This window comes from Janthinobacterium sp. B9-8, assembly GCF_000969645.2.
Taxonomy (GTDB): Bacteria; Pseudomonadota; Gammaproteobacteria; order Burkholderiales; family Chitinibacteraceae; genus Iodobacter.
In genome coordinates, this window is sequence record NZ_CP014222.1 from 4,023,940 (window position 1) to 4,254,625 (window position 230,686).

Annotated in this window: 206 protein-coding genes and 3 pseudogenes (2 of these 209 running past the window's edge); 108 read left to right on the forward strand and 101 right to left on the reverse strand. The window is 48.9% G+C overall.

Annotated features, from left to right (window positions below; genetic code table 11):
• The 3 genes from VN23_RS18155 to VN23_RS18165 all read left to right on the forward strand — a co-directional run.
• Positions 1-163: the 3' portion of an HlyD family type I secretion periplasmic adaptor subunit gene (locus VN23_RS18155; RefSeq protein WP_442905461.1), read on the forward strand. 1,253 nt of this gene lie to the left of the window's left edge; 163 of the gene's 1,416 nt are visible here — the last part of the coding sequence; its start codon lies off the left edge, out of view; its stop codon occupies positions 161-163.
• The gene (locus VN23_RS18160) at positions 160-762 is read left to right on the forward strand and encodes a response regulator transcription factor (protein WP_046353828.1); all 603 of its coding nucleotides are present in this window, start codon (positions 160-162) and stop codon (positions 760-762) included. Before VN23_RS18155 ends, VN23_RS18160 begins: the two co-directional genes overlap by 4 nt.
• Positions 763-916: 154 nt before the next feature.
• Positions 917-12,961 carry a retention module-containing protein gene (locus VN23_RS18165; protein WP_062654934.1) on the forward strand — a complete coding sequence of 4,015 codons (12,045 nt, stop codon included), beginning with the start codon at positions 917-919 and terminating at the stop codon, positions 12,959-12,961.
• A 56-nt stretch (positions 12,962-13,017) separates the two neighbouring features.
• On the opposite strand, the gene VN23_RS18170 is transcribed toward VN23_RS18165, so the two are convergent.
• Both VN23_RS18170 and VN23_RS18175 read right to left on the reverse strand, forming a co-directional pair.
• A complete protein-coding gene (locus VN23_RS18170; protein ID WP_046351625.1) occupies positions 13,018-14,943 on the reverse strand; it encodes a bifunctional diguanylate cyclase/phosphodiesterase in 1,926 nt (641 codons plus the stop codon).
• Between the two features lie 98 nt (positions 14,944-15,041).
• The gene (locus VN23_RS18175) at positions 15,042-15,557 is read right to left on the reverse strand and encodes a transglutaminase-like cysteine peptidase (RefSeq protein WP_231743298.1); all 516 of its coding nucleotides are present in this window, start codon (positions 15,555-15,557) and stop codon (positions 15,042-15,044) included.
• A 365-nt stretch (positions 15,558-15,922) separates the two neighbouring features.
• Between VN23_RS18175 and VN23_RS18180 the strand changes: the two genes are divergently transcribed.
• The 12 genes and pseudogenes from VN23_RS18180 (at position 15,923) to moaC (ending at position 25,449) form a co-directional block, all read left to right on the forward strand.
• On the forward strand, positions 15,923-17,743 hold the full coding sequence (locus VN23_RS18180) for a TolC family outer membrane protein (protein ID WP_197432952.1): 1,821 nt from the start codon (positions 15,923-15,925) through the stop codon (positions 17,741-17,743).
• Positions 17,744-17,924: 181 nt separating this feature from the next.
• Positions 17,925-18,518, forward strand: a complete 594-nt coding sequence (locus VN23_RS18185; protein WP_046351627.1) for a hypothetical protein — start codon at positions 17,925-17,927, stop codon at positions 18,516-18,518.
• A complete protein-coding gene (locus tag VN23_RS18190; RefSeq protein ID WP_046351628.1) occupies positions 18,515-19,249 on the forward strand; it encodes an MBL fold metallo-hydrolase in 735 nt (244 codons plus the stop codon). The genes VN23_RS18185 and VN23_RS18190 overlap by 4 nt, the downstream gene beginning before the upstream one ends.
• 91 nt (positions 19,250-19,340) lie before the next feature.
• On the forward strand, positions 19,341-20,087 hold the full coding sequence (locus VN23_RS18195) for a peptidylprolyl isomerase (RefSeq protein ID WP_269465458.1): 747 nt from the start codon (positions 19,341-19,343) through the stop codon (positions 20,085-20,087).
• Between the two features lie 235 nt (positions 20,088-20,322).
• Positions 20,323-20,991 (forward strand): carbonic anhydrase, encoded by a 669-nt coding sequence (locus tag VN23_RS18200; RefSeq protein WP_046351630.1) that lies wholly within the window; start codon positions 20,323-20,325, stop codon positions 20,989-20,991.
• A gap of 93 nt (positions 20,992-21,084) precedes the next feature.
• Positions 21,085-21,639: a molybdopterin-guanine dinucleotide biosynthesis protein B gene (mobB, locus tag VN23_RS18205; RefSeq protein WP_082752841.1), complete on the forward strand. Its 555-nt coding sequence runs from the start codon at positions 21,085-21,087 to the stop codon at positions 21,637-21,639.
• A complete protein-coding gene (locus VN23_RS18210) occupies positions 21,626-22,804 on the forward strand; it encodes a molybdopterin molybdotransferase MoeA (protein WP_046351631.1) in 1,179 nt (392 codons plus the stop codon). The genes mobB and VN23_RS18210 overlap by 14 nt, the downstream gene beginning before the upstream one ends.
• Positions 22,805-22,875: 71 nt before the next feature.
• Positions 22,876-23,577, forward strand: a complete 702-nt coding sequence (locus tag VN23_RS18215) for a DUF4197 domain-containing protein (protein WP_046351632.1) — start codon at positions 22,876-22,878, stop codon at positions 23,575-23,577.
• A gap of 27 nt (positions 23,578-23,604) precedes the next feature.
• Complete coding sequence (locus VN23_RS18220; protein ID WP_046351633.1) at positions 23,605-23,856, forward strand: MoaD/ThiS family protein; 252 nt, start codon at positions 23,605-23,607, stop codon at positions 23,854-23,856.
• Positions 23,856-24,320, forward strand: a complete 465-nt coding sequence (gene moaE, locus VN23_RS18225) for a molybdopterin synthase catalytic subunit MoaE (protein WP_046351634.1) — start codon at positions 23,856-23,858, stop codon at positions 24,318-24,320. Before VN23_RS18220 ends, moaE begins: the two co-directional genes overlap by 1 nt.
• A gap of 1 nt (position 24,321) precedes the next feature.
• Positions 24,322-24,873, forward strand: a pseudogene (gene mobA, locus VN23_RS22220) (molybdenum cofactor guanylyltransferase MobA); the annotation flags it as partial.
• A gap of 51 nt (positions 24,874-24,924) precedes the next feature.
• On the forward strand, positions 24,925-25,449 hold the full coding sequence (gene moaC / locus VN23_RS22225; protein WP_046351725.1) for a cyclic pyranopterin monophosphate synthase MoaC: 525 nt from the start codon (positions 24,925-24,927) through the stop codon (positions 25,447-25,449).
• Positions 25,450-25,500: 51 nt separating this feature from the next.
• On the opposite strand, the gene VN23_RS18235 is transcribed toward moaC, so the two are convergent.
• Complete coding sequence (locus tag VN23_RS18235) at positions 25,501-25,875, reverse strand: SirB2 family protein (protein WP_046351635.1); 375 nt, start codon at positions 25,873-25,875, stop codon at positions 25,501-25,503.
• Between the two features lie 189 nt (positions 25,876-26,064).
• On the opposite strand from VN23_RS18235, the gene VN23_RS18240 reads away from it, so the two are divergent.
• The 3 genes from VN23_RS18240 to VN23_RS18250 are packed head-to-tail and all read left to right on the forward strand — an operon-like array spanning position 26,065 to position 27,838.
• On the forward strand, positions 26,065-26,796 hold the full coding sequence (locus tag VN23_RS18240) for a pseudouridine synthase (protein ID WP_046351636.1): 732 nt from the start codon (positions 26,065-26,067) through the stop codon (positions 26,794-26,796).
• Positions 26,796-27,095 carry an MliC family protein gene (locus tag VN23_RS18245; RefSeq protein ID WP_046351637.1) on the forward strand — a complete coding sequence of 100 codons (300 nt, stop codon included), beginning with the start codon at positions 26,796-26,798 and terminating at the stop codon, positions 27,093-27,095. The genes VN23_RS18240 and VN23_RS18245 overlap by 1 nt, the downstream gene beginning before the upstream one ends.
• Positions 27,095-27,838 (forward strand): TlyA family RNA methyltransferase, encoded by a 744-nt coding sequence (locus VN23_RS18250; RefSeq protein WP_046351638.1) that lies wholly within the window; start codon positions 27,095-27,097, stop codon positions 27,836-27,838. The genes VN23_RS18245 and VN23_RS18250 overlap by 1 nt, the downstream gene beginning before the upstream one ends.
• A gap of 173 nt (positions 27,839-28,011) precedes the next feature.
• Here VN23_RS18250 and VN23_RS18255 read toward each other — a convergent pair whose 3' ends face one another.
• The 15 genes from VN23_RS18255 to VN23_RS18320 all read right to left on the reverse strand — a co-directional run bounded on the left by VN23_RS18255 (position 28,012) and on the right by VN23_RS18320 (position 36,752).
• Positions 28,012-29,745, reverse strand: a complete 1,734-nt coding sequence (locus tag VN23_RS18255) for a Wzy polymerase domain-containing protein (RefSeq protein ID WP_046351639.1) — start codon at positions 29,743-29,745, stop codon at positions 28,012-28,014.
• Complete coding sequence (gene tatC / locus VN23_RS18260) at positions 29,742-30,482, reverse strand: twin-arginine translocase subunit TatC (protein ID WP_046351640.1); 741 nt, start codon at positions 30,480-30,482, stop codon at positions 29,742-29,744. Before tatC ends, VN23_RS18255 begins: the two co-directional genes overlap by 4 nt.
• A 3-nt stretch (positions 30,483-30,485) precedes the next feature.
• Positions 30,486-30,902, reverse strand: a complete 417-nt coding sequence (gene tatB, locus VN23_RS18265) for a Sec-independent protein translocase protein TatB (protein ID WP_052746552.1) — start codon at positions 30,900-30,902, stop codon at positions 30,486-30,488.
• A 9-nt stretch (positions 30,903-30,911) separates the two neighbouring features.
• Positions 30,912-31,103: a Sec-independent protein translocase subunit TatA gene (gene tatA, locus VN23_RS18270; RefSeq protein WP_046351641.1), complete on the reverse strand. Its 192-nt coding sequence runs from the start codon at positions 31,101-31,103 to the stop codon at positions 30,912-30,914.
• A 19-nt stretch (positions 31,104-31,122) separates the two neighbouring features.
• Entirely contained in the window at positions 31,123-31,479 is a 357-nt protein-coding gene (locus tag VN23_RS18275) for a histidine triad nucleotide-binding protein (RefSeq protein ID WP_046351642.1), read from the reverse strand.
• A gap of 3 nt (positions 31,480-31,482) precedes the next feature.
• Positions 31,483-31,809, reverse strand: a complete 327-nt coding sequence (locus VN23_RS18280; protein WP_046351643.1) for a phosphoribosyl-ATP diphosphatase — start codon at positions 31,807-31,809, stop codon at positions 31,483-31,485.
• Between the two features lie 156 nt (positions 31,810-31,965).
• Complete coding sequence (hisI, locus tag VN23_RS18285) at positions 31,966-32,361, reverse strand: phosphoribosyl-AMP cyclohydrolase (RefSeq protein ID WP_046351644.1); 396 nt, start codon at positions 32,359-32,361, stop codon at positions 31,966-31,968.
• Complete coding sequence (gene hisF / locus VN23_RS18290) at positions 32,358-33,131, reverse strand: imidazole glycerol phosphate synthase subunit HisF (protein WP_046351645.1); 774 nt, start codon at positions 33,129-33,131, stop codon at positions 32,358-32,360. The genes hisI and hisF overlap by 4 nt, the downstream gene beginning before the upstream one ends.
• Before the next feature lie 12 nt (positions 33,132-33,143).
• A complete protein-coding gene (locus VN23_RS18295) occupies positions 33,144-33,485 on the reverse strand; it encodes a hypothetical protein (protein ID WP_046351646.1) in 342 nt (113 codons plus the stop codon).
• 66 nt (positions 33,486-33,551) lie between these two features.
• The gene (gene hisA / locus VN23_RS18300) at positions 33,552-34,292 is read right to left on the reverse strand and encodes a 1-(5-phosphoribosyl)-5-[(5-phosphoribosylamino)methylideneamino]imidazole-4-carboxamide isomerase (RefSeq protein ID WP_046351647.1); all 741 of its coding nucleotides are present in this window, start codon (positions 34,290-34,292) and stop codon (positions 33,552-33,554) included.
• A gap of 207 nt (positions 34,293-34,499) precedes the next feature.
• Positions 34,500-35,141, reverse strand: coding sequence for an imidazole glycerol phosphate synthase subunit HisH (gene hisH, locus VN23_RS18305; protein WP_046351648.1), 642 nt, complete (start codon positions 35,139-35,141; stop codon positions 34,500-34,502).
• Between the two features lie 8 nt (positions 35,142-35,149).
• Entirely contained in the window at positions 35,150-35,608 is a 459-nt protein-coding gene (locus VN23_RS18310) for a hypothetical protein (protein WP_046351649.1), read from the reverse strand.
• A complete protein-coding gene (gene hisB, locus VN23_RS18315; RefSeq protein WP_197432953.1) occupies positions 35,608-36,201 on the reverse strand; it encodes an imidazoleglycerol-phosphate dehydratase HisB in 594 nt (197 codons plus the stop codon). The genes VN23_RS18310 and hisB overlap by 1 nt, the downstream gene beginning before the upstream one ends.
• Positions 36,202-36,391: 190 nt before the next feature.
• The gene (locus VN23_RS22230; RefSeq protein WP_231743301.1) at positions 36,392-36,517 is read right to left on the reverse strand and encodes a TfoX/Sxy family protein; all 126 of its coding nucleotides are present in this window, start codon (positions 36,515-36,517) and stop codon (positions 36,392-36,394) included.
• 31 nt (positions 36,518-36,548) lie between these two features.
• Positions 36,549-36,752 (reverse strand): TfoX/Sxy family protein, encoded by a 204-nt coding sequence (locus VN23_RS18320; protein ID WP_052746553.1) that lies wholly within the window; start codon positions 36,750-36,752, stop codon positions 36,549-36,551.
• Positions 36,753-37,116: 364 nt separating this feature from the next.
• Between VN23_RS18320 and VN23_RS18325 the strand changes: the two genes are divergently transcribed.
• The 6 genes from VN23_RS18325 to VN23_RS18350 all read left to right on the forward strand — a co-directional run bounded on the left by VN23_RS18325 (position 37,117) and on the right by VN23_RS18350 (position 46,918).
• Entirely contained in the window at positions 37,117-38,391 is a 1,275-nt protein-coding gene (locus VN23_RS18325; protein WP_046351650.1) for an ABC transporter substrate-binding protein, read from the forward strand.
• A 287-nt stretch (positions 38,392-38,678) separates the two neighbouring features.
• Positions 38,679-39,740 (forward strand): substrate-binding domain-containing protein, encoded by a 1,062-nt coding sequence (locus VN23_RS18330; RefSeq protein WP_046351651.1) that lies wholly within the window; start codon positions 38,679-38,681, stop codon positions 39,738-39,740.
• 282 nt (positions 39,741-40,022) lie between these two features.
• Positions 40,023-41,504 (forward strand): sugar ABC transporter ATP-binding protein, encoded by a 1,482-nt coding sequence (locus VN23_RS18335; protein WP_046351652.1) that lies wholly within the window; start codon positions 40,023-40,025, stop codon positions 41,502-41,504.
• A gap of 130 nt (positions 41,505-41,634) precedes the next feature.
• Positions 41,635-42,615: an ABC transporter permease gene (locus tag VN23_RS18340; protein WP_046351653.1), complete on the forward strand. Its 981-nt coding sequence runs from the start codon at positions 41,635-41,637 to the stop codon at positions 42,613-42,615.
• 224 nt (positions 42,616-42,839) lie between these two features.
• Positions 42,840-44,453, forward strand: coding sequence for a glycoside hydrolase family 3 protein (locus VN23_RS18345; protein WP_046351654.1), 1,614 nt, complete (start codon positions 42,840-42,842; stop codon positions 44,451-44,453).
• A gap of 254 nt (positions 44,454-44,707) precedes the next feature.
• On the forward strand, positions 44,708-46,918 hold the full coding sequence (locus VN23_RS18350; RefSeq protein WP_197432954.1) for a carbohydrate-binding protein: 2,211 nt from the start codon (positions 44,708-44,710) through the stop codon (positions 46,916-46,918).
• A gap of 169 nt (positions 46,919-47,087) precedes the next feature.
• Here the strand turns inward: VN23_RS18350 and VN23_RS18355 are convergent, their stop codons facing one another.
• Together VN23_RS18355 and hisD are read right to left on the reverse strand one after the other, a co-directional pair.
• On the reverse strand, positions 47,088-47,870 hold the full coding sequence (locus tag VN23_RS18355) for a helix-turn-helix transcriptional regulator (RefSeq protein WP_046351655.1): 783 nt from the start codon (positions 47,868-47,870) through the stop codon (positions 47,088-47,090).
• 558 nt (positions 47,871-48,428) lie between these two features.
• The gene (gene hisD, locus VN23_RS18365; RefSeq protein ID WP_197432955.1) at positions 48,429-49,724 is read right to left on the reverse strand and encodes a histidinol dehydrogenase; all 1,296 of its coding nucleotides are present in this window, start codon (positions 49,722-49,724) and stop codon (positions 48,429-48,431) included.
• A gap of 425 nt (positions 49,725-50,149) precedes the next feature.
• Between hisD and VN23_RS18370 the strand changes: the two genes are divergently transcribed.
• Complete coding sequence (locus VN23_RS18370; RefSeq protein ID WP_197432956.1) at positions 50,150-51,832, forward strand: ATP-dependent nuclease; 1,683 nt, start codon at positions 50,150-50,152, stop codon at positions 51,830-51,832.
• A 17-nt stretch (positions 51,833-51,849) separates the two neighbouring features.
• Here the strand turns inward: VN23_RS18370 and VN23_RS18375 are convergent, their stop codons facing one another.
• The 4 genes from VN23_RS18375 to VN23_RS18390 form a co-directional block, all read right to left on the reverse strand.
• A complete protein-coding gene (locus tag VN23_RS18375; RefSeq protein ID WP_046351730.1) occupies positions 51,850-52,467 on the reverse strand; it encodes a nucleoside/nucleotide kinase family protein in 618 nt (205 codons plus the stop codon).
• A 97-nt stretch (positions 52,468-52,564) separates the two neighbouring features.
• The gene (locus VN23_RS18380) at positions 52,565-53,938 is read right to left on the reverse strand and encodes a TRAP transporter large permease (protein WP_082752844.1); all 1,374 of its coding nucleotides are present in this window, start codon (positions 53,936-53,938) and stop codon (positions 52,565-52,567) included.
• Positions 53,935-54,537 carry a TRAP transporter small permease gene (locus tag VN23_RS18385; protein ID WP_046351658.1) on the reverse strand — a complete coding sequence of 201 codons (603 nt, stop codon included), beginning with the start codon at positions 54,535-54,537 and terminating at the stop codon, positions 53,935-53,937. Before VN23_RS18385 ends, VN23_RS18380 begins: the two co-directional genes overlap by 4 nt.
• Positions 54,538-54,957: 420 nt before the next feature.
• Complete coding sequence (locus VN23_RS18390; protein WP_046351659.1) at positions 54,958-55,953, reverse strand: TRAP transporter substrate-binding protein; 996 nt, start codon at positions 55,951-55,953, stop codon at positions 54,958-54,960.
• 126 nt (positions 55,954-56,079) lie between these two features.
• On the opposite strand from VN23_RS18390, the gene VN23_RS18395 reads away from it, so the two are divergent.
• Positions 56,080-57,978 carry a sensor histidine kinase gene (locus VN23_RS18395; RefSeq protein ID WP_046351660.1) on the forward strand — a complete coding sequence of 633 codons (1,899 nt, stop codon included), beginning with the start codon at positions 56,080-56,082 and terminating at the stop codon, positions 57,976-57,978.
• Between the two features lie 5 nt (positions 57,979-57,983).
• Positions 57,984-58,574 (forward strand): response regulator transcription factor, encoded by a 591-nt coding sequence (locus VN23_RS18400; RefSeq protein ID WP_046351661.1) that lies wholly within the window; start codon positions 57,984-57,986, stop codon positions 58,572-58,574.
• Between the two features lie 61 nt (positions 58,575-58,635).
• Here the strand turns inward: VN23_RS18400 and VN23_RS18405 are convergent, their stop codons facing one another.
• The 16 genes from VN23_RS18405 to VN23_RS18480 all read right to left on the reverse strand — a co-directional run bounded on the left by VN23_RS18405 (position 58,636) and on the right by VN23_RS18480 (position 72,636).
• On the reverse strand, positions 58,636-59,241 hold the full coding sequence (locus VN23_RS18405; RefSeq protein WP_046351662.1) for a PEP-CTERM sorting domain-containing protein: 606 nt from the start codon (positions 59,239-59,241) through the stop codon (positions 58,636-58,638).
• Between the two features lie 394 nt (positions 59,242-59,635).
• A complete protein-coding gene (gene mgtA / locus VN23_RS18410) occupies positions 59,636-62,263 on the reverse strand; it encodes a magnesium-translocating P-type ATPase (RefSeq protein WP_046351663.1) in 2,628 nt (875 codons plus the stop codon).
• 337 nt (positions 62,264-62,600) lie between these two features.
• Positions 62,601-62,936 carry a hypothetical protein gene (locus VN23_RS18415; protein WP_046351664.1) on the reverse strand — a complete coding sequence of 112 codons (336 nt, stop codon included), beginning with the start codon at positions 62,934-62,936 and terminating at the stop codon, positions 62,601-62,603.
• 885 nt (positions 62,937-63,821) lie between these two features.
• A complete protein-coding gene (hisG, locus tag VN23_RS18420; RefSeq protein WP_046351665.1) occupies positions 63,822-64,472 on the reverse strand; it encodes an ATP phosphoribosyltransferase in 651 nt (216 codons plus the stop codon).
• Between the two features lie 145 nt (positions 64,473-64,617).
• Complete coding sequence (locus tag VN23_RS18425; protein WP_046351666.1) at positions 64,618-65,022, reverse strand: DUF4870 domain-containing protein; 405 nt, start codon at positions 65,020-65,022, stop codon at positions 64,618-64,620.
• Positions 65,023-65,213: 191 nt separating this feature from the next.
• The gene (gene murA, locus VN23_RS18430; RefSeq protein WP_046351667.1) at positions 65,214-66,464 is read right to left on the reverse strand and encodes a UDP-N-acetylglucosamine 1-carboxyvinyltransferase; all 1,251 of its coding nucleotides are present in this window, start codon (positions 66,462-66,464) and stop codon (positions 65,214-65,216) included.
• Positions 66,465-66,482: 18 nt separating this feature from the next.
• Positions 66,483-66,662, reverse strand: coding sequence for a hypothetical protein (locus VN23_RS18435; protein WP_156455221.1), 180 nt, complete (start codon positions 66,660-66,662; stop codon positions 66,483-66,485).
• Positions 66,659-66,898: a BolA family protein gene (locus VN23_RS18440; protein WP_046351669.1), complete on the reverse strand. Its 240-nt coding sequence runs from the start codon at positions 66,896-66,898 to the stop codon at positions 66,659-66,661. Before VN23_RS18440 ends, VN23_RS18435 begins: the two co-directional genes overlap by 4 nt.
• Before the next feature lie 4 nt (positions 66,899-66,902).
• Entirely contained in the window at positions 66,903-67,658 is a 756-nt protein-coding gene (locus tag VN23_RS18445) for an ABC transporter permease (RefSeq protein ID WP_046351732.1), read from the reverse strand.
• A gap of 107 nt (positions 67,659-67,765) precedes the next feature.
• Positions 67,766-68,662, reverse strand: a complete 897-nt coding sequence (locus tag VN23_RS18450) for an ABC transporter ATP-binding protein (RefSeq protein ID WP_046351670.1) — start codon at positions 68,660-68,662, stop codon at positions 67,766-67,768.
• Complete coding sequence (locus VN23_RS18455) at positions 68,659-69,480, reverse strand: MlaA family lipoprotein (protein ID WP_052746554.1); 822 nt, start codon at positions 69,478-69,480, stop codon at positions 68,659-68,661. Before VN23_RS18455 ends, VN23_RS18450 begins: the two co-directional genes overlap by 4 nt.
• 106 nt (positions 69,481-69,586) lie before the next feature.
• Positions 69,587-69,853 carry an STAS domain-containing protein gene (locus VN23_RS18460; RefSeq protein ID WP_046351671.1) on the reverse strand — a complete coding sequence of 89 codons (267 nt, stop codon included), beginning with the start codon at positions 69,851-69,853 and terminating at the stop codon, positions 69,587-69,589.
• A complete protein-coding gene (locus tag VN23_RS18465; RefSeq protein ID WP_046351672.1) occupies positions 69,850-70,452 on the reverse strand; it encodes an MlaC/ttg2D family ABC transporter substrate-binding protein in 603 nt (200 codons plus the stop codon). The genes VN23_RS18460 and VN23_RS18465 overlap by 4 nt, the downstream gene beginning before the upstream one ends.
• A gap of 29 nt (positions 70,453-70,481) precedes the next feature.
• Complete coding sequence (gene mlaD / locus VN23_RS18470) at positions 70,482-70,949, reverse strand: outer membrane lipid asymmetry maintenance protein MlaD (RefSeq protein ID WP_046351673.1); 468 nt, start codon at positions 70,947-70,949, stop codon at positions 70,482-70,484.
• A 90-nt stretch (positions 70,950-71,039) separates the two neighbouring features.
• Positions 71,040-71,864: a lipid asymmetry maintenance ABC transporter permease subunit MlaE gene (mlaE, locus tag VN23_RS18475; protein ID WP_046351674.1), complete on the reverse strand. Its 825-nt coding sequence runs from the start codon at positions 71,862-71,864 to the stop codon at positions 71,040-71,042.
• A complete protein-coding gene (locus tag VN23_RS18480; RefSeq protein ID WP_197432957.1) occupies positions 71,827-72,636 on the reverse strand; it encodes an ABC transporter ATP-binding protein in 810 nt (269 codons plus the stop codon). The genes mlaE and VN23_RS18480 overlap by 38 nt, the downstream gene beginning before the upstream one ends.
• A gap of 456 nt (positions 72,637-73,092) precedes the next feature.
• Here VN23_RS18480 and VN23_RS18490 point away from each other — a divergent pair, with 456 nt between their 5' ends.
• The 11 genes from VN23_RS18490 (at position 73,093) to VN23_RS18540 (ending at position 86,198) form a co-directional block, all read left to right on the forward strand.
• Positions 73,093-74,409, forward strand: coding sequence for an ExeA family protein (locus VN23_RS18490; protein WP_046351677.1), 1,317 nt, complete (start codon positions 73,093-73,095; stop codon positions 74,407-74,409).
• 126 nt (positions 74,410-74,535) lie between these two features.
• Positions 74,536-76,374 carry a pilus (MSHA type) biogenesis protein MshL gene (mshL, locus tag VN23_RS18495; protein WP_052746555.1) on the forward strand — a complete coding sequence of 613 codons (1,839 nt, stop codon included), beginning with the start codon at positions 74,536-74,538 and terminating at the stop codon, positions 76,372-76,374.
• Entirely contained in the window at positions 76,371-77,756 is a 1,386-nt protein-coding gene (locus VN23_RS18500) for a tetratricopeptide repeat protein (RefSeq protein WP_052746556.1), read from the forward strand. Before mshL ends, VN23_RS18500 begins: the two co-directional genes overlap by 4 nt.
• A 97-nt stretch (positions 77,757-77,853) precedes the next feature.
• Positions 77,854-79,560, forward strand: a complete 1,707-nt coding sequence (locus tag VN23_RS18505; protein WP_046351678.1) for a GspE/PulE family protein — start codon at positions 77,854-77,856, stop codon at positions 79,558-79,560.
• 21 nt (positions 79,561-79,581) lie between these two features.
• Positions 79,582-80,076 carry a hypothetical protein gene (locus tag VN23_RS18510; RefSeq protein ID WP_046351679.1) on the forward strand — a complete coding sequence of 165 codons (495 nt, stop codon included), beginning with the start codon at positions 79,582-79,584 and terminating at the stop codon, positions 80,074-80,076.
• A gap of 302 nt (positions 80,077-80,378) precedes the next feature.
• On the forward strand, positions 80,379-81,575 hold the full coding sequence (locus VN23_RS18515) for a type II secretion system F family protein (protein ID WP_046351680.1): 1,197 nt from the start codon (positions 80,379-80,381) through the stop codon (positions 81,573-81,575).
• Positions 81,572-83,128, forward strand: a complete 1,557-nt coding sequence (locus tag VN23_RS18520) for a hypothetical protein (RefSeq protein WP_046351681.1) — start codon at positions 81,572-81,574, stop codon at positions 83,126-83,128. Before VN23_RS18515 ends, VN23_RS18520 begins: the two co-directional genes overlap by 4 nt.
• The gene (locus tag VN23_RS18525) at positions 83,125-83,712 is read left to right on the forward strand and encodes a hypothetical protein (RefSeq protein ID WP_046351682.1); all 588 of its coding nucleotides are present in this window, start codon (positions 83,125-83,127) and stop codon (positions 83,710-83,712) included. Before VN23_RS18520 ends, VN23_RS18525 begins: the two co-directional genes overlap by 4 nt.
• Complete coding sequence (locus tag VN23_RS18530) at positions 83,709-84,008, forward strand: hypothetical protein (protein WP_046351683.1); 300 nt, start codon at positions 83,709-83,711, stop codon at positions 84,006-84,008. Before VN23_RS18525 ends, VN23_RS18530 begins: the two co-directional genes overlap by 4 nt.
• Positions 83,986-85,455, forward strand: coding sequence for a hypothetical protein (locus VN23_RS18535; RefSeq protein ID WP_046351684.1), 1,470 nt, complete (start codon positions 83,986-83,988; stop codon positions 85,453-85,455). Before VN23_RS18530 ends, VN23_RS18535 begins: the two co-directional genes overlap by 23 nt.
• Positions 85,452-86,198, forward strand: coding sequence for a type II secretion system protein (locus VN23_RS18540; protein WP_046351685.1), 747 nt, complete (start codon positions 85,452-85,454; stop codon positions 86,196-86,198). Before VN23_RS18535 ends, VN23_RS18540 begins: the two co-directional genes overlap by 4 nt.
• 68 nt (positions 86,199-86,266) lie before the next feature.
• Here VN23_RS18540 and secA read toward each other — a convergent pair whose 3' ends face one another.
• Together secA and VN23_RS18550 are read right to left on the reverse strand one after the other, a co-directional pair.
• Entirely contained in the window at positions 86,267-89,005 is a 2,739-nt protein-coding gene (gene secA / locus VN23_RS18545) for a preprotein translocase subunit SecA (protein ID WP_046351686.1), read from the reverse strand.
• A gap of 99 nt (positions 89,006-89,104) precedes the next feature.
• A complete protein-coding gene (locus tag VN23_RS18550; protein WP_046351687.1) occupies positions 89,105-90,004 on the reverse strand; it encodes a M23 family metallopeptidase in 900 nt (299 codons plus the stop codon).
• Positions 90,005-90,033: 29 nt separating this feature from the next.
• On the opposite strand from VN23_RS18550, the gene VN23_RS18555 reads away from it, so the two are divergent.
• Positions 90,034-90,474, forward strand: a complete 441-nt coding sequence (locus tag VN23_RS18555; RefSeq protein WP_046351688.1) for a DciA family protein — start codon at positions 90,034-90,036, stop codon at positions 90,472-90,474.
• Between the two features lie 98 nt (positions 90,475-90,572).
• A complete protein-coding gene (locus VN23_RS18560) occupies positions 90,573-91,202 on the forward strand; it encodes a type II secretion system protein (RefSeq protein ID WP_197432958.1) in 630 nt (209 codons plus the stop codon).
• A gap of 39 nt (positions 91,203-91,241) precedes the next feature.
• Here VN23_RS18560 and hda read toward each other — a convergent pair whose 3' ends face one another.
• The gene (gene hda / locus VN23_RS18565; protein WP_046351689.1) at positions 91,242-91,919 is read right to left on the reverse strand and encodes a DnaA regulatory inactivator Hda; all 678 of its coding nucleotides are present in this window, start codon (positions 91,917-91,919) and stop codon (positions 91,242-91,244) included.
• A 183-nt stretch (positions 91,920-92,102) separates the two neighbouring features.
• Between hda and purM the strand changes: the two genes are divergently transcribed.
• From purM to VN23_RS18585, 4 genes are all read left to right on the forward strand, one after another.
• The gene (gene purM / locus VN23_RS18570) at positions 92,103-93,140 is read left to right on the forward strand and encodes a phosphoribosylformylglycinamidine cyclo-ligase (RefSeq protein WP_046351737.1); all 1,038 of its coding nucleotides are present in this window, start codon (positions 92,103-92,105) and stop codon (positions 93,138-93,140) included.
• A gap of 130 nt (positions 93,141-93,270) precedes the next feature.
• Positions 93,271-93,906: a phosphoribosylglycinamide formyltransferase gene (gene purN / locus VN23_RS18575; RefSeq protein ID WP_046351690.1), complete on the forward strand. Its 636-nt coding sequence runs from the start codon at positions 93,271-93,273 to the stop codon at positions 93,904-93,906.
• Positions 93,906-95,051, forward strand: a complete 1,146-nt coding sequence (locus VN23_RS18580) for a DUF3108 domain-containing protein (protein ID WP_046351691.1) — start codon at positions 93,906-93,908, stop codon at positions 95,049-95,051. The genes purN and VN23_RS18580 overlap by 1 nt, the downstream gene beginning before the upstream one ends.
• A 5-nt stretch (positions 95,052-95,056) precedes the next feature.
• Complete coding sequence (locus VN23_RS18585; RefSeq protein WP_046351692.1) at positions 95,057-96,325, forward strand: RsmB/NOP family class I SAM-dependent RNA methyltransferase; 1,269 nt, start codon at positions 95,057-95,059, stop codon at positions 96,323-96,325.
• A gap of 49 nt (positions 96,326-96,374) precedes the next feature.
• On the opposite strand, the gene VN23_RS18590 is transcribed toward VN23_RS18585, so the two are convergent.
• The 16 genes from VN23_RS18590 to VN23_RS18670 form a co-directional block, all read right to left on the reverse strand.
• A complete protein-coding gene (locus VN23_RS18590) occupies positions 96,375-98,756 on the reverse strand; it encodes an alpha/beta hydrolase family protein (RefSeq protein WP_046351693.1) in 2,382 nt (793 codons plus the stop codon).
• A gap of 153 nt (positions 98,757-98,909) precedes the next feature.
• Positions 98,910-100,190: an ATP-binding protein gene (locus tag VN23_RS18595; protein WP_156455222.1), complete on the reverse strand. Its 1,281-nt coding sequence runs from the start codon at positions 100,188-100,190 to the stop codon at positions 98,910-98,912.
• Positions 100,190-101,230 (reverse strand): cobalamin B12-binding domain-containing protein, encoded by a 1,041-nt coding sequence (locus tag VN23_RS18600; RefSeq protein ID WP_046351694.1) that lies wholly within the window; start codon positions 101,228-101,230, stop codon positions 100,190-100,192. Before VN23_RS18600 ends, VN23_RS18595 begins: the two co-directional genes overlap by 1 nt.
• Before the next feature lie 25 nt (positions 101,231-101,255).
• Positions 101,256-101,555, reverse strand: coding sequence for an antibiotic biosynthesis monooxygenase family protein (locus VN23_RS18605; protein WP_046351695.1), 300 nt, complete (start codon positions 101,553-101,555; stop codon positions 101,256-101,258).
• Between the two features lie 220 nt (positions 101,556-101,775).
• On the reverse strand, positions 101,776-102,177 hold the full coding sequence (locus VN23_RS18610) for a ClpXP protease specificity-enhancing factor (RefSeq protein WP_046351696.1): 402 nt from the start codon (positions 102,175-102,177) through the stop codon (positions 101,776-101,778).
• A gap of 56 nt (positions 102,178-102,233) precedes the next feature.
• Complete coding sequence (locus VN23_RS18615; protein WP_046351697.1) at positions 102,234-102,839, reverse strand: glutathione S-transferase N-terminal domain-containing protein; 606 nt, start codon at positions 102,837-102,839, stop codon at positions 102,234-102,236.
• A gap of 206 nt (positions 102,840-103,045) precedes the next feature.
• Entirely contained in the window at positions 103,046-103,594 is a 549-nt protein-coding gene (locus tag VN23_RS18625) for a response regulator (RefSeq protein WP_046351699.1), read from the reverse strand.
• Positions 103,594-104,922, reverse strand: a complete 1,329-nt coding sequence (locus VN23_RS18630; protein ID WP_046351700.1) for an HD domain-containing phosphohydrolase — start codon at positions 104,920-104,922, stop codon at positions 103,594-103,596. Before VN23_RS18630 ends, VN23_RS18625 begins: the two co-directional genes overlap by 1 nt.
• Positions 104,923-104,989: 67 nt before the next feature.
• Positions 104,990-106,639 (reverse strand): ATP-binding protein, encoded by a 1,650-nt coding sequence (locus VN23_RS18635; RefSeq protein WP_062654936.1) that lies wholly within the window; start codon positions 106,637-106,639, stop codon positions 104,990-104,992.
• A 43-nt stretch (positions 106,640-106,682) separates the two neighbouring features.
• A complete protein-coding gene (locus tag VN23_RS18640; protein ID WP_082752847.1) occupies positions 106,683-107,999 on the reverse strand; it encodes a sensor histidine kinase in 1,317 nt (438 codons plus the stop codon).
• 49 nt (positions 108,000-108,048) lie between these two features.
• The gene (locus tag VN23_RS18645; protein ID WP_052746559.1) at positions 108,049-110,613 is read right to left on the reverse strand and encodes an EAL domain-containing protein; all 2,565 of its coding nucleotides are present in this window, start codon (positions 110,611-110,613) and stop codon (positions 108,049-108,051) included.
• Positions 110,614-111,084: 471 nt separating this feature from the next.
• Positions 111,085-111,831: a cytochrome c1 gene (locus VN23_RS18650; protein ID WP_046351701.1), complete on the reverse strand. Its 747-nt coding sequence runs from the start codon at positions 111,829-111,831 to the stop codon at positions 111,085-111,087.
• A gap of 12 nt (positions 111,832-111,843) precedes the next feature.
• Entirely contained in the window at positions 111,844-113,118 is a 1,275-nt protein-coding gene (locus VN23_RS18655; RefSeq protein WP_046351702.1) for a cytochrome b, read from the reverse strand.
• Positions 113,119-113,128: 10 nt separating this feature from the next.
• A complete protein-coding gene (gene petA, locus VN23_RS18660) occupies positions 113,129-113,713 on the reverse strand; it encodes a ubiquinol-cytochrome c reductase iron-sulfur subunit (protein ID WP_046351703.1) in 585 nt (194 codons plus the stop codon).
• Between the two features lie 110 nt (positions 113,714-113,823).
• Complete coding sequence (locus tag VN23_RS18665) at positions 113,824-114,291, reverse strand: hypothetical protein (protein ID WP_046351704.1); 468 nt, start codon at positions 114,289-114,291, stop codon at positions 113,824-113,826.
• Entirely contained in the window at positions 114,291-115,037 is a 747-nt protein-coding gene (locus tag VN23_RS18670) for a Nif3-like dinuclear metal center hexameric protein (protein ID WP_046351742.1), read from the reverse strand. Before VN23_RS18670 ends, VN23_RS18665 begins: the two co-directional genes overlap by 1 nt.
• A 27-nt stretch (positions 115,038-115,064) precedes the next feature.
• Between VN23_RS18670 and VN23_RS18675 the strand changes: the two genes are divergently transcribed.
• The gene (locus VN23_RS18675; protein WP_046351705.1) at positions 115,065-116,216 is read left to right on the forward strand and encodes a Do family serine endopeptidase; all 1,152 of its coding nucleotides are present in this window, start codon (positions 115,065-115,067) and stop codon (positions 116,214-116,216) included.
• Positions 116,217-116,270: 54 nt separating this feature from the next.
• Here the strand turns inward: VN23_RS18675 and VN23_RS18680 are convergent, their stop codons facing one another.
• Complete coding sequence (locus tag VN23_RS18680; RefSeq protein ID WP_046351706.1) at positions 116,271-117,455, reverse strand: M23 family metallopeptidase; 1,185 nt, start codon at positions 117,453-117,455, stop codon at positions 116,271-116,273.
• Positions 117,456-117,623: 168 nt separating this feature from the next.
• Positions 117,624-119,594 carry a monovalent cation:proton antiporter family protein gene (locus VN23_RS18685; RefSeq protein WP_046351707.1) on the reverse strand — a complete coding sequence of 657 codons (1,971 nt, stop codon included), beginning with the start codon at positions 119,592-119,594 and terminating at the stop codon, positions 117,624-117,626.
• 230 nt (positions 119,595-119,824) lie between these two features.
• On the opposite strand from VN23_RS18685, the gene VN23_RS18690 reads away from it, so the two are divergent.
• The 35 genes and pseudogenes from VN23_RS18690 to VN23_RS18850 all read left to right on the forward strand — a co-directional run bounded on the left by VN23_RS18690 (position 119,825) and on the right by VN23_RS18850 (position 143,664).
• Positions 119,825-120,796, forward strand: coding sequence for a KpsF/GutQ family sugar-phosphate isomerase (locus tag VN23_RS18690; protein ID WP_046351708.1), 972 nt, complete (start codon positions 119,825-119,827; stop codon positions 120,794-120,796).
• Positions 120,797-120,902: 106 nt separating this feature from the next.
• On the forward strand, positions 120,903-121,418 hold the full coding sequence (locus VN23_RS18695; protein WP_046351709.1) for a KdsC family phosphatase: 516 nt from the start codon (positions 120,903-120,905) through the stop codon (positions 121,416-121,418).
• Positions 121,418-121,996 carry an LPS export ABC transporter periplasmic protein LptC gene (lptC, locus tag VN23_RS18700; RefSeq protein WP_046351710.1) on the forward strand — a complete coding sequence of 193 codons (579 nt, stop codon included), beginning with the start codon at positions 121,418-121,420 and terminating at the stop codon, positions 121,994-121,996. The genes VN23_RS18695 and lptC overlap by 1 nt, the downstream gene beginning before the upstream one ends.
• A complete protein-coding gene (lptA, locus tag VN23_RS18705; RefSeq protein WP_046351711.1) occupies positions 121,974-122,477 on the forward strand; it encodes a lipopolysaccharide transport periplasmic protein LptA in 504 nt (167 codons plus the stop codon). The genes lptC and lptA overlap by 23 nt, the downstream gene beginning before the upstream one ends.
• Positions 122,474-123,199 (forward strand): LPS export ABC transporter ATP-binding protein, encoded by a 726-nt coding sequence (gene lptB / locus VN23_RS18710; protein ID WP_046351712.1) that lies wholly within the window; start codon positions 122,474-122,476, stop codon positions 123,197-123,199. The genes lptA and lptB overlap by 4 nt, the downstream gene beginning before the upstream one ends.
• Positions 123,200-124,573 carry an RNA polymerase factor sigma-54 gene (locus tag VN23_RS18715; protein WP_046351713.1) on the forward strand — a complete coding sequence of 458 codons (1,374 nt, stop codon included), beginning with the start codon at positions 123,200-123,202 and terminating at the stop codon, positions 124,571-124,573.
• Between the two features lie 24 nt (positions 124,574-124,597).
• Complete coding sequence (gene hpf / locus VN23_RS18720) at positions 124,598-124,924, forward strand: ribosome hibernation-promoting factor, HPF/YfiA family (RefSeq protein WP_046351714.1); 327 nt, start codon at positions 124,598-124,600, stop codon at positions 124,922-124,924.
• 105 nt (positions 124,925-125,029) lie between these two features.
• Positions 125,030-125,503, forward strand: coding sequence for a PTS IIA-like nitrogen regulatory protein PtsN (gene ptsN, locus VN23_RS18725; RefSeq protein ID WP_046351715.1), 474 nt, complete (start codon positions 125,030-125,032; stop codon positions 125,501-125,503).
• The gene (hprK, locus tag VN23_RS18730) at positions 125,484-126,428 is read left to right on the forward strand and encodes an HPr(Ser) kinase/phosphatase (RefSeq protein WP_046351716.1); all 945 of its coding nucleotides are present in this window, start codon (positions 125,484-125,486) and stop codon (positions 126,426-126,428) included. Before ptsN ends, hprK begins: the two co-directional genes overlap by 20 nt.
• 83 nt (positions 126,429-126,511) lie before the next feature.
• On the forward strand, positions 126,512-127,360 hold the full coding sequence (gene rapZ / locus VN23_RS18735; protein WP_046351717.1) for an RNase adapter RapZ: 849 nt from the start codon (positions 126,512-126,514) through the stop codon (positions 127,358-127,360).
• A 37-nt stretch (positions 127,361-127,397) separates the two neighbouring features.
• Positions 127,398-127,757 carry a NusG domain II-containing protein gene (locus VN23_RS18740; protein ID WP_052746560.1) on the forward strand — a complete coding sequence of 120 codons (360 nt, stop codon included), beginning with the start codon at positions 127,398-127,400 and terminating at the stop codon, positions 127,755-127,757.
• The gene (locus VN23_RS18745; RefSeq protein ID WP_046351719.1) at positions 127,732-128,256 is read left to right on the forward strand and encodes a Gx transporter family protein; all 525 of its coding nucleotides are present in this window, start codon (positions 127,732-127,734) and stop codon (positions 128,254-128,256) included. The genes VN23_RS18740 and VN23_RS18745 overlap by 26 nt, the downstream gene beginning before the upstream one ends.
• A 249-nt stretch (positions 128,257-128,505) precedes the next feature.
• Complete coding sequence (locus VN23_RS18750) at positions 128,506-129,114, forward strand: flavin prenyltransferase UbiX (RefSeq protein ID WP_046351720.1); 609 nt, start codon at positions 128,506-128,508, stop codon at positions 129,112-129,114.
• A complete protein-coding gene (locus tag VN23_RS18755) occupies positions 129,111-130,730 on the forward strand; it encodes an ArnT family glycosyltransferase (RefSeq protein WP_046351721.1) in 1,620 nt (539 codons plus the stop codon). The genes VN23_RS18750 and VN23_RS18755 overlap by 4 nt, the downstream gene beginning before the upstream one ends.
• 257 nt (positions 130,731-130,987) lie before the next feature.
• Positions 130,988-131,488: a hypothetical protein gene (locus VN23_RS18760; protein WP_052746561.1), complete on the forward strand. Its 501-nt coding sequence runs from the start codon at positions 130,988-130,990 to the stop codon at positions 131,486-131,488.
• A gap of 216 nt (positions 131,489-131,704) precedes the next feature.
• Positions 131,705-132,073, forward strand: coding sequence for a hypothetical protein (locus tag VN23_RS18765; RefSeq protein ID WP_046351722.1), 369 nt, complete (start codon positions 131,705-131,707; stop codon positions 132,071-132,073).
• A gap of 174 nt (positions 132,074-132,247) precedes the next feature.
• Positions 132,248-132,568 (forward strand): IS3 family transposase, encoded by a 321-nt coding sequence (locus VN23_RS18770; RefSeq protein WP_046352203.1) that lies wholly within the window; start codon positions 132,248-132,250, stop codon positions 132,566-132,568.
• A pseudogene (locus VN23_RS18775) lies at positions 132,535-132,957 on the forward strand (IS3 family transposase); the annotation flags it as partial. The gene VN23_RS18770 and the pseudogene VN23_RS18775, both read left to right, overlap by 34 nt.
• 38 nt (positions 132,958-132,995) lie before the next feature.
• A complete protein-coding gene (locus VN23_RS22320; protein ID WP_257722034.1) occupies positions 132,996-133,124 on the forward strand; it encodes a hypothetical protein in 129 nt (42 codons plus the stop codon).
• 512 nt (positions 133,125-133,636) lie between these two features.
• Positions 133,637-135,154, forward strand: a complete 1,518-nt coding sequence (gene ltrA / locus VN23_RS18780; protein WP_062654939.1) for a group II intron reverse transcriptase/maturase — start codon at positions 133,637-133,639, stop codon at positions 135,152-135,154.
• Between the two features lie 80 nt (positions 135,155-135,234).
• Positions 135,235-135,711: pseudogene (locus VN23_RS18785) on the forward strand (IS3 family transposase); the annotation flags it as partial.
• 126 nt (positions 135,712-135,837) lie between these two features.
• Complete coding sequence (locus tag VN23_RS18790; protein ID WP_156455223.1) at positions 135,838-136,482, forward strand: hypothetical protein; 645 nt, start codon at positions 135,838-135,840, stop codon at positions 136,480-136,482.
• A 220-nt stretch (positions 136,483-136,702) separates the two neighbouring features.
• On the forward strand, positions 136,703-137,143 hold the full coding sequence (gene aac(6') / locus VN23_RS18795) for an aminoglycoside 6'-N-acetyltransferase (protein ID WP_046351843.1): 441 nt from the start codon (positions 136,703-136,705) through the stop codon (positions 137,141-137,143).
• A gap of 122 nt (positions 137,144-137,265) precedes the next feature.
• Entirely contained in the window at positions 137,266-137,571 is a 306-nt protein-coding gene (locus tag VN23_RS18800; RefSeq protein WP_156455224.1) for a luciferase domain-containing protein, read from the forward strand.
• Positions 137,572-137,690: 119 nt separating this feature from the next.
• Positions 137,691-138,209 carry a GNAT family N-acetyltransferase gene (locus VN23_RS18805; RefSeq protein ID WP_046351842.1) on the forward strand — a complete coding sequence of 173 codons (519 nt, stop codon included), beginning with the start codon at positions 137,691-137,693 and terminating at the stop codon, positions 138,207-138,209.
• Between the two features lie 44 nt (positions 138,210-138,253).
• Positions 138,254-138,751 (forward strand): hypothetical protein, encoded by a 498-nt coding sequence (locus VN23_RS18810; RefSeq protein ID WP_046351824.1) that lies wholly within the window; start codon positions 138,254-138,256, stop codon positions 138,749-138,751.
• Between the two features lie 192 nt (positions 138,752-138,943).
• A complete protein-coding gene (locus VN23_RS18815; protein WP_046351823.1) occupies positions 138,944-139,444 on the forward strand; it encodes a DUF2199 domain-containing protein in 501 nt (166 codons plus the stop codon).
• Positions 139,445-139,483: 39 nt separating this feature from the next.
• Entirely contained in the window at positions 139,484-139,963 is a 480-nt protein-coding gene (locus VN23_RS18820) for a hypothetical protein (protein WP_046351822.1), read from the forward strand.
• Between the two features lie 126 nt (positions 139,964-140,089).
• Complete coding sequence (locus tag VN23_RS18825) at positions 140,090-140,425, forward strand: DUF6678 family protein (RefSeq protein WP_231743306.1); 336 nt, start codon at positions 140,090-140,092, stop codon at positions 140,423-140,425.
• A 222-nt stretch (positions 140,426-140,647) separates the two neighbouring features.
• Entirely contained in the window at positions 140,648-141,250 is a 603-nt protein-coding gene (locus tag VN23_RS18830; protein WP_052746576.1) for a hypothetical protein, read from the forward strand.
• Positions 141,251-141,509: 259 nt separating this feature from the next.
• Positions 141,510-141,695, forward strand: coding sequence for a hypothetical protein (locus VN23_RS18835; protein ID WP_046351820.1), 186 nt, complete (start codon positions 141,510-141,512; stop codon positions 141,693-141,695).
• 3 nt (positions 141,696-141,698) lie between these two features.
• On the forward strand, positions 141,699-141,845 hold the full coding sequence (locus VN23_RS21895) for a hypothetical protein (RefSeq protein WP_156455225.1): 147 nt from the start codon (positions 141,699-141,701) through the stop codon (positions 141,843-141,845).
• Positions 141,846-142,001: 156 nt separating this feature from the next.
• Complete coding sequence (locus tag VN23_RS18840) at positions 142,002-142,478, forward strand: hypothetical protein (protein WP_046351819.1); 477 nt, start codon at positions 142,002-142,004, stop codon at positions 142,476-142,478.
• Positions 142,479-142,553: 75 nt separating this feature from the next.
• Positions 142,554-143,036, forward strand: a complete 483-nt coding sequence (locus VN23_RS18845; RefSeq protein ID WP_052746575.1) for an ASCH domain-containing protein — start codon at positions 142,554-142,556, stop codon at positions 143,034-143,036.
• Positions 143,037-143,070: 34 nt separating this feature from the next.
• Positions 143,071-143,664, forward strand: a complete 594-nt coding sequence (locus tag VN23_RS18850) for a DJ-1/PfpI family protein (RefSeq protein ID WP_046351818.1) — start codon at positions 143,071-143,073, stop codon at positions 143,662-143,664.
• Between the two features lie 136 nt (positions 143,665-143,800).
• Here VN23_RS18850 and VN23_RS18855 read toward each other — a convergent pair whose 3' ends face one another.
• The 3 genes from VN23_RS18855 to dtd all read right to left on the reverse strand — a co-directional run bounded on the left by VN23_RS18855 (position 143,801) and on the right by dtd (position 146,384).
• Positions 143,801-145,150 (reverse strand): MATE family efflux transporter, encoded by a 1,350-nt coding sequence (locus tag VN23_RS18855; RefSeq protein WP_046351817.1) that lies wholly within the window; start codon positions 145,148-145,150, stop codon positions 143,801-143,803.
• A 52-nt stretch (positions 145,151-145,202) separates the two neighbouring features.
• Positions 145,203-145,496, reverse strand: coding sequence for a hypothetical protein (locus tag VN23_RS18860; protein ID WP_046351816.1), 294 nt, complete (start codon positions 145,494-145,496; stop codon positions 145,203-145,205).
• 435 nt (positions 145,497-145,931) lie between these two features.
• The gene (gene dtd / locus VN23_RS18865) at positions 145,932-146,384 is read right to left on the reverse strand and encodes a D-aminoacyl-tRNA deacylase (protein ID WP_046351815.1); all 453 of its coding nucleotides are present in this window, start codon (positions 146,382-146,384) and stop codon (positions 145,932-145,934) included.
• Positions 146,385-146,582: 198 nt separating this feature from the next.
• On the opposite strand from dtd, the gene asd reads away from it, so the two are divergent.
• The 4 genes from asd (at position 146,583) to VN23_RS18885 (ending at position 150,535) form a co-directional block, all read left to right on the forward strand.
• Positions 146,583-147,686 carry an aspartate-semialdehyde dehydrogenase gene (asd, locus tag VN23_RS18870; RefSeq protein WP_046351814.1) on the forward strand — a complete coding sequence of 368 codons (1,104 nt, stop codon included), beginning with the start codon at positions 146,583-146,585 and terminating at the stop codon, positions 147,684-147,686.
• A gap of 568 nt (positions 147,687-148,254) precedes the next feature.
• Positions 148,255-149,016, forward strand: coding sequence for a sulfite exporter TauE/SafE family protein (locus tag VN23_RS18875; protein WP_046351839.1), 762 nt, complete (start codon positions 148,255-148,257; stop codon positions 149,014-149,016).
• Between the two features lie 257 nt (positions 149,017-149,273).
• Positions 149,274-149,732, forward strand: a complete 459-nt coding sequence (locus tag VN23_RS18880) for an EVE domain-containing protein (RefSeq protein ID WP_046351813.1) — start codon at positions 149,274-149,276, stop codon at positions 149,730-149,732.
• Positions 149,726-150,535, forward strand: a complete 810-nt coding sequence (locus VN23_RS18885; RefSeq protein ID WP_046351812.1) for a sulfite exporter TauE/SafE family protein — start codon at positions 149,726-149,728, stop codon at positions 150,533-150,535. The genes VN23_RS18880 and VN23_RS18885 overlap by 7 nt, the downstream gene beginning before the upstream one ends.
• Positions 150,536-150,663: 128 nt before the next feature.
• Here the strand turns inward: VN23_RS18885 and trhA are convergent, their stop codons facing one another.
• Positions 150,664-151,281, reverse strand: a complete 618-nt coding sequence (gene trhA, locus VN23_RS18890) for a PAQR family membrane homeostasis protein TrhA (protein ID WP_046351811.1) — start codon at positions 151,279-151,281, stop codon at positions 150,664-150,666.
• Between the two features lie 229 nt (positions 151,282-151,510).
• On the opposite strand from trhA, the gene VN23_RS18895 reads away from it, so the two are divergent.
• Entirely contained in the window at positions 151,511-153,178 is a 1,668-nt protein-coding gene (locus tag VN23_RS18895) for an LTA synthase family protein (protein WP_046351810.1), read from the forward strand.
• A gap of 17 nt (positions 153,179-153,195) precedes the next feature.
• On the opposite strand, the gene VN23_RS18900 is transcribed toward VN23_RS18895, so the two are convergent.
• The 4 genes from VN23_RS18900 to VN23_RS18915 form a co-directional block, all read right to left on the reverse strand.
• The gene (locus VN23_RS18900; RefSeq protein WP_046351809.1) at positions 153,196-154,470 is read right to left on the reverse strand and encodes an EAL and HDOD domain-containing protein; all 1,275 of its coding nucleotides are present in this window, start codon (positions 154,468-154,470) and stop codon (positions 153,196-153,198) included.
• A 170-nt stretch (positions 154,471-154,640) separates the two neighbouring features.
• Complete coding sequence (locus tag VN23_RS18905) at positions 154,641-155,519, reverse strand: phosphoribosylaminoimidazolesuccinocarboxamide synthase (RefSeq protein ID WP_046351808.1); 879 nt, start codon at positions 155,517-155,519, stop codon at positions 154,641-154,643.
• A gap of 267 nt (positions 155,520-155,786) precedes the next feature.
• Positions 155,787-157,526, reverse strand: coding sequence for an ABC transporter ATP-binding protein (locus VN23_RS18910; RefSeq protein WP_046351807.1), 1,740 nt, complete (start codon positions 157,524-157,526; stop codon positions 155,787-155,789).
• Between the two features lie 265 nt (positions 157,527-157,791).
• Positions 157,792-159,531: an ABC transporter ATP-binding protein gene (locus VN23_RS18915; RefSeq protein WP_046351806.1), complete on the reverse strand. Its 1,740-nt coding sequence runs from the start codon at positions 159,529-159,531 to the stop codon at positions 157,792-157,794.
• A 287-nt stretch (positions 159,532-159,818) separates the two neighbouring features.
• On the opposite strand from VN23_RS18915, the gene VN23_RS18920 reads away from it, so the two are divergent.
• Positions 159,819-160,808: an NAD(P)/FAD-dependent oxidoreductase gene (locus VN23_RS18920; RefSeq protein ID WP_046351805.1), complete on the forward strand. Its 990-nt coding sequence runs from the start codon at positions 159,819-159,821 to the stop codon at positions 160,806-160,808.
• Positions 160,809-160,930: 122 nt separating this feature from the next.
• On the opposite strand, the gene VN23_RS18925 is transcribed toward VN23_RS18920, so the two are convergent.
• The 8 genes from VN23_RS18925 to rpmH all read right to left on the reverse strand — a co-directional run bounded on the left by VN23_RS18925 (position 160,931) and on the right by rpmH (position 168,151).
• Positions 160,931-161,428: a DUF6630 family protein gene (locus VN23_RS18925; RefSeq protein ID WP_046351804.1), complete on the reverse strand. Its 498-nt coding sequence runs from the start codon at positions 161,426-161,428 to the stop codon at positions 160,931-160,933.
• Between the two features lie 311 nt (positions 161,429-161,739).
• Positions 161,740-163,716, reverse strand: a complete 1,977-nt coding sequence (locus tag VN23_RS18930) for an acyltransferase family protein (protein ID WP_046351803.1) — start codon at positions 163,714-163,716, stop codon at positions 161,740-161,742.
• 198 nt (positions 163,717-163,914) lie between these two features.
• A complete protein-coding gene (gene mnmE / locus VN23_RS18935; protein ID WP_046351802.1) occupies positions 163,915-165,249 on the reverse strand; it encodes a tRNA uridine-5-carboxymethylaminomethyl(34) synthesis GTPase MnmE in 1,335 nt (444 codons plus the stop codon).
• 19 nt (positions 165,250-165,268) lie between these two features.
• Positions 165,269-165,667: a hypothetical protein gene (locus VN23_RS18940; protein WP_046351801.1), complete on the reverse strand. Its 399-nt coding sequence runs from the start codon at positions 165,665-165,667 to the stop codon at positions 165,269-165,271.
• Between the two features lie 67 nt (positions 165,668-165,734).
• The gene (yidC, locus tag VN23_RS18945; RefSeq protein WP_046351800.1) at positions 165,735-167,405 is read right to left on the reverse strand and encodes a membrane protein insertase YidC; all 1,671 of its coding nucleotides are present in this window, start codon (positions 167,403-167,405) and stop codon (positions 165,735-165,737) included.
• Positions 167,406-167,429: 24 nt separating this feature from the next.
• Positions 167,430-167,639, reverse strand: coding sequence for a membrane protein insertion efficiency factor YidD (gene yidD / locus VN23_RS21610; RefSeq protein WP_082752849.1), 210 nt, complete (start codon positions 167,637-167,639; stop codon positions 167,430-167,432).
• A complete protein-coding gene (gene rnpA / locus VN23_RS18950) occupies positions 167,627-167,953 on the reverse strand; it encodes a ribonuclease P protein component (protein ID WP_046351799.1) in 327 nt (108 codons plus the stop codon). The genes yidD and rnpA overlap by 13 nt, the downstream gene beginning before the upstream one ends.
• A gap of 63 nt (positions 167,954-168,016) precedes the next feature.
• On the reverse strand, positions 168,017-168,151 hold the full coding sequence (gene rpmH / locus VN23_RS21615) for a 50S ribosomal protein L34 (protein WP_082752850.1): 135 nt from the start codon (positions 168,149-168,151) through the stop codon (positions 168,017-168,019).
• 277 nt (positions 168,152-168,428) lie between these two features.
• On the opposite strand from rpmH, the gene dnaA reads away from it, so the two are divergent.
• From dnaA to VN23_RS18975, 5 genes are all read left to right on the forward strand, one after another.
• A complete protein-coding gene (gene dnaA / locus VN23_RS18955) occupies positions 168,429-169,787 on the forward strand; it encodes a chromosomal replication initiator protein DnaA (protein WP_197433132.1) in 1,359 nt (452 codons plus the stop codon).
• A 230-nt stretch (positions 169,788-170,017) separates the two neighbouring features.
• Positions 170,018-171,124 (forward strand): DNA polymerase III subunit beta, encoded by a 1,107-nt coding sequence (gene dnaN, locus VN23_RS18960; protein WP_046351797.1) that lies wholly within the window; start codon positions 170,018-170,020, stop codon positions 171,122-171,124.
• Between the two features lie 210 nt (positions 171,125-171,334).
• Entirely contained in the window at positions 171,335-173,746 is a 2,412-nt protein-coding gene (gyrB, locus tag VN23_RS18965) for a DNA topoisomerase (ATP-hydrolyzing) subunit B (RefSeq protein WP_046351796.1), read from the forward strand.
• Between the two features lie 196 nt (positions 173,747-173,942).
• Positions 173,943-174,860, forward strand: a complete 918-nt coding sequence (locus VN23_RS18970; RefSeq protein WP_046351795.1) for a hypothetical protein — start codon at positions 173,943-173,945, stop codon at positions 174,858-174,860.
• Positions 174,861-174,876: 16 nt separating this feature from the next.
• Entirely contained in the window at positions 174,877-175,566 is a 690-nt protein-coding gene (locus VN23_RS18975) for a hypothetical protein (RefSeq protein ID WP_046351794.1), read from the forward strand.
• 747 nt (positions 175,567-176,313) lie between these two features.
• Here VN23_RS18975 and VN23_RS18980 read toward each other — a convergent pair.
• The gene (locus tag VN23_RS18980) at positions 176,314-176,625 is read right to left on the reverse strand and encodes a cupin domain-containing protein (protein WP_046351793.1); all 312 of its coding nucleotides are present in this window, start codon (positions 176,623-176,625) and stop codon (positions 176,314-176,316) included.
• A gap of 144 nt (positions 176,626-176,769) precedes the next feature.
• On the opposite strand from VN23_RS18980, the gene VN23_RS18985 reads away from it, so the two are divergent.
• Entirely contained in the window at positions 176,770-177,987 is a 1,218-nt protein-coding gene (locus tag VN23_RS18985; protein ID WP_046351792.1) for an MFS transporter, read from the forward strand.
• Here VN23_RS18985 and VN23_RS18990 read toward each other — a convergent pair.
• Complete coding sequence (locus VN23_RS18990) at positions 177,984-179,381, reverse strand: methyl-accepting chemotaxis protein (RefSeq protein WP_082752851.1); 1,398 nt, start codon at positions 179,379-179,381, stop codon at positions 177,984-177,986. The genes VN23_RS18985 and VN23_RS18990 overlap by 4 nt on opposite strands.
• A gap of 275 nt (positions 179,382-179,656) precedes the next feature.
• Here VN23_RS18990 and trhO point away from each other — a divergent pair, with 275 nt between their 5' ends.
• Both trhO and VN23_RS19000 read left to right on the forward strand, forming a co-directional pair.
• Positions 179,657-180,649, forward strand: a complete 993-nt coding sequence (gene trhO, locus VN23_RS18995; protein WP_046351837.1) for an oxygen-dependent tRNA uridine(34) hydroxylase TrhO — start codon at positions 179,657-179,659, stop codon at positions 180,647-180,649.
• A 35-nt stretch (positions 180,650-180,684) separates the two neighbouring features.
• Entirely contained in the window at positions 180,685-181,797 is a 1,113-nt protein-coding gene (locus VN23_RS19000; RefSeq protein WP_046351836.1) for a metallophosphoesterase, read from the forward strand.
• Positions 181,798-181,976: 179 nt separating this feature from the next.
• Here VN23_RS19000 and VN23_RS19005 read toward each other — a convergent pair whose 3' ends face one another.
• The 6 genes from VN23_RS19005 to VN23_RS19035 form a co-directional block, all read right to left on the reverse strand.
• Positions 181,977-182,333, reverse strand: a complete 357-nt coding sequence (locus VN23_RS19005; protein WP_046351791.1) for a 5-carboxymethyl-2-hydroxymuconate Delta-isomerase — start codon at positions 182,331-182,333, stop codon at positions 181,977-181,979.
• A gap of 48 nt (positions 182,334-182,381) precedes the next feature.
• Positions 182,382-183,233, reverse strand: coding sequence for a mechanosensitive ion channel family protein (locus VN23_RS19010; protein WP_046351790.1), 852 nt, complete (start codon positions 183,231-183,233; stop codon positions 182,382-182,384).
• Positions 183,234-183,581: 348 nt separating this feature from the next.
• Positions 183,582-185,036, reverse strand: a complete 1,455-nt coding sequence (locus VN23_RS19020) for an NAD-dependent succinate-semialdehyde dehydrogenase (RefSeq protein WP_046351788.1) — start codon at positions 185,034-185,036, stop codon at positions 183,582-183,584.
• A gap of 87 nt (positions 185,037-185,123) precedes the next feature.
• On the reverse strand, positions 185,124-186,371 hold the full coding sequence (gene gabT / locus VN23_RS19025; RefSeq protein WP_046351787.1) for a 4-aminobutyrate--2-oxoglutarate transaminase: 1,248 nt from the start codon (positions 186,369-186,371) through the stop codon (positions 185,124-185,126).
• 176 nt (positions 186,372-186,547) lie between these two features.
• Complete coding sequence (locus VN23_RS19030) at positions 186,548-187,957, reverse strand: aspartate aminotransferase family protein (protein ID WP_046351786.1); 1,410 nt, start codon at positions 187,955-187,957, stop codon at positions 186,548-186,550.
• Positions 187,958-188,434: 477 nt separating this feature from the next.
• The gene (locus VN23_RS19035; RefSeq protein WP_046351785.1) at positions 188,435-189,763 is read right to left on the reverse strand and encodes a glutamine synthetase family protein; all 1,329 of its coding nucleotides are present in this window, start codon (positions 189,761-189,763) and stop codon (positions 188,435-188,437) included.
• A 124-nt stretch (positions 189,764-189,887) separates the two neighbouring features.
• Here VN23_RS19035 and VN23_RS19040 point away from each other — a divergent pair, with 124 nt between their 5' ends.
• Positions 189,888-190,667: a type 1 glutamine amidotransferase gene (locus VN23_RS19040; protein WP_052746573.1), complete on the forward strand. Its 780-nt coding sequence runs from the start codon at positions 189,888-189,890 to the stop codon at positions 190,665-190,667.
• A gap of 514 nt (positions 190,668-191,181) precedes the next feature.
• On the opposite strand, the gene VN23_RS19045 is transcribed toward VN23_RS19040, so the two are convergent.
• The gene (locus VN23_RS19045; protein ID WP_046351784.1) at positions 191,182-191,934 is read right to left on the reverse strand and encodes a gamma-glutamyl-gamma-aminobutyrate hydrolase family protein; all 753 of its coding nucleotides are present in this window, start codon (positions 191,932-191,934) and stop codon (positions 191,182-191,184) included.
• Between the two features lie 382 nt (positions 191,935-192,316).
• On the opposite strand from VN23_RS19045, the gene VN23_RS19050 reads away from it, so the two are divergent.
• Positions 192,317-192,862 carry a cupin domain-containing protein gene (locus VN23_RS19050; protein WP_046351783.1) on the forward strand — a complete coding sequence of 182 codons (546 nt, stop codon included), beginning with the start codon at positions 192,317-192,319 and terminating at the stop codon, positions 192,860-192,862.
• On the opposite strand, the gene thrH is transcribed toward VN23_RS19050, so the two are convergent.
• From thrH to VN23_RS19065, 3 genes are all read right to left on the reverse strand, one after another.
• Entirely contained in the window at positions 192,859-193,479 is a 621-nt protein-coding gene (gene thrH / locus VN23_RS19055) for a bifunctional phosphoserine phosphatase/homoserine phosphotransferase ThrH (RefSeq protein WP_046351782.1), read from the reverse strand. The two genes, VN23_RS19050 and thrH, sit on opposite strands and share 4 nt — an antisense overlap.
• Before the next feature lie 80 nt (positions 193,480-193,559).
• Entirely contained in the window at positions 193,560-194,177 is a 618-nt protein-coding gene (locus VN23_RS19060) for a LysE family translocator (RefSeq protein WP_046351781.1), read from the reverse strand.
• A gap of 17 nt (positions 194,178-194,194) precedes the next feature.
• Positions 194,195-194,977: a 2OG-Fe dioxygenase family protein gene (locus VN23_RS19065; protein ID WP_082752853.1), complete on the reverse strand. Its 783-nt coding sequence runs from the start codon at positions 194,975-194,977 to the stop codon at positions 194,195-194,197.
• Positions 194,978-195,118: 141 nt separating this feature from the next.
• Here VN23_RS19065 and VN23_RS19070 point away from each other — a divergent pair, with 141 nt between their 5' ends.
• Positions 195,119-196,021 carry a LysR substrate-binding domain-containing protein gene (locus VN23_RS19070; RefSeq protein WP_052746572.1) on the forward strand — a complete coding sequence of 301 codons (903 nt, stop codon included), beginning with the start codon at positions 195,119-195,121 and terminating at the stop codon, positions 196,019-196,021.
• A 50-nt stretch (positions 196,022-196,071) separates the two neighbouring features.
• Here the strand turns inward: VN23_RS19070 and arcC are convergent, their stop codons facing one another.
• From arcC to arcD, 4 genes are all read right to left on the reverse strand, one after another.
• Positions 196,072-197,001 (reverse strand): carbamate kinase, encoded by a 930-nt coding sequence (gene arcC / locus VN23_RS19075; RefSeq protein ID WP_046351780.1) that lies wholly within the window; start codon positions 196,999-197,001, stop codon positions 196,072-196,074.
• A gap of 400 nt (positions 197,002-197,401) precedes the next feature.
• Complete coding sequence (locus tag VN23_RS19080; RefSeq protein WP_046351779.1) at positions 197,402-198,412, reverse strand: ornithine carbamoyltransferase; 1,011 nt, start codon at positions 198,410-198,412, stop codon at positions 197,402-197,404.
• A 462-nt stretch (positions 198,413-198,874) separates the two neighbouring features.
• The gene (gene arcA, locus VN23_RS19085; RefSeq protein WP_046351778.1) at positions 198,875-200,131 is read right to left on the reverse strand and encodes an arginine deiminase; all 1,257 of its coding nucleotides are present in this window, start codon (positions 200,129-200,131) and stop codon (positions 198,875-198,877) included.
• 13 nt (positions 200,132-200,144) lie between these two features.
• On the reverse strand, positions 200,145-201,572 hold the full coding sequence (gene arcD, locus VN23_RS19090; RefSeq protein ID WP_046351777.1) for an arginine-ornithine antiporter: 1,428 nt from the start codon (positions 201,570-201,572) through the stop codon (positions 200,145-200,147).
• Positions 201,573-202,915: 1,343 nt separating this feature from the next.
• Between arcD and VN23_RS19095 the strand changes: the two genes are divergently transcribed.
• Genes VN23_RS19095 through vioE form a run of 5 tightly spaced genes read left to right on the forward strand, consistent with a single transcriptional unit; the run spans position 202,916 to position 210,289 of the window.
• Positions 202,916-204,202 carry a flavin monoamine oxidase family protein gene (locus VN23_RS19095; RefSeq protein WP_046351776.1) on the forward strand — a complete coding sequence of 429 codons (1,287 nt, stop codon included), beginning with the start codon at positions 202,916-202,918 and terminating at the stop codon, positions 204,200-204,202.
• Positions 204,203-204,259: 57 nt separating this feature from the next.
• Positions 204,260-207,283: an iminophenyl-pyruvate dimer synthase VioB gene (gene vioB, locus VN23_RS19100; protein ID WP_046351775.1), complete on the forward strand. Its 3,024-nt coding sequence runs from the start codon at positions 204,260-204,262 to the stop codon at positions 207,281-207,283.
• Positions 207,284-207,286: 3 nt separating this feature from the next.
• Positions 207,287-208,576 (forward strand): FAD-dependent oxidoreductase, encoded by a 1,290-nt coding sequence (locus tag VN23_RS19105; protein ID WP_046351774.1) that lies wholly within the window; start codon positions 207,287-207,289, stop codon positions 208,574-208,576.
• Complete coding sequence (locus VN23_RS19110; RefSeq protein WP_046351773.1) at positions 208,576-209,706, forward strand: tryptophan hydroxylase; 1,131 nt, start codon at positions 208,576-208,578, stop codon at positions 209,704-209,706. The genes VN23_RS19105 and VN23_RS19110 overlap by 1 nt, the downstream gene beginning before the upstream one ends.
• A gap of 1 nt (position 209,707) precedes the next feature.
• Positions 209,708-210,289, forward strand: a complete 582-nt coding sequence (gene vioE, locus VN23_RS19115) for a violacein biosynthesis enzyme VioE (RefSeq protein ID WP_046351772.1) — start codon at positions 209,708-209,710, stop codon at positions 210,287-210,289.
• Between the two features lie 95 nt (positions 210,290-210,384).
• Here the strand turns inward: vioE and VN23_RS19120 are convergent, their stop codons facing one another.
• The gene (locus tag VN23_RS19120) at positions 210,385-211,779 is read right to left on the reverse strand and encodes an MATE family efflux transporter (protein ID WP_046351771.1); all 1,395 of its coding nucleotides are present in this window, start codon (positions 211,777-211,779) and stop codon (positions 210,385-210,387) included.
• Between the two features lie 488 nt (positions 211,780-212,267).
• Here VN23_RS19120 and VN23_RS19125 point away from each other — a divergent pair, with 488 nt between their 5' ends.
• Positions 212,268-212,651, forward strand: a complete 384-nt coding sequence (locus tag VN23_RS19125) for a DUF6394 family protein (protein ID WP_046351770.1) — start codon at positions 212,268-212,270, stop codon at positions 212,649-212,651.
• A gap of 37 nt (positions 212,652-212,688) precedes the next feature.
• Positions 212,689-214,359, forward strand: coding sequence for a potassium channel family protein (locus VN23_RS19130; RefSeq protein ID WP_197432961.1), 1,671 nt, complete (start codon positions 212,689-212,691; stop codon positions 214,357-214,359).
• Between the two features lie 246 nt (positions 214,360-214,605).
• On the opposite strand, the gene yaaA is transcribed toward VN23_RS19130, so the two are convergent.
• The 7 genes from yaaA to VN23_RS19165 form a co-directional block, all read right to left on the reverse strand.
• Positions 214,606-215,370: a peroxide stress protein YaaA gene (gene yaaA, locus VN23_RS19135; RefSeq protein WP_046351768.1), complete on the reverse strand. Its 765-nt coding sequence runs from the start codon at positions 215,368-215,370 to the stop codon at positions 214,606-214,608.
• Positions 215,371-215,636: 266 nt separating this feature from the next.
• The gene (locus tag VN23_RS19140; protein WP_046351767.1) at positions 215,637-216,251 is read right to left on the reverse strand and encodes a response regulator transcription factor; all 615 of its coding nucleotides are present in this window, start codon (positions 216,249-216,251) and stop codon (positions 215,637-215,639) included.
• Positions 216,252-216,356: 105 nt separating this feature from the next.
• Positions 216,357-218,603 carry a PAS domain-containing sensor histidine kinase gene (locus VN23_RS19145; protein ID WP_052746570.1) on the reverse strand — a complete coding sequence of 749 codons (2,247 nt, stop codon included), beginning with the start codon at positions 218,601-218,603 and terminating at the stop codon, positions 216,357-216,359.
• Between the two features lie 399 nt (positions 218,604-219,002).
• On the reverse strand, positions 219,003-219,995 hold the full coding sequence (locus tag VN23_RS19150) for a 2-hydroxyacid dehydrogenase (protein ID WP_046351766.1): 993 nt from the start codon (positions 219,993-219,995) through the stop codon (positions 219,003-219,005).
• A gap of 438 nt (positions 219,996-220,433) precedes the next feature.
• Positions 220,434-220,691, reverse strand: a complete 258-nt coding sequence (locus VN23_RS19155) for an RNA-binding protein (protein ID WP_046351765.1) — start codon at positions 220,689-220,691, stop codon at positions 220,434-220,436.
• 33 nt (positions 220,692-220,724) lie between these two features.
• Positions 220,725-221,660 carry a complex I NDUFA9 subunit family protein gene (locus VN23_RS19160; protein WP_046351764.1) on the reverse strand — a complete coding sequence of 312 codons (936 nt, stop codon included), beginning with the start codon at positions 221,658-221,660 and terminating at the stop codon, positions 220,725-220,727.
• Positions 221,661-221,733: 73 nt separating this feature from the next.
• Positions 221,734-223,632, reverse strand: coding sequence for a lytic transglycosylase domain-containing protein (locus tag VN23_RS19165; protein ID WP_046351763.1), 1,899 nt, complete (start codon positions 223,630-223,632; stop codon positions 221,734-221,736).
• Between the two features lie 331 nt (positions 223,633-223,963).
• On the opposite strand from VN23_RS19165, the gene VN23_RS19170 reads away from it, so the two are divergent.
• From VN23_RS19170 to glyS, 4 genes are all read left to right on the forward strand, one after another.
• Positions 223,964-227,434, forward strand: coding sequence for a response regulator (locus VN23_RS19170; RefSeq protein ID WP_052746569.1), 3,471 nt, complete (start codon positions 223,964-223,966; stop codon positions 227,432-227,434).
• A gap of 347 nt (positions 227,435-227,781) precedes the next feature.
• Positions 227,782-228,678, forward strand: a complete 897-nt coding sequence (gene glyQ / locus VN23_RS19175) for a glycine--tRNA ligase subunit alpha (protein WP_046351762.1) — start codon at positions 227,782-227,784, stop codon at positions 228,676-228,678.
• 10 nt (positions 228,679-228,688) lie between these two features.
• Positions 228,689-229,168, forward strand: a complete 480-nt coding sequence (locus VN23_RS19180) for a surface-adhesin E family protein (RefSeq protein WP_046351761.1) — start codon at positions 228,689-228,691, stop codon at positions 229,166-229,168.
• A gap of 5 nt (positions 229,169-229,173) precedes the next feature.
• On the forward strand, positions 229,174-230,686 hold the 5' portion of the coding sequence (gene glyS, locus VN23_RS19185) for a glycine--tRNA ligase subunit beta (RefSeq protein WP_046351760.1). The gene runs 560 nt beyond the window's last position; the window shows 1,513 of its 2,073 coding nt (coding positions 1-1,513); its start codon is at positions 229,174-229,176; its stop codon lies beyond the right edge, outside the window.

The window sequence follows — 230,686 nt, forward strand, 5'->3', positions numbered from 1 at the left end:
AGTAAGAACGAATGCCAGTTTTTTGAAGGCTGGGGATAAAAAGCTACCCATTATTCCGGGTATGGTGGCCGAAGTTGATATTCTGACTGGTAAAAAAACGGTGCTGTCTTATCTGTTGAAACCGGTACTCCGAGCAAAATCTAATGCGTTGACTGAGCGATGAACTTCTCTATTTTAACTGCCGATGACTCCTTGTTTGCTCATATTCAGCAAGGCACTCAACAAGATTTTTTGAGGTTGGATGCTTTATCTGCGTTAAATCAGGTATCAGATCGTGTGGTGCTGGTTGATTTGGCCAAACCCGGCTTGCCTGTGCTGAGCGATATTATTTGGCTGACCTACACTTTATCTAATCAGGTTATTTTTTTAAGCTCAACACCAAGCGATGCTGAGCATTTGGCGGCATTAACGGCTGGTGCTCGTGGTTACTGTCATGCTTATGCTTCGAGTGAATCTCTTCAAGCTATTTTGAGCGTCGTGATTGCAGGAGGAGTATGGGCTGGCCCTGCTATTTTGCAGGCGCTGATTAGATCAATGAATAAGTTGTTTGTGCCTAAAGATACTCAAGCTTGGATGGCGCCCTTAACTGCCAGAGAGCGCGAAGTGGCGCAGCTTGCATCCAATGGCAGCGTTAATAAAGATATTGCCCGTGAATTAGGCATTACCGAAAGGACGGTTAAGTTTCACCTCAGCCTGATTTTTGAAAAACTAAATGTGAGTGATCGCTTGCAACTTGCATTGTTGGCGAAAGGAATACGCTAAGTGCTTGATGTCGCAGCGTAAGTCACACAGAAAGGCCCCGTTGATACGGGGCCTTTTTCTGATCGGCGGCATATGCCGCTGTACTTAGGTACAGTAGGAATTCAATTGTTATGGGACTAGCCTGAAGCCTAACTTATTCAATGGTTGAGCGATCATGGCCGAGCAAATTAGTGTAAGCAAACCTCATGCTACTGTTGTCAATATCAATGGCAGTGCTTTTTTGAGGGATGCAACAGGGAAGTCTGTGCCTTTAAAAGAAGGCCAACAATTGAATGAGAATGAAATCTTTGTTACCTCGGCCGATGGGCGAGTGCAGCTACTGATGCCTAATGGCGAGCTGCTCGAAATTGGCGGAGACCGAACAGTACAAATTGATGCCCAAATGCTGGGTAGCGCACCGGTCGATGCGGCTTCGGCAGCGATTGCTGATCTGAATGCTTCAACTGATCAAATTGCTGCAGCTATCGCTAGCGGTCAGGATTTAAGTACAGAATTAGAAGCAACCGCGGCGGGCTTGGCAGGTGGAGCGGGTGTTGAGGATGGGCACTCCTTTGTGCAATTAGGCCGGATTACGGAAGGCGTTGATCCACTGGCTTTTAACTTTGCCGGGTCTAATTTAGGCACGCTTGATTTACCTCTGATTACAGCCTTGCCAGTTCAAGCCAGCCCAAACCCGGCTGTCTTGGGGCCAGACAATGTGAGTGGTGCAGAAGGTGCTGTTATTGCAGGTAATGTACTAAGCAATGACGCAGACGCTGATGGCCCGCTTACCGTGACAGGCTTTACTGTGGTTGGTCTGGCAGAAGTATTTACTGCCAGCCAGTTAGCCAGCATTCCCAATGTGGGCAGCGTGGTTATCGCACCCAATGGCGATTTCACCTTTACACCGCTTACTAATTACAACGGCCCTGTACCTGTGATTACCTACAGTGTTGTGGATCCGGTGGGTGGAACAGGCAGCAGCACATTAACGTTGACCATCACGCCGGTTGATGATCCGGCTAATTTACAAGCGGATAGTGCAACCGTGCTCGAAGACACGCCTGCTACAGGTAATGTGCTGAGCAACGATAGCGATCCTGATGGCGCTTTAACCGTTACAGGTTTCACCATTGCAGGCCTGCCTAATGTATTCACTGCTGGCCAGCCTGCTCTTATTCCCAATGTTGGCACACTGACTATTGCCCCCAATGGTGATTACACCTTTACCCCTGTTAATAACTTCAACGGCCCAGTGCCTGTTGTTACCTACAATGTGCTTGATCCTCAGGGAGGTACGGGCAGCAGCACCCTAACGCTGACCGTTACACCGGTTGATGATCCGGCTAATTTACAAGCAGATAGCGCAACCGTGCTCGAAGACACACCTGCCACAGGTAATGTGCTGAGCAACGATAGCGATCCTGATGGCGCTTTAACCGTTACAGGCTTCACTATTGCAGGCTTGCCAGATACATTCACGACTGGTCAGCCCGCCCTTATCCCTAATGTTGGCACGCTGATTATTGCCCCTAATGGTGATTACACCTTCACCCCGGCCAATAACTACAACGGCCCTGTGCCTGTGATTACCTATAACGTTGTCGATCCATTGGGAGGTACAGGCAGCAGCACCCTAACGATTGCCATTACACCAGTAGATGATCCAGTTATTAGCCAAATCGAAGTGGGCACACCAGGCGTGGCGGATGACAATGTGGTTGAAGGCAATAATCTGGTCTTCAATGTCACATTGAGCACGGCAACGACCAAGGTTGAAACGTACGCCTTCAATCTTGGCGGTGGTTCTGCATCAACCGCTGACTACGGCACAGCCACCTTTAGCAATGGCGTGACTTACAACGCCACTACAGGCTTGATCACCGTCCCGGCAGGCGTAACGGGCTTCGCCGTCACCTTGCCAACGGTTGATGACGCCTTAGTTGAAATCACTCCAGAAACAGTACCTCTAACTATCGGTGGCGTTTCAGCCACCGGCGGCATTCTGGATAACGACAGCCCAGCCATTACCGGCATCGAAGTGGGTAATCCGGGTGTGGCGGATGACAATGTAGTTGAAGGCAATAACCTGGTCTTCAATGTCACATTGAGTACTGCAACGACCAAGGTTGAAACGTACGCCTTCAATCTTGGTGGTGGCTCAGCATCAACCGCTGACTACGGTACCGCCACCTTCAGTAACGGTGTGACTTATAACGCCACAACGGGTTTGATCACTGTTCCGGCAGGCGTAACGGGTTTCGCCGTCACCTTGCCAACGGTTGATGATGCGCTGGTTGAAGCCTCTCCAGAAACCGTGCCATTAACCATCGGTGGCGTTTCAGCCACCGGCGGCATTCTGGATAACGACAGCCCAGCCATTACCGGCATCGAAGTGGGTAATCCCGGCGTGGCGGACGATAACGTCGTTGAAGGCAACAATCTGGTCTTCAACGTTACGCTGAGCACCGCAACAACAAAATCAGAAACCTATGCGTTTAATTTAGGCGGAGGCTCTGCATCTACAGCAGATTACGGCACAGCCACCTTTAGCAACGGTGTGACTTATAACGCTACTACAGGCCTGATTACCGTTCCGGCGGGTGTCACTGGCTTTGCCGTGACTCTACCAACGGTTGATGATGCACTGGTTGAAGCCTCTCCAGAAACCGTGCCATTAACCATCGGTGGCGTTTCAGCCACCGGCGGCATTCTGGATAACGACAGCCCAGCCATTACCGGCATCGAAGTCGGCAATCCGGGTGTAGCGGACGATAACGTCGTTGAAGGCAATAATCTGATCTTCAATGTCACATTGAGCACTGCAACGACCAAGGTTGAGACCTACGCCTTCAATCTCGGCGGCGGCTCAGCATCAACCGCTGACTACGGCACAGCAACCTTCAGCAATGGCGTCACTTACAACGCCACAACGGGTTTGATTACCGTTCCGGCTGGAGTGACAAATTTCGCAGTGACCTTGCCAACAGTTGATGACGCCTTAGTTGAAATTACACCAGAAACAGTTCCACTAACTATCGGTGGAGTAAGCGCCACCGGCGGCATTCTGGATAACGACAGCCCAGCCATTACCGGCATTGAAGTGGGTAATCCGGGTGTAGCGGACGACAATGTGGTTGAAGGCAATAATCTGGTCTTCAATGTCACATTGAGTACTGCAACGACCAAGGTTGAAACGTACGCCTTCAATCTTGGCGGCGGTTCTGCATCAACCGCTGATTACGGCACAGCCACCTTTAGCAATGGCGTGACTTACAACGCCACAACGGGTTTGATCACTGTTCCGGCAGGCGTAACGGGCTTCGCCGTCACTTTGCCAACGGTTGATGATGCCTTGGTTGAAATTACACCAGAAACAGTTCCACTAACTATCGGTGGAGTAAGCGCCACCGGCGGCATTCTGGATAACGACAGCCCAGCCATTACCGGCATCGAAGTCGGTAATCCGGGTGTGGCGGACGACAATGTGGTTGAAGGCAATAATCTGGTCTTCAACGTGACCCTCAGCACTGCAACGACCAAGGTTGAAACGTACGCCTTCAATCTTGGCGGTGGCTCAGCATCTACAGCAGATTACGGCACAGCCACCTTTAGCAATGGCGTGACTTACAACGCCACTACAGGCTTGATCACCGTCCCGGCAGGCGTAACGGGCTTCGCCGTCACCTTGCCAACGGTTGATGACGCCTTAGTTGAAATCACTCCAGAAACAGTACCTCTAACTATCGGTGGCGTTTCAGCCACCGGCGGCATTCTGGATAACGACAGCCCAGCCATTACCGGCATCGAAGTGGGTAATCCGGGTGTGGCGGATGACAATGTAGTTGAAGGCAATAACCTGGTCTTCAATGTCACATTGAGTACTGCAACGACCAAGGTTGAAACGTACGCCTTCAATCTTGGTGGTGGCTCAGCATCAACCGCTGACTACGGCACAGCAACCTTTAGTAACGGCGTCACTTACAACGCCACAACGGGTTTGATCACTGTTCCGGCAGGCGTAACGGGTTTCGCCGTCACCTTGCCAACGGTTGATGATGCGCTGGTTGAAGCCTCTCCAGAAACCGTGCCATTAACCATCGGTGGCGTTTCAGCCACCGGCGGCATTCTGGATAACGACAGCCCAGCCATTACCGGCATCGAAGTGGGTAATCCCGGCGTGGCGGACGTTAACGTCGTTGAAGGCAACAATCTGGTCTTCAACGTTACGCTGAGCACCGCAACAACAAAATCAGAAACCTATGCGTTTAATTTAGGCGGAGGCTCTGCATCTACAGCAGATTACGGCACAGCCACCTTTAGCAACGGTGTGACTTATAACGCTACTACAGGCCTGATTACCGTTCCGGCGGGTGTCACTGGCTTTGCCGTGACTCTACCAACGGTTGATGATGCACTGGTTGAAGCCTCTCCAGAAACCGTGCCATTAACCATCGGTGGCGTTTCAGCCACCGGCGGCATTCTGGATAACGACAGCCCAGCCATTACCGGCATCGAAGTCGGCAATCCGGGTGTAGCGGACGATAACGTCGTTGAAGGCAATAATCTGATCTTCAATGTCACATTGAGCACTGCAACGACCAAGGTTGAGACCTACGCCTTCAATCTCGGCGGCGGCTCAGCATCAACCGCTGACTACGGCACAGCAACCTTCAGCAATGGCGTCACTTACAACGCCACAACGGGTTTGATTACCGTTCCGGCTGGAGTGACAAATTTCGCAGTGACCTTGCCAACAGTTGATGACGCCTTAGTTGAAATTACACCAGAAACAGTTCCACTAACTATCGGTGGAGTAAGCGCCACCGGCGGCATTCTGGATAACGACAGCCCAGCCATTACCGGCATTGAAGTGGGTAATCCGGGTGTAGCGGACGACAATGTGGTTGAAGGCAATAATCTGGTCTTCAATGTCACATTGAGTACTGCAACGACCAAGGTTGAAACGTACGCCTTCAATCTTGGCGGCGGTTCTGCATCAACCGCTGATTACGGCACAGCCACCTTTAGCAATGGCGTGACTTACAACGCCACAACGGGTTTGATCACTGTTCCGGCAGGCGTAACGGGCTTCGCCGTCACTTTGCCAACGGTTGATGATGCCTTGGTTGAAATTACACCAGAAACAGTTCCACTAACTATCGGTGGAGTAAGCGCCACCGGCGGCATTCTGGATAACGACAGCCCAGCCATTACCGGCATCGAAGTCGGTAATCCGGGTGTGGCGGACGACAATGTGGTTGAAGGCAATAATCTGGTCTTCAACGTGACCCTCAGCACTGCAACGACCAAGGTTGAAACGTACGCCTTCAATCTTGGCGGTGGCTCAGCATCTACAGCAGATTACGGCACAGCCACCTTTAGCAATGGCGTGACTTACAACGCCACTACAGGCTTGATCACCGTCCCGGCAGGCGTAACGGGCTTCGCCGTCACCTTGCCAACGGTTGATGACGCCTTAGTTGAAATCACTCCAGAAACAGTACCTCTAACTATCGGTGGCGTTTCAGCCACCGGCGGCATTCTGGATAACGACAGCCCAGCCATTACCGGCATCGAAGTGGGTAATCCGGGTGTGGCGGATGACAATGTAGTTGAAGGCAATAACCTGGTCTTCAATGTCACATTGAGTACTGCAACGACCAAGGTTGAAACGTACGCCTTCAATCTTGGTGGTGGCTCAGCATCAACCGCTGACTACGGCACAGCAACCTTTAGTAACGGCGTCACTTACAACGCCACAACGGGTTTGATCACTGTTCCGGCAGGCGTAACGGGCTTCGCCGTCACTTTGCCAACGGTTGATGATGCGCTGGTTGAAATCACTCCGGAAACAGTCCCATTAACCATCGGTGGCGTTTCAGCCACCGGCGGCATTCTGGATAACGACAGCCCAGCCATTACCGGCATCGAAGTGGGTAATCCCGGCGTGGCGGACGATAACGTCGTTGAAGGCAACAATCTGGTCTTCAACGTTACGCTGAGCACCGCAACAACAAAATCAGAAACCTATGCGTTTAATTTAGGCGGAGGCTCTGCATCTACAGCAGATTACGGCACAGCCACCTTTAGCAACGGTGTGACTTATAACGCTACTACAGGCCTGATTACCGTTCCGGCGGGTGTCACTGGCTTTGCCGTGACTCTACCAACGGTTGATGATGCACTGGTTGAAGCCTCTCCAGAAACCGTGCCATTAACCATCGGTGGCGTTTCAGCCACCGGCGGCATTCTGGATAACGACAGCCCAGCCATTACCGGCATCGAAGTCGGCAATCCGGGTGTAGCGGACGATAACGTCGTTGAAGGCAATAATCTGATCTTCAATGTCACATTGAGCACTGCAACGACCAAGGTTGAGACCTACGCCTTCAATCTCGGCGGCGGCTCAGCATCAACCGCTGACTACGGCACAGCAACCTTCAGCAATGGCGTCACTTACAACGCCACAACGGGTTTGATTACCGTTCCGGCTGGAGTGACAAATTTCGCAGTGACCTTGCCAACAGTTGATGACGCCTTAGTTGAAATTACACCAGAAACAGTTCCACTAACTATCGGTGGAGTAAGCGCCACCGGCGGCATTCTGGATAACGACAGCCCAGCCATTACCGGCATTGAAGTGGGTAATCCGGGTGTAGCGGACGACAATGTGGTTGAAGGCAATAATCTGGTCTTCAATGTCACATTGAGTACTGCAACGACCAAGGTTGAAACGTACGCCTTCAATCTTGGCGGCGGTTCTGCATCAACCGCTGATTACGGCACAGCCACCTTTAGCAATGGCGTGACTTACAACGCCACAACGGGTTTGATCACTGTTCCGGCAGGCGTAACGGGCTTCGCCGTCACTTTGCCAACGGTTGATGATGCCTTGGTTGAAATTACACCAGAAACAGTTCCACTAACTATCGGTGGAGTAAGCGCCACCGGCGGCATTCTGGATAACGACAGCCCAGCCATTACCGGCATCGAAGTCGGTAATCCGGGTGTGGCGGACGACAATGTGGTTGAAGGCAATAATCTGGTCTTCAACGTGACCCTCAGCACTGCAACGACCAAGGTTGAAACGTACGCCTTCAATCTTGGCGGTGGCTCAGCATCTACAGCAGATTACGGCACAGCCACCTTTAGCAATGGCGTGACTTACAACGCCACTACAGGCTTGATCACCGTCCCGGCAGGCGTAACGGGCTTCGCCGTCACCTTGCCAACGGTTGATGACGCCTTAGTTGAAATCACTCCAGAAACAGTACCTCTAACTATCGGTGGCGTTTCAGCCACCGGCGGCATTCTGGATAACGACAGCCCAGCCATTACCGGCATCGAAGTGGGTAATCCGGGTGTGGCGGATGACAATGTAGTTGAAGGCAATAACCTGGTCTTCAACGTTACGCTGAGCACCGCAACAACAAAATCAGAAACCTATGCGTTTAATTTAGGCGGAGGCTCTGCATCTACAGCAGATTACGGCACAGCCACCTTTAGCAACGGTGTGACTTATAACGCTACTACAGGCCTGATTACCGTTCCGGCGGGTGTCACTGGCTTTGCCGTGACTCTACCAACGGTTGATGATGCACTGGTTGAAGCCTCTCCAGAAACCGTGCCATTAACCATCGGTGGCGTTTCAGCCACCGGCGGCATTCTGGATAACGACAGCCCAGCCATTACCGGCATCGAAGTCGGCAATCCGGGTGTAGCGGACGATAACGTCGTTGAAGGCAATAATCTGATCTTCAATGTCACATTGAGCACTGCAACGACCAAGGTTGAGACCTACGCCTTCAATCTCGGCGGCGGCTCAGCATCAACCGCTGACTACGGCACAGCAACCTTCAGCAATGGCGTCACTTACAACGCCACAACGGGTTTGATTACCGTTCCGGCTGGAGTGACAAATTTCGCAGTGACCTTGCCAACAGTTGATGACGCCTTAGTTGAAATTACACCAGAAACAGTTCCACTAACTATCGGTGGAGTAAGCGCCACCGGCGGCATTCTGGATAACGACAGCCCAGCCATTACCGGCATTGAAGTGGGTAATCCGGGTGTAGCGGACGACAATGTGGTTGAAGGCAATAATCTGGTCTTCAATGTCACATTGAGTACTGCAACGACCAAGGTTGAAACGTACGCCTTCAATCTTGGCGGCGGTTCTGCATCAACCGCTGATTACGGCACAGCCACCTTTAGCAATGGCGTGACTTACAACGCCACAACGGGTTTGATCACTGTTCCGGCAGGCGTAACGGGCTTCGCCGTCACTTTGCCAACGGTTGATGATGCCTTGGTTGAAATTACACCAGAAACAGTTCCACTAACTATCGGTGGAGTAAGCGCCACCGGCGGCATTCTGGATAACGACAGCCCAGCCATTACCGGCATCGAAGTCGGTAATCCGGGTGTGGCGGACGACAATGTGGTTGAAGGCAATAATCTGGTCTTCAACGTGACCCTCAGCACTGCAACGACCAAGGTTGAAACGTACGCCTTCAATCTTGGCGGCGGCTCAGCATCAACCGCTGACTACGGTACCGCCACCTTCAGTAACGGTGTGACTTATAACGCCACAACGGGTTTGATCACTGTTCCGGCAGGCGTAACGGGTTTCGCCGTCACCTTGCCAACGGTTGATGATGCGCTGGTTGAAGCCTCTCCAGAAACCGTGCCATTAACCATCGGTGGCGTTTCAGCCACCGGCGGCATTCTGGATAACGACAGCCCAGCCATTACCGGCATCGAAGTGGGTAATCCCGGCGTGGCGGACGATAACGTCGTTGAAGGCAACAATCTGGTCTTCAACGTTACGCTGAGCACCGCAACAACAAAATCAGAAACCTATGCGTTTAATTTAGGCGGAGGCTCTGCATCTACAGCAGATTACGGCACAGCCACCTTTAGCAACGGTGTGACTTATAACGCTACTACAGGCCTGATTACCGTTCCGGCGGGTGTCACTGGCTTTGCCGTGACTCTACCAACGGTTGATGATGCACTGGTTGAAGCCTCTCCAGAAACCGTGCCATTAACCATCGGTGGAGTAAGCGCTACGGGTGGGATTTTGGATAATGATTATGCGCCCAATACCAATAATGTTAGCGCATCGGGGATAGAGGATCAGGCTGCACCTATTGCGATTACGCTAGCAGGTACAGATGCCGATGGCACGGTTGCCAGCTTTAGTGTGCTGGGGCTGCCTGCTAATGGCATCTTGTATCGTGATGTGGCTATGACGCAATTGCTGCTTGCCGGTACCGATTTAGCAGCCAGCAGTAACAGCTTAACGGTTTACTTTAAGCCCAATTCAAATTGGAATGGGAGCACCAGTTTTAATTATGCTGCGAAAGATAATACTGGCTTGGTGGATACGTCTCCAGCAACGGCCACGATTAATGTGAGCGGGGTGAATGACGGACCAGCGATTGCCAATGCAAGTGCTACGGTTTCTGAAGAAGGTTTGTTGGGTGGGATTGTTGATACAACTGGCTCGCCAAGCGATACCACAAATAGTGCCGTGCGCACCGGAACGATCGCGATTAGCGATCCGGACAGCCCAGTATTAACAACCTCTTTGATTGCACCAACTGATGTTTTGTCATCGGGTGGGCAAGCCTTGGTCTGGACGGGAAGCGGTACGCAAAATCTGGTGGCAAAAGTTGGGGCTATCACTATTGCCGAAGTTCAGATTGATAATGCGGGCAATTACACCGTCACCCTAAAAGGGCCTATTGATCACCCTGTGAATAGCGTTGAGGACGTGAAGTCATTTAATGTTGGTGTGCAGGTGTCTGATGGTAGCCTGAGCAGCACAGCTATGCTGACGGTGAATGTGGAAGACGATGCACCGGTTGGGCAGAGTAAAACAGCAAATGTTCAGATTCCAAATGTAGATAGCAATTTAATCCTAACGCTTGATGTATCTGGAAGTATGGCTGACCCAAGTGGAATACCAGGCAAAACAAGGCTGCAGGTTGCTAAGGAGGCAATTACTAAGCTGATCGACGATTACGATATCTTAGGTGATGTCAAAGTGATGCTAGTGACGTTTAGCAGCTCTTCAGCGACTCAGCAAAGTGCCGGGCAAACATGGATGAGTGTTAGCGAGGCAAAAGTCATTTTGGACGCTCTCGTTGCTAACGGCGGCACCAATTATGATGCGGCGGTTGGACAGGTGATGGCGCGCTATGACGATGTAGGCAAGATTGCTGGTGCGCAGAATATTGGGTATTTCTTTTCGGATGGTGCACCTAATCCAAGCCTTGGTTTAGATGCGACTGAAGAGCTGGCCTGGACTAGTTTCTTAAACACCAAAGATATTAACTCTCTGGCATTGGGCTTAGGATCAGGTGTGACTGCGACCAATCTGAATCCTATTGCTTACAACGGCACAGGTATCGGGTCTGAGGCAAACGCCATTATCGTTACAGATTTAGCACAACTGCCGCCTATTTTGCGGGACACCATTGTTTTACCAAACTCTGGTGATCTAACAGGTGGTGTGATTTCGGGGGCTTCATCAGGCTTTGGTGCTGATGGCGGCCATATGAATGACATTACGGTTGATGGTGTGAAATACACTTTTGATGTGGCTAATAATTCGATTGTGACAAGCGCTGCGGCAAATAAATACACCTTTGATGCCGTGACTCATCAATTAAAGGTAAATACTTTATTAGGCGGGCAATTTGCCATTGATATGGATGATGGTAAATACACCTACACTCCTCCGGTGCTTAAAACATCTGGCTCCAGTGAAAACATTGGCTTTACCTTAATTGATAATGATGGCGATCTTGATCTGTCTAATAGCCAGCTCACTATTAATGTCCTGCCGCCAGCTCAAGGCAATACACTGCAATTGACTACGTCGACCTCCGCAATTGCCGATGCCAGCCTTGGCCTGCATGGTGAATTCTTTGGATATAACAATGATCCGGATAAAACTGGTGGCATAACATATAACGTGCAAAGCCAAGATAATACGGTAGGTAATCTTGATAATATCAGCGACATTAGCTCGGTTATTAATGGCCGCCAAGGCAGCAATATTGTTGGTACACAAACCGAAGCCAGCGCAGTGGCAAGTGACGCTACGTTTATTGCCGACTCAATTAAATACGGGGTTGCTCCCGCGGTTACAGGCAATTTAGGCACAAATAATTCGGTAACGGCAGGCTCGGCCATTACCACGGGTAATTTGTATAACTTCCTTGGGGCGAATAATGCGGGGGCCGACACCAGTGCCCTTGCCGCAACCAGCAGCTTTGGCAATACCACGGATTCGATTATCCGGATGGTGGGGGGAGCATACTTTGCGGCCGGCACTTACGATATCCGGGTCTGGGCTGATGATGGCTACCGTATTGCAATTGATGGCCAATCGGTATTTGAATTCAATGCCAATCAGCCCCCTACCACACGTGTGCAAACCGGTGTCGCGATTAGCGAAGGAATGCATAGCCTAGAGGTCTTGTATTGGGAACAAGGAGGCAATGCCGCTTTAAAAGTTGAATTTAAACCATCAGGCACTGCGGATAGCGCGTATGTCACGCTGGGGGTTGAAGATATGGCAATCTTCCACGGTACGCAAGCACCTGTGCTGACCGAGCTGCAAGATATTATTGAAGATCCAAGTAATAACGGGCATTACCTGATACGTAGTGGACAGGAAGTCTCTGGGACCAACCTCTCGGATACGATTACTGGCTCAGCAGGGCGCGATATCATTCATGGCGGATCAGCAAATGATGTGATCAATGCCGGAGTAGGGGCTGATCGCTTAGATGGCGGGGCGGGCAGTGATCTGTTAGCGGGGGGCTTAGGTGCAGATACCTTCTCCTGGGCCTTGGCAGATAAAGGGGCAGTGGGTGCTCCTGTGATCGATAAAATCACTGACTTTACTACGGCGAGTTATAGCGCAGGGGGCGATAGGCTTGATTTGAGAGACCTGCTACAGGGGGAAAACCATGCGCTGGCAACCGGCAACCTGACGCAGTATCTGCATTTTGAAAAATCAGGCACTGATACCATTATCCATGTGAGTAGCGCAGGTAGTTATTCTGGGCCATTTAATGCGGGTGCTGATGATCAGCGGATTATTCTGTCCGGCGTTGATTTAACCAGCAATGGCAGCCTAGCAGATGCCGCCATTATTCAAGATCTGCTTAATAAAGGTAAATTAATTACGGATGTGTAATTAAAAGCATCAAGGCCAGCATTGCTGGCCTTGATGCTTTTATGAGGCTTAATTAATTAATTGAGCGGCTTGCTGGCAATCGGGCCGCTTAGGCCATTAATACCTAAAGTTTTAAGCATATCCCACTCCCCTTTAGTTTGAACACGTTCAGCAATAGTCAGAATGTCATGCCCTGAAGCAATGCCGATAATGGCTTTCACAAGATTTTGATTGCCAGGGTGCTGATCAATTCCTTGAATAAAGCTGCCATCAATTTTCAGATAGTCTAATTGCAATTCGTAAAGCTGAGGAATGCTACCAAAGTGGCGGCCAAAGTGTTTAATCCCTACTTTGCAGCCTAATGGTCTGATTTTTTGAGCGAAGTTAGCTAAGGCGGTAATTTCATCTCTGAAGCCAAACTCATTGACTTCAAACCAAAGGCGATGCGTTGCACCTTTATGCTGGCTTAAGATGGCCAGCAGCTCTTCAATAAATTGCTCATCTGCAATCGATTTTGCTTCCAGATTGATCGCTAGCTGGGCTTCGTGCAATTTCAGCTCGTCGCAAGCCAGCCTGACTGACTCCAGATCCAGAGTATTACTCAGCCCAAGGCGGCTGATAAAAGGCATAAATGTGCCTGCTGTGAGCAATTCATTACTTTCCGGATGCCGTAATCGCAGTAATAACTCGCGGTGCAAGGGTTGTCCATCAATTAAAATGGCCGGGAAAGAAGCCAGCTCAAAGCTGTGGTTTTTAAATGCTTTTTGCAACAAAGGCTGCCAGTCTTGTGCGGGCAAGGCACGGTTGGCACTGGCGCTGCTGACATGGCCTGTGCCATTGGCTCCGCTGCTTTCTGCCTGGGCAAGTGCCTGGTCTGTACCGGATAATAGCTGGCTGATACTGTCATTATGCTGATAAGTCGCAATGCCAATCGCCGCCAAATCATCTGCGTCAGTTAAATTATGGCTCCGTAGCTCCGCCAAGCCTTGGTGAAGCTCTTTGGCTAAATTAAGGCCCTGCTGGCGATCAAGGCCGGGAGCAAGCAAAGCAAAGTCTGCGCCATTTAAGCGCGCTACCAAGCGATCAGGCTCTTGTCCTGTTAAAGAGGCTAATTGCCCTGCCGCCATTTGTAAAAACTGATCAGCTCGTTCCCGCCCTAAGCGGCGGTTTACATCGGCTAAATTATGCAGGCGCATAATGAGTAAAATGCCACTCGGCGCGGCCTCATCGTCTTCTAGTGTTTGAGATAAACGTCCCATAAAGAAGTTGCGATTAGGCAGCTGGGTGAGTGGATCCCGGTTGGCTTCACTGCGCAGCGCATCAATGCGTGCAGCTTGTTCGGAAAACATCGTTTTTACGCGGCTCACCATTGTGTTCATGGCGTTGACGACACTTTTTAATTCTTTATAACGCGGTTCCGGAATGGTAATAAAGCGTCGTTCGCTAATCGCTTCAGCCTGTTCAACCATTTGGGTAATTGGTTTTTTTACCCAATTAAGTAAAATTTGTAAACCTGCACCACAAACAAGCCCAGCACCAATAATCCATACAAAAAGACGCATTGCGCCTTCCCATAGAGCCTGATAGGCAAAGCGAGAATGGGCGACGACGGTGATGGTACCTGCTTGCTTCCAGCCATCGCTGACTTGTGCTTTGCCAAAGGCAATTTGCAAGGGAAAAGTTTTTACAAACCAATTGGGCACGCCATCGGCTTTATCGTTATTTGTTCGCTCTACCAAGGTTTTTCCGTGGTTGTCGCTAAAGCGGATCAGCTCAAAGTGGCCGGTATCGAAAAGAGCGGCTACATTCAGTTCGATCGTGGCAGGGTCTTTACTTTGTTGCGACATTGAAAGCGCTAAGGAGGAAGCATTATCGTTGCTCTGTGTAAAGAGCTGCTGCTCTAGATAACCACGAGCGGTGTAGACACTCACAATAAAACTACCGGCAAAGGCCACCAAGGTAGCCAGAATGATCATTATCCAGAGCTGGCGAAAGAGTGACATGGTATTTCCTTGCTAGAGCTGGGCATTTATTCGGTATTTCAATGCCCGTTGAATAGAATAGTTTCAAATTTTATAGTGCTGTATTGTGAACTACATATTTAATCTGTTTCATAGCCTTCGGCTTTCATTTTTGAAATTAAATCTTTCCAGCGAGATAGTTTATCGACTGGGCCTGTTGGCTGTGCGGCAGCACCAGTAAAAATGCCATCACTATTAAAACTAAATACAGGTGTTAAATCAGGCCGGCGTGAGGCAGGCCGAATATCATTTAGTAAATTATCAAGGACTAATGGTTCTGCATCGGCCGTGGCGTAATAGGTAAGAACCATATGCGCCTGGCTAATATTACTTGATGCACCGCCGATTTTAGCTTTAACGTAAGTAAGCCGTAGTTTCTCTTTTGCAACACCTAGTTCTTTTAAACTGAAATATTTAATGATCGCGAAATCCTCGCAATCTCCGGCGCCTTTGCCTATGGTTTCAATGGGGGTAGCCCAATAATCGGCAGCACTCCAAACAGTTTGATCGTCGCTAAATTGAACTCTGCGATTAAAGAAGTCATTAACGCGCTTTAACTTATCAGGCTCAGCAACATTACGCGCATCATTGGTCAAAGTTTGCCAGTCACTGAATAGGCGAACGGGGGTTTGGCCCCAGCGCTGCACTAAGGATTTTTGCAAACGATCAAAGTCAAGGTTAGAAGCAGCAGGCAAGGCGAAAGATAGGCCAAGAAAGAGCCAGATTGCTTTTTTATGTAAGGGATAGGGAGTGCGCTGATGCATCTGTCTAAATAGTTTTAGGGAGCTATTCTTATAGTGGGTTAATTCACTACAATTGTCCAACTTACAATTATAAATGTAATGGGCGAAAGAATAATGGTAAGGTTATAATTTACCTGTATCAATCAATAAGATAATTCAGCTCAATGAGCTGCTACATAAAAAGTACTACTTGTGAATTACACATGGGATTAATCAATATGAATCTGAAACTTTGCTTTGCCCTTGCTTTGGCATTCAGTGGAATAGGTGTGCAAGCTGCCGCCCCAGCTACTTTGCAAGATGCGGCGGAGCGGGCCATTACTAATAATCCGGAGTTGCGTGCTCGCTGGTTTGAGTTTCGCGCCTCAGTTGAGGATGTTGCTGCTGCACGTGGTGGTTATTTGCCGCAGGTGGATTTTCAAGCTTACGCCGGACGAGAGTGGCAAAAGCGGCCAAGCGGCGATACCGGTGGATTTAATCATCCCGGTGCTTCGCTGACTTTGCGCCAGATGTTATTTGATGGTTTTGCGACAAGCAATGAAGTTCAGCGCTTAGGCTATGCAAGGCTCACTCGTTATTACGAGCTGCTCTCTTCATCAGATCAGGTTGCGTATGAAAGTGTGCGCGCCTATCAGGATGTGCTGCGCTATCGGGAATTGGTTGCCCTTGCTCAAGATAATTACGCATTACACAAAGAAATTTTAGGCCAGATCGAAGAGCGGGTTAAAGCCGGTGTAGGACGACGGGTTGATTTAGAACAAGCCTCTGGTCGTCTAGCTTTGGCTGAATCTAACTGGCTGACAGATTTATCTAATTTGCACGATGTATCTGCACGTTTCCAACGGATTGTAGGTGAAGCCCCTGCTGCCTCATTAGCTCCCGCACAAGATTTACGTGCGGCTTTGCCTAAGGAAGGCAATGCTGCTTTAGCAATGGCTTTAAAACAGAACCCAGGCTTTTTGGCGGCGGTCTCGAATATCCGCTCGGCCCGTAGTGATGCAGAAACCCGCAAGTCAAATAACTATCCAAAACTTGAATTAGTTGCTAAGCAAGCGATTGATAGCGATCGCGATAATATCAACGGCACTTTTCAAGATCGCACGATTCAGCTTAATTTGAATTACAACTTGTTCAGCGGTGGCCGTGATAGTGCACGTACGCGTGGTGCAGTTGAAAAGCTTAACTCGGCTTACGAGCTGCGAGATAAAACATGCCGTGATATTCGTCAAACCACGCAAATTGCCTGGAATGATGTGCGTCGCCTGAACGAGCAAATGAAGTTCCTCGATCAGCATCAGCTTTCTACTGAAAAATCACGTGATGCTTACCGTAAGCAATTTGATATTGGTCAGCGCACCTTATTGGATTTATTAGATACAGAAAACGAATTATTTACTGCTAAACGTGCGGTTGTGGCTGCGGTTTATGATTTGAAAACGTCTGAGGCAGGTATTTTAACGCAGACTCATCAATTGCTTTCTGCATTAAAGTTGGTTCCGTTGGAAGCCGCAATGCCGGAAGCACTTAGTGACAACCAGCTGGATGATGAGCGCGTGCGCTGCAGCGCAGAGATGCCTGTTGCGTACAATATGGACCGGGATGCGGTTATGGCGAATCGCCCATCGCTAGCGCCTGCCGCTGCAGCCCCTGAAGTGCCTAAAGATGCCGTACCCGTGAGCAAAGATCTAACGCAGTTTGGTAATGATCTGGCTGATAAATGGTCGAAAGCTTGGGCAGAGAAGCGGGTTGATGATTACTTAGCGTTTTATGCGGATAGCTTTGTACCAAGCAACGGTATGAGTGTGGATAAATGGAAAGCATTCCGTCGTGCACGTGTAGCCAAGCAGGGCGATTTGACGATTACTCTGGATAAAATGAAGCTGAAACAAATAAGCGAAACCCAAGCAGAAGCAAGCTTTAGCCAAAGCTATAAATCTAAGGATTACACCGATGTGGTGGGCAAAACTTTAGAGATGGTGAAGCAGGGCGGGCAGTGGAAGATCAAATCTGAGAAAGTGACTAGCGGTAAGGCATATTAATTTTTTATAGCGCTTAGTTTTTAAATGGGCCTTCTTCGGAAGGCCTATTTTTTTGCCAAGAGCGGCTTGCTCACTTATATAGTCAGTTTTTTGATTGATGAGTGCTTACGCTTCTTTCCGCCGACTTAGTGATCTATAAAGGAATAGCTCGTTATTGGGGACGAGCTACGGAGGCTAGCTCATGGCGGATATCGCAGCTGAATTACAAAACACCGTTTTGATTAATGAGAATATCAAGATGGTGATTTGGAATTGTTTTGAGATTAATTTAATGGGTTTAAACGCGATTTTATTGGCTAAAAGAGCGGGCCGTATGGCGCGGGGCTTTGGGGTGATTTCTGGTGAGTTACGTGAATTATCTTTGCAGTTACAAGGCAGTATGAACCGACTGAGTAGTGCCAGCCAAGATATGCTGGCAGAGTCGTCGCACAGCATGATCCAGGACCGGCGCAGTCAAATGTTGGCGCACACCTCCGAGCTATCTACTGAAAACACGTGCTATTTGGCGGAAACACTTGGACGAAACCGTAAGGCTGCAGATGAGAATTCTGAACGCTTACGCATGGTGCATCAGCGCTTGGCAGAATATATTGATGAAGCTTACCAAGCCTGTGTTTTTGGTGTGGTTATTGCGCGTGCAGCCAGAATTGAATCGGCCTATTCGGGCGAGCATTCGAATGTGCTGGCAGAGCTATCCAATGATTTTGCCCGAAAAGTGGATTCTATCGTACCAAGGTTAGAAGAACTGAGGCGTATCTCTGGGAAGATGAAATGAAGAAAGCGCAAATACTGTTTGAGCAGGACGATCATCGTTGGTTTGCTATTTCACGCGATCCGGAGCGGCCCAATTATTTAATAGATACCAATGAGTACGTGATCAGCAATACGGGTGAGGCTTTAATTACCAACCCCGGTGGCTTAGAGATTTTTCCAGCGGTGTTTTCTGCAGTGAGTACCGTGATTGATCCGCGATTAATTCAAGGTATGTTTGCCTCGCATCAAGACCCGGATGTGGTTTCTTCACTTGCCCTCTGGTTAGAATTTAATCCAGAAATGAAGTGTCATATTTCTGAGCTATGGGTGACATCTGTACCGCATTTTGGCGGCAAGCCAGAAACCATGAGCCCCATTTCGGATTTAGGGCGGGAGATTGTGGTGGGTAGTGCGCATTTAAATGCAATTCCAGCTCATTATCTACACTCGCCCGGCTGTTTTCATCTGTATGACCCACTGGCTAAGATTTTGTTTTCCGCCGACATCGGCTCTGCATTATTGCCTGAGGGTAATAGTGATTTATTTGTGACTGAGTTCGATCGGCATATTCGTTTTGCAGAAAGCTTTCATAAGCGCTGGATGGGCTCTAACACCGCAAAGCGAGCCTGGTGTGAGAAGGTGGCTAGCTTAAAGATAGATATGATTTGCCCGCAGCACGGCTCGGTATACGCAGGTGAAGATGTTGAGCGTTTTATTAATTGGTTTGACGAGCTGCATGTAGGACTTTTTTGATTGATTGGTTTGAGGAATTTTCTGTGGGGGCTGGAAATGCGTGCATTCAGCCCCCATGTCAATTTCTTAACTAATAAAGCATTCAAGGAAGATGATGAGTATCACCGTTAATGGCGTTGAAATTACCGATGCAATGATCGAAGCTGAAAGCCAGCACCATCAAGATGCACCATCGATGTTGGATGCCACCATTCAAGAGCTGATTTTGCGCGAGCTGTTGCTGCAACGCGCCGCTGGCCTTGCTATTGAAGCGGGCAGCCCGGAAGAAACCATTGGTTTATTGCTGCAAACAGAAGTAAAAGTGCCAGATGCAGACGAGGCCGCTTGTCAGGCATATTACGATAATAATCCACAGTCTTTTGTGCGTGGTGAAATGGTTGAAGGCAGCCATATTTTGTTTAAGCCAAGCGAAGAAGGCTCTTTAGACGCGATTCGTGCAACCGCCAATGCGGTTTTGGCCGATGTAAAAGCCAATCCGGAAAAATTTGCAGCGCTGGCTCTTGAACATTCAGCTTGCCCGTCTGGCCAGCAAGGCGGCAATCTGGGCCAGTTTGGCCGCGGTCAAATGGTGCCTGAATTTGAACAAGCGGTATTTAGCTTGAATGACGGCGAAGTGGCTGCTGATCTGGTAGAAACTCAGTTTGGTCTGCATATTATTCGCGCAGGCAGCAAAGTAGAAGGTGCAACCGTTTCTTTTGATGAAGTTAAAGAAAAGTTGGCCGAGTTTTTAAGCAATATGGCCACACGCCGTGCAATGAATCAGTACCTGCAAACCTTGGTTAATGCAGCCAAGATTGAAGGCTACACTTTGCCAGGCACAGAGCCAGCCGTTGCTTAATTCTGTTGTGGTATTGTTTTAGAGGCATGCTCTTTTAGAGCAATACTTAATGGTCAGCGATGCTGGCCATTTTTAATTTTGCTGATAAAACAGTGCAGCCATGACGCCGGCAGGGCTTGGATTAAGCCTGAAAAATACTAAAAATGCATAAATTTTGTAAGTCATTACGATAGATACAGCGATTTTTATCGCAAACTGATGGATAATCAGCGCGTTTCTTTACGGGTTTACCCTTATGGCCGATTTGCATCAGTTTATTGAAGGTTTTCGTGAATTCCAACAGCAATACTTTGCTGGCGAAACTGCTTTGTTTGACCGTTTACGAGCAGGCCAGACACCAACCACCGTGTTGATAGGCTGCTGTGACTCCCGCGTTGATCCCGCCATCCTGACCCAATGTGCGCCTGGCGAGATGTTTATTATTCGCAACGTGGCCAATTTGGTGCCTCCTTTTGAGCAGGGGACTACCAATCAAGGGGTATCTGCAGCCTTGCAATACGCTGTTACTGTGCTGAATGTCAGCCGTATTGTGGTGCTTGGGCATAGCCACTGTGGGGGTATTAAAGGGCTGATGGATAGCTCGGATATTGTAGAGAAAGATGATTTTCTTGGCCGCTGGATTCATATTGCCAGCAAGGCAAAAGAGCGTGTCCTGCAACAACTGCCTAACGCGGATAAAGCCATCCAGTATCGCGCCTGCGAGCTGGAAGCGATCCGTGATTCTTTAGATAATCTTGAAACTTTCCCATGGATTAAAGAGCGTTTGGGCACTGATGCACTGAGCGTGCATGGCTGGTTTTTTGATTTTGAGCACGGCGCTTTGCTGGGCTTTGATGATGAAACTAAGCAGTTTCAGCCGCTTGTCAGCGCTTTGCCTGCGCAGGATTTTTCTATCAAGCTTTAATGAAGAGTGAGGCAAAGCTGGCCAGCAGCAGGAGCGCTGGGTTGAGCGATATTCCATGCACTCTTTTTAAAATAAGGAGTTATTGCCTTAAAAATGCGTGAAATTTCTCTTAAACCAAACTTCTCCTCGCAGCTGCCGTTTGAATCTGATCCGCCGCCTGCGCTGCCCTCTGCTCAGTGTGTGTTAGGTATTGCAGGCTGGTCGGGCAGTGGTAAGACCACGCTGATAGAAAAATTACTGCCAGAATTAGCGCTGCTGGGCCTCTCAGTGAGCGTGATCAAGCATACCCATCATGCAGTGCAGTTTGAGCCTGAGGGCAAAGACACCGCGCGCTTTCGGGCTGCGGGTGCAGGGGAGGTATTGCTGGCATCGCTTCAAGGCTTTGCGCTGCTGCATCAGGGGGCTTTGCCACTTAATGAATTGCTGCCCTGCTTAGCGCCGGTAGATTTAGTTTTGGTAGAAGGCTTTAAAGCGGCCGCTATCCCCAAAATAGCAGTCTGTCGTGCCGGTTTTCCCGTCTTAGATGATGAGCACATCATCGCCATTGCCAGCGATTTCTCGCCGGATAGTCACCTGCCTGTTTTCGATCTTAACCAAGCTGCAGCGATTGCAGCGTTTATTGCTGCGAGTTGCCATGCTGGATTTTGATAAAGCCTTATCCCGTTTATTATCGCAAGCCCGTATTTCACAGGCTGCTGAAACATTATCTTTAAATCAGGCCTGTGGCCGCGTGTTGGCTGAAGATGTGGTTTCGCAAATGGCTGTGCCTGCTTTCGATAATAGTGGCATGGATGGCTATGCACTGAATATGGGTGAGGAGTGGCGCGCTTGTTTTTCGCTGGTGCAGCGAATTGCTGCGGGTGAAGTGGGCCAGGCATTGGGTTTGGGGGACGCCGCTAGAATTTTTACAGGTGCGCCTATTCCGGCAGGGGCGAATGTGGTGGTCATGCAGGAAGACTGTCGCTGTGAGGATGGGCTGGTTTATATCACTCAAAAAGTAAAACTAGGCGCCAATATTCGTTTGCGCGGTGAGGATATTGAAGCAGGCACGGTGATCCTGCCCGCTGGCAGTCGCTTAAGCGCAGCGGCGATTGGTCTGGCTGCGTCGATTGGCGTGGCGGAGCTATCTGTAAAGCGTCCCTTGAAAGTAGCGCTCCTATCGACGGGGGACGAGCTGCTGGAGCCGGGCCAGCCGCTGACGGCAGGCAAAATATATAATTCAAACCGCTATGCAATTACTGCTTTATTAGATGATTGCATCGTCACCGATTTGGGCATTGTTCCTGATGATGCTTCTTTGACTAGAAATATTTTGCAGCAGGCCGCTAAAGAGCACGATGTGCTGATTACTTCGGGCGGCGTTTCGGTAGGCGAAGAAGATCATGTTAAAGCGGTGGTAGAGCAGCTTGGCACATTAGATTTATGGAAAATCGCTATTAAGCCGGGCAAGCCATTTGCTTATGGGCGAATTGGTGAGTGCGATTTTATTGGCTTACCGGGGAATCCTGTTTCTAGTTTTGTTACCTTTCTTTTATTAGTTCGCCCTTTTTTATTGGCTCGGCTGGCTTGTTTAAATACAGAGCCATTGCGCTTTAAGCTAAGCGCTGCATTTGAATGGAAAAAAACCGGCAATCGCCGCGAATTTTTGCGGGGCAGATTAAATAGTGAGGGGCAGGTAGAGATTTACCCTCAGCAAGGCTCGGGGGTATTAACATCTGTGGTATGGGGAACGGGTTTAGTGGATATTGCCGTGGGCGAAACGATTAGTGTCGGAGATAAAGTGACGTTTATTCCTTTATATGGCATGCGTTGAATCGGGGGATTAATGCTATGCTGCAATTTATTCCATTTACGTAAGACTCGCGTTAATTACGGGATCTTGATATGAAAGTGAATCTTCGGCGTAGCATTTTACTTGGCTTACTTTCCCTGCTCGCGCTGCCCGTATTGGCAGGTGGTTTTGATTTACTTTCCGAGCGTGATGCCTCAGGTGGTTTAAAAGAAGCGTTGATGCAAGGCGTGAGCAATGCCACTTTGCAATTGAGTAAAAGCGATGGCTTTTTAGCCAACGAAAAAGTCCGTATTCCCTTACCAGATACGATGCGCCAGGTAGAGCCGATTCTGCGCACTTTAGGCTTAGGGCCATCGATCGATGATTTGCAAATCTCGATGAATCGCGCAGCAGAAGCCGCCGTGCCCCGTGCTAAGCAATTACTGATTAATGCGGTTAAAAAAATGAGCGTGCAAGACGCAAAAAATATTTTGCTAGGCGCAGATGATGCCGCTACGCAATATTTTAAATCGGTAAGCCAGGCGCAGTTGTCTGAACAATTCTTACCGGTAGTACGGCAAACTACTTCAAAGCTGCAGTTGGCTCAGCAATACAATACGCTAGCTGCCAAGGCGTCAGGGTTGGGTTTGCTGAAAGCTGAAGACGCAACTGTGGAGCAGTATGTAACACGCAAAGCTTTAGATGGCTTATATCTGGTGATTGCCGATGAAGAGCGCGCGATTCGTCAGGATCCGCTGGCCGCGGCGGGTAAGCTCGCTAAAAAGACATTTGGTTTACTGACGGTAGGCCAATGAAATATTCGTAATTTAGGCCCTTAATCAATGATTCGTATTTTATATTTTGCCCGGTTGCGTGATGTATTTGCTTGTAGCGAAGAAGCGCTGCCCCTGCCTGTGCCTGCTACGGTTGCGGCCTTGATTGCTATTTTGGTAGAGCGTGGTGGGGTTTGGGCAGATGAACTGTCGGGGAGTAAGGTATTTCGTGTTGCCATTAATCAGGAAATGGCGAGCTTGCATGAGCTGATTCCGGCCCACGCAGAGGTGGCGATTTTTCCGCCTGTGACGGGGGGATGATGGCTGAGATCCGAATTCAAGTACAAAGTGCAGATTTTGATTTTGCTGCCGAATACGCTCGCTTTGATGGCAGGGCCGAGATGGGCGCGATGGTCGCTTTTGTCGGGCGGGTGCGGGATCTGGATGGCAGCATTACTGCGATGAGTCTTGAGCATTATCCGGGCATGACAGAAAAATCACTGGTCAAAATTGTTGATCAGGCGTGTGATCACTGGCCTTTACAGGCGGTTACGCTGATTCACCGGGTAGGCGATTTACGCGCTGCGGAGCAAATTGTGCTTGTACTCACGGCATCAGCTCATCGCCAGGCTGCATATGAAGCCAATGCATTTATTATGGATTTTCTAAAAACACAGGCGCCATTCTGGAAAAAAGAAGGGAGTGGCGCTTGCCTGGAATGGGTTGATGCACGAGAGAGCGATCAGAGCGCGCTCGATCGCTGGCAGTACTTGAGGGTGGTTTAAGATGATTTTGGATGCAGTCATTCTGGCTGGCGGTGAAGGGCGTCGTATGGGCGGGCGCGATAAAGGCTTGGTTGAGCTTTCAGGTAAACCTTTGGTTGAATGGAGCTTAGAAGCACTATCGCGGCAGACTCGGCTTGTGGATCATATTTTGATCTCGGCAAATCGGAATTTGCCCGATTATGCGCGCTTTGGCTCGCCTGTTTTACGCGATGTTTATCCCGGCCACCCCGGACCTTTAGCAGGCATTCATTCTGCTTTACTGGCGTCCCCCGCGGAATATCTGCTGGTTTTGCCTTGCGATGTGCCTTTCTTGCCTGCTGATTTGGTAGGCAGGCTGTTAGAGTGTATAGAGCAGAGCGAAGCACAGGTGGTGGTAGCACGTACACCTGATGGGCAAATCCATCCAACGATTTGCATGTTGCGGCATGATGTATTGCCATCTTTGATGGATAGATTATCGCGGCAGGAGCTTAAATTATCGGCTTGGCAAGAAAGCCTGAAGCTTCAGTATGTTGATTTCCCTGATTTGGCTTTTCCAAACCTGAATACCCAAGATGATTTAGCCGTATGTGCGGCACGTTTATCTGGGGTTGACACCATCCCTATGCCTTACCGGCCCACCGATCAGAATCAAGCTGATACGCCATCGGGGCTAACGCATTTCAACGCTAATGGTGAAGCGCATATGGTTGATGTGGGTAGCAAAGTAGATAGCCACCGCATTGCTCGGGCCGTGGGCGAAATTCGCATGTTGCCCACTACCTTGCATTTAATTGAAACGGGCAGCCATAAAAAAGGCGATGTGCTTGGCGTGGCACGGATTGCAGGTATTATGGCTTCTAAACGTACCGCCGATTTAATCCCGCTTTGCCATCCGATTCCACTGACCAGTGTGAGTGTTGATTTTGTGATTGATCGGGCGGGCAGCCTAGTGCGTTGTGAAGTGACGGCTGAAACAGTCGGGCGTACAGGCGTAGAAATGGAAGCGCTGATGGCGCTCAATGTGGCGCTGCTAACTATCTACGATATGTGCAAAGCGGTAGATCGCGGCATGATTATGTCGCAGATTCGTCTTCTGGAAAAACAAGGCGGTAAATCCGGGCATTGGCAGGCTAGCCATACGATTTAATTTTTGTAGCGGTGGGCACAAGAGCTACTGGCCCACCTGTCAAAGCGTATCTTATGCAAATCCCAAGAATGCACTTTTGCTAAATGCCACACCAATAATATAAGCAAAGGTGAGTAGCGACGCGATCAAAGCACAGGTGCGGATGGTTTTGGTTTTGCCGCGTTTTAGTGCAATCGTCCCCAATACAATATACACCAGCAAGCCAACTACCTTGGCACCCAGCCATGCTTTGGGCCCCGGATACATCATCGCTAAGCTTATTGCACTAATTAAAAGTGCAGTATCGATAATATGCGGGGTAATACGAAAGAAGCGTTGTTGCAAGCGTGCAGATTCAGCCAGCATTAATCCCCCGCGCAGTAAAAATAGCCCTAGTGATAGGGCAATAAACAGCATATGTAGATGTTTTACAGCAAGATATTCCATCGTGAGGGCTCTCTCGTGCGAAAATGGTGAGTTCTGCATCTTAATGACATGTGCTCGTCTTGAGTATTGCGATTATTTGTATTTAATCAAAATATGTTTATTTGATGCGCGATGCCCTTGTGAAAGATGCAGCTTGCCTGCTTAGAATTTCAGGCAAGCATGGTCAGTGGAATGAAAGGATAACAGTGTATGGAAGAATTACGTTTATCAAAGCGCTTAGCTGAACTAGGTCTTTGCTCGCGCCGTGAGGCCGATGAATATATTGCCAAGGGCTGGGTAAAGGTCGATGGCGTGGTGGTGGATGTATTGGGTAGCAAGGTTTTACCTAGCCAGACCGTGACGCTAGAGCCTGCGGCAAAAGCCACTCAAGCCGGGCGTGTGACCATTTTGGTGAATAAGCCGGTGGGCTATGTGTCTGGTCAGGCAGAAAAAGGCTACACCCCTGCGGTAGCGCTGGTGGTGCCGGATAACCATTGGGAGGGGGACACCAGCGGTATTCGCTTTGTGCCGCCGCATATGCGCGATTTAGCACCTGCCGGGCGTTTGGATATCGATTCGGTAGGTTTGCTGGTGCTGACGCAAGATGGCGTCGTGGCAAAGACCTTGATCGGTGAGAACTCGAATGTTGAAAAAGAATATCTGGTGCGTGTGTCAGGCCAGCTTTCCAGCGAGGGGATGAAAAAGCTGAATCATGGCTTAAGCCTTGATGGCAAGGCGCTGAAGCCTGCTCGTGTAAGCTGGCAAAATGAAAATCAGCTGCGCTTTATTTTGAGAGAAGGCAAAAAGCGCCAGATTCGCCGCATGTGTGAATTAGTCGGCTTAGAAGTGGTTGGGCTAAAACGGATTCGTATTGGCCGCGTCTTACTGGGTGATTTACCGCCGGGAAAATGGCGCTATCTTGCTGCCTCGGAGAAATTCTAATGCTCCGCGCACTGGTTTTAGTTTTGCTTAGCGGTATGGCTTACGCCACGCCCAATGAAATTACAGGTTCGTATCAATGCAAAAGTGGCGCGTCATTTTACGTGACCTCTAGTGCCGATATGGCGCATGTGCGTTTGCGTGTTGATGGCCGTATTTATGATTTGGATGAGCAGCGCACGGCCAGTGGCGCAGCTTGGGGTAATGGTGAGTGGCAGTGGTGGACTAAGGGCAACGATAGCTTTTTAGAGCGCAATTCCACCATTATTGCTAAAGATTGCCAAAAGAAATCGGTGCATTAATGTTGCGTGTGGATGTTTTATTAGTAGAGCAGGGGCTCGCCCCTTCTCGTACTGCTGCGCAAGGCATGATTGAGGCAGGCCGCGTAAGCTGTGCTGGCAAGATCATGACCAAAGCCAGTCAGAAGCTCGCAAAAGATCTGCCGCTCGTCGTAGCGAGCGACGAGAGCGATCGCTTTGTTTCCCGTGGCGGGTTTAAGTTGGCGGGCGCTTTAGAGCAGGCTGGTGTGGATGTGGCTGGCTGGCTGGTGCTCGATGTGGGGATTTCTACCGGTGGCTTTACGGATTGTTTGCTGCAAGCGGGAGCACGCAAAGTGATTGGGGTGGAAGTGGGCCACGGCCAGCTTCACCCAAAGCTGCTCAGTGATGCCAGAGTGGTGCAGTTTGAGGGCGTCAATGCCCGCCATTTAGCACCCGAGCTGATTGCCGGGGTGCAAGATGGGCCGCTGCAATTGATTGTGGGCGATGTGTCGTTTATCTCGCTGACGCTGATTCTGCCAGCACTGCGCTCCATGTTGCAGCCACAAGCCACGCTGCTGTTTTTGGTAAAGCCTCAGTTTGAAGTAGGCAAAGCAGGCATTGCCCGTGGCGGCATCGTGAAAGATGAAAGCCTTTACGTACAGGTAGAAGACAAAATAAAAACAGCCGCAGAGGCGGCTGGATTTACAGTTCAAAATTACTTCGCCAGCCCAATCACAGGCGGCGATGGCAATCGTGAGTTTTTTATTTATGCTCTTGCTGTGTAGATTGCAACAGCTGGAGAAACCCTCGTCCTGCCAACTTTAGGGAATTCGTAGGTTGGGTTACGCGAGCTTGTCCACCTAAAATCGGCGAACAACCCCGTTAACCCACCTTACGGGAGCATCACTCCGGCTCATTTTTCTTAAGCTGAGCTAATGGGGAGAAACCCCATCTTTCCTTACTTCTTTTCCTTTCCAAACAACTTCTCAGCGTCTTCCACTTCCTTGATTAAAGCGCGTACTTCTGGCTCTTTAAATTCCAGGATCGCTTCACGGAAGTAATCTAGGCTTTCCGGGTAGGAAAACGCAGCCTGGCGCATTAGCTTATGGGCTTTGCTGCTATTGCCACTGAGCGTTTCCATAATGGCTTGATCACTGAGCTGGCTAGGGTAAGGGCGAACTTGGTTGAGCCTGTCTAAAATCTGCAGCTTCCACGGCATGTCTTGCTTGCTGGCTACAATATAATTAGACAGCGCAAAATCAGCATAGAAATCGATTAATGGATTTTGCTTTAGTTTTTGCAAAGTCTTAATCCGGCCAGCGTTTTCTGCTGCTTTATCGGATGGATCCATAATCGGGTAAATCTGGATGTAGAGCAGGCCTCCAAATACTGCGGTAGCCAGCGCTGCAACGCCATAAGTGCTAAGGCTTGCACGCTCTACCCAGTCAGGTAGCTGTAGCTTGCGAGGTGCATCAGAGCGCATAAAGAACAGTGCTAATGCAAAGGGGCCGAGCAGGTGGTAATACCAAAGAGGGTATTCAACTAGACTATGCAGCACCGAAACGATGACCATCGCCGCGCCAAAGATTTTGACTGGATCGTGTTCACGCTTCAGTAAGGCCACAAACATCCACAGGATGCCGCCCGCCATCACCAGAGTACCTGCCAAGCCTGTTTCGGCCATGATATTGAGCAGCGAATTGTGTGCGTGGGTAAACAGCACGCTTTCTTGCACAATGGCAAAAGCAGGATTGATTTGCAGGGCAATACTTTGTGATGGATACGCTGCCCAGCCTATGCCCAGCCAAGGATGGGCCAGGAAAGTGATCCACGCTTTTTGCCATTCAACAAAGCGGCGCGAGCCATTGGAATCGAGGCGATCAAGCCCTGTAGGTACTTCATTTTTAGCGTGTAGCAGCGATTGCAAAGCATCGTTCACCCAGGGGGCGACAAATTGCATCACTATAATTAGCACGGCGCAGGCTGTGAGCAACCAGCCAAAGCGGCGTACGCTGTCTTTGCCCAGCCATGCCGACAACAACCCAAATACCAGCCATGCACTGGCATACATGAGCGGTGAGCGTGAGCTGCTCCAGGCAATGGCAAGCGCCAGCCAAACTGCTACGGGCCAGAACCAAGTTTTAGGCAGTTCTTTCTCGGCGGTTAACCATGCGGCGGCGGCAAGCCCCCAAGTTAAATAATGCCCATATAAATTCTTTTGCCCTAAATGGCCAAAGATGAGTCGCGGGCCATTTTGGATTAGCTCAATCACCTGCTGTATGGATACCGCAGAGTTGAAAATCGCTCCCGCGAGTAATCCCCAGGCAAAGTAGGTAGCGAGTTGCATTTTGCCAAAGTGATCTGTTGCCCGTGCCAAGGCCCACACCGAGAATGCTGCGGTGAGCGCATAGAGAATAGGCTCAGTGCGATCAGACCAATACAACACCGGCATCAACACCATTTGCAGCGCAATCACGGCAGCCAGGCCAAACCAGATTAGGCTGGCATAGGGCGGGCTGGATTTCTCACGGCGAGGCAGCAGGGTGGCGGTGAGCACCATCAGGATTGCCAAGACTAAAGCGGCTAGCTCGGATGGAAATACTGGATTGGGCTGATAACGAAAAGGAATGCCGCAGGGCACTGCGGCAAGCAAAAACAGCAGGGTTTGGAATATTCGGAGTTGCGGAATCATGGGGCGCTTTCGATAGTTTTCTGGGGAGGTCGGTACAGCCAGCTTGCAACCAGCACACCTGCTTCAAACAATAACCAGAGCGGGATAGCCAGCAGGCATTGAGATACCACATCAGGCGGCGTAACAACAGCGGCGATGACAAAGGCCCCGACGATAACATAGGGACGAATCTCTTTCAGCTTAGCAATGCTGATAAAACCCATCCGCACCAGCACAATCACCAGAATGGGCACTTCAAAGGTTACGCCAAACGAGATAAACATGCCGATGGCAAAATCAAGATACTCACCCGAATCGGGCAGCCATTGCATGGATGCCGGTACAACAGAAACAATAAAGGAGAAGACCACGCCAAAAACGAGGAAATAGGCAAAGCCCACTCCCAACATAAACAATAGGGTGGATGCCAGCACCAGCGGCAAAATTAGCTTTTTTTCATGGGCATAAAGCCCCGGAGCAATAAAGCCCCATACCTGATAGAGGGTATGCGGCAGCGTAAGCATAAACGCCGCCATCGAGGAGATCTTGATTTGCAAAACAAAGGGTGAGGCAATGCCAATGGTAATTAGTTTTTGATTGGGCAAAACATGGGCAAGCGGGGCCACCATCAGATCATAAAGCTGTTCGGAAAAAGCAAAACAGGCAATAAATCCAACTAAGAAAACCGCAGCAATACGCACAATCCGCGTACGCAGCTCGATTAAATGCACTAAGAGGGGCTGGAGGTTATCCGTCATTGTTTAACGCCGATCTGGCCTGGAGCCTGAAAGAGGAGGTGCGGGAGGAGCGAATAAATCACCCTGAGGGCCGGGCGGAATCTCAACCGTTTTTGCAGCGAGCGCTTGAGCCGCTTGCTGATCGGTTTGAATTGCTTCTTCCGGGGGCGGATCGGATAGAGCCTGAGCTGCTTCTTCTAAGGGCTGGTGGATGGTCTGGCTAAGCGCTGAGGCCTCGGCACGGATTTCTGCTTCAACCTTGGCTAATTCTGCCAGTTGAAACTCCTTATCCAGATCTGCTTTTACGGTCGAGATAAAGCGCTGTGCACGGCCAAGCAAAGCGCCAGCTGTGCGTGCAACTTTAGGGAGTTTCTCTGGGCCAACGACGATTAAGGTGACGGCGCCAATAACTATTAGCTCGCCAAAACTTACATCAAGCACGGGCCAGCCTTAGGGTTTGTTAATATCGACAGGTTTATCTTCTGTTTTGGCCGCCGGTGTTTCACCGTCTTTAATGCCATCTTTAAAGCCTTTGACGGCCGAGCCTAAGTCTTTACCGATATTGCCCAGCTTTTTTGTGCCAAACACTAAAACAACAATCACCAGTACCACTAACCAGTGCCAGATGCTGAATGAACCCATGATGTATAACTCCTATGCTTTATTGTGTGCTGATTTCTGAAACATGCGTGGATAGCGGCGTGCCGCCAATAATATGCATATGCAGGTGGAAGAATGTCTGCCCACCGCCATGCCCTGTATTAATAATGGTGCGATAGCCATCGCTTAAGCCTTGCTCCGCAGCCAGTTTTGAGGTGAGTAATAGCATTTTACCAAGCAAAGCCTGATGCTCCGCTGTCGCATGGGCTAAAGAATCAATATGAATTTTGGGCACCAGCAAAAGATGCACAGGAGCTACAGGATGGATATCGTGAAAGGCGATTACATCATCGTCTTCAAACACTTTTTTAGCGGGGATCTCGCCAGCCGCAATTTTACAAAACAGGCAATCGCTCATTGCTTATAGCTCCTTGCGAGCGTTTTTCTCATCAATGCCGGAGATGCCTTCACGGCGGGCTAATTCTGCCAGTACATCTTCGTGGCTAAGGCCAATATGCTCAAGCAGTACCAGCGTGTGGAACCATAGATCAGCAACTTCGCGAACAATATGCAGCTTATCGCCGTCTTTGGCCGCCATAATCGTTTCAACGGCTTCTTCACCCACCTTTTTCAGGATTTCGTCCGTGCCCTTATGAAACAATTTAGCAACATAAGAGGTGGCGGGGTCGCTGCCACGACGGCTGGCTAGTGTGGCGGATAAGCGTTCTAAAATGTCTGCGGAAACCATAGATCTCTATTCCTGATGCAATTCAGAGCTTGATTATATTGCTATTAGGTTACAAGTATGTGGCGAATATATGGAAATCTTGCGGATTTAGCGACGTATCTATCATTTTACTGATGCCGCGGTGTATTTTTAAACTGCTTTACCTATTTACTGTATTTATGGCTTATTTGTAGAGCCATAAATAGCAGACGGATCTTTGATAACTTGGTCTGTGATGACCCATTCGCCATTAAGCAGGGTGCGGAAAAAACAGCTGCTGCGGCCAGTGTGGCAGGCAATGCCGCCTACTTGCTCGATTTGGTAAATCAGTACATCGCCATCGCAATCAAATTGAATCGCCGACACGTTCTGAAAATGCCCCGATTCTTCGCCTTTATGCCAGAGCTTTTGTCTGGAGCGAGTCCAGTAGTGTGCGGTGTTTTTTTCGGCAGTGAGTGCCACGGCTTCGCGATTAGCATAGGCAAACATTAGCACCCGGCCGCTGTCTTTATCTTGGGCAATCACGGGTACCAGGCCTTTTTCATCCCATTTAATTTCATCTAACCAGCTCATAAACGAACCTCGATCCCCGCCGCCCGCATCGCTTCTTTGGCTTGGCGTATGGTGTATTCACCAAAGTGGAAGATACTCGCGGCCAGCACGGCATCGGCGTGGCCTTGGATCACACCATCTACCAAGTGCTGCACATTACCGACGCCACCCGAGGCAATCACGGGGATATCCACTGCATCGCTCACTGCACGGGTGAGTGGCAGATTAAAGCCGATCTTGGTGCCATCTCTATCCATACTGGTGAGTAAAATCTCGCCAGCACCCAATATCTGCATACGGGTGGCCCATTCAATGGCATCCAGCCCCGTAGCATTGCGGCCACCGTGGGTAAATACTTCCCAGCGTAATGGCTCGCCCGGCAGGCTGACTTGTTTTGCATCAATAGCCACCACAATGGCTTGGCTGCCAAAGCGATCCGCGGCGTCTTTGACCATTTGCGGATTGGTCACTGCTGTGGTGTTGATACTGACTTTATCTGCGCCTGCGTTCAGCAGACGGCGAATATCATCAACGACGCGCACGCCGCCGCCAACGGTGAGTGGAATAAACACTTGAGCGGCTACTTCTTCAATCACATGCAAAATAATATCGCGCTGATCGGATGAGGCGGTGATATCTAAAAAGGTGATTTCGTCTGCACCCTGAGCATCGTATTTCTTGGCAATTTCAACTGGGTCGCCTGCATCGCGCAGGCCCACAAAATTGATACCTTTTACAACACGGCCAGCGGTGACGTCGAGGCAGGGGATAATGCGTTTGGCGAGAGGCATGAGGTTTTTTCGTTAGTCATCAAGTTGCTGGTTAAGCCAGAGTGCCCATAATTTTTGTGCCGTGTCGGCATACTGGCTAAGGCCGCCGGCAAATTCCGGGCTAAACCACTGGGTAAAGACGTTGTATAAAACGTCTTGTACATCTTGTGCTGATTGGCATTGCGGTAGAATGCGTAAAATACTCCCCACTTCAGGCGCATAGCCTTCGGGGTTTGCCACCAAATGGATCATCATTGGGTCGCAGTCAAATAGGAGCTGGCACACCTGCTTAAACCAGAGTGGATTTTCTGCAAGAAAATACTCACCAATGGCTCGCTCATTTTGTGCCCATTCATACCAGTCAGGTTGTGACATGGGCACCTTGTCGCGGCATGGGGGTAAGAAAAACGGAGCATAAAGCCATCGTTTTTCTGCCCGGTTTTAGCTAGACAGTTCGTCGGCCAATTCTTGCGCCGCTTTAAAGTCTATGGTGCCTTCATAAATGGCACGGCCTGTAATCACACCTTCGATTCCTTCTGCTTCAACTTCGGCTAGTTTTCTAACATCATCCAGATTGGTCAGGCCACCTGAGGCAATCACGGGGATAGTTAGTGCTTGGGCCAGTTTGACGGTGGCTTCGATATTCACGCCAGAGAGCATGCCATCGCGGCCGATATCGGTGTAGATCACACTTTCTACACCGTAGCCTTCAAAGCGCTTGGCCAGATCAATCACATTCAGATCAGTGATCTTGGCCCAGCCATCGGTGGCTACAAAGCCATCTTTTGCATCTAGGCCTACAATAATCTGGCCGGGGAAAGCATCGCAGGCTTCGTGTAAAAAGCCAGGTTGCTTGATGGCTGCGGTGCCGATAATGACGTAATCGATGCCTGCATCCAGATACATTTCTATGGTCTCTAAGCTGCGAATGCCGCCACCCAACTGGACGGGCACTTCGCCATTGATTGCTTTGAGAATGTTTTTAACCGCAGATAGATTCTTGGGTTTGCCAGCAAAGGCACCGTTTAGATCAACAAGGTGCATGCGGCGGGCGCCTTGGCCTAACCAGTGGCTTACAAAGCTGGCAGGGTCGTCAGAAAATACAGTGGCATCGTCCATTTCGCCTTGGCGTAGGCGTACGCATTGGCCGTCTTTAAGGTCGATTGCAGGAATGATAAGCATGATGGCGTCAGGTTTATTTTAGTGTGGAGAAAAAGTTTTGCCATGATTAAATCAAGGCATTACAAGTCAGCATAAAAGAAAAATACGATGGATGGCTGCTCTGAATGGACTCAATTGCAGGGTATTGTTGAGAAACCCGCTGCCATTAGCTCCTTGCTTTTAATGTAGCAAAGCGCTGCATTCAGATATTTTGCATTCATCTACCTTTTAGATACATCCGTCCCAGTTTACAAAATTCTTTAATAAGCTTAGACCAGCATGATGACTTTTTTCAGGATGGCATTGAATAGCAAAGATATTATCCCTTGCTACTGCTGCTGCAAAGCGATATGGGTAGCTGCTTTCTAAAACGGCAATATTTTCTGTGGGCTGAAAGTGATAGCTGTGCACAAAATAAAAGCGTTCGGCATCATTAATGCCTGCCCAAAGCGGATGATCATGTACCTTAAACATTTCATTCCAACCCATATGCGGCACTTTTAGTTTTTGGCCTTGGGCATCAAACATTTTATCTTTTGGAAAGCGCACAACCTTGCCTTTAAAAACACCAAGGCCAGCGGTATTGCCTTCTTCACTGTGCTCAAATAAAAGCTGAGCGCCTACACAAATGCCAAGAAAAGGCTTGTTGTGGGTGGCATCAAGTACGGCTTGTTTTAAGCCGCGTTCGGTCAGCTCTTTCATGCAATCGGGCATGGCACCCTGGCCGGGGAAAACGACTTTATCGGCAGCTGCCACCACGGCGGGGTCTGCAGTTAGCACAATTTCTGCCAAATCGCCTGCAACGTGTTCTAAAGCTTTGGTAACCGAGCGTAAATTACCCATTCCATAATCGACGACTGCAATTTTCATGGTGATTTTCAGCGTTTGATCAGGGCCTCATTGCCGCAGATCGGATGATTGATATCAGCTTGATACTGACACAGTTGCAAGGCTGTGCCACGTTTTTTCTGCTCCGCGATCAGGCAAGCGACAGCATGTACGGTGCCAGCCAGATCTTGTGAGATGAAATCATGGCCGCTAAGTTCAGCAATTGCTACATCTTGCCGCAATAAAAGATGTTTTAAGCTGGCGCTGCGCTCTGCCAAGCAATCTACCGCAGCACTTGTTTGCCGCTTATCGTATTCGCCATGCGGGCTGTTTTGCAGATTTAAATAGCGCCACTGATAGCGGTAGTAAATATGATTGCGCCGCTCTATTACTGAGTCAGTGTCTATCCAGCTGCTGGAATCGCGATCCTGTGCCCATTGTAGCCAGTTGCCTGCTGCGTGGCTTGGGTTGGACAAAATGAGCGCAAGAGTGGCGATAAGTAGGCGCATTAACCGACTAAAGTGCCTTTGGTAGAAGGTGTGATGCCCGCCATGCGCTCATCCAGCTCTACGGCCATACGCAGTGCGCGGCCTAAGGCTTTAAATACGGTTTCGGCCTGATGGTGGGCGTTCTGGCCTTTCAGGTTATCAATATGCAGGCTGATGGCTGCGTGATTGATAAAACCTCTGAAGAATTCGCCAAACAGATCCACATCAAAGCCGCCAATCATGGCACGGGTGTATTCAACGTTGTATTCCAAACAGGGGCGGCCTGATAAATCGACCACCACGCGGCTCAGTGCTTCATCCAACGGCACATAGCTATGGCCGTAACGACGAATGCCTTTTTTATCACCCACGGCTTGGGCAAAGGCTTGGCCTAGAGTAATGCCAACGTCTTCTACGGTGTGATGGGCGTCGATATGTAAATCGCCGACCGCTTTGATTTCGATGTCGAATAAACCGTGGCGAGCCACCTGATCGAGCATATGTTCAAAAAAGGGCACGCCGGTATCAAATTTCGATACCCCTGTTCCATCAAGATTGAGCGTGACGGTAATCTGGGTTTCCAGCGTATTACGACTAACAGTAATCTGACGCATTTCGATACTCTTGATCAAGGGGCAGTAGATTTAAACAATGGCCGTCTGCAAATAGATTCAGACATACTTGCGAGCGATCAAGATTTAGCCTGAATGACAGGCTTCTTCCCGAAGGCCGCATGCTTGGCTAATTGTCTACGAGAACCGCTTTGTCGTGAAGCCTTTACTGCTTACGTATTACAGAGGCTTGTTATGTTTTACCTTTGTTTTTCAGAGGTTGGCGTTGACGCAGTGCCGCTGCGATGCCTTTTTTTGCCCAGAAAATCATTGTTGTTGCTTCTTCTAAAGCGTCTTCGGGCAGCGGGTAATACGCCATGCTTAGTTCTAAGCCGTCTTTTTTGCTGTAGCTAAACGTCAACAGACCCTAGCTTGCAAAAATCTGCCTTCGATTCTGCATCTGTCTTGATATACAAAATATCGTCTGCAACGATGGCAAAGAAAATTTCATCGCAATACAAGCCATAGCCACTAAACATGGCCTTAGCACGCAGCGTGCCCATTGGGGCGAGTAGTTCTAGCAAATATGCTACATATTCACTTCGTTTAGCCATTTTTCCCCCTTTTCTGTGAGTAATTTAAACGATTTATGTAGTTTATGGCGCGGCGCTACATTCAGGCTGCATCAGCATTCTGTGCTGCTATCTATGCCAAAAATACAACGAATATGCCTATGTCTTGACTTGTACCTATGAAATGCCTACATTTTGCTTCTGATTACCTAAGCAAAGCGCTTTATGAGTGCTGTTTTCAGTGATTGAAATGTATTTCTCGCGAGAAGTCTGTTCAGTGTTTTGAAGGTTCAATTTTTTTAAAAAAGCATCACATTTAGAAAGTCTAGTCTAGTCGAGTCAAAACAAGGTCGTATTCCAAAAATGGTGGATTAAGAGTCCACTTGATAAAATCGGAGAGAGAATCATGTCAAAGCGTTTTAAATTAGTTCGTCCGTTGATGCTGGCCGCTTTATTGTCTTCAACATTTGCTCAGGCTGCAGATACGACTAAAGTTGAATTCTGGACATTTAACTTGGCCAAATTTGCCCCGTATTGGAACGATACTGTTCAGCGTTTTAATAAAGCCAACCCTGAGCTGGAAGCTGTTTGGGTTGATATGAACTGGGATCAGGTTCTGCCTAAACTGATTTCTGCAATTGCTGCAGGCAATCCACCGGCGCTGGTGAATTTTAATACGCCATGGACGCATGAATTTGCTCATAAAGATTTGATTATTCCGCTGGATGCTTTAATTGGTAAAAACAAAGCAGAATATCAGCCGGGCGCTTTGGCCGACTTAACCGTTAATGGCAAAATTTATGGTTTCCCTTTTTATAATGCAGTATCGGTTATTGCATATAACAAAGAGATTCTGAATAAGAGCGGGATTAAAACTGATCCAAAAAACTTTGATCAGTTTATTAGCGCTGCTCGTGAAATTACCAAAAAAACCGGTGTTGCGGCGTTCTCGCCTAAATTGGCAACCAAGAGCGGCGATGGCGGCATGATTCCTTGGTTCCAGTATATGGGCCTGCCTATTTTTGAAAAGGGTAAAGCGGCATTTAATAGTCCTAAGCATGTGAAGGCTGTTCAATTATTTGCTGACCTTTACAAGCAAGGTGTCTTGCCAAAAGACAGCTTCCGTCTTGAATACGAGCAAGAAATTGCGGGCTATGGCGCGGGTAAAATCGCCATGATGACCACTGGCCCAACCGCTCTGGGTAAATTGGTAACAGATAATAAGCCTGCTTATGATAAAACTGCGGTAATGGCATTCCCTGCTGGTGACGGCAAAATGGCACTGGGTGCATGGCTGATGTCTTTTGTAGCGCCTAAAGGCTACAAATCACCAGAAGCAGCGGCAAAACTGGGCTTGTTCCTAACCAATAGCGAGCAACAATTGGGCTTCTCGCAAGCAACGGGCACAACCTTCCCATCGGCTCGTAAAGCGGCAGAAAGTGCATTCTTTATGTCCGGTGCAAATGGTGGTGATCCAGTGGGTGTAGCACGCGCAACTGCGGCTAAATCAATGGGCGCGGCACGTACGCTGACATTACCGGCAGCGCTGATGCCAGATGATACTTCGATGCGTAAAGAATTTAATGATGAAGTGCAAGCTGCAGTAGAAGGCCGTAAATCGGCTAAAGAAGCTTTGGATACCGCGGCTAAAAAATGGAATGCGCGTATTGCTGCTAAGTAATAAATATCTGTTTTCCTCTGCCGGTAATCGGCATTTTATTCCTCTGCCTAGGCAGAGGAATTTTTTTTGTATTGCGGCTGAGCAGAGCGGCCGCAGACACATCGATTAAGCTACGCAAACAGAGTTTACTGAGCCATTTTATACATCTGATTTTGCTTAAATCGGCAATAAATGTAGTGCTGAAATTAATATCAACAAAATCTGCTTGTTTTTTATGTCAAGTGATTGACTGTACCTACAAAACACCTATACTACACCTACAAACACCCATGTACTGAGGTTGGAAAATGCGCTCTAGTTTGAAAGTTCTGCTGCTTACCCTGTGCTGTAGCTCTGCCTTTGCAGCCGTTGATCGTACCGTGGGGCCAAATGGCGAAATACCGACCTCTTATACCCAAGTGAAGCTGGCGGCACCGGATGTTGCTCAGCTTAAGGGTAAAAATTATAAAGCGGCGATTTTGATGCATACCACCTCGGATTTTTCGACCGCTTTGATTGCAGGCGCAAAGAAGGTGTTTGATGAATTGGGTATTAAGGTGGTGGCGGTGACCGACGCTGAAATGGATCCAAAAAAGCAGCGCACCGATCTGGAAACCGTATTAGCACTGAAACCCAATATTATTATTTCGCTGGTGATTGATCCTGTTTCTGGTGCGGTGGCGTTCAAACAAGCGACTCAGCAGGGCGTGAAGTTAGTGTTTATTAGCAATGCGCCGCAGGGATATAAAGCAGGCAAAGATTACGCAGGCATTGTGACCGACGATTTATTTGGCATGGGTAAAGCTGCGGCAGAGCTAATGGCAGATAGCATTGGTAGTAAGGGCGATGTGGCGGTGATGCATCACGCGGCCAATTACTATGTGACGAATCAGCGCGATAACGCGGTAAAAGCAGTGTTGGCGCGTTACCCAAATATCAAAGTGGTAGCCGATAAAGGCATTGCTAATCCCAACGATGGCGAAGTGATTGCTTCGGCGATTCTGACGCAAAATCCATCGGTGAAAGCCATTTACGCGCCTTGGGATGCGATTGCCGAAGGCGTGACCGCAGCCGTTCGCGCTGCGGGCCGTAAAGACGTAAAAGTAGTGACGATGGATCTGGGTGCAGCCAATGCGCTGGATATGGTGAAGGGCGGCAATGTGGCGGGAATTGTGAGTGATCTTCCCTACGATATGGGTAAAACGCTAGCCACGATGGGCGCGATGTCTTTGCTCAATAAGCCAACGCCTGCTTTTGTTACTGTGGACGCCATCAAGGTGACCTCGGCCAATCTGGCTACGCAGTGGCAAAAAGCCCTGTTCCGCCAGCCACCAGATGCTGTTGTGAAAGCGTTGGCAGCAAAAAAATAATAGTTAGTCGTTGATAACAGCCTTAAGTCTGTAGACACAGAGAACACTGAGTTTAAAAACAGCACATAGAGAAATCATAAGAACGAGATGATGGTTCTGAGATGCACTGTTTTCTCAGGGTAGTTTCGCAGGGTGTACAACGACGCAGTCGCTCGTTACCAAGAGTGGTGTGAGCAAGAAAGACGACATGCACACCCTACACAAAACCAGACTTGGACCTGTTTTTGACCTTTAGTTGACAGGGTTGGGTTTTACTCGGCAAGCAACAGGGATTTCACCTCAATGAATGAAGCTGCAATTCAAGCACGAGGACTCACTAAATCGTTTGATGGCAATGCCGTATTAAAAGGCATTGATTTCACCCTTAGGCAGGGTGAGGTGCATGCGATTGTGGGCCAGAATGGCGCGGGTAAATCTACGCTGATGAAGCTTTTGAATGGTTATTATCAGCGAGACGCGGGTGAGCTGGTCTTATTTGCTAAGCCGGTAGATTTTCAGTCTCCACGTGATGCGCGCGATGCTGGGATTGTGATGGTTTATCAGGATCTAAGTCTCGTTGCGACGATGAGCGTGGCTGAAAATATTTTTATGGGCAATTGGTTGGGCCGGGGTGGCATGGTCGATCACCATGCCATGGAGCTGGCCACGCTGGCTGTGCTGGAAAAAATGGGCATCGTGCTTGATCCTTGGCAGAGTGTTGGTGAGCTGACGATGGGCCAGCAGCAGTTTATCGAGATTGCCAAAGCCATTTCGCAAAATGCCAAGGTTTTGATTCTGGACGAGCCCACCGCATCTTTATCCGATAAAGAAATCGAAAAGCTGTTTGCTGTGGTGAACACGCTAAAGTCGCAAGGCGTTTCGATTATCTATATCACTCATTATTTGCGCGATATTTTTAAGATTTGCGATTCAGTCAGCGTGCTACGCGATGGCTTTTTGGTACGCAGCAGTCCTGTGATCAGCACCAATCTCGAAGAGCTGGTGGCCGATATGCTGGGCCACCATCGTAACGCCAATGAAAACTGGCAGCGCGTGGCCGTAGATACCGAGCAAACGCCTCTGCTAGAGCTACGCAATGTGGTGACGTCGGTGCTTGAGGATGTGTCTTTCAAGGTGTATCCGGGGCAGGTGGTTGGCTTGGCGGGCTTGCTTGGCAGTGGTCGTACCGAGATTCTGGAAGCCATTTTTGGCCTGGATGCTATCGAATCAGGGCAGATTTTGCTCTCTGGTCAGAGCGTTAAAATTAAAACCCCGAAAGACGCGATTAAGCTTGGCATTAACCTTGTGCCAGAAGACAGGCGCAGCCAGGGTTTGGTTTTAGATTTTAGTGTTGCTGACAATATGCTAATGTCTTTGTTTGATAAATTGTCGTCTCCCTTACTACTCGATGAAGGTCGGGGCAAAGAGCTGGTTGAGAGCCTGATTAAGCGTCTGCATGTTAAAACCAGCGGGGCGGATCAGTTGGTGAGATTTTTATCCGGCGGTAATCAGCAAAAAGTAGTTATTGCTAAATGTATGAGCACCAATGCCCGTGTCATGCTGCTGGATGATCCTACCTTTGGTATTGATCTGAGCTCCAAATACGAAATTATGCGCATCGTTAATGAATACGCAGCGCAGGGAAATGCGGTGATTTTTGTTTCTAGTGAATACAGTGAAATAGCCAGTTTTTGCGATAGCACTTATATCGTGAATAAAGGACGAATTGCCGGGCAGATTAAAGAAGGGCAAACAGAAGAGCGTTTGTTAGCTGCGGTGCAGTAGGGATCAGGGCGTAGGTGGGGTTAGCTGATTTCTTCGCGGGTTTTAGCGAAGAAACCGGAGTAACCCAACATTCAGACAAAAAGATTAGGGTTTAGAAAAAAATCTAATTCCTAAATCTAAGAGGGATGGTATGGATATCACTGCAAATAAAGCGGAAACAGGGCTTGTTCCTACCCGCCAGATCGATTGGAAAAGCTCAGTTATTTATCTGGTTTTTATCGGCATTTTCTTGTTTTTTTCGATCACTCTGCACGACAAGGGTTTTTTAGACGCGGGTAATCTAATGAATATCGCCCGCCAAACCGCCATGATTTCTATCATGGCAGTGGGGATGACTTTTGTTTTATCTGCCGCAGAAATTGATTTGTCTTTTGGCGCAATTGTGGCGCTATCCGCAGTGACTGCCGCCATGCTGATGCCCTATGGCATGGGCTGGGCCGTGTTGGGGGCCTTACTTGCAGGCTCTTTGTGTGGACTGATTAATGGCTTGTTTGTGGCGAAAGTAGGCATTCCATCTTTTCTGGTCACCCTTGGTATGGCGGGGATTATCACTGGGGTCACGCGCTGGATTACCGCCTTGCAATCGATTCCGGTAGAGAACGAAACCTTTGTATTTGTGTTTGGCTCTGGGGATATCGGCCCTGTTTCGGTGTTATTTATCTGGATGATCGTAATTGCCGCGTTGGGGCATGTATTACTGCGCCGCACCGCTTTTGGCAAGGAAGTGCTGGCCAGCGGTGGCAATAAAATAGCAGCGATGTATTCAGGAATTAACGTCAATCGTATCAAGCTGTATGTGCTGGTGCTTAATGCATTCCTTGCGGCACTGGCAGGAATTCTCTACTCAGGCCGTTTGCAAAGCGCGCGTTACACCCTGGGCGAAAATGATCTGATGATGGTGGTGGCTGCGGTAATTATTGGCGGCACTAGCCTGTTTGGCGGCAAGGGCACGGTAATGGGCTCCATCATCGGCGCGCTGATTATGGGTATGGTGAATAACGGTCTGGTGCTGATGGGGCTGAATGTCGATCAGCAAATGATTTTCCGCGGCCTGATCATTATCTTCGCCGTCACGCTGACCATGGGCAATTTACGCAAGAAAAAGCGCTGATCAAATCTTTAAAAGGTCTGTAGACACAGAGATAAGGAAGAACACAGAGCACGCAGAGAAAATCGAGAGCTAATGCTTGCGTGTGTTTTTCTCTGTGTTCTTTGTGCGCTCGGTGTTCTCTGTGTCTACAGATTTTTCTTCCTGAATTACCTATTTCCTTATTTACCTCAGACCGTGTTTTACACGGCCTATGGCCCTTTATTGCTTAAATTTGGAGTTTTAGTATGTTTGAATCGTTTCGCAGCCAGGCAGCACAAAAAATAAGCGGCTGGTCTTTAGAAGAAAAAGTGGGGCAATTATTTATTCTGGCTTTCCCTGGCAAAGACGCCGAAGCGGCTCGCCCTTTGATTGAGCGCTACAACTTGGGTGGCTGTTACTTAAGCCAGGACAATGCGGCCACTTTTGCCGAGGCGCGCCAGCTCACTCAGGCGATGGTCGCCATTGTGAATCAGCGTGTAGATGCCGTGCCGATGCTTTTGGGCGTGGATCAGGAAGGTGCATGGAGTGTGCTGACCCCGCAATCAACCACAGGGCCGGGCAATCTGGCCTTGGGCAGTGCCGATAATCCAGCGCTTAGCGCACAAATGTATAGCGTATTTGGTATTGAAATGCGCTCGGCTGGTTTTAACTGTGTGCTTGGCCCTTGTGCTGACGTTAATTTGAAACCTAATTCGCCGATTATTGATACCCGTGCCTTTGGTGAAGTGCCTGCTCAGGTGGCGGTGCAAGTGGGGGCGGCGGTGCATGGTGCGCATGATGGCGGGATTGTCGTTTGTGCTAAGCACTTTCCCGGGCACGGTGACACCACCGGCGACACGCACCGTGAAATTCCTGTGGTAGATAAATCTTTGGCGACACTGATGGTGGAAGACCTTGCACCGTTTAAAGCCGCGATTGATGCGCGGGTTGAGCTGATGATGACCTCGCATATCTGCTATCCGCAGATTGATCCGGTTTATCCAGCCACTTTATCTAAGGCCATCTTGCAGGATGTCTTGCGCGAGAAGCTGGGCTTTAAAGGCATTGTGATTTCCGACAGCATGAATATGGGTGCGATTCGCCATAATTTCCCGCCGGTAGAAGCCGCTATTATTGCGTTTAAAGCCGGTATCGACATGATGATGCTCTCTGAAGAGCACTACGATCACAACGATAATTATCTTGAAAACCAGCTGGCCATGATCGGTGCAATTGTTAGTGCGGTAGAAGATGGCCGTATGCCGGAAGCCGAGCTGAATGTGATTGTAGAGCGGGTGGTGGCCTTTAAACTGGCGCGTTTGGTGGGTATGCCGTTATTTAGCGAGTTCAATCCAGAGGTAAACCGCAAGGTTGAGCAAGCCGCAGCCAAGGCTGCTGTAAAAATTTTGGCTGATCCGGCACGTAATTTACCTATTCAAGCGGATAAGCAAGTCTTTGTACTGCAAACCACACCGCTGGCCGATTATGCCAATTTGGTGAATCCACGGGGCATTGGCCCGAATCAAGCCACACCAGCTTTTGATTATTTTGCGGCAGAAATAAGCGCGGGCATGGCCAGCGATAGGCTGAGTATTCTGGATTACACCGAGGCCAAAGGATGGCTTGCCGGGGTGAAAGTTGAGCCTCGCCAGCTGATTCTGGCCGTGATCGAAAACTACCCGCTGCCCGGCGAAGATTTCAAACAAGCGGCATCTAAAGCCTTGGTCGCCGAATTGGCGGCTAAATTTGGCGCGCAACTCGTGGTGATTGGTTTACGTAATGCCTATGAGCCAGTACCTGAATTAGCAGGCCATGTATGTGCATATGGCAGCCGTGAATGCAGCGCACGGGCGGCTGCGCAGGTTTGCTTGAGTGTCTGATGTATTTAGTTTTCTGCGTAGAGCCTGCCCTTGAATGTTGTAGTCGGGGGCGGGAATCCAGTATTTTTGCTGGGTTCCCAATAAAGGAATTCGGGGATGACGGTTTAATTAGAACGGTTTTTTCTTAATCATTTATTTTTACAAAAGGAGGTGCAGAAATTAAATAGACTTGGTTTTGGCTTTGCGTATTAGATTTTTCAAAAAATATAAAGAACTTGCTTTTTAAACAGCATTTATCCTAAACAGAGAGACGCATGAAAAATTCAATGAAACACCGCTTAACCATCCTAGCTAGTTTATTAGTTTCTGTTCCAATGGTTGCGACTGCCGCACCCGCTGCAACTAAGGGATCTTTCCAGGATTTCCTTGAGAATATGCGTGCTTTTGAGTCGGGTATTGACCCTGCTAAAGCAGATTTTTATAAGCAAAATTTTAATTCACCTATTCTTCGTTATGCCAAAGTAGTGGTCCCTGGCTTGCCCGTTCGTGATCCGGCTACTGGTAGCCTGATTATTGAACCTACAACGGTAAATCAGTACTTTACCAAGCTGGGTCTTAATACTCTTTATAATCCAGATGCAGCAGACCAAACTGCAATGTTTAAAACAATGCAATACAGCTCGCTGAATGCATGGGGTTTTATTGGTTATCAGCTGGGTGAAGCATTAATGATTGATACCGGTTATTACTCACCGGTGAAATATGTTTCTGCAACTGAAAGTCTGGATAAATTCTATATTTTTGCGCCTGATTCAACATGGGCAAATGGCGTGACTGAAGCAAGTATTGAAATTCCAGGCTCTGGCGGTAATAAAGTTCGTGGCACGCACAATAATCGCTGGGAAGGTACTTTCTCCGGTAGAAACGGCGTTAATAGCTTTGCAGATTTAAAAATCCCTGCAAAACAAGAATATGTGATTCGTGATGCCATGCGTTTTAATTATGGCGTGATGTCAGAAAAATTAGCGGCTGCAAATATTACTTGGGCACAGGCTTTAGCTAAAACATGGCCGGGTAAAGACGAGCAGGGCAATCCAATTACCATTAAAGCCACCATGTCTGGTTTATTAGCAGCGGCTCATTTGGGCGGCGCTTGGGGTGCAGCTGATTTATTGATCACAAACAAAGTGGCTTGCGATGAGCAAGGCACTTGCGTTACAACGTATATCCATAAATTTGGTAATTACGATACGCAAATTGATACTCCGAGCGACGACACCATCAGTGGTGGCCCGCTGGATGAAGTGTTATCGGCAGGCTTGGGGAATGACATTGTTTATACCGGCGGGGGTAAGAACACTATTTATCTCAGCCAGTTCCCAGGTGGCACGACCACAGTAAAAGACTTTGTTGTGGGTAATGATAAGCTGGTATTACGTAACTGGACCGGCTCTAACCCGCTGGCTAATTTAGCCGTTACAGATAGCGCAGGTGGTGCATTGCTGCAGTTTGCAGGCCAGTCTGTTCTGCTTGAGAAAGTCTCTGCTGCTACCATTAGGGCAAATCCTGCCGCAGTGATTGCTGTTTCTGCGGTGTATAAATTGGCATGGTCAGGCAAGCAAACAGCCTCTGGTTTTAACCCGGTTCTGGATCAGATTCAAGGTACTGCGGGCTTAGGCTTTAAGCACCTGAAAATATTCCAAGACAACGGTAGCTTGTTTGTAGGCACACAAGCCGCGGATGGCGGTATTTACTCTTGGATTGAATTACCGGGCGTAACACGTGCGCAAGTAACTAGCGACATGTTTAGCAATATGACTGGCAGCTATTCTGCGCTTGAATACACCGTGCTGCTTAACCCGACTACATGGGGTTGGGGCAAGGTAAAGAGCGTTGATTACTTTAAAGCGGCCAATACCACCGTTAATCTAGCTGCATTTGCTTACAACTTTGGTGCCTTAGCTTTGAAGCAAGAGGGTGCTGATGTGGTGCTTACCTTAAACCCAGCTTCCAATGGTGGGGATACTAAGGCGCTGCGTTTACTCAATACTAAAATCTCTGATTTGTCGGCCAAGAATTTCTATGGCGTAACTGGCAATTACAGCGACATTAAGATTGATGATCCATCGACTGCGGTTTACTTTCCGGTAACGGCTTCGGCTGGCACAGGCGGTGTGATTGCGCCTTCTGGCGTGGTGCAAGTGCGTGAAAAAACCAATCAGGTTTTCACCATTACACCCAACGCCAATTTCAAAATTAAGAGCATTACTGTAGATGGCGTAGCACAAGCCATCAGCAGCGCATTTACCCTAGTGAACGTGACTGGCCCACGTAGTGTTGCTGTCAGTTTTGAAGCGGGTAGCTCCAGCACTTGCGCAGCAGCTGCTTGGTCTGCAACGCAGGTTTACGCTGCTGGCGGTACTAAGGTTTCACACAAAGGCTTTGAGTACACCAATAAATGGTGGACACAGGGTAATGAGCCAGGCACAAACGATGTATGGACTAAAGGCGCTGCTTGCCAATAAGCCATCGGTGCTAATGAGTGAGTGAAAGAAAAAAGCCCTGCCATCGATTGATGGCTGGGCTTTTTTGTGTGACGACTGATCATTAAAAATAGGTTTTCTTTAAGATAAATAGTTTAATTTTAAGCTTGGTTTTCTCCATAAAACTTCGTGGTTCAAGGTTTGGGTTTTATTAAGCAGATAAACTAATTAAATAATTGCGCAGATTAATACCTTTATTGGTGATACCCAATTTACTTCTTAAACTATTTCTGTGATTTTCAACGGTTTTGGAAGCCACGCTTAAGCTTTGCGCAATTTCTTTAGTCGACATGCCTACTTTAATAAATTTGGCGACTTGCACTTCCGATGGCGTGAGCAGGGCGTATAGGCTGGTATCAATATCGCCATTATCATTCACTGCGGATGCCACAATCCCTTCGATTAAATCGAGGCACATAATTAAAATAGGATCTGAAATCGTGGCCTTTACCTGCCTGATTTGTGGCAAATGCTGGCTGCGAATACGCTCTAATACTTCATCAATTTCGCCGCTATCTTGCCATTCTCTGAATTCGGTCAGCGTTTCAGTCAGGCTGTAGAATTTTGCAAAATCGGGGCTAGGGTAATGAGCGTCGTTCTCTTCTTCTAAAGAGCCCACTTCGATATGCCATAAGGTCTGGTTAACGCGAAATAAATGCAGTTTTAAATCGCGGTTAAAAAACTTCCAGCCATCCAAGCCGCTCACCGAAGTTTTAATCAGCGCTTTAATTGCAGCCAGATTATCCTGTCCGATCAGAAAGCTGAAATGATCAAGCTGAGTGGCTGTTTCGTGCGAAGGATAATTATGATCCAGAATCTCGCCCGAGCTAAAAAAGCTAATCACAAAGATATTGCGATAGGCGAGCACATATTGAAATGAGCTGATTTTCATTTCAAGTTGTTCAATTAATTGCTTGGTCTGGTCAGTGGTCATTCTTTAGCTTGAAAGTGGTTAGGGCGCACGGTATTTGTGAGATTCATTTTAGCTTAGCTGTTGTGGGATGGGGGGATTGAATGTTGCGTTGCGGGGGGATGGTTTGTGTTTTTGCGTGATGGGCTTTATCTAATTAGCGCTAAGTGATGCAAAAGCCTATTTCTAGTGCCCTTCGGCACGTGGATTTTGGTGCGGGAATCCCCCGCGGGGGACTCACTTTCTTGAACGGCCAAGAAAGTAAGCAAAGAAGGCCGCCCCGACCAGCACGAACGCCCCTCACTGCGGATAATCGGCTCGGCGAAAAAGGCTGCTCGGGAGCAAGCCCGCTACCCCTTTTCCGAAACCCCGATCCGCTTATTCCTTTCTTCGGCGTGCTTCAAGGGGGATTTAAGCCCCGTGCGATGAGGAGGAGTAAACGGCAGATTATTGGGTTTGAAAATGCTCAAAACTCAAAAATATGAACTCAAAATCTCGTTTTCTCCGCGAAGCTCCGTGTTTCAAGATTTGGGTTTTAAGCCTCAAGCTACGGCGGGTTTTTCGCCGTAGCTTGCTCACTCATCAATCCTTCAAACGATATTCCGCCGATCGTGCATGGGCTGTTAGCCCTTCGCCGTGGGCGAGGGTGCTGGCGATGCGGCCTAGTTTTTGGCTGCCGGCTTCTGAAACTTGGATGATGCTGCTGCGTTTTTGGAAGTCGTAAACGCCGAGCGGGCTGGCGAAGCGGGCAGTGCGGGCGGTGGGTAAAACATGATTTGGTCCGGCGCAATAATCGCCTAAAGATTCGCTGGTGAATTTGCCCATAAAAATCGCACCCGCGTGACGTAGCTCAGCTAGGTAGGCTTCTGGGGTAGCGATGGATAATTCCAGATGTTCCGGCGCAATATAATTGGCAATTTCGCAGGCTTCGTGCAGATCTTTTACCTTGATTAAAGCGCCACGGCCGGTGAGGGACGCGCGAATAATGTCTTGGCGCGGCATGGTGGGGAGTAGCTTTTCGATGCTGGCGGCAACTTGCTGGATGAAATTTTCATCCGGGCAAAGCAGAATCGCTTGGGCGATTTCATCGTGCTCGGCTTGGCTGAATAAATCCATCGCGATCCAATCTGGATCGGTTGTGCCATCGCAAATCACTAAAATCTCGGATGGGCCAGCCACCATATCGATGCCAACCACACCAAATACGCGGCGCTTGGCCGCGGCGACATAGGCATTGCCGGGGCCGGTGATTTTATCCACAGCAGGCACGGTTTCTGTGCCAAAAGCCAGCGCGCCCACGGCTTGCGCGCCGCCAATACAGAATGCTCGGCTTACACCGGCTACATACGCCGCGGCCAGTACCAGATCATTGCGCTCGCCGCGTGGCGTTGGCACTACCATAATAATTTCAGCCACTCCGGCTACATGAGCGGGAATGGCGTTCATCAATACGGATGATGGATAGCTTGCCTTACCACCCGGTACATAAATCCCTACTCTATCGAGTGCCGTTACCTGCTGGCCCAGCACCGTGCCATCCTCATCCGTGTATTGCCAGGACGCCATTTTTTGATGTTCGTGATATTTGCGCACTCGTTCCGCTGCGGCCACTAAGGCCTCTCTCTGCACATCGGGCAGGCGCTCGAAAGCGGCTTTTAGCTCAGCCTGGGTCAGCTCCAGCTCGGCCATGGTTTGTGCCGCAACACCGTCAAAGCGCTGGGTATATTCCACTACAGCCGCATCGCCGCGTGCTTTTACATCGTCGAGAATGGCCGCAACCCGAGTATCAACATCCGGATCTTGCGAGGTTTCGAAAGCCAGCAGGGCGGCGAGTTGTGATTGAAAATCAGCAGAACGAGAATCAAGGCGACGCAACATGGCAGAGTCCAAAAATCTATTGTGGAACGATTATACCCAACTAGACTTGCTCGTCAGAAAATCATCTGTGTGGCTTATTGTCTTGATTAGATGGATGTTCTATTGAAAGTAGTGTTGTTAAAACGTTGTGTTAGAGCTGAAATTATTCATTTTTAAATGTTCGTTTTTATAAACTTCTTTTTATGGGGTTAGTTACTTATGAAATGTAATTTCATTTTTAGTGTATTTCTAAGTTGGTACAATTATCATTTTTTCTTTTCTTTTCTTTTCTTTTCTTTTTAAGTAAGTATTTCAGTAATTATTTTCACATTTTCTGACAATTTCATTAGTTGTTGGTATGATGACAAATGGATATTTCGGAGTGGTTGTACTTGGTTTTTAATTTATTGCATAAAAATCATTTATTAAAAATAAGGTATTTTGTGATGAAAATTAAAAAATTATTAATGCAAAATTATAGAACATTTGAAAATTCAGAATTAAATTTTCATGGTTGTTATACTGCCATCTGTGGTCAAAATGATGCGGGGAAAAGTAATATAATTCGCGCTATTAGATCTATAATAAAGTCTTCAGGGGATAGGTTTGGTTTTAATAAAGACCCAGATATTAACTATAAAAAGGATTATCCAAAATGGCAAGATAAAGACCACACAAATAAGCAAATAAGATTCGTATATCTATTTAATGTTTGCAAGAAAAATGACACTGGTCTTTTTCGCTTTATTATAGATTACTTGAAGTTGGATAATCTTGAAGATTATGAATGTTTTGATTTTGAATTACATATTGAATACTTGAGTGATAAACCAAATCCTGATGTAAAAGTTGTTGTTTGTGATAAAGAGTACAAAGAGTTAAAAGCTGAAGAAGTTTTTAAAAAAATACAACAGTCTATTCTTGTTCATAATTCAACAGAAACTGATCCATATCAATTCAATAGTCTTTTTGAAGATGTTGGTTCAGAAACTGCAAGTGAGTTTGATAATATTGCTGCGACAGTGCAAAAAGCACTAGGGAAAGTTGCAAAGGCGCATAAAAAAGAATTGTCAGAATTACTTGGTCGACTTGATGCTAAGTATAAGGTTGGTATCTCTCTTCCAGATTATAATATGGAGTACCTGCCGTATAATATTACATTGGGGGATGCTAAAATTGATGTTGAAATAAATGATTGGGGTAGCGGAACAAAAAATAGGACTAATATTTTGCTTCAATTATTAAGGGCAAAACAAATAAGTCACTCAACAACAACCGCATCAAAAATTACTCCTGTAGTTATTGTTGAGGAACCAGAAAGTTTCTTGCACCCATCCGCACAGGCAGAGTTTGGTCGCTTTCTTCAAGATATTGCCGAAGAGTTTAAAGTTCAAGTAATTGTTACTACGCATAGTCCATATATGCTAAGTAAAAAAGGGCCAGAGTCAAACATCCTGTTAAAGAGGAAAATAGTACATAGTCAAATGAGAGAGACGGAAGTCATTGAGACAAGTGGTGATAATTGGATGGAGCCATTTGGTGTTGCGTTAGGGCTTTCGAATGAAGAATTTATGCCTTGGAAGGATATATTTTTTAATAATTCGAATTCAATTTTGATGGTGGAAGGAAAGTTTGATGTTGAGTATTATGAATTATTAAGGGATCCAATTCATGGCAAGAATAAATTAGATTTTGAAGGGGTTGTTTTTGATTATGATGGTTGGTCAACACTTAAAAACCCAACATTGTTGAGGTTTCTTAAAAATAGATGTAAAAAATTTTTCATTACATATGATTTAGATGTGGAAAAAGATATTGAAGAAATTCTTAAGAGGAATGGGTTCAAAAGAAATGAGGATTACTTTCCGATAGGAAAAAACGTTAGTGGATTGAGAAATATTGAAGGCCTTTTGCCTAGGAGTTTTGTGGATAAAGTAAACTCTATAAATGGAAGTTTAGTTTCAGCTGCTATGCACGGAATGAAGAATGAGCAAGAATCTGCAAAAACAAATTTGAAGCGATTATATGTAGAAGAGTTTAAGAAAAATGCCCGTATATCAAATGGTGATTTTGATGATTTTTATAAAATAATTAAGATTATTAATAAAGCATTTTTGAAAAATAAATGATATTTTTTGAAGTATATTTATTCCCAGCTAAACAGCACATCCGCCCGCTCTTTACTGGCTTCAATCAGCTTTGCATTCGGGCCGTCAGTGTTGCGTACCCATTTGATAGCGGCGGCTTCGCTGCGGCCAAATTGCATATGGCGCTTGATCAGGCGAGATTCTCTGAGGGCGTGGTCTACGTCTACATACCAAGTTTCATCGAGCAGGCGGTGTAATTTGGCCCAATGCCCGCTGCTCAGCAGTAGGTAATTGCCTTCGACGATGACGAGCTGGTTTTCAGACTGGATAGGAATGGCGTTGGCGATGGGCTCTTCGATTTCGCGGCGAAACTCGGGGGCGTAGATGGTTTCGCCTGCGGGCTGGGTTTTTAGTCGCTGAATCATTTCTGCAAAGCCTGCGCTATCGAAGGTATCTTCTGCGCCTTTTCTTTCTGCCTTGCCAAGGCGGGCCAGCTCGCTATTAGCCAGATGATAGCCATCCATAGGCACAACGATGCTTTGTTCTGGGTAAAGCTGTTGAATCTCTTGCGCCAGCGTGGATTTGCCCGAGCCGGGCGGGCCAACGATGCCGAGTAATTTGCGTTGGCCACTGGCCAATAGGGCATCGATTCTGGCCAGATAGTGGGGCTGGATCATTTTGCGTTTTTCTCGGCAAGGGGGAATCAAAACTAACACAGGCCCCAGCCGCTATCAATGCGGCTGGGGCCTGTGTGGTTTGTGCGTTAGAAAAGGCTTACATCATTCCCATCGCTCTTGGCAGCCAGAGTGAGATGGCAGGAACATAGGTCACTAGCAGCAAGAAGCCCAGCATGGTGAGTAGCCATGGCCAGACGGCGATGGTTAGCTCGGTGATGCCCATTTTGGTGATGCCGGATGCCACGTAAAGATTGAGCCCTACCGGCGGATGGCACATGCCGACTTCCATATTTACGGTGATCAGAATCCCGAAGTGAATCGGATCAATCCCTAGCTTGATGGCAACCGGAAACAGGATAGGGGCCATGATCAGGATGATGGACGATGGCTCCATCACATTCCCCGCTAAGAGCAGCAGAATATTCACGGCCAGCAAAAAGGTAATCGGGCCAAGGCCCATGCCTAGCAACCAATCGGCCATTGCCTGTGGGATGCCTTCGTTAGTCATCACAAACGAGAACAGTACGGCATTGGTAATGATGTAGAGCAGCATGGCGCTCATGCTGGCCGAATCAAGCAGCACTTTAGGCACACGGCTCAGCGGTAAATCGCGGTAGACAAATACGGCAATGATAAAGGCGTAAACGGCGGCAATGGCGGCAGCTTCGGTCGGCGTGAAAATACCTGTATAAATCCCACCAAGCACCACCACAATCAGCATCAGCCCCCAAACCGAGCGGCGAAATGCGGCCCAACGCTCACCGGCTGTGGCTTTGGGCATGCGTGGGTAGCCAAATTTACGCGCGCGCCACCATGTGGTTAGCCCCAGTAAAAATGCCAGCATGATGCCGGGAACAACGCCTGCCATAAACAGCGCACCGACCGAGGTATTGGTGGCTACTGAGAACATCACCATGGCAATGGATGGCGGAATCAGAATCCCTAAAGCACCGGCGGTGGTGATCACCCCCGCGCCAAATTGACGTGGAAAGCCTTGTTTAATCATGGCAGGCAATAGGATGGAACCAATCGCCACCACCGTGGCCGGGCTGGAGCCGGAGACAGCGGCAAACAAAGCGCAGGCGAGTACGCCCGCCAAACCTAAGCCACCATGAAAGTGCCCCACCATGCTGGTGGCAAAATCGATCATGCGGCGGGCGACACCACCGTGGGTTAAGAAATTACCGGCCAGAATAAAGAAGGGAATGGCCATAATTTCAAACTTCTCAATCCCCGTGAATAATTTCAGCGCCACCGATTCGATAGGCACATTGGTCATGGTGAACAAGAAGGTGAGTACGGTCAGCCCAAGCGCGATAGAGATCGGCATACCGGTGGCCATCAGCGCCAGCAGCAGGCAGAACACCACCGCTTTATTGCCGCCGACGATGGCGATAATCGCTAAAGATCCGAAAAGTAGGGCGGGTATTTTGATTGACCAGTGCGCTTCTGGTGCAGGAATGGTACTCATGCTGGTTTTCCTTCTTCTTCTAGGCCTTCAACGTGGGCTACATCGTGGTGAGGTAAGTCGCCAGTACGCATAAAGGCAGCTGCGACTTGTAAAAAGCGGAAACACATCAGGCTGGTGCCCAGTGGAATTGCGCTGTATACCATCCACGTTGGCCATTCCAGATCGGGAGTGGTTGGGCCTTCATATAAATTGCCTATCGTTAGCCCAAAGGCGTGTACAAAGGCGTAGTGCGCACCGTTTCCCCATACAAATTCCGAGCCTAGTACGGCCACAATTCCTGTGAATAAAGCCCCAGCAAGCAGGCCGATCATCACAAACGCCGAGCGGTACTTTGGCTCTAGGCGATTAATCATCACATCCACGCCCACATGGATGCCGACACGAACGCCATAGGCCGCGCCAAATTTAGCCATCCACACAAATAAAATAATGCACAGCTCCTGAGCCCAGGAAAGGTTGAAGCTCAGCAGGTAGCTTTGCAAAACAGGGACGTTGAGGCCTGAGGCGTAGCGATGGACCACGGCGATAAAAATCACCAGCGTCGCCACCGCCATCAGCGATGCGATCAGCCATTCTTCCAGGCAATCGAGTATTTTCATGAGGGTCTCCGAAGGGACGGTGGTTTTTAATAAGAGGGGCTTGTTGCCCCTCGTAGGGCGGGTTTTATTTCATGTAGGTAAACCAAAGCTAAGCAATGTCAAAAAGATCTTTTTAGTGCCTTCGGCACATTGATTTAGGTGCGGGCGTCCCGCTGGACCTTCCTTTCTTGCGCGGCCAAGAAACGAAGCCAAAGAAGGCCGCCCCAGCCAGCACGAAACCCCTCACTGCGGACAATCGAGGCGGCGGCTGCGGAACTCGCTTCGCTCAGACAGTCCTCGCCGAAACCCCGCCCCGCTTGTTCCTCGCTTCGGCGTGCTTCAAGGGGACTCTTAAGCCCTATGCAAAGAGCGGGGACAATAGGTATTTCCGTTGTTTGCTAATGCAAAACCACGCTGTGTATAGCCACCCCTTAAATCTTTTTATTCAACCGGCTTAAAAGCCGTCTCTTTGTAAATCTCGGTCAGCAAATCTTGGCCAAAGCGGGAGGACATTTTTTGGTGGACGGGGATGAGGGCTTTGCGAAAGGCGGCGCGTTCTGCTGCGGTTTGGCTGTAGACGGTGGTTTTGCCGCTGGCTTTGATGGCCGCAATCGCTTTATCGGTTTCTTGTTTGGCGATCTGGTTGGCGTAGACCGATGATTCATTCATGGCGGTGGTCAGCGTGCTACGAATGTCAGCAGGTAGGCCTTCCCAGAAGGTTTTGTTGACGATCACGGCATAGCCCAAAAAGCCATGGTTAGTCAGGGTGAGGTGTTTTTGTACTTCAAAAGCTTTGCTGGTGTAGAGATTGGATGGCTCGAGCTCGGTGCCATCCACTACGCCGGTTTGCAGTGCTTGGTAAACCTCAGAAAACGCCATGACTTGTGGCAGTGCGCCGAGGGTGCGCATTTCTTCGTCTAGCACTTTGGATGACTGGATGCGAACTTTCATGCCGCGCAGATCGTCCGGGGTGCGGATTGGTTTATTGCTGGAGAAATTTTTAAAGCCGTTTTCCCAGAAGCCCAGTGCTTTAATTCCCTTGCTTTCCAGCTTGGTAAATAGCTTGGTGCCAATCGGGCCTTTCATTACTTTTTCTACTTCGGCATAGCTATCAAAAATATACGGCAGATCAAAAATTTCGAATTCTTTGACGCCCAGCGGGCCAAATTTGGCCAAGCTAGGGGCTAGCATTTGTACTGCGCCTAATTGCAGCGCTTCCATTTCTTCTTTGTCTTTGTAAAGCTGGCTGTTTGGATAAACCTCTACTTTAACTCGGCCCTTGGTACGCTCTTCGGCGATCTTTTTGAAGTAATCAGCAGCTTTACCTTTGGGGGTATCGACGGCAACCACATGGCTGAATTTGATTACGATCGGTGCTTCGGCCGCAAAGGAAGAAGTGGCAGTAAGAGCCAGAATGGCCGCTAGTAAAGTACGCATTACAATCTCCAAAGCTGTTGAATGTATTGAGGATTGTTGATCAGTAAGAATGAGCTTTCAATTGTGGTTGTCACGACTGTGGTAAACCACAGTAAGTCTAAAATTGCGCTGTGCTAACATTGGAGCATGCATTTGCTTACTACTTTTTCACGTCGCCTGAGTGCTCATCCTTGGTTTATTCCAAGGTTGGCCCTAGTCTTGTTTCTGGCTACGGTATTGGGCCTGTTTGCCTATTTGCGCCACGGCGAACGAGAAGAAGCGCGGCTGGTGCTGATCAATGATGTGCTGTGGGTAGAGCAGAATCTGCGTTTTGTGCTGGGGCAATCAGAGGAGCGCTTGGCTGCGCTGCTAGAGCAATCGCGCGATGGCAGCTTAAGTGAGGCCGAGTTTCGTAGCCGTACGCGTTTGATTATTGGTGCAAATGCGGCGATTACCGGTATTCAGCTGCGCACCAGAAATCAGCATTTTAGCTATGGGCAGCATTTATCGGCCGAGGTGACCCGGGATGCGATTGCCCTAGCGCAAGGAATTGGGCGGCCAAGTTACACCGTGCCGCTTTACCCCAAGGGAATGATTGCGCTGATTTTGGCCGAGCATGATTTAGAGCTGGTGGCATCGATCGCCCTGCCAAAACTACTGCAGCAGCAGGTGCCGTGGTGGTTTGCTTATAAATACCGGCTGGCGATGATTGATGCGGATGGCCGGGAAGTGGCTAGCAAATCCAAAATCGAGGCAGACGACACCAATCTCAGCTATCAGTTGCCCTTCGATTTAGTCAGCAGTGGCTTGCTGCTGCGCATCACGGCTTACCGCCATCCTACCGGCCTCGTACAAAAGCTGCTGACTGCCAGCGTGATGGGCTTGGCCCTGATCGTATTATTTAGCTGGTGGCGTTTGCGCCGTCAGATGCAGGCGAGATTGCTGGCTGAAAATGCCCTTAGGGAAGAGCACGCTTTTCGCACCGCCATGGAAGACTCGCTCTCGGTAGGGATGCGCGCTCGCGATATGGATGGCCGCATTGTTTATGTAAACCCCGCCTTTTGCGGCATGGTGGGTTATTCCGCCGAAGAGCTGATCGGCGCGTTGCCGCCTTATCCTTATTGGAATCCTGAAGATATCGCCGGGCATCAGGCGCAAAACGAGATTGTGCTTAGTGGCCTTGCGCCACATGATGGATTTGAATCGATGGTGCGCCATCGTGATGGCCATTTGGTGGCGACTCGTGTTTACACCACGCCGCTGATCGATGCCACAGGCAAGCAGCGGGGCTGGATGAGCTCGGTGGTGGATATCACCGCCTTAAAAGCCGCCGAAGCCAGAGAGCGCGAACAGGAAGAAATGCTGCGCCACACCGGTAAACTGATCACCATGGGTGAAATGGCGTCCACGCTGGCACATGAGCTGAATCAACCATTGATGGCAATGAGCAATTACGCCAGCGCGGCCCGCCAGTTTGCCAATCAGAATAATCATGAAATGCTCGATTCAACCTTGAGCAAAATTGCCGGCCAAGCGCACCGTGCTGCTGCTGTAGTGAAGCGCATCCGGGAGTTTGTACAAAAACGCACCCCGCATTGCGAGGCTTGCGATATCAATCATATTGCCAGCAATGCGTTTGAGCTAATTGACTCAACGGCACGTAGCCAAGGCGTGCGTGTACATTTTAATTTGGGTAGGGCATTGCCGCGGATTGATGCCGATGAAGTTTTACTTGGGCAAGTGGTACTCAATTTACTGCGAAATGCCTTGGATGCCAGCGGTGAGCAGCCCCAAAGCCGCCGTGAAGTCTGTCTGGCAACGTATTGCGACGATGTTGCGGTGTATTTATCGGTGGGTGATCGGGGCTCAGGCATTGCGCCTGAAGTGGCTAGCCGCCTATTTGATGCGTTTTTTACCACCAAATCGTTGGGAATGGGGATTGGGCTGAATATTTGCCGCTCAATTTTAGAGCAGCATCATGGCAAACTATGGTTTGAAGCCCATCCACAGGGCGGCACCACTTTTTATATGAGTCTTCCTCGGTGAATACGATGAAAACAGTTTATTTGGTTGATGACGATATTGCCGTGCGTGATTCACTCGGTCTTTTATTGCTTTCCCATGGCTATACCGTACATGCCTTTGAAGGCGGCGAGGATTTCTTAGCCGCCATCGATGCCAGTAGCGAAGGCGTGGTGCTGCTTGATGTACGCATGCCGGGCCTGAGCGGGCCGGATGTGTTTAAGCAGATGTATGAATTGGGTAGCGAGCTGATTGTGTTGTTTTTATCTGGCCACGGCGATATTCCGATGGCGGTGCAGGCGATCCGGCAGGGGGCTTTTGATTTCTTGGAAAAACCTTGCAGCGAAAAACAATTACTCGAGCGGATAAATGATGCGTTGGAGGTGGCCATTGGCCGCCAGTCTGTGCGCGGTAATCAGCAATTATTAGAAAAGCGCCTCGCCTCGATTACACCGCGAGAGCGTGAGGTGATGGATTGGATTTTGCAGGGCAAGCTTAACAAGCAAATTGCCGATGAAATGCAAATCGCCATCCGCACGGTAGAAGTTCACCGCGCCAATGTCTTCGCCAAAATGGGCGTGCGCTCGGCTTTGGATTTATCGCAATTATTAGGGCATTGATGCTTGGATTTTGGGCGCTAAAAAAGGAGTTTTGCTGATTTTTTAGCGCCGCGGCTATTTATTAAGCCGTCATGCTTTTACGGCGGCGTGCAGCTAATAAACCAATTAGGCCCATGCCCATCAGCGCATAAGTTTCAGGTTCTGGCACAGGGGATATATTGGCTTTTAAGGCGTTTAAACCGAAGAGCCAGTTAGCACTGCCATTGCTATTGTTATTAAAACGCAAATTGGCAATGCCTGTGGAGGCTAAAGAAAAGGAGCCGCCGACAGAAAGGGCACCACTTTCTAATACCGAGCCAGCAGCATCGTAGGCGGTATAAAAGCTTGCGCCTTTGCCGCCTGCACTAAAGCCGTAGTTGTCAAAAGTGAAGCTTACTTGATTAACTAGGCTGGTAAATTTTAAATCTAAAATTGAGCCAGTAGGGTAGGTGCCTGTAGTGCTATTTGTTAACCCTCTGCGTCCCCAGCCACTGGTATCAATGGCTGCATTACCAGAAGGCCCTGGGCCTCCTTGCACAGAGAAAATAACGCCAGCAATTTCATTAGAAAATTGCGTGCCTGCCGCGTAGTTAGCAAAGTTAACGTCGATTAGCGCAGCAAAAGCGCTGGATGAAAGCGCGAGGCTACCTACTAAAAAAATGGATTGTGTAATGGTTTTAAGCTTCATTGAGTGTGAATCCCCGTCTAAATAACTTTTGAATAAACAGATGTGCCAGCTGTAGCTGAAAGCGAGCCTATTCATTTGGTTTTTTCATGCAAGGAGATGAATATACACAATGCTTTCTTACATTCTTATTTTTATTGTAAGTTTATAAGCATTTAATGTTATGTGAATGGTATTTAAAAGTGCTTTTTGATGCAGCAAGGCTAGCTATTCTGCCACTTTAGAAACATGATTCGCCTTGTAATATATTTGTTGTTTTACAACACATTGAGTGAACGACTGGGCTTTTTTTTGAAAAAATGGACGCGTTTTTTTGTTTACTTAGCTAAATTGAAAAGGGCTTCAAAGAGATAAGCCTTTGAAGCCCTTCAGTTATTAAGTTGAAATACTTATATTTTTAGAACCACACTCCATAGCGGCGGATGTAAATAGTTTTTACCATTTGCGCCAGCATCATATAACCCAGCATTGTGGCGGCCAGCCAGTACCAGTAGGATGAATCGAGCGAGATAAAGCCGATTGATTCAGCCAGTGGTGAGAAGGGCAGCCAGCAGCCGATGGCAACAGCAATCACGGTTGAGATCATCACCGGCAGCGAGGCGCGGCTCTGTATAAATGGAATCTTGCGAGTGCGCAGCATATGCACCACCAAGGTTTGCGATACCAAGCCAACAATAAACCAGCCTGAATTCATAATGCTCTGGCCACCGCCATCAGCGTAGTACGCCGCTCCGGCACCAAATACGGTCCACATCAGGATATAGGTGGTGATATCAAACACCGATGAAGTGGGGCCAAGCCAGACCATAAAGCGGCGGATATTACCGGCTTCCCATTTACGCGGTTTTTTCAGAAACTCTTTATCCATTTTGTCCCATGGCAAGACCAGCTGGGAGATATCGTAAATCAGATTCTGGATCAGCAAATGCATGGCCAGCATTGGCTCCCAAGGCAGCCAAGCCGAGGCGACCAGCACCGAGAACACATTGCCGAAATTAGAGCTGGCGGTGATGTTCAGATATTTCAGAATATTGCCGAAGGTTTCCCGCCCTTTAATCACGCCTTCTTCAAGCACCATCAAGTCTTTATCCAGCAGAATAATATCGGCGGTTTCTTTGGCGATATCGGCCCCGCTATCAACAGAAATCCCTACATCGGCATCGCGTAGTGCAGGTGCGTCGTTAATTCCATCGCCTAAAAAGCCCACTGTGTGGCCGTTGGCTTGCAGGGCTTTCACTACGCGTGATTTATGCATCGGTGTGAGCTTGGCAAAGACGGTGCATTCGCGCACCGCTTGGCACAGCGCGACATCGTCCATGACTTCGATTTCCGGCCCTAAGAGCGGCGTACCGGGGTTAAGGCCAACATCGCGGCATACTTTGCTGGTGACAATCGGATTATCGCCCGTCAGCACTTTGACGGTAACGCCATATTCTTGCAGCGCTTTAATTGCTGGAGCAGCAGATGCTTTAGGTGGATCAAGAAAGGTGAGAAAACCACGCACCACCAGATCTTTTTCATCGGCCACTTTGTACTGTTGTTGATTGCTGCTGCTGATTTTGCTGGCGACCAGTAAAACGCGAAAACCCTGAGCGTTGTAATCCTGCGTCTTTTTCAAAATGCGGATTTTTTCTGGCAGCGTCAGCTCGCGGACGGTATCGCCATCTTGGTAATGGGTGGATACGGCGAGCATTTCTTCTACCGCACCTTTGGAGATCATCAGCTGCTGGGCTTTACGATTTTCTAGCACCACGGTCAGGCGGCGGCGGATAAAATCAAATGGTAGTTCATCGATTTTGGTGTAGCCCAAAGGCAGGTTATTGAGCTCGGCAGCGCGCTCGATCACCGCAATATCCATCAGGTTTTTCATGCCGCTCTGATGAATACTGTTAAGCCAAGCCAGATGCAAAATACCCTCATCGAGCTCGCCATTACAATTAAAATGCTGCTCCAGAATAATTTTATCTTGCGTCAGCGTGCCGGTTTTATCGGTACATAACACATCCATTGCGCCGAAGTTTTGTACTGAGTTGAGCCGCTTGACCACCACTTTGCGCCTGGCCATGGCGATTGCGCCTTTGGCTAGATTGGCCGAAACAATCATCGGCAGCATTTCAGGTGTTAAACCCACGGCAACGGCCATGGCAAAGGTCAGTGCTGATAGCCAATCGCCCTTGGTCAGGCCATTAATTAAAAATACCAGCGGCACCATCACCAGCATAAAGCGAATCAGCAGCCATGAAACACTGCTTACCCCGCGATCAAAACTGGTTTCTACGCGTTTATGGCTGAGTACGTTTTTAGCCAGTGAGCCAAAGTAAGTATGGTTGCCGGTGGCAATGACTCGGGCGGTGGCGATACCACTCACCACATTGGTACCCATAAAGCAGATATTGCTGCGATCAAGCAGGCTTTCATCACTGCTCGTGCTAGCTTGGGCGGATTTTTCTGCTACGTCGCCCAGCGTGTCATATTTTTCGACCGGGAGTGCTTCGCCGCTTAATACCGCTTGGCTGACAAATAAATCACGCGATTCTAAAAGCTCGATATCCGCCGGAATCATATCCCCGGCTTGCAGGCAGACAATATCACCCACCACAACCTGACTCATGGGTACTTCTAGTTTTCGGGTCTGGCCTTTGATTGGTTTGCGCAGCACGGTTGCGGTATTGCTGACCATCGATTTGAGTTTTTCGGCTGATTTTCCGGTGCGATATTCCTGAAAGAAGCGTAATAAGCTGCTTAAGGTCACCATGGTGGTCAAAATAATAATGCCGACCCAGCTTTGCTCACCGGGCTCGGAAAACTGCACATCGGTGAGGTAGGTGATAAAGGCAAGAACCAGTAACACCATCACAAAGGGGTTTTTAAAGGCTAAATAGAGCTGGACTAAGGCGTGGGGAGGTTTGTCGTGCGCAACCTCGTTGAGGCCGTTTGCTTTGAGACGTTCGGCGGCGGCGGCATCACTTAAGGCACTGGCTTGTGGTGCTGGCGGCTGGTTGGCGGTGTGGCGGGTTTGATTCATACAGATTTTCCTGTGTGCCAGCAGGAGTGCATTGCATTATTTAGGCAAAGCAATCCCCTTTCGCGCTGGCGGGGCGCTGAGAGAGTAAACAATTGAATTGGCCCGCCGGATGACCTAATGGAAATTCAGCGAGCAATATCGGTTCGTCTGGCATTTGCGTTTCCTATGTATATTCAGCTCTTAATTTAATTGCTGGATATATATGGCTAGATTAAAGAGAAGTTTAAATATTCTGGGCGAGCAGATACCTTCCGTATTTAAATGGATTAATCATGTTTATGGGCAAGATGCTTAATTAATTAAGCATCGCCCAGTAATAAATATATGCACGGCATATTTAGCTGCGCAGGCGGGGTTTATTGCTTCTCCGTCCCCACTGAATACGGCGCACATCCTGATGCTGGCTTAAACCGATGGCCATCTGGATAAAACTTTGGCGCAAATCGGCGGATAAATTCAGCAACACCGATAGGCAGAACGTGCCTTCGGGCTGGCGAAATATTTTTAGCTGATGAGCCTGAAAACCAAGATAATTTAGTTTGTGAATCAGCATCTTACGCAGATCACCAATCGTTGATTCAGAGCTGCTGATATTTAAAAAATACTGTGATTGATGAATTTCACGGGCATGCGCGCCCCGTATGGCGATGATAAGTCGTTTTAGAAAATGCATTCTAGCCTCCGAAAAAAAGGGGAGGACGATTGATATCAATAAGGATGAAACCCGGCCATAGGCATAACTCAGCATTTGCTTGTTATTCAATGGATCGGTGAGCGGGGAGCCCAAAGACACCACACCCTGCGTAGCAGGATATGGCAGATTGAATCTACTTTATCCTGCTATACCGCGGTTACCAACACAGATCGATTACATCCGTCGTTGTCCACAGGACAGCCTCTTAGATAGTTAATATGCAGCGCATTTTACTTATCAAATAATTAATGTCAACACTAATTTATTGATTAATTAATATTAATGGCAATTGAATGCGATAGTCATATTGTGAGTGGGGGATTAATTAATTACTTTGATTATGACAAAGTGGAATAAATGAATTTGGTATATTTATATCTAATTCATTTATAAGGTGTGCTGCGACGAAGTCGTTGCGCACCGAGGGCGCATTACAAGCATTGAATCATCGCAGGGTAGGTTTCACTCCATACGCGTTAACCAAAATACAAAAAGACCTTTTTAGTGCCTTCGGCACGTTGGTTTAGGTGCGGGCGTCCCGCTGGACCTTCGTTTCTTGCGCGGCCAAGAAACGAAGCCAAAGAAGGCCGCCCCAGCCAGCACGAAGGCCCCTCTCTGCGGATAATCGGCTCGGCGAAAAAGGCTGATCGGGAGCAAGCCAGCTACCCCTTTTCCGAAACCCCGATACGCTTATTCCTTGCTTCGGCGTGCTTCAAGGGGATTTTTAAGCCCCATGCAAAGAGAGTGGTCATTACGTTTTTTCGTTGCTTGCTGATACAAAAACATAGCAGTTAGCGCACATGGGGTGAAGCCCGCGTATTTTTCAGCTTTGCTCGCGGCTTGCTTCCGCCCTAAGCCAGACGCTTAGGCGGCTTGCCTTGCCGCCACAGTTGCGGCAAACGCATCAATAATCGGCTGGAGTTTACTGTGTTTGAGCTTAAGCGCAGCTTGGTTTACCACCAAGCGGGAGCTGATTTCGCGGATGTCTTCTACGGCAACCAGATGATTGGCTTTAAGCGTGCTGCCGGTGGAGACGAGGTCGACGATGGCGTCGGCAAGGCCTACCAGCGGGGCGAGCTCCATAGAGCCGTAGAGCTTGATTATATCGACGTGTACACCCTTATTGGCAAAGTGCTCGCGGGCGCATTCGGTGTATTTGGTGGCGATGCGTAAACGAGCGCCTTGCTTAACCGCGCCTTCGTAATCAAAACCCTCTTGCACGGCGACCATCAGGCGGCATTTGGCGATATCCAGGTCCAGTGGTAGATAAAGGCCAGCGCCACCATGCTCTAGCAACACATCTTTACCGGCGATGCCCAGATCAGCCGCGCCGTATTGCACATAGGTGGGCACATCTGTTGCGCGAACAATGATCAACCTGACGTCTTCCATATTGGTGCCAATAATCAGCTTGCGGCTGGATTCTGGGGCCTCAGAAGGCACAATGCCTGCGGCAGCCAGCAGGGGCAGCGTTTCTTCGAAGATACGACCTTTGGATAGCGCGATGGTGATCATGGATACGTCCGGTAGATTTAATTTGGCGGCGGTACAGGATGATTAAATTCAAGCTTAAAGCCGGAGATGGGCCACTCATATTATATGTTTTTGTAAGTGGCAGAACATGGCATTGGCAGGTGTTTCAGTGCTTATGCCTATGCTCTTACTTAAATAATTTTAAACTCACTGGGTATTTGGATGGCCAGCCGTTGATGGCTTTGGCTCCTTCCCATAATGCAAAAATAGCTGAGCCAATGGCGACCCACCAAAGTGGCAAGGCGCTGTGTAATACAAAGCCCGCTAACATGGCCAAAGCGTAAAAGCAGCCCATTAGTACTTGAAAATTGCATGCGCTGATGGCGTGTTGCTCCACGTAATCGGAATGAACACGGGCAAATTGTAGTACCAGCACCGGAATCATCAAGGCCAGCACGGCCATGGGCAAAATCGGCAGCCAGAACACACCAGCCAGATGCGCCAGCGCGGCTGCGCCTTTTTCATTTTGCGAAGGAGGGCGCGGCTTGTCGTCTTGTTCTTCTGGAGCGGGTTTTGGGTTGAAGATCAACATGGCTTCGCCTGGAAAATAGCAGTGTTATGTAGGGCGGGTTGCAACCCGCGAGCACTGCCGAAAAATACGCGGATTTCACCCGCCCTACAAATTAATCAAGGACGCTAATGTGAATGCTTAGGCAATACGCTCAATTTGCGCACCAACTGCCGAAACTTGCGCTCTAATAAACTCGTAAGCAGGGCCAAGGCTTAGGCAATGCGTTCGATTTGTGCGCCAACAGCCGACAATTTGCGCTCGATATGCTCGTAGCCGCGATCCAAGTGATAAATACGATCCACAATGGTTTCGCCGCTGGCAATCAAGCCTGCAATCACGAGGGATGCCGATGCGCGTAAGTCTGTGGCCATCACGGTTGCGCCTTCTAGCTTTTCAACGCCGGTCACAATCGCCGTATTGCCTTCGGTATTGATTTTAGCGCCCATGCGGATCAGCTCGGGAGCGTGCATAAAGCGGTTTTCAAAGATGGTCTCGGTAATGACGCCCGTGCCTTCCGCTACGCAGTTCAGCAGCATAAATTGCGCTTGCATATCGGTTGGGAAAGCAGGGTAGGGCATGGTGCGGATATTCACAGCTTTAGGGCGTTGTTTCATATCGATGGCGATCCAATCGTCCCCAGCTTCGATATAAGCACCGGCTTCACGCAGCTTTTCCAGCACGGCTTCCATAATATCAGCACGGGTATTGCGTAATACCAGCTTGCCTTGCGCTACGGCGGCGGCGATCAGGAAAGTGCCGGTTTCGATACGATCTGGCACGATAGCATGCTCTGCGCCGTGCAGCTCGGCAACGCCTTCGATGGTAATGGTATCTGTGCCGTGGCCGCTGATTTTTGCGCCCATTTTGATCAGGCAATCTGCCAGATCGACGACTTCGGGTTCGCGGGCGGCGTTTTCGATGATCGTGATGCCGTCTGCCAGTGTGGCCGCCATCAGCAGATTTTCAGTACCGGTTACGGTAACCATATCGCAAACAATACGTGCGCCTTTGAGCTTACCGGTGGCTTTTACATAGCCATGCTCGATTACAATCTCGGCACCCATCGCTTGCAGGCCTTTGATATGTTGATCAACTGGGCGAGCGCCAATGGCGCATCCCCCTGGCAGGGAAACCTGAGCTTCGCCAAAGCGCGCTAAAGTGGGGCCAAGCACCAGAATCGACGCGCGCATGGTTTTGACCAGCTCGTAAGGTGCAATCAGGGTGGTGACTTCATTGGCGGTGATTTCGTATTCGTGAATGTTATCGGTCATCACGCGCACGCCCATGCCTTGCAGCAATTTTTGCGTGGTTTTTACGTCTGCAAGCTGAGGTACATTGCTGAGGCGCAAAGTGCCTGCAGTTAGCAAGCTGGCGCATAAAATAGGTAAGGCAGCATTTTTTGCGCCAGAGATAGAGATTTCGCCAGCGAGCGGGTTGCCGCCAGTAATTTTTAGTTTGTCCATTTCTGTAACTCTTTGTGTTTATTTCAGGTAATACCAAAGCAGTGCGGCAGCGCCTGCGATCAGCCAAGGCAGATTAGTGAGGGCAGCTAGTTTTTGCGAGCTGCGATCGAGTGGTTTTTTCGCTTCAACGATGGCTTGTTCAAGCTTGGCGCGGTTCTTTTCGATGCCGTCCAGATTGAAGCGATTTTCGGTATTCACAGCGCAGCCCATTCGGCTGGGGTCAGCGTTTTTTCTAGCGATAAGGCATGGAGTTCGCCAGAGTCTAGCTCTGGTTTAACCGATTCTTTCACTAAACGATGACGCGCCAAAAGGCCAAGGCCTTCAAAGCGCGGGGATGCGATACGAGCATAAAAATGGTGACCATCGCCTGTTACTTCAACCGCTGTTGCGTCTAGGCGCTCGGTAAGTAAGGCTTGTACTGATTCTGGAGTCATGGGGTTATTGCCTTAATTTGTAACCAGATTTAATTAATGCGTAGGCAGCGCTGGCCACAATGGCTAAAGAAAGCGCTGCAACGGCAAAAGCATGCCAAGGTGACACATCGCTTACGCCAAAGAAGCCGTAGCGAAAACCGTCAATCATATAAAAAATTGGGTTCCAGCTCGATACGCCCTGCCAGAAGGCGGGCAGGCTGTGAATGGAGTAGAACACACCTGATAAAAACGTCAGCGGCATAATCAGAAAGTTTTGAAATGCGGCCAGCTGATCGTATTTTTCTGCCCAAATCCCTGCCAGTATGCCCAGTGCGGCCATCATGGCGGAGCTAATCAGCGCAAAGACCAAAATCCACAGCGGATGGGCAAAAGCAGGCATGTTAAACCACATGGTGACGAGCAAAACGCCTGCGCCAACCACAAGCCCACGCACCATGGCGGCCAGTAAATAGGCGAGGAAAAATTCTAGGTGCGATAGCGGTGGCAGCAGGGCAAAAATTAGGCTGCCGGTGACTTTGGATTGAATCAGGCTGGATGATGAATTAGCAAAACTGTTTTGCAGTAGTGACATCATCACAAGGCCAGGGATCAGAAACGCGGTGTATTGCACGCCGGGATAGGGCTGTACATGGTTATCGAGTACGTGGGCAAAGATCAGCAGGTACATCAGTGCAGTCAGCACAGGCGCTGCTACGGTTTGAAAAGCAACTTTCCAAAAACGTAGTACTTCTTTGTAAAACAGCGTGTAAAAACCTTGCATAGTGTCTTCTTGTAGCGGATGGCTTTGGGCTATTTTAAGGGGGAGCGTATTTGCAAATAATGGCATGGCATACATGTAAAACGGCGGCTTACACCCGCCCCACGGTTCTATGCGTTTTGCATCATATTGACAAAGATCGTTTCCAGATCGGCTTTGCCGACTTCGATATCCCTGAGCTGAACCGAGTTATTTCTGAGCTCGGTCAGGATGGCTTCCAGATCTTTGCAGTCTGCGAGTTTTAGCTCAAAGCCATTATCACGCTCGCAAATCAGCAGCGGGGCGAGGGACGCGGGCAGTACGGCAGGCTTAATTTTGATAAACAAATCGCGTGCCGCGCCTCGGCTCATTAGCGTGTCTTTGTTTTCCAGTGAAATCAGCTCGCCTTTTTTAAGCATGGCGATGCGGTTGCACAGGGTTTCGGCTTCTTCCAGATAATGCGTCGTCAGCACAATGGTGTGGCCGTCGCTATTAAGGCGGCGAATAAAATCCCATAGCGTTTTGCGCAGCTCAACGTCTACCCCAGCGGTAGGCTCATCCAGCACAATAACCGGTGGGCGATGTACCAAGGCTTGCGCCACCATCACACGGCGTTTCATACCGCCGGATAAGGCGCGCATATTGGCATTGGCTTTATCGCTAAGGCCCAGATTGGCGAGAATCTCGTCTATCCAGTTGTCGTTATTGCGTAAGCCAAAATAGCCGGATTGAAACGTCAGTGTTTCACGCACGGTAAAGAAGGGATCGAACACCAGCTCTTGCGGAACAATACCCACTGCGCGGCGTGCTTCGCGGTAGTTTTTTTGGACATCAAAGCCCATGACCGAAATATGCCCTGAAGTGGGGCGCGATAAACCAGCCAGAGCAGAGATCAGTGTGGTTTTACCTGCGCCATTAGGACCAAGGAGGGCAAAGAAATCGCCCTGTTCCACAGTAAAACTCACACCTTTAAGCGCATGGAAATCGCCGAATTGCTTGGCTACGGAGTTAAAAACAATTGCACTCAAGGAGCAACCTCGGCAACACCGCTGGCCGTCAAGCTGGCAGGGGCGCTGGCTGCTGCTGCACTTGCGTTAGATGCTTTTGCACGCAGCTCTTTGGCCGCATCCATTGCATCGAGCTCTTCATCTGTCGGGCCTAATTGCAGTGGCTTGGGCGGATTACCATCCCAGACGCGGAAATATCTGCGTTGCAAATAAGCATCGCGGATATAGGCATAGGGGTCGGCTTGCGCATTGATAAGCGGATCAAGCGGCAAAAGCTGGCGGCGCTGCTCTATACCCCAAGCGCCATAGCGAATGACCTGAGTGCTGAGATCTTGTGTGCCATCCCAGATATCTAAAGGATCGGCAAAGAAACGTACCGCCATATCGCTGCTGTCACGCAGTGTGGTTGGCCCACGCAAAGGAATCATTAAATAGGGGCCGGAGTCCATTCCCCAGCTGCCTAAGGCCTGACCAATATCTTCGTCGCTTTTTTTGAGGCCCATATCGCTGGCCCAATCTACCAAACCAAACATACCTAGTGTGGTATTCACCATCACCCGGCCCATGCTATGGCCCGCTTCGCTGCCTTTGCCTTGTAACAAGGCACCAAAGGAGGCAAAGAAATCATCGATATTTGCAAAGAAGTTGCTGGCACCCTCTTTAACCGGGCCTGGCGAGTATTTTTCGTGCGCTTCTGCCGCAGGCTTGAGTACGGCTTTGTCTACAGCGTTATTAACCGCAAAAATACCGCGATTGACAGGCTCGATAGGGTCGTAATTATTCTGTGGCGTCGCACATGCGCCAAGTAAGAGGGTAAATAAGGGAAGAAGACGGCGCATGTGAGTCGTAAATTAAGTGAGCAAGGTCGATATTCTAGGCTGATTTGCGGTTTGGCGCTGATTTATAGAGCGGCTTTGAGTGCAGGAGCAGATATTTTATATCCCGCTACTTTATGGGCAGCAGTGCATCTACTTCGTAGAGGCGAATCAAACCCGCCAAGCCTTCAGGTACGCCAGAAAATTGTAATTCGCCGCCCTGCTTCCGGGCGCTGCGCATCCAGTGTAGGAGCAGAGCTACCGCACTTGAATCTGCCGCGCTGATCTGGCTTAAGTCCACCTGCAGCAACTCGCCCTGAGCCAAGCTTGGCAGGGTAGTGAGCTGCTGCGCCGCAGATTCAAGCGTTAGCGTGCCTGTGGCTTGGAAAACTTTCATTTGCTGGCGCTACGCTGTGCGTTATTGCGATCAGACAATTGCTTGATCAGGCCATCAATACCGTCTTTGCGAATGATGGCATTGAATTGATTACGGTTGTTATTGATAAAGCTGATGCCATCCACTGCGATATCGTAAGTTTTCCAGCCCGCGTCGGTTTTTTCGAAACTAAAATCCAGCGGAATTGGCTTTTGGCCTGGCAAGCTTACTTCTGTTAATACCGCCATTTCGCTGGCATCGTTACCCGGGCGAGTGCCTTTTACATCAACTTGTGCATTTTTGTAGATAGACAGCGCTGAAAAGTAGGTACGAACTAACATCGTGCGAAATTCACGGGTCAGCGCCTGTTGTTGCTCTGGCGAAGCTGTTCTCCAGTTGCGTCCTACCGCCAGCATGGTCATGCGGGTGTAGTCTGCCAAAGGCGCAACACGGCCATCGACTAAATCACGGGCTTTTAGCGGGTCTTTATCGTTTTTCTTAATGATCTCCAGCACATCGCGGCTGACATTTTTGACGATGAGCTCTGGTGATTCAACTGGCGCGGCAAGGCTGCAGGTGGCGATAAAACCCATTGAGAGGGCAAGGATCCATTTTTTCATTATGCGTACTCCATTGATATTGCTTACGATCATTTCTCAGCAGCGGTTTCTGCTTTATTAAACAGTACTCGACTAATTAACTGCTCCAGCACGATGGCTGAAGAAGTAATGGTGAAACTATTGCCTGCTTGTAGCATTTTATCGTCTGCGCCAGATGTAACGCCGATGTATTGCTCGCCTAAGAGACCTGAGGTGAGAATTTCAGCAGAGGCATCTCTACTGAAATGATAGCGGCTATCCATATCTAGCTTCACCCGTGCAACGTAACGCTCTGTATCTAGAGTGATACTACTCACACGGCCCACCAAAACCCCGGCACTTTTCACAGGGGCACGTACTTTCAGGCCACCTACATTGTCGAAATTAGCGGTGAGCTCGTAGCTATTAGACGCTGGTAACGTGGTCTGGCTGCTGACGCGCAAAGATAAAAACAGTAAGGCTGCAATGCCGGCAGCGGCAAACAGACCCACCCAGAAATCAATCATGCCTCGTTTCATTTTTTATATTCCCTTCAATCTAAGTCGTTATTTTTTGCCCATCGCTCTTGGTTTACGCTGTTTGAGCAGTAGCCAAGCACAAAACCATTGCTATATCCCTCTGAACATAAAGGCGGTCAGGACAAAATCCAGCGCCAGAATAACCAGAGAGCTAGTCACCACTGTGCGTGTGGTGGCCCCGGATACGCCTTCAGCTGTGGGCGGCGCATCATACCCTTCAAAGACAGCGATCAAGGAGATGGCAATACCAAATACCACGCTCTTGATAACGCCATTGATTACATCCTGACGGAAATCAACAGCGCTCTGCATTTGCGACCAGAAAGCACCTTCGTCAAGACCAAGTAGTTTTACTCCAATCAGATAGCCACCAAAAATGCCCATGGCACTAAACATTGCGGCCAGCAGTGGCATAGAAATCACACCGCCCCAGAAGCGTGGTGCAACCACGCGGGCGATGGGGTTTACAGCCATCATTTCCATGGCAGCCAGTTGTTCTGTGGCTTTCATTAGGCCAATTTCAGCCGTAATGGCCGAGCCTGCACGGCTGGCAAAGAGTAAAGCGCCTACGACTGGGCCAAGCTCTCTGACTAAAGACAGGGCCACTAAAATACCCAGAGATTCGGTTGCACCAAAGCGCTGTAAGGTATCAAAGCCTTGCAGGGCCAGTACCATGCCTACAAATAAGCCTGATACCGAAATAATCAATACCGATAGCACCCCTGCAAACCAGATTTCACGCATTGTAAGCTGAAATCGAAGTAAAGAGGTGGGGGAATGACGCAAGATAGCCAGCATAAAGCGGCAGGCAAAGCCCAGCTTGATGATGACGTTGCTAAACGGTCGGCCTAGTTTTGATAGGGTATTAAATAAAAAATTAAGCACGGCGTGGCTCCAATCCCAAGTCGCTGGCATAGGGGGCAGCGGGTTTGTGGAAAGGCACAGGGCCGTCGGTTTCCCCGTTGATAAACTGTTTTACAAAGGGGTGAGTTGATGCGCGAACTTGTTCTGGCGTGCCTTCAGCCACAATTTTTCCATCGGCTAAGAAATACACGTAGTCCACAATCGACAGCGATTCTTCTACATCGTGCGTCACAATCACCGATGCTGTGCCCAGCGCATCGTTTAAATTGCGAATCAGCTGGCCAATGGTGGCCAGCGAAATAGGGTCTAGCCCAGTAAATGGTTCGTCATAAAGCATGACTGCAGGATCAAGCGCAATTGCCCGGGCCAGCGCAACGCGTCTTGCCATACCGCCAGATAATTCAGAAGGCATTTGATCGCTTACGCCGCGTAAGCCTACTGTGTTGAGTTTCATCAGCACCAGATCACGAATCATGGATTCGGGCAGATTTGTGCGCTCTCTCAGTGGAAAAGCCACGTTATCGAATACTGATAAATCGGTAAACAGCGCGCCAAACTGAAACAACATACCTAGCTTTTTACGCATCGCGTAAAGCGCTGTCTCGTTTAGGCTGGCTACATCATTGCCTGCTACAGTCAGCTTGCCTTGCTCTGGCCGGATTTGCCCGCCGATCAATTTGAGGATGGTGGTTTTGCCCGAGCCAGATCCGCCCATAATGGCGACCACTTGCCCAGGCTTAATGCTCAGCGATACGTCGGTAAGCACCGGACGTTCACCGTAAGCAAAGCTCACATTCTCAAATTGAACCAGTGAGGAGGGCATGGCAGACGATACTCTTGGCATAAAAGAGAGCTATTGTAGGTGGGTATCGCCTTAGCAGGTAGATGAACTTTGTATGAAAATGTATGGAATTATTGCCATGCAACAAAGCTGGCGTGCCGGGGAAACTTGCTTTCTACCTACAGGCACAGGATTTAGCCGTATTTTTATATTGCCCCTGCCTGTTTTGCCTTAGTTTTAAAGGCTTCCAAAAAACTAAAAAACAACATTCTGCTTGCTGGATAAGGCGTGCTTCCGATCTGGGCATCTTATCTTGTGATCAAGCGTCTTTTGCTGGCCCTGTTTAAGCGCGGATGGTTGGGCTGTATATGCCTTGTAAGTAAATGGCATTTGTTCAGAAAACCAATCACTACTTTACTCATCAAGATATTTGTTCAATTTTTACTTAATCCACGTACTAGTATGAAAGCAAGCGTTCATCCTTAGACAGGATTACCTATGTATCTGGAGCACTTTGGTTTAAACGAGCCGCCATTTCGGATCACACCACATCCTGAGTTTTTCTTTGTGGGTGCTGAGCGGGGCGCTACCCTTGAGGCCTTGATTTACGCTGTTTTGGCTGGGGAAGGATTGGTCAAGGTGCTGGGAGAAGTAGGCAGCGGCAAAACCATGCTGTGCCGGGTGCTGATTGAGCGTTTGCCTGCCAATGTGGATAGTGTGTATATCGCCAACCCAGTGATGAAGCCCGATGAGCTGATGCTGATGATTGCTGACGATTTAGGCATAGCCTGCGATGCAACGCACACCAGCGCTAAAGTCAGAGATTTGCAAGCGGCTTTGCTTGAGCGGTTTGCGGCAGGCCGGCAGGTGGTGATTTTGATCGATGAAGCGCATGCCATGCCAACCGAAAGCTTAGAGGCTGTCAGATTGCTGTCTAATTTGGATCATGGTCATCATAAATTATTACAGATTGTTTTATTTGCCCAGACTGAGCTTGATGATCGCCTGGCCAAACAGGATTTACGCCAGCTACGGGAGCGGGTTACGCACGCTTTTCAGTTGGCCCCGCTTAAAGCCACAGATATTGAAGCTTATATCGAATTTCGTATGCGCACGGCTGGCTATCGCGGGCCGGAGCTGTTTCAAGCCGAGGCGCTTAAATCGATTTACCGCGCTTCGGAAGGCTTAACACGACGAATTAATATTCTGGCTGATAAAGCCCTAATGGCCGCGTTTAGCCATAGCGAACATTTTGTGAGTGCTAAGCATGTTAAAGCGGCAGTGAAAGACAGCGCATTTAAGCCGATTAAAAAGCAAGCAATATGGGGCTGGGTATTGCTATCGGGAGTCATGACAGGCGGTGTATGGGCGGGCTTGTCGCAGGCCCCGCATCAGCCCGTGGTGGTGATGAGCCCCGTGGCATCAGCACCTTTGCAACTGGCTAGCTCGCCTGAAGTGCTGGCACCAGATATGCAGCTCTCAGCGGCTTTACGTCAAAAGCTTACTGAATCACGGCAAAAAATGAACCGGGCCGAGGTACACAATACAGCGGTGATGCTGTTGGTGGCGAACAGGGAGCGTGGAGAAGAGCTAGAAAAATTTCTAGCGCAAGCCAGCCAGTATTTACCCAAGGATCAATTGCTTATTTACCCAGCAGAAGTGCAAGGGAAAAAGGGCTGGGGGCTGGTTTATGGGTTTTTTCCGGATAAAAGCACAGCTAAGTCGGCAATGGTGGCATTGCCTGAATATTTTAGAAAAAATAAACCGATTCTGCGCACCGTGGGTGGAATGAGGGACGAGCTATGGAATTTGTAAGTTAAATAAAAAGTATTGAATAGGCAAAGATAAATAAGCCATTACATTCTATATATGTAAATGGTTGGCTCGATCAGATCAATGATCAGGGTTTTGCAATACCGATACTTTGCATGAGTGCTGATAATGCGGTGGCAAATTCTAATTCTATTTTTTTTATTGACGGCCTGTGCAGGTCAATCAGGCTTACAAGTTGAAAACGGCCGCCATTTAGAATCAAAACCGATTGCCAGCCAGATTCCTAAACCTGTAGTGAGTAGCCCGGTATTACCTAAGCCTCGGGCCGCAGCAAAAACCGCTACTTATAGTGTGGTTGTGCACAATGTGCCTGTAAATGAAATTTTGTTTGCTTTGGGGCGCGATGCAAAAATCAATGTCGACGTGCATGCGGGGGTGAGCGGCAGCGTTACTCTGAACGCAATTAATCAAACTTTACCGCAAATCCTGGAGCGGATGAGCAGGCAGGTTGATTTACGTTGGGATTTGGAAAACGGAGTATTGACGGTTACACCTGATATTCCTTATTTAAAAACATATAAGATGAATTATTTTAATTTATCTAGAAATGTTAAATCGAATGTAACGCTAGCTAATTCGGTGAGTGGCCGTGGCAGCTCTGGCTCCGGGAATAGTTCGAGTACACAAATTGAGATGCTGGCAGAACACCAGTTATGGAAGAAAATAGAAAACAACCTGAAAGAGTTATTGGGTGTGTCGGCAGATTCAAAAAGCGCTGGTGCGCAGCTTGGCAGTATTGTGCAAGACCGAAGTGCACAGGCCGTCAAAAACAATGAATCTACAGATAAAAAAGAAGTTGTTAAAACAGCGGCAGATGCAGCAAAAATAGCAAAGGATGTGGCACAAACTAATAAAATTAATCTTGAAATAGAAAAATTAAAAACAGGCGAATCCTTACCTATTAATAAAGCGAGCCCCACTGTAGATTTAAATAGCAACCGGTTGGTTATTCTTAACCCGGAAACAGGGGTGGTTACAATCAGAGCTAGTCAGAAAGAGCACGCAAAAGTGGCTGAGTATTTAAATGCCGTGCAAGGCGGCGCTTTGCGACAGGTGCTGATTGAGGCGACGATTGTTGAAGTTTTATTATCTGATCAATATCAGGCAGGGGTGGATTGGAGCCGGATTGGCGAAACCGATAATCAATTAAATTTCCAGCAGAAATCTCTGGCTAATAATCTGGGCACGGCCCCATTAAGTATTCTTTCTTATACCAAGGCTGGCGGTATTTTAAGCGGTACATTTAATTTTACAATAAAAATGCTAGAGCAATTTGGCCGCACACGTGTTTTATCTAGCCCAAAGATAATGGCATTAAATAATCAAACAGCGGTAATGAAAGTGGTGGAGGAGCAAGTTTACTTTACGATTAAAGTAACACCACCGGTGATTACCGATGGCAAAGTCACCACGCAAGCAACGTATGATAGTGAATTGCATACCGTGCCGATTGGTTTGGTTATGCAGGTTACACCACAAATTTCTGAAGATGGGCAGGTTGCACTGAATGTAAGGCCAACCATTACTAATATTAATTCATTTATTGAAGATCCTGCGGTAGCGATTTTAGCGGCGGCCAACAATACTCAAATTAAAAGCCTAGTGCCGATATTACAAGTCAGAGAATTTGATTCCACTTTAAAAGTAGCCAGCGGGCAGGTGGCTATTTTAGGCGGATTAATTCAGGATTCTTTAAATAATGACAGGCAAGGCGTGCCGGGTTTGTCTCGTATGCCCTATGTGGGTGATTTATTTAGTTATCGCAATGATCAAGTGAAAAAAATTGAATTAGTTGTGTTTTTACGGCCGGTGCTGATTAAAGAGAGCGGTACGGATTTGGGCAACTATCAGCAGTTTTTGCCTAATGATCAGTTTTTTAAGAATGAAGCAGATCATGATTTATCGGCTTTTCAGGCGGGGAGTGTGCCACTGGGAGCCAAACCATGAGCTTACTATTGCAAGCCCTGAAAAAAGCCGAGGAAGCGAAGCGCTTGCGTGAAGCTGCTGGGCTGACCGAAGAGCTTGCTATAGCAAATGAGCCGGAAGATGCGGCGCTAGGGCAGGGCCAGAGCAGCCCGCTGGAGCTTATCGCCCAGGTGGATGCTGCACCCTTAGCCTCTTTAGAAGTAAGCGAGGCGGTTGAAACACCGGAAGAATGGGTGTTTGTGCCTGTAGAGATAAGCGCTGAAAAGGAGGAGATTCCTGAGCCTGTTCCGTTAGCCACCGAGCCTTTGCTGGCTGACGCTGAGCCACTGTCTGCGCCTGTGCAAGTGGCAGTAGCGGAAGAAGATTTAAGCTGGCTCAAAGCTACAGCATCACCACCTTCCGTGGAGCCGCAAGCGGTGCCTCTTGTCGCGCGGGCCCCAACGGTATCTCCGCCGCCACCTGTGCCTGTATCGCCCGCACAAGCGCTAAGCAAGCCGCGCTTGCGCTCTAAAGCCTTTCCCTGGCTGGTGTTGTGTGGTGTGGTGATTGCTGCCGCAATGGGGGGCTATTTCTGGTGGCAATATCAATCGCTCAGCGTATCGCCTGGCATGCCTTCCGCACCCGCTGCGCCGCTCGCGGAGACTGATCCTATTTCGCCGCCATCACCCGCACTGCCCATGGTGCAGATGACCCCATTGCCCGCAGCGCAGATTGCATCGGAGGCCGCAGCCTTGCCCCTTCCCGCAGTAACGCTGGCTAAACGGGCTTCAGTGCTTAAGGGGGATGCCGCCCGTGTAGAAGAGCGATCCGGCGCGCCCAATGGCGCGGGTATTCGCTTTGATGCGCAAAATACCGAAGCCGCCGTACCGCTGCCGCTAGCGATGGCATATCGCTCTTTTCAGCAGGGCGATTACCGTGCGGCAGAAGAGGGCTACCGCCGCATGTTGCAGCTGGATGCGCGTAATCGTGATGCCTTGCTGGGGATGGCGGCTTTGGCGATTAAGCGGGGCGCAGGGGCTGAGGCGGCTCATTTCTACCGGCAAATTTTGTCGCTTTATCCGAGAGATGAAGTGGCTCAGTCAGCTTTGTATTCGCTTACGCCTGGCAATGAGAATTCAGAATCAGGTTTACGCCAGCTCTCGGGGCAGCATGCCGATGCTGCATTTGCCCTAGCTAATCTTTATGCGGGGCAGAATCGCTGGAGCGAGGCTCAGAGCGCGTATTTTCAAGCGCTGTCGCTTGATGTGGGCAATGCCGATTACGCATTTAACCTCGCAATCAGCCTAGAGCACTTACAAGAGAATGAAACCGCAGCAAGGTATTACCGGCAAGCTTTAGCAGGGAAAGGCTCATTTGATCGAACGCTCGCCGAAGCAAGATTGAAAGCTTTGGAGTCGCAATGATTAGGCCCGTCAGGAAATTACCGGTAGGCGATTTAGCCGGGAAAGGCTCGTTTAATCGAACGATCGTCGAAGCAAGATTGAAAGCTTTGGAGCCGCCATGAACGCGCCAGTCAGAAAGCTTCCGCTAGGCGAGCTACTGGTCTCCAAAGGCTTGCTGTCAGAAGATCAACTGCGCATCACCCTGTTTGAGCAGCGGCGTAGCGGCGTGCCTTTGGGCAAATTGATGGTGTCGCTGGGTTTTGTCTCCGAAGGTATTTTGCGTGATGCCCTTTCAGAAAATCTGGGGCAGGTCAGTGTTGATTTATCCAAGATTCTGGCCGATACGCAGGCGATTAAGCTGGTGCCAAAAGACGTGGCCAAGCGGCATATGCTGCTGCCGGTGTCGCTTGATCTGGAGAGGAATAAGCTGACGCTGGCGATGTCTAATCCTAATAATCTGGTGGCACTCGATCAGGTTCGCATGCTGCTAAAAGATAAGTACGAGCTGGAAACACTGCTCGCTGCGGAATCTGATTTAGTCCATGCCATCGATCAATACTATGGCTTTGAGCTGTCGATTGACGGCATTTTGAATGAAATTGAAACCGGTGTGATCGATTGGGCCAGCTTGCAACACGCCGAGGCCGAGTACAACCAGCCGGTGGTGCGCTTGATTGATGCATTGCTGGCCGATGCCTGCACGCGCGGCGCATCGGATATCCACTTCGAGCCAGAATCATCCTTTGTGCGGATTCGTTACCGCATCGACGGCGTGCTGCGGCAAATTCGCGCCCTGCATAAAACCTATTGGCCGGCGATGGTGGTGCGGCTGAAGGTGATGAGTAATATGAATATCGCCGAAACCCGCTCGCCGCAAGATGGCCGAATTTCGCTCACCCTAGCAGGCCGGCCACTTGATTTTCGGGTGGCGGCGCAGCCCACCACTTGGGGCGAGAATATTGTGCTGCGGATTTTGGATAGGCAGAAAGGGCTGGTTAAGCTAGATAAATTGGGCTTGAGTAAAGAAAACCTCTATTTATTGCAGCTAATGATTGCCAGGCCGGAAGGAATTATTCTGGTTACCGGCCCAACTGGCTCGGGCAAAACCACCACCCTCTATTCTATTTTAAGCAGCGTCAACACCGAAGCCGTGAACATCATGACGCTGGAAGACCCGGTGGAGTATCCGATTCCTATGCTGCGGCAAACCTCGGTGAATGAAGCCGCCAAAATGGATTTCGTAAACGGCATTCGCTCGATGATGCGGCAAGACCCGGACATTATCTTGCTGGGCGAAATCCGCGATCGTGATACTGCCGATATGGCATTTCGCGCCGCCATGACCGGCCACCAAGTTTACTCAACCCTGCATACTAACTCCGCCATCGGCTCGATTCCACGCCTACTGGATATCGGCGTGCTGCCCGATGTTTTGGCGGGCAATATCATCGGCATTATCGCCCAGCGGCTCGCCCGCAAACTTTGCCCGCTCTGCCGTGAGCCTTATGAGCCGGATGCTTTTGAGCGTCGCTTATTGGGTATTGATCCTGAGGGCGAACCGATCACCTTGTACCGTTCTAGCGGCTGCCCCAAGTGTGATCACCAAGGCTATAAGGGCCGTTTAACGGTGATGGAAGTGTTGAAAATGAGTGTCGAATTAGACGAGTTGATTGCCCGACGCGCCACACGGCTGGAAATGAAAAAAGCGGCTGAAGGCCAGGGCTTTAGAACCATGGCCGACGATGCCTGCCGCCATGTGCTGGACGGCTTGACCTCGTTGGCCGAGATTTCCCGGGTGATCGATTTAACCGACAGGGTTGCCTGAGGCTTAGAAAGGAGGATTGCAATGTATGTCCGTGAACATATTTCGCGCGTGATTGATGGCAAAACCTACAACACGCGCACCGCATTAAATTGCCATATGCATACCGAATCAAAAGATGAGCAAGGCGTGCCACATTTAATTGAGCTGTATCGCACCAAGCGCGATCAGTATTTTCTGGTTGAGCATAATATTCCTCACCCCTATATGGATGCGGATAAACGGGGGCCAATTGACGTGCTGACGCCGATTACGCTAGAGCAAGCCGAGGAGTGGGTAGAAAAATACTGCCCGTGGCGCAAGGAAAAAATTTTTGCATCCAGCAGTGAAGCCGATACGACCACACTGACGCTGCGTATAGACAAAATGACCAAAGCACAGCTCATCGCACAAGCTGCTAAACACAACCTCACACTGAATGCCTATTGCCTGCTGAAGTTAGAAAAAATCCTCTATGAGAAAGAAGCGCCACGGGGCGGCGGGGTATTTATGGAACGGGGGTTTAATCCGTCGGAGTGAGGAGGAAGTAAGCAACTGTCAACTCGTAGGGCGGCTGAAACCCGCGTATTTATTCAACATTGCTCGCGGGTTTCACTCCAGATGCGATAACTAATTTGGTTTTATCTTAGCAAACAACGAAAAAACGTAGTAACCACATTTTTGGTACGGGGCTTAAATCACCTCTTGAAGCACGCCGAAGCGAGGAATTAGCGGCTTGGGGTTTTACCAGCCCTACGAGTGGCATTCTTGTTGGTAAAGCTGCTCTCAAGGGCTGAGGGATGAGAGTACGTCTTCGGCCTTGCTTCTTTTTAGGAAAGCCAATGCAGTTTATTTATCGTGCGGTAAACAATGCAGGCCTGATCCAGAAGGGTAAGTCAGAGGCGAATAATCTGGCTGATTTAGAGTTGCGTCTGGAGCGGATCGGCCTAAGCCTGATCGCGGGTAAGGCCGCTCCGGTGGGAGGGCTGTTGGGCGGCAAGAAGGTAGGTCGGCGCGAGCTGATTACGTTTACTTTTCATATGGAGCAGCTTACCCGTGCCGGGGTATCGATTCTGGAAGGTTTATCTGATTTGCGTGATAGTTTGGAAGAGCCGTGCTTTCGTGAAGTGATTGCTAATTTAATTGAAGATATCGAAGGCGGACGGCAGTTTTCACAGGCGCTGGCTGCTCACCCCCAAGTATTTGATTTAATTTATGTGAATCTGATTCGGGCGGGTGAGGCCAGTGGAAAGTTGCCCGATGTATTACTGAGTTTAAGCGATTCATTAAAGTGGCAGGACGAGCTGATTTCGCAAACAAAAAAAATTGTGATGTATCCGGCTTTTGTCGGGGTATTGGTGGTGGGGGTAATTACATTTTTAATGATTTATTTAGTACCCCAATTGGTTTCTTTTGTGGCGGCTATGCAGCAAACGTTGCCACTCAATACGCGTATTCTTATTGCAGTCTCAAATATATTTATTCATTACTGGTGGGCCTTATTTGGCACGCCGGTTGTTTTGTTTTTTATATTTCGTTTGCGTTTAAGGCACGATGCAAAGTTCCGTCACCGTTTTGATGGCTGGAAACTCACTACTCCGCCATTTGGCCCTATTTTGCATAAAATTATTCTGGCGCGTTTTGCTAATTTCTTTGCGCTGATGTATGCCGCAGGGATTCCTATTCTGGATTGCATCAAAATATCGGAAGGGATTGTAAGTAATAGCGTGGTGGCCGAATCATTGCAGCGAGTTCAGGCGCAAATCAGGGAGGGGCAAGGGGTTACGGCAAGTTTTAGTCAGGAAGAAATGTTTCCGCCTCTGGTGCTGCGCATGCTGAAAGTAGGGGAAAGCACCGGCCAGCTGGATCATGGCCTGCTCAATGTCGCTTATTTTTATAACCGTGATGTAAAAGAATCTATTGAGCGCGTTCAGGCGCTGATCGAGCCATCGCTTACCGTGGTGCTGGGCCTGATTCTGGCGTGGATTATGTCTTCAGTGCTTGGCCCTATTTTCGATACCATCAGTAAATTGCGATGAGCCACTACACACTTCTCTTATCTAATACCCGGCTGATTGCCTTTCATTTGGAAAAAAATCAGCTGCTTGAACATGCGCATTTTGCTTTAGATGATGCGGGTAAAGAGGCTTTTGAAGGCTATCTGGAGGTCTGGAAAGAAGCTGTTTTTAGCCTTTTAGTCGATGTGGTTGAGGAAGATTTTCAGCTGGAATCAATCCCCCACCTCGGGCGCAGCGATCGCAATGCCTTGTTGGCCAGACGACTAGATCAAAATTACCGTACCACGCCTTACCGGCGTGCCTTTGTGCAGAGCTTAGCTAAATCAGGCGGGCAGGATAAGGTGCTGATGTCGGCACTTACCTTGGTTGCGCCGGTTGATGCCATTGTGAATGCCTTACTAGCCAAAAAAATAGTTCTGCAAGGTATCTATTCTGCGGCCCTGCTGGCCGGGGAAATGGTGCATAAATCGGGCTTGGGCCTTGAGCATTATTTATTGGTGTCTTTTACATCGGGTGGCGGGATGCGGCAGACTTATTTAGCCGCCGACGGCCTTAAATTCAGCCGTGTGAGTAGCCTGCCAGAAGACGAGGATCTGCAAGATGCAGTGCGATTAGCCGATGTGATTGTGCTTGAGGCGCTGAGGGCTAGACAGTATTTATCAACGCTGCGTTTGCTGGGGCGTGACGATAAATTGCAGCTGGCCGTGGTGGCCCCCAGAGGTCTGGATTGCCAAAGCGCTATTGATGAGCATTTGGCTAAAAGCGGTGAGGCGGCTCAATTTGTGGTGAGCAATGTGCCCTTGAATTTGCTGGCACAAAAGCTGCGTTTACCGCCTGCCGATTCGATGCTGAATTTATTATGCAGCTGGTTAGAGCTGCATCCGCCGGTTAATCATTATGGCCAAGCCCGGCATTTGATTCATGCCACCTGGCGCAAGCGGGGAATAGCGCTGCGCTGGGGTTCTTTTGCCTGCTTAATATTGGCCATGTTGTGGAGTGCGCTTCTGGTGCAAGAGGCGGGTGATATTCAAGCTTCGATTAATCAATCGCTGAAGAGAACTGCCCAAATTGATGAGCGCTTACGGTATTTTGGCCATTTGCTTAAACAAAGCAAGGCCAGTGATCCTGCGGCCATGAAGGGGGCTTATGAGCTTTACACCCATGAATTATTAACTTGGCCCAGTGTGGAGCCGCCTGCTCAGCAGGTGAGCCAGATTCTTCTGGATTTTCCTGAGTTGGTTCTGGATGAATTGCGCTGGAATTCTGGCCGCGCGCCACTCGATCCAGCTACGGCGCAAGTGGCAGAAGAGGGTGCTTCGGCCCCGGTAGCAGCGCCTGTGGTATTGGAGCTATCAGGCCGGGTTGAGCCTTTTGATTTGCAATACCGGCGGGCACTTGCCAGTGTTGAGCGGCTAAGCCAGCGTTTATCCGGTTTGCCCGGTGTTCAGGTTAAAGCACTTATCTTGCCTTTAAATACCAGCTCAGAAGTGGGGCTGGAAGGCAAATTAGTGTCGCCGGACAGCAAGCGGGTCGATTTTTCTTTGCGCCTGAGCTGGGAGCAAAAAGCGCCATGAAACTCGATTTACAAGCCTTGCCATTGATTCGACATGATTTAATTCTAGGGGGTGCTGCCCTTGGTTTAGCCCTGCTCCTGATTGGTTTATCGCATATTTATTTATGGCACGCGCAGAGTGAGCAGCAAGCCTTGCGTAGCAATGTGCAACGTTTAACTTTGCAGGCAGATAGCCAGGAAAGTGCCTGGAATAGCACCAGAGAATACCGCTCTCTTTATCAGACCTTAAGCCAGCGGGGCGTTTTAAATGGCGAGCATAGGCTAGATTGGATTGAGCACCTCACCGAGCTGCATCGCAATGCGCCTGAGCTTAATCTATCGTTTAGATTTGAAGCTCAGCGCGCTTTTGCGGCCAAAGCAGAAAATGTGCAACTTTACGGCAGCAAAATGATGCTGAGTTTTGAGCCTGAAGATGAAGAGGTGTTTTCTAGCGTGCTGGCAGGCTTGCGTAAGCTGGCTGGCTGGCCTGCCGTGGAGCAGTGCCAGATGACACGCAGTGAGGACGCGGTGATCAAAGTGCTGTGTGATATTGAGTGGCTGAGCATAGGCCCGGTGCTGCTTGCTGAAGGCGAGGTAAGTCAATGAAGTATTTTATTTTGTTCTGGCTGCTTTATTGCCCTTTTGCACAGGCCCAATGGGGGCGTTTATTTTTTAGCCCCGCCGAGCGTGCTGCGGCACGGGGCGATTTAGCGCAAGTGCAGGCAGGGGCCGCTTTCGCAGACACGCTGCGTTTTGATGGTGAAATTCGCAGCCGCGGTAAAAAATTGCGCTGGCTAAATGGTGAAATAAGCCAGGCATCTATCCCTGCGGGGCTTAAAGTAGGGCAAACACTGAGCCGCCAAAGCGGCGCAATACGCGATGTTTACCAGTCGGATCGCTAATTCTCAGCGTGGTGCCATTGCCTTGCTGTTGTTAATGGTTGTGGGGCTGGGAGTTGCCGGGGCGATTCTGGCCGGTTTTAGCCATCATATGTTTAAGCTTTACCGTGATCAGCAAACACAAAGTGTGCTGGCAGAGGCCAAGCAAATCTTATTAGCCGAGGCTTTATCCAAGCGGGGCAATACCGTGCCGATTATCCGCCCCGGCGAATTTTTTTGTCCGGATCGTAATGTGCAGGGTGAAGCGAGCTACGGGCAAAGCGGCTTAAATGGTGCGGCGTGTGCGGGGGCTGCTGCTCGTATTGGCCGGATTCCATGGCTTAATTATCAGGCAGCAGAATTGCGTGATAGCTCGGGTGAGCCTTTGTGGATGGCGGTAGTCGATGGTTTTCAAGAAAGAAGAAATGTGCCGCTTAATAGTGATACTGCACCCACAGGTGTTAATCCCTGGTTTCAGGCGGCCGCAAATAATGGCGGGCAAAGCTTATCAAGTGCAGAAGACCCGGTTGTGGTGGTGATTCTGGCTCCCGGCGCTGCGCTGGGGGGGCAGAATCGCAATACGGCAGCCCAGCAGCGGAACCCTAATAATTATTTGGAATGTAACCGGCTCACTGTTGGTGGCACTTGTCTTGGCGTGCCCAATAATTATGCAAATTATAATCTGACTCAGGGGCGGTTTCTGGATGGGCCTCGTTTAGATAGCAGTGCCAATCCAACTCTGAATGATCGAATTATCACTATCCGGCGTAGCGAGCTGCTTGCACCTTTAGAAAAACGCGCAGCAAAAGAGTACCAGCAGCTCCTTAATTTATGGGCCTTGCAAGTGGTTCCCGCTCTGGGGGGCTTACCTAATCCAGCCAGCCCGGCTGATGCAGGCTGTGCAGACATTGCTGTTGTGAATAGCAATGGATGTATTCCTGATCCAGCCACTTGCCGGGGCCACGCGCCTAAATCCATTGCTTTAACAGGGGTCGGTTTGGCACCTGTTTTACCTAGCTACTTGGTGAATCCTTTAAACCGGCCCGCCAGTGTGCCTAATCAGGCCGATTGGCAGCGGGTGCTGTTGGAGTATGACTGGCTTTATCGTAATCGCTGGGAGCAAATGTTTTTTTATGCTGTAGCTAATACCACGAGCTGCCCTTTGCCGCTCGCACTGCAATTAAGAAATATGCAGTTGCCAGCAGGGGCTGTGAATGCCGTAATGATAGGTGCAGGGGTGGCACAAACAGGGCAAATGCGTGCTTTGGCGGCAGATAAGATGTTGTTAAATAACTATCTGGATTTAGTCCCAAGCTATGCTGTGGCACCTGATATTAATCGCCGTGCGTGGGATATTTTGCCGCCACAAGTAGATCAATACGCCAAGTTGGGGGCTGCTGATGCGGGTAATGACAGGCTGTACCATCGTGTTGGTGTTCAATGGGTAGAGGCCATGAAGGACAGGCCATGAAAAATAAAGGATTTACGCTGGCTGAAATTGCCATTGTTCTGGTGATTGTCGGCATTATGTTAGCAGGTGGGCTGGGGGCCTTTCGCGCGCAAACCGATAGCCAAAGAATGCGCGACGGGCGTGCGCAGTTAGCTGAAATCAAAGAATCTCTGCTGGGGTTTGCTGTGCAATACGGGCACTTGCCATGCCCGGCCAACCCTGCCGCCAATACCGGGCTTGAAGACAGATTGGTAAATATGAGCTGTAATCTTGCCGAGGGTGTGGTGCCTTGGTCTACCTTGGGAATTAGTCGTGCTGGCGATCCGTTTAATCAGCCGTTCAGATATCGTGTAAGCCTTGATTTTGCAGACAGTGGCCCACCATCGGTGCCACCAGTAGTGACAGATAGCAATCAAACGTTGGGGGCAAATTGCCCTGTTGGTAGCGTAGCTCCTCAGGGAATGAGTTTTATACTTTGCTCCCGTGGCGATATTATGATTAATGCAACAGCCGCAGCGGCTACACCATTAGCTGCGAATGTGGTGGCGGTGGTGGTGATGCACTATCGCCACGGCCCGCCTAATGGGGGGGCTGGCTCGACCGATGAGCAGGAAAACACCGATAATGACCTTACTTTTGTCAGCAAGCTGCGGGTTGAAGACGATAGCAGCACCCCCGCAGATGAGGAATACGACGACATCAGCGAGTGGATTAGCCCGTCTATTTTGGTTGGCAGAATGCTGGCCGCAGGCAAATTACCTTGATGTGCTGGTTTGTTTGGCCATAAAAAAACCCCGAAGCACGCTTCGGGGTTTTTTGTGGCAGTAGTAAATTAAGCAATTTGCCCGTGGCAGTGCTTAAATTTCTTGCCAGAGCCGCAAGGGCAGACGTCGTTGCGGCCTACGCCGGAGAACTGTACTTTTGCACCGCCTTCCATTGCTTGCATCAGTGCTGCCTTGATTTGCTCTTCATCACCACTGGCCAATAAGGCTTCTAATTCCTGATGATTGAATTGCAGTGCGGATGCAGGCACTTCTTGCGGGCGTACAGCTTCCAGATCTTCTTGTGAGCGCACTTGCACTGTCATCACAATCTGAATCACTTCGCGCTTGATGTTTTCTAGCAGCTGCGAGAACAATTCGAATGCTTCACGCTTGTATTCTTGCTTAGGATTCTTTTGTGCGTAGCCGCGCAAATGAATACCTTGGCGTAAATGATCCAAGGACGACAGATGTTCGCGCCAGCTTTGGTCAACGTGTTGTAAGAGCACCGAGCGTTCAAATTGGCGGAAAGTCTGCTCGCCTGCAATTTCAACCTTCTGGTTATAGCTTTCAGCAGCGGCAACTTGCACACGCTCTTTCATGGCTTCAATAGTCAGCGTGGTGTCGTTTTTGATCCAGTCAGCAACGGCAAGATCAATATTAAACTCACCCAGCGCACGCTCTAAACCGGCAACATCCCACTGCTCTTCCATCGAATCGGCAGGGATATAAGTGTCAAATAGATCTGAAACCATGCTGTCGCGCATTGCACCGATGGTTTCGCTAACTTCTTCGCTTTCTAAGATTTCATTACGCTGGCCGTAAATCGCCTTGCGCTGCTCGTTAGATACATCGTCGTATTCCAGCAGTTGCTTACGAATATCGAAGTTGCGGCCTTCTACTTTACGCTGAGCTGATTCAATAGCGCGGGAAACCATACCCGCTTCGATAGGCTCGCCTTCAGGCATTTTCAGGCGATCCATCACCATCGCTACCCGATCGCCAGCAAAAATACGCAGCAGTGAGTCTTCCAGCGATAGATAGAAACGGCTGGAGCCCGGGTCACCCTGACGGCCAGAACGGCCACGCAGCTGGTTATCAATACGGCGTGATTCGTGGCGCTCGGTACCAATAATATGTAAACCACCCGCTGCAACAACGGCATCATGGATGATTTTCCAATCGGCTTTCATGCTGGTGATTTTTGCGTGTTTATCGGCTTCGCTTAATTCTTCATCGGCTTCAATGGCTTTAATTTCGCGCTCGATATTACCGCCAAGCACAATATCCGTACCACGGCCGGCCATATTGGTGGCAATGGTAATCACGCCGGGCGCACCGGCCTGAGCCACGATATCGGCTTCGCGAGCATGCTGTTTGGCGTTCAGCACATTGTGCTCAAAGCCGTCTTTAGTCAGCATTTCGGAGAGTAATTCAGATTGCTCAATCGACGTTGTACCCACCAAGACGGGCTGTTTACGTTCCTGGCAGCCTTTGATATCGGTGATGATGGCGTTGTATTTTTCTCTATCGGTTTTGTAAACCTGATCTTGCCTATCGTCCCGCACCATATCGCGGTTGGTTGGCACAATCACGGTTTCCAGGCCGTAAATTTGCTGGAATTCGTAAGCTTCAGTATCGGCCGTACCGGTCATGCCGGATAGCTTGGTATACATGCGGAAGTAGTTTTGCAGGGTAATCGTGGCAAGAGTCTGGTTCTCTTGATTGATTTCTACGCCTTCCTTGGCTTCAACGGCTTGATGCAGGCCTTCAGACCAGCGACGACCCGACATTAAACGACCGGTAAATTCGTCAACAATGACAATTTCGCCTTCGTCGGTTACCACATAGTGCTGGTCACGCTGAAATAGGGCATGGGCACGCATGGCGGCATACAGATGATGCACTAGGCTGATATTGCCAGCGGAGTACAGGCTGTCGCCTTCTTTTAACAGCCCCTTGCTGGTAAGGATGGCTTCTACTTTTTCGTGGCCAGCTTCTGAAAGCAGTACCGAGTGGGCTTTTTCATCCACCCAGAAATCGCCTTCTGATTCTTCTTCGCTCTGGCGGATCAGCTGGCCGGGGATATCGTCAACCAGTTGGTAAAGCTCGATGCTGTCTTCGGCCGGGCCAGAGATAATTAAAGGCGTTCTAGCTTCATCGATCAGAATCGAATCGACTTCGTCGACAATGGCGTAGTTCAGCTTGCCCTGCACGCGCTCACCCACAGTGAACACCATATTGTCGCGCAGATAATCAAAACCGAATTCGTTATTGGTGCCGTAGGTAATATCGCAGGCGTAAGCTTCTTGTTTTTCGTCGTGCTGCATCTGGCCCAGATTCACACCACAAGTCAGCCCTAGAAAATTATAGAGCTTGCTCATAATGCCCGCATCGCGGCTGGCCAAGTAATCGTTCACGGTAATGACGTGTACGCCATTGCCGGATAGGGCGTTCAGGTAAGCAGGCAGCGTGGCTACCAGCGTTTTACCTTCACCCGTGCGCATTTCAGAGATCTTGCCTTGGTGCAGCGCTAAGCCACCCATCAGTTGCACGTCAAAGTGACGCATGCCTAAGCTGCGCTTAGAGCCTTCGCGGCAAACAGCAAAGGCCTCTGGCAGAATTTGATCAAGTGTTTCACCCTTGGCGACGCGGCTGCGGAATTCTTCCGTTTTGGCGCGCAAGTCATCGTCGGAAAGAGCGGCAATGCCCGCTTCAAGGGCGTTGATCTGCTTTACGATGGTGCCGTATTGTTTGAGCAGGCGGTCATTACGACTTCCGAAAACTTTTTTGAGCAAATTTGCAATCATCTAAAGCTACCAGCAATGGGCTAGGCCCGGTTATTGTGACAACGGCGGATAAGCATCCTCGTCCGCCGTATATGCTACCGTTTTAATCAAAATTCAAGATCAATCACCGGATTTTGTCGCAGCAATATTAACTTCATTCGTGGCAGGACCAATAAAGCGCAGGGGGTTTTGCGCAATGCCCTTATAACGAATTTCAAAATGCAGATGCGGCCCGGTAGAGCGGCCTGTACTTCCTAGTAAGGCAATGATCTGGCCAGCGTTGACTTGCTCGCCTACTTTTACCTCAAGCTTGGATGCGTGAGCATAGCGGCTTGTGATGCCATTGCCGTGATCCAAGTCAACCATATTACCATATTGGGGATGGAAGGCCGCAAAGCTGACTTTGCCGCTGGCTGCCGCCATAATAGGCGTGCCGCTATCGCCCACAAAATCGATGCCTTCATGAAAGACCTGATTGCCGTTAAACGGATCAATCCGCTTACCAAAGCTTGATGATTGTAAGCCGACATTGAGTGGTGCTTTAGAAGGCAATTGCCATGCTTTAGGCCGCAGTAAAACACTTTCCGCTAAAGATAGCTGATCAAGCCTAGCGTTTAAGTTCTGGTTGGCCGCATCAATTTCATGGCCCAGGCTGATGGCGGTTAGTGCCGTGCCCGTGTGTTGTATGCCGCCACGTGGCACCGCTTGATTAGATAAAAAAGGTTTGATATCAATGCCGGTTTTATCGCCCACCTGGCTTGCTAAACCATCTAAACGGAGTAGCTTGGCTTGCAATTCGCCAACGCGAATCGCTAAGGCATCAATTTCGGCTTGGCGATTTTGATTGGCGTTTGGCATAAAGCGCCAAAGTGCTGGGTTTTGCCCCGGCCGAAGAAAGGCCGTGATGGTAAATGTGAGTGAAGAGATAGCAACGAGTGTCACCAGCCCCAGTAAGATAATTTGCTTGGCATCTAAAGAAACAGCTTTGCCAAGACGATTAGAAATCACGATAACATTCATTAAATACTTAGCCTTGCGAAGCCTCAACCATGAAAAAAACCACTCTGAAGCAAGTTGGGCACGACAGGCAGCTCGCCAGCCTGATGCATCAGGTTGATGATTTGGCGAGCGTATTAGCCCAAGTGCGTGCGGTGCTGCCGCCAGCGATGGCGGGGCATTGTCTTGGAGTGGCTTGGTCCGGCGATACTTTATTAATTGGTGTAAGTGGCAGTGCTGCGGCATCAAGAGTGCGTCTGAACGCGCCTCAGATTCTTGCGGCACTGCAAGCCGGCGGATGGAAAGCTACCGTAGTTCAGCCCAAGGTGCAAGTCGGCTTGCAAAGCACAAATGCCATGCGAAGCAAAGACTTACATCTGAAAGAGGGGGCCTGTGTTGCTTTTTCGCAGCTGGCTGACACCCTGGAAGATGGGCCATTAAGGCAGGCCATAGCTTCTCTCTTGAATCGCCATGCACCCAAAGACCAGATTTAGTCTATAAACCTTGTAAGGCCTTGTAATAACATGTTTTTGCTGATGTTCAGGCCCTATTCTCTGAGAGGCTAAATCGACGAAGGAGCTGGGCAATGAGTGTGAATCAGGCGGGGTGTCAGGCTAAACAAGGTGGTTTTACTCTGGTGGAGCTGGCCATTGTGCTGGTGATTATTGGTCTGATCCTTGGGATGGCTTTTAAGGGCAAGGATTTGATTGATGGGGCAAAGGTGAAGAGCATCGCCGCCCAATACAATAAAGTGCAGGCGGCGTTTAATATTTATTTTGAAAGGTATGGTGCTTATCCGGGGGATGGGTGTCCTGCTGTTATAGCAGTAGGCGTAACAACTTGTGCTGGGGCTAAAAGTGGGACATTAAGTCCTGCGGCAGAGACTCAGGGGGCATTTACACTTTTACAAAATGCTAATTTATTATCCGCCTCAGATATACAAAGCCCCTTTGGTGGACCATGGGGAATTACTATATCCACCAATACGACGTTAAGTGGAGGGGTCGCGGGGATTAATTATTTCTCTTTGGTTACTGCAGCGGGCGCTCCACAGGCTTCAGCTGATCCACGCTATGTTTGCGCCTTGGATAAAATGATTGATGATGGGGTTTTTAACACAGGGAATGTGCGTAGTGTCGCCCCTGCTGCCTATACTGCTGCCACAGATTGTTGGGCATTGACAGGCGCGCCCTATATGGTAGGCATGCGCTTATTACCTTAGATTTTTCTTCTAAAGCCGAGCTTGCCACCAAGCTCGGCTTTACTCCGTCCAATCCCCACGCAACACTTCCCTTAGCAAAGAAACCGTCACAGGTCTTTTTTCGGTCAGAGACAAATCATTGGCCGCATCTAAATGCTGATACAAAGTCGGCAAATCGCGCGATGCATGGCGCAGCAGGTAATCGGCTAAATCATCCCCCAGCTCAAACCCCAAGGCATAGGCGCGGCGTTTTAGGGCGGCGGCTTTGTCGGTGTCGGATAATGGTTTGAGCTGATACACCAAGCCCCAGCCTAGGCGAGTGGTTAAGTCGGGCCTGAGTAGCAGTAGCATGGGTGGCTTAGGCCCTGCGGCTAGCAGTAGGCCTCCGCCGTCTTTCAGCGTATTAAAGTGATCAAACAGGCGAATTTGTTCGTCACGGCTAAGCGCATCCACGTTGTCTACGATCAACGCCGCTTCTTTGGGCAATGATGCGGGCAGGGCATCGTGGGCTGCATCGGTAAAAAATATCTGAGTGTCGGCGGGCAGCATGGCGCGCGCGGCGGCGAGTAGGTGGCTCTTGCCACTGCCGCGTTCTCCCCATAAATAGAGAAAGCGCACGTCTCCCTCTCCAAGGCTCCAACAACCCAGCTGATAAAGTAGCTCGGCGTTTTCACCACGGATAAAATCCTCAAAAGAGGGTAGGGCTGGCAGTTGCAGATCCAGCACGAGTTGCTTCATGCGGGAGGGGCTCCAAGAGGTCGATGACAAGCGTGCGGGTGTTTTTTCACAAGATGCGATAAAATGTCTGGCTTTGCGGCAGGCGTACCCCAAATTGGGCGTTACACTTGCACTAATATAACGAATGTTCGCCATTCTAGCGCAGAAGCCCCTAGTGGCGCTGCCAGTTTCACGAGGCCATGCATGACCAATCAAAGCTTGAGCTACCGCGATGCGGGTGTCGATATCGATGCCGGCGATCAGTTGGTTGAAAATATTAAGCCCTACGCCAAGCGTACCATGCGCCCAGAGGTGCTTAGTGGCATTGGCGGTTTCGGCGGCTTAGTCGAAATCAGTAAAAAATACCAAGAGCCTGTTTTAGTGTCCGGCACCGATGGTGTAGGTACTAAACTGAAGCTCGCTTTCGAGCTGAATCGCCACGATACCGTGGGGATTGATCTGGTTGCCATGAGTGTGAACGATATTTTGGTGCAAGGTGCCGAGCCATTGTTCTTTCTCGATTACTTCGCGTGCGGCAAGCTGGATGTGCCGAATGCAACTGAAGTGATTCGCGGGATTGCTCATGGCTGTGAGCAGGCAGGTTGTGCACTCATTGGTGGTGAAACTGCTGAAATGCCGGGCATGTATCCGCTAGGCGAATACGATCTGGCTGGCTTTGCCGTCGGGGTCGTCGAAAAAAGCAAAATCATTACTGGCGACGATATTGCGCCGGGTGATGTGGTGCTTGGTTTGGCATCGAACGGCGCACACTCCAATGGCTACAGCTTGATTCGCAAAATTATGCATCGCGCTGAAGCCGATTACGCTGCGGAATTCGACGGCGGTAAGAGCCTTGCTGATGTGGTGATGGCCGCAACACGTATTTACGTGAAGCCGCTGTTGAAACTTATGCAAGCTTTGCCAGTCAAGGGTATGGCGCATATTACTGGCGGCGGGATCAGCGAAAACGTACCGCGTGTACTGCCAGATAACGTAGTTGCTGCCATCGATGCAAAATCGTGGACCATGCCTAAGTTATTTCAGTGGCTGCAAAAAGAAGGCAATGTGGAAGCGCAAGAAATGTACCGCACCTTTAACTGTGGCGTGGGGATGGTAGTGATTGTGGCGGCAGACCAGGCTGACGCAGCGATCGCTCTGCTGCAAGCAGAAGGTGAAACGGTTTATACCCTAGGTGCAATTCGTGCCCGTGTGGGTGATGAGCACCAGACGCAAGTAATGTAATGGTTGTAGGGTGGGCACAAGGTTTATCGTGCCCACGCGCTTATGTGTTGCCGAGAGTGGGCACTAAGCCCAACCTACAATTAGATACAGGGCGAGGAACTCCTACCTCGCCCTTTCTCTTTTGAGACTTATGAAAAATATAGTTATCTTGATTTCCGGCCGTGGCAGCAATATGCAAGCCATTGTGGATGCGCAAATTGCAGGCGCAAATATCTGCGCCGTGATTGCAAATCGCCCCGATGCCGCAGGCCTTGCCTGGGCTGCAGAGCGTGGCATTGCCACCGCCGTGCTTGATCATAAGCTGTATGCTGGCCGCGAGGCATTTGATGCCGCGCTGGTTGAATTGATTGATGGCTATGCACCGGATCTGGTCGTGCTAGCGGGCTTTATGCGTATTCTGACGGCTGACTTTGTAAACCATTATGCTGGCCGCCTGATTAATATCCACCCCTCGCTTTTACCTGCCTTTACAGGCTTACACACCCATGAGCGGGCCTTGGCAGAAGGTGTGAAGATTGCGGGATGCACGGTGCATTTTGTGACCGCGGAGCTGGATCATGGTCCTATTATTTTGCAAACTGCTGTGGCGGTATTGGATGACGATACGGTAGCGAGTTTATCGGCCAGAATGCTGGTACAAGAACACCTGATTTATCCGCAGGCCGTGCGCTGGTTTGTGCAGGATAAGTTAAGGCTGGTGAATGGCAGAGTTCACGTAGATTGCCCTAGCCCTGCTGCGGCGTTGATTTTTCCGCCGGTGCTTTAATGTTACGTTGGCCAGGTTTATTGTTGGTATCTGCTGCGCTGCTGTCTTTGTTACTGCATCTAGCGTCTATTTTTAGTGAACAACTCTACGCTTGGGCAACTCAACAGCCTTATACAGAAAGTGAATTAAAAAAAGTTACTCAGAAACTGAGTGATGTGGCACAAGCTGAAGAGGCGCGGCCGGAAGGCTTGAAAGGCGTAAAACCAGCAGATCATCAGCAGGTATTTTTACACAAGGGGCCCTTGATAAGCGAGAAGCCACCTGCCCCTAAGCCTGTTGTGAAGGCAAAAAAAACATCGCCCGTTAAAGTTGCGGCAAGCCGTGTGCTTGCGGTGGCCAGCCAGGCCAGCGCAGTACTTGCTGAGAAACCGATCATTTTTGCAAGTGCAGCAAGCAGCGTGGCTCCTGCTCCTTTGCTTGCCTCTGCGCCTGAGGTTGAAGAAGTCTTGCCGCCGCTCAAAGAGAGCCCGCTGACAGCAGAGCAAACTTATCCTACTCAAGTAGAAATTACCTATGCTTATGGAATATTTCCGATTCGGATGAGCTGGAAAGCAGAAAATGGCCGCTATGCTTTGAAATTACGCGGGGCTTTGTTTTCTAAATCACGTACTTTTGTGAGTGAAGGCGATGTGGGGCAGCAAGGTGTTATTCCGCAGCGATTTGCTGATTATCGTGACGAAAAATTGATTAATGAGGCAGTATTTAATTGGGAAGAAAAGAAAGTCACGATCAAAGATGGTGGTACGACAAAGGTTGAAGAATTAAAAGCGGGTGATCAGGATATTTTCTCTGCTGCTTTTCAGCTGGCCTTGCAAGGCTCACGCATGAAGGATTTTACTTTTACCGTAGCCAGTGGCCGCAAGATTTATAAAGATGTGCCGTTTGAAATTAGCGGGCAAGCCAGTCTGCGCTTAGGCGATAAGCAAATCGAAGCGATTTTGCTGCGTGGCCGCTTTGAAGACCGTACCTTTGATTTCTGGCTGGCACCACAGTGGCACAATATGCCAGTACGAATGACATTATCACTGGGTAGCGAAGGAAGCTTCGATATCTGGGCTAATGATATAAAAATTAATGGGGAAATGGTGCTGGAGCCGCAAAGCAACAACCATAACTCCAACTCCAACCGCATGATGCGAAGATAAAAGACATGATTGCTTTAAATAATACCCGTTACCACGCCGCCATTTCTGTTCTATCCGAAATGCTAGTGTTTGCCGCTCCATCTGATGCCACCATGTCGCGTTTCTTTCGCAGCAATCCCAATCTGGGCGGCCAAGATCGCCATATGATTGCCGAATGCGTGTATGGCATTTTGCGTAATAAAATTCGCCTTGAGTGGGTTTTAGGTGGCCCGGCAAATGCGCGCAGCCTGCTCACCGCTTACTTGGTGGTGGTAGAGCGCCGCAATCTGCGCGAATGCGGCGATTGGTTTCCTGACACCGAAAAAGACAATTTTGCCCTGTGTAAAAGCAAAAAACTCGCCGAAGCACCGGTGTATGTGCGTGCCGACTTACCTGAATGGGTAGTGAGCGATCTGCTTGCTGGCAATATGAGCGACGCCGATATTCTGGCCTTGGGCGCTGGCTTGCAAGGCGCAGCCGCACTCGATTTACGCGTAAATAGCTTAAAAGCCAAGCGTGAACAAGTAGCTGCCGAGTTGCTGGATGTTGGCGGTGTAGAAACCACGCCAACACCTTATTCGCCTTGGGGCCTGCGTGTAACGGGCAAGCCAGCGATTAATAAATACCGCGCCTTTACCGAAGGCCGTGTTGAAGTACAAGACGAAGGCAGCCAGCTCTTGGGCCTGCTTACCGGTGCAAAACGCGGCCAAATGGTGGTGGATTTCTGCGCTGGCGCTGGCGGTAAAACACTGCTGCTGGGCGCAATGATGAATTCTAGCGGCCGCTTGTATGCCTTTGATGTATCCGAAAAACGCCTGAATAACTTCAAGCCGCGCTTGGCTCGCTCCGGCCTTTCCAACGTCAGTGCGCAGCTTATTTCTAGCGAAAACGATCAGAAAATTAAGCGTTTGGTTGGCAAAATCGATTCAGTTTTGGTTGACGCGCCTTGCTCCGGCATGGGCACCGTACGCCGTAATCCCGATCTGAAATTCCGCCAAAACCCAGCCAGCGTGCTCGAGTTGAATGCCATGCAAACCAGCATTCTGGCGTCCGCTTCACGCTTGGTAAAATCTGCAGGCCGCTTGGTTTACGCCACTTGTAGCTTCTTGCCATCCGAAAATGAAGCCATCGTTGAAGCCTTCCTCGCCGCCAATCCAGATTTCAAATTGCTCGATGCACCAGAGCTATTAAAAGCCGAGCAAGTAGAAATCGCCCTGACCGGACCCTATTTCAAGCTATCTCCGCATCTGCATCAAGCCGATGCCTTTTTTGCTGCGGTAATGCAGAGAGATTGATTGCTTTGTAGGTAATAAAAAAACCCATCGCTTGATGGGTTTTTTAGTTTTATGGCTTGGCTTTTAAATACGTCTCCAGCCACTGATCCTGCTCCCACAGCATTTGCATAATGGATTCACGGGCGCGGTAGCCGTGGCTTTCATTGGGCAGCATCACGAGGCGTGCTCTTGCGCCCAAGCCTTGCAGGGCTTGGTACATGCGCTCGCTTTGCACGGGGAAGGTGCCGGAGTTGTTGTCCATTTCGCCGTGGATGAGCAGCAGCGGGTCTTTGATCTGATCGGAAAAGTTGAATGGAGCCATGGCTTGGTAGACGGGTTTGGCCTCCCAGAAATTACGGTCTTCAGATTGAAAGCCAAATGGGGTGAGCGTGCGGTTATAAGCACCGGATCTGGCGATGCCAGCTTTAAATAGGCGGGTATGCGCTAGCAGATTAGCAGTCATAAAAGCGCCGTAGCTATGGCCGCCGACGGCGATTTTATTGCGATCGGCGACACCCAGCTTCACTACAGCATCGACAGCGGCTTCGGCATTCATGGTGAGCTGCGGCAGATAGTTATCGTTAGGCTCGGTTTTGCCTTCGCCCACAATGGGCATGGCGGGGTTGTCGAGCACGGCGTAGCCACGGGCCAGCATGGCTTGCGGGCCGTTGTAGCTGATGCGGTTAAAGCGGTATGGCGATTCGCGCACTTGGCTGGCGAGTTGGGCGTTTTTAAATTCACGCGGGTAAGCCCACATCAGCATCGGTAGCGGGCCATCGCGTTTTGCTTTGTAGCCTGCAGGCAGATACAGCGTGGCATCCAGCATTACACCATCTTTGCGCGTGTACTGGATTTTTTGCTTTTGCACGTCTTTAAGTTGCGGCGTGGGATGCGGAAACTGAGTAAGCGCCCGAGGTTTGGCATCGCCCGCAAGATCGCGTAGATAAAAGTTAGGCCTTTCGGTATTGGCTTCGCGGCTGCTGATGATTTGCTGCTCGCCCAGCATGGCGACAGGGATTTCATAAAACGGTGCTTGTGATTGCCAGAGGCGCTTTGATTTTTTGCTAGCTAATTCATAGCGGTCTAAAAAGGGCCGGTCGCCTTCTGGGCCTGCGCCTTCGCCTATCAAATAAATAGCCTTGCCGTCGCTCTTAAGGATGTTCTGGCCGTAGGCGTTTTTTGCCAGCACCGGCTCACCCGGATCGGCGTAGCGGTCTTCTGATTTACGAGCAGTGAGCAGCTCAGGTGCTTGCTCTGGGTGATCGGGGCGGATGAGCCAAGTGCGGGTATCGCGCGTTTTCCACCATGATTCTTCGACCATGGCCAGATCGCCACTTCCCCAGTGTAGTGATGAGGCACGCCAAGCCAGCTCGATCAGCTTTTGTGGCGGAGCGGTGAAGGGTGCGCTTTGCTGGAAGAGCGCATCGCGTATTTTGGCTTCAGTCGCCGGATTGCCACCGTCCTGCGCTTCTAGCCAAGTAAGTGTGGCGGGCAGATCTTTGCGCCATGCAAAATCTCGCGGCTCTTTGGATACGGCGTCGTTGCCCGGCGGGATGCGATCTTGCAGCGGCAGTGCGATCGTTTTAAGCAGCTTGCCCTGCTTATTCCAAACCTCAACCGCCTGTGGGAAGTATGAAACCGGCAGCAAATAAGAATAAGGGCGGCGTAGCGAGGTAGTCAGAATCAACTCACCATCAGGGGAGCTGCTAGCCGCCAGTAGGGTGAGCGGCTGGGCGATTTTTTTGATCTCGCCTTTTAGGTTTACGGTAGCCAGCTGGCTTTGCAGATGCCAGTCAAGCAGATCAGCATCGGCCGGTGTTTTCAGCATATCGGCGTAGGTACGGATCGAACTTTTGGCTCCGGGCTGGCTGTCCTGGGTATTCGGGCCACTTGGAGTGAGTGCCGCCGTGGGGGCCGTGCCTGCGGGTTTGAGCTGCACCAGCAATTGCTCGCTGGCACTCAGCCAGCTAAAGCCAGCCCCCGCAATCGCGTTGATGGGGGCTTTAATTAAAGGCTTGGCGCTGGCTTGAGCGACATCGATCAGCCATAGCTCAACGCCCGTATCGCCCCAGCGGCTGAATGCAATCCAGCGCTCATTGGCTGACCATGCGGTGTCCGCAATCCGTGCTTCCTTGGGCAAGCCGCTGATGCTGCGGCTTAGTCCGGTTTTGATATCCAGCAGGCTGGCACCATTGGCAAAATCAAAGCGGCTTTGGCTGCTCATTCTTGGATTGATACGCAGGCCAGCGAGCTTTAATTCGGGCTGGGCCACATCGCTGATGCCGGGTAAGCCCGGCAGGCTGAGTAGCAGGGCTGTGCCGTGCTTGGGGCCAAGGCGGAACAAGGGGCCACGCGGGGCGTCGACGATGGCTTGCAATTCGGCTGGCGGTGTTTGATAAGCGGCGATGGTAAGAGGGCTCATAATCAGGGTAAGTAGCAGAAGTAGGCGCATAGGGTCTTTTTCAATAGCTTACGGGCGGGGCAATAGCTGCTTTGGGCAGGCCTTGCATCTTGTGCCTCACTGTAACACAGCGATTTGTAAGTATATTGAAATAGTGCCGGGTTGAGCTAGCTATCCGTTTTAGTGTATTTTTTGAACTTAATATCATTGTTGAGCGCGGCTTTCCGGGCTAGCTAATGGCAAGCAAATACGAAACAGGCTGCCTTGGTCTGGCGTGCTATTTAATACTATGTGGCCGCCGTGGTCTGAGATGATTTTCCAAGCCAGAGAAAGCCCAAGGCCCGTTCCGCTGCCTACGGGGCGAGTGGTAAAAAATGGCTCGAAAACTCTTGATTGTAGTTCTGGTGGTATGCCGCAGCCGTTATCCTCAATATCTATCCAGACCCAGTTTTTGTCGCTGCCTGTGCGCAAGGTGATTAATCCTTGGCCGCTAATGGCTTGTGTGGCATTGGTCAGCAGATTAAGAAAAACTTGATTGATCTCTGCTAAATGACATTGCAGCAGAGGGATCTTGCCGTATTCGCGCTGGATAAGGGTGTCGGGGCTGAGCGTACTTTGAATAATCTGCAGGGTGCTCTCCAGCCCTTTGTGCAGATCAGCCATTTGCTCGCTCGCCTGATCAATTTGAGAAAAATATTTCAGATTTTGCACAATATCCCGTACACGCCGTAGCCCATCGCGGGATTCATTAAGGAGCTGCTGGCTGTCTTCACGCAGATAGGGAATATCCCGTTCCTGATAGAGCCGCTTGATTGCTGCGAGGGCGCTGGGGGAGAGCATTGTTTCGGCAGCGGTGTAGGCGTCGAGCACGCTTAATATATCGTTGATATATTCGCCCATGGTTCTTAAATTGGCGCTGACAAAGGCGATGGGATTATTGATTTCGTGGGCGATACCCGCAGCAAGCTGGCCGATAGAGGCCATTTTTTCGCTTTGTAGTAATTGGCTCTGGGTATCTTCGAGTTTTTTGAGCAGGCGGGCTTGTGCACGGTTGGCGCGTACCAGCTCGCGTTGTTTATCGGCGAGTTCCTGATTTAAGGTGAGCACGGTTTGGATAAGCTGCTCGTTTTCTTTTATATCGTATTCACTAATCAATTCGATATTGCTGTTACGGCAATAGACCAAGCCTACCTGAGAATGCCCAAGGCCTTGGCTATCTAAAAAATTAAGAATGCCCCGGTGTAAAACGCCATCCTCACTGTGCGCTATTCGGGCGGTAAGGGTGTTGAAATCGGGGTTAATCATAAATGGGGTGATATTGTCTGCTCTGGAGGCTGGGTCTTGCTGCAGTAGCTGATAGAAACCATCGTTGGCGTCGATGATCGTGCCCTCGGTGCTGAGGATGGCATAGCTGACTGAAACCAGCGCTCTAAGCATGGGGGGAATCATGGCACGGGGGTGCGGTGGGGCAGAAGGGATGGACATCAGCTGGTTTCTATTTGAGCAAGATCAGCAGAAGGAGACCAACTATCGGCCTTCAGCGTGCGCCACATTTCGCTAAGGGCGTTGGTGCTGAGCCCTCCTATCATGATCTGCGGGCGGTGTTCGCCAAATTCTCCGTGAATGGCTGCAATGGTTCGCCTTAAAGTCTCTAAATGCTGGGCTTGAGAAATTGACAAACCCACTAGCTCCGGGTGCCAAGCTGAAATCTGTGCGAGCAAAGCAGTTATGGGCAGATTTGCCCCTAACTGTTGTACTTCCCACCCTGCTAATTCGAATGAATCAGCCACCATACATATACCGATCGAGTGCAAATTGCCTTCTACGCAGGCAAATAGCGCTCGTTTTCCATTTGGAGGGGAAAAGTCAGCAATGCTGAATGCTTGTGTTAGCTCATTTTGCACAATGGCGGTCGCCAGATGTTCTTGGGCTACGCTAATTCGGTTTTGTTGCCAAAGATGGCCAACCTGATACATAGAGGGCTGTAAAAGGTGGGTCGTAATATCTAAATACTCTGCCCCATCAAGGTAGGCCTGATGCAGCAGCTCATGGGTTTCACGAACATTGCCTGCGACTAGTTTATCAGTCAGTGAACTAGTGGCTTGGTGGGGTATAGGCAGGCACTGCATAAATGCGGGTATTTGTGTTGATACTCTTGCTGTAGAAAGTGCACTGCTGGCATCGTTGAAAATTGCTAAAACAGTGGCGTGATCAATGGGGCAGAGTTTGTGCTCAAAATAGTTGGCCAGCCAGTGCAGCGATTCGCCAAGCGAGTTGCTGGGCACATTGCGTGCAGCCAGCACACTATCAAGCCAGCAGATGTATTCGCTAAAGGGTTTGCTATTGCCACTACTTAAAGCGCCAGTTAAGAATGAGATATGGAGTGCAATATCGGCTCGGCAGCTGCGTTTACCCTTGTCGCCAAAACGATGTTGCAGGTCGGGATGGGTGACGTAAATTCTAGCTGTGGCATAGTCTGCGGCCGCATCGCAGTGCTCGTGGAGGATCTCGCTGAGAATGGCCATGATGGTTTTCCTTGTGCAGCAGCTTTCAATCACAAAGTAAGTTGAAGTATTCGATGTGCGTTGTGCCGGGCACCAGTTTCAGGTTTTTGGGAATGTTTTGATGGGATTGCCGATAGTTATGGCTGTGGTGCCAGCTATGAAAGCTTGCTGCGTTTTGCCACCAAGTGATGAGCATAAATTGCGTGGGATCTGATGCAGGGTTCCATACCTCCATCCGTATAAAACCTTCGCTGCCATCTACCAAATGGGGGCGCTGCAGAAAGGCCTCTGCAATCGCATCATGGGTATGATTCGCTACTGTAAAGTGGCTTATGGCAATAAACATGGATGTCCTTGCTGCGCGCGGGTATCTGGAAGTTATGTGCTGAATAGTCGGTGGTCAGCCTGCTTGAGTCATGAGTGATGAAGCGCAATAAGAAAGATAGAATGAGTGTAGTTTGAAATGGCCAAGCGTACAGCAGATTAGGGGCTTATCTTGGTGAATAGTGGGCGCGTGGTGTTTGCTGGCGGGCATAAAAAAATCCCACCGCTGGGTGGGATTTTAATTATTTCACAATCCGCAGCTGCGGCTTGCCACTAGGGCGGGGCGGGGTGTCATCCGGGCCGTTATCTGGTGTTTCTGTGGTTTCACTCGGGCCTTCGTATTCAAAGCCCATTCCTTCACCGTTTTCACGTGAGAAAATAGAAACCACACAACCTATCGGCACCAGAATCTCTCTGGAAACACCGCTAAAGCGCGCTGAAAAACTGATGTAGTCGTTACCGATGCTCAGATTGTGCGTGGCGTTATAGCTAATATCCAGCACGATCTCGTTATTTTTAACGTGCTCCATCGGCACTTGCATCTTACCCATAACCCGCACAACCAGATAGGGCGTGTAGCTATGGTCCGAACACCATTCATGCAGTGCGCGAATTAAATACGGTTTGGTAGATACGGTTTGCATAGACTCTCCGGGAACTAAAGCGGGGTGAGCCGTGTCCGTATCACCCCTTTGAGCTATTACTTACGCATCGCTTTTTCGTTCGCAGTCAGCGAATCGATAAAGGCTTGACGGCTAAACAGGCGCTCACCATATTTCATGATTGGCGCAAGTGCCTTGGTTACTTCAATACCGTAGTGCTCAAAGCGCCAGATCAGTGGCGCAATTGCTACGTCGAGCATCGAGAATTCTTCGCCCAGCATAAATTTTTGCTTAGCAAATAAAGGTGCGATTTGGGTGAGGTTGTCGCGAATCGTTGCGCGGGCCTTTTCCATTTCTTTTTTTGTAGTGCCGCTGGTTTCTAGTGTTTTTACATGGATAAACAGCTCGCGCTCGAAGTTAAATAACATCAGACGGGCACGGGCGCGCATCACAGGATCTGCTGGCATGAGCTGCGGATGTGGAAAACGCTCGTCGATATACTCATTGATGATGTTTGATTCATACAACGTTAGATCGCGTTCAATCAGCACAGGGACTTCATTGTACGGATTCATCACCGCCAGATCTTCTGGCTTGCTGTGAACATCAACGTCAATGATTTCGAAATCCATGCCCTTTTCAAACAGGACAATGCGGCAGCGGTGACTGAACGGGCAGGATGTACCGGAATACAGCTTCATCATGGTGACGGATCTCTGCAAAAGTATATTAATCGCAGCATTCTACGCATTTTGAAAGCGTTAATCCAGCTAACGAGTATAATGTGTTGATTTTTAAATGAAAAATGTAAAAAATGCCAAGCGCGTATTGATCACAAATTGCGATGCTTTCAGGCTTGAAAATAATAATGCTGTGCTGCTTTAGTATTAAATTACTTTGTTTGATCTGCTTATTTGTCATTAATCAGCACCGAGCCATCGGGTCCCCAATTAACACGGGTAATGCCTGGCATGGCGTCTTCTAATCGTTTTAGTTCTGTATCTTTACTTTGTGTTTGGCTGCGGATAAGCCTTAATTCATCGGCTAGCTTTTGATTTTCTACGCACACTTTCTGAAAGCGTAATGCACCAGCCACCGTAGAGCGTAGCTCGAAATCATTCCAGGGTTTGCTTAAAAAGCGGTAGATCTCAACCTCATTGATGGCCAGAACCAAGCCCGCCAAATCGGTCATACCGGATAAAATAATGCGAATACAATCGGGCTGCCTGTAGCGAAAATCGGTGAGAAACGCCACGCCATCCAAATCGGGCATGCGGTAATCAGAGATCACCAAATCAAAGACTTTGGTTTCGCTGGCCAGTAGTGCGGCTCTGGCATCGGTAAACGTGTGGATATCGTAAGCGGCAGAGGTGCCGTCAAACTCATCTTTGGCATTGAGTGTGCGTTTCAGCGAGGACAGGATGTTCGCTTCATCATCAACAAGTAGTATGCGGGCCATTATTTCACCTGAATATAAATTTCTAAGCTGATGTTGTCGGCGATTTCAAAGGCGCGGATCTGATTAACCAGTCGTTGATCAAGCACATGATCTTTGGCTAGCAGCATGACATCCGAAGCGATTAAATCTCGAGATAGCGTCATTTGTGGTTTTAAATCTTTGCTTCTGATCATTTGCTCGCTAATTTGCGGCGTATTTTCCGGTTTAGCCACGACGGTGCAAAAAGCGTCTACCACCTTGGGGTCATAACGTTTACCGTTACTGCTTTCTATATTTTTAATAGCTTCATTACGCGACATAGGCTTGCCGGTAAGAAAGCCCGCTTGTAGTGCTTCAAAATCACGGCACAGACTTAAAATTCGTGCGCCAATTGGAATCTCGCCCCCCGCCAGCTTATCGGGGTAGCCCAGCCCATCGTAGCGTTCATGCTGGCTGCGTATGGTTTGTGAGGCGTTTTGTAATTGCTCTAAGGCCATAAGTGCAGCATGCCCTTTGCTGGGATACGTGCCATACACATTGCGCTCTTGCAGATTCATTTCTACATAGGGCTTGGCGAGGAGCGCATCAGGTAAGCCTATTTTGCCTATGCAATGCAGCAGGGCCGCAATAAAAGCATCCTGAACTTCAGCTTCGGGCAGCTTGAGCTGTCTTGCGACTTGCCGGGTTAGATCTGCAATTACTCTGGCGTGCCCAGCCAGTTTATCGGCCCGCATTTCCATTAAATTGGCAAACACCTTAATAGAGGTAATAAAGCCTTTTTTTAGTTTATCGTGAGTCATATTTAATTCTTGCATGGTCATTTCTAGCTCTGCCGTACGAACTTTGACCTGGCTTTCTAGCGAGCTATTAAGCTGCTGTAGCGTTTCATTCTGTCTTTGAACAATCGAGCTGAGCTGGCTTTTTTCTTTTTCTAAGCGTTTAACCGTCAGCGCATCATCGACGATGCGCAGCATTTCTTCATCATCCCAAGGCTTAGATACATAGCGGTGAATGCGTGCTTTATTAATGGCATCAATAGTGGAATGGATATCTGCATAACCGGTCAGTAAAATACGTGCGGTATCAGGCCAGTAATCTAAAGTGATTGCTAAAAATTCGGCGCCTGTCATTTCTGGCATGCGCATATCAGAAATAATCAAATCAACTTTTTCTTGCCCCAGTATGACCAAGCCTGCTGCACCACTTTCGGCTGTGAGAATAGTGTGGCCGGTTCTGCGTAACAGGCGGCGTAGTGCAGCAAGAATATTCACCTCGTCGTCTACGCATAGCACGGTGAAGCTTGGTGCTGAAGGCGGCTCCGCTGGCTCGAGATGAATAAGTTCTGACACAATTTTTTCCTTTTTTAATTAAGAATTAATTAATAGGTGGTGATTTTATAGAATACTTTTTTATAAATCATTCTTGCTTAATTGGTAGCCAAATATCGAAAGTGGTCCCTTCGCCTAATATACTGTGAACATCAATATGCCCATGATGTTCTTTCACAATTCCGTAAGAAAGAGATAAGCCTAAGCCCGTACCCTGACCTATCGGTTTGGTTGTAAAAAAAGGATCAAAAATCCGGTTTACATGTTCAGCAGCAATTCCCTTGCCATTATCACTAAATGAAATGCACACTTGTTCATCTTTGCGCCGGGTTCTAATATAAATTTTCCCTTGCTTTTCAATCGCATGGCTGGCATTAACCAGCATGTTTAAGAATATTTGATTTAATTGAGAAATTACACAGGTTACTAAAGGTAAGTCGCCATACTCTCTTATTACTTCAGCTTTATATTTTATTTCATTTTGCACAATATTTAATGTGCTGTTTATGCCCGCATGAATATCGGCTTCTTCCCATTTTTGGTTTGAATCGATTCTTGAAAAATCTTTCAGGTTTTGAACGATATTTTTAACTCTTTTTATGCCTTCTCTTGATTCATTTATTAATGAATTAATATCTTCTTTTATAAAATCAAAATCAATTTTTTTTCTCTCATTGATCAGAATGGTATGCTCTTCCATATGTGGATGAATGGTGGATTCATATTTATCAATTAAGTAAAATATATCACTTAAATAGCCATCTAAGGCCCCAAGATTAGAGCTGACATAACCTATTGGATTGTTAATTTCATGTGCAATACCTGCCGCCAGCTGTCCTATTGAGGCTAGTTTTTCTGATTGGAGTAATTGGCTTTGAATATTCCGTAGCTGGTCATTAAGTGTGATGAGCTCAGCATTTCTTTTTTCTAAGGCAAGGGTGTTTCTATGTGATTCTTCAACACGTATTTTTACTTCATGCTCTAGTGTTTCTTCACGGTGTTTACTGGCTGTGATATTAGTGCTTATTTCATAATAATTTTTCTCTTGTCCAGCATAAATATCCATAGGAACAAGTAGTGTTTCCAGCCAATAATCATCGCCATTTTTTGATTTTGCGTGTGTTTCAAATTGAATGGCTTGCAAAGGGCTTAAGTTTCGTATTGATTCAGAGAAGTGCTGGTCAGGGATTAGCCCAATATCGAATCGAGTTAATGACATTAACTCTTGTTTGCTATATCCGGAAAGTAAGCAAAGCGGTTCGCTCACATAGACAAACTGGCCGCTTTCTTTTGTGATCGCAATTAAGGCATTTTTATTAAGCGCATTTCTTTGAATGTCCATTTCGGACATCATGTTTTCCATTTGTTTTAATAGTAGTTTGCTATAAGTAATATCAATAGCGAGTGCAGTAATGCCGGTTATTTTTCCATCATTATCATAGTGCGGCAGCCGGTGCAGCTGCATGGTTTTTTCTTGCCCTTCTTTATTTGTAAGGGTAATTTCTTCATCGCTTACACCTTTTTCTAAGCTGAATAGATCTCCTTTTTCAATGGTTTTTGCTATTTTTGCTGAGAAAAAATCATGATCATTTTTACCTAGCCATTCATTACCATCATGCTGGTTAGCAAAACTTTGCCATGCGGCATTGGCCCATACATAGCATAGCTTGGCGTCTTTTTGCCATGCGGGTAAGGGAAGTTGTGAGCAAATACTGTTAATTAAAATAGGGGTGCTCATAGTACGACCTTTATCTTTATAAAAGTTTACTAAACTTCATTCTCTATTCATGATCGTTTTTGTTTAAATCCATTGCATTCAAAGGTATTCTTAGCGTAAAGCAGCTGCCTTTGTTTACTTCACTTTTTACACTGATTTCACCATGCATTTTTTTCATTAGGCCAAATGCTAATGAAAGGCCAAGCCCGGTTCCTTTTCCAACCGGTTTGGTTGTAAAAAACGGATCAAATATACGGGTCATATTTTCGGGAGGAATTCCGCTGCCAGTATCACGTACATCTACATAAATATTATTATCGTGCAAGCGTGTACGGACAAGGATTTTTCCGAATGAATCGATGGCTTGTGCGGCATTCGTTAGTAAATTAAGAATAACTTGGTTAAATTGTGATCCAATAATTTCTACTTTTGGTAATTCTGCATAATCTAATATTATTTTAGCTTTTGATTCTATTTCATTCTTTGCCATGCTAATGGTGTTGTCGATGGATTTATTGATATCAACTGGCATCCATTCTCCTGAGTCTACATGGGAGAAATCTTTTAAATCACGTACAATTACTTTGACCCGCTCTAGTCCGTCTTTAGATTCTTTAACTAATTCAGGAAAATCTTCACAAATAAAAACTAAATCATGTTTTTTGATAATACTCTGTTTGGTTTCTTTGCTTATTTTTTCATTGTTTTCATATTCGTCGAGCGCGGAAATTAATTTTGTTGTGTAGTCATTAAGTGTATTTAAATTTGAGCTAATAAAGCCAATTGGATTGTTGATTTCATGTGCAACCCCTGCGGCAAGTTGCCCTATCGATGCCATTTTTTCTGCTTGGGCGAGTTGAATTTGTGTTGTTTCAAGACGCTCAATCAGTAAAGCTTGTGCTTCGGTTTTTTTTTCCAGTTGCATTTCTATTTGTTGTCTGGTTTCCATTTCTTCACGTAATTGCTTATTCATTTCTTCCAAATGTATAGTTTTGGCTTTTATTTTTAGGTCGAGTTGTTCCATATTGGCAAATAAATAATTGAGTTGATCCGAGAGTTTACTGAATTCATCGTTACCATATACTTTTAAACGCATATTCCAATCGTGATGGTCATTGATCTGGTTTAAGCCTTCATAAATATCTGACATTGCTTGTACAACACTATTGCTGAGTAAAGAGATAAGTATCAGAGCACTGATCAGTATGACAATAAAAGTGCCGGTCATTCTGAGTTTGGCGGCATCCAAGCTCAGGCGGCCATCAGAGGCACACAGGGCGATATATCCTAGAATTAAAGCGCCTGTCATACAGTGAAAAAGTAAAATATAAAAGCGGCTTTGTAAGCTAATTCTTTTCCAGTAACTAAATATAGCCATCATCGAACTCCTTGGCGATGGATATCGGGTTTTGTTTAAATAGAACAGCACGCTAATTGTCCGATTTTATTCTGTTGTTATTCATTCTTTGATCATAGTAGGCAAATGCGTGCCGCACTTCATCTAATAAATCCTCATCTTCCCAAGGCTTGGTCAGAAATTTAAAAATACCCGCACTATTGATGGCATCGGTGAGCGCGCTGAGCTCGGTATAGCCAGAGAGCATAATTCTGACGGTGTGTGGATAAAGCTCGCGCACACGCCCAAGAAAATCTGAACCATTCATATGGGGCATGCGCTGGTCAGAAATAATGACCTGAATAGAATTTAGCCCGAGTAATTCGAGTGCCTCGGCGGCCGAAGTTGCGGTAAAAATCAGATAGCCACTGCGACGAAATAATCGTTTGAGTGCATTCAGAATATCTTGTTCATCATCAACCAGCAGCAGGCTGCGGGGGGCACTCTCAGTGATTGAGTTTTGAAACGGGTGTTGCCGCGTTTGGCTGATAAATTCATCAAATGCGATTGCAGTGAGTGGCTTAGAAAAATAATATCCTTGGATCTGGTCACAATTCTGGCGGTGTAGGAAGTGCATCTGGCTTTCTGTTTCTACCCCTTCGGCCACTACATTTAATCGCATACTATGCGCCATGCTGATAATGGCAATGGCAATCATTGCATCATTAGGCTCGGTAATGACGTTTTGAATAAATGATCTGTCTATTTTAAGGGTGTCAAAAGGGAATTGCTTCAGATAGCTCAGGCTTGAATAACCTGTGCCAAAGTCATCCATTGCCAGCGTTACACCTAGCTGTTTGAGCCGCTTTAAGTAGACAATTGCGGCATCCAGATTTTGTACGACAACGGACTCGGTTAGCTCTAGCTCTAAATATTTGCCGTCTAGTTGGGCATTTTGCAAAGCGGCAGTGATGATTTCTACAATATTGTCTTGCCGGAATTGTAGCGCAGATAAATTAACGGCGATTGAGAGCGGAAGTTTTTCGTGCCACTTTTTAGCTTGCTTGCACGCTTCATTCAGTACCCATTCTCCAATAGGCAAAATCATGCCTGATTCTTCGGCAAAAGGAATAAATTGAATCGGCTGTATTTGCCCCATCTCTGGGTGTTGCCAGCGGATTAAGGCTTCTGCTCCGACAAGCGCGCCAGAAAAAAGGTCTATTTTGGGTTGGTAATAGAGTTCAAATTCATTCCGTACCAAGGCATTTCTTAAGGCGGATTCCATTTCTAGAATCCGGGTGGCACGCTGATTCATTTCTGGTGCAAAAAAGCGGAAATGATTACGGCCATTTTCTTTGACTTGGTAAAGAGCAACATCAGCCCGGCGCAATAATGAATCTGCATCCATGCCATCGTCCGGAGAAAAGCTGATACCAATGCTGGGCGTTACAAATAGCTCGGCCTGCTCGATGGTGTAAGGGGCAGACAGGGTACTTAATACTTTTCTGGCGACTGTGGCTGCATCTTCTTTGGCCACCAGATCGGTGACGATGGCAAATTCATCACCTCCCATGCGGGCAACGGTATCACCGGCACGCATAAGCGATTCTAGCCGCGTGGCAACCAGTTTCAGCAAGATGTCGCCGACAGCATGCCCCAGGCTATCGTTGATATTTTTAAACCGATCCAGATCAATTAATAAAATAGCCGCAATGCTGTCGTAGCGCTGGCTGCGGGTAATGGCGCATGCCAGCCGGTCATTAAGTAAGGCGCGGTTTGCCAGCCCTGTGAGCGGGTCATGAGTAGCCAGCTGAGCCAGTTGGGTTTCTCGACGCAGCCTTTCGCTTACATCATTAAATATGCTGATGTAGTGGCTGGTTTTACCTTGTTCATCCAGCAATGGCGCGATAAAAAGCTCATTGGCAAAGGGGGACCCATCTTTGCGAAAACACTGCAAAATAGAATGGCCTGTGCCGTGATTACGCAGGATACGGCGTATGACTTCCAACTCTGGCTGGTCGAGTTTATTGCCGAGCAGGAGCCGGCCATTGTGGCCAATCATTTCTGTAGCACTGTAACCGGTGATTCTTTCAAAGGCGGGGTTTACATATAGAACGGGGTGGGTGTCGATCCGCGAATCGCTAATCATGACGGCATTGGCTGAGGATTCTACGGCGCGCTTAAATAGCTCTAATGGTTGCTCTGAATAAGCAAGCGCTGATAGCGGGTCTTGTACTTGAGGGGGCGATGTAACAGGGTTGTTTTTTAAAGTATGTCCTAGTGGCAGTGATCTTGGTACAGCATGTTGCTTGAGCAGCTGTTCTAGCGTGCTTATCAGCGAGCCGGGGTCACAGGGCCAGCGTAATGTGGTGGTGTGTGCTTTGTCGCTGCATGATAAGCAAGCGGGTTCTTCCCCATGAAGCAGCAACATGGGGACGCCCAAAGTCAGTTCGCTGGCGAGCTTGCAGCAAGGGGGAGGTAATGATCGGGGCTGGCTGTGCACGATGACCAAGTCAATATGCTGCGAGCAAAGAGTGAGGGCTTTGTTGGCGTCTTTAGCTTCAATAACCATATAGCCCGCCGAATTCAATAATTCCGAGCTGAATTGAAGCTGCTCCGGGTCGTCACAGATATTTAAGATGGTCGCTATATTTGCCACAGCACCCCCCTAGGACGAGCGCGGACTAAAAAATACTTTCATAATTGAAAGTGCCACACTCATGCATAAGGGGTGGGCTGTTGTTTTTTTATCAATTATTTAAGGTCGTCTCATATTTATAGAATCATAAGCAGATTTTGCTAGCCATTTATTTACTATTTTCTTAAGTACTATGGCTGGTAAGTATCTGTTTAATTTTGTTTGAAATGATCGTTTTGTTAATTGGGAAGAGTAAGTTTTGGATTTGTGCTGATTTTTTTATGTCATAAGCATTAAATGGTTTGCTACTTAAGCGGGGATCAGACTTGCTTGTGCTTTTTTAAAAGGACAATCAATCATTTTGGCAGGTATGCGATTTGTTTTTTATTAGGATTTATTAGAAGTATATTTAATAGGCGATGTTTTATAGAACAAAGCAATAAAAAAAGCGGCAGGTTGCCCTGTCCGCTTTTTTATCAATACATAGTGCGTTTAATGAATATCGCGCCAGTATTCTTTTTTTAGCATATAGCTAATTGGAATCATAAAGAACAAGAGGAATAGCAACACGCCATAGCCAATTTGCTCTCGTTTAACTTGGCCTGGTTCGCCCATATAAACCATATAGTTCACCAGATCAGCAACGCGATGGTCGAATTCGGTTTGATCAAATTCGCCATTTTCTGCAGTTTTGGTGAGGCTGCCTGATTTAACAAGCTTCAGCTTTTTGTGTTCGCCTTCAACTTCTAACACCTGCTGTCCTTGCAAATCCCACAAGACATTCGGCATCCCTACATCCGGGAATGTTAGGTTGTTCCAGCCAGTAGGCCGAGCACTGTCACGGTAAAAGCTGCGCAGATAGGTGTAGAGGTAATCTGCACCACGTGAGCGCGAGATCACTGATAGATCTGGCGGGGTTGAACCAAACCAAACTTTGGCGTCTTTGGCTTGCATCGACACCTTCATCAAATCACCTATTTTTTCGGTAGGGAACATCAGATTGGTTTCGATCTGGTCTTCCGTCAGGCCGATGTCTTGCAGGCGGTTGTAGCGCATCGCTACCGCACCGTGACAGGATAGGCAGTAATTGGCGAAGGTTTGCGCACCCCGTTGCAGGCTTTCGGTATCGCGCAGATTAATCGGCGCTTTATCTAGATGAATACCACCAGTCGCGGCATGGCTGCCAAAGCTGACGCTGGCTAAGAGGGTAAACAGCAGTGTATTGAGTATCTTTTTCATGGTGTCCTCCTCTTAGTGCATCGTTACGCGGTCAGGAACCGGCTTGGTTTTATCAATCTTGGTGTAATACGGCATGGCCAAGAAGAAGACAAAGTAGATTACCGACAGCACCTGTGCGATCACAGTACGCACATTGGTCGAAGGTAATGCGCCCAAGATACCCAGGCCAACAAAGGCAATCACAAACAAAGCCAGCATGGTTTTGTAAATCGGGCCACGGTAGCGAACTGACTTCACGGGGGATTTATCCAGCCAAGGTAAAGCGGCAATAATCATCGTTGCCGCACCCATGGCCAGTACGCCCCAAACTTGTGTACCAAAGAAGGATGGTACAGCGCGCAAGATGGCGTAAAACGGGGTGAAGTACCAAACCGGTGCAATATGTGCAGGAGTTTTCAGTGCATCTGCCGGATCAAAGTTCGGGTGCTCAAGGAAGTAGCCGCCCATTTCCGGCGCAAAAAAGATAATTGCGCTGAATACGGCTAAGAACACCGATACACCGAAGATATCTTTAACGGTGTAATAAGGGTGGAAAGGAATCCCGTCGAGTGGAATACCTGTCTTAGGATCTTTCTTTTTCTTAATTTCAACGCCGTCAGGGTTGTTCGAGCCTACTTCGTGCAGAGCAACAATGTGAGCTACAACCAATGCCAGAATAACCAGTGGCAGCGCAATCACATGCAGCGCAAAGAAGCGGTTTAGTGTGGCATCAGACACCACAAAGTCACCACGAATCAGTACCGATAAATCGGGGCCGATCACAGGGATTGAAGCAAACAAGTTAACAATAACCTGAGCACCCCAGAATGACATCTGCCCCCAAGGCAGCAAATAGCCTAAGAATGCTTCGGCCATCAGGCATAGATAAATCATCATGCCGAATACCCAGATTAACTCACGCGGTTTTTGGTAAGAACCATAAATTAAGCCGCGGAACATATGCAGGTAAACCACCACAAAGAACATCGATGCGCCAGTAGAGTGCATATAGCGAATCAGCCAGCCGCCGGCCACATCCCGCATGATGTACTCGACAGAAGCAAAAGCGACAGAGATATTCGTGCCCGGAATTAAAGAGCCGTCTGGCTTGTAGTTCATGGTGAGGAAAATGCCGGTGACAATTTGAATCACCAGTACCAACATCGCCAAAGAACCAAAGAAATACCAGAAATTAAAGTTTTTTGGTGCGTAGTATTCGGAAATATGTGCTTTCCAGGTTGACGTAAGCGGGAATCGCTCGTCAACCCAGTTGAGGGCCTGCTGCCCTATTTCTTGTGCTTTGCTCATGGGTCAGCCTCTATTTATCGTCGCCAATCAACAACCGCGCTTCGGTAAGGTACTTGTGCGGTGGGATGTCGAGGTTTTTCGGAGCTGGAACGCCAGAATATACGCGGCCAGCGAGGTCGAATTTGGAGCCATGGCATGGGCAGTAAAAGCCCCCTAACCATTCTGGGCCTAAATCGGCAGGAGCCAGATCCGGACGGAAGGTTGGCGAACAGCCCAAGTGCGTACAGACGCCTAGTGCAATCCAAATTTCAGGCTTAATTGAACGTACTGCGTTGTTGCAATATTCTGGTTGATCGCTGCCTAATGATTTTGGATCGGTTAGCTTACCGTCGAGCTTTGGTAAGTTAGCCAGCATTTCAGGCGTGCGTTTTACAACCCAAACCGGCTTACCCCGCCATTCGGTGGTCACTTGCTGGCCCAGTTCAAGCTTACTGATATCCAATTCTACGGGGGCACCCGCGGCCTTGGCTCGCTCGGAAGGAAAAAAACTGGCGATAAAAGGCGTGGCTACACCCGCCCCTGCTACCGCTCCGGCTACACCCGTGGCGATCAGCAGGAATCGCCGTTTGCTGTTATCTACTTGCTGGTCACTCATAACCCAATCCCTGATTGACGGCTAAAACCACCAAATTCTACCTGAAACGACAGGGGAACTTAAAGCTTTGCGCGCATGTCTTCGATAATCTTTCTTGCCCGTGCCTAGGCTTAGGGCTTAGAACGAGCGTAAGTCTGCAATTCTTCAGCGATTTTATCGGCGACAGCCGATGTAATTTCGCTGACACTTTCACGTGAAGTACCGGGCGCAGTAATTTGCCAAACGCGGGCAGAAAGCTGCAAACCGCCGTCAACTTGTGCAATCTGATAGCTCATTCTAGCTTCGGTTGCCTGCGTGACATTCGGAATTTGCATGCTGAATTCTAGACGCTGAGCTGTTCTGCGCTTGAGCTGCATGCCTTTTTGTTTTCGGTATTGCACGATGTCATCAAAAATAGCGCGAGCTTGTCGCTCTTTGATCACAATACTGGGTAAAGCTAAGCTGGCATCTGGCGTATTTGCTGGGATTGGTTTGCTTGCGTCGGGAAAGGGCGACGTGCTCGGTGTTTGGGGGGCCGGGGAGCTGGCGCATGCAGAGAGCAGGGCTAAGGTGGCTAGGGAGATTAAAAAACGTTTCATTAGACGGGATTCTCTAGGTCAAGATGAATATGTTCTAGCCCATATTGGCTGGCTAAGTGTTGCCCCAATGCTTCAATGCCATAGCGCTCGGTAGCATGATGGCCTGCGGCGATATAGCTCACTCCGCTTTCACGGGCTAAGTGGGTTACAAATTCGGATGCTTCACCGGTGATAAAGCAATCGATGTTTAAATGAGCGGCTTCATGGAAGAAACTTTGCGCGCCACCCGTGCACCAAGCCACCCTCTTGATAATTTGCTCAGCAGGGCCAATGACAAGGGGGAGGCGTTGTAATTGCGCATCAATTTGCAGTGTAAATTCTGCCAAAGTCAGCGGAGTTTCAAGCTCGCCAAGCCAGCCGAGTTGCTGATCTCCAAAGCGACCAGAGCCAATAAGGCCTAATTTTTTGCCAAGTTGTGCGTTATTGCCTAGGGTTGGGTGAGCATCAAGCGGCAGGTGGTAGGCCAGTAAATTAAGGTCATTGGCTAATAGCTTGGCGATGCGGGTCTTTTTGTTGCGTGTAATACAGGCGTTTTCACCTTTCCAGAAAAAGCCGTGGTGCACTAGTAAGGCATCGGCATTTAAGTCAATTGCAGCATCAATCAATGCCTGTGAGGCAGTGACGCCAGTTACAATACGCTGTACGTTTTTTCGGCCTTCAATTTGCAGGCCATTTGGGCAGTAGTCACGCCAAGTGTCTACGAGCAGCAGTTGTCCGATATAATTTTCTAGATCTTGTCGTGCTATGGGCATATCAACAGCGCCTTGGAAAACATGAAAAAACTTTGGTTAATTTTCGCACAAACTACCACCGCAGGTCTTGCTGTCTGGTTCTTAGTGGCCTTACTTCGTCCTGATTTGGTTCATCCTCCCGCGCCTCCTGCTCCTGTGGTGATGGTGCAGCAAAGCCATACAGAAGCGGCTTCGGCTCCTGTGGTGTCGTCATATAGCCCTGCTGCGAAGCGTGCTATGCCATCGGTAGTAAATATCTACACCGCCAAGGAAGTGAAAACGCAGCTGCCGCCTTTGTTTAAAGATCCCCGTTTCCGGCGTTTCCTCGGGGATCGCTTAGGTGGGGAAGAGCAGCGCGCTTCAAGCTTAGGCTCGGGGGTGATTGTTTCTAATCAGGGCTACATCATCACGAATAATCATGTGGTGGAGTCGGCGGATGAGATAGAAGTGGCTTTGTCAGATGGGCGTACGGCGTCTGCCAAATTGATCGGGGCTGACCCGGATACCGATCTGGCCGTGATTAAAATTGAGCTGGATCACTTACCCGCGATTACTTTTGCTGACACCAGCAAGGCAGAAATCGGCGACGTAGTGCTGGCCATTGGTAATCCATTCGGGGTGGGGCAAACCGTAACGATGGGTATTGTCTCCGCCTTGGGGCGCTCTGAATTAGGCATCAATACATTTGAAAACTTTATTCAAACCGATGCGCCTATTAATCCGGGTAATTCTGGCGGCGCTTTAATTGATACTAAGGGTAATTTAATCGGTATTAATACCGCCATTTACTCCAAAACGGGGGGCTCTTTAGGGATTGGTTTTGCTATTCCTGCTTCGACTATTCGCCAAATTATGGATGCGCTGATTAAAGACGGCAGTGTAACGCGCGGTTGGTTAGGCGTAGAAATGCAGGAAGTAACACCAGAATTGGCAGCATCTTTTAATTTGAAAGAGGCTGGAGGGGCTTTGATTGCCGGTGTTGTTCGTGGTGGCCCTGCGGATAGGGCAGGCCTGAAGCCAGGGGATGTATTGCTTAAAATTGGCGGTGCAGAGGTGCAGAATGCATCAGCGATGCTTAATCTGATTGCAGCCTTTAAGCCTGATGAAGAAGTAGAAATGCAGGTGTTTCGCAGGGGAAAACCGGTGCTGTTACCCGTTAAATTAGGTAAGCGGCCTAAATTTAACCGGCGATAGTTACGGCGCACCTGCCAAAAAAATCCACGCATCTGCGTGGATTTTTTTTGTGATTTAGCAAGGCGGTGCTACGGCTTGGTTACTGCCTGTATCAATAAAGCCATCGCTGATCCAGCTGCCTGCGCTTAAACGGTTCCAAAGCTGAGTGCGCCCCCATACGCCATCTACCCAATCGCCTTGAGCGGTGCAGGCAATGGTGGCGATTTCGCCTCTTTGCAAGGAGCCAACAATGGCTGAGCTGAGTGATGGAGACTGGCGCAGATTAACTGTGCTCTCATTATTGCCCGGCGTTACTTTGCCGGAAGGCAGGGAGCTGCCGCCGCCAAAGTTGATTAATTCACCACCCACATTGACCCGCTGGCCATTGCGTGAGGCATAGCCTTGATAAGGCGCATTGCCTTCGCGGAATGACCAGCCTCCGATCATTTTGCCATCGACCGGTGTTTTATTACTGCCTTGCTTAAGGGCGAAGTGGACGTGTGGCCCTGTGGTGGAGCCGCCGCAAGGCAGGCCCATGCCGATTTTCCCCAGATAAGTGCCTTTGCTGACCGCCGCACCATTGCTCAGATTGGTCAGGTTTTCCATATGGTAATAACTGCTGGTAAAGCCATTATCGTGGACAAGGGTAATCAGCCCGCTTCCATTACGTAAGCAGCTTTGATAAATCAGCCCGTCACGTGGAGCCTCCACTCTGCCATTGCCGCCTGCAAAATCCAGAGAATTAAAAGGACGGCTGGTCTGATCATCGCCATGCGGCCCGCCGGTTAGCCGCCATGCTGTGCCTTCTGCCCAAGGCAGGCCAAGCCCTGTCTGCACTTCCGCCAGCGGAGCACTGCGTTTCTGGCGCTGATTCACGCTCTGGGATTGCAGAAGCAGCTTTCTTTCATTGGGGGCAAAGAGCGCATCAGGTGCTTGTTCCAGCAGTTGCCCATATTGCTCGCTACCCTCGATCGCTACCCGCCAGTGGTTGGCTATGTATTGCGCCATAAAGAGCCGTGTTTCGGGTACATCGTCAAGGTGCGAGGGCAGGATGAGGGTGGCACTGCCCAAAATCCAGAGTTTATCAGGATGTATTTTTTGGATTTCGACCAGAACGCCCTGCTGTACGGTGGGTTGCAGTTGCAAGAGCATAGCCTGGCTGGCAGTTTTCTGTAGCTCGGGGCTGATTTCTGCCGCAGAGGGCAGACTCAAGAGAGTGGCGGATAGTAAGGCAAGTTGGGTAAGGCAATGACTACGCATACAGACCTCCTTGATAAGGATGCAAGCGGCGGTGTGTTAGTCCGCTATCTGGCTTCGCAATTCTATCTTTGTGAAACAGAACTACGACAGTGTATGGTCAGCTTGTATGCGCTGTAAGTCAATGTTTTTACAGCTTTAATGCCGCGTTTTAAAGCGCAAAATGTTTTTTTAACTTCCCTGCAAAATAAGCATCTCTGCCGCCGCCAGATTATCGCTTTCTCCTAGAATCACCAGAATATCGCCTGCTTGTAATTCAAAGCTGGCATCTGGCTGGGTGGGGGGCATATTGCGGCGGCGTACGCTGCGTACTTCGATATGAAGGCTTTCTAGTTTGAGCTCGCCAAGGTGCTTACCAACGGCAGCGGCATCGTTGGCTAAGTAGATGGTGTGTAAACGCGGCTGGGGCCGGTCGCTATCGTCGGCGTCTTCGCTTACACCGCGATAAAAGCCGCGTAGCAGCTGGTAGCGGGCTTCACGAACTTCACGCACGCGGTGGACGACTTTATTTAATGGCACGCCCAGCAGCATCAGCGTATGGGAGGCCAGCATCAGGCTGCCTTCCATGATTTCTGCCACTACTTCGGTGGCGCCTGCGTTTTTGAGCTTATCGATATCGCTATCGTCCTGAGTGCGAATAATCACCGGCAGCTCCGGGCGGATGGAGTGTACGATTTCTAAAATCTGCATGGCGGAATGGGTTTCGGCGTAAGTCACCACAATGGCGCTAGCCCGCATTAAGCCTGCGGCGATCAGTACTTCTCGCTTGGCTGCATTGCCATAAACGACGGAATCGCCAGCGGCCGCGGCTTCGCGCACCATATCCGGGTCTAAATCCAGCGCAAAAAAACCTATTCCTTCCTGGCTTAATATCCGGGCCAGAGATTGGCCACTGCGGCCATAGCCACAGAGGATTACGTGGCCTTGGCTTTGCATGCTGCGCACGGCCACCTGATGCAAATTAGCGGCCAGATTCATCCATTCTGAGCGGGCGAGGCGCAATACTAATTTATCGGAATGCTGAATTAAAAACGGGGTGATCAGCATCGATAAAACAATGCCGGCGATGGTGGTTTGTAAAATGCTTTCGGGTAAGAGTGCGCTCTTAGAGGCGAGCGCCAGCATGACAAAAGCGAATTCGCCCCCTTGTCCTATGGTAAAGCCGGTGCGCCAGGCGGCTCCGGGTGTGCTGCCAAATAGTCTGGAGAGCCCAGCAATCATTAAAATCTTGCCGGGACCAAGCAGTGCTAATACCAGTAGGACCCGCCACCATTGAGTAAGTAGCACGGAGTAATCCAGATTCATGCCAACGGTTACAAAAAATAGCCCAAGCAGCAGATCCCGGAATGGGCGCACATCGTCTTCAACCTGATAGCGAAAATCTGTTTCGGCAATCAGCATACCCGCCAGAAAAGCGCCCAGAGCCAGTGATAAGCCCGCAAGCTCGGTGATCCAGGCGATTCCTAAAGTAACCAAAAGCAAGTTGAGCATAAAAAGCTCACTGGAATGCTGTCTGGCTACGATATTGAACCAAGGCCGCATCAGCTTTTGCCCGAAGTAGAGCAAAACCAGCAACACCACAATAATCTTTAGTGCGGCAAAACCCAGTGCCATTAGCAATTCATTGCCCGGAAAGCTGAGTACGGGAATCATAATCAGGAAAGGGACAACGGCTAAGTCTTGAAATAGCAAAATGCCGATGGCGTTTTGTCCCTGTGCAGAATGCAGCTCATTGCGATCAGCCAGTAATTTAGACGCCATCGCGGTGGATGACATCGAGAGCGCTCCACCTAGGGCCAAGCCTACTTTCCAGTCTAAGCCGGCCAGCAGGCAAATCACCATGACGACAGCCAGCATGCTCATGACTTGCATTGCACCCAAGCCAAATACGATGCGGCGCATGGCATTGAGCCGGGCAAGATTAAATTCCAGTCCCAATGTAAACATCAAAAAAACGACACCAAACTCGGCCAGATGAGTGGCCTCATCGCTGCTGGCAATAAAGCCAAGGGCATGGGGGCCAATTAATAAGCCAACAACTAGGTAGCCAAGCATGGCTGGCAGCTTTAGGCGACGGCAAAGCACCACCGTTAAAACGGCTGCGGCAAGCAAGAGCAAGAGCGAAGATAGTTGAATGGACATAGGCTGAGTTCGTTTTTCTCTTGTGAATTAAAAGTGGAGGGTTACATCCTAGCGTTTTTTTCATTTCAGGTACTACCTTTTACCCTCGCAGTCGATCCGTTTTTAGTTCGGCAGGCTGCTGGCAGCAAGCCGTTGAAGGTAGTATTTGCAAGAAGATTGATCCTGATTGGCATATTGCCAGCAGACGCAGGTGGCGGGAGAGGGCCTGCTTCTCTTATACTTTCGCGCATATGAAAAATGCTGAATTTATCCTCGAGTGCGCTCGTCGCGTGCTACGGGTTGAGGCTGATGCTGTTTTCGCGCTGGCCGAGCGAATGAATGATCAGTTTGTTAAAGCGTGCGAGCTGATTCTTTCCTGCCAGGGGCGGGTGATCGTGATCGGGATTGGCAAGTCGGGGCATATTGCTAAAAAAATAGCAGCCACCATGGCCAGTACTGGCACTCCTGCTTTTTTTGTTCACCCTTCCGAAGCGGCACACGGTGATTTAGGAATGATCACCCGCAGTGATGTGGTGCTGGCTTTGTCTAATTCGGGTGAAAGCGATGAAGTGATTGCCCTGCTGCCAAGCCTAAAACGCTTAGGCCTTCCTTTGATTGCCATGACGGGCAATGCTGAATCTACTTTAAGTAAACAATCGACCGTGCATCTTGATTCGGGTGTGGTGCAAGAAGCCTGCCCGCTGAATCTGGCGCCTACCGCAAGTACTACGGCGGCACTTGCCTTGGGCGATGCACTGGCTGTGGCCCTGCTGGAAGCGCGCGGCTTTCAGGCTGAAGACTTTGCCTTATCGCATCCGGGCGGCAGCTTAGGTCGGCGTTTATTGGTGCTCGTGCGCGATTTAATGCATACCGGTGATGCTTTGCCTGTAGTGCAGCACGATGTGTTATTGCGCGATGCGCTGCTGGAAATCAGCAAGAAAGGCATGGGTATGACCGCGGTGGTGGATGCTGCAGGTAAATTGATGGGCATCTTTACCGATGGCGATTTGCGCCGCGCACTGGATCAGGGCGTCGATGTACGTGATACTTCGGTCTCCAGCGTAATGACCTTAGCTCCTGCCACGATTGAGGCGGGTAAATTAGCCGCGGAGGCTGTTCAGCAAATGGATGCACGCCGTGTGAATGGTTTATTGGTGCTGGATGCGGGTGTGCTGGTCGGGGCGATTAATATGCACGACCTGCTGCGAGCACGAGTGGTTTAAAATGCACATATATAGCGCGGAGCAGGCTTGTGTGGGATTGCAGCAGGCTGTTATTCCCGTTTTAAAAAGTGCCAAAAGCAGCTAAATGACAAATAGGAAAATAATAATGACTGATATGGCAAAAGCGGTGCGCTTAATGATTTTTGACGTTGATGGTGTGATGACCGATGGCAGCTTGTATTACAGCGATGCGGGTGAAGAGCTAAAAGCTTTTAACTCGCTGGATGGTCACGGGCTAAAAATGTTACGCGCCAGCGGTGTGAAATTAGCCATTATTACCGGCCGTACTTCTTTGCTAGTTGAGAAACGTGCCAAAGATCTGGGGGTGGATTTTCTTTATCAGGGCGCTCACGATAAGCGGGCAAGCTATGAAGATTTACTGCTAGCCGCTGGAGTTGGCCAGGATGTCTGTGGTTTTATGGGCGACGATGTGATTGATCTTCCGGTGATGCGCAGAGTCGCTTTTGCGGTAGCGGTGCCTGATTCTCCGGAGTTAGTGCGTAAACATGCTCACTATATTACGGGCAGCTCGGGTGGGCGGGGAGCCGTGCGCGAAGTATGCGAATACCTGATGCAAGCACAAGGTACGTTTGATGCCGCTATGGCGCCTTACCTCGCCTGATGGCAGTGCCGGGGACTACTCGCCTGCTACCGCTGGCCCTTGTTGTTTTGTTGGGTAGCCTGACTTGGCTGCTCGATAGAGCGGCAAGTTTACCTGGCTCTGCGGTTGCAATTAATGCAAATCAGCCCGATATGCTAGTAGATAAAGCCACTGCAGTGCGTTTTGGTGAAGATGGACGCCCCTTGTCTTTGCTAACCGCCACCCATGTTTCTCATTTGCCCGCTGGCGATATCACCTGGCTGGAAAAACCACATTTACGCTATACCGCCCCTGATCAGCCTCGTTTAGAAGTCACTGGCGAGCGTGCTAAATCAATAAAACAGGGGAGTGAAGTCTGGTTTCCCGGCATGGTTAAAATGGTTAGATCGGCCAGTGCTACGCAAGCAGAGTTAACGATTAATGGGCGTGATATGCGCGTTTTACCGCAGGAAGGACTTGCCAGCTCAGAAGCGCCGGCAATCGCAGTGATGGGCACGTATGTTATTGAATCAGTCGGTTTTATTGCTGATTCCAAGGCTGAAACGCTAGAACTTAAATCTAAAGTCAGGATGAGCTATGAGCCGATTCGCACCCGTTAAAGTTGTTTTACTCATGCTGCTGGCAGGCTCTGTATATGCAGAAAAAGCAGACCGGGAAAAACAGATCAATATTGTTGCTGCAAATTGTGTAATGAATCAAAAAACGCAGGCTAGCGTTTGTAGCAAAGATGTGGTGCTGACCCAAGGCACACTCAGCATTCGGGCTGATAAGCTGACGGTACGTCAGGATGAGGCGGGCAATCAATTTGTTGCTGGCAATGGCGGGCCGGTTCGCTTTCGGCAGAAAATGGATGGCGGTAATGATTGGGTGGATGCCGAAGCGCAGCGTTTTGATTATGACGGGCGCACCGGCATTCTTAAGTTGATTGATAAGGCATGGGTGAAACGTGGGGAAGATCAAATTCATAGCGATTTGATTACTTACGATTTAAACAATGAAGCCTATCAAGCGCAGAGCAAACCAGAGAGCGGCGGGCGCGTCAATATCGTGATTACACCGAAAAAGGCACCTGCACCATGAGTAGTTCTTTACGAGCGGAGCAGCTAGAAAAACGTTACGGAAAAAGAACCGTGGTGCGTGATGTCACTATGGAAATTTCAAGTGGAGAAGTGGTAGGTTTGCTTGGCCCTAATGGCGCGGGTAAAACCACCAGTTTTTATATGCTTGTGGGTCTGGTCGCGATGAATGGCGGGCGTATTACGCTGGATGGCGAGGATATCGGCCATTTACCCATTCATCAGCGGGCGCGGCGAGGTTTAGGCTACTTGCCACAAGAAGCGTCTATCTTTCGTAAAATGACAGTGGCACAAAATATCACTGCAGTGCTTGAATTGCATTGTAAAAATCGCGATGAAATAAACGCCCGGCTTGATGAGCTGCTGCACGATTTGCACATTGATCATTTGCGTGATGCAGGTGCAATGGGCTTATCAGGGGGCGAGCGTCGCCGGGTAGAAATTGCCCGTGCCTTGGCCGCCAGCCCGCGTTTTATCTTGCTGGATGAGCCATTTGCAGGGGTAGACCCGATTGCTGTGATGGATATTCAACGTATTATTGGTTTTTTAAAGCAACGTGGAATCGGTGTCTTGATCACTGATCATAATGTGCGTGAAACCCTTGGTATTTGCGATCGTGCCTACATCATCTCCGAAGGTGCGGTGATGGCGTCTGGTGCTCCGAAAGATATTGTAGAAAATGAAAGTGTGCGTCGGGTCTATCTCGGTGAACATTTCCGCATGTAAATGAAACAAACCCTGCAGCTGCGGTTATCCCAGCAACTTAATCTTACTCCTCAGTTGCAGCAGGCTATCAAGCTGCTGCAGCTTTCCACTCTTGAGTTTCAACAAGAGCTTGAACAGTATCTGAGCGAAAACCCGTTATTGGAGCGTGGCGAAGAAGCCGCTGCTGGCGAGGCAGAGCAAGCAGAGCCGCAGTGGGAAATGGGTGAAGACGATGGTTTACGCTGGGAAGGCACAAGCCACGGGAGCTCGGATGATGACGATGATTTTGATCCGGCCAGCAATATCGCCCGCGATTTAGATTTACGCGAATACTTGCTGCAGCAAGCAGGTTTGCTGCCTTTGTCGCATCGGGATAAGTCCTTGTTATTGATGCTGATTGAGGCATTGGATGAAGATGGGTTTCTTTCTCAATCCTTAGAAGATGTCTTTTCTCAGCTGCCAGAGGAACTTATCCAAGATTATGAACTCGAACTTGATGACTTAAGAATTGCTTTAATTCGCTTACAGCATTTAGAGCCTTTGGGAATTGGAGCAAGAGATACCGCTGATTGTTTATGCTTACAATTGCGCCAGAAGCCAGTGAGCGCCGCCCGTGATTTAGCCTTGCAGATTGCCGAAAATTCACTCGATTTATTAGCTGGCCGGGACTACACTAGGCTTAAACGGGCTTTTAAATGCGAGGATGCTGAGTTAAAAGCAGCGCAAGAATTGATTGTAAGTTTAAACCCTAGGCCAAGCGCACAATGGTCTGTAGCATCGCCTAGATATGTAAGCCCTGATGTCGTTGTACAAAAAGTACGCGGTGTTTGGCGGGTTAGATTACACGATGCTTCGATGCCTAAATTGCGCGTGAATCGCCTTTATGCAGATATCTTACAAAAAGGCGATGGCGGCCATTTAGCGCGAGAGTTACAAGAAGCACGTTGGTTAGTAAAAAGTGTGCAGCAGCGATTTGATACCATTTTGCGAGTAGCCACAGCGATTGTAGAACGGCAGCGCGCATTTTTTGAACACGGTGAAGTGGCGATGCGCCCGCTAGTGCTCAGAGATATCGCCGAAGAGCTAGATTTACATGAGTCGACTATTTCTAGGGTAACCACGCAAAAATATATGCTTACGCCGCGTGGCCTATATGAATTTAAGTTTTTCTTCGGTAGCCATGTTGATACGGATGCCGGAGGAGAGTGTTCTGCTACAGCGATCAAAGCATTGATCAAGCAGATGGTGCAGCAAGAAGATAAGAAAAAACCTTTAAGTGATAGCGTATTGGCAGAAGCATTATCCGCTCAAGGTATTGTGGTAGCCCGGCGCACCGTTGCCAAATACCGTGAAGCGTTGCAGATTTACCCAGTAAGTCAGCGCAAAAGTTTGTAAGGCCCCAACGGAAGGAGTAACCCTATGAATTTGAATATCAGTGGCCATCATCTTGAAGTGACCCCATCTATCCGTGAGTATGTAAACAGTAAGATGGAGCGGGTCATTCGACACTTTGACAATGTAATTGACGTTAATGTCATCCTATCCGTGGAGAAACTGCAACATCAGGTTGAAGCAACCGTTCACGTTCGCGGCCGCGATATCCACGTCGAAGCGACGGATGAAAATATGTATGCAGCCATTGACTTGCTGGCCGATAAGCTAGACCGACAAGTTGTGAAGCACAAAGAAAAATCGATGGATCATCGTAACGAATCCATTAAGCAGCACCAGCCTGCCGCTGAATAAAGCGACTTTTCTCACCTTAGCGGGAACCGGAATACTCAGGTTCCCGTTTTTGTTTTTAAACGACGGCGCTACAATGGGTGTCGTCCCTGTTTTGGTCTGTCTACAATGAGCTTGATCGCCCAAATTTTGCCTAGCGGAAATGTCTTCCTTGATATGGAAGTCGGCAGCAAAAAACGTATTTTTGAACAAGTCGGCATTCTGTTTGAGAATAGCCACGGTATTGCCCGCAGTGTTATTTTTGATAGCCTGTTTGCCCGGGAAAAGCTTGGTTCCACAGGGCTTGGGCAAGGTGTTGCCATCCCGCATGGCCGGATTAAAGGTTTGAAAGAAGCTACAGGCGCATTTGTACGGCTTAATGAGCCTATCCCTTATGACGCGCCTGATGGCAAACCGGTTTCCTTGGTATTTGTGTTGCTGGTGCCTGCTCACGCTACCGATTTACATCTGCAAATTTTGTCCGAACTGGCTCAGCTTTTCTCAGATAAAGTATTGCGCGAGAGCCTGCTGGCGGCCACCGAACCCGGCCAAATCTGGAAGCTAATCAGTACTTGGGAGCCTTATGCCACAGATTTCAGTTAGACAGCTTTTTATCGATAACGCCGAGAAGCTGCGACTGACGTGGGTAGCAGGGCAATCGGGTGCGAATAATCTGCTATCTAATGATGCATCTGAGCAAAAGCCAACACTCTCTTTAGTCGGCCACCTGAATTTTATCCACCCCAACCGCATTCAGGTGCTTGGGGTGGCAGAAACGGTTTATCTGCTGCAGCTTAGCCCCGAGGCGCAAAGAGAATCCCTCGCGCGGCTGTTCTCTAATGAAATGGCTGCTGTGATTGTGGCCAATGGCCAGATTGTGGGCGACTGCCTGCGCGAAGCCTCTGAGCGTTTTCATGTGCCGCTGCTCACCTCCCCCGAGCAATCCCCCTATTTGATGGATGTACTACGCTATTACCTCTCGAAGGCATTGGCGGTTTCTACGCATCTGCACGGGGTGTTTTTGGATGTGCTGGAAGTGGGCGTTTTGCTGACTGGCGAATCGTCGATGGGTAAGAGCGAGCTGGCGTTGGAGCTGATTTCACGTGGCCACGGCCTTGTGGCAGACGATGTGGTTGAGGTCTATCGCACTAATCCGGAAACGCTGGAAGGGCGCTGCCCGCCGATGTTGCGTGATTTCCTCGAAGTGCGCGGAATTGGCGTATTGAATATCCGTACTATTTTCGGTGAAACTGCCGTCAGGCCGCGTAAAACACTCAAGCTGATTATGCATCTGGCCAAGGCGGGTGGCGAGAAAGTCGCCCCGATGGATCGATTGCAAATGCAGGCGGCCACACAAGATATCCTTGGCGTGCCGATTCGCAAGCTGGTGATTCCTGTGGCGGCCGGTCGAAATTTAGCGGTTTTGGTTGAGGCTGCGGTTAGAAATTATATTTTGCAATTACGCGGTATTGATTCCACGCGTGAATTTATTGAAAGACACCAAAAATTTATGGAGATGGGCGAATAAGTCGCTAACCCAATATGCAGGGTGTTTATGCAAGAATCAAAATATAAGCTACACAAAAATATACAAAATAATGGGGATGGGGAGTGAAACAGCAGCAGGTTATTTTATTGTCTGGTTTATCAGGGGCGGGTAAAAGCGTTGCACTTAAGTCTTTAGAAGATCTTGGCTATTTTTGCATCGATAATTTGCCTGCGCCTTTGCTACCACAAACCGCGGCATTACTGGATGAAGATGGCTATCCCAAAATTGCCATTTCGGTTGATGTGCGCAGCGCTCATAATTTTGCCAGCTTCCCCAATCATCTTGAAGCCCTGTTTGAGCTGGGGCTTGATGTGCAAATGCTGTTTCTGGAAGCGAATAACGACACTCTGGTGAAGCGCTTTTCTGAAACAAGGCGCAGCCATCCGCTCTCTAGTGGCACATTAACGGTGACCGAGGCTATTAGCTTAGAGCGTGAAATGCTGGCTGATTTCTCCGCAGTTGCCCATCGTATTGATACCAGTGATTTATCGGCTAATCAGCTACGCAGCTGGATTCGGCAGTTTGTGGCGCTGGACCGCTCCAGACTCACGGTGATTTTTGAATCTTTTGGCTTTAAGCATGGTTTGCCAATGGATGCCGATTTTGTGTTTGATGCCCGCTGCCTGCCCAACCCCTATTACGATAAATCTTTACGCCCTTTAACGGGTAAAGATCAGCCCGTGATTGATTTCTTAGAGCGGCAAGCGGTGGTTGGGCGTTTTCAAAGCCATATCAAAACATTTATGGAAGCTTGGTTGCCAGAGTTTGAAGCCGATAATCGCAGCTATATTACGGTAGCGATTGGCTGCACCGGCGGCCAGCATCGCTCGGTTTATTTAGCGGAGCAATTAGCGGCATACTTTGCTGAGCATCGGCAGGTATTGCTTAGGCACCGTGAGCAGCATGCCTGAAATACGCCCCTCTCGAAATCGGGAGATGCTTAGGGTAATGTGGCCAGGAGACTGGCCGTTTTCCTTACTGGCGCTGGCTTTTGTGGTGTATCTGGGCTTTTGGAGCTGGCAGCAGGAGAGTGCCACGCGGGTGCGTATTTATCAGGCGGGCAAAGTCTTTGCCGTGCTGGATTTAAACGCAGAGCGCACGGTGCAAGTGGCTGGCCCCCTTGGGTTTACCTCTGTAGAAGTAAAATCGGGCCGGGTACGTATTAGCCGTGACCCCAGCCCGCGCCAATATTGTGTGCGCATGGGCTGGCTGGATCAGGCTGGCCAAATGGCGATTTGCCTGCCTAACCGAATCAGCATCGAGCTTTTAGGCTCGCGTCCTCATGAATTCGACAGCCTCAGTTACTGAAATCCGTATCAAACCCAGTTTGGACGATGTGCGCATTGCCCGCTATGCCGCGCTGGCGATTGCCTTATCGGTGCTGGAGGCGGGCATTCCTTCGCCTATTCCCGGTATTAAGCCGGGGCTGGCTAATATCATCACCCTGATTGCGCTCTGGCGCTTTGGCTGGCGCGATGCTGCGTGGATTTCCATGCTCAGAATCATCGGCAGTGGTATTGTGCTGGGCGGTTTTTTATCCCCCGGTTTTGCTATGAGCTTGATGGGCGGGCTAAGCAGCCTCTTAGCCTTGGCCGCTGTGAATCACTTGCCTAGGCGCTGGTTCGGCCCCGTATCGCACTCGCTGGTTGCCGCCTTTGCCCATATGGCAGGGCAGCTTTTATTAGCGCGGCTCTGGCTGATTCCGCATAATGGCATCATCCATTTAGTGCCCCTGTTTGCTGCTGCAGCCTTGGTATTTGGTGTGGTAAATGGGGTGATTGCAGCAAAGCTGCTGGCTCGTGAGTGAAACGTTCAAAAAGTGCGTAGGTTGGGTTACGCGAGATATCGCTGGGCGAGGTAAACCTCGTAGGCAGACTGCTAACCCAACCTACGAATTCTGCTTAAGTTGATAGGGCTGGCGGGTTTCACCCGCCCTACAAAAATACACAGCGTTATAACTATCAATTGATTTGGTTTTCTCTGCGGTCTGTTTTTAAACTCCGTGTTCTCTGTGTTTACAGACCTTTGGGTGTTGCATCGTTTTAATAGGTTTTAAATGAAAACAATAACTTTGGCTTTTACCGGCGCATCCGGCCTGCCTTATGGCCTGCGCACGTTGGAATGCTTGCTGGCGGCGGGTTGCACCGTGCATGTGCTCTATACCCAGGCGGCGCAAATTGTGGCCAAGCAAGAGCTAGATGAAACCTGGCCTTCGCGCGCGGCTGATCTGGCTGTGCTTTTTCGCCAGCGTTACGGCGTTACTGATGAATCAAAGCTGCAAGTTTTTGGTCAGCAAGAATGGTTTGCCCCGATGGCATCCGGCTCTAACCCTGGCGATGGCATGATTGTTTGCCCTTGCACCATGGGCGCTTTATCGGCGATTGCGGTGGGCGCTTCGGATAATTTATTAGAGCGCGCTGCGGATGTGATGATTAAGGAAGGCAAAAAATTAGTGGTTGTTCCACGTGAAGCACCTTTTTCGGTGCTGCATCTGGAGAATATGCTGAAGCTAGCAAGGCTGGGAGTGGTGATCTTGCCGCCTAATCCGGGCTTTTATCACCACCCTAAAACCATCGCCGATTTAGTCGATTTTGTGGTGGCAAGGATATTGGATCAGTTCCAAATTCCGCATCAGCTGATGCAGCGCTGGGGGGATAAGGGATGAATTTAAAGATTGATTGGAAGTGGGCTTGTTTGGCTTTACTTGCATTGTGGTTCTGGCCCTCGTTCGCCCCGCACGACCCCTGGAAGCCCGACGAAAGCTATATTCTTGGCTTAGTTTATGAATATACGCTGCGGGATAACTGGCTGGTGCCGATGCTGTCTGGCGAGCCATTTATGGAAAAACCGCCGCTGTTTTTCTGGACGGCAGCGGGCTTCTCCCGTTATGTGTTTACTTGGCTGCCTGTGCACGTTGCGGCGAGGCTGGCTGCGGCATTTTATATTGCGCTGACCTTTATCTTTGCCGCTCTGGCGGCAGGGCAATTTGCTGCCCGCAGCCGGGCGAATAATCCATCGCAAGCCGCATGGCTCACCGCCATTTTGCTGGCTGGCACGCTGGGCTTAGTCGGCAATGGCCATCACATCCTGACCGATAGCGCTCTATTTGCCAGCTTTGCCATCGCCCTATACGCATTTGCTATCTTTCCCTTGCGGCCAATGGGCAGCGGCCTGCTGCTGGGCACTGCTTGGGGAATGGCGTTTTTAACTAAGGGCCTGTTGGGGCCGGGTTGCTTGGGTTTGGCGGCTCTGCTGCTGCCGATTGTTGATCGCACCTACCGGCAAAAAGCTTATTTACTGACGCTGAGCATCGCTCTGCTGGCCGCATTACCTTGGTGGCTGATCTGGCCTTGGCGCTTATGGCTGGCCTCGCCCGAGTTATTTTACACTTGGTTTTGGGTGAATAATCTGGGGCGATTCTTAGGCGAGAATAACCTTGGGCCAGAATACGAGCGTGGCTTTTACCTGAAGATTCTGCCTTGGCACGCCTTCCCGCTGATTCTCTATCTGCCCGTATTGTTTTTCAGGCAGCGCCTCGATGCGTTTAAAAATGCAGCCCCTGCAGCCCTGCTTTGCTTACTAACCTACACCATTTTATCGCTGGCTAAAACCTCGATGGAGCTATACGCCGTGCCTGCCGTAGTGGCGTTTGCCGTATGGATGGGCGCACAAGCCTCCAGCGTTCCCGCCGCTTTCGAGCGCCGCTTTGGCCTCGTCGCCCTGTGCTTAGTTGCCGTCAGTGCGCTATTGCTATGGTGGGCATGGGCCGCCCTTTATTTCGGCCTGCCCTTGCAAGCCCGTCTGCTGCATTTCTTACCGGGCTTTGCAGAAAAGCCAAACTGGCTGGGCGTGCTCTCCACACTCGTACTCACCATCATCGTGTGGAATCTGGCCTGGCGAGCACCACAATGGGCTAAACACCAAGGCGCGGTGCGCTGGCTGGCCGTGCTGGTAATGAGCTACGGCCTGGTATTCAGCCTGCTGCTACCCGGCTTAAATTACAGCAAAAGCTATAAACCGATGATGCTGGATTTAGCCACGCAATTGGACAAAAACCAGTGCCTGGCGAGCTTTGGCTTAGGCGAGCACGAAAGAGGCAACTTCCACTACTACACCACCATGCGGGTGCAGCGCTTTGAAATAGGCCGGGGCAAAGACTGCCCGCAGCTATTAATCCAAGGCAACATCATGCCTGCAAATATTGGTGAATATAGCCTGCTGAAGAAAATTACTAGGGCGACGGATAGGGGAGAGGAATTTAGTATTTGGCGTAAGAGGTAATGCATATTGCTTACTTTTTGCTGATATTTTGCTGGTAGAATTGTTTGGCTGGAGTTGTGCGAGCAAGGTGGAAAGCTACGCTCAATAGGGGGCAGCTTTACAATATTACATCATTTTACCGTCTCAAGTAAGCTTTTGTCACTGAGCGTGGCGTTTTGATGCACCACACGACGGTGGTTCTTCTGCTGTTTTAGGATGTTTATATCTTGTTATGCGAACAGGAAAGATTCGGTGCTGCTTGGCATAGGAATGCAACAATGGATTTGCGATCCGCGATTAACAGACTCGTAGTAGAGGACTATCTTGATGAGTGGTCAGCTTGCATCAAGGATCTACCTAGGGATCAGCGAGCGGAAGCCTTCAGCTCAGCGGAGCCGCTTTGGATTAAGCGGATGGTTAGCGAGGGGAAGCTACTAATTCATCCCGTTGTGGCAGCAGACCTTAAAAATCGGCAATGGAAGCCAATTGATTTACACCGGCGAATGATCTGGGCAAGTGTTCTCGCATCCATTGACAGCCCGAAAGGGAAAGAACGTTTTAATGCGAACAAGGCGAGAATTGTTAAGAAGCATGGAAACGACTGGTGGTTTGATATCTACAAGAGGGTCAAGCCTGCGTATGCGGCACGCATGAGGATCAAGAAGAATCAGGAGAGTATGGGGCCCGCACTTAGCCAAATGGCGAGGCATAGTTCCGTGCTCACCTTAGCTCTGCACGAAGAGCGTGAGGCAGCTTTAAAAATGATTCCGAAAGACTGAAAAATGTGCCATGTACGCATAAGAAATAACTGGGGTCAGAGTAAAGACCTGTAGGGTGGGTTAGTTTTTCTCAATCCGCGCTGAGCTATGTTGCTGCACAAACCACTTATTATTTATTGCCAAGCCTGAATCGCGGGTTACACCTGCGGCTAACCCGCCCTACAGGGCTTTTAGGTGTCAACATTTTGTTAAATTTCAAGGTAGGGGCTGGACTTCATGCATTTAATGATTTTTCTTGTTGTTCTTGTCGCTCTCGTTACAGGTCTCTCATTTATTGGCGAAACCTATGCGGATTACCAAACTCACTTCATTGTCTTTACTGCACTGTATTTCATGGTGTGGTGGTTGGCGTCGAAGGTATTCGGGGTTAAGGCTGTAGACTCTAGTCCGTCAAACCTTACTGCATTAAGCCTCATTGAAAGATTTGCTCGGCTTCCATTTCGAGCCGTCGCGTCATTTTATTTTACGGGCCTTTCGATGCTGTTTGCTGTCACGCTCTTAGTAGCTGGTCACTCATTTAGTGCACTGATAGTTGCTGCATTTGGACTTGGCATTGCAATCGTTATAGCGGGCATAAGCGAGTAGTTATAGAAATGAATAACCTAGGTCAAAAAAATAGCTGGAATAACAGGGGTTAGAGTAAAGTTAAATCTGCTTCCTTTAGCTTTAAGGGCATGACTCATAGTAGGATTTAAGTGAGGTAGCCTGAAATCCGTAGACACGCTTGTTTGGTAAACTTTGAGCCAACAGGAGTGAGAAATGAGCAAAAGAGTAACGCAAAGCCATACGCCGGAATTTCGGGCGGAAGCGATCAAGCTGGTGTTTGAGCAAGGGTTTTCGGTGGCCGAGACTGCTGCGCGTCTGAATATGAAGCAGAGCACGCTGGCGTATTGGGTCACACAAGCCCGCAAGGCAGACAAAACCACCTCCGCGCAGACCGGGATGCCCGATGCCTCTGACTTGATGGCTGAGGTTCGGCAATTGCGCAAAGAACTGGCCGAAGCCCGGATGGAGCGCGATATCCTAAAAAAAGCGACGGCGTACTTTGCCAGGGAATCACTGCCCGGTACGCGTTCGTGAAGCAATGGCAATCTCAATATCCGGTCAAACTGTTGTGCCAGACTTTGGCGGTGTCTCGCTATGGTTTTTACGCCTGGCAAAAACGGCCACCTTGCCGCCGCGCGCTGGAGAATGAGCGCTTACGGATAGAGATTCGGGCCGCACACAACAAGACTCGCCGGACTTACAGCGCCAAACGCTTGCAGGATGAACTGGCAGAAGAAGGAATTAAGGTGGGTCGTGACCGGATCGCCCGGCTGAGGCGTGAAGAAGGTATTCGTTGCATCCAGAAGCGTAAATTCAAGGCCACGACGAACTCGAACCACACTCTGCCGGTCGCAGATAACTTGCTGAATCAGGAATTTAAACCAACCGAGCCGAATCAAGTATGGGTGAGTGACATCACCTATAGTACGCCCAGCCAGCGTAGCCCGCATTGATTGGGGCGATGCTGCTTGAGCATGTTTGGAATGCAGTATCCCAGCAAGTCGTTGATGTTGCGCTGGGGAATGCCCTTCTTCTGCTACAAGAAGAAGTGAGCCGAAGCGGCGGTGACCTGCTGACACTGGCAGGGTGACGAAGTCCGTGGGAAACGGGGTTTGCGGCGAAGCGGTTACGCCAAGATGAATCTCTAGGCTGAGCGTGGGACGGTTGAGGAATACGAACCTATTAAACCGCATCTGAGGGTTGAAATGTCACCACGGCCTACACCGTTTAATAGGCCGGATTTGGACTGGCATCAGTGACATAATATCTACTGATGCCGCGATTGTAGCCAGAAATGTAAGCTGGTCTGCATGGCGTTATGGGGAGTGTATAGCTAGACCATGACATCTAAATCGACTTGCAGACAGCAAGGATAAAGACTGCGATAGGCAACCTCGCCCATGCGTTGAGTCCAGCATGTGAACTGGGGAAGGCTTGCACAAATGCCAAGGGAGTGTGCCCCCGATGATGTGCAAGTTGGCGGAGCCTCCGTAGTAGCCGAGACTGGGAAAACCAGTTGCATGGCGAAGGGAGGCAGTTTAAGTGGTTTGCTGGGTCGATTAACTGACCACAATAAGGTGAAGACCTTTGATAATCAGTGAAATGCAAAGCAAACTGGCGACATGGTCAACGGAGAACAAAGAACGTAAGTTTGATCGCCTCTTGAGATTAATCGCTGATCTAACTTGGCTCCGAGAGGCGGCACGAATTACGCTGGTGTCGAGCGGAGCCAAAACACCTGGCATTGATGGTATTGGCAAGGCTCAAATGGAAATCCATCTCCAAACTGAGCTTGAAACAATACGCAGTGAACTGCTTGCGGGGACATTTAAACCACAAGCAGCACGTCGAGTTTATATCCCGAAAGCCAATGGCAAGATGAGGCCTTTGGGTATCCCTTGTTTGCGTGATCGGATTGTGCAACGTGCCATTCTGATGGTTATGGAGCCAATCTGGGAAAGTGATTTCCACCCTGCATCTTATGGATTCAGGCCTGCACGCAGCGTTCATCACGCAATTCGTACGGTAAAACTACAACTGCAAGATGGTGCGGAACAATGCACGGCGGGCCGTTGGGTGATTGAAGGTGATTTAGCCAGCTACTTTGATACCGTTCACCACCGTCTCCTGTTGAAGGGAATTCGTAAACGAATTGCAGATCGACGCTTGCTCATGCTGCTTTGGCGTTTTATTAAAGCAGGGAGCGTCGATCAGGGGCTATTTCGCGCCGCTAGTGAAGGCGTACCGCAAGGCGGTGTCATTTCTCCCTTACTGTCAAACATCATGCTGCATGAGTTTGACCTGTGGATGGAAGAGCACTACCTGAGCAAGAAAGTACGCAAAGATCGCTGGTCTTGGAACTTTGGCATTCAAAATCAGCGTCCAATTGCCATTAAGGAAAATCGGCAATGGAAGCCAGCAATATCTTACTGCCGTTATGCGGATGATTTTGTAGTGATTGTCAAAGGAACGAAGGTCCAGGCGGAAACCGTGCGTGAAGCCTGTCGCTCATTTCTCGAAGACCAGCTCAACTTAACGCTGAATTTAGAGAAAACCCACATTACGCATGTGAACGATGGCTTTGTATTTCTAGGGCATCGCATCCTACGCAAGCGTGGCGGGCAAGGCAGGATGCAGATTGTGAGCACGATTCCTTGGGATAAATACCGACAATTCGCCGAGAAATTAGTGAGACAACTATCGGGGAATTACAGTACGAATCGGATCGACATGTTGGAAAGTTTAAATCGTCAACTTGCAGGATGGGCGACGTTCTATCAGTACACCGATTTTACGGCGACACTCTTTATTAAGGTAGATCGGATGATATTCTGGAAATTTGGCTACTGGCTAGCACGAAAATACCGGCGTGGCTTCCGCTCTTTGATGCGGGATTACATTAAAGCGCCAGAACTTGGTATCGCCAAAACATGGTTGCTTGAAGGTAGAAATAGCCGAGGCTGGTATGGTGCGCTGGCACTCTGGCGACTCATTACGAGCCGAAAAGGCCGATTTACATGGCGAACACCAGCAGAAAATCCTTACATACTGCGTGACGCACCGCCCAATACGATCAAGTCAGTGTATCGCGATGTTGCCTTTGCAATGAGCAACACTTAAATGGAGAGCCGGATGCATTGAAAGGTGCAAGTCCGGTTCGGAGAGGAGAGGCAGAGAAATAGTTCGACTACGCTCTGCCTCTTACTCTACTCCAGACGGGCGAGGGCTGGCTGTATCTGGCGGGCATCAAGGATGTCTTTACCTGCGAAATCGTCGGTTATGCCATGGGATCGCGGATGACGCAGGAACTGGTCGGTCAGGCGCTGTGGAAAGCCATGAAATGGAAGCGGCCGCAGGCCGGCTTAATCCTGCATTCAGATCGGGGTAGCCAGTATTGTTTTCATGGCTATCGGAGGCTGATTGAGCAGTTTGGTTTGCAGGCATCGATGTCGCGGCGGGGCAACTGCTACGACAATGCGCCGATGGAAAGCTTTTGGGGTAGTTTGAAGAATGAGCTGGTGCACCATCACAGTTACGACAACCGGCTTGAGGCTGAAGCATCGATTCGGGAATACATCGAGATTTTTTACAATCGCCAGCGCCGCCACACGCGCTTGGGCAATCTATCCCCGGCCGCGTTTGCACAAAAGTTCAGCAGGCAAGCGGTCGGGATTTGAGTGAGGTGTGTCTACGGTTGTCAGGACAGGTCAAAGCTTGCTCTGGACCTAGTTACTTCAGGGATCCGCGGTCCCTGGCTTAATCGCCAGCTTCCATTAGGTAACTCTCGTATGCACGGCATAGAAATGCTTAAAAGCGAAAAACTGGATGATTGGGAAGGCATTTTCGAAAGGTGGATTCAGGAGCTGGATAAAATTCTAGAAATTACAGATGGTCTTGAGGCGCCATATGTTCATTGCGAGCATGGGAATACCCATCATTTCGGAGTTTCAGCGGCAATGGAAGGGTATGCAACCATTCGAGAGGTGATGGGAAAAAGGAATGATTTTTCGGCGAGACTAGACTTAGCGTTGGTGTCAGATCGATATTTGGATATTGTTGAGTCTAAATGGTGGGAGTTCAGCCTGTTAAGGCTGCCTTCGAAATCAATAATCAAAGACAAAATGAGCAATGCATGCGCAGACGCACAGAGCTATTCGAGCAACGAAAAACTATTTTCCGGAATAGAAAAAACAATACGAAGAATTGGAATAGCGTTTTTCACTCCACATTATTTGGAAGGAGAGTCATTTGATGAGGTACGAGTCTCTGAACTCATTTCATTTATTAAGCTATCCGTCTGCCCAGACATTATTGCGTGGTCATTTCCGGAGAAATCGCGAAACCTAGAGTATTGGCATAGAAAATATCCTGGCGTAATTGCAGTTGTAAAACTGAATGAAACTAACCATTCGTTGAAGGTGGCCGATCCTGATGGACCAGAGCCTTAACTCAAGCGTTAGGGACTACACATTTCGTGTCGCATATGTATATCTTTTTTGAGTTTCGCTGCTGATATCTTGGTCGTCACGATACGTGCAAGGAACGAAATAGGGGCAGAACTAAAGTCCATGCTGCGCTAATTCGATGAGATATTCTTACCCTGCACCATCATATTGATTACACCCTTTGGCCTTGTTTTGGGCGGCCTGCATCTACTTAGGTATTGAAATGATCACTCCCTGTAAATCTCTTAATCAGCCGGGCTGGCTTGATCTTCGGGTAGCGCTTTGGCCTGATTGCTCAAATGCTGAGCATCTGGCTGAAATGGCGTTGTTTTTAGCTTCGCCGCAGCGCTTTGCCCAATTTGTGGAATACGATCAAGCTGGCAGGGTGCTTGGGTTTATTGAGCTGGCCGTGCGGGGCGATTATGTAAATGGTACGGAGTCTTCGCCGGTTGCTTTTCTTGAAGGAATCTATGTTGAGCCAAGTGCCAGACGGCGCGGCATCGCTGGCAAGCTGGTTGCGGCTGCCGAGCAATGGGCCAAAGAGCATGGGTGTAAGGAGTTGGCTTCTGATGCTGCAATAGACAACACCCAGAGCCATGCCATGCATAAATCACTTGGCTTTAATGAAACTGAGCGGGTGGTGTTTTTTAAAAAAGCGCTGTGATAAAACAATGCCCTAAGCCATGACGCATGTGTAATGCGCAGCATAGGGTAAATACACGCAGCCTTGCATCGCAATATGCTCAATTTGCCATTGCTCTTACAAAGTCCACAGGATTTGCACAGATGATGAATCAGCTTCTGGCCGAGTTACGGAAAATCGAGGGGGTTGAGGATCGCCCGTCGCCTGTGGCGGGAGGATGTGCACTTTTTTATTTTGGCAAAGAGTTCGCGCATTTTCATAACACAAATGAACTTGATCTAAGGCTCACTAAAGCCATCATCCGCAAGCTTGGAATGCAGCATCCGCCTGATTCGCTTCATCATCCGACCCGCTCACCTAATTCCGCTTGGATTGAAGTACGCTTTAGCTTGGCCAGCGATATTCCAAAGCTTGTAGAGCTGGTTAAACTGGCCATTACAAAGCTATAAATTTGCCGCCAGCTTCTACGGGCCAAGTTGAGGGCAAAGGTACACTCTTTAACCTTTTACTTAGCCGAGCAGGCCGAAGCAATCTGCTTATCTTTCACTTTATGTATCTGGCAGGGCTTATGCACATCCATATTCAACAGACCACGGACGTAGATTGGCTCGATCTTAAGACCATCAGGCTGTTTTCACTGGCGGAGTCGCCGGATGCGTTTGGCCTCACCCATGAGGTGGCCTTTGCCTACACGGATGCCCAATGGCAGGATCGGGCAGGGAATCGAACGCCTCCCATGTATTTCGTCGCGCGTGATGAGGGAAATCCAGTTGGCTTGATCGGTGGCGTTAAGGCAAACACCGGCTTTAACCTTATCGCCATGTGGGTTGCCCCCTCGCATCGCGGTCTTGGTATTGGAAGCGTTCTAGTTGAAAAAGTCTTGGCTGCTGCTGTGCCACGCGGCGAATCTGAAGTGTGCCTGTTTGTTTCCCCACTCAATAAAGCCGCTTGCGCACTTTACGAGCGAATGGGCTTTTGCTTTACCCCGCACTTTGAAGCGCTAGAGAGTGATCCGAAAATCATGCTGCAGCGTATGCTTGCCAGATTTGATACGTGTTTACCGGCTGACTTTATTTTGACTTCTTAGCGCTTACTTTATTGGAGAGGTGGTTTATCCCGGAGGTATAAAAATTGGACTTAGTTGATCTTAAAATAATAATTTCTCGGTTAGATGGATATATAGATGCATTGTCATCTATTTATAAAGATGCTCACTCTGATAGGGCATGTGCGTTTAGTACGGATCTAGATATAGAAAATATTGATGCATCTATCAATCAGCTATTTTATGATAACGGCAAAATCTTTAAAGAAAATTTTCCGGACTTTGATGTTCCAGTTTGTTTTTTGGAAAGGTCAGAAATAATTACGGATTGGGTACGAGTTCTTCATCATGAGTTGGAAATTTTTTTGTTTCCAAAATTATTTCAAGAGTTAATAATAGAAATTGATTTAATTAGGGAAATAAAGCATAACCTAGCTTGGCAAGTTATGGAAATGGTGCGTCTCATCACTGATGACTTTGGGTCTGAAAAAATTTACAAAGCGAACTACCATAACTCTGAGTCAAGGAATGGTGTTTTATTTGTAATACCACTGAAAAAGACTTGTTTAGTATTGAGGTTTTGAGTCAGCGTTAAAAGTATAAAAACCTGCCGTGTTTTTGTTTGATATGCTGCGTGAAGTAGTTAAGAGGTAAAACGTGAAGTGAGGTGAGATGTTTTTAATGGTTGCTAATATCTTTGAAATTAGCATGATGTGGGGGCTTTCAGGCGAGCTGGGGCCTAAGAAGCATGAATTTCTTTTCACCAAGGCATTGGAATGAGCACTTATCTTTGCAGTACCTGTAATGAGCAACATGATGAGTTACCGATGTGCTTGGGCTCAGGCGCACCTGCTCTTTGGTATTCAATCCCTGAAGACGAGCGAGAAAGCCGGGCTGAACTTACATCGGATCAATGTGTGATTGATGGGGAGCACTTTTTTATACTTGGGCGTATTCTGATTCCGGTGCATGATGGCATGGGGCCGTTTATATGGCTGGCTTGGGTTTCGCTGAGTGAAGCAAATTTTCTTCGTAGCTGTGAGCTTTGGGAAAGTAAAGGCCGCGAAAGTGAGCCGCCCTATTTTGGCTGGTTGCAAAGCGATTTGCCCTATACGCCAAGCACGCTTAGCCTTAAAACTCAGGTGCAAACCGGCCCCGTTGGGGAGCGGCCCAGCATTTTGCTTGAGTACACAGACCATCCCCTTGCAATAGAGCAACACCACGGCATATCAATGGCCCGGGTTCAGCAGATTGCAGAGGCTGCTTTGCACCGGTAGTTAAATGCCCAGTTATGTCGCAGAGAAAAAAGCGCCTATATGCTGGCCACGCTTGGTGTTTATCAAGTTAGGAATCTTATGCTCTCACGGCTTGAATTTGCTTCTTATCATGTGGTGCTCTTTTTCATCTCTGGCATTTTGATGAGCATCGTTATTGGCTCATCATTTTTGTTTGATTTTTTGCAGTGGTTCAAAATTTCTGAAAATATAGGCTGGATCATTGTGTTGTCTTTCTGGACTTGCGGCTCAGGATTTTTTACTGTTGCCATATCCCGGGGTATGGGAGCTTTTTCCCTGGATGTTTGGGACGAAGCGCAAGCTCATGGTGCCTCATTTGTTTTGCTCCTTGGCCACCTTGGGCCTTTAGGGGCTGCTTACCTTTTTAACTTAATGAGTTCACAGTCCGGAAGCTCATCAGGGCTTTTTTTCCTGCCTTTTATTGCTTGGGCTGTCGTTCTATATCTTACGGGAATAATAATGGCGAACATCCGTATTAAGCGGGTGTTAGATGAAGACTAGAATGGAGCTATTATAATTTTTGAATCATAATTTAATCAAAGTTGTTAGAAAGTAGTGCTAACATTTTTTGTTAGATGCGATTTGCATTAAGCTCGGAACTGATTGTTTTAAAGGTTATTTCTAATTATGAAAATTCCAATGAATCTTGTTTCCGTGATGAATAACACGAAATGGGATGAATTACGCTTAGCTATGTACGAGCTTGAGCCAACACCTGCTTGGCGTACTAAGTGTTTGGAAAATGAATATGTCACTCCATGGGACTGTGAGTGGTATTACCATTTTCGTGAAGGAGGGTATGAAATAACGGAGTGGGTGGAAATTCGTATTGAGTCAAATGATCAAAAAGATTGTGTATTAACTGAGTTAATCAGAATTCATGTACCAGTAGAAAAAATAACTGAGGGCTTTCGTGTGTATGGGTATATTTGGCTAGGCCAGCCACTTGAGTATGCAAAATAGAATAACTAAAAATATCACAAAGGGCCTGTTCATTAGTTTGGGTAGTTGCCCTTTTTTATAAAAAAAGGCCGGATAATGCCTATTAAAACAATTGCACTTGATCCTGATGAATATGCAGCAAAGCGTATCGGGCATTTAGAGGCAATCTAAAAGAGTTTACGAGGTACTGTTAAGTGCTAAACATGTTGATTTTGTTGGTTTTTTCTAAAGGCAGTGATTTAAATGCATGCCGTGCCGCCCTCTGAAGATTTCAGGCTCTTACACTTTTCTCAAGCGGCAGGCGTAAAGCTGGCGCGCTGTATTGTATGGCTGCATGGAATGGGGGAGCGTGGGGGTGATCTTTCTTTGGTCTCCAAGTATGGCCTTCCTGCTGCCCTTAAAGAAGGCCGTCTTACTGTCAACGCGGATGTGATTTGTCCTCAGCTGGAAGCGGGGCTGACTTGGTCTGCCGAACGTATTGCTCGTCTAATGGCTGAACTAAGAAAACAGTACGAAGTAAGCGTTTTGCTTGGCTATAGCCTTGGCGCTGATGGCGTTTGCGAATTGCTCGCTCATTTTGGTTCTCAGGCGAGTATTCATATTGCGATTGCTCCAAGCGCCTCTGCCCCGATTGTGGCTAGCCAGGCAGCGACAAGGTTTCTTGTCATTTCGGGGGAATATGATCCTTGGCTTGATGAGAATGATTTTCTGCTTGCCGTGCAGGCAAGTGGCGGCGAAGCAGATAGTGCTGTCATGCAAGGTGAGGGCCATTACATCTCCGAATCTGCCCTTGTTCACCCGAAACTTGTTACTGCACTTGCATCTATTGGTATTGCTTGGCGCTGAAGCTTTACTCTCACTAAATAGCCAAAGTGAATTTGAAGGCAAAACTGTTTTCCCGCCCATGCTGCGTGATCAGTATTGGCAAGATAAGGCTCAAGGGTTTGCCTATCCCCGCTATGTAGGTCTCCGCCAGATGGAGTTTTGCTAGTCGCTTGAAAGCTTGGCTTTTGTAAAAGCGATATAAGGCACGGTATTTTTTGCTTTTTAAACGGCCTGTTTTACTGCCTTGTGTTTAACAACAGCTTTATGAAACGTCGCCCTAATGACAGCATCCTCCGTTTATTTGCAGCCTTGGCACGCGCTCTCCTCTGCGCTGCAGTCTCAGGTACGCGAAATTACTATCTCAGTAGTTCAAATTGAGTATGCAGGTTCTGTTGCGGCTCAGCTTGAGGTTGTTGAGCTTGATACATTGGGCGATCTTGTGGGCTTAGCCATTATTGCTGAGTAGGAAGTGGCTGGATTCTTGGTTCTGAAGCGGCGGAGCAAGGCACCAGAATGGGCTCCATCAGATTCCGCCGTGGTGAATGCGGGTGCATCAGAGCAAGCAGGGATTTTGTTGGCTCAGTTGTTTGGTTTGTGGCGGGTCTTGCTTTCTTGATTGGCACTATTAAAAATTGGCAATCTCTTAAATAAATATCGGCCAGATACGCAGTAAATCGTTTTCTTCGTACGGTATAACTGCGGGTCTGGTTTTGTTTCTTTACCCGATCGCTGTTTTCCTTATTTTTTCAGTTAATTCTAAATCGGTAAACCAATGCGAACCTTAGTTACAATTTTTCTCACTTTAGCCATATCAGGCTGTGGTGATGTGTATAGCTACTTAAAGAGTGGTGAGGTCGGTTGGGCGTTGAATAAAGAGCTTCGTGATAACACGCAGGTCGAAATAGCTAAGCTGACAAAATTTGCTTGGGACGAATTTTTTCTCTTTGACCCCTATCTGCCTAAAAGCGAGGTGTGTAAGCGCTTGATGCTTTCTGCCGCTGAATGCAAATCGATGATCAAGATCGAATCTATTGGCGAAGGGGAAATGCTGATGGTTTTTCGTCTAAAGGGGCGGCTTGTGCATATGGAATTGCATAGGCGCTATTTTGGAGATTTTACGCCTGCGCCTGAAAAACCATTTACCCCACAAACAGCAGTTTTCTTAGTTTCTATTGAAGGTAAGGGGGCTTGGGGTGGGGACTGGCTGAAGTTGCGGCCCCAAACTCAGGCTCTGGGTTTGGGGAGATAAGTCGAATTATATTCAGTATGGATTGGCGTTATATTGCTTTGCCAATCACTGAGCACAATGATCAGGGCATAAACTATGGAAGCTTTTCCACCTCTGTCGCAAGTGATGTCGAAGTTAAATGCTCTGGGTATTTCTTTGCCAGATGGCCCCGTTACTTTAGATGGCTATGGCGATTCGCCTGAGCTATCCGAAGAGCTATTAGCGTTAATTCGCCAAGGCAAAAAACGTGCAGGTACTGGTTTGTTGTGGGGGCATGAAGTGGATCAGGAGCCTGTGCCATGCGTGGGCGATTTACAGATTGTGCTTGATCACCATAACGAGCCAGCGCTGATTACGCGTGTGGTGAGCACTTATATTGTGCCGTATTCAGAAGTGACTGCCGAATATGCCGCGATTGAGGGTGAAGGCGACGGCTCTTTGGAATACTGGCGTCAGGCGCATTGGCGGTTCTTTTCACGGGAGTGTGAACAACTGGGCCGCCAGCCAGTAGAGAGCATGCCGGTTGTATGCTGCGTTTTTGAAGTGCTGCATATTTTACCTTCGCCCGTTGCTGCCTAATAGGCGGGGTTCCCACTTTGATTAAGGATCATCTATGCATGTCGCCATTCTTACTTTTCAGGGCTTCAACGAGCTTGATTCTTTTATCGCGCTTGGCGTGCTTAAGCGAGTGCCGGGCTGGCGGGTTAGCATTTGTTGCCCGGAGCCTACCGTTACATCATGGAATGGCGTAACGATCCATGCGCAGAGCTTATTGGATGAGGTGGCGAGTGCAGATGCGGTACTGGTGGGGAGTGGTGCAAAAACGCGCGAAGTGATTAATGATCCGCAAATGATGGCGCAGCTAAAGCTAGACCCTAGTCGGCAACTTATCGCCGCCCAATGCTCGGGAGCGCTGGTGTTGGCGAAGCTGGGACTTTTGGGGGCGATTCCTGCATGTACTGATCTCACCACCAAGCCTTGGGTAATAGAGGCAGGTGTTGAGGTGCTGAATCAACCTTTTTATGCCAAAGATAATATCGCCACCGCCGGAGGTTGCTTTGCCGCGCCATATCTAGCCGCATGGATGATTGCCAAAACGGCGGGCATCGATGCTGCCAAAGAAGCGCTTTACTACGTTGCGCCGGTGGGCGAAAAAGAAGAATACGTGGCGAGAGCGATGAAGAATGTTGCGATGTATTTGGTTTGATTTTGAGCTGGTAAGAATAGGGGGTAATTTTACGAGCACTTTTGTAGGTTGGGTTACGTGATATATCGCTGAACGCGGTAAACCTCGCACGCAGACGGCTAACCCAACCTACCCGACTCCTTAATTGATAGATAAATCAAACTCCCAACTGCTTCAAACTTATCCTACGGAACAGGGCCATCAAGGCCAGTGCGGCGCAGGTGAGGGCTGCAATTAATGCAATCCAGTAGCCTTGCACGCCGTAGCCGGGCAGAGTGGATGTGCCGAAGGTGAGGAAGTAGCCTAGCGGAATGCCGATTACCCAAAAGGCGGTAAGGTGAATCAGCATGGGGCCGCGGGTGGATTTGTAGCCGCGTAATACACCTGCCACTACAACTTGTGTGGCGTCTGAAAACTGGAAGAAGCCGGCCAATACCAGTAGCTGGCTAGCCAGCATCAGCACAACGGTATCGTTAGTGTAAAAACCTGCAATAAAACGCGAGGCAAAAATCATGGCGGTGCCAGTTAATAGGGCAATGCACAGCCCCATGCGAATGCCCGTCTGGCCAATAAAGCGCGCGGCTTTGTAATCTCCCGCGCCAATGGCATGGCCCACCCTGACGGTAAGCGCCGTGCCGAGTGCCATCGGCACCATAAAGGTGAGTGATGAAAAATTCAGCGTGATCTGGTGCGCAGCTACGGTGACAGTGCCAAGGCGGGCAATCAGTAGGCCAATCAGGCTAAATGCGCTGACTTCTACAAAAAACATCATGCCAATCGGCAGACCCAGCTTTAGTAATTGCTTTTGCGCATGCCAATCTATGCTTTGCCATGCGCGAAATGGATGGGTTTTTTTGTAGACGGGTGCATAGCGAATCCATGCGGCTAATAGCAAGAAATTAACCCATACACAGAATGCAGTGGCCCAGCCGCAGCCCACACCGCCCATGGCAGGAAAGCCCCAGTGGCCGTAGATCAATACCCAGTTGCAAGGGATATTGAGCAAGAGGCAAAAGATGGAAATCACCATCATGGGCTTGGTTTGATTAAGTGCGGCGCTATAGCAATATAAAACGCGGTAGCAGGCAAAGGCGGGCAAGCCCCAGCTAACGGCTTTTAAGAATTCTCCGGCTTTATGTGCAACAACGGCTTCAAGGCCCAGATGATTAAAAATCGGCAATAAAAAGCGAATTAAAATCAGGCCAATTAAGGCCAAGAGCAGAGCTTGTAATAGCGCTTGCTGGGTTAGATTGGGGATGGGTTTAAGATCATTAGCGCCAATCTTTTGCGCCACCAGCGGGCTGATGGCCAGTAAAAATCCCATCAGCGTTACCATCATGGTGACCCAGATGGACGAGCCTACCGATACCGCTGCCAGATCGCCAGCTGAAACACGTCCAGCCATCACTGCATCAATAAATGCAGTGCCTGTAGTGGCAAGTTGCCCAATAGCAATGGGCCATGCAAGGTGCCAAGTGGCGCGAATATCGGTGAGTCGGGTGGTCATAGTGATCTACTTGTTTATTATTTGCTTGTAGTAGATCAAGTCCAATAGACGGCTACTTATGCAAGCAAAATGGATTGATGGGTTCGTATTCGGCAAGTAAATCAGGGTATCGTCGGCTAAACATCAGCGCATCTTGCAAATCTAAATTCAGAATAACGACGCTGCCATTGGCCAAATTTTCGGTGCGAAAGCCTAAGCTGGTGGCGGCTGCAAAGGCCTTGGATAGTGCCAGCGGCGAGGTATTGCGTTTGGCATTGAGGCGCAGCCAGCTTTGTGTTTTCCAGCGTAGTGCCGGGTGGAGTTCGCGGATGGCTTTGGTTAATTCTGGGGCTAGGCAGTCGTACATGGCAGCATTCCTAATTCACAAAGTGGGAAGCTGGTCGCAAGGTTTTTGAAGTCGGATGCGGCCAACGCTTTAGCGATATTTCCCCATGAGCCTTACTTCAGACTTGGGCGCGCCTCGCAAGTTGTCGATTAATTGGCGCGTAAAACAAAAAAACCCGCAACGCGGGTTACGCTGCTTTAGCTGCATTTATAAAGCGCCCGCAAGCTGGCAAAATCAACTCGGCGCTGTGTAGTTCATTTTGGCCATGAGTTGATTTGCTGTCAAGCAGCTTTACTTAGCAGCCTGCCAAGCTTAAGGCTACCCTACTGCGAAAACGCCGGATTTAGCCATATGTTGATGATTCTTTCGTTGAATAGCCCGCTATTCGCCTCAAAAACCATCAAAATCTGTCTCAAACCGAACGTTTCCTCGCTACGGGCGCTTAAGCTCGACAGGCTACTCAGGATTTTTTGAATCTAACATCAGCGTGATCGGGCCGTCATTAATCAGCGCAACCTGCATATCTGCACCAAAGATTCCTGTAGGAATAGACTGGGCGCTCAGCTCGGCCAGCTTTGCCACAAAGGCATCAAACAGCGGCTGAGAGATTTCCCCCTTGGCGGCTCTGCCCCAAGATGGGCGATTGCCTTTGTTGTAAGAGCCAAATAGCGTGAATTGCGAAACGGCCAGCATCTCACCTTGGCAATCAAGCACCGAGCGATTCATCACTCCCGCTTCATCTTCAAAGATGCGCAAATTGCATATTTTTTTGGCGGTCCAGTTTAAATCGACTTCAGAATCGCTGTTTTCAATGCCAACCAGCAGCAATAGCCCCACAGATATTTGCCCGCAGATTTTGTCATCTACAGCAACGCTGGCCTGCTTTACTCTTTGAATTAAAACGCGCATTACTTTCCCCCAGAAGCAGTGATATTACATGGGCTTTGAAATTTCTTAAGCGCAAATATTGCCTGCTGACATTGCTATTGGCGATGGCTTTTGTTCGGCAGAGCCCTAATTTACATTTTTTGAAAAATGAGAAACAGAGCCTAGTAAAGGGGCTGAATATTCAGTATTCTCGTTTATTTTACCGCTAGGGATAGAACCATGAAAAAAGTAGGTCTGGTTGGCTGGCGCGGCATGGTGGGTTCTGTCCTCATGCAACGCATGCAGGAAGAAAAAGATTTTGACGTGATTGATCCCGTGTTTTTTACTACTTCGCAAGCTGGCCAAGCCGCTCCGAACTTTGGTAAAGACGCAGGCACACTGAAAAACGCCAACGATATCGCTGAGCTGTCGGCGATGGATGTGATCATTTCTTGCCAAGGCGGCGATTACACTTCGGATATCTTCCCAAAACTGCGTGCAGCAGGCTGGGATGGCTACTGGATCGACGCGGCTTCTACCCTGCGCATGGAAGAGAACGCGGTGATCGTGCTTGATCCTGTGAACGACGATTTGATTCGTGCTTCCCTAGCTAAAGGCGTTAAAAACTATATCGGCGGCAACTGTACCAATTCCATCATGCTGATGGGTATGGGCGGCTTGTTTAAAGCGGGCTTGGTAGATTGGGTTAGCTCGATGACTTACCAAGCGGCATCCGGCGGCGGCGCAAACCATATGCGCGAGCTGATTAAGGGCATGGGCGTGGTTTATGGTGCAGTAGCGGATGAATTGGCTACCCCTGCGTCAGCGATTTTAGAAATTGATCGTAAGGTTGCAGAAACCATTCGCAGCGATGTGCCTACAGAATTCTTTGGCGCGCCATTGGCTGGCGGCTTGATCCCTTGGATCGATGCACAGCTCGATAACGGCCAAACTAAGGAAGAATGGAAAGGCCAGGCTGAGGTCAATAAAATTCTTGGTAATGCAGCAGCTATCCCCGTTGATGGCCTCTGTGTGCGGATCGGCGCAATGCGCTGCCACAGCCTTGCCCTGACTATTAAGTTGAAAAAAGACCTGCCGCTAAGCGAGATTGAAGCGCTGATTCAATCAGGCAATCAGTGGGTGAAATGGGTACCCAATGATCGTGCGGTAACAGTGAAAGAGCTGACCCCGGCTTCTATTACCGGCAAAATGGATATCGGTGTAGGCCGTGTACGTAAGCTCAATATGGGCCCGGAATACATCAGCGCCTTTGTGATTGGCGATCAGCTGCTCTGGGGCGCTGCCGAGCCATTGCGTCGTATGTTGCGGATTTTGTTGGGTTAATTGTTTGGCGGGTATTTTGCCTTGTCATCAAAAACAGAGCGCTGCGGCGCTCTGTTTTTTTCATGTTTAGCAACTGATGTTACGAAGTACTTGTCTTTTTAGTGCCTTCGGCACGATGATTTTGGAGCGGTTGGCCACCGCGGGGGCCTTCCTTTCTTGCGCGGCCAAGAAACGAAGCCAAAGAAGGCCGCCCCAAACAGCACGAAGGCCCCTCGCTGCGGACAATCGAGGTGGCGTCAATTCAACTCGCTTCGCTCAAACACGAATTGACGACTACCCCACCCCGCTTGTTCCTCGTGTCGCGGCTTCAGAGGGATTTAAGCCCCATGCCGAGAGCGTGGACATAGTGTTTTTTCGTGGTTTGCTAATTCAAAATCAATTTGGTTAGCGCACATGGGGTGAAACCCGCCCTACATGAAATCACTGCAAGCTGCTGTCCATCAAAAGAAATAGAGCACCCCGGTGCTCTATTTCTTTGCCTGTTATGGTAGATGTTAAAGAAATCTGCCTCTGTTACTTATCAGAAGCTTGCTCGATAATGGTCAGCCATCTGCATCTGCGAGTTTCTATGCTTACTGATTTAATTCTTCTGCTTCCACTCGCTTTTACTGCCGGTTTAATCGACGCTGCCGTTGGTGGTGGTGGCCTTGTGATGATTCCGGGGCTGTTTGCGATCTTGCCGCGTGAAATTCCAGCTGCACTGTTTGGCACCAATAAATTAGCATCGATGATGGGCACGGCATCCGCTGCTGTGCGCTATGCACGGCGGGTTAAATTGCCGTGGAATATCTTATTGCCTACGGCCGGATCGGCTTTTGTTGGCTCCTATCTGGGCGCGCGCTCTTTGCATTTGCTGCCATTGGAATGGGTGCGCCCGCTGGTAATTGGCCTGCTGGCCATCATGCTGGTCTACACATGGTTAAAACCTTCTTTTGGCCATGAAGATGCAGAGCGGGAGCTGACGCGGCGCGATCTTTATATCGGCTTATTGATTGGGCTGGTGATTGGTTTTTATGATGGTTTCTTTGGCCCCGGCACCGGCTCATTTTTTATTTTTCTATTTGTGCGCTTATTTCACTTTGATTTTCTGCGCGCTTCAGCATCGGCCAAAGTGGTAAACCTAGCCACCAATCTGGCCGCGCTGGCTTTCTTTATCCCCGCCCAAATGCTGATCTGGGGCTATGCCATCCCGATGGGGATTGCCAATATCGCAGGCGCGCAAGTGGGTAGCAGAATGGCATTAAAAGGCGGTAACGTCTGGGTACGTCGCTTATTTTTAATTTTATCGGTTACGCTGATTTCTAAGCTGGTATGGGATACGGTAAGGTGATGTGATGTGAGCCCTAGTTAAGTTCACAAAGATCTGTAGACACAGAGATAAATAAGAACACAGAGTACACAGAGAAAACCTCAAAGAATAAATTTGGCTTTACTAACCATTTTTCCGAGCTTATTCATTGAAGTTACAAATACATTCATGGTTAAGTCTCTTTTCCAGAGTTTTTCTCAGTGTGCTCTGTGTTCTTCCCGTTCTCTGTATCTACAGGTCTTTTGGGGTGTGCTGCGGGCGGGTAAAAGGAGATGCAAATGAATTATTGGTTGATGAAATCAGAGCCGGATGATGTGTCGATTGATGATCTGGCAGCGCGCCCTGATCAGACCGTGGGCTGGTACGGGGTGCGCAATTATCAGGCACGTAATTTTATGCGGGATGAGATGCAGCTAGGGGACCAAGTGTTTTTTTATCATTCCAGCTGCAAAGAGCCGGGAATTGCTGGCCTTGCGACCGTCTGCCGATTGGCCTATCCGGACCCAACCCAGTTTGATGCAAATTCCGAGTATTTTGACGCCAAATCGACGATCGACAAGCCGCGTTGGCTGCAAGTTGATGTGCGCTTAGTGCAAAAAACGCGCCTATTGAGCTTAAGCGAGCTGCGTGCCTTTCCAGAGCTGACCCAGATGGTGCTATTGCAAAAAGGCTCGCGCCTGTCGATCACCCCGGTGTCAGCTGCGGATGCGGCCTTTATTTTGGCAAAGCTATGCTGACCGCGGTTCTGGCCTATTTAAGTGTTGGCCTGATTGCCGGGTTTTTAGCTGGCTTGCTAGGCGTGGGTGGGGGCCTTGTGATCGTACCTGCGCTGCTGTATGTGTTTGTCCTGCTTGGCTTGCCGCCAGAGCATCATCAGCATCTGGCCTTGGGTACGTCGATGGCGACGATTGTGTTTACCGGCATTGCCAGCCTGAAAGCCCACCATGCGCGTGGTGCTGTGTGCTGGCCGGTGGTGAAGACGATTACGCCGGGTATTTTGCTGGGCACTTTTGCTGGCGCACAGTTGGCGGCTTTTGTGCCTGCACTGGGTTTGCAGTGGTTTTTTGTGGCTTTTGCTTACCTGGTGGCCGCACAAATGCTGCTGGATTTTAAACCTAAGCCATCTAGAGCCCTACCTGCCAAAGGCGGAATGACGGCGATGGGCACTTCCATTGGTTTGGTTTCGAGTTGGGTAGGCATAGGCGGCGGGTCTTTATCGGTGCCGTTTATGACGTTATGCAATGTGCCGGTAAAAGAAGCGATAGGCACATCCGCTGCGATTGGGTTTCCGATTGCGCTGGCTGGGGCGCTGGGCTATGTGGTTAGTGGCTGGTCGGCGAGTTTGCCGCAAGGGGCTTTAGGCTTTGTCTACTTGCCTGCGCTGGCGGGCATTGTGCTGGCAAGTTTTCCCATGGCCAAAGTCGGCGCAGCCGCCGCACACCGCCTGCCTGTGCCGGTACTGAAAAAATGTTTTGCAGCCCTGTTGATTGCGCTGGCTAGTAAGATGCTGTGGAGCTTATTGAGTCTAAAAGGTCTGTAGACACAAAGAACACAGAGCTTAAACGCAGCACACTGAGAATACTGAGATGAATTCAATCTTTTCTCCGTGTGCTCTGTGTTCTTCTTTTATCTCTGTGTCTACAGATCTTGGGTTTTTACCCCAAGCCACTAAATCACATAAAATAAGATGCTGATAAATTGGCAGAGGCTGCCACCCAGTACGAACAGATGCCAGATGCCATGGCCGTGGGGGATGCGGGTGTCGAGTACGTAAAACACAATCCCGACTGTATAGACTACGCCACCCGCCGCTAGCCAAGCCATGCCTGCTGCAGGCAGGGCGGCCATTAAGGGCTTGATGGCAAAGATAATTAGCCAGCCCATCACTACATAAATCCCTAAGGACAAGATGCGGGTGCGTTTGCCCAGAATATTTTCCTGCACGATGCCGAAGATCGCCAATCCCCAGTTCACGCCAAATATGGTCCAGCCCAGTGGCCCATGCAGGGTGACAAGGGCAAAGGGCGTGTAGCTGCCTGCAATCAGCAGGTAAATGGCGCAGTGATCTAAGCGCTGAAAAACAGCTTTGGCTTTACCGCTGAGCGAGTGGTAAAGGGTGGAAATCACATACAACAGAACAAGTGTGCTTCCATAGACCGCTACGCTGACGATTTTCCACGGGTCGCCCGTCATTCCTGCAAAGGTGATGAGCAGGATCAGCCCGCTGATTGCGAGTGCTGCTCCGATCAGATGGCTCCAGCTATTGAAGCGCTCTCCATGGTACATATTGGTCCTTTGTGTAGGCATTAGCCTGCTCGAGAATAACGGCTATGCCGGTACTGTGCTTGGTACAAATGCCATGTGGATGGTAAAAAAGAGGTTTTTTTGAAAGGTTACAGCATTGTGAATAGTCCGAATATATATGATTATCAGGCACTAATATGCTGATTTTATGCTAGATTTGCCGCCCTTTAAGCGCACTTATGCGCTTACCAATTTATGCTGATGTTGCGTTATGACCCTCATTCACTTTAAAAAAATATGTAAGCAGTTTGCTTTTGCGATTGGCCCCCTATTACTGCTGTTGGCCGGACGATATCTGGTGGATAGCAGCTGGAGTACCCAGCGCTTAGTGTTTTCTGCACTGCTGTTTGCATTTCTAGCGTTGCCGCTGAATCGCTGGGCTGCCGCTGTGGCCGCGATCAGCCTTGAAGGTTTGTTGTGTCAGGCCAGTTGGTTAAAAGAAGGGCAGACTGGCGAGCCGCTTTTGGCCCGTGATCTGTTTGAAGTGTCGCAAGGCGTGTCTTTGGCCAGTTATTTAAATTGGGAAATGATCGTTTTTACACTTCTTGTGGCTTCTGCAGTTGGCATTGGTATTTGGAAAAGGCCTCGCTTTGCCTGGTGGCGTTTGGCCTTGGCGCTGCTACTACCTAGTCTTTTACTGATTCGTATCTTTGATCACGGTGTGTTGAATAAAACGACGGCCAGCGTTTTATCTGATTACGTAAACGCCAATTATCTTTCATATAATTTTATTCAAAATACCCGCCAGAATGGTTTGTTGGTGCACCTTTATCAAACTGCCGAAAGCGTTAAGTTGCCAGCAGCCGGGCCTCATTCTTTTTATCAATTAGGCGCTTTAAAAACCCAAGAGGCCATTGAGCCTGATGTGGCGTTAATCTTGTGCGAAGCTTGTTTTACCAGCCTGAATGATGAACAGTTTGTTACGCCGATCGCGCGTTTAAAGCAAAAGGGTTTTAGCGCCAGTATGATGCTCAGCCCCGTTTACGGCGGTGGCACGGCCGAGGCCGAGTTTGAAATGCTGACTGGCTTATCGTCTGCCGTGTTGCCGGGTATTGATTATCAAAACTACGCCAGTAGCTACCGTAAAGATGCCGCCACGCTGGTTTCCCGCTATAAAGATGCAGGTTACCGAACGATTGGTATGCATAACTTTCATGGCAACTTCTGGAAGCGGAGCGAAATTTACCCCAGCTTTGGCTTTACTTCAACACGCTTTGTAGAAGAAATGTCGTGGAAAACCAGAACCTGGCCGGACGATGGTCTTTTATACGATGCGGCGCTTAAATCCTATGCAGAAGGCCCGGCTAAAGGTAAAACAATGCTGTCTTTGGTCACGGTGATGACGCATGGTAATTACACCGACAGAGATTATGACGGGGGTTTGGGTGATTACAATCAGCGCCTTGATGCCGCGATAAAGCATCTAGAAAAATTTGTAAAACAGCTTGAAGCGCAGGCTAAAAAGCGTAAACGCCCCTTGGTAATTGCTTTAATCGGCGATCATAAGCCTTCTTTAACGGCTGCGTTTTACCGCAAAGGTGTGTTTGACGATGCGTTTTTCCGTGAAAAAGGCGAGCGCAATGATCGATTCCGCTTTGCCTATAAACTCACACCGCAGCAATGGCGAAAACGTGCTGAAGTGCCTTTGTTTATTAAGGCCAGCACGCCAGATTTAGCAGCCAGCATAGCGGGTAATTTAGCCGAGAAACCGATGTTTTGTTTGCCGGGCGAGCTGGCACAGCTGCTGCCTAAGGAGGACCCGTTCTGGGGAGCGCTGTCTGTGCTTTGCGCCAGAGAGCCAGATCAATTGCTGCCCGCCCAGCAAGTCGAGTGGCGCAAGGTTTTTGAGCCGGCACTATTTGCTGAGCGTCTGTTTTAGCGTTGATATGAGCCGCATTATGTCTCTTCACTTGCGGCCTCTACGCTAAGCAGCGCTTCGTAATACACTTTGAAATAGTGATTAGCATTGATGCCGCACGCTACCAGTAGCTTGGCATCCGGGCATTGTGCGGATTCGCTGGCAATGGCGAGATTTAAAAATGGAGCATAGGGGCCAGTGCTGTGGAGTAGCGCAGTGCAGACGGCTTCCGGTAGTTTAAGCAGCCCAACAATTTGTGCTAAGGGGCGGTGGATCAACTGCTCCAGCACAGAAAACAAGCCTAGTAAATACAGGTGGTCCTTTTCTTGAGGCCAGCGCTGGCTTCCTAAGCGCTCGGTCAACTCGGCGCGTAATAAGGCGTACTCCAGCAAGCTAGGATTGGGTTTTTCCTGGCCGGGTAAAGAAAATAGCAACAAAGATAACCAGCGGTATAAACGCTCCCTGCCTATGGCTACCAAGGCTTGGTCTAGCGTATCTATTTTCTTATTGCGCGCTTCGGCCGCGGAATTGGCTTGTGCCAGCACCCTAAAAGAGAGCAGCGGATCGGTTTTAAGCGAAACTGCAATTTCGCTATTACTGGCGTCTTGCCGAAGTAAATTCAGCAAATCCATAATTCTTAAAAACCCCGCCTCGACGGGTCCTTCCTGCCATGTGCTCTGATGAAATAACCTGCCTGCGGCATAGGCAATATTTAACTGCTGGCAAAGCTGAAATTCATCGTGCCATGCCAAATCGAGCATCAGCATAGGTTTTTCTAGGCCTTGCACATGGATGCGCCGTGCCAGCCTTTCGATGTCCGGCGCTAGCTTGCCATTGACAGAGAAAGCCAGCCATTGCGCCTGGGCGATGATCTCGGATGACCAAGTTGCGGGCAGCTGAAGAGCTAAGCCAAGGCCTGCTTTTTGTAGCTTTTGTAATGTCGCCAAGCCACGTTCTGGCAGGGCCGTGTTGGTGTTAAGCAGCAGCATATTGCCTTGAGCTGCCAACTGAGCCAGCTCGGGCTGCAGCAAGCTGCCCGCAGATATTTCCAAGAGTCGCAGCCGCTTTTTACTCATGGTGGTACCTAAGCGCACGGCATGGCGAATGAGCTCACCTTCTTCAAGCAGAATTTGCGCAATGCTTTCTTTACTCTGCGGGCGTCTACGCAGCAGGCTGCCCACTATTTTGCCGTTGGCATCAATAATATTGACGTGTTGCAGCTGCAACGTGATCGAAGGCTCTTGCAGAATAGGCTGGGGTGGCGATGGTGGAGGCGTTGGTTTCGCAAAAAGTCGCTGTAAGAACTTGAGCATGAGAGCTGAACACTAGGCAGATGAGTGCTTAAGCCTAGCAGAAGACGGGGAGCTTGCAGGAGGAGGCGGGCAGGGGGGAGTGCCCGCTTGGCAGATGAGTCTTACTTCTCGCATATCAAAAGGGCGGCGGCTTCTATTAAAAGAAGCCGCCGCCCTTATTGAATCATGGCTTACTTAGTTAGCTTATCCAACGCTTCGCGATATTTAGCTGCGGTTTTTTCCGCTACTTCTAAAGGAAGGGCAGGGGCCGGAGGGGTTTTATCCCAGCCAGTGGTTTCTAGCCAGTCGCGTACAAATTGCTTGTCGTAGCTTGGCGGATTGCTACCTGGCACATACTGATCGGCAGGCCAGAAGCGGCTAGAATCCGGTGTGAGGGCTTCGTCCATCAGGCACAGCGTGCCATCGGTATCCAGACCAAATTCAAACTTGGTATCGGCAATGATAATGCCACGAGTCGCCGCGTAAACGCTGGCAGCTTTATAGAGGGCAATAGCGGTATCGCGCACCTTGGCGGCCAGCTCTACACCAATCACTTCTTCGCAGCGCGCGTAGCTGATGTTTTCATCATGGTCACCCAATTCTGCCTTGGTTGACGGGGTGAAAATAGGCTCTGGTAATTGATCTGCTTCACGTAAACCCGCTGGCAAAGCCATGCCGCAGATGGTGCTGTTTTGTTGATACTCTTTCCAGCCAGATCCTGCGATATAGCCGCGAACAATTGCTTCTACGGCTACCGGTTTCAGGCGTTTTACTACCACGGCGCGCCCTTCTACTTGTGGTAGATCTGCTGCGCTCACTACGTCTTCGGCACGCTCGCCAGTGAAATGGCTAGGCACTATATCTTTTAGCTTATCAAACCAAAAGTTGGAAATAGCGGTGAGGATTTTGCCTTTTTCAGGAATCGGCTCGGCCAAAATTACGTCAAACGCAGAAAGGCGGTCGGTTGCGATCATCAGCATGCGCGCATCATCAATCGCGTAAAGATCGCGTACTTTGCCCGAGTAAATCTTAGTCAGGCTGGTCAAATTGGTCGTGGTAAGGCCGGTCATCGCAATTCCTTAAGGCATCAGAGTGGAGCAACAGGCCGCTATTTTGCCCGATTATTGGCCGCTTTTGCATAAAAGCTACCAAGTTCTTAGCCAAAAGGTGCCCACCCTATAGAATTTAAAAGCTAAGTTCTGTAGACACAGAGCTAAATGAGAATAGGAAGAACACAGAGAAAACCTTAATGGATGTTTTTTTCTGTATTTTTAAGATTTTCTCAGTGTACTGCTTTTAAGTCTGTGTTCTCTGTGTCTACAGATCTTATGGTTTTTTTAAACGACCGTATCCAGCTGCTGCAACAGGTAGAGCCGCTGGTAAATGCCGCGCTCTATTTGCATCAGTTCTTCGTGATTGCCTTTTTCTGCGATGCGGCCGTGGTTAAGTACGATGATTTGATCTGCGTCGCGGATGGTGGATAGGCGGTGGGCAATCGAGATCATGGTGACTTTACCGTGCAGGCGCGATAAAGCTTGCTGAACGATTTGCTCGGTTTCGCTATCGATATGCGAAGTGGCTTCATCCAGCAGCAGGATGCGCGGCTTGCCAGCCAGTGCGCGGGCGATGGCGATCAGTTGCTTTTGGCCGGTAGAAAGCCGTGTGCCGCTTTCACCCATATCGGTGTCGTAGCCGTTTTCTAAGCTTAAAATCAGCTCGTGCACATTGGCGGCTTTGGCGGCGGTTTCGATCTCTTCCTGGCTGAGTTTACGGCCCATATCGATATTGTCGCGCGCGCTGGAAGCCAGCAGGAATGGGTCTTGCGGCACCAGACCTACGCCACTTCTAAATGCCGCATCGCCAATTTCCAGTAGCGGATAACCATCTATTTCGATTTCCCCAGCTTGCGGTGTATAAAAGCGCAGCAGCAGGGAAAGCAGTGTCGATTTACCGCTACCAGTGTGGCCAACAATGCCGTAGAAAGAGCCTGCCGGAATGGTGAGCGACAGATCGTGCAGCACGGGATGCTTGGCGTCATAACCAAAAGCCACGTCTTTAAAGTGTACTGCGCCTTTGCTAATTTGGCCCTCACCATCGCCATTGATGGCTTGTTTTTCACCCAGCAACACATTAACCCGCGCAGCCGAAACCACGGCCTGCTGGATTTGGCTGAACTGCATGGTGATCTGGATCAGTGGCTCAACCACGCGGGCGATATAGCTGACAAAGGCATAGAGCACACCAATTTCCAAGCCGCTAAAGCTTTGTTGGCCAAACATCCAAATCACTGTGGCGAGCAGTGCCACATTTAAAAAATCCAGCGCAGGGCGTAGTAGCCAGGCATTGGCGCGCAATTCGGCCATGCGTGCGCCGTAGAGGCTGAGGTTGGTTTTTTGAAAGCGTGCGGTAAAGCGTTGCTCGGAATTGGTCGCTTGTAAAACGCTCATCCCCGCAATGGATTCGGCCATCTGAGCATTGATATCGCTGCGTAGCTGACGCGCTTTGGTAACTGACGGCGCGCTCCAGCGCTGATACAGCCAAACAATTAAAACTACAGCCGGAATCAGTATCAGCACGATCAGCATTAAGCGCCAATTGAGCCAGGCCATCGCCGCCAGCGTGCCGAGCACCACAATCAGGCTATCCAGCATCACAAATAGCACTTGTACATACAGCGCTTTGACCGATTCGGTATCGTTGGTCACGCGGCTAACCAGCTGACCAGTAATCGCTTTATCAAAAAACGCCATCGGTAGCGCTAATACATGGCTATAAACCTGCTCACGCAAGCGTTTAACCGAGCGCATTGCCACACCGGCAAGGCGTAGCAATTGCAAATAGCGAATTAAAGACGCCGCCCAGCCACAAGCTAGCGCACCGCCCAGCAGCATAAAAATCTCGGGCCAGTTTAAAACGCGGGGCAAGAGATGCTGATCAATAAACATCTTACCGAGCAGCGGCCCTGCGGCTTCCAGCAGCGCAGCGCAGATCAGCCAAAATAAACCCAGCCATAAATGGCGGCGCTCTGGCAGCGCAGCCTTATTAAGCAGCGCAATCGCTTGCTTACGTTCGCTCATAGATCAACCTTTTTTTAAAAACTAACCTTAAGTCTGTAGACACAGAGAACATGGAGAAAGGCAAAGGCGAGAACACTGAGAAGGCAGGAAAAATACTTAAAGAAGCCGTAGGGCGGGTGAAACCTGCGTATTTCTCATTCGTTGTCGCTGGCTTCATCCACCTTACGAAGCCCTCGTTCTAAAGGTCTTCTCGGTGTGCTTTGTGTTCTCACTTAGCTCTGTGCCTACAGAACTTAGGGTTTTAAGTATTGTGTATAAGTAAAAATCACTCTTCCAAGCTTGCTTCCAGCTGTTGGTAGCGCCACTGGCTGGCGTACCAGCCGCCTAGGTCGACTAGTTCCTGATGCGTGCCGCTTTCTACCACCTTGCCGTGTTTCAGTACCGCAATATGGTTGGCGTCTACCACGGCAGAGAGGCGGTGGCTGACGATAATCATGCTGCGTCCCTGCTTGGCGTCTCTTAGGTGATTCAGAATTTGCGTTTCAGTTTGCGTATCCACCGCCGACAGCGCGTCGTCGAGCAGCAGCAGTGGAGCGTCAGACAGCAGGGCGCGGGCGATGGCGACGCGTTGGCGTTGTCCGCCAGAAAGCGATACGCCTTTCTCACCAACCGGTGTTTCATAGCCCTGCGGTAGACGCAAAATATCGTCGTGCACCGCTGCCAGCTTGGCGACGTGCTCAATCTCGGCGGGTGTGGCATCTGGCTTAATCAGGGCAATATTTTCTGCGACCGATGCCGAGAATAAAAATGACTCCTGTGGCACCCAGCTCATCGCAGAGCGCAGTTGCTGCAATTTATAGTCTTCCACATTCACGCCGTTCCAGCGCACCGCGCCGCTTTGCGGGTGGTATTGGCGCAGTAGCATACGCAGCAGTGTCGATTTACCCGATCCTGTCGGGCCAACCAAGGCCAGCGTTTGCCCAGCAGCAAGGCTGAGCGAAATGCCCGCCAGTGCGGCATTGTTTTGCTCTGGATAAGTAAACTCAATCGCGTCAAAATTTAGTAAGCCGCTTGGTGCCGTTTCAACTGCTCCATGATCGTCTACGGAGAGTGGCTGGCTGAGCAGCGGATCAAGTCGCGCCCACGCTGCTTTACCGCGTTCTAGCAGGGAGAGCACCCAGCCCGCTGCAAACATCGGCCAGATTAGCTGGCCCAGATACATGCTGAAACTGGTTAGCTCACCAATGGTCAGCTGATTATGCCAAACCAGATAGCCACCTAAAGACAGCGTTAATACGCTGGCCGCGGTCAGCGTCATGCCAACGACCGGCTCAAATGCGGCCTCCCAGCGCTGTGCATCGAGGCTGGCTTTGGCTGCGTTTTCGGCAAGGCCAGATAGCACCTTGCTATTTCTGCCTTCTAAGCCCAAAGCGCGAAGTGTGCGCACGCCAGCCAGTGTTTCCTGCACATGATCGTTGAGCGCTGAAAAGCGCTCCAGCGAATCGGTAGAGGCCTGATGCACTTGGCGCGATAGTCGCCAGAAGCCGAGCGCCATCAGCGGGAAAGGCAGCAGGGCAACGGCAGCTAAGCGCCAATCTATGCCAAGCGTCATCATGGCTAGCACGAGGATCAGCGTCATCGAGCCATCAAAACCGGCCAGCATGGCTTCGCCTGCGGCCATTTCTACCGCGTCGATATCATTGGTACCACGCGCCATCAAATCGCCGGTGCGTTGGCGATGATAAAAGGCCGGGCCTTGGGCGGCGAGCTTTTGGTAAAGCTGTACCCTTAGCTCAATCCCTAGGCGATAAGCAGCCGTAAACAGCTGCAAGCGCCAGCCTACGCGCAAAAAGTAGATGCTTAGCCCCATGGCAACGAGTCCCGCCAGTTGCCAGAGCAGTAAATCAGGCGTCAGCGATTTATTGACCAAGCCATCAATCATCTGGCCCACTTGGCGTGGAATCCATACCGTTAGCACGGCCACGGCAAAGAGCATGAGCGCAGCCAAAATATAGGCACGCCAATGGCGGCGGACAAAATCGCCCAATAGTTTAAACAGCGTCATATGGAGTAATCTCGAAAGCTTGAGGTAATGCAGGTAACGAAGAGTGTTCGCGTATTTTAATACTTAGATATTACGCAAGAGTTTATCTAGGAATTGGTAAGCTGAAAAGCCAGCATTACCAGCTTCTTGTGTATTAAATGTACGGTAGAGCAGGTAGTAAATCTTGCGCGTAACGATAGCGATGACTTAGATAAGCTGTCTTTATCAATTGCAAGTTGGGGATGGGCTGTTAATATCCGCTCCCTGAATCGCCGGATCGGCCCATTTATATATTGAAGAGAGAAAACATGCCCTCCCATTACGATGTTCTTATTCTTGGCGCAGGCATGGCAGGTTTAAGCTGTGCCCGGCGCTTGCAAGATGCAGGCAAGAAGGTCCTTGTTTTAGAAAAAGCCCGTGGCTTAGGTGGCCGGATGGCTTGCCGTCGAACTGAAAAAGGCACTTGGGATCATGGCGCGCAATATTTCACGGCCAGCGATCGTGATTTCGCGGCTCAAGTTGCAGCTTGGCAGCAAGCAGGCTCTGTGGCGGAGTGGCAAGGAAAAATCCAGGCTTGGGATGGGCAGCGTTTTAGTACGCCTAGTGCGATACAACGCTGGGTAGGTGTGCCGGGCATGAATGCACCACTCCACGCTCTGGCTGGTGGAATTGAGATTTTATTTGATGTGAAGATCACCGGGCTTGAAGCCATTGATGGTGGTTGGCAAGTCTTAGCAGGCGAGCAAAGCTGGCAAGCCAGCCAAGTGGTACTGAGCACACCTGCCGAGCAAGTAGGGCCATTATTACCAGCAGGCCACGCATTGGCTACTCTCGCCGCCTCTTGTCAGATGGAGCCTTGCTGGGCCTTACTTATTCATTCTGCCAGACCCATTGCCCTGCCTTTTGATTGCCTGTTTATTAATCAGGGACCGCTGAGCTGGCTGGCTAGAAATAGCAGCAAGCCGGGACGGGGTAGTGAGGAAAACTGGGTGGCGCATGCCTCGCCAGAATGGTCACGTCAGCATCTGGAATTAACACCGGATAAAGCCTGTGCCATGCTAAGCCGGGCTTTTGGTGATCTTTTTCATGATATGCCCGTCGATGGTTTGCCTGTTTTTAAGCTACTGCAAATGAGCGCGCATCGCTGGCGCTTTGCGAGTGGAGCATTGCCGGTGGCTGATTTGCCCTATGCTTTAAGTAATGATGGCCTAGCTTTAGCCGGGGATTGGCTAGCAGGCGGCAAGGTAGAAGGAGCTTATCGCTCTGGCGTTGCCTTGGCTGCGGCTTTGCTGGTTTAAGCAGACGCCAGCTATGTCGTGTAAATTATGTAGGGCGGGTGCAACCCGCGTGTGTTTCAGCATTGTTCGCGGGTTGCACCCGCCCTACATAATTAGATTTTGCTGGGCTTGTTCCTTACTGTTTAAAATGGCAAATCACCCGTTCTAAACTCCACACCCAACGCCTCAGAAATACTTAGCATTTCTTCGTCATCTGTACTTTTAGCAATCCAGCCGCCGTAGCAATCGCTATCTGTTGCCCAGTTCCATAGCGTGTAGCCGTGAGTGCGTAGCTGCTCGAAGGCGGTTTCCATCAGATCCGGTACGCTGGTGTTATCCAGAAACTCATCATCATCCGGATCGTCCACGCCCCAGTCGATGCTGATATCGACGCGCTCAACCAGCGTTTCAATGCAGGAAATAAAAGATTCGGTGTCTTTCCAATCAACAAAGAAGCCCGACTCCCAATCGATTACATCTTTGATGATCCAGATCAGCTCGATTTCATCGTCAGATTCATCATCGCTCTGAGCATCAAGCTCTTCTTCAAATGCCACCCATTGCGCTTCAACAGCGGCACTATCATCCAGATTAATCAGTTCTAAAAGTCGCTTAACGGCTGCTTCGTCAGTAGTGCTCACGGTGGACTCCTTTTAGTACAGTTATGCCTTAAAAGTATATTCAATCATTGCACATGCAAGCTTACTCTCTGAAATTTTCTGCCGAAAATAAATTGAGCACCTAGCATCGCATTAAGTGATTAAAATTTAATCGTTATTAAGTAGTTTAAAAGCTAAGTAATACGGTATTTTGCGCAATATAAAGCTTGAATCTTGCTGATTGTCAGCATAATAACTTGATCATAATACTCTTGGATTGCATAGGCACTTTCTTTGTTTGTGCTGTCAGTAAGATACCACAGTATATTTTATAAGCTTTCAAGTATCCAAAGCTAGCGCCACGCCGTACGCAACAGGGCAAGGAATGAAGGATAAAGCACCCTGTTGCCATGAGCGCTTAAATGATCGCCATCAAAAAACAAAGGCAATCCCCGATCAAAAGCCGAGCAAGTCTCTGATGGGCATAGGGCAGAGAAAGTTTCCCAAACAAGCAGCTTGGGGTGCTTGTTTTGCAAAGCGGCGAGCGTGGAGGATGCGGGCTTGCCCATTTCTTGCAAATAGCTGCGCTTTATACTGAGGCCACTTTGGCAAATGGGGTTGTTGGCGTTAAACCAGTCTGAGCAGCGAAAGGGGGGAGATTTAAAAACGGGTTTGGGCGCATCCAGCATTACGATTAAAGAGCGTTTTTCTAAGCGGCTAATGATGTTTTCTGCTTCTGCCAAAACCTGATTACGATGCTCATCTGCTTTTTGATTGGAATCTAAAACTTGTGCCTCGATAAAGGTGGTCCATTGATCGCTTAAACGGGGCATTCTGAGCGAGGCTAAAAAAATCAGATCGCCCGCTTGTGCAGTGTGCTCAATTTGCCTGAGCGCTTGCTCAATAAATTCTGCACATTGTGGGTTTGCTGTCTGGCGTAAATTGGCGACAGGACAGCCTGCTGCCGAGTAAGGTAAAACTTTAATGCCTTGCTCATCGCTCAGCTTACGCAGCATGGTGCGGTAAGCCACGGCGTGTGAATCGCCCAGAATAAAGATTTTTCGATCTGCCAAAGCAGTGGCTTTCAGCGTATTGCTGGCAGACGGCCAAGCTTCGGGATACCAGTTTTGCACATCACGGGTAACGCTCAGGCTAAGTCGTGGCTGGGCTTTGAAAATATGCTGGGTAGAAATAAAGCAGAGCAAAATAATTGAAACGCCGCCTCCTGCAATTTGCCAGTCTCGCTTGCTATGAATAAAAATGTTTTTGCGTATGGGGCGCTCTAAAAAATGATAGGAAAAAATACTGCATAAGCCTGTGGCTAGAGCTGCAGCCAGTATATTGCTTGGGTGATCCAGCCCTGTAGTCCATCTAAATAGCACCAAAACAGGCCAGTGCCATAAATAGAGTGAATAGGATATTTTGCCGATATAAACCAGCGATGAGCATTGCAGGATGACTCCTAAACGGCCTGATGTCTTAGCAACGCCAGCAATCAGGCATAAAGTGCCACTTACCGCTAATAGAGCCCAAGGGAAAGGAAAGGCTTTTGGATCTGAATATATAAACCCAGCCACAATTAATATCATGCCGAGCGCAATGGCAAAGTTTGAGCTGTGTTTTGATTGAGCAATCAGTTTATTTTGCTGATGAAATATAAACAGCATTGCGCCACTGGCCAGCTCCCAGAACCGGCTGGGCAGCAGGTAATAGGCATGGTTTGGGGCGAGTTGGGTTTCATACCAAGAATAAAACAAAGAAATAATAAATAGCAGTGGCAATAGGTATGGGGAGATTCGCCCCATAAAGTTTTTTTGTTCTTTATATTTAATCCAGATAAAAAACACGAAGGGGAATAGCAGATAAAATTGCTCTTCAACAGCCAAAGACCAGGTATGGGTAAAGGCATTAAACTCAACGCGCGGTGAGAAATAGCCATCGTTAAACCAGATCAGTGCAAAATTACTTAAGCCAGCAAAGGCATACAAGGCGGTGCTGTTCGTGCTTTGGCTTAGCCATGATGCGGGCACAAAGAGCGTTTGCAGCAGACCAACAATCATTAAACAAGCCAAGAGTGCCGGGTAAATGCGGATAATGCGCCGCGAATAAAATTGCAGCAAAAAGTTCACAAAATGAGTTTGCCTGCTTTTGGCTAAGCTACTGCTGACTACATAGCCAGAAATCACAAAAAAGACATCTACCCCTGAAAAACCACCGGGCAAAATCAGTGGATTAAAATGAAATAAAATAACCGATAAAACAGCGATTGCACGCAGGCTATCTATTTCTGGAATATAGCCAGAAGGGGGTGTTTTTTTAATTAAAGTCATTCGCCGCCTTTAGAAGTAGTGCATAAAAACACCTGCTTAGTGCGAAGCACGGTGTGATGCAAAGTACTGAGGGTGGTATGCGGGATAGGCGTGATTGATCAGCTCTTCCCGTTTTATGACTTATTCATAGCAGATTGCGATATATTTTATTGGTTTTTAAAAGCAAAAATCCGCATTGAAGCGGATTTTTTTATGGGCTTATTTGCCAATACAAAAGCGGCTAAAAATGACGCCGAGTAAATCGTCAGAGGTGAATTGCCCGGTGATTTCGCTGAGCGCGTTTTGCGCCCGACGTAATTCCTCTGCAAATATTTCGATTTGCAGATAAGCCGCTTCTGCTGTCATCAGATGGCTTTGGGCGCGGCGGATGGCGTTCAGGTGGCGCTCTCTGGCGATAAATACGCTGTCGTCATGGCCGTGCCAGCCTACTAAAGTGAGCAGCTTGCTGCGTAGCTCGTCTAGGCCGATGCCTGCTTTGGCCGATACGTGGATTTCATTGTCGGCCACAATACCCGGTACATCGCCAGTCAGATCGATCTTATTAAAGACCCGTAGCACGGGCAGCTCCGGCGGCAGTTTGTCGAGGATGGCTTGGTCGTCGCTCGTAATACCAATACGGCTGTCGATTAACAGTAGGGCGAGTTCGGCTTTGGCAATGGCAGCCCAAGTGCGCTCAATACCGATTTTTTCTACGGTATCAGTGGTGTCACGCAAGCCTGCGGTATCGATAATATGCGCAGGCACGCCATCGAGCTGAATCAGCTCGCGCACGGTGTCGCGGGTGGTGCCGGCAATATCGGTCACGATGGCGATTTCTTCTCCTGCCAGCGCATTCATCAAACTGCTTTTGCCTACGTTGGGTTGGCCGATAAGCACCACATGCATGCCTTCACGTAGCAGTTTGCCCTGTGTCGCCGTGCCAAGCACGCGTTGTAGCTGGCTTTGTAGCTCTAGCAATTTGCCGTGTGCATTGGCGGCTTCTAGAAAATCGATGTCTTCTTCGGGGAAGTCGAGCGTGGCTTCTACCAGCATACGCAGGGTGATTAGCTCGTCGACCAGCACATGAATCTCACGCGAGAACGCGCCATCCAGCGATTTAAGCGCCGATTTGGCGGCGGCAGTCGATTGGGCGTCGATCAGATCGGCAACGGCTTCGGCTTGCGCTAAATCCATTTTGCCATTGAAAAAAGCGCGTTTGCTGAATTCGCCCGCTTCGGCAAAGCGTGCGCCTAGCTCCAAGCAGCGTGACAGCAGCATTTGCATCACGACAGGCCCGCCGTGGCCTTGCAGCTCCAGCACTTCTTCGCCGGTAAAGGAATTGGGGCCGGGGAAATACAGAGCAATGCCTTCATCCAGCACCGTACCATCTGCAGCTTTAAAGCGGGCAAAGTGAGCGTAGCGGGGCTTTAAGGGCTTGCCGATGAGTTTTTCTACGATATCGCCCAAATGACGGCCAGAAATACGAATAACGCCCACACCACCTCGACCGGGGGCAGTGGCAATGGCGGCGATGATGTCGGGGGTGTAAAGCATGGCGGACTCGGTAGGGGGATTAAGTAAAACTTTCTTCGTAAGCAGTGCAAAGCAGGATGAGCCAGCCTTGCGATGTTTTAATCAGATTATACGTGGTATGGAACTGCCATGGCGCTTGCTGCTTGCGCTCAATTTGCCAGTTGATATCTGCGATGGCATGCTGCGCGCCTTGCAAAAAGAGCTGATTAATCTTGAAACTAGCTTTTAAAAACCCATGCTCTGCATACCATTGGCAAAGCTTCTGCATATTGCTTGCTGTGGAATCTGGGCTGGGAAAGTGAGTGTATTGCCCGTGCTGAGCTATGCCTGAAGGCACGGCAAACACCCTAGCAATATTTGGGCTATTTTGCTGGTTGTAAGCAAGGCAATAGGTATTAAAAAATTGCTCAATTTCGGTATGAATTTGCTGTGTGGCCATCACAAACACTCGGCTGCACTGAAATGAAAACGCCGCCCGAAGGCGGCGTTCTTTGGCGAATGACTGATTAAGCTTTAGCTAGCTTAACCGGTTTGTCGTCATCTGCATTTTCAATCTGGCGCGTGATATACCATTGCTGGGCAATAGAAATCACGTTATTCACTACCCAGTACACAACCAAGCCTGCCGGGAAGAAGAAGAAGAACACACTGAACATCAGCGGCATAATCTTCATCATCTTAGCTTGCATCGGATCCGGTGGAGGAGGGGATAGCGATGTTTGGATATACATCGAAATCGTCATCAACACGGGCAGTACGTAGTAAGGATCTTTCACCGATAAGTCGGTAATCCAGAAAATCCATGGCGCCTGGCGTAGCTCAACCGATGCCAGCAGTGCCCAGTAGAGTGCAATAAACACCGGAATCTGTACCAGCATAGGCAGACAACCACCCAGCGGATTCACTTTTTCGGTTTTATACATTTCCATTACGGCTTGCTGGAACTTCATCTTGTCATCGCCATGCTTCGCTTTTAGCTGTTCCATGCGCGGTGCAAGCTTGCGCATTTTAGCCATCGAGCGGTAGCTCGCAGCAGCCAGCGGGAAGAACATCGCTTTGATCAGCATGGTCAGCAAAATAATCGACCAGCCCCAGTTGCCAACCATCTTGTGGATGAAATCCAGAACCGCAAAGATAGGCTTAGAGAAAATGGTGAAAATGCCATAGTCTTTAATCAGATCGAAGCCTGTCGATACGGTGTTCAGTACGCGGGTTTCTTCCGGGCCAACAAATAGCGGAATGCTGGTTTCATACTTCGCATTGGCAGCAATCGTCGGCAATTCTACGATCACACCGGCAGAATACAGGCCATCTGGCAGCTTTTTCAGCTCGTAGCGAACACCATTTGCACTGCCTACTGCTGGCGCATCTTTAGGTGAAACAATCCACGCAGTAGCAAAGTAGTGTTGCAGCATGGCAACCCAGCCGTCTTTAGCTGCTTGCTCGTAGGTGGCTTCGCCCTTATCCAGCTTGCTGAATTCCACTTTTTCGAATTTCTTCTTTTCAGTGTAAACAGCAGGTCCGGTAAAGGTGGTGGCTCCCATATGGCCGCCGCTACCTTCAGGTGTTTTGCCATCGCGCAGTAAACGGTAGTACGCCGATGTGGTCAATGGTTTAGCAGAGCCGTTAACCAGCTCGTACTTCACATCGATCAGATAGCTATCACGCTTAAAGGTGTAAATCTTGGCGATTTTTATACCATCAGGGCCAGCAGCTTCTAGGCGAACAGAGACTTCCTTCTGGCCATCAGCCAGTTGGTAAGCGGTTTGTGCGCTGGTAAAAGTGCTTTTATGCGTAGGCAAGCCTTCACCGATCAGGCCGGTTTGTGCCACATAAATATGCTCGCCTTCATCCTGTAACAGGGCAAATGGCTTTTTCGCATTATCAATCATGCCATGCTTAAGCAGCTTTACGCTGCGCAGATCGGCACCATTGGTGTCGATTTCTGCATTAAACAGGTCTGTTGTAATGGTAATGCGCTGGCCGCGTTGCAGCCTGCCTGCATCTTGTGGAGCCTGGCCTGGTGCTGCTGCAGCATGTGGCGTAGAGCCATTTGTGGCGCTTGCAGTTGCTGCAGGGGTTTTTATTTGAGGGTAACGCTCTTCCATCCACTTCTGCCAGAAGAACAGAATGCCGAATGACAACGCGATAAAGAGGATGAGTCTTTTGGTATCCATCTTGGCTCGAAAGGGTATGCAGATTTATGGTACCGGATCATAGCCACAGCCACCCCAGGGGTGACAACGACATAGCCGGCGAGTAGTTAGCCAGCCCCCTTTCATCACGCCGTAGCGTGTGACGGCTTCAATGCCGTATTGGGAGCAAGTTGGCGTAAAGCGACAGCGCGCTCCTAGGAGCGGGCTAATAGTAAACCGGTAAAGTTGCAGTAGCGCGACGATTATTTTCGACATTTGTGAATCTTGCCGAGCAGTGAAATAAGTGCTTCACGTGCTGCAGCGCCTTCTTTTCGCCCAAATGGCCGACGTGCGCGTACCACCAGATCGATGCCGGTTACTTTATTTGCGTTCAGGCGAAATGTTTCCCGCACTGTGCGTTTGATGTAGTTGCGACCTACGGCCCGCTTGTCTGTTTTTTTTCCGACAACTAAGCCAAGTCTGGCGTGATCCAGCCCGTTGGGCCTGCCAAGAACTTGAAAAAAATCATTGGAAGAAGAACAGCGCAAACTAAAAACGGATGAAAATTCATCCGCTTTTAGCAGGCGCATATTGCGCGCAAAACCAGTTTGGGAGTGTCCCAACAAAGCTTAGCATCAAGGTTATGCCCGCAATTAAGCGGTCAAAACCTTGCGGCCCTTTGCGCGGCGAGCGTTAATAACTCTTACGCCGCCAACTGTTTTCATGCGGGCACGAAAACCGTGAGTGCGTTTGCGTTTGATAACTGAAGGTTGAAATGTACGTTTCATAATATTGGATCCCTGCCAAACAAAACCGAAGTAAACCGTTGATTACATAGCTACTCAGCAGTCTTGTCAATACCTTTTATTGATCCGCAACATAATCGGGCTGTGGATAAGTCAGGAGTGAAGCGGTACAATCGCCCTTTGCTGCCCGTTAGTGCTTTCGCATTTGGCTGCTTATTCTCCTTGAAAACATCACCGCTTTCGTTGTGGGCCTCCGTACTATCAGAGGTATATTTACGTATTTGTGAATCACAACGGACAGGATACCCCTATGTCTGTGCTGGAAAATTGCTGGCCCCACTGCCTTGCTGAGTTGGAGCGTCGTTTGGGCGCGGACCAGTTTCGTATCTGGATTAAACCCCTTACGGTTGAGATGACCGATGAGGGCTTAAACCTGATCGTACCTAATCAGATTTTCTTACAATTTATCCGTGATCGTTATCTTGGAATGATTGAAGAAGCTGCTGCCACCTTTGCAACGGGCGATGCGCCTGTTATTGCTTTGCGTGTAGGCACAATGCAAAGGCCCGCTGCTGCGCCTCAGGCCAGCAGCAGCGTTGCAGAAGGCAAGCCTACGCCTGCCAAGGCGGTGATCAGCGCTTCGGCCGCCAATCACGAAACCACACGCTTAAACCCTAATTTTACTTTTGAAACGCTGGTCACCGGTAAGGCCAATCAATTGGCGCGTGCGGCGGCGATTCAAGTGGCAGAAAACCCTGGCGTAAGCTACAACCCGCTATTCGTTTATGGCGGCGTGGGCTTGGGTAAAACTCACTTGATTCAATCGATTGGTAATTATGTGCACCAGCGTAATCCGGGCGCCAAGATTCGCTATATTCATGCCGAAAAATACGTGCAGGATGTGGTGCGTGCTTACCAGCACAAGGCGTTTGATGAGTTTAAACGTTACTACCACTCTCTTGATTTGCTGCTGATTGATGATATTCAGTTCTTTGTGGGCAAAGACAAAACGCAGGAAGAATTCTTCTACGCTTTTAATGCCCTTGTTGAAGCGCACAAGCAAATTATTATCACCTCCGATCGCTATCCAAAAGAAATCGACGGCCTGCAAGAGCGCTTAACATCGCGCTTTTCTTGGGGCTTAACGGTGGCGATCGAGCCGCCTGAGCTAGAAATGCGCGTGGCGATTCTGATGAAAAAAGCCGAGCGCGAAAACTTTAAGCTCGATGCCAACGTAGCGTTTTTTGTTGCCAAACATATCCGCTCAAATGTGCGGGAGCTGGAAGGCGCATTGAAGCGGGTATTGGCTTATTCTCGCTTTACCAATCAGCCGATTACACTGGATGCAGCTAAAGAAGCGCTGAAAGATATTTTAGCGTCTGGTAGCCGTCAGGTATCGGTAGAAAATATTCAGAAAACTGTCGCAGATTTTTATAAAATCAAGATTGCAGATATGCATTCTAAAAAGCGCACTCGTGATATTGCCAGACCAAGGCAGATTGCCATGGCGCTGACTAAAGAGCTTACTCAAATGTCTTTACCGGCCATTGGCGAAGCTTTTGGCGGACGCGATCACACCACGGTCTTGCATGCTTGCCGCACCATCGAAGAAATGCGTGGTAGCGATAGCGAAATCGCTCATCAATACGGCGTGTTGCTGCAGATGCTGCGTAGTTAATTTTTGGTGTGGGTTTGTTGTTGGGTGGGAGAAGCCCGCTGCCAGCAAATCTGCATTGCCAGCTACGTTGAATGTCAGTGCCTGTGTATGCACCTGTATAAAACATGGCTGGTTTGTAAGTTTGGGTGCTGCTTAGCTTATTTGATTTGGCTAAATACCATTCATTCCCTACACATGCTGTAAATCGGTTAGAATCCTGCGGTTAAACCCATTTTTTGGAACGAGGCGCCATGCAACTCTTGCAAGCCGAACGCGATGCGCTCTTGAAGCCGCTGGCTACGGTCACCGGTATTGTTGAGCGCAGGCATACCCTGCCCATTCTCTCGAACGTGTTGATCAAGAAGGATGGCGACGCCCTGTCCTTTACCGGCACCGATCTTGAAATTCAGATCAGTAGCCGTCAGGCCGAAGGCTTTTCTGGCGACGATTTCGCCATTACAGTCGCCGCTAAAAAGCTATCTGATATCTTGCGTGCTATTGCGGATAAAACCGTGGTGAGCATGGAAGAAGCCGACGGCCGTCTGACGATTAAGGCAGGCAAAAGCCGCTTTAATCTGCAAACGCTGCCTGCAGCTGATTTCCCGCAACTGGCGGTAGATACCAATCTGCGCGCTACAGTACGCATGCCACAAGGCCAGTTAAAAGCCTTGCTGGGCCGTACGCAATTTACGATGGCTCATCAGGACATCCGTTATTATTTGAACGGCTTGTTTATGGTGACTGAAGGCAATTTGCTAAAACTGGTTGCCACCGATGGCCACCGTTTGGCTTTTGCTTCGGCAGAGATTCTGGGCGATTTCGCTAAGAATGAAGTGATTTTGCCGCGTAAAACAATTTTAGAATTGTATAAATTGCTGGCAGATTCGGATGACGAAGTCACCATTGATATCGCGAGCAATCAAGTACGTTTTGCCTTTGGCAATATCGTGATCCACAGCAAAGTAGTCGACGGTAAATTCCCCGATTACAACCGTGTGATTCCGCAAAACAATGATAAAGGCTTGCTGATTGAGCGCCAGATGTTACTGGCCTCGATGCAGCGTGCTGCGATTTTATCGAATGAAAAATTCCGTGGCGTGCGCTTAGTGCTCACCGACGGCCTGCTCAAAATTATGTGTAATAACAATGAGCAGGAAGAAGCGCAGGAAGAAGTAGAAGTGGATTACAGCGGCGCGCCGCTGGATATCGGCTTTAACATCCAGTATTTGCTGGACGTATTGACCAATACATCGGTTGAAACGCTACACTTCTCGTTTGGCGATGTGACTTCCTCGGTACTGGTTACTATTCCAGATAACGAGCATTTCAAATACATCGTCATGCCAATGCGCATTTAGTCTAGGTATTTGCAGCTAAGGTCGGGGTTGCCCCGGCCTTTTGCATTTGTAAGATGACAGGTTCTAGCCCAAGCGATGGAAGATTCGCACTGTTTTTATGATTTTGATCGGCCTTGCTTTTAGCAAATATGAGCACCGTTTACATCGTTATAAAAATTTAGCCGGACCGAAATAATGGTTTGGTTTGTTTGTTGATTTAAGGAATAAGCAATGTCTGAGCAACAAGAATATGGCGCCGATAGCATTAAAATTCTGAAAGGTCTTGAAGCCGTTCGGAAACGTCCGGGCATGTATATCGGTGATACACAGGACGGTAGCGGCCTGCATCATATGGTGTTCGAAGTGCTGGATAACGCTATTGATGAATCATTAGCCGGGCATTGCGATACGATTAAAGTGATCATTCATGCCGATAATTCGATCAGCGTCGAAGATAACGGCCGTGGTATCCCTACTGATATTAAAGAAGACGACGAATTCAAGCGCTCTGCCGCCGAAATCGTCATGACCGAGCTACACGCCGGCGGTAAGTTTGACCAGAACAGCTACAAGGTTTCTGGCGGCTTGCATGGTGTGGGTGTATCGGTGGTGAATGCCTTATCTGATTGGCTAAAGCTGACGATTCGCCGTAATGGCAAAGCGCACAGCATGGAGTTCCGTCAGGGCGAAGCGGTTTCTCCGCTGGCTGTGATTGGCGACACCGAGCGCCGTGGTACCGAAGTGCACTTTATGGCTTCGATCGAGACTTTTGGTCTGATTGAATACCATTTTGAAATTCTGGCTAAGCGTATTCGCGAGCTGTCTTTCTTAAATAACGGCGTAAAAATCCAGCTGATCGACCGCAGCCATGGCAAGGAAGAAAACTTTGCCTATGAAGGCGGCGTAAGCGGCTTTGTGCAATATATGAACCGCAATAAATCAGTATTGCACCCGCATATCTTCCATGCTGTTGGCGAAAAAGACGGCATGATTGTAGAAGTAGCGATGCAATGGAATGATTCTTACCAGGAATCGGTTCAGTGCTTCACCAATAATATTCCCCAAAGGGACGGCGGCAGCCATATGACTGCGCTGCGCCAAGTGATGACCCGTACGCTTAATCAATATATTGAGCAAAACGATCACGCTAAAAAAGCCAAGGTAGAAACCTCTGGCGACGATATGCGCGAAGGCCTGACCTGCGTGTTATCAGTGAAAATGCCTGATCCAAAATTCAGCAGCCAGACCAAAGACAAGCTGGTTTCCAGCGAAATTGGCCCGGTGGTCAGCGAAGTCATCAGCCAAGCCCTTGCCGATTTCCTCTTAGAAAACCCAAATGACGCCAAAATCATTTGCGGCAAGATTGTAGATGCAGCGCGAGCCCGCGATGCAGCCCGCCGTGCCCGCGAGCTAACCCGTCGTAAAGGTGTGTTAGATGGCCTTGGCCTGCCGGGTAAGCTGGCCGATTGCCAGGAAAAAGACCCAGCAAAATCTGAAATTTACCTCGTCGAGGGTGATTCTGCGGGTGGATCTGCCAAGCAAGGCCGCGATCGCAAGTTTCAAGCGATTCTGCCTTTGAAAGGTAAAATCCTGAACGTGGAACGCGCACGTTTCGATAAAATGATCTCTAGCCAGGAAGTGGGCACGCTGATTACCGCGCTAGGCTGCGGGATTGGTAAAGACGATTTTAATATCGACAAACTGCGCTACCACCGCATCATTATCATGACCGATGCGGACGTGGACGGCTCGCACATCCGTACCCTGCTGCTGACATTCTTTTACCGCCAATTGCCAGAATTGGTTGAGCGCGGCTATATCTATATCGCCCAGCCGCCACTATTCAAAATCAAGCACGGCAAGAGCGAGACTTACCTCAAAGACGAAGCAGAGCTGAAGCAATACCTGTTGCGCCAAGCCTTAAACGGCGCATCGCTTTTACCAAGCGCAGACGCGGAAGCCATTGCTGGCGACGCACTGGAAAAACTGGCCCGCCAATACTTCGCCTCTGAAGCCGTTATCGACAGGCATAGCCGCTTTATCGATGCCGCCGTACTACAAGCCATGATTGGCTTGCCAGCATTGGCCTTGAGCACAGAAGCAGAAGCACAGCAAAGCGTTGATCTGCTAACCGCCGCCTTAGAAAAAGTAGCCTCGCCAAATAGCCCGCGTTACACCTTTAGCTTTAATCGCTCCGAAGAAAGCTATGTGATCAAGGTATCCCGTCGTCAGCACGGCGTATCGACCATCCAGCATCTGGACGAAGCCTTCCTGCTATCTGGCGATTACGCACAAATGCGCAAAACCGCCGATATGCTAAATGGCCTGCTGGGTGACGGTGCTAAAGTAAAACGCGGCGAGCAAATCCAGTCTGTAACTAACTTTAAAGACGCTATCGAATGGCTGCTCGGCCTAATCCGCCGCAATATCGCCATCCAGCGCTATAAAGGTCTGGGCGAAATGAATCCAGAACAGCTCTGGGAAACTACCATGGACGTGACTGTGCGCCGCCTGCTCAAAGTAAACGTAGAAGACGCACTAGGCGCGGATGCCGTATTCACCACCCTAATGGGTGATCAGGTAGAACCACGTCGTCAATTTATCGAACAGAACGCGCTGATTGCGCGGAATGTGGATATTTGATTTGATGGGCAATGGGTTTTGATAAATAATTAGAAATTGATTGTTGTTTTGTGCATCTTTTTAAGAAAGCCAGTTTATAAAAACTGGCTTTTTTAAATAATTAACAAAAATATGAATAAGCTTGTTTGATGTAGTTTATAAACTTATTTTTGTAATTGTTGGAATAATTGCTAGCATCTACTGTTAGAGGCGAAGTATGAATGTGACAGAATTTGTTGAGAAAAAGTATGGATCTGCCGCAGCGGTTCATTTGGCTCAAATTCGACGGGGAGGGGATAGCAACCAAAAAGGCACTACATATGAAGCTTTTTACGCAGCCGCTAAAATATTTGAACTTGCTGCCAATTCATCCAACGAATTGCATGATTTTTCTATTTCAAGTCAAGATATCGCATTTGTAGATGATCTTTGTATTCGCCAAATATCGACTAGGGCTAAAACAAATTACCAAGCAAAAAATTCATCAGGGGCTCCTGCTAATTGGGATGCTGAGATGGAGGAGCGTTTCCGCAGGCAGCTTGAAATTGATACTGAATTCCATGAGGTAAATATAAGTAATCAGGTTTTATTGGTTTCTTGTTCCATTAAAGCAAGGGATAATCAATCTAAAATTCCTAGTGATTTAAAAGAGAACTGCTACTCTGAGTACTTTCCTTATCAGGATACAAGTACTACAAGGTTATTGTGTGATTTTCAACCCTTGCGTAGTAATCTTGAAGCGTTATGTGGCTCCAGTGATTTATCTTTGCTTGATTCTGCATTTAAGCTGGTATTGGCTATTTGGGGAACGGATACGGATAGACCAAGGAAGGTCGACGACATTTTAGGGAGTGCAAAATCTTTGGGTAAGCCCAATATCTTTGTAGACTCGGTGATTGAACGTACAGAGGTACCTAGTTGGCTTCTTGAGAAGTGCTATACTTTTAAGAATGTCACTGTGCGTGTAGAATCCGCGAGTTTTATTGTTAGCTATAATGGCCTTGAAGTAGGCTTGGCTTGCAATGTTGCTACACCTGATTCTGACGAGATCGGCACACTTACTACTCCCATGGAGTTTTTAGACTTCTTGATGAGAAAAAATGCTGCCGAAGCGCTAATAGGTACTGAGATATAAATGATAGAGGTTCGCAATGAGTATTGATACTCGAACTTATAGCCGTTACGCCGATCAAGTAGCGAAGAAAGCTCTGAATGCTTTGCTTGACGCCGCAAGTGCTCCTGAGGCATATCGAGGAGCAATGGTCGTTCTTGGACGCCAACTTGGTGACGTTTTGGAGCGGGAAGTCTCTGAGGAATCTACTTGTTTAGTTGCTTCAACTGCTGAAGATGCAGATTTCTTGGCTCATGGTGTGTTAGAAACACTACAGATAAAGCATAAAAATACGTTAACTGCCGTGTTTTGGAATAATCACTATTCAATTCCAGGTGGAAGCGTTGCACCGATTGTCCATAAATTCTTACAACCAGGTTATGAAAAAGCTGACTCTTTAGTTATTGTTAAGTCTGTTATCTCCGGTAGTTGTGTTGTTCGGACTAATATATTGGCTTTGATTGAGAAATTGATAAATGTTAAGCATATTTATATAGTTTCTCCTGTTATGCATTCTAAGTCAGAACAAAACCTACAAGACGAATTTCCTGAGCATATATCTAGTCTGTTTAAGTTTATTTATTTTGCAAAGGATAGTACTAAAGACGCAGATGGCGAGGTAAAGCCTGGTATTGGTGGGCAAATTTATCACCTTCTGGGGTTAACAGAGCAGCCTGCGAAGAGTAGTTTTGTGCCTGAAGTTGTTAAACGGCTTGCTAGAATAATGTGATTATCTAAGATAGTAATTGTGGTTTTTTACGATTGAGCAAATGTATTTGAATTTTTTGAAGAGTAGTATTGTTGTTGAGATAGTCAAAAAAACCAGCTATACATAGCTGGTTTTTTTGTTGAATAGAGAGGAACTTTTATGTTGTTGGTAATGCAATAATAGGGTAGGTCTTGTATTTTTCACAAGAATACAAAGCTCGGCGGCAATTAACTCCATATGAAAAACCATCTCTTTTTAGCTGATCTTTTTGTCGTGAATAGTTTGCTATCCAGAATTCCCTCCAAGTAAATAATGATTGCGATCACGTTACCCTCGACCTCACCGTTATTTTCGTCTTGCTGTCATTTGCTATATAAAATAGTGTCCAGCGTTTTAAGTCGGTTTTTTTTTGGGCAAGGCTTAAAGGCATTTAAGTGCCTTTGGCACGTTGATTTTGGTGCGGGTATCCCCCGCTGGGGACTCACTTTCTTGAACGGCCAAGAAAGTAAGCAAAGAAGGCCGCCCCGCGAAGCACGAAGGCCCCTCACTGCGGATAACCGGCTCGGCGAAAAAGGCTGCTCGGGAGCAAGCCCGCTACCCCTTTTCCGAAACACCGATCCGCTTATTCCTCGCTTCGGCGTGCTTCAAGGGGATTCTTAAGCCCTATGCTGCGAGTGCGGTATTTGTCGCTTCTTTCTTGTGTTGCCACTGCAGGAATACTTAAACCTCAACGCTCGCTGCGGCTATTTCTTTGCTTGTGACTGGACGCTACACCCCTCCCCCAATATGCACTGCCAGCCAGATTGCGCCGTCGCTGACTTCCAGCACGGTGTGTGGGGTTTGGGCTGGGATGAACAGGTAGTCGCCGCTTTGCAGTGTTACGGTTTTGCCCGCTACATCTAACGCAGCTTCGCCTTGTAGCAGCAGTACCCATTCATCTTGGGGCTGGATGTATTCGGTGTGGGCGATGCGGGGGGAGCTGATGATGCGCTCTATCAGCAGGCCGGGCTGGGTGTGCAAAGGCTCGAAACGCTCGCCCGTGGCTGGGGGGCTGCTTTGGTGAAAGATATTTTGCGGCATGGTGTTCTCTGCGATTTTTGGTGGAAGGCGGTGCGGGCTTTAATCTTAAAGATGGCACTGTATTCCTTTGTATTGTCTGAATTGTATATTTATATGTCGTAAGCATGCACGTAGTATGTAGGTCTACCCTAGAGGGCCTGCCGTATGCTGCTTGCTTCATTGAATTCGTTTAAAAATCGCTTATCTGATTTGCCACAAATGGCTTGGGGCTTGGCAGGGGCGTTGTTTGTTAATCGCCTTGGCGTGATGGTGAAGCTGTTTATGGCTTTGTATCTGCGCGAGGTGCTGGGGTTTTCGATTGATACCATCGGCTGGTTGCTGGCATGCAGCGGGGCGGGTTTATTGCTGGGGTCTTACGCCATTGGTGTGCTGAGCGATCATATGCCAACAGGCAAACTGGCTGTGCGGCTGATGTTTGCCAGTGGAGTGCTCTTGCTTAGCCTTACATTACTTGAGTCGGCTTGGCTGTTGGCACTGTTGTTGTTTTTATCGGGGGTGTGCGATGGGGGGGCGCGGCCTCTTAACCAGCGCCTGATTATGGAAAACTGCAGCTTGGCAGAGCGGCCACGGGCGCAGGCTTTGAATCGGGTGGCGGTGAATTTGGCTGTGGCGATTGCAGGTGTGTTGGGCGGTGTATTGGCGCATTGGGATTACCGCTGGGTGTTTGTGGTGAGTGCAAGCATGTCTTTTGCTGCGGCTTGCTGGCTGCGCTGGGCTTTACGGCGCTGGAGTGCGGTGCCGCTGGCTGGCAGTGCGCCAGCCGGGCCAGAGCAGGGGCTGGTCTCACCTTATTCGGATGGGCCCTTTATGGTTTTTTTGCTGGTGGGGGTGATGCTGGGGCTGGCTTACGAAACGGTTAACAGCATGCTGGGCAACTATCTGCTGGATTTTTATCAGCTGGGTGCCGGGGCTTTAGGCTGGCAATTTACGATCAATGGCCTGCTGGTGGTGGCATTGCAGATTCCATTAACCCGCGCCACAGAGCACTGGGGCGAGCGCGGCCAGCTTGCGCTTGGCGCTATCTTGCTGGCGATTGGGCTGGGCATGCTGCCTTTTGGGGTGGAGTGGGGCTTTGCCTATGTTTGCCTTTCTACCGCGATTTGGACCATAGGTGAAATCTTGTTTATGCCCACAATGAGCGTGCTGGTGATGCAGCGTGCCGAGGGGCGTAAAAGCGGCCATTATTTTGGGCTTTACGGGGTGTGCTGGAGTGTCAGTATGCTGATTTCACCGGTATTTGGCAGCCAGATATACAGCCGTTTGGGTGGGCATAGCGTGTGGTTTGCCTGCGCTGCGCTGGCTATTTTGGCGGTGCCGCTGATGGATAGGGCGGCAGTTAAAATGGCACCCTGTGCGGTTTAAGATTTCATTTTAAAAAATCCAATCACGTCTTCCAGCTTTTGCGCGTGCATGGATAATTCATCTGATGTATTGGATAAATCTTCGGCGGCTATTGCTGTGGCCTGGGTGACGTTATTTAATTTGGTGGCGGATAAGTTTATTTGTTCGATGCCAATAAATTGCTCGTGCGATGCGGCGGCTATTTCCTGGACTAGGTCGGCGGTTTTTCTGATTGATGGCACAATTTCATTGAGTAATGCGCCAGCGTGTTCGGCCTGCTCTACGCTATTGCTGGCTAAAACGCTGATTTCTTGCGCGGCGGTTTGGCTGCGCTCGGCTAGCTTTCTGACTTCGGCAGCGACTACGGCAAAGCCTTTGCCTTGTTCGCCTGCGCGGGCGGCTTCGATGGCGGCGTTCAGGGCTAATAGATTGGTTTGGTAGGCGATATCGTCAATAATGCTGATTTTTTTTGCAATTTCGCGCATCGCCAATACGGTTTTTTTAACTGCTTCGCCGCCTGCAATGGCATTCATGGATGAATGCACGGAGATATCTTCGGTAATGCGGGTGTTTTCATTGTTTTGCGCCACGGTGGCGGTAAGCTGCTCTAAATAGGCGCTGGTTTCTTCAATGCTGGTGGCTTGCTCCATGGCGTTATAAGTTAGATCTTTGGCTGATGCATTAATTAAATGCGATGTTTTTGCCAGCAAATGCGATGTTTCTGATATTTCGGCTAATACTTCGTGTAGTTTTTCTATCATATTGTGCAGGGCATAGAGCAGGCTGTTTTTATGATTGGCAGAAAACTCCCCGCGCAAATTGCCTGCTACTACTTCTAATATCAAACGCCGTGCTTCGCCGGGGCCACAGCCAATTCTATGAATAATCCCCATATAGGTTTGAGAAATAAGTAACACGCAAATGCAGCTAAGCATAAGGGTAGATACAGAAATAATAATGAACAGATCTTGTTGTTGCTGATGGTTGTTTTTTATATTTTCAGCATGCCTTTTTTCTAGGGAGGCAGATAGATTGTTAATCAGGGCAGGTGTTTTTTGATTGCTGCTGCTATTGGCTTGATTGGGCTCTTTTATAATATCCTGAAATATGGATTGCTCTGATTGATTAAACCCTGCTGCTTGAATAAAGCTTTGAGCATTAAATTCGGTATTGTCCTGGCGTATTTCTTTATAAATTTCTTGCGCTTGTGCTTGGCTAAAAATAGCGTTGGGCTGAGCTGGGTTTTTGTGAAGCTGGGCAATAAGCCATAGTGAGGCGTGTTGTTGCCTTTGGGCTAGATAAAGCTGATCTGCACTGACTTTGTTGTAATAAAGAATGGAATACAAAATAGCGATAAATACGAGGAATAATAAGGCTCTGGTAATAAAAATTTTCTTCATTGTGGGTATTGCCATTTTTAAAACCCCTGCTTGGAGCGCACTACTATCGGTTTATGATTAAAAAGTGGTGATTGTGGGGTAAGGCTCCCAGATTAAAATTAGCCCTTAGACGGGGCTTAATGCAAGGCCAGATTGGTATTTGTAATCATAAGCCCCATATAAAAAAGGCGCGGCTGACTGGCGGGCTGTTATTCATTTTTGCTTCAGGTAAACTTCGCCCTCGCTGTTTTGAGCGGTTTTTTTTACCTGGTCCATCCTTTACGCGGATGACCACCTGGAGATATAAAAATATGACGCATATTAATTTGCAAGCCACAGGTGTGGCAGAAAGTGGTTCGCAAGCCATTGTTGTGGCGGCCCTGTATAAGTTTGTAACGCTGGCCGATTTTGAAGCGCTCAAAGAGCCGCTATTGCAATCCATGCTGGATAACGAAGTAAAAGGCACCTTGCTGCTGGCTCAGGAAGGGATTAATGGCACGGTAGCAGGCTCCCGCGCTGGGATTGATGGCTTATTGGCGTGGCTAAAAAGCGATGCGCGTTTTATCGATGTGGATCACAAAGAATCGTATTGCGATGAGCAGCCGTTTTACCGCAGCAAGGTTAAATTAAAGAAAGAAATCGTCACGCTGGGCGTGCCGGGTGTGGACCCGAACCTAGCCGTTGGCACCTATGTAGAGCCAGAGGATTGGAACGCGCTGATTAGCGACCCTGAAGTGCTGCTGATCGATACGCGTAATGATTATGAAGTGGCGATTGGCACGTTTGAAGGCGCAATTGATCCTAAAACGGCGAGCTTTCGCGAATTCCCAGATTATATTAAGCAGCATTTCGACCCTGCCAAGCACAAGAAAGTCGCCATGTTTTGCACCGGCGGGATTCGCTGCGAAAAAGCATCCAGCTATATGCTTGGGGAAGGCTTTGAAGAAGTCTTCCACCTTAAAGGCGGCATTCTTAAATACCTGGAAACAGTAAAGCAGGAAGAAACCAAGTGGAATGGCGACTGTTTTGTGTTTGATAACCGCGTCACCGTTCGCCACGATTTAAGCGAAGGCGATTTTGATCTTTGTCACGCCTGCCGCCAACCGGTGTCGGTTGAAGAGCGCCAATCACCACATTACGTGGCCGGTATTAGCTGCCCGCACTGCTGGAATTCGCTCAGCGAAAAAACCAGAAATGGCGCGCGTGAGCGGCAAAAACAGATCGAGCTGGCCAAAAAACGCAATCAGCCTAGCCCGCTTGGCCGCAATATGCGGGATGCGCTGGCTAAGGACAAACTCATTTGAAACACACCACGCCGCCCCGTTCAACGCTGCTTGTGATGTTTAGCATTATCTTGCTGGCGCATGGTTATCTGGGAATACGTTTGTTTCCTGCTTTGGGTTTGCAAGGAGCGGGCTTGTTGCTGGGCTGGCTAGGCTTGCTGCTGTCTAGTCTGCTGCTACCCTTGGGTTTAGCCGCCAGATTTATCAGCCAGCCGCCTTGGGCCGATCGCCTTGCCTGGCTGGGTTTAACGGTGATGGGGCTGTTTTCTTCCTTGTTTGTGCTTTGCCTGCTGCGTGATGTGTCTTTGCTGCCTTTAGCCTATTTATTAAGCGATGCGGCATATAGCAGCTGGCAGCTTCAGAGCGCTTTGGGTGTGCTTGCGGGGGCGGCGCTATTTACTTTGGTGGGGCTGATTAATGCAAGGCGTAGCGCGGCGATTGTAGATGTGGCCGTATCGGTAGCCAATTTACCCGCTGAATTAGTAGGCTTTACCATTGCGCAAATCAGCGATATTCATGTGGGGCCAACGATTAAGCGGCCTTACCTAGATGCGATTGTGGATAAAGTAAATGGCCTTGGCGCAGATTTGGTGGCGGTAACGGGGGATTTGGTTGATGGCAATGTGGCCGATTTGTCCGCGCATACCGCACCCTTGGCCCGCTTAAAATCCACACACGGCACGTTTTTTGTAACGGGTAATCACGAATATTATTCTGGCGCGTTATCGTGGATTGCCGAGTTGCGCCGCCTTGGCTTGCAAGTGCTGCTGAACGAGCATGTTTTGTTCTCTCACGGTGGGCATCAACTGGTGGTGGCCGGAGTGACTGATTACGGCGCGGGGCATTTTTATCCCGATCATCAAAGTGATGCGCAGGCTGCCTTGGCAGGATCGCCCGATTCGCCGTTTAAATTACTCCTGGCGCATCAGCCGCGTAGTGCATTTAAGGCGCAGGATTTGGGCCTGCATTTGCAATTATCCGGCCACACCCATGGCGGGCAGTTTTTCCCCTGGAACTTCTTTGTGCGCTTTCAGCAGCCTTTTACAGCAGGCTTAAATCTATTGGGCAATGTGTGGGTGTATACCAGCCGAGGCACAGGCTATTGGGGCCCACCCAAACGCCTATTTGCCCCATCGGAAATTACGCGGATTACCTTAAGGCGAGGGTGAGTTTGTTGGTGAGAATTTGTAGCTTGAGCTTCACCTTAATTCTATTCGCTTAAGCAAAATCAACGGGAAATGAGGCTTTTGTAGGTTGGGGTTACGCGATAAAGCCTGCTAACCCAACCTACGAATTCCCCTTAAGCCCCTTAAATTGATAGGATTGGGTTTTACCTGCCCCACAATGCTCAGCTAGCTACATTCTTTGAGCCATAAGATCCGCGGTCGATGTCGATGATTTCGGCTCGAATGCTGATGTTTAATTGCTGAGGGTTATCTATCTTTAGGGCTTGAATAAGTGCGTCTGAGAGTGATTTTTTAACTTCAGCCGAGCGGCCACTGAGCAGGCGTAGCTTGATATGAATAAAGGCGCGGCCCTCATCGACATTGCCAATCAAAAAATCATCGAAGCCGATTGCACGGCTTTGGATATCCCCTTCAACAAAGTGCCCTGATTCAATCAGGGCATTATTTAATTGTTGCAGGGCAAGGCGGGGATTAAACCCGCTTAAATTTTTGCTGTATTCAATATTCAGATGGGGCATGGAGAAACCTTCAGGGTGAGAGAATCAGACCCTGAAGATTATATCTATTTAATCTACATGCTCAAGCTGGGCTTTTGATAAAGGCTTGCTCGTTTCATTGTGTTGGAAATGGTGCACAGTGCGTTGCGGGAAGGGAATGGAAATCTTTGCCGCATCAAATGCTTTTTTGATGTTTTCGGTGGTATCAAAAAAGATAGGCCAGTAATGTTCGCTATTGGCCCAAACGCGCACTGTAAAGTTAACCGAGCTTTCAGCCAAGGATGAAATCACCACCAGCGGTGCGGGGTCTTGGTGAATGCGTTTATCAGCATTCAATACGGATAAAATTACTTTACGTGCGTGATCGATATTATCGTCATAGCCAATACCAAATACAAAATCGACACGGCGGGTGGGTAGGGCGGAGTAATTGGTGAGGTTGCCATTGGCTAATGGGCCATTAGGCACCACAATTAATTTATTATCGCCAGTACGTAAACGGGTAGTAAAAATCTGAATACCTTCTACCGTACCTGCCTGACCTTGTGCCTCGATATAGTCGCCCGCTTTAAATGGCTTAAACATTAAAATCAGCACGCCACCTGCAAAGTTGCCCAAGCTACCTTGTAGCGCCAAGCCAATTGCCAAACTGGCCGCACCTAAAATAGCAATAAATGAAGTGGTTTCAATGCCAATCATTGAAGCAGCACTAATCAGTAGCAGCGCTTTTAATGCCACATTGGCAAGGCTGCCCAGAAAGTGGCGCAAAGTGGATTCAACATTACTGCGAGTTAGCATTTTATCGAGCAATTGCGTGGCAATACCAATTAGCTTCCAGCCGATAAAAAGAGTAATCAGCGCAGAAAATAATTTAGGTGCATAGCTGATTGCCTGAGCTTGCAGAATTTCAATCCAATTCATTCGATCCACTTTTATTTGGGTGACAATGGCTTTGATTGTCACAGATAGGGCTGGGTATTCGAAGTGAATAAATTACGTTTTATAAGGGAAATGATGCACAGAATGGGGGACGCAATCCAATCAACTTAACAGGGCAAAGCTGGGTTTTTACAGGGTGTGCAAGTTGTTTTTCTTGCGTACCGCCTTTTGGTGCGCAACGACTTCGTCGTTGTACACCCTATAACTGTTGGTTTGCTGTGCGTACAAATATTGAATCTTCGTAGGGCGGGAGCTTACCCGCGTATTTTTTAGCATCGCTCGCGGGTAAGCTCCCGCCCTAAGAAAAACATTTCGCATCAGAAAGCCTAATTAGCGATCAATCCCTCCCATGCACAGGCATTTGATCGAAATATAATCATCGATACCGTATTTGGATCCTTCCCGGCCCAGGCCCGATTGTTTTACTCCGCCAAAAGGGGCGAGCTCGCTAGAGATCGTGCCGGTGTTGATACCAACCATGCCGTATTCCAATGCTTCGGCCACACGCCAGATGCGGCCGACATCGCGGCTGTAGAAGTAGCTGGCAAGGCCGAATTCGGTATCGTTGGCCAGTTGGATGAGCTCTTCTTCGCTGCTAAATCGAAAGAGTGGCGCGAGCGGGCCAAAGGTTTCTTCACGAGCGACTTTCATTTTGGCGGTGACATTAAGCAAGACGGTTGGCTCAAAGAAGCTATGCCCCAGCGCATGGCGCTTGCCGCCGTGAGCCAGTGTTGCGCCTTGCTCCAGTGCGTCCTTGATATGTTCTTCGACCTTTTGCACCGCTTTGTCATCGATCAGCGGGCCTTGGGTCACGCCTTCCTCTGTGCCAACACCCACTTTGAGCTTGGCAACGGCGAGGGCGAATTTGGCGGCAAAGGCGTCGTAAACGCTGTCTTGCACATAGATGCGGTTGGCGCAGATGCAGGTTTGCCCGGCGTTGCGAAATTTAGAGACCATGGCACCTTCAACAGCGGCATCTAGATCGGCATCATCAAACACCACAAACGGCGCATTACCGCCCAGCTCTAGCGATACTTTTTTAATCGTATCGGCGCATTGCCGCATCAGCAATTTGCCGATGTCGGTAGAGCCGGTAAAGCTCAGCTTGGCCACATCGGGGCTACGCGTTAGCTCGCCACCAATTTCGCTGGCGGAGCCAGTAATCACATTAAATACACCGTTGGGAATGCCTGCCTCAGTGGCTAATACTGCCAAAGCCAGTGCAGAAAAAGGCGTTTGGGTGGCAGGTTTCAGCACAATGGCGCAGCCTGCGGCGAGAGCTGGCCCCGCTTTACGGGTGATCATGGCGTTGGGGAAATTCCACGGCGTAATGGCTGCGACCACGCCAATGGCTTGCTTGATCACCACCAGACGTTTGTCGGCCTGCGGAGCAGCAATCACATCGCCGTAAATACGCTTGGCTTCTTCTGCAAACCATTCAATAAAGCGTGCCCCATAGACCACTTCACCGCGAGCCTCGGCCAGTGGCTTGCCTTGTTCGGCGCTTAAAATTTGCGCGAGGTCTTCTTGATTCTCCAGCATCAACTCAAACCAGCGGCGCAAAATAACACTGCGCTCCTGAGCGGTTTTCTTTTGCCAAGCGGGCATGGCGAGCTTGGCTGCGGCAATGGCTTGAGCTGTTTCGCTGCGGCCCATTTTAGGAATATGCCCGATGACCTCCCCAGTAGCAGGGTTGTTCACCGCGATTTTTTCCGCAGCTTCTTGCCATTGGCCGTTGATATAGCAGGCTTGCTTAAAGAGGGCAGGGTTTTTGAGTTGTAACATGGGGATTCCTTTTATCTATGAAGGGTGGGCATGTTTTGTGCCTGCGCGTGGCGTTGGCATATAGCGCGTGAGCTAAACATACTCTCCCTAAGATGCCTTTACGGCTTGATCCAACATCCCCAAGGCTTCATCCAGTATCTTGTCTTCTATGGTAAGCGGGCAGAGGAAGCGGATCACATTACCGTACATCCCGCAGCTCAGTAGAATCAAGCCTAATGCTTGGGCTTGTGTTTTTACTTTTGCTGTGAACTCGGGTGATGGTTGGCTGTTTTCGGTGAATTCCACCGCCACCATTGCCCCAAGGCCGCGGATGTCGTGGATTTGCGGGGTGCTGGTTTTTAATCCTTCTAGGCATGCTTTAATTTTGCTGCCGATGATATTGGCACGGGTGCAGAGCTGTTCTTCTTCTATGATTTCTAGTACCGCCAGCGCAGCGGCAATGCCGATTGGGCTGCCGCCGTAAGTACCACCAAGGCCGCCGGGGGCTGCGGCATCCATGAGTGCGGCTCTGCCAATCACACCAGATAGCGGAAAGCCGCCAGCCAGTGATTTGGCGATGGTGATTAAATCGGCCTCAACGTTGAAATGCTCCATGGCAAATAGTTTGCCGGTGCGGGCAAAGCCGGTTTGAATTTCGTCTGCGATCAGCAAAATGCCGTGCTCATCGCAAATTTGCCGCAAGCCGCGCATAAAATCGTGGGGCACAGGGTAAAAGCCGCCTTCGCCTTGGACTGGCTCGATGATCATGGCGGCGATGCGCTTTGGATCTACGCTGCTTTTAAATAGCGCTTTTAAGCTGGCGAGTGCCGCGCTGCTGCTGATATCCCCAGATGGAAAAGGCGCGTGGTAAACATCGGCGGGGAAGGGACCAAAGCCGATTTTATAAGGGGCAACCTTGCCGGTTAGCGCCATGCCCATGAGTGTGCGGCCGTGAAATCCGCCAGAAAAAGCAATCACCCCAGCCCGCCCCGTGGCCACGCGGGCAATTTTGACGGCGTTTTCAACAGCTTCTGCGCCTGTGGTTAGGAAAAAGCTTTTGCATGGGCCGCTGATGGGGGCGAGCTGGTTGAGCTTTTCCGCCAGCGCCACATAGCTGGTGTAAGGCATGACCTGATAGCAGCTATGCGAAAAAGCATCGAGCTGGGCACTCACCGCCGCCTTGATCTTAGGGTGCAAATGGCCGGTGTTTAGTACGGCAATGCCTGCGGCAAAGTCGATATAGCGCCGCCCATCGATATCCCAAACCTCGGCATTCTTAGCCTTGGCAATAAAAACCTGCGTGCTAATGCCTACGCCACGTGGCGTAGCGGCAAGGCGGCGATCATTCCAGTCCATGTATTCACCTGCTGAGCAAGAGGGTTACAAAGGGGCAAAAACTTTAGCTTCCCCCTTTGTAAAAGGGGGATTGAGGGGGATTTGCTTTTGAATTAGCTTTCGCCTTTTTATCAAAAGATGCAAAGCGAAATCCCCCTTGGCCCCCCCTTTTCAAAGGGGGGAATACATCTCTATGTCTACAGACCTTTGGTCATTCCCAGCTCCCTCGCATATTCATCGACGCATTGCTTTGCCAGCCTGACAAATTCGTCGCACTGTGCGCGGGTCATGACCAGCGGTGGGGCGGCGATCATGCTGTCGCCGGTGGCGCGCATGACTAGCTGGTTTTTCAGGCAGATATCTCGGCAGCGCAGGGCCATGCTGCTGCCGTGCTCGAAACGCTTGCGGCTGGCTTTGTCTTCCACAAGGGTAAGGGCAAAGAAAAAGCCCAGGCTGCGCACATCGTCTACCAGCGGGTGATTGTCGAAAGCGTCGTGCCAGAGCTGGGCGGCGTAGGGGGCGACGTCTTCATTCATGCGCTCGATAATGCGTTCTTTTTGCAGGATGCGGATATTGGTGGCGGCAACGGCACAGGCGACGGGGTGGCCAGAGTAAGTAAAACCGTGGTTAAAATCGCCGCCTTCAATTAGCACTTTGGCTACGGTGTCGTGGACTAACACACCGCCAATCGGGATATAGCCCGAGCTTAAGCCTTTGGCGATGGTCATCAAATGTGGGCGTATGCCGTAGTGCTGGCTGCCAAACCATGAGCCGGTGCGGCCAAAGCCGCAAATCACTTCGTCGGCGATAAGTAAGATGCCGTAATGATCACAAATGCGCTGGATTTCCGGCCAGTAGGTGGAAGGGGGAATAATAATCCCACCCGCGCCTTGCACCGGTTCGCCAATAAAGGCCGCGACGTTTTCAACGCCCAGTTCCAAAATTTTTTGCTCCAGCGCGCGGGCGGCTTTTAGGCCGTATTCCTTGGGGCTAAGCTCGCCGCCATTGGCATACCAGTAGGGCTGCTCGATATGGGCAATGCCAGGGATGGGTAAATCGCCTTGCTCGTGCATATAGTGCATGCCGCCGAGGCTTGCCCCACCTATGGTCGAGCCGTGATAGCCGTTTTCGCGGCCGATGATGGTTTTCTTTTGCGGCTGGCCGAGCGTGGCCCAGTAATGACGAACCATGCGAATAATGGTGTCGTTCCCTTCTGAGCCAGAATTGGTATAAAAAGCGTGATTAAAGCCTTCGGGGGCAACTTGCGCCAAGAGGCTGGATAGCTCGATTACCGGCGGGTGGGTGGTTTTAAAAAAGGTATTGTAAAAGGGGAGTTGCAGCATTTGCTGGTAAGCCGCTTCGGCCAGCTCCTGCCTGCCATAGCCAATATTCACGCACCAAAGCCCGCTCATGGCGTCAAAAATTTTATTCCCTTCCGAATCATATAAATAAACCCCCTCGCCCCGGGTAATCACCCGTGAGCCGTGGGCATTGAGCGCGGCGGTATCCGAGAAGGGGTGGATATGGTGGGCGGCATCCAGCGCTTGGTATTCGGCGGTGCTGCGGCTAGGGCTGGAGTGGCCTTGGCTGATGGGATTCGGATTCATCGAGTGTCTCCTTGTTGCTGGGTGGGATTGTGCCCATATGAGTGCATTGTAGGGCGGGTGAAACCCGCCGTTTATAAGCAATTCAAGTCAAAAACTGTATTTTTATTAAGTGCCTTCGGTACGTTGTATTTTGGCGCGGCATCCCCGCGGGAGACTCCCTTTCTTGAACGGCCAAGAAAGGAAGCAAAGAAGGCCGCCCCACGGAACACGAAGGCCCCTCGCTGCGGACAATCGAGGCGGCGTCAATTCAACTCGCTTCGCTCAAACACGAATTGACGACTACTCCGCCCCGCTTGTTCCTCGCTCGGCGTGTTTCAAGGGGAGATTTAAGCCCCGTGCTGAGCGTTGTTATATAAATTCATTTTGCTTAGCTTGGTACAACTCAAACTCTAACCTCAGCACATTTCTAAATGCTTTCCTCCGTGAAACTCCGTGTTCTCTGTGCCCTCCGTGGTTCAAGGTTTGGGTTTTGCCGCATCAAACATGCAGCAGCAAATGTTTTCTTTCCCATGGGCTGATGACTCTTGCGTATTCGACGTATTCGGCTTCTTTTACGGCGCAATAGGCTTTGATAAATGGCTCGCCCAACACGGCGGCTATGGGTTTGCAGTCGCTGAGGATTTGCGTTGCAGCGTCGAGGCCTCTGGGGAAGGCGAAGGGGAGCGTGTAGGCGTCGCCTGTGAGGGGCTCGCTGGGTTTGAGTTGTTCTTCAATGCCTAAATAGGCGCAGGCTAGTGTGGCGGCGAGGGCCAGATAGGGGTTGCAATCCACGCCGGGCAGGCGGTTTTCTATGCGGCGGGCCACTGGGTCGGAGTGGGGCACGCGTATGCCGCAGGTGCGGTTATCAAACCCCCATTGCACATTGATCGGCGCGGCGTAGTAGCGGGTCAGGCGGCGGTAGCTGTTTACAAAGGGGGCGAAGAGCGCGATCACTTGTGGGAAGTATTTTTGCATGCCCGCTACCGATTGATAAAACACCTCGCTGGGCGTGCCGTCCACATTCGAAAACACATTCTGGCCACTGACTTCATCCACTACGCTCATATGAATATGCATGGCCGAGCCTGGCTCGTTTTCCATTGGCTTGGCCATAAAGGTGGCGTACATATTGTGGCGGATGGCCGCTTCCCGCACCGTGCGTTTAAACAGAAACACCTGATCGGCCAGCTCCAGTGCATCGCCGTGCAAAAAATTGATTTCCATCTGGCAGGCACCAATTTCGTGGATCAGCGTATCTATCTGCAGACCTTGTGCATCGCAATAGTCGTAAACGTCTTCGAACAGGTCGTCATATTCATTTACTGCATCGACGGAATAGGCTTTGCGGCCGGTTTCCGGGCGGCCGGTGCGCCCCACGGGCGGTTGTAAGGGCAGATCCGGATCACGGTTGATATCAACCAGATAAAACTCCATTTCAGGCGCAACGACCGGTTTCCAGCCCCGGTCTTCATAGAGCTTCAGCACGCGGCGTAGCACATAGCGAGGGGACAGCTCAACCGGCGTGCCGTCAAAATGAAAGCAATCGTGAATCACTTGCGCAACGGGGTCTTTGGCCCATGGAATGATGCGTATGGTGTTGGGGTCTGGAATCAACAGCATATCGGGATCGGTGATGGGGGTGATGTGTTCGGCGTATTCACCGGTCACGGTTTGCACCAGTACGGTAACGGGCAGGCGCATGCCTTCATCTTCGCTGAATTTTTCTTTGGGCACGATTTTGCCGCGGGCAATGCCAGTGAAATCGGGCGTAACGCATTCAACTTCAGTGATTCGACGTTCTCGCAGCCAGTCGCTGATTACGCTCATGGTTGACTCCGTTTTGAAGTGGGCATTTTTATAGAAAATTGATACGGGCTAGGTGTGTTTTTACAGTTTCTTTTCTTTTAATTACTTAGGCTTTAGGTGTCGATTACTCCTTTGGAAATCAGTCGTGAAACCCATCGCAATCTGTCGTCATGAAGCCATTCAAGGGCCGGGTTATTTACAAGCCTTTTTAGAGAAACACGCCATTCCCTACCGTGTTTTTGCCATTGATGCGGGGGATACACCTCCTCGTTGTGCTGCCGAATTTAGCGGCGTGGTGGTTTTGGGCTCGAATGCGGGTGTTAATGATGGCTTGGCCTGGATTAAAAGAGAGGAGGCTTTGCTTAAAGATGCATTAAGGTTGGAGCGCCCCATTCTTGGCCATTGCTTTGGCGGGCAGCTGTTATCCAAAAGCCTGGGGGGCCAGGTACGTCGTAATGTCGTGCCGCAGATCGGCTGGGGCAAAGTGCTGGTGACCAAGTTTGATGAGTCGCGCCAATGGATGGGCGAGAAGCGGGAGCTGGATATGTTCCACTGGCACTTCGATACTTTTGAAGTGCCACGCGGCGCTAAGCGCACCCTGTTTGGCTATTACTGCATGAATAAGGGCTTTGCGCTGGGGCCGCATCTGGGTTTGCAATCGCATTTGGAAGTCACCGCGCAAAGTATTCGCCAGTGGTGTGCCGAGGATAGGCAGGTGTTGCAACAGTGGCAGGGGCAAAGCTCGGTGCAAAGCGAGGCGCAGATTCTGCATCATCTGGATGAAAAAGTAGCCGTGCTGCATCAGCTTGCCGATCATGTTTACGAGCAGTGGTTGTGCGGTATTTCTGGCGTATTGCACGCGCACTTTCGCCAGCCCAAACGCCCACATGGTGGTGCTGGCTGGCTGGAAGCTTTGAAACGTTAGGTGTGTGGGTTTAGGCATGGTGATGGCTTTGTTGTGTTGGGGTTTTGTTGCATCAATGAAAAACCGTAGGCCGGGTGCAAGCCGCCGCATTAAAGTAATATTTTTAGTGCCTTCGGCACGTTGATTTAGGTGCGGCATCCCCGCGAAGTATTTGATTTCTGAACGGCCAGAAATCATAGTACGCAAAGAGGCCGCCCCGGCCAGCACGAAGGCCCCTCACTGCGGATAATCGGCTCGGCGACAAAGGCTGCTCGGGAGCAAGCCCGCTACCCCTTTGCCGAAACCCCGAGCCGATTATTCCTTGCTTCGGCGTGCTTCAAGGGGACTTTTAAGCCCCCTGCTGAGATCGTGGCGATTACATTTTTTCATTGTTTGCTAATGTAAAAGCTAGCTGGTTTTATTAAAGCTGAGCGGGGGCGATTCATCGTTTGCGTATACAAAATTAAATCGTTTTTCTCCGTGAAACTCCGTGTTCTCTGTGCCCTCCGTGGTTCAAGATTTGGGTTGCGGAACATCAGTTGCTAAGCATCCTTGCTAGGTGGCGTTTTTTGCAGGCGGTGCCGAAGCCTGCGAGTAGGGCGAGCGATAGTGGGTTGTTTTGGAATTTCCACTCTGGGTGCCATTGCACTGCGAGTGCGAATGCGGCGTTTTTTACGCTGAAGGCTTCGATCAGGCCATCGGGGGCGAGGGCTTCGGCTTGCAGCTTGTCGGCGAGCTTTGCCACGCCTTGATGGTGGAGTGAGTTCACTCTGGCTGTGCTCTGGCCGTAGAGCTGCTCAAGTAAGCCGCCTGCAATCAGCTGAATATCGTGTGCTTCCTCGTACATCTCATCAGTGCTGCCGTCTTTTTCGCGGTGATCAAGCATGCCTGTTTGCTGGTGGACGGCTTGCTCCAGCGTGCCACCAAAGGCCACATTCATTTCTTGTGCGCCCCGGCAAATTCCAAATACGGGAATGTCTAAAGCCACCGCCGCACGGATCAACGGCAGGGTGGTGGCATCTCTTTGTGGGTCGTTAAAATCACCTTCTAACAGCTTGCCGTGGTAGTGCTGCGGCTCGATATTAGATTGGCTGCCGGTCAGCAGCAGGCCATCAAGAGTCGTCAATATTTGCGCAATCTGGCTGGCGTCGCCAAGGGCAGGAATCAGGAGCGGAATACCACCTGCCGCCAACGCAGCATGGATATATTTCTCACCCGCAAGGTGAAAAAAATGGCTGTCTTTTAACCACCAGCGGCAGCAGGGTATCCCGATAACAGGCTGAGTCATGATAGGCCTCGGTGTGTGTGGCTTGCTGGATGGGCACCAATTATTCCCCCCATATGCATCACTAAAGCCAAAAGCACGCAGTGCATTTTTTGTAGGGAGGGTGAAACCCGCTCTACGGAGATTCAATGCTTGCAGCAGGGCCGGATGCCTTATGGTAATTGGCTAATTTGATGCCCATCCAACATAGCTTTAAGCTTAGTTCGTTAACTATATTTGACAAGTTTTTGCTGTCATTGTGGCTGTAATTATTTTCCTGTACGCGGGATAAATCTCCAATTCGCTTGCTATGTGGTGCTGTGGCGCAAAGATAAAACCTTTCTGGCTAATTGCGTGGGCATGGCATATTTTTAGAGCGTGTTGATTATTTTGAACGGGTAGCCCAATGGACGTAGGGGCAAGGCTTAAGGTAGTGCGAGGGCGATTTGCTTTATCTCAGCGCGAATTAGCCAAGCGGGCGGGGATGACCAATGCCACGGTGTCTTTGATCGAGCAAAACCGCGTCAGCCCGTCGATTAGCTCATTAAAAAAGCTGCTGGAAGGGTTTCCGATGTCCCTTGCGGAGTTCTTTACTTTTGAGCAAGAAATGGCTGCACCCAGCTATATTTTCCCCGCAGGTACGCAGCCCAATTTAGGCAATGCGTCTGTGCAAATGCATTTGGTTGGCTCAGGGGTTACGGATAGGCAAATTGGCTTGCTGCGCGAGCAATATCAGCCGGGGGCCGATACCGGCAGCGAGATGTTGCAGCACGAGGGGCAGGAATGTGGGGTGTTGGTGAGCGGCCATATGGAGCTGACCATTGGCGGGCAGGTGCATCTTTTGCAGGCGGGGGATGGCTATTATTTTCCGAGCAATTTACCGCATCGTTTCCGCAATATCGGCGATGGCGCTGCCGAAGTGATTAGCGCCAATACGCCGAGTTCTTTTTAATTCACCGATAAGGCACTGCCATGCTCGAGCATAATGCCATCCAGAATATCCTGATAACTTAGCGCGATGCGCAAGTCGGGCGCGGCTTGCTGTGTTTCTGCTGAGGGGCGAAATAAATAACCCTGCGTGGCTTTGCGCAGCATGCTGAGATCATTAAAAGCATCGCCTACAGCCAGAGTGCGGGCGCCCATCGCAGCAAATTCTTCGATCACTTCATGCTTACCCTTTGCGCGGCTAAAACGGGCTTGGCGAATCTGGCCGTTGGCTTTACAAATCAAGCGATGGCAGCGCAGCTCTGGCTGGCCCAGCGTATGCCACAGCGGTAGCAGCATTTCTTGAAAAGCATCGGAAACCAGCACAATACGGTAGTGTTTTTGCAGCTGTTTTAAGAATTCAATTGCGCCTGGCAGAGGGGCCAGCTTGGAGATCATATATTCAATATCGGCAATGCCTAGCCGGTTTTCATTCAAAATACTGATTCGTCTTGCCACCAGCTGCACATAATCCGGCTCTTCTCGCGTGGTAATGGCAAGCGATTGAATACCGGTAAAGTGGGCAATATGTGGCCACATTTCCGGAATCAACACGCCTTCCATATCGATACATGCAATTTTCATTTTTTAGCCCCTTGGGATGGATAGGTGAATGGCGTAAAGGATAAGCACACCGCTCGGGCAGGGTGCTTTTGTCCTTCGGGCTAATGTGTGAGCGGTGCAAAGGCAAGCGATACACCCAGCCCAAGCAGGGCGCTACCGATGATTTTATTGAGCACACTTTGCCCGTTAATCATGGCGGATCTTAAAGTTTGGTGAGAGAAAAACAGCGCTACCAGCGCAAACCAAATGCCATGCGCTAAAGACATAAATAAGCCATAGCCAATTTGCTGCGCCAGCGGGGTACTTGGGTTAACAACCTGGGTGTAGGTACTCACCACAAAAAGAGTCGTTTTAGGATTAAGCACATTGGTTAGAAAGCCGTTTCTTAGTGCAGAAAAAGGGCTTAAACCCGAATCAGCGCTCAGATCTATATCAAGTTTACTTTTGCTGGTAAAGGTGGTGTAGCCGATATAAATCAGGTAAATAGCGCCTGCAATTTTGATCACTGTAAATAGCGTGGGCGATTGTGAAATGATCAGCCCTACACCTAACATGGTGTACATCACATGGATTTGCACGCCCAAGGCAATCCCCAGCGCAGCTAATAAACCTGCTTTGCGGCCGTAAAGATAGCTATTGCGGGTGACCATAGCAAAATCAGCGCCGGGGCTGATAACGGCCAGAATGGTGATAAGAGCGACGGCGAAGATTTCGTTCATTGGATTTATCCTTTATATCAATCGGGAATGATTGGGGATTGCGCTTTGCGGCGGAAGGTAATAACGAGCACATCGCGGGAAGCCAGCCGATCGCTATCGAGCTGCATGATGGGCGTTACGCCGTGCAAGACTTGCTCATCATTGACGAGCGCCATGTCCAGCGGATTGGTCAAAACAAATTGATCTAAGCGATTTTTATTGAGATCGTAAATGGTGGTTGCGCCATTCACCATATTGGAGCGCTGTACCATCAGCATCATCACAAAATTTACGCCATCCCGATGCACACCTTCTGGTGTGGGCAGGCCTGCTTCTTGTGCATTGGCTTCGATGCGAAATTGATGTGCCTCAATATGCCAGTCATGCTCAGGCATCAACTGGCCAAAAATATCGCAAGCCAAGGTCAGCAAGCTATTCATGCTGTGGCTTTGCATCACTGCATCGCTGATGGGCGCATAGTGGCGGGCAATTCCGCCGTTCAAATTATTGTAATTTAAGCTTTGGTAATGCGGCTGATGTGCTTCTTTTTGCCATTCTAGGCTTGCTGCTGGCGCGCTGAGTGTGGCGTGTTTGCGTTTGCGATAGCTGCCTTTGTCTGCCATATAGGTGTCTAAAGAAAGATCAGACCAGCTATTTTGAAATGCATCCCAATCTTGCAGGGCCGTAGCCTGCTGTTGTTGCAATAGTGATTTGACGCGTTCTGCGGGGATAAAACAGAAGTTTTTCTGAGCAATTTGCGCACGTACTTGCTCTAGATCTGAATACGCCTGCTTGTCATCACGGTAAGGTATTTGCAGCATTTAAAAATCCTATTTTTCACATTTAGATTGATTAATGGAAGTTGCGCGTCAGCTATCACATAGCTTCCTGTTATTTTGTCTATCTTGCTCGTTCAGTAAAATCGATTTATGCTCAATAAAATCAATGAGAAAAAATCAACTATGAGCATCCGGATTCCTTCACTTAATGCTTTGCGGGTATTTGAGGCAGCAGCGCGCCATCTCAGCCTGATTCGCGCTTCAGAAGAATTATTTGTGACGCAGGGGGCGGTAAGCCGCCAGATTAAGCAACTGGAAGAAAGCTTGGGGGTGTTGTTATTTGAGCGCCGTAATCGGGCGATTTTTTTAACGAGAGAAGGCGAACTACTCAAAAACACCTGTCAGGAGATGCTGGCGCAGCTGGCGCTTACATTGCAAAAACTCAAGGGAAATCCTTACGACAGGCCCTTGGTGGTGTCGTGTGAGCCGACTATTGCCATGCGCTGGCTGATTCCTCGCTTAAGCGATTTTCATATTCGCTATCCGGCGATTCAGCTGCACTTATTTACGGCGGGTGGCGTGGTTGATTTTAAGGGCGGGCATATTGATCTAGCTATCAGGCGCAATGATTTCAACTGGGGAAAAGATTGCTACTCAGAAGAAATAGGGCAGGAAAAAGTGGGGCCGGTGTGCGTGCCCGAGCAGCTGCAAGATGGGCAGATTAACTTTGAGCAGAGTCGCCTTTTACATACGCGTACTCGCCCGGATGCTTGGGCGCGTTGGGGCGTGCTGGCGCAGCAGGGGGTGACGAGTCGTCATAATTCATATTTTGAACATTTTTATTTAAGCTTGCAGGCGGCAACGGCAGGCTTAGGCGTGGCGATTGCTTCGGCCTATATGATAGAAGAAGAGCTAAAAAATGGCCGTCTGATTGCGCCTTATGGCTTGCTGCCCGATGGCTCTAGCTACGTTGTATTATCCGCAGAGCCGTTTGCTCAAGATGAGCGGCGTTTGGTGTTTTTGGATTGGCTAAGGCAGGAGTTTCAAAAATCGGATGAGCTATTGGGGCGTTTGCTGGCGGGTTAGATGCCGTAACGCATTGCGCTACGGCATAAAAGTGAAGGACGCAATCAATCTCAACGGTAGCTTAGTTCGGTTGCATGTGTTGAAACCCGTGTGCCTGCCGTGCCTTGCACAATGGCTTCAATATCACTGAGCGAGCCGATGACGGCTACTTTGCCGGTATTGCGGGCAAATTCGCAGGCGGCTTGTACCTTTGGTCCCATCGAGCCTGCGGCAAAACCTAAGCGTTCTAATTCATCGGGATGGGCGCTGGCGATGGCTTTTTGTGTGGGCTTGCCATAGTCAATAAAGGTGGCACTCACATCGGTGGCAATCACCAGTAAATCGGCGCTTAGTTCTTCTGCCAGCAGGGCGGAGCAGAGGTCTTTGTCGATGACCGCTTCAATGCCGTGCAATTTCCCTTCTTTATCGTAACAAGTCGGAATCCCGCCACCACCCGCACAAATTACGATGGTGCCGTGCTCTAGCAGCCATTTTACCGGGCGAATTTCAAAAATACGTTTAGGCCTAGGGCTGGCCACTACGCGGCGAAATTTGTCGCCATCAGGGGCAATCGACCAGCCTTTTTCGGCGGCCAGCCTATCGGCGTCTTCTTTGCTGTAAACCGGGCCGATGGGCTTGGTTGGGTTTTTAAAAGCAGGGTCGGCAGCGTCGACTTCTACTTGGGTCAGAATGGTGGCGAAAGGCGTTTCGATGGGCAGCAGATTGCCTAGCTCTTGCTCAATCATATAGCCGATCATGCCCTCGGTTTCGGCTCCTAATACATCGAGCGGATAGGGGCTGACTTGGCTGTAGGCGGCATTTTGTAAGGCGAGCAGCCCCACTTGTGGGCCATTGCCGTGGGCGATGACTAGCTCATTGTTTGGGGCAACGCGGGCGATTTGTTTGACGGCGATGATGACGTTTTCACGTTGATTATCTGCACTCATGGCTTCGCCTCGACGAAGCAGAGCATTGCCGCCTAGGGCGATGACGATACGCATAATGAATCCTTTATTGCGGTTTACGCCGCAACTTTTAGTGCCTTCGGCACGTTGATTTAGGTGCGGGATCCCCGCGGGGACTCACTTTCTTGAACGGCCAAGAAAGTAAGCAAAGAAGGCCGCCCCGACCAGCACGAAGGCCCCTCACTGCGGACAATCGAGGTGGCGTCAATTCAACTCGCTTCGCTCAAACACGAATTGACGACTGCCCCACCCCGCTTGTTCCTCGTTTCGGCGTGCTTCAAGGGGAGATTTAAGCCCCGTGCCATGCGCGGCGAAAAAAATCCAGATTGCTGATTTGGACACGCTCAACACCCAAGGACAACAGGCTTACTTCAAACCTGTTGTCCTCCGTGAACCTCCGTGGTTCAAGATTTGGGTTCTGTCAGTGCAGCTAAGGTTAAATATCCCCCAAGGTTGAAACCAGAATGGCTTTGATCGTGTGCATGCGGTTTTCTGCTTGCTCGAAGGCGATGTTGGCTGGGGATTCGAACACTTCATCGGTGACTTCAACGCCGTTGGCGAGGAAGGGGTATTTTTCGGAGATTTGCTTGCCCATTTTGGTGTCGCTATTGTGAAAAGCGGGCAGGCAGTGCATAAATTTTGTCCGCGGGTTGCCTGAGGCTTTCATCATGGCGCTGTTGACCTGATAGGGCAGCAGTTGCTTGATCCGTTCGGCCCATGCTTCAACGGGCTCGCCCATCGATACCCATACATCGGTATGGATAAAATCGACGTCTTTTACGGCTTCTAGTGGGTCTTCGGTTAGCATGATTTTTGCGCCGGTGTCGCTTGCAAACTTGCGACATTGGGCGACGAAATCATCGTGTGGCCAGAGTGCTTTGGGGGCGGCAACGCGTACATCCATGCCCAGTTTTGCGCCAATTAAGAGCAGCGAATTGCCCATATTATTGCGGGCATCACCCAGATAGGCGTAGCTGATATCGTGCAGCGGCTTGTCGCTGTGTTCACGCATAGTTAGCACGTCGGCCAGCATTTGGGTGGGGTGATATTCGTCGGTTAAGCCGTTAAACACGGGTACACCGGCGAAGGTGGCTAGTTCTTCAACAATTTCCTGGCTATAGCCGCGATATTCGATGGCGTCGTACAGCCGGCCCAGCACGCGGGCGGTGTCTTTCATGCTTTCTTTATGACCAATCTGCGATGAGCTAGGGTCGATAAAAGTGACGTTTGCGCCTTGATCGTAGGCGGCCACTTCAAATGAGCAACGGGTACGGGTGGAGGTTTTTTCAAAAATTAGCGCAATATTTTTGCGTTTTAGATGCTGCTGCTCAGTGCCGGTGTATTTAGCGCGTTTCAGATCCCGAGATAAATCCAGCAGATAACGTAGCTCACGGGTGGTGTGATGCATCAGGCTAAGCAGATTACGATTATGCATATTGAAGGACATGATTTTCTCCAGCAAACGAAAGAAATACAAAATGGACCAAGCGGCATCAGGGGGCCGCTGATTTCCTATGAGCAAAGCAAAAAAGATCGTTTAAGTGCCTTCGGCACGTTGATTTAGGTGCGGGAATTCCCGCGAAGTATTTGATTTCTGAACGGCCAAGAAAGTAAGCAAAGAAGGCCGCCCCGGTCAGCACGAAAGCCCCTCTCTGCGGATAATCGGCTCGGCGAAAAAGGCTGCTCGGGAGCAAGCTCGCTACCCCTTTTCCGAAATCCCGAGCCGCTTATTCCTCGTGTCGCGGCTTCAAGGGGAGGGTAAAAGCCCCGTGCTACGAGCCAAAAAGAACCACAGATTGCGGCGTTTGAAAAAATTCAAAACGCAAAGAAAACGATTTTTCTCCGTGAAACTCTGTGTTCTCTGGGACCTCCGTGGTTCAAGATTTGGGTTTTACAAGCGCTCAGCTAATTAGTAATCAACTGGATCGCGGATAATTGGGCAGGTCATGCAGTGGCCACCGCCTCGGCCACGGCCTAGTTCGGCGGAGCTGATGGTGATGACCTCTACGCCGGCTTTACGCAGCAGGGTATTGGTGTGGATATTGCGGTCGTAAGCTAAAACTACACCGGGTTGCAGGGCGACGACGTTGTTGCCGTCGTCCCATTGCTCGCGCTCGGCTTCAAAAGAATTGCCGCCGGTTTGCACCACGCGCAGGGCAGGTAATTTGAGCGCTTCGGCGACGACATCCAAGAAGGGTTTACTCTCACGGCGTAGGTCGATGCCGTTGGGTTTGCTTTCGTCAGGGCGCAGGCTGAAGGCGACGATTTGTTTGACCACTTCAGGGAAAATGGTGACTAAATCCCGATCGCAAAAGCTGAATACGGTGTCCAGATGCATGGCAGAGCGTGATTTTGGCAGGGCGGCCACAATCACTCGCTCGGCGGCTCCGGCTTTAAATAGTGACATGGCGACTTGGCCGATGGCTTGATGCGAGGTGCGCTCGCCCATACCAATCAAGACCACGCCGTTGCCAATCGGCATGACATCGCCGCCTTCCAGTGTGGCACTGCCGTGATCGACATCTGGATCGCCCCACCAGACCTTGACATCGGCGGCAGCAAAATCAGGATGGAATTTATAAATAGCGGTGACGAGCAGTGTTTCTTGTCGTCGTGCCGGCCAATACATCGGGTTGAGCGTTACGCCGCCATAAATCCAGCAGGTGGTATCGCGGGTAAATTGGGTATTCGGTAGTGGCGGTAGGATAAAGCTGGCATTGCCGAAGTTTTCGCGGAAGATGCTCAGCACTTCGGATGGCGTATCGGCTGGCAAATCGGGAGCAACTACCCCACCCATTAAGAATTCGGCCAAATGGCGTGGCTCTAATGAATCCAGCCAGCTACGTACTTCTTCCAGCAAACCAATGCCAACCAGATCTGCGGTGATCTTGCGATCGAGTATCCATTTTCTGGCTTCAGGAATCGCCACGGTGGTGGTGAGCAGATTGTGCATCTCAATCACATCCACACCACGTTCACGCATTTTGGAAACAAAATCAAAATGATCGCGTTTGGCCTGGCTTACCCACAGCACATCATCAAACAATAAAGAATCGCAGTTATTGGGTGTCAGCCGCATATGCGCCAGCCCCGGCGAGCAAACCATTACCCGTCTTAGCATGCCCACTTCAGAGTGAACGCCTAGTTGTAGATTTTCGGTACTCATCACATAGCTCCTATTAAAGCTTTAGAAAACCGGTGTAAAGGCCGTAACTTGCCGCAATGGCCCCAATAACAGCGGCTGCAAAAATGAATTTTTCGATGGTGGTAAAAACAATCTGGCCGCTTTCTTTACGCGCCTTGGTATAAAGGATTGCGCCGGGCGCATAGAGCAGGGCCGATAGCAGTAAGAATTGCACTCCTGCTGCGTAGATCAGCCATACGCTATAGAGCGCAGCAATCATTGCAATCAGCAGATCTTTATTGCGATTGCCACCATGCTCCGCATAGCCGTCTCCTTTGTAAGCCACCATGACGCCGTAAGCGGTAGATAAGAAGTAGGGCACTAAAATCATTGAGGTGGCGAGCAGCAGCAGGCTGGTATAGGTGCTGGCAGCAAACAGGGTAATAATCAGGAAAACTTGCACTGCGCCGTTAGATAACCAAAGTGCATTGGCTGGCACACCGTTCGCGTTTTCCTTGTGCAAAAAGCTGGGCATAGTTTTATCGCGGGAGGCAGAAAACAGAATCTCGGCGCAGAGCAATGTCCATGAAAGCAAGGCACCCAGCAGCGAAATCACCAGCCCGATAGAGATAAACACCGCGCCCCAGTGGCCAACAATATGCTCCAGCACATAGGCCATTGATGGATTCTTTAAGCCTGCTAATTCTGGCTGGCTCATCACCCCAAGTGACAACACATTCACCAGCACCAGCAGCAGCAGGGTGCTGAGAAAACCAATCACGGTAGCGCGGCCCACATCGGCGCGTTTTTCGGCACGGGCAGAGTAAACACTTGCGCCCTCGATACCGATAAACACCCAAACGGTGACCAGCATCATATTGCGCACCTGATCCATCACACTGCCGAGCTTGATATTGCCCCTGCCCCAAAAATCGGTGGTGAACACATCTAGCTTGAATGCCACGGCGGCCAGAATAATAAACATCACCAGCGGCACAATCTTGGCCACGGTGGTGACTTGATTAATAAATGCTGCCTCTTTAACTCCGCGCAATACTAAAAAGTGCACCGACCACAGCAAAATGGATGCGCCGATAATGGCGGGAACCGTATTGCCATCGCCAAACATGGGGAAGAAATAACCCAGCGTGCCAAACAGCAAAACAAAGTAGCTGACATTGCCCAGAAAGGCGCTAATCCAATAGCCCCAAGCGGATGAAAACCCCATGTAATTGCCAAAGCCCGCTTTGGCATAGGCATATACACCGGCGTCTAATTCTGGTTTCTGGTTGGCAAGGGTCTGAAACACAAATGCCAGCATCAGCATCCCCACCGCCGTGATCGCCCAGCCTATCAGCGTGGCGCCTGCACCGGCGCTTTGCGCCATATTTTGAGGCAGGGAGAAAATCCCCCCACCAATCATTGATCCGACCACCATCGCAGTGAGCGCGGTTAGCCTTAGCTTATGGGACGATTGCGTCATGATAGAGCCCTCGGTGCGTAGTTAAATAAACGCTACTCGTGCTGGTTTTGTGCTCAAGACGGTAAGAAAAGAAGAGGTAATGATTGCGGTAGCGCGCTGTTTTGGCTGGGCTTGAGCAGTAGTCAATTCAGTAGGTATACGTAGTCTGATGGTTTTGCACTACGTAAATTTTGATGAAAAACAATATTCTTTTTATTTATTAAAATAATTTAGGTCTTAATAATAAATATTATGACAATCATTGGCTTAGCTAGCTTTTTATGTTTTTTTTGAGATTAAAATTTTTTTCTTGAGGATAACAAGAGGGTGTCTATTTTGAGAGAAGTGTATTTTTTTCTACCTAAATGCTATGTAAACAGTAACTTACCATTAAGTTGTTGAATTTTTTTATATTTTACTGTAGATATTTGATGCGAAATGAATATAAAAAACATTTAATTGTAATTATTAATGGTATCTATTTGGGGGAATGAAAGCAAATGGAGAAATAAGACCAAACGTTTTTCTATTTTTGGTAACTATTGAATGCTTGTTACAAAATGGCTGCGGGTGTTTAGTCGCTTAGGAGGCCTGAGAATCGTTTTAAGATCACCTAGTGCTTCCTTACAAACTCACTCACGCTGAGTCTTTGATATCAGTCCATGAAGGGGCGCTATGGCTGGGGCCATAATTGCGCTGCATCTTTCATGCTTTGCTGCTTTTTCAAAAAAAACGCTGTGTAGTGATACAAGATTGGCGTGGTCTATCCCTATGTTTCAGCAATGTTTTTTATCTATAGCTGGCGCTTGAATTTGAGTTTTATATAGCGTGATGATCTGAGGGAACGCTTGTGCCCGGTAATAAATATGCTTTTCATCTTGTTTTTTTAAGCAGTTTGTTCTATTTACATACGTCATGCTGACGTAATATTTCTATTTTCTTTTGTTAATCTTTTGTTAAATTTGCAACAACTTTACAAAATACCACGCGCTTGTGTTTACAATCGCCGCGTTGTTGATCTACATTCATGCATTATTATTTTATTCTAAAGTAATAAATCTGAAAGCTTTTTGATGTATTCCTTACGTTTGCGTGTTTTTGCAAAGTTTTAAATAAGGAAGTGAAACAATCATTTTGAATAATAAAGCGCACAAGATTTTTAGGTCTTGCTGCACTACCGTATTGCTACGCCTGAAGTAATTGTAATTTTTGTTGCCAGAATATGACTGTCTAAAGCATGACTAGGCTTTTAAGGCAGGGGGTAGTGATTATTCAATTCGTTTTGCATGGCTTAGTTCTAAGTATTTATTTATTAAATGCTAAAAAATAAATATTCCCTTTGATTTACATTGAGGTATTTTACTGTGATAAACAACAAAGTAATCTCTATAGTAGGTGCAGGAATATCAGGGCTAAGCTGTGCATTGAAACTGGCTGGCTCAAAATTAACAAAAGACTACACGCTTCGTGTTTTTGAAAACGGAGAGAGAATTGGTGGCCGGGCTCATTCAATTAAAGTGGATGATTTTAGTATTGATTTAGGAGCAGGGCGTTTTTCTCCTGCCCTACATCCTAATGTTGCCCAGTTGCTTAGTGAGCTAAAAGAGGAAATAGAAGTATTTCCTTTTACTAAAATTGTCTGTCCTCACCCACAGCATGAAGGCTTGAAAGAGATACTGGCTCAATTAAAGCTAAAAATTGAGAATAGCCATAATGAATCATTCTTTCAATTTTTATGCCAGCATATGGGCAATGAAAAATCGCACGCAATCATTAATGCTTTAGGCTACGATTCATTATATCTTCCGCAAATCTCTCCTAAGATTGCATATGATATTATTGAAAAGCATCCGGAAATACAGTGCTTCTCAGAAAATGAAGGCTATGAGTGGTTTAATTTAGTTGACGGGTTTGCTGCTTTGGCTAAAAGTCTATATCAGCAAGCCGCTAAATCGGGTGTCGAGTTTTATTTTGAACACCAGTTAATTAATTTCCAAACAAAATCAGCCAATACTCTGCTTGAGTTTGCAGGATCAGAACAGCAAGAAATTTGGCACAATAGTGCTTATACCGTTTTAGCTCTTCCTCCAACAGCGATGTCATCGCTTAATATAGATTTTCCAAATAGCTGGAGTGATTTTTCCTACGGTTCTATCCCATTATTTAAAGGTTTTATATTTTTCGATCATCCATGGTGGAAAGATTATGAGCTTGAAAATAAAGTAACCATTGTTGATAACCCATTACGAAAAATATATTTTAAAAGCGAAAAATATATATTCTTTTACACTGATAGCGCCTATGCTGATTTTTGGTTGGAAGAAACCAATAAAAGCGAAGATGAATATATAAATACAGTGATGGGTTTAATTGCTAAAGCATTAAATATATCTATTAAAGAATTACCACGCCCTGTAAGCAATAAGTTCAAATACTGGCCTAGTGGTGTAGAGTTTGCTTTAGAAACATCACCAGATCACCCTCCTGTTTTATCTAAATATAATGGCAAAGTGATTGCTACTTCAGATGCTTATACCCCGCACTGTGGCTGGATGGAAGGTGGGATTATTGCGGGTAGGAACGCAGCAGATCATATCTTAAAACAATTAGAGAAATCAGATGTAGAAAAAGTAGCGGCAGAAATGAATTAATTTTTGTTTGAAAATGTAATGGTTTTTTTTCTAATTTTAAACTGGTATTGATGCTTAATGAGTATTCTGAATTTTCCACGTATTCACTTTAAAGGTGCTGCACGGCTTAATGTGCCAACTGGCAATAGAAATATCGCCGGCACTTTAGACATTGCAACAAACAGTGTTTATCAAGATGGCACATTATTTGATTTAAAAAAGCACCCTAGGGAGTTTCATCAGTATCTAAGGCAATTGCCACCAAGATTTAATCTTCAGGGGCAGCCAGATGATGCAGGTGTTTTTAATCATGCGGCAGGGCATAACTTTTTAGGGAATAATCATTTTTCTTGGGAAAATACTCAGATTACCGCTTTGCAAATACAGCCGGGTGTTTTGCTGGATAACGATCCGCTACTTGCTTGTAAAGTGGAATTATGGGGGCACTATAATGAGTATTTGCGCACCACATTTAACCGGGCAAGATGGGTAGATATTGATCCAAGCCGGGACGATACTTCGCAAATCTATGCCGGGCAGCTGTGCATAAAAGAAGCGGCTGCTGCGGCAAATGCCCCCTATTTATTTTCATCTGACATTGATTGCGTTCACTCTGTTCGCTGGTATGGCGAGAATCATATTCAGGAAAAGCAGCCGCATTTCTTGGAGCCTGAATTTTCTAAGACAAGGGTGTTTCAGTTTTCTGTGGCTAAGGATTCTGAGCATTTTATTTTTAATCAGCTTTCGCTTAAATCAGATTTTATTGAGTATTTACAACAAGAGCTAAAAAGAGAAGATGTGCTCGGGCTGAGTATTCAATATTCTGTATTTAATATGTCTACTCCGCTGCAGCCAGATATACCTGTGTTTTATGATTTAAGTGGCAGTATTGGTTTGTGGTTAAAGCAAGATATGGCTACTTTTGCCAATGATAGGATTTTATATCCTGATAATACTCAGGGCTTTGGCCCTGTGGCGATCAAGATTCAAAATAACTGGGCTAGTATCAGCATGCCTTGCAGTATTCCTTTTACTCGCCGTGATGCTGTTTGTGGCAATCAACTGACTCACCCTCTTGGCCCTAAGCATTCATTAGGTGAATTAGAGCTAAGGACTAAAGGTGGTGTTTTACTGGCAAGAATTCCTGAATCGGTATATGGCCCATATTGGGGAAGCGCCGGGATTTTTGATGTGCCCTTATTAAATGATGCCGCTGAAGATTCTTTAATACTGCGTGGCACAGACAATCAATGGGTAGAGTCAGATTGGCTGATTCAAGCAGAACAGAATGTGGTTTCTTTGGAAGCGCCTGATAGAAAAAATAATGCTTTTTTCTCTAAAGACATCAAAATATTTAGTTATTTCCGTGGCGAGCCTAAAGGAAAAAAAGATATTAGTGTTTTTATTGAGAATAAAGCGGTTGTCAGCACTTCGTTGCAGACGATTTCAAGCAATGAAAACGGAATTGCATTTCTTTCTATCGTCAGTCAGAAGCCCGGCGTTAGCGAGGTTTTTGTAGGGGACCATCATGGCAAGATTCTGGTGCGTGTACTTTCTGATGATTGGGCTTTATTAGAGGTAGCGGATAAGGAGGTTGACTATCCTTTTCTGTATGAGCAAGTAATGAGTTATTACGAGCTGATTTATCCGTTTATGGCGGATAAAGTGTTCAGCATGGCAGATCAGTGCAAATGTGAAACCTATGCTCGCTTGATGTGGCAAATGTGTGATCCATTAAACCGTGATAAAAGTTATTACATGCCTAGTACCAGAGAAATGTCTCATGCCAAATCAATATTATTTCTTAAGTATTTAAGTAATGTTGAAGCGTCTGCCATTGCGGAGCCAGCAAAGATTGCTTTGGCCACCGAGGTAAATAGTAGCGAAATCAGCAGTAAAGAAGAATTAGTTCAGGTATTAAAGCAGGCGGTGAATTTAGAGCTATCTATTATGCTGCAATATTTATATGCGGCTTATTCTTTGCCGACTTTTGCGGCAGGTGAGCAATTGCTTGCGAGTAATAAATGGACTGCTGAGCAATTGGCACTGGTGTGTGGCGGGGCAGATCGTCGGCATAATTCGGGCTGGCGTGGCACAATTCTGGAAATCGCCCATGAAGAAATGATCCACTATCTAATTGTGAATAATTTACTGATGTCTTTAGGCGAGCCATTTTTTCCTGGAACTCCCGTATTGGGTCTCAAAGCCGCTGAAGCCTTTGGCCTTGATACAGATTTTTCTTTTGAACCTTTTTCAGAAAATGTGCTGGCTCGCTTTGTCAGGTTTGAATGGCCACATTATTTTCCATCAACAGGAAAATCAATTTCTGATTTTTATGCGGAAATTCGCAAGGCATTTGTCAGTATTCCGGATTTATTTACCACCCCATTAGCTAAAACAAGCGGGGAGCATCATTTATTTTTAAATGAATTAACCAACAGAAAGTTTCCTGCTTACCAGTTAGAAGTCAATAATAGAGAAAGTGCGCTGTTTGCCATTGATTTTGTAACAGAACAAGGCGAGGGTGCAGCAGTAGATTCACCACATTATGCTCAAAGCCATTTTAATCGATTAAGAGAGATCTCCCGCACTTTACTGGCTAGCGAGACTCCTTTTGAGCCTGCATTTTCTGTATTAAAAAATCCTGTATTAGAACCGACTCCCGGCTGTAATACGGTGCTTGATCCTGCCGCCAGACAATTAATGATTTTTTATAAAGGCTGCCATGAGCTGACTTTTCATATGATGATTCAGCACTTTGGGCAAAAGCCTTTAGGGAGTTTGCGCCGTTCCAGATTAATGAATGCGGCGATTGATATTATGGCCGGAATATTAAGGCCTTTATCGGTGCAAATTATGTCTGTTCCTTCTGGTGTGTCGGGCCGTAATGCCGGGCCGCCTGTGCCACAGGCGATTCAATTTCAATTGATTGCCGATTATGGCGCTGGCTGTGAGGTACTCGCCTTGCAATGCCGCGCGCTTGCAAAATACGCAAAAGAAATGCAATTAATTAAACCGGCTATGGCTCAAATTGAATTACTTGAATTTTATGATAAGCAGATGATGGATCTTGCAACAGGTAAACTTTCACGGGAAGGCTGAAAAATGAAAAAAATCATTATTGTTGGCGGTGGCTTGGCAGGTAGCTTAACCGCTATCTATTTAGCTAAGCGCGGTCATGATGTGCATGTTTTTGAAAAACGGGGCGATCCGTTTCTTGCATATTCAGATTATATCGATCAGGTTAGCTCCCGTGCGATTGGCGTGAGTATGACTGTGCGTGGTATTCAGGCGGTATTAAATGCAGGCATTCCTAAGGAAGAGCTCGATTTATGCGGGATTCCTATCTCCGGAATGTCTTTTTGTATTGCAGGTAAATTTAAAACCAGAGAATTAGCACCGGTTGATGTGCTTTCTCCGCTTTCATTAAGCAGGGCAGATTTCCAAAAGTTATTAAATAAATATGCAGAAATTAATAATGTTCATTACCACTATGGGAATCGCTGCTTGGAAGTGAATTTAGACGATAAGAGCATTACCACTAAAGATAATGACGGGCAGATTGCCGAGCATAAAGCGGATTTATTGATTGGTGCAGATGGTGCTCGCTCTTGCGTACGTCAGGCCATGCAAAATAATTGCCGCCGGTTTGAATATCAGCAGTCATTTTTTAAGCATGGCTATAAAACAATTGTTATCCCTGATGCCAGCCAGCTTGGCCTCAGAAAAGATTTAATTTATTTCTTTGGTATGGATTCTGGCGGTTTATTTGCGGGGCGTGCGGCGACTATTCCTGATGGCAGTATTAGTTTTGCTGTTTGTTTGCCTTATCAAGGAGAAATTAGTTTACAGGCTAAAGATGCAGGTACGATGGGGCGTTTTTTTGATCGATATTATTCGATGCTGCCTGAAGCCACCAGAAAAGAAATGCTATCGCAATTTATGGAGAAGCCAAGTAATGATCTGATTAATGTGAGGTCGTCGGTTTTTCATTATAAGCAGCACGCAATCATTTTAGGCGATTCAGCCCATGCCACCGCTCCATTTCTTGGGCAGGGAATGAATATGGCATTGGAAGACGCTTATATCCTTAATTTATTATTTGAAAAACATGAAGATAATATTGAAAAAGTACTGCCTGAATTTACTCGGCTGAGAAAAGCCGAGGCAGATGCGATGCAAGATATGGCTATTAATAACTATGAGGTGCTGAGCAGTTCAAATCCTATTTTCTTTATGCGTTCAAAATATACTCGTTATATGAGTAGTAAATTCCCTGCCAGTTATCCTCCGGATATGGCTGAAAAGCTTTATTTCACCTCGATGGCTTATAGTGAGCTAAGAGATATCCAACAGAAACAAAATGTTTGGTACAAACTAGGGAGAGTAAACTAATGAAGATCTTAGTCGTTGGAGCAGGGCCAGCGGGCTTAATGTTTGCCAGCCAGTTAAAGAAACTTAAGCAAGATTGGGATATTGCAATTGTAGAAAAAAATACAGTTGATGAAATTGTAGGGTGGGGTGTTGTATTGCCTGGAAAAGCGCCCCATCATCCGGCAAATCCGCTTAGCTATTTGCCTGATTATGAAGAAATTGATGCGCAATATATTGATGAATTTTGCCTGGTTAATCAAGATGATCGTGCTACAGCAAGCACCGGTATTACTTTATGCGGGGCAGAAAGAAAATCTTTGGTAGGCGCTTTAAGAAAACTCTGTACCAATTTATTGATTCCGATTACTTATTCTTCGCCAGTTTTTGATGAAGATGGCTTGGATACCACGGCATATGATCTGGTTGTGATTGCCAATGGGATTAATAATATCTCGAATTACTTTAAAGATGCTTTAGCCCCAGAGGTAGAGTTCGGTAAAAATCGCTATATGTGGTACGGCACATCAAAGATTTTTGATGCAATGAATTTGATTTTTAAGCCAACCACTTCAGGTGTATTTATTGCCCATGCTTATAAATACTCCAGCACAATGAGCACTTTTGTAGTGGAGTGTAGCGAGGAAACGTATCATCGCTCTGGTATTGAGTCTTTATCAGAAACTGATGCAAAAGCATTTATTGCTGATGTATTTAGTGTTGAGCTAGATGGTCTGCCTGTTGAGGTTCAGCCGGGCTTGCAATGGCGAAATTTTGTAACGCTGAGCCATACAAAAGCTTATGAAGATAATTTGGTGCTATTGGGCGATGCCTTGCAAACAGGCCATTTTTCTATCGGGCATGGCACAACAATGGCGGTGGTTGCGGCTCAGATGTTGGTAAAAGCATTATATGAGCATGCAGAAGTGAACCATGCTTTAGAAGATTTTAATCAAAAGGTGATGCCGCTGATGCAATTATTTAGCGGGCATGCCGGCATTAGCCGCACTTGGTTTGAAACGGCGGATGAAAGAATGGATTTAACTGCCGCAGAGTTAGCAAAGAGTTTTTCAGAGCGCCGCGAGCAATTGCCTCCTTTACCTGCTGCTTTGGGGCAAGCGCTGGGTATGGCGCTTACTCGTAAGGAATCTTAAGATGATTGCTGAGAAAATGTTACCCCCTCGCTTACCTGAGCAATGGAGCAGTAGTTATATTTCTTACTGGCAGCCTATGCAGAAAGAAGATCAAATTACGTCAGGTATTTGCTGGTTTGATTATGAACAAAATCGCTGCCGCATTGATGGTTTGTTTAACCCTTGGTCTGAGGAAAAAACAGGCCATCGCTTGTGGATGTCAGAAATTGTGACCGCGGGCGAGGGGAAAACAAAGAAATCTAAAATTGCGTATTGCCGTGAATCCCCTCTTGGCGAAGGGGAATATGAGGCGGTGGTGCTTGATGATGATTTGGAGTCTTGCCACGAAGTGTTATTAACGCAGGACGTTTTATTGCAATATCAGGCAAGCTATGTGGGAAGTCAGCATTTGCTTGGCAGAGAAACGGAAGCTTGGACTTTTACCAAACCGGGTAAGGGCCCTTCAACTTATTACTTTGTAAAAGGGACTAATCAATTGCTGCGCATGGTGACGGGAGACCCTGCGGTGCATGCTTCAATTCGTGATTTTCCTAATTTCACTACTCATACGATTCCGGCCGAAATATTTTCAAGCAGTATTTAATTTGTATTAGATATTAAAAAGGCAAGGCAGTTTAATAACTGCCTTGCCTTTTTTATTGCCTAGCGTTTACGGTAAAGCGTGTAAAGCCAATAGGTTTAGCGGTTTAAACTTTGCTTTCTCAGTTTCATTAAATAGACGCTGGAGTAAGTGAGTGCAATCGTACCACCGATAAAGTCTGCGATTGGGAAAGATAGCCAGATTCCTATGCTATTAAAAAACATAGGCAATGTAAAAATAAGCGGGATTAACAGGAAATATGTTCTGGCAGCATCAAGTAGCATGGCAGGTAGTGCTTTACCCATTCCTTGAAATAAACCGCTCGACATCATGCATACACCAGATGCAGTGAAACCTAAAAAGCAAATTGCCGCAATATTTATTCCTTCAGAAATAATTTCCTGATTTTTTGTGAACAGGTTTAATAGCCATTCAGGATTAAAGCAGAGAATAACGGTAACGATTAATCCCCAGATTGTGCTGCAAATCAGCGCAGAAATATAGGCGTTTTGAACGCGTTTATATTGGCGTGCACCGTAATTAAATGCAGATAGGGTTTGCAATGCAATCATCATCCCTATAATGGGTAAGAATAAAAACATATAACAACGCATTAAAATGCCATGGGCACTGATGAGTGTGCTTGATTGCTCAGGTACAACCACCGAAATGGAATAAACAGATACCGCCATGATGATTGAAAAGCCACCGTGAGAGAGCAAAACTGGCATGCCAAAACTAACAATATCCAGGTAAGTTTTAAATTTAGAAAAAACATAGCTGAGCTTGAATTCTGCAGCATTTTCACCTTTCTTTTGTAATTGTAATGCCATAACTAAGGCCAAACTCATGGCGCAGGTTGTTGCCCAAGCTGCACCCGCTACTCCCCATTTAAAAACAAAAATAAAGAGTGCATCAAACACTATATTTAAGATAGAGCCAGTGGCCAGTACTTGCATCATTGCTTTGGGATTGCCTGATGCACGAAAACTTTCGGTTATTTGATTGCTGATAAACCCGACAATAGAAAAAATTAAAACGGGCATAAGATAGCTGTTGGCATCTGGGATAAATTCACTAGGCACAGCGAGTAATGCGTAAATAGCTGGCCGAAAAATAATAAACAAAGATGAAATAATAATGGCGCTGCCAATTGCCAGTAAAAATGATGCTGAAAAAACCCGTGACGCTTCTTCCTGCTGCTTAGCCCCTAAGTGTCTTGAAATAATAGAGGCCATACCGCTACCGAGCATGGTGCTTATTGCAAGTAAAAACATTTGTATAGGAAAAACAGCCGAAACGGCTCCCATTGCCTGATGACCGATACCACGGGATATAAAAAGGCCATTTACAACGATATACATGCCATTAATAACCAAACCTATAATGGTTGGCAGTGCCATATATAAAAACTGTTGAAAAATTGGCGATTTTATAAGAGGAGATTCACTATTTACATGGTTGTTATCTATATACGCCAATTCCATTGACATGGTGGGCCTTTGCTGGTTTGTTTTTTGTCGGAGATAAAGCCAATGCTGCTTTTTATGACTTATCTATTATAAAAAATATAAGATAAAACTATAGCTGTATCTTATGAAGATACAATTACACATCATAAAATACAGGCGTGGAGTTGTCGTAAAATTTAAGTAAAGCGTTGTAAAAATGTAATTTGTTTTACGCGTGTTTGTAATGGTTCAGAGTAAGGTTATTAGTCCGTTCTGGTGAATATTTATTCTAAATCGATTTTAAGGTGTTATTAGATGTTTGATGCCGCCTTGCAGCCACAAAATAGCAGATGATAAATTATGGCTGCTGTAGGATTAAAACGAGTATGGCGGCAAGAAAATCAGTGTTTTTGTAGTATTTACTGCTGAATGAGGTGAGATAAGTTTCGAAAGAGATTACAAAATATACATTGCGATATATTTTCTATGATTTATCATGCTTTTATTAATTGCTATGGATTATATGCAGCATGAATATTGAAAAAGTGGTGTTTGGTTTTTTTATTTTACTGGCATTTACTCTGAATTTTGGCTTTGTGATGGGTGAAATTGATGTGCCACACCAGCACGATGTATTTGAGCTTTTTTTGGCAATGGTGGTGAGCTTTATTGCTACGGTCATTAAATTTGGTGATCGCACCCAAGTGGGGGCACTGCATTTGGCAACCAGCTTAGTGGCAGATTTGCAATTAATTGCTGCGGCTCTGGTGTGGGGAAATGCCATGTATGTGACCCAAGTGGGGATGACACCGGGCGTGACTTCAATGGTGGTGTCTTTTTCTGCCGGTGCATTGGCCGCCAATGTGGTTTCGGTGGTATTGCTGATTGGCGAAACCTTGCAGCATCGCCGCTAAAATTATGCCTAATATCTTTTTTATGGTGTTGCGGCGCATGCGTGCGCCAATTATTACGCTGATTCTTATTTATTCGATTGCCGTATTGGGCCTGGTACTGATTCCCGGCGTGGATGATCAGGGCAGGCCCTATCAAATGGGCTTTTTCCACGCTTTTTATTTTATTAGTTATACCGCTACTTCGATTGGCTTTGGCGAAACACCCCATCCTTTTTCTTATTCTCAGCGCTTATGGGTTTTATGCTGCATTTATTTATCGGTAACGGGCTGGGCTTATAATTTAGGGGCTATCTTTACTCTTTTTAATGATCAGGCTTTAAAAAAAGCAATTCAATATGCTCGTTTTAATAATAAAGTTCGGCGTTTACGTGAGCCATTTTATTTAGTTTGCGGCTATGGGCAAACGGGGCGTTTGCTATGCAAAGTGCTGGATAGGATTAATATTCGCTTTGTGGTGATTGAATTAAGAGAAGAGCGGGTAAATCATTTGGCTTTGGCTGATTTTCAGTCCGATCCTGTTTTTTATGCGGGGGACGCTTCTAATCCTGAATTATTAAAAATTGCCGGAATTACTCATCCTCGTTGCCGAGGCGTATTAGCTATTACTGGCGATGAAAACGTCAACCTAGCGATTGCAATGGCGGCCTTTGTTTTGCAGCCCTCGCTGGTATCGGTGTGCCGATGCAAAAATAAGGCCGTGGCAGATAATATGCAGTCGTTTGGCGCGAATAAAGTGATCAATATGTTTAATGCGGTGGGGCAGCGCTTTCAGATGTTGCTGCATGCACCGCATGGCTATCGTTTATGGAATTTACTTTCTGATTTTCCCGGCCAGCCAATGGCCGCTTTAGTGCGCCCGCCCTGTGGCCATTGGGTGGTGGTGGGTTATGGGCGCTTTGGTATATCAATGCGGGCCGCGCTGCTAAAAGAAGGCGCTAGCGTGACGGTGATTGATCCGGAGCCGCAGCCTGATTTATTGCCCGGGCAATTTGTAGAGGCGCTTGGCGTGAATGCCGATTCATTAATTGCCGCAGGCATCGAGCACGCCTCGGGGCTTTTGGTTTGCCATGATCATGATATTAATAATCTATCTGCGCTGGCAACGGCCAGAGCCATTAATCCCAAACTGTTTATTGTGGCAAGGCAGAATTTGCGTGATAACCATTTATTATTTGAAGCATTTAAGCCTGATATCACATCGATTCGTAGCGAGATTGTGGCGCATGAATGTTTACGTGCTATAGAAACGCCATTATTGGCGCAGTTTTTAGATTTAATAAAAGAAGAAGACGAGGCCTGGGCGAAGGCCTTATTCGATCAGTTGGCTTCGTTATGTGATAACAAAGTGCCAGAGATCTGGAGCATTACACTGGATGCTAAAAATACTGCTGCTGTGCATGCCTTTTTAGCCAATCCTTCGCCGCCTTTACGCCTTGCTCACTGGATTAATAACCCCTTCGATCATGGCTATAAATTGCAATGCCTGCCGCTGCTGCGCGTGCATGGCGATGAGCTGCAAGCATGGCCCTCCCTGGATACGCCGCTAACTTTTGGCGATCAGCTGCTGTTTGCCGGTAATCGCGAAGCACAAAGCGCGCATCAAGCTATGCAAGAAGCCACGCACCTGCTGGATTTTGCCCGCACCGGCAAAATCGAACCGCAAAGCTGGGTGTTTCGTAAATTGGCGGATTGGCAGCAGGGGAAGTAAACCCAAGTCTTGAACCACGGAGGGCACGGAGGTTCACGGAGAAAACCTTCTTTGTGAGGTAATACTTAACAGGGCAAAGCTTTTTTTATAGGGTATGCAAGTCGTTTTTCTTGCGCACCGCCTTTGGCGCATAATAACGGCGTCGTTGTGCGCCCTATGAAACTTAACGCCTAAGTCGTTTTTCTCCGTGAAACTCCGTGCTCTCTGTGGCCTCCGTGGTTCAAGGTCTGGGTTTGTCACGTCACATCAATCAGCCAACTGCCGTCTAAACACCCAACTCACGCCATTAGATGCATCTGCGTCAAATGCATAGCCTTCCGCATTAAACGCTTTTAAATCGCTAGCCTGAGTGATGTTGTGCTCTGCCGCCCAGCGCACCATTAGGCCTCGTGCGCGTTTGGCGTAGAAGCTGATGATTTTGTATTTGCCGTTTTTCCAGTCTTCAAATACCGGCGTAATCAGCGGGCAATTTAATAGCTTTGGTTTGACTGATTTAAAGTATTCGGTTGAGGCTAAATTTACGACGACTTTGGGTTCTATCGCGTTAATCGCTGCCGTAATGGTTTCGCCCCAGAAAGCGTAGAGATTATTCCCCGCTGCATTGGGCAGAGATGTTCCCATTTCCAGGCGATAGGGCTGTATCAAATCCAGCGGGCGCAGCAGGCCGTAAAGGCCGGATAGGATGCGCAGATGTTGGCTGATATAGCTTAATTCTTGCGGCGTCATTTGCCCTGCCTTCAGCCCCTCGTACACATCGCCCATAAAAGCCAGCACGGCCTGCTTGGCGTTATCTGGTGTGAAATCAGGATGCCAGGCTTGGTAACGGCCTACATTCAGCACCGCCAGCGGATCGGATAACTTCATCAGGCTGGCAATTTGCGCAGGCGTTTGCTGCTTGAGTAAAGCAATCAGCTTGGCAGAATGATCCAGAAAATCAGGTCGGCTGAATTCTTTGGTAATGGGAGCAGTGGTGTAATCCAGCGTTTTGGCTGGAGAGAGCAGCATAAGCATGGCGGACTTTGAGTGCGGGATGATTGTTGAAGAAGCGAAAAGCAAAAGATCTGTAGACACAGAGATCGGTGAGAACACAGAGCACACAGAGAAAAGCTGAGTAAAACCTTAACAAACCCAAATCTTGAATCACAGAGAACACTTTGGCCCCAGAGTTACACGGAGAAAACCAAGAGGAAGAGGCTGTAAAGCTTTAACTCGTTCTTATGTTTTCTCAGTGTTCTGCTTTTAAACTCCGTGTTCTCTGTGTCTACAGATTTTAGGTTTTAAGGCTCTACCCCGGACCCGCGCAGCAGGGCGGCGAGTTCCATGGCGGTTTTGACTTGCATCTTTTCTAAAATCCGTGCGCGGTGAACTTCGACGGTTTTCATTGAGATCGATAAATCATCAGCAATTTGTTTGTTTAAACGGCCGGTCAGTATCAGCTTCATCACTTCGCGCTCGCGCGGGGTGAGGGTGCCTAGGCGTTTGGTGATTTGTTGTTTTACTTGCCAAACACCACGCTTGGTTGCGTCGTTGACAAGGCAGCGCTCAACTAGATCAACGATATCGTTATCGTTAAATGGTTTTTCAACGAAATCGGTAGCGCCTTGTTTTAAAGCGCCCACTGCCATGGGTACATCGCCGTGGCCAGTTAAAAACACCACGGGTGGGCAATAAGGATGCTCTTTGATTCGATCAAATAGCTCTAAGCCGCCCATGCCGGGCATGCGCACGTCGAGCAGTAAACAGCCGTAACGCTCGGGTGTGTAATCGGCTAGCAGCGCTTCTGCGCTGGCATAGCTGTCAGCACGGTGATTGCGAGTAGAAAAGAGCCATACGAGGGCATCGCGAATGGCGTCATCGTCATCAACGATTGCAATGCGGCGATCAGGGTTCATTTGTGTGGATTTCCTCTGAGGGGGACCGGTTAGCTAAGGATAGAAAAAAGCGCTGACAAGGCATCGCGAATGGCGTCATCGTCATCAACGATTGCAATGCGGCGATCAGGGTTCATTAGCCTGGGTTTCCTCGGAAAACGGTACGGTGAAGATAAAGCGGCAACCGCCGCTAGGATTGTTTTCTGCCCAAAGACGGCCTTGGTGATACTCGATAATAGAGCGGCAAATATTTAGCCCCATTCCCATGCCAGTGTCTTTGGTGGTGTAAAACGGTTTAAACAATTGTTCCATTTGTTCGGGACTAATACCAGTGCCGCGATCCGCAATGATAACTTGTAAGTAATCATGCTCTCTACTGAGCATAATGGCCAGAGTACGCTGCGATGCGGGCGTATCGTTCATGGCTTCCATCGCATTACGGATTAAATTGAATAATACCTGTTCCAGCATAATAGGATCGACATATAAAGGCGGTAAATCGCTGGGCTCAGAAATACTGATTTCTACGCCACGCCGCACCGCCTCGTGCGATTGCAAATCCAGCACGGTATCAAGTAAGCCGGTAATGGTGCAGCGGCGGCGATGCGGTGCTCGGCGCTGCACAAATTCACGGATACCGCGAATAATCTGCCCGGCGCGTCTGGCCTGCTCGCCCATTTTTTCGATGGCTTGCGATAGCTGCTGCAAATTAGGGGTGGGATTAGCCAAAATATTGCGGCAACCCGATGCATAACTGGCAATCGCGCCCAAGGGCTGGTTTAGCTCGTGCGCAAGGCTGGAGGCCATTTCGCCCATCGAGATCAGCCGGCTGGTTTGTTGTAGTTTTTCGTTTTGCAGGCGCTCGCGCTCGGCGGCTAATTTAAGTGCAGTGATATCGGTGGCGACTTCCAGCCAGACATCCGAATCATCTACCCATAGATTGTGGCGGCTTTTGATCTGAAACCAGCGTTTTTTGATCGGGTCATACCATTCTGAATCGATCGGTGTATCAAAGCGGCGGGCACTAAATGGCACGATGCAGCAGCGGCCACGCCAATCGGGCAGATTAAATGAGCGATCAAACTGGCGGTTGCTCATCAGTAGCTCGCCGCTATCGGCGTCACTCACGGCAACTGCGGTATCTAGGCCATCGAGCACGGTTACAAAGCGCTGGTGCGAGGCTTGCAGCACCTCGCGTTCACGTTTTAGCTCGGTAATATCGTAGAGCGAGCCCATCCAGCCAATATGCCGCCCCGCGCCATCAATCAGGCTAGAGCCATGCAGGCTCACATCAAAGCGCTCACCATTTTTACGCATAAAGCGTACGGCCTGGCCGTTAGGATCGGCTCTGCCCTGACGAATAGCATCAAAAGCTGCTTGGCAGCGCTCTAGTTCTTCTGGTGGCCAGTAGGGTAGTGGTGGTTGCTGGCCGAGTAGTTCGTCGGCGCTAAAGCCGGTCATCTCACAAAATGCACGGTTTACATAGATGAGCCGACCATCCTTATCCATCGCTCGCATGCCGCTGACTAGCGAGTCTTCCATCGCTTGGCGCAACGCGGTTTCGGCGCGTAATTGCATTTCTGCCTGAGAGCGAACACGCATCACGCGGTGCAAGAGCGCGGTAGAGGCCAGCATGCCTATGGCTAAAAAGAGTAGCACCCAAGGCAGCGATTCGGTCAGCCGGTGGCGGGGCACATGGTAAAGCTCCGCTTGCAGCGATAAGCCCAAAGGCGGGGTATCGAGTGCAATGCGCGTGCTTAGGCCGCTTGGATCGAGCTGCCGGCTGGATTTGGCTGCTAGCGTTACATAGTTATGGTTAAGCAGTAACACCTGATAGCGCTGAGCAATCCACCAAGGCACTTGCTGCTGCAAGAGCCGCTCAAAAGAGAAGGTGGCAATCACAAAATTTTGCCCGTCTGCACTTGGCACGGCATATTGCGCCAAAGGCGGCTGGCCGGGCTTGGTGTGCAGCGTGCTCCAGCCGCTTTCGCCATTAAAAGGTATTATTTTTTGCTGCGGAGCGGCCCACCATACTTTGAAATCATTCTGGTTTCTAACCACCAGACTGACGATTTCCGGGCTGTTTTGAATCAAGGAGAAAGCACGCGCCTGAAACAGGGCGGATTGCTGGTTGTAATTTGAAACGGCCAAAGCATTAATGGCATCGGTATTCGCGGTGATTTGTTGTTGAATCGCTTGCTTTTGCCAGAGCACATCTTGTTCCAGCTGATTGCTGCGCTGCTTTTGGTCTTCATCTGAAGTCAGCAGCAGCCAGCTGGCAAAAGCAAGGGTAAATAGCGCTGCAATTAAGCCTGGCAGAAGTTGCAGCCAGCGGCTGATGCGGGGCGAGAAGGTGATAGAGTGCAGAGTCAATCTGATAAGCCAAGGAGTCGACCCGAAAAGGTCGGGTAACCTAGTGAAAGGTTAATTATCCACGGATGTCAGCAATTGTCTAGGATAGCTTAGGTTTGGGGCATGATATGTGTGTGAGTTGTGTTAGCGGTGCCCCCCTATTCTTGTGCACTGCTCTTGGCGCAGAGCGACTACGTCGTTGTACACCCTATAAAGTTGCAACCTTCTATTTAAGGAGAGGGTATGAATAAACCCCGAAATGACACTTCCGTTGCGTGCCCACCGTCCGATATTGTTCAGGGAGGTTAATGTGAACCACATCCTAAGGCTTATTCAAATACCTTAATTCAAACCCTGTTTTTCTCCTTGAAACTCTGTGTTCTCAGTGTTTCAAGGTTTGGGTTTTACTGCGCAGCTCAGCTACTTGACCAGATTAGTCAGCGGCTCGCCTCGGGCAAAAGCGCTGACTTCGCATAGCACCGAATCGGCAATGTTTTCTAGTGCCTCGTCGGTTAAAAAGCCTTGATGCGAGGTGATCATGACATTGGGGAAGGTGGTGAGCCTTGCCAGAACGTCGTCTTCTAAGGCTGAGCCGGATAGGTCTTCAAAAAACACACCTTCTTCGTACTCGTAAACATCCAGCCCCACGCCGCCTACCTGGCCGCTTTTTAGCGCATCGAGCAGGGCACTGCTGTCGATCAGCCCGCCTCGGCTGGTATTGATAATCACCGCACCTGGCTTCATGCCCGCCAGCGTATCGGCATTGATCATATGCTTGGTTTCATTGGTGAGCGGGGTATGCAGCGAGATGATATCCGATTGCGCCAGCAGCTCTTCCAGCGAAACAAAGGTGCAGCCTAAAGCCTCTGCGCGCTCAGGGGATGGGGTGCGATCAAACGCCAGTACTTCACAGCCAAAACCACGGGCAATTGCAATGGTGGCTGCGCCAATTTTACCTGCGCCAACGATGCCAAAAGTGCGGCCATGGAGGTTAAAGCCGACCAAGCCATCCAGCGAGAAATTGCCTTCGCGAATTCGGTTATAAGCGCGGTGTGTTTTGCGGGTGAGGGTGAGCAGCAGGGCAAAAACGTGCTCTGCCACAGCTTCGGGGGAATAAGCCGGTACGCGCGTTACACTGATGCCATGTTTTGCTGCGGCGGCTAAATCGACGCCATTAAAACCTGCGCAGCGTAGTGCAACTAGCTTCACGCCTAGTTTGGCAAGTTGTGCCAAGGTGGGGGCGTCGACTCGGTCATTTACAAAGGGGCAGACCACTTCGAAGCCAGACGCCAGTGCTGCGGTCTGGATATTTAAGCGGTCTTCAAAAAATACCAGCTCATGGCCATGCCGGGCATTGGCTTGGCTAAGAGTGGCTCGGTCGTATCGTTTGCTATCAAAAACGGCAATGCGCATGGGAGACCTACTTGTTTAATAATTTTAGTGCCTTCGGCACCTTGATTTTGCTGCGAGAGTTACCGCGAAGTCTTTGTTTCGGCAAGAAATGAAGTCAAACCTATCAACTTAAGAGAATTTGTAGTTTGGGTTAGCCGTTTGCGTGCGAGCTTTACCAAGCTCAGATATATCGCGTAACCCAATCTACAAAAGCATCATGTCCCGCAGGTTTGGCTTAAGTTGATAGGTTTTACGCGTCCTACATGGAGTGCACACGCATGACATTGGCTTGATGTCTATACAGCAGTTTTATCGCAGTCCTATGCCACTCAGCGCGATCCATACCCAGATTGCCGCATTTGAAAACATTCAAACCCTGTTTTTCTCCGTGAAACTCCGTGTGTCCTGTGAGCTCCGTGGTTCAAGATCTGGGTTTTGCTATTAGGCAATTAGCAAGGCTTAGTCTTCTTTAAACATATGGGTATGGCTGCTGGTCAGGTTGCGGCCTTTCCAGTGGAAGTCGGTGATTTTGGTAGTGAGCACATCGGCAGCGGCAGCGCTGTCGGTGAGTAGCTGCACCAGAGCAAGCACGTGTTCGCTATTGCTGTCGGCGATGGTGATGTTGCCAAAATCGTGCAGGCCAATGTCATCAGTCAATAGGCTGCGTACGTCTTCAATTGTGGTTTCAGGAGGAAGGTTGCCAATTACTATTTGCATGGTTGTATCCTTAAACATTAAAAAAGAACGTGTTTAATTTCTGCTGGCAAGGCTACGTAGTTGATTGTAACGGCTCTGTTTGCCTGCCGCTAAGTAAGCTGGCGCAATGGCTTCTAGCGCGGTAGGCTGCCAGCCTAATTCTGGGGCAAAGCCTGCGGCATCAATATTATCAACTTGCAGCGAATCTAAATTGTCGTGGCTAAGCGGCGGGCTAGGCAATAAGCTCATTAAGCTAGCTTGCACCCGAGCTAAGGAGTTGGGTAAGGAAATAATTGGGCGACAAACGCCGATGGTTTGTGCTGTATAGGCGACCAGCTCTTTGAGTGTGTAAATCGTTGGGCCCACCAGGCTCAGTGTTTTGCCGATCAGCGATTTATCTTCTACACCGATGGCAAAGGCTTGCGCCACATCTTGCACCCAAACGGGTTGAAAGCGCGTATCTGCACCAGCCAAAGGCACGAACGGAGCAATCTTAAGCAGGGAGGCAAACAGGTTGAGAAACTGGTCTTCTTTGCCAAATACCACTGATGGGCGATAAATTGTCCAGTCTAAGCGGCTGGCTTTTACACGTGCTTCGGCTTCGCCCTTGCTGCGCTGGTACATCGATGGGCCGTGAATATCCGCACCTAAAGCGCTCATATGCAGATAGCGATTTACATCTTGTGCGGTGCACGCAGCGATAATTCTTTCGGTGAGGGTGACGTGGGCTTTTTTAAAGCTTGCTTCATTGCCTTGCAAAATCCCGACCAAATTAATCACTACATCTTGCCCTGCGATCAGCCGAGTGAGCGCGGCATCATCATTGATATCGGCACTGATCAAGTTGAGGTAGGGCAGGAGCAGCAAATCGGCGCGTTTGTTTTCTCTGTGGCGGGTAGGTAGGGTGACTTCGTGCCCTGCTTTTGTCAGCTTGGCTGCCAGTTGCTGACCAATAAATCCGCTACCACCGATTAATAAGATTTTTGACATTATAAGACCTATTTTTTTCGTGGGTTTGCACAGGGCAAAAGCCAATCTCTTTGCCCTGTGCTTTTATTACAAATCAAGGTGCATCTACTGCCTGACCACGACCTGCTACTTTGGCAATGCGCTGTTTTAGCGGCATGCCTTGGCCTTCAAAGGCGTGGGCGTAGTGGATGGCGTTGGCCATAACTTTTTTAACGTAATCACGTGTTTCATTAAAAGGAATGGTTTCGATATAGATCACCCCATCCAAGGCCTGATTTGATTGCCATGCACGCGCTCGGCCGGGGCCTGCGTTATAGCCTGCGGTTGCCAGAATCTGGTTGTCATCCAGACGCTCCCATATATAGCGCAAATAAAAGGTACCAAAGCTGATATTGGTCGTTAATTCGTTCACTTCGGATTGATTAAAGTTTTTCTTGCCTAGTTTTCCCGCCACCCATTTGGCCGTGCCGGGCATCAGCTGCATTAAGCCACTGGCCCCAACTCCTGAGCGGGCAATACTAATAAAACGGCTTTCTTGCCTCATCAGTCCGTAAACCCAAGCCGGATCAATGCCTTCGTTTTTAGCGGCAGGCTCAACTAAATTGAGGTAAGGAGTAGGGTAACGCAGTGAAAAATCATGCAGCTGGCGGGTGCGCTCGGCCGAATAAATCGAGCGGTCGTACCAGTTTTGCTTGCGTGCTAACTCGGCCGCAGCGAGCAGCTGCTGGTCTGTTAAGCCCTTCATGGCCCAATTCCACTCGCGGATAGCTTCAATGCGCCAGTCCTGATCGATCAGGGCTAAAGCGCGTTGCACGCCCGGCATGGCGCGGATTTGTTTGATTTCTGTGTCGTTAGCTTTGTAGCGAATATTGGCCGCTTCCATTGTCGGGCCAAGCTCTTCTCTGGCGAGCAGGCCATAAAAATCATGGCTTTCTGCGGCAGCGGCCCATAGCTGATTGGCTTCTATGGTTTTATTCTGGCTTTTTAAAATTCGTGCTTTCCAATAAAGCCAAGTGCTGGTCTGCTGCTCCTGGGCTGGCAGGGCTTCGATACGTGCGAGTGTGGTTTCCCAATCAGAAAAACGCAGCGCAGCGCGAATCGCCCATGCCCTATCCTCGCTATCCATCCCTGTGCTATCACCTTTGCTTAGCCAGGCGGAGGCTTGTTCATGTTGTTTCTTTGCGGCAATCAGGCCGAGCTGCTGCCATGCATAGCGCTGGTCAACGGCAGGTAATTGGCTTTCTATTCCATTGAGTAAGCTTGCCGCTCGATCCGGATTATTTCGCGCAATGCGCCCCAAGGCATAAATGGCTAGCTCTCGTCCAGCTTGAGTAGACAGAGATTGCTTTGCAAATTGATTTTCTGGATTAGCGGCGAGTGCACTGATATTTTTTGCGGTGAATTCGCTAGGGTTGCCTGCGCGAGCACCCAACTGGCGAGCGAGATCGGTGCGATTGTCGCTTAGGGCTAAGCGGATACGCGCCCAGGCATCGGCTTTAGTCAGCTCATTGTTTTCAAATAAGGCATCAAATACGGGGTTGCATGCCTCGCTTTGTGGTTTGGCAGAAAACCAGAGTGGTTTTGCTTCTGAAAGGGGCGCTGCTTCATTATTTGCTATGGCTGATTGCGCACGTAAGCATTGCAGCTCACCGCTTTTATTATCGAGTTTTGCATATTCAGCATTGAAACTCGCCCAGCTTTTACGGCGGCCCAGTTCTTTAAGCCATTCGCCACGAAAGCGTTCTATCAGCGGGCTATTGTCGTAGTTTTTTAAAAAACTCTGCGCATCGCTTTCGCTTACGGTATTGAGCTGGCTGCTGAGCCAGTAATAACGCGGGTACATTTCTAGTGCATCACCATTGCTTGCATCTGCCATTTTGGCAATGGTGGGTAAGTCGCGGCTGCGGGCGGCCTCACGCAGTAATGATAAATCCAAGCGGGCTTGAACGCTGGCGGAGAGCGAGAGTGAGGCAATTAATAAAATTTTTTTCATAGTTTTTCGTTATGTATTGAGCAAGCGGCACTTCAAGCATAACCGAGGCTTGTGGGGATTCGTAGGTCAGTAATTGTAAAAGAGAAAAATATTTGTTTTTTACCCCATAAAACCACTGCTGGGCTGACGATTACTGTGAGTATCTGTTTCAGCTCTGCCTTGGGTGGTGCGTGGCTTAGCTCAGCTTGCTTTACGTTTGTGTGCTGGTTTTGCCTATTTCTGCATCAGATGGAACGTGGCAGGATGGCTGTTAGCGGTCTAACTTTAAAATTAAATCTTGTCCCGCTGCCTTGTCGATTGCCTTTATCCATAAATCTGGAAGATACCCCTGATGCAGCAACGATTTTTCCAAGAGCAAATGGGAAAGCTAACTGCGTTTCAGCTGCGAGTCGTTTCGTTTGTGCTGTTGATTGCTGGTTGGCTGGCGATTGCTTTTTTTTCAAACGGGGCTGGCAGCGTACCGATTTTGCTTGGTTTGATCTGGTTTGTGGTTTTATGGCTACTGGTTCAGCGTAAGCAAATAAACGGCCTACAGAAAGAGATAAAACAGCGGGTGGAGCTGCAGGCGCTGTTAGTTGAAAAAAATGAGCGGCTTAGTAGTGCAGAACAGGCGATTGAGCGTGCTTGCTTTGAGGCAGAAGTGGCTCATCAGCAAGTCGTAGAAATGTCGAATGCCCTGCCTTTAGTGGTTTTTCAAATGCAGGCCCATCAAGATGGAACGCATTTTTATAACTTTATTAACCAAAGGGTGGAACAGGTGCTGGGGGTTTCTGCGGAGGATCTAAATATCGATCCCGAGCTGCGCTGGCGTTATGTGCACGATGACGATAAAGCATTTGCACAAAATGCGGTTCGGGATGCATCGGCCAGGATTTGCGCAGGGCAAACAGCGAATACCATTGAAATGACGGTGCGTGTTTTGCTGCAAGAACAATTGCACTGGGTCTTATTTAGCTGTTGCCCTTCTCCACCTCTGCCCGATGGCTCGGTGATTTGGAATGGTTATTACCAGGATATTACCAAGCGCAAGCATGCCGAAGACGAGCTTCGTGAAAGTGAAGCCTATAATAAAATGCTATTTCAAGAATCGCACCGGCCTTTGGTGGTGCACGATCCTCAGGCCAATGGCTTTATTGATTGCAATGAAGCAGCAGTTAAAATTTACGGCTTTGCCAGTAAAGAAGAATTATTAGGCAAAACGCCACTCGATGTTTCTGCGCCTTTTCAATATGACGGTACAGATACTAAAACGGCGATGGAGCGGCAAGATCACTCGGCGCTTGAACATGGCATTGAGGCGTTTGAATGGCGGCATCAGCGGGCAAATGGCGAAATATGGGACGCCATGGTTTATTTAATGCTCTTTAATTATCATGGCCGACAATTATTGCAATTTACGCTGGATGATATTACTGAGCGAAAACGCGCCGAAAGAAAAATCCTGTTTAATCGTTATGTGGTAGAAAATGCAGGCGCCATGCTATGGCTTGATGCAGAGACGGCGCAAATACAATATGTAAATAAAGCTGCAATTGAATATTTGGGTTATTCGGCAGAGCAATGCCTGACGCTTACCGTGCCGGATATTGATCCTGATTTTGATTTAGATCGTTATCATGGCGCTGTGCAGGCTTTGCGCGAATCGGGTAAACCGAACACCTTTGAAACACGGCACCTCTGCGCGGATGGCCGCATTCTTGATGTAGAAATCACTTCTTCCTTAGTTGAAGATGATGAAAGAATGCTGGTTATTGCAAGTAGTAAAGATATTACTTCGCAAAAAAAAGTAGAAGCTGCAATGCTGCGCGCTAAAGAAATAGCGGAAGATGCCACGCAAATGAAATCTGATTTTCTGGCGAATATGAGCCATGAAATCCGTACGCCCATGAATGCGATTATTGGCCTTAGTCATTTGGCGCTTAAAACCGAGCTTAATCCTCGGCAATTAGATTATGTAAAAAAAATACAGCAATCAGGCCAGCATCTCTTGGGTATTATTAATGATGTATTGGATTTTTCTAAAATTGAAGCAGGTAAATTAACTGTAGAGAAAAGTGAGTTTAATTTAGATGAGCTATTAGATAATGTAGCAAACCTTGTTTCTGAAAAAGCCTATGCAAAAAATCTGGAGTTGATTTTTGATGTAGGCTTGGATGTGCCGATTAATTTAATAGGCGATTCATTACGCTTAAGCCAGATCTTAATTAATTATGCAAATAATGCGGTGAAATTTACCGAGCAGGGTGAAATTGATATTCTTATCCGGCTGCGTGAATCCACCGATGGCGAAGTGCTATTGTATTTTGCAGTGCAAGACACCGGCATTGGCCTGACGGCAGAGCAGGTGAGTCGCCTGTTTCAAAGCTTTCAGCAGGCAGATGCCTCTACATCGCGCAAATACGGCGGCACGGGTTTAGGTTTGGCCATTTCCAAAAAGCTGGCTGAGCTGATGGGGGGCGAAGTGGGCGTGACTAGTGAATTGGGTCAGGGCTCTACTTTTTGGTTTACGGCCAGATTAGGCGTAAGCCGCCGCACAGGGCGTGCTTTGCCTGCGCGTGATTTGCACTCTTTACGTGTGCTGGTGGTGGATGACAATCAGAGCGCCCGCGTGGTGCTGGCCGATATGCTCAGCAGTATGCATTTTATTGTGAGTAAGGCGGCTTCTGGTGTTGCTGCTCTTGATGCGGTGACTCAGGCGGCGAGCACTCAGCCTTTTGATATTATTTTGCTCGATTGGCAAATGCCGGGCATGACAGGGATAGAAACGGCTGAATTGATTCAGGCCTTGGGGCTAGAGCCCGCGCCGCGCCTTGTTATAGTGACTGCCTATGGCCGGGAAGATGTGTTGGAGCAGTGTAAAGCGATGGGGATTGAGCATGTTTTAATTAAGCCCATCAATGCTTCTTTGATGTTCGATACCTTGATGCACATTCTGGGTGAGTCGCATTCCGAGTCGTATATACAGGGTAATTCAGCGTTGCTTTTGAGTAATTTAACGGCCATTCAGGGCGCGCGGGTTTTATTGGCTGAAGATAATTTAATTAATCAAATGGTGGCGGCCGAGCTACTCAGAGATGCGGGCCTTGTGGTGGAGATTGCGGCAAATGGTCGTATTGCTTTGGAAATGGCGCAGGCTCAACCCTACGATATTATCCTGATGGATATGCAAATGCCTGAAGTCAATGGCATTGAGGCCACTTATGCCTTGCGTGCTTTACCCGCATTAGCCAGGCTACCGATTGTGGCGATGACTGCCAATGCTATGCAGGTAGATAGAGAACGCTGCCTTGAAGCGGGCATGGTTGATTTTATTAGCAAGCCCATCGAGCCTGAGGCTTTGTTTAAAACGCTGCTGCGCTGGATTAAACCTCAGCAGGGCATGGCAGCCGCTCAAGCTGAGCCTGCCAGCTTGTTGCCTGAGCAGATATTAGGTTTAGACAGGGTGGCAGGTATGCACCATGTGCTGGGTAAAGAAGATCGCTACATTGCCATGTTGCAAGGCTTTAGCCTTCAGCAAGCCCATACCGGGCTTGAAATACGTGCCGCACTCGATCAGGGTGATTCAATAAGAGCCGAGCGCCTGGCGCGTACTTTAAAAGGGCTTGCTGACAATATTGGGGCGGCTAGTTTGCGGCGTGTGGCTGCTGCGGTAGAAGAGGGGATTCATCAGGGCTCGCTGCGGGATGAAACCTTATCGGTGTTGCAAGCATCATTGGCTAAGCAGGTTGCGGCGATTAAGGCGGCGTTACCCGCCACATCTCAAACCATAATAACGGAAGACAATTTTGATTCTCTGGCGTGATTCGTTTGTTTGTTACTCCAAGCCTTGCCATTTTTTAACAAATCAATGCGGTATGAGCCGGGTAGTGCATTGCCTGATTGCCTGATTGCCTATGCAAATAACAAAAAAGGGCTAGAGTGTGAATTTAAACGCGCTTTATAGCCTCGATCAGATGTAAATCAATTCCTGTGTCATCTAAAATAAGCATAAATCAACCACTACGAATGCGGGCCAAGGAAGTGTGCTAGCGATTGTGCCTTCTTTGCCAAGTGATTAATCATGCCTGATTTGCTGGCTCCCTTTCTCCCGAGACAGGCTAAAAGCAAGTAGAATCAGGGCGTTTAAGAATAAAAAACGAGAATGGGAATATGCTGACTTTCCAAGAAATTCTGCTCACGCTGCAAAACTATTGGGGCCGTAATGGTTGCGCCTTGTTGCAGCCTTACGATATTGAAGTAGGTGCGGGTACCTTTCATACCGCAACATTTCTGCGAGCCCTTGGCCCAGAGCCTTGGAATGCCGCCTATGTGCAGCCTTCACGCCGACCTAAAGACGGCCGTTACGGTGAAAACCCGAATCGCTTGCAACACTATTATCAGTTTCAGGTGGCTTTAAAGCCGTCACCAGACAATATCCAGGATTTGTATTTGGGTAGCTTGCGCGAGCTGGGCATCGATACCAGCGTGCATGATATTCGCTTTGTAGAAGATGATTGGGAAAGCCCGAGTCTGGGTGCATGGGGCCTAGGTTGGGAAGTCTGGCTGAACGGGATGGAAGTCACCCAGTTCACCTATTTCCAGCAGGTTGGCGGTATTGATTGCAAGCCGGTATTGGGCGAGATCACTTACGGCGTTGAGCGTCTGGCCATGTATTTGCAAGGCGTAGAAAACGTTTATGACTTGATCTGGACAGTTTATCCAAACGGCCAGAAAGTGACTTACGGCGATATCTACCATCAAAATGAAGTAGAACAATCGACTTATAATTTTGAGCACGCCAATGTGCCGCTGCTGCTTGATTTATTCAATAAATTTGAAAGCGAAGCAGCCCGCCTGATGGAAGCCAATTTGGCATTGCCAGGCTACGAGATGGTGATGAAGTGCTCGCATGTGTTTAATTTGCTGGATGCCCGTGGTGCGATTTCGGTGACCGAACGCGCCGCTTATATTGGTCGTGTTCGCACGCTTTCACGCTTGGTGGCCAGAGCCTATTACGACTCGCGTGAAGCTTTGGGTTTCCCTATGTGCCAAGTGGCGACGGCTTAAGGTGATATCGATGATCCGCTATCTGCTGTTGATTACTCTTTTGGCTGGCTGTGGGAAATTTGAAGATGAGGTTTACGGCCCGCTTGAAGTTCCAAAAGAAGGCGATTGGCGTAGTTATGGCACGATGGCGGATTATGAAATGCTGGTCGATGTGAAGTCGATTACGCACGACGATGATTACGCTCCAACCAAGTACACCTATGTTTGGTTACAGCAGAAGTTTAATGAAGATCAAACTGATGAAATAACCAAAAAGAAATATCGCTTAAAGTATTCACGTCATGCGATTGATTGCCCGTCCAAAAAAATGGCGGGTGTTTTAAGCGATTTGCGTGATGAGGAAAACGAGCAGGTGGCACGTTACGATATTCCGGGTTTTCAGTGGGAATTTGATGAGCCGCCTGCTAATAGCTTTGGCGGTGATTTTGTTCGCCAAGTTTGTAAAATCATGGCCGAGAAAGAAGCTAAAGCTAAATTAGAAGAGAATTAATCCCCATGTCCAATCTTGTATCTCAAACACTGCTGATTGAAATTTTTACCGAAGAATTGCCACCCAAAGCACTGCCTAAATTAGGCGCAGTGTTTGCAAGTGGTATTTTTGATGAATTAGTCAAGCTAGGCTTTGTGGCTAAAGACGCCGAAGTAGAGTCGTTTGCCAGCCCGCGCCGCCTAGCCGTATCGATCGCCAATGTGCTGGCTGTGCAGCCGGACCAAGCCATCGAGCGCCGAGGCCCAGCTGTGGCTTCTGGTTTAAAAGACGGCGTGCCAACGCCTGCCTTAGCAGGCTTTGCCCGTAGCTGCGGTGTGGATGTAGCGCAATTAGCGCAGGGCTCGGATGGCAAACAAGACGTTTATATCTTTTCCTCGGTTAAAACCGGCGAAGCGCTGACTAAAGTTTTGTCGGGCATTATTGCGGCCACGCTTAAAAAACTGCCAGCGCCAAAAATGATGCGCTGGGGTGATCGGGACGGCCAGTTTATTCGTCCGGTACATGGCCTTGTGGTGCTGCACGGTGATGATGTGGTACCTGCGCAGTTTCTGCATTTAGAAGCGGGCCGCAGCACGTTGGGCCATCGTTTCTTGTCGAGCGGCGAGATTGAATTGGCCAATGCCGATGAATACGCAGCTCGCCTGTTTGATGATGGCTTTGTAGAGGCGAGCTTTGATGCACGCCGCGCGTTGATCGCCGATCAGCTAAAAAACGCCTGCACTGAGCTGAATGCACAGATTGCGCCATCAGATGGTTTGCTGGATGAAGTGACTGCGCTGGTTGAATGGCCGGTGGTGTATACCGGTAATTTTGATGAGAAATTCCTGGATGTGCCGCAAGAGTGCTTGATCTTATCGATGCAGCAACATCAGAAATACTTCCCGCTGCTCGATCAAAATGGCAAATTGCTGCCTAAATTTTTAGTGGTTTCTAATCTAGAAACGCCAGACCCTAGCCATATTATTCATGGCAACGAACGCGTATTGCGCGCGCGTCTTTCGGATGCTGAGTTCTTCTTTGAGCAAGATAAAAAGAAGAAGCTTGAATCTCGCGTGCCGCAGCTCGCCAATGTGGTTTATCACAATAAGATTGGTAGCCAGTTTGAGCGTGTAGAGCGCCTGCAAAAAATTGCCGGTGCCATTGCTGTGAAGCTGAATGCTAATGTGGCCGATTGCAAACGCGCCGCTTATTTAGCTAAGGCCGATTTGATCGCCGATATGGTGGGCGAATTCCCTGAGCTGCAAGGCGTGATGGGCATGTATTACGCCCGTATCGATGGTGAAAACGAAGCAGTAGCTAATGCCATTGAAGGGCATTACCACCCACGTTTTGCAGGGGATACCTTGCCCGTTGGCGCGGTAGCACAGGCTGTTTCGCTGGCGGATAAGCTGGAATCTATCGTGGGGATTTATGGCATTGGCTTGATCCCAACAGGCGACAAAGATCCATTTGCCTTACGCCGTGCCGCGCTGGGTGTCTTGCGTATGGTGCTGGATTTACCGCTGGATCTGAAAGAAT

Bases quoted from the DNA above. Each gene is read 5' to 3' on its own strand.
- VN23_RS18900 (WP_046351809.1), bottom strand. From the start codon at position 154,470: ATGCTCAAGTTCTTACAGCGACTTTTTGCGAAACCAACGCCTCCACCA.
- VN23_RS18615 (WP_046351697.1), bottom strand. From the start codon at position 102,839: ATGATGAAGCTGTATTCCGGTACATCCTGCCCGTTCAGTCACCGCTGC.
- VN23_RS18210 (WP_046351631.1), top strand. From the start codon at position 21,626: ATGCTGGATTTTGATAAAGCCTTATCCCGTTTATTATCGCAAGCCCGT.
- hisD (WP_197432955.1), bottom strand. From the start codon at position 49,724: ATGTTGCGTCGCCTTGATTCTCGTTCTGCTGATTTTCAATCACAACTC.
- VN23_RS18520 (WP_046351681.1), top strand. From the start codon at position 81,572: ATGAGCCACTACACACTTCTCTTATCTAATACCCGGCTGATTGCCTTT.
- VN23_RS19150 (WP_046351766.1), bottom strand. From the start codon at position 219,995: ATGCGCATTGCCGTTTTTGATAGCAAACGATACGACCGAGCCACTCTT.
- VN23_RS18255 (WP_046351639.1), bottom strand. From the start codon at position 29,745: ATGATTCCGCAACTCCGAATATTCCAAACCCTGCTGTTTTTGCTTGCC.
- VN23_RS19000 (WP_046351836.1), top strand. From the start codon at position 180,685: ATGTTTAGCATTATCTTGCTGGCGCATGGTTATCTGGGAATACGTTTG.
- VN23_RS18820 (WP_046351822.1), top strand. From the start codon at position 139,484: ATGCTGGCCACGCTTGGTGTTTATCAAGTTAGGAATCTTATGCTCTCA.
- VN23_RS18235 (WP_046351635.1), bottom strand. From the start codon at position 25,875: ATGGAATATCTTGCTGTAAAACATCTACATATGCTGTTTATTGCCCTA.
- VN23_RS18690 (WP_046351708.1), top strand. From the start codon at position 119,825: ATGAAAAATGCTGAATTTATCCTCGAGTGCGCTCGTCGCGTGCTACGG.
- VN23_RS19065 (WP_082752853.1), bottom strand. From the start codon at position 194,977: ATGCTGCAAATACCTTACCGTGATGACAAGCAGGCGTATTCAGATCTA.
- VN23_RS18675 (WP_046351705.1), top strand. From the start codon at position 115,065: ATGAAAAAACTTTGGTTAATTTTCGCACAAACTACCACCGCAGGTCTT.
- VN23_RS18845 (WP_052746575.1), top strand. From the start codon at position 142,554: ATGGAAGCTTTTCCACCTCTGTCGCAAGTGATGTCGAAGTTAAATGCT.
- VN23_RS18515 (WP_046351680.1), top strand. From the start codon at position 80,379: ATGCAGTTTATTTATCGTGCGGTAAACAATGCAGGCCTGATCCAGAAG.
- hisA (WP_046351647.1), bottom strand. From the start codon at position 34,292: ATGCTTATCATTCCTGCAATCGACCTTAAAGACGGCCAATGCGTACGC.
- VN23_RS18345 (WP_046351654.1), top strand. From the start codon at position 42,840: ATGTTTGAATCGTTTCGCAGCCAGGCAGCACAAAAAATAAGCGGCTGG.
- VN23_RS18650 (WP_046351701.1), bottom strand. From the start codon at position 111,831: ATGAAAAAGATACTCAATACACTGCTGTTTACCCTCTTAGCCAGCGTC.
- ptsN (WP_046351715.1), top strand. From the start codon at position 125,030: ATGAGCTTGATCGCCCAAATTTTGCCTAGCGGAAATGTCTTCCTTGAT.
- VN23_RS18990 (WP_082752851.1), bottom strand. From the start codon at position 179,381: ATGGCAATACCCACAATGAAGAAAATTTTTATTACCAGAGCCTTATTA.
- trhA (WP_046351811.1), bottom strand. From the start codon at position 151,281: ATGTACCATGGAGAGCGCTTCAATAGCTGGAGCCATCTGATCGGAGCA.
- VN23_RS18930 (WP_046351803.1), bottom strand. From the start codon at position 163,716: ATGACTTTAATTAAAAAAACACCCCCTTCTGGCTATATTCCAGAAATA.
- trhO (WP_046351837.1), top strand. From the start codon at position 179,657: ATGACGCATATTAATTTGCAAGCCACAGGTGTGGCAGAAAGTGGTTCG.
- VN23_RS18490 (WP_046351677.1), top strand. From the start codon at position 73,093: ATGTATCTGGAGCACTTTGGTTTAAACGAGCCGCCATTTCGGATCACA.
- rpmH (WP_082752850.1), bottom strand. From the start codon at position 168,151: ATGAAACGTACATTTCAACCTTCAGTTATCAAACGCAAACGCACTCAC.
- lptC (WP_046351710.1), top strand. From the start codon at position 121,418: ATGGCAGTGCCGGGGACTACTCGCCTGCTACCGCTGGCCCTTGTTGTT.
- ltrA (WP_062654939.1), top strand. From the start codon at position 133,637: ATGCAAAGCAAACTGGCGACATGGTCAACGGAGAACAAAGAACGTAAG.
- VN23_RS19160 (WP_046351764.1), bottom strand. From the start codon at position 221,660: ATGTCAAAAATCTTATTAATCGGTGGTAGCGGATTTATTGGTCAGCAA.
- VN23_RS18180 (WP_197432952.1), top strand. From the start codon at position 15,923: ATGAATCTGAAACTTTGCTTTGCCCTTGCTTTGGCATTCAGTGGAATA.
- hprK (WP_046351716.1), top strand. From the start codon at position 125,484: ATGCCACAGATTTCAGTTAGACAGCTTTTTATCGATAACGCCGAGAAG.
- VN23_RS18860 (WP_046351816.1), bottom strand. From the start codon at position 145,496: ATGTACGACTGCCTAGCCCCAGAATTAACCAAAGCCATCCGCGAACTC.
- VN23_RS19165 (WP_046351763.1), bottom strand. From the start codon at position 223,632: ATGAAAAAAATTTTATTAATTGCCTCACTCTCGCTCTCCGCCAGCGTT.
- VN23_RS19030 (WP_046351786.1), bottom strand. From the start codon at position 187,957: ATGAATCCGAATCCCATCAGCCAAGGCCACTCCAGCCCTAGCCGCAGC.
- asd (WP_046351814.1), top strand. From the start codon at position 146,583: ATGAAAAAAGTAGGTCTGGTTGGCTGGCGCGGCATGGTGGGTTCTGTC.
- VN23_RS19005 (WP_046351791.1), bottom strand. From the start codon at position 182,333: ATGCCCCATCTGAATATTGAATACAGCAAAAATTTAAGCGGGTTTAAT.
- VN23_RS19070 (WP_052746572.1), top strand. From the start codon at position 195,119: ATGAGCATCCGGATTCCTTCACTTAATGCTTTGCGGGTATTTGAGGCA.
- VN23_RS19170 (WP_052746569.1), top strand. From the start codon at position 223,964: ATGCAGCAACGATTTTTCCAAGAGCAAATGGGAAAGCTAACTGCGTTT.
- dtd (WP_046351815.1), bottom strand. From the start codon at position 146,384: ATGCGCGTTTTAATTCAAAGAGTAAAGCAGGCCAGCGTTGCTGTAGAT.
- VN23_RS18985 (WP_046351792.1), top strand. From the start codon at position 176,770: ATGCTGCTTGCTTCATTGAATTCGTTTAAAAATCGCTTATCTGATTTG.
- gyrB (WP_046351796.1), top strand. From the start codon at position 171,335: ATGTCTGAGCAACAAGAATATGGCGCCGATAGCATTAAAATTCTGAAA.
- VN23_RS18850 (WP_046351818.1), top strand. From the start codon at position 143,071: ATGCATGTCGCCATTCTTACTTTTCAGGGCTTCAACGAGCTTGATTCT.
- VN23_RS18830 (WP_052746576.1), top strand. From the start codon at position 140,648: ATGCATGCCGTGCCGCCCTCTGAAGATTTCAGGCTCTTACACTTTTCT.
- VN23_RS18405 (WP_046351662.1), bottom strand. From the start codon at position 59,241: ATGAAGCTTAAAACCATTACACAATCCATTTTTTTAGTAGGTAGCCTC.
- VN23_RS18325 (WP_046351650.1), top strand. From the start codon at position 37,117: ATGTCAAAGCGTTTTAAATTAGTTCGTCCGTTGATGCTGGCCGCTTTA.
- secA (WP_046351686.1), bottom strand. From the start codon at position 89,005: ATGATTGCAAATTTGCTCAAAAAAGTTTTCGGAAGTCGTAATGACCGC.
- VN23_RS18535 (WP_046351684.1), top strand. From the start codon at position 83,986: ATGTTTACCAGTCGGATCGCTAATTCTCAGCGTGGTGCCATTGCCTTG.
- VN23_RS18755 (WP_046351721.1), top strand. From the start codon at position 129,111: ATGAATTTAAAGATTGATTGGAAGTGGGCTTGTTTGGCTTTACTTGCA.
- VN23_RS18455 (WP_052746554.1), bottom strand. From the start codon at position 69,480: ATGCGCCGTCTTCTTCCCTTATTTACCCTCTTACTTGGCGCATGTGCG.
- VN23_RS18815 (WP_046351823.1), top strand. From the start codon at position 138,944: ATGAGCACTTATCTTTGCAGTACCTGTAATGAGCAACATGATGAGTTA.
- VN23_RS19130 (WP_197432961.1), top strand. From the start codon at position 212,689: ATGCGTGCGCCAATTATTACGCTGATTCTTATTTATTCGATTGCCGTA.
- VN23_RS18390 (WP_046351659.1), bottom strand. From the start codon at position 55,953: ATGCGTACTTTACTAGCGGCCATTCTGGCTCTTACTGCCACTTCTTCC.
- VN23_RS18170 (WP_046351625.1), bottom strand. From the start codon at position 14,943: ATGTCACTCTTTCGCCAGCTCTGGATAATGATCATTCTGGCTACCTTG.
- purM (WP_046351737.1), top strand. From the start codon at position 92,103: ATGACCAATCAAAGCTTGAGCTACCGCGATGCGGGTGTCGATATCGAT.
- VN23_RS18970 (WP_046351795.1), top strand. From the start codon at position 173,943: ATGAATGTGACAGAATTTGTTGAGAAAAAGTATGGATCTGCCGCAGCG.
- lptB (WP_046351712.1), top strand. From the start codon at position 122,474: ATGAGTAGTTCTTTACGAGCGGAGCAGCTAGAAAAACGTTACGGAAAA.
- mobB (WP_082752841.1), top strand. From the start codon at position 21,085: ATGCGTGAAATTTCTCTTAAACCAAACTTCTCCTCGCAGCTGCCGTTT.
- VN23_RS18445 (WP_046351732.1), bottom strand. From the start codon at position 67,658: ATGCAAGGTTTTTACACGCTGTTTTACAAAGAAGTACTACGTTTTTGG.
- VN23_RS18665 (WP_046351704.1), bottom strand. From the start codon at position 114,291: ATGAAACGTTTTTTAATCTCCCTAGCCACCTTAGCCCTGCTCTCTGCA.
- VN23_RS18200 (WP_046351630.1), top strand. From the start codon at position 20,323: ATGGCCGATTTGCATCAGTTTATTGAAGGTTTTCGTGAATTCCAACAG.
- VN23_RS18245 (WP_046351637.1), top strand. From the start codon at position 26,796: ATGCTCCGCGCACTGGTTTTAGTTTTGCTTAGCGGTATGGCTTACGCC.
- petA (WP_046351703.1), bottom strand. From the start codon at position 113,713: ATGAGTGACCAGCAAGTAGATAACAGCAAACGGCGATTCCTGCTGATC.
- hda (WP_046351689.1), bottom strand. From the start codon at position 91,919: ATGAAGCAACTCGTGCTGGATCTGCAACTGCCAGCCCTACCCTCTTTT.
- VN23_RS18840 (WP_046351819.1), top strand. From the start codon at position 142,002: ATGCGAACCTTAGTTACAATTTTTCTCACTTTAGCCATATCAGGCTGT.
- VN23_RS19105 (WP_046351774.1), top strand. From the start codon at position 207,287: ATGAAAAAAATCATTATTGTTGGCGGTGGCTTGGCAGGTAGCTTAACC.
- vioE (WP_046351772.1), top strand. From the start codon at position 209,708: ATGATTGCTGAGAAAATGTTACCCCCTCGCTTACCTGAGCAATGGAGC.
- VN23_RS19010 (WP_046351790.1), bottom strand. From the start codon at position 183,233: ATGAATTGGATTGAAATTCTGCAAGCTCAGGCAATCAGCTATGCACCT.
- VN23_RS18740 (WP_052746560.1), top strand. From the start codon at position 127,398: ATGTGGCCAGGAGACTGGCCGTTTTCCTTACTGGCGCTGGCTTTTGTG.
- VN23_RS18275 (WP_046351642.1), bottom strand. From the start codon at position 31,479: ATGAGCGATTGCCTGTTTTGTAAAATTGCGGCTGGCGAGATCCCCGCT.
- VN23_RS18885 (WP_046351812.1), top strand. From the start codon at position 149,726: ATGCTGACCGCGGTTCTGGCCTATTTAAGTGTTGGCCTGATTGCCGGG.
- VN23_RS18250 (WP_046351638.1), top strand. From the start codon at position 27,095: ATGTTGCGTGTGGATGTTTTATTAGTAGAGCAGGGGCTCGCCCCTTCT.
- VN23_RS19110 (WP_046351773.1), top strand. From the start codon at position 208,576: ATGAAGATCTTAGTCGTTGGAGCAGGGCCAGCGGGCTTAATGTTTGCC.
- VN23_RS18370 (WP_197432956.1), top strand. From the start codon at position 50,150: ATGAAAATTAAAAAATTATTAATGCAAAATTATAGAACATTTGAAAAT.
- VN23_RS19050 (WP_046351783.1), top strand. From the start codon at position 192,317: ATGGACGTAGGGGCAAGGCTTAAGGTAGTGCGAGGGCGATTTGCTTTA.
- glyQ (WP_046351762.1), top strand. From the start codon at position 227,782: ATGCTGACTTTCCAAGAAATTCTGCTCACGCTGCAAAACTATTGGGGC.
- VN23_RS18790 (WP_156455223.1), top strand. From the start codon at position 135,838: ATGCTTAAAAGCGAAAAACTGGATGATTGGGAAGGCATTTTCGAAAGG.
- mlaE (WP_046351674.1), bottom strand. From the start codon at position 71,864: ATGCCAGCGACTTGGGATTGGAGCCACGCCGTGCTTAATTTTTTATTT.
- VN23_RS19155 (WP_046351765.1), bottom strand. From the start codon at position 220,691: ATGCAAATAGTAATTGGCAACCTTCCTCCTGAAACCACAATTGAAGAC.
- VN23_RS18975 (WP_046351794.1), top strand. From the start codon at position 174,877: ATGAGTATTGATACTCGAACTTATAGCCGTTACGCCGATCAAGTAGCG.
- VN23_RS19060 (WP_046351781.1), bottom strand. From the start codon at position 194,177: ATGAACGAAATCTTCGCCGTCGCTCTTATCACCATTCTGGCCGTTATC.
- yaaA (WP_046351768.1), bottom strand. From the start codon at position 215,370: ATGCTTATGCTGCTCTCTCCAGCCAAAACGCTGGATTACACCACTGCT.
- yidC (WP_046351800.1), bottom strand. From the start codon at position 167,405: ATGGATACCAAAAGACTCATCCTCTTTATCGCGTTGTCATTCGGCATT.
- hisB (WP_197432953.1), bottom strand. From the start codon at position 36,201: ATGCGTCAGATTACTGTTAGTCGTAATACGCTGGAAACCCAGATTACC.
- gabT (WP_046351787.1), bottom strand. From the start codon at position 186,371: ATGGACTGGAATGATCGCCGCCTTGCCGCTACGCCACGTGGCGTAGGC.
- moaE (WP_046351634.1), top strand. From the start codon at position 23,856: ATGGCTGAGATCCGAATTCAAGTACAAAGTGCAGATTTTGATTTTGCT.
- VN23_RS18905 (WP_046351808.1), bottom strand. From the start codon at position 155,519: ATGACCGGCCTTACCACGACCAATTTGACCAGCCTGACTAAGATTTAC.
- VN23_RS18550 (WP_046351687.1), bottom strand. From the start codon at position 90,004: ATGAATGTTATCGTGATTTCTAATCGTCTTGGCAAAGCTGTTTCTTTA.
- VN23_RS18395 (WP_046351660.1), top strand. From the start codon at position 56,080: ATGCATTTGCTTACTACTTTTTCACGTCGCCTGAGTGCTCATCCTTGG.
- VN23_RS19180 (WP_046351761.1), top strand. From the start codon at position 228,689: ATGATCCGCTATCTGCTGTTGATTACTCTTTTGGCTGGCTGTGGGAAA.
- VN23_RS18425 (WP_046351666.1), bottom strand. From the start codon at position 65,022: ATGTTGATCTTCAACCCAAAACCCGCTCCAGAAGAACAAGACGACAAG.
- murA (WP_046351667.1), bottom strand. From the start codon at position 66,464: ATGGACAAACTAAAAATTACTGGCGGCAACCCGCTCGCTGGCGAAATC.
- hisH (WP_046351648.1), bottom strand. From the start codon at position 35,141: ATGAAAATTGCAGTCGTCGATTATGGAATGGGTAATTTACGCTCGGTT.
- VN23_RS18770 (WP_046352203.1), top strand. From the start codon at position 132,248: ATGAGCAAAAGAGTAACGCAAAGCCATACGCCGGAATTTCGGGCGGAA.
- VN23_RS18220 (WP_046351633.1), top strand. From the start codon at position 23,605: ATGATTCGTATTTTATATTTTGCCCGGTTGCGTGATGTATTTGCTTGT.
- VN23_RS18640 (WP_082752847.1), bottom strand. From the start codon at position 107,999: ATGATGGCTATATTTAGTTACTGGAAAAGAATTAGCTTACAAAGCCGC.
- VN23_RS18855 (WP_046351817.1), bottom strand. From the start codon at position 145,150: ATGACCACCCGACTCACCGATATTCGCGCCACTTGGCACCTTGCATGG.
- mshL (WP_052746555.1), top strand. From the start codon at position 74,536: ATGCGGTGGCAAATTCTAATTCTATTTTTTTTATTGACGGCCTGTGCA.
- hisF (WP_046351645.1), bottom strand. From the start codon at position 33,131: ATGCCTCTCGCCAAACGCATTATCCCCTGCCTCGACGTCACCGCTGGC.
- VN23_RS18505 (WP_046351678.1), top strand. From the start codon at position 77,854: ATGAACGCGCCAGTCAGAAAGCTTCCGCTAGGCGAGCTACTGGTCTCC.
- yidD (WP_082752849.1), bottom strand. From the start codon at position 167,639: ATGTCGAAAATAATCGTCGCGCTACTGCAACTTTACCGGTTTACTATT.
- VN23_RS18760 (WP_052746561.1), top strand. From the start codon at position 130,988: ATGGATTTGCGATCCGCGATTAACAGACTCGTAGTAGAGGACTATCTT.
- VN23_RS18695 (WP_046351709.1), top strand. From the start codon at position 120,903: ATGACTGATATGGCAAAAGCGGTGCGCTTAATGATTTTTGACGTTGAT.
- VN23_RS18335 (WP_046351652.1), top strand. From the start codon at position 40,023: ATGAATGAAGCTGCAATTCAAGCACGAGGACTCACTAAATCGTTTGAT.
- VN23_RS18295 (WP_046351646.1), bottom strand. From the start codon at position 33,485: ATGTCACAACCTGACTGGTATGAATGGGCACAAAATGAGCGAGCCATT.
- VN23_RS18920 (WP_046351805.1), top strand. From the start codon at position 159,819: ATGCCCTCCCATTACGATGTTCTTATTCTTGGCGCAGGCATGGCAGGT.
- VN23_RS19125 (WP_046351770.1), top strand. From the start codon at position 212,268: ATGAATATTGAAAAAGTGGTGTTTGGTTTTTTTATTTTACTGGCATTT.
- VN23_RS18895 (WP_046351810.1), top strand. From the start codon at position 151,511: ATGACCCTCATTCACTTTAAAAAAATATGTAAGCAGTTTGCTTTTGCG.
- VN23_RS18350 (WP_197432954.1), top strand. From the start codon at position 44,708: ATGAAAAATTCAATGAAACACCGCTTAACCATCCTAGCTAGTTTATTA.
- VN23_RS18585 (WP_046351692.1), top strand. From the start codon at position 95,057: ATGATTGCTTTAAATAATACCCGTTACCACGCCGCCATTTCTGTTCTA.
- VN23_RS19080 (WP_046351779.1), bottom strand. From the start codon at position 198,412: ATGTCCTTCAATATGCATAATCGTAATCTGCTTAGCCTGATGCATCAC.
- arcA (WP_046351778.1), bottom strand. From the start codon at position 200,131: ATGAGTACCGAAAATCTACAACTAGGCGTTCACTCTGAAGTGGGCATG.
- VN23_RS18440 (WP_046351669.1), bottom strand. From the start codon at position 66,898: ATGACTCCAGAATCAGTACAAGCCTTACTTACCGAGCGCCTAGACGCA.
- VN23_RS18875 (WP_046351839.1), top strand. From the start codon at position 148,255: ATGCTTACTGATTTAATTCTTCTGCTTCCACTCGCTTTTACTGCCGGT.
- VN23_RS18240 (WP_046351636.1), top strand. From the start codon at position 26,065: ATGGAAGAATTACGTTTATCAAAGCGCTTAGCTGAACTAGGTCTTTGC.
- VN23_RS22320 (WP_257722034.1), top strand. From the start codon at position 132,996: ATGCTGCTTGAGCATGTTTGGAATGCAGTATCCCAGCAAGTCGTTGAT.
- VN23_RS18280 (WP_046351643.1), bottom strand. From the start codon at position 31,809: ATGGTTTCCGCAGACATTTTAGAACGCTTATCCGCCACACTAGCCAGC.
- hisI (WP_046351644.1), bottom strand. From the start codon at position 32,361: ATGAGCTGGTTAGATGAAATTAAATGGGATGAAAAAGGCCTGGTACCC.
- VN23_RS18680 (WP_046351706.1), bottom strand. From the start codon at position 117,455: ATGCGTAGTCATTGCCTTACCCAACTTGCCTTACTATCCGCCACTCTC.
- VN23_RS18510 (WP_046351679.1), top strand. From the start codon at position 79,582: ATGTATGTCCGTGAACATATTTCGCGCGTGATTGATGGCAAAACCTAC.
- VN23_RS18530 (WP_046351683.1), top strand. From the start codon at position 83,709: ATGAAGTATTTTATTTTGTTCTGGCTGCTTTATTGCCCTTTTGCACAG.
- VN23_RS18385 (WP_046351658.1), bottom strand. From the start codon at position 54,537: ATGAAAATACTCGATTGCCTGGAAGAATGGCTGATCGCATCGCTGATG.
- dnaN (WP_046351797.1), top strand. From the start codon at position 170,018: ATGCAACTCTTGCAAGCCGAACGCGATGCGCTCTTGAAGCCGCTGGCT.
- VN23_RS19020 (WP_046351788.1), bottom strand. From the start codon at position 185,036: ATGTTACAACTCAAAAACCCTGCCCTCTTTAAGCAAGCCTGCTATATC.
- VN23_RS18375 (WP_046351730.1), bottom strand. From the start codon at position 52,467: ATGATCCAGCCCCACTATCTGGCCAGAATCGATGCCCTATTGGCCAGT.
- thrH (WP_046351782.1), bottom strand. From the start codon at position 193,479: ATGAAAATTGCATGTATCGATATGGAAGGCGTGTTGATTCCGGAAATG.
- VN23_RS18380 (WP_082752844.1), bottom strand. From the start codon at position 53,938: ATGAGTACCATTCCTGCACCAGAAGCGCACTGGTCAATCAAAATACCC.
- VN23_RS18635 (WP_062654936.1), bottom strand. From the start codon at position 106,639: ATGAGCACCCCTATTTTAATTAACAGTATTTGCTCACAACTTCCCTTA.
- VN23_RS18310 (WP_046351649.1), bottom strand. From the start codon at position 35,608: ATGCGCCTACTTATCGCCACTCTTGCGCTCATTTTGTCCAACCCAAGC.
- VN23_RS18580 (WP_046351691.1), top strand. From the start codon at position 93,906: ATGTTACGTTGGCCAGGTTTATTGTTGGTATCTGCTGCGCTGCTGTCT.
- hpf (WP_046351714.1), top strand. From the start codon at position 124,598: ATGAATTTGAATATCAGTGGCCATCATCTTGAAGTGACCCCATCTATC.
- mlaD (WP_046351673.1), bottom strand. From the start codon at position 70,949: ATGAAACGAGGCATGATTGATTTCTGGGTGGGTCTGTTTGCCGCTGCC.
- VN23_RS18400 (WP_046351661.1), top strand. From the start codon at position 57,984: ATGAAAACAGTTTATTTGGTTGATGACGATATTGCCGTGCGTGATTCA.
- VN23_RS18750 (WP_046351720.1), top strand. From the start codon at position 128,506: ATGAAAACAATAACTTTGGCTTTTACCGGCGCATCCGGCCTGCCTTAT.
- VN23_RS18715 (WP_046351713.1), top strand. From the start codon at position 123,200: ATGAAACAAACCCTGCAGCTGCGGTTATCCCAGCAACTTAATCTTACT.
- VN23_RS19045 (WP_046351784.1), bottom strand. From the start codon at position 191,934: ATGACTCAGCCTGTTATCGGGATACCCTGCTGCCGCTGGTGGTTAAAA.
- VN23_RS18980 (WP_046351793.1), bottom strand. From the start codon at position 176,625: ATGCCGCAAAATATCTTTCACCAAAGCAGCCCCCCAGCCACGGGCGAG.
- VN23_RS18625 (WP_046351699.1), bottom strand. From the start codon at position 103,594: ATGGCCCGCATACTACTTGTTGATGATGAAGCGAACATCCTGTCCTCG.
- VN23_RS18500 (WP_052746556.1), top strand. From the start codon at position 76,371: ATGAGCTTACTATTGCAAGCCCTGAAAAAAGCCGAGGAAGCGAAGCGC.
- tatC (WP_046351640.1), bottom strand. From the start codon at position 30,482: ATGACGGATAACCTCCAGCCCCTCTTAGTGCATTTAATCGAGCTGCGT.
- purN (WP_046351690.1), top strand. From the start codon at position 93,271: ATGAAAAATATAGTTATCTTGATTTCCGGCCGTGGCAGCAATATGCAA.
- VN23_RS18880 (WP_046351813.1), top strand. From the start codon at position 149,274: ATGAATTATTGGTTGATGAAATCAGAGCCGGATGATGTGTCGATTGAT.
- VN23_RS18215 (WP_046351632.1), top strand. From the start codon at position 22,876: ATGAAAGTGAATCTTCGGCGTAGCATTTTACTTGGCTTACTTTCCCTG.
- mgtA (WP_046351663.1), bottom strand. From the start codon at position 62,263: ATGAATCAAACCCGCCACACCGCCAACCAGCCGCCAGCACCACAAGCC.
- VN23_RS18835 (WP_046351820.1), top strand. From the start codon at position 141,510: ATGACAGCATCCTCCGTTTATTTGCAGCCTTGGCACGCGCTCTCCTCT.
- VN23_RS18160 (WP_046353828.1), top strand. From the start codon at position 160: ATGAACTTCTCTATTTTAACTGCCGATGACTCCTTGTTTGCTCATATT.
- VN23_RS18540 (WP_046351685.1), top strand. From the start codon at position 85,452: ATGAAAAATAAAGGATTTACGCTGGCTGAAATTGCCATTGTTCTGGTG.
- hisG (WP_046351665.1), bottom strand. From the start codon at position 64,472: ATGATCACCATCGCGCTATCCAAAGGTCGTATCTTCGAAGAAACGCTG.
- mnmE (WP_046351802.1), bottom strand. From the start codon at position 165,249: ATGCTTTACACCCCCGACATCATCGCCGCCATTGCCACTGCCCCCGGT.
- VN23_RS18195 (WP_269465458.1), top strand. From the start codon at position 19,341: ATGATGAGTATCACCGTTAATGGCGTTGAAATTACCGATGCAATGATC.
- moaC (WP_046351725.1), top strand. From the start codon at position 24,925: ATGCCTTACCGGCCCACCGATCAGAATCAAGCTGATACGCCATCGGGG.
- VN23_RS18595 (WP_156455222.1), bottom strand. From the start codon at position 100,190: ATGTCCATCCCTTCTGCCCCACCGCACCCCCGTGCCATGATTCCCCCC.
- VN23_RS18465 (WP_046351672.1), bottom strand. From the start codon at position 70,452: ATGAAAAAATGGATCCTTGCCCTCTCAATGGGTTTTATCGCCACCTGC.
- VN23_RS18605 (WP_046351695.1), bottom strand. From the start codon at position 101,555: ATGTTTATTGCCATAAGCCACTTTACAGTAGCGAATCATACCCATGAT.
- VN23_RS18555 (WP_046351688.1), top strand. From the start codon at position 90,034: ATGAAAAAAACCACTCTGAAGCAAGTTGGGCACGACAGGCAGCTCGCC.
- VN23_RS18655 (WP_046351702.1), bottom strand. From the start codon at position 113,118: ATGAGCAAAGCACAAGAAATAGGGCAGCAGGCCCTCAACTGGGTTGAC.
- VN23_RS18415 (WP_046351664.1), bottom strand. From the start codon at position 62,936: ATGCATTTTCTAAAACGACTTATCATCGCCATACGGGGCGCGCATGCC.
- VN23_RS18340 (WP_046351653.1), top strand. From the start codon at position 41,635: ATGGATATCACTGCAAATAAAGCGGAAACAGGGCTTGTTCCTACCCGC.
- VN23_RS18480 (WP_197432957.1), bottom strand. From the start codon at position 72,636: ATGCCCTCCTCACTGGTTCAATTTGAGAATGTGAGCTTTGCTTACGGT.
- VN23_RS18800 (WP_156455224.1), top strand. From the start codon at position 137,266: ATGATGAATCAGCTTCTGGCCGAGTTACGGAAAATCGAGGGGGTTGAG.
- VN23_RS18185 (WP_046351627.1), top strand. From the start codon at position 17,925: ATGGCGGATATCGCAGCTGAATTACAAAACACCGTTTTGATTAATGAG.
- rnpA (WP_046351799.1), bottom strand. From the start codon at position 167,953: ATGCGCCTGCTAAAAGCGGATGAATTTTCATCCGTTTTTAGTTTGCGC.
- VN23_RS18685 (WP_046351707.1), bottom strand. From the start codon at position 119,594: ATGTCCATTCAACTATCTTCGCTCTTGCTCTTGCTTGCCGCAGCCGTT.
- arcC (WP_046351780.1), bottom strand. From the start codon at position 197,001: ATGCGTATCGTCATCGCCCTAGGCGGCAATGCTCTGCTTCGTCGAGGC.
- VN23_RS19035 (WP_046351785.1), bottom strand. From the start codon at position 189,763: ATGAGCGTAATCAGCGACTGGCTGCGAGAACGTCGAATCACTGAAGTT.
- VN23_RS18805 (WP_046351842.1), top strand. From the start codon at position 137,691: ATGCACATCCATATTCAACAGACCACGGACGTAGATTGGCTCGATCTT.
- VN23_RS18745 (WP_046351719.1), top strand. From the start codon at position 127,732: ATGAATTCGACAGCCTCAGTTACTGAAATCCGTATCAAACCCAGTTTG.
- VN23_RS18165 (WP_062654934.1), top strand. From the start codon at position 917: ATGGCCGAGCAAATTAGTGTAAGCAAACCTCATGCTACTGTTGTCAAT.
- tatA (WP_046351641.1), bottom strand. From the start codon at position 31,103: ATGGGTTCATTCAGCATCTGGCACTGGTTAGTGGTACTGGTGATTGTT.
- VN23_RS18320 (WP_052746553.1), bottom strand. From the start codon at position 36,752: ATGGCTAAACGAAGTGAATATGTAGCATATTTGCTAGAACTACTCGCC.
- arcD (WP_046351777.1), bottom strand. From the start codon at position 201,572: ATGACGCAATCGTCCCATAAGCTAAGGCTAACCGCGCTCACTGCGATG.
- VN23_RS18460 (WP_046351671.1), bottom strand. From the start codon at position 69,853: ATGAAAGTTTTCCAAGCCACAGGCACGCTAACGCTTGAATCTGCGGCG.
- VN23_RS22230 (WP_231743301.1), bottom strand. From the start codon at position 36,517: ATGGCGTATTACCCGCTGCCCGAAGACGCTTTAGAAGAAGCAACAACA.
- VN23_RS18590 (WP_046351693.1), bottom strand. From the start codon at position 98,756: ATGCGCCTACTTCTGCTACTTACCCTGATTATGAGCCCTCTTACCATC.
- VN23_RS18915 (WP_046351806.1), bottom strand. From the start codon at position 159,531: ATGACGCTGTTTAAACTATTGGGCGATTTTGTCCGCCGCCATTGGCGT.
- VN23_RS18910 (WP_046351807.1), bottom strand. From the start codon at position 157,526: ATGAGCGAACGTAAGCAAGCGATTGCGCTGCTTAATAAGGCTGCGCTG.
- VN23_RS18330 (WP_046351651.1), top strand. From the start codon at position 38,679: ATGCGCTCTAGTTTGAAAGTTCTGCTGCTTACCCTGTGCTGTAGCTCT.
- VN23_RS19120 (WP_046351771.1), bottom strand. From the start codon at position 211,779: ATGTCAATGGAATTGGCGTATATAGATAACAACCATGTAAATAGTGAA.
- VN23_RS18525 (WP_046351682.1), top strand. From the start codon at position 83,125: ATGAAACTCGATTTACAAGCCTTGCCATTGATTCGACATGATTTAATT.
- vioB (WP_046351775.1), top strand. From the start codon at position 204,260: ATGAGTATTCTGAATTTTCCACGTATTCACTTTAAAGGTGCTGCACGG.
- VN23_RS18940 (WP_046351801.1), bottom strand. From the start codon at position 165,667: ATGGCCACACAGCAAATTCATACCGAAATTGAGCAATTTTTTAATACC.
- lptA (WP_046351711.1), top strand. From the start codon at position 121,974: ATGAGCCGATTCGCACCCGTTAAAGTTGTTTTACTCATGCTGCTGGCA.
- VN23_RS18825 (WP_231743306.1), top strand. From the start codon at position 140,090: ATGAAAATTCCAATGAATCTTGTTTCCGTGATGAATAACACGAAATGG.
- VN23_RS18765 (WP_046351722.1), top strand. From the start codon at position 131,705: ATGCATTTAATGATTTTTCTTGTTGTTCTTGTCGCTCTCGTTACAGGT.
- VN23_RS18355 (WP_046351655.1), bottom strand. From the start codon at position 47,870: ATGACCACTGACCAGACCAAGCAATTAATTGAACAACTTGAAATGAAA.
- VN23_RS18610 (WP_046351696.1), bottom strand. From the start codon at position 102,177: ATGCAAACCGTATCTACCAAACCGTATTTAATTCGCGCACTGCATGAA.
- VN23_RS18600 (WP_046351694.1), bottom strand. From the start codon at position 101,230: ATGGCCATTCTCAGCGAGATCCTCCACGAGCACTGCGATGCGGCCGCA.
- VN23_RS18190 (WP_046351628.1), top strand. From the start codon at position 18,515: ATGAAGAAAGCGCAAATACTGTTTGAGCAGGACGATCATCGTTGGTTT.
- VN23_RS19140 (WP_046351767.1), bottom strand. From the start codon at position 216,251: ATGAACCCTGATCGCCGCATTGCAATCGTTGATGACGATGACGCCATT.